General features: G+C 28.4%; 189 protein-coding genes, 4 tRNA genes, 2 rRNA genes and 1 other RNA gene (1 of these 196 running past the window's edge). 116 read left to right on the top strand and 80 right to left on the bottom strand.

Going from position 1 to position 230,686, the window contains the following annotated elements; translation table 11 throughout:
- Positions 1 to 553 precede the first annotated feature (553 nt).
- Positions 554 to 1,594 (top strand): Fe(3+) ABC transporter substrate-binding protein, encoded by a 1,041-nt coding sequence (locus tag NLO413_RS02760; protein ID WP_045808992.1) that lies wholly within the window; start codon positions 554 to 556, stop codon positions 1,592 to 1,594.
- A 442-nt stretch (positions 1,595 to 2,036) separates the two neighbouring features.
- On the opposite strand, the gene rpsP is transcribed toward NLO413_RS02760, so the two are convergent.
- The gene (gene rpsP, locus NLO413_RS02755; protein ID WP_045808991.1) at positions 2,037 to 2,318 is read right to left on the bottom strand and encodes a 30S ribosomal protein S16; all 282 of its coding nucleotides are present in this window, start codon (positions 2,316 to 2,318) and stop codon (positions 2,037 to 2,039) included.
- A 500-nt stretch (positions 2,319 to 2,818) separates the two neighbouring features.
- Here rpsP and NLO413_RS02750 point away from each other — a divergent pair, with 500 nt between their 5' ends.
- Positions 2,819 to 4,135 (top strand): MFS transporter, encoded by a 1,317-nt coding sequence (locus NLO413_RS02750; RefSeq protein ID WP_232295908.1) that lies wholly within the window; start codon positions 2,819 to 2,821, stop codon positions 4,133 to 4,135.
- A gap of 517 nt (positions 4,136 to 4,652) precedes the next feature.
- On the opposite strand, the gene NLO413_RS04805 is transcribed toward NLO413_RS02750, so the two are convergent.
- The 6 genes from NLO413_RS04805 to rpmI form a co-directional block, all read right to left on the bottom strand.
- The gene (locus tag NLO413_RS04805) at positions 4,653 to 4,823 is read right to left on the bottom strand and encodes a Trm112 family protein (RefSeq protein ID WP_084229855.1); all 171 of its coding nucleotides are present in this window, start codon (positions 4,821 to 4,823) and stop codon (positions 4,653 to 4,655) included.
- Between the two features lie 308 nt (positions 4,824 to 5,131).
- Positions 5,132 to 6,436 (bottom strand): bifunctional UDP-N-acetylglucosamine diphosphorylase/glucosamine-1-phosphate N-acetyltransferase GlmU, encoded by a 1,305-nt coding sequence (glmU, locus tag NLO413_RS02745; protein ID WP_045808989.1) that lies wholly within the window; start codon positions 6,434 to 6,436, stop codon positions 5,132 to 5,134.
- 372 nt (positions 6,437 to 6,808) lie between these two features.
- Complete coding sequence (locus NLO413_RS02740; RefSeq protein WP_045808988.1) at positions 6,809 to 7,516, bottom strand: SDR family NAD(P)-dependent oxidoreductase; 708 nt, start codon at positions 7,514 to 7,516, stop codon at positions 6,809 to 6,811.
- Positions 7,503 to 8,537 (bottom strand): phenylalanine--tRNA ligase subunit alpha, encoded by a 1,035-nt coding sequence (pheS, locus tag NLO413_RS02735; protein ID WP_045808987.1) that lies wholly within the window; start codon positions 8,535 to 8,537, stop codon positions 7,503 to 7,505. The genes NLO413_RS02740 and pheS overlap by 14 nt, the downstream gene beginning before the upstream one ends.
- An 8-nt stretch (positions 8,538 to 8,545) precedes the next feature.
- Positions 8,546 to 8,896 (bottom strand): 50S ribosomal protein L20, encoded by a 351-nt coding sequence (rplT, locus tag NLO413_RS02730; RefSeq protein ID WP_045808986.1) that lies wholly within the window; start codon positions 8,894 to 8,896, stop codon positions 8,546 to 8,548.
- A 17-nt stretch (positions 8,897 to 8,913) separates the two neighbouring features.
- On the bottom strand, positions 8,914 to 9,114 hold the full coding sequence (gene rpmI / locus NLO413_RS02725) for a 50S ribosomal protein L35 (RefSeq protein WP_045808985.1): 201 nt from the start codon (positions 9,112 to 9,114) through the stop codon (positions 8,914 to 8,916).
- 369 nt (positions 9,115 to 9,483) lie between these two features.
- On the opposite strand from rpmI, the gene NLO413_RS02720 reads away from it, so the two are divergent.
- Together NLO413_RS02720 and rho are read left to right on the top strand one after the other, a co-directional pair.
- Positions 9,484 to 10,083: a cell cycle transcriptional regulator TrcR gene (locus NLO413_RS02720; RefSeq protein WP_045808984.1), complete on the top strand. Its 600-nt coding sequence runs from the start codon at positions 9,484 to 9,486 to the stop codon at positions 10,081 to 10,083.
- 345 nt (positions 10,084 to 10,428) lie between these two features.
- Entirely contained in the window at positions 10,429 to 11,757 is a 1,329-nt protein-coding gene (gene rho / locus NLO413_RS02715) for a transcription termination factor Rho (protein WP_232295925.1), read from the top strand.
- A gap of 352 nt (positions 11,758 to 12,109) precedes the next feature.
- Here rho and NLO413_RS02710 read toward each other — a convergent pair whose 3' ends face one another.
- On the bottom strand, positions 12,110 to 12,373 hold the full coding sequence (locus NLO413_RS02710; RefSeq protein ID WP_052690407.1) for a DnaJ domain-containing protein: 264 nt from the start codon (positions 12,371 to 12,373) through the stop codon (positions 12,110 to 12,112).
- A gap of 177 nt (positions 12,374 to 12,550) precedes the next feature.
- On the opposite strand from NLO413_RS02710, the gene NLO413_RS02705 reads away from it, so the two are divergent.
- Entirely contained in the window at positions 12,551 to 13,108 is a 558-nt protein-coding gene (locus tag NLO413_RS02705) for a NifU family protein (RefSeq protein ID WP_045808982.1), read from the top strand.
- Between the two features lie 1,320 nt (positions 13,109 to 14,428).
- Here the strand turns inward: NLO413_RS02705 and NLO413_RS02700 are convergent.
- On the bottom strand, positions 14,429 to 16,282 hold the full coding sequence (locus NLO413_RS02700) for a hypothetical protein (RefSeq protein ID WP_045808981.1): 1,854 nt from the start codon (positions 16,280 to 16,282) through the stop codon (positions 14,429 to 14,431).
- Positions 16,283 to 16,421: 139 nt separating this feature from the next.
- Here NLO413_RS02700 and thiS point away from each other — a divergent pair, with 139 nt between their 5' ends.
- Both thiS and NLO413_RS02690 read left to right on the top strand, forming a co-directional pair.
- Complete coding sequence (gene thiS, locus NLO413_RS02695; protein WP_045808980.1) at positions 16,422 to 16,622, top strand: sulfur carrier protein ThiS; 201 nt, start codon at positions 16,422 to 16,424, stop codon at positions 16,620 to 16,622.
- Positions 16,623 to 17,214: 592 nt separating this feature from the next.
- Complete coding sequence (locus NLO413_RS02690) at positions 17,215 to 18,003, top strand: thiazole synthase (RefSeq protein WP_084229853.1); 789 nt, start codon at positions 17,215 to 17,217, stop codon at positions 18,001 to 18,003.
- A gap of 88 nt (positions 18,004 to 18,091) precedes the next feature.
- Here NLO413_RS02690 and NLO413_RS04930 read toward each other — a convergent pair whose 3' ends face one another.
- Complete coding sequence (locus tag NLO413_RS04930; protein ID WP_045808978.1) at positions 18,092 to 18,448, bottom strand: Erum7620/ECH_0207 family putative T1SS effector; 357 nt, start codon at positions 18,446 to 18,448, stop codon at positions 18,092 to 18,094.
- A 108-nt stretch (positions 18,449 to 18,556) separates the two neighbouring features.
- Here NLO413_RS04930 and gltX point away from each other — a divergent pair, with 108 nt between their 5' ends.
- From gltX to rsmD, 4 genes are all read left to right on the top strand, one after another.
- On the top strand, positions 18,557 to 19,879 hold the full coding sequence (gltX, locus tag NLO413_RS02680) for a glutamate--tRNA ligase (protein ID WP_045808977.1): 1,323 nt from the start codon (positions 18,557 to 18,559) through the stop codon (positions 19,877 to 19,879).
- 800 nt (positions 19,880 to 20,679) lie between these two features.
- Positions 20,680 to 20,752 (top strand) — tRNA-His (locus NLO413_RS02675).
- Between the two features lie 164 nt (positions 20,753 to 20,916).
- The gene (locus NLO413_RS02670; RefSeq protein WP_045808976.1) at positions 20,917 to 22,113 is read left to right on the top strand and encodes a SurA N-terminal domain-containing protein; all 1,197 of its coding nucleotides are present in this window, start codon (positions 20,917 to 20,919) and stop codon (positions 22,111 to 22,113) included.
- A 5-nt stretch (positions 22,114 to 22,118) separates the two neighbouring features.
- The gene (gene rsmD / locus NLO413_RS02665) at positions 22,119 to 22,667 is read left to right on the top strand and encodes a 16S rRNA (guanine(966)-N(2))-methyltransferase RsmD (protein WP_045808975.1); all 549 of its coding nucleotides are present in this window, start codon (positions 22,119 to 22,121) and stop codon (positions 22,665 to 22,667) included.
- A gap of 483 nt (positions 22,668 to 23,150) precedes the next feature.
- Here the strand turns inward: rsmD and NLO413_RS02660 are convergent, their stop codons facing one another.
- Positions 23,151 to 24,065 (bottom strand): AEC family transporter, encoded by a 915-nt coding sequence (locus NLO413_RS02660; protein WP_045808974.1) that lies wholly within the window; start codon positions 24,063 to 24,065, stop codon positions 23,151 to 23,153.
- A 127-nt stretch (positions 24,066 to 24,192) separates the two neighbouring features.
- A complete protein-coding gene (locus NLO413_RS02655) occupies positions 24,193 to 24,501 on the bottom strand; it encodes an ETC complex I subunit (protein WP_232295907.1) in 309 nt (102 codons plus the stop codon).
- A gap of 61 nt (positions 24,502 to 24,562) precedes the next feature.
- On the opposite strand from NLO413_RS02655, the gene xseB reads away from it, so the two are divergent.
- Complete coding sequence (xseB, locus tag NLO413_RS02650; protein ID WP_045808973.1) at positions 24,563 to 24,757, top strand: exodeoxyribonuclease VII small subunit; 195 nt, start codon at positions 24,563 to 24,565, stop codon at positions 24,755 to 24,757.
- A gap of 45 nt (positions 24,758 to 24,802) precedes the next feature.
- On the top strand, positions 24,803 to 26,041 hold the full coding sequence (gene mtaB, locus NLO413_RS02645; RefSeq protein ID WP_045808972.1) for a tRNA (N(6)-L-threonylcarbamoyladenosine(37)-C(2))-methylthiotransferase MtaB: 1,239 nt from the start codon (positions 24,803 to 24,805) through the stop codon (positions 26,039 to 26,041).
- 370 nt (positions 26,042 to 26,411) lie between these two features.
- Here mtaB and trxA read toward each other — a convergent pair whose 3' ends face one another.
- The 4 genes from trxA to NLO413_RS02625 form a co-directional block, all read right to left on the bottom strand.
- Complete coding sequence (gene trxA / locus NLO413_RS02640) at positions 26,412 to 26,735, bottom strand: thioredoxin (protein ID WP_045808971.1); 324 nt, start codon at positions 26,733 to 26,735, stop codon at positions 26,412 to 26,414.
- A gap of 55 nt (positions 26,736 to 26,790) precedes the next feature.
- A complete protein-coding gene (gene virB9 / locus NLO413_RS02635) occupies positions 26,791 to 27,573 on the bottom strand; it encodes a P-type conjugative transfer protein VirB9 (protein WP_045808970.1) in 783 nt (260 codons plus the stop codon).
- Positions 27,574 to 28,677: 1,104 nt separating this feature from the next.
- A complete protein-coding gene (gene pdhA / locus NLO413_RS02630; protein WP_232295906.1) occupies positions 28,678 to 29,682 on the bottom strand; it encodes a pyruvate dehydrogenase (acetyl-transferring) E1 component subunit alpha in 1,005 nt (334 codons plus the stop codon).
- 60 nt (positions 29,683 to 29,742) lie between these two features.
- Complete coding sequence (locus NLO413_RS02625) at positions 29,743 to 30,591, bottom strand: alpha/beta fold hydrolase (protein WP_045808968.1); 849 nt, start codon at positions 30,589 to 30,591, stop codon at positions 29,743 to 29,745.
- Between the two features lie 268 nt (positions 30,592 to 30,859).
- On the opposite strand from NLO413_RS02625, the gene NLO413_RS02620 reads away from it, so the two are divergent.
- Together NLO413_RS02620 and rrf are read left to right on the top strand one after the other, a co-directional pair.
- Positions 30,860 to 33,630: ribosomal RNA gene (locus NLO413_RS02620) — 23S ribosomal RNA — on the top strand.
- Positions 33,631 to 33,706: 76 nt separating this feature from the next.
- A 5S ribosomal RNA gene (gene rrf, locus NLO413_RS02615) occupies positions 33,707 to 33,821 on the top strand.
- A 343-nt stretch (positions 33,822 to 34,164) separates the two neighbouring features.
- On the opposite strand, the gene guaB is transcribed toward rrf, so the two are convergent.
- The 3 genes from guaB to rpmE form a co-directional block, all read right to left on the bottom strand.
- Positions 34,165 to 35,628 (bottom strand): IMP dehydrogenase, encoded by a 1,464-nt coding sequence (gene guaB / locus NLO413_RS02610; protein ID WP_045808967.1) that lies wholly within the window; start codon positions 35,626 to 35,628, stop codon positions 34,165 to 34,167.
- 662 nt (positions 35,629 to 36,290) lie between these two features.
- On the bottom strand, positions 36,291 to 37,082 hold the full coding sequence (locus NLO413_RS02605) for an NAD kinase (protein ID WP_045808966.1): 792 nt from the start codon (positions 37,080 to 37,082) through the stop codon (positions 36,291 to 36,293).
- A gap of 26 nt (positions 37,083 to 37,108) precedes the next feature.
- Entirely contained in the window at positions 37,109 to 37,348 is a 240-nt protein-coding gene (rpmE, locus tag NLO413_RS02600) for a 50S ribosomal protein L31 (protein ID WP_045808965.1), read from the bottom strand.
- 472 nt (positions 37,349 to 37,820) lie between these two features.
- Here rpmE and fabD point away from each other — a divergent pair, with 472 nt between their 5' ends.
- The 3 genes from fabD to NLO413_RS02585 all read left to right on the top strand — a co-directional run bounded on the left by fabD (position 37,821) and on the right by NLO413_RS02585 (position 41,126).
- Entirely contained in the window at positions 37,821 to 38,786 is a 966-nt protein-coding gene (fabD, locus tag NLO413_RS02595) for an ACP S-malonyltransferase (RefSeq protein WP_045808964.1), read from the top strand.
- A 13-nt stretch (positions 38,787 to 38,799) separates the two neighbouring features.
- Positions 38,800 to 39,417, top strand: a complete 618-nt coding sequence (tmk, locus tag NLO413_RS02590; protein ID WP_045808963.1) for a dTMP kinase — start codon at positions 38,800 to 38,802, stop codon at positions 39,415 to 39,417.
- A gap of 491 nt (positions 39,418 to 39,908) precedes the next feature.
- Positions 39,909 to 41,126 (top strand): MFS transporter, encoded by a 1,218-nt coding sequence (locus NLO413_RS02585; protein WP_084229806.1) that lies wholly within the window; start codon positions 39,909 to 39,911, stop codon positions 41,124 to 41,126.
- A gap of 486 nt (positions 41,127 to 41,612) precedes the next feature.
- Here NLO413_RS02585 and NLO413_RS02580 read toward each other — a convergent pair whose 3' ends face one another.
- Positions 41,613 to 42,254, bottom strand: a complete 642-nt coding sequence (locus NLO413_RS02580) for a Tim44/TimA family putative adaptor protein (RefSeq protein ID WP_045808962.1) — start codon at positions 42,252 to 42,254, stop codon at positions 41,613 to 41,615.
- A gap of 113 nt (positions 42,255 to 42,367) precedes the next feature.
- On the opposite strand from NLO413_RS02580, the gene secB reads away from it, so the two are divergent.
- Both secB and NLO413_RS02570 read left to right on the top strand, forming a co-directional pair.
- On the top strand, positions 42,368 to 42,874 hold the full coding sequence (gene secB, locus NLO413_RS02575; protein WP_045808961.1) for a protein-export chaperone SecB: 507 nt from the start codon (positions 42,368 to 42,370) through the stop codon (positions 42,872 to 42,874).
- Between the two features lie 531 nt (positions 42,875 to 43,405).
- Positions 43,406 to 44,074, top strand: a complete 669-nt coding sequence (locus tag NLO413_RS02570; protein ID WP_045809379.1) for a DsbA family protein — start codon at positions 43,406 to 43,408, stop codon at positions 44,072 to 44,074.
- A 120-nt stretch (positions 44,075 to 44,194) separates the two neighbouring features.
- Here NLO413_RS02570 and NLO413_RS02565 read toward each other — a convergent pair whose 3' ends face one another.
- Together NLO413_RS02565 and NLO413_RS02560 are read right to left on the bottom strand one after the other, a co-directional pair.
- Entirely contained in the window at positions 44,195 to 45,463 is a 1,269-nt protein-coding gene (locus NLO413_RS02565; RefSeq protein ID WP_045808960.1) for a M16 family metallopeptidase, read from the bottom strand.
- 515 nt (positions 45,464 to 45,978) lie between these two features.
- Positions 45,979 to 46,401 carry a hypothetical protein gene (locus tag NLO413_RS02560; RefSeq protein WP_045808959.1) on the bottom strand — a complete coding sequence of 141 codons (423 nt, stop codon included), beginning with the start codon at positions 46,399 to 46,401 and terminating at the stop codon, positions 45,979 to 45,981.
- Between the two features lie 1,878 nt (positions 46,402 to 48,279).
- On the opposite strand from NLO413_RS02560, the gene mfd reads away from it, so the two are divergent.
- Both mfd and NLO413_RS02550 read left to right on the top strand, forming a co-directional pair.
- Positions 48,280 to 51,705, top strand: a complete 3,426-nt coding sequence (mfd, locus tag NLO413_RS02555; RefSeq protein ID WP_045808958.1) for a transcription-repair coupling factor — start codon at positions 48,280 to 48,282, stop codon at positions 51,703 to 51,705.
- Positions 51,706 to 52,719: 1,014 nt separating this feature from the next.
- Positions 52,720 to 53,325: a riboflavin synthase gene (locus tag NLO413_RS02550; protein WP_045808957.1), complete on the top strand. Its 606-nt coding sequence runs from the start codon at positions 52,720 to 52,722 to the stop codon at positions 53,323 to 53,325.
- 656 nt (positions 53,326 to 53,981) lie between these two features.
- Here NLO413_RS02550 and NLO413_RS02545 read toward each other — a convergent pair.
- From NLO413_RS02545 to NLO413_RS04955, 3 genes are all read right to left on the bottom strand, one after another.
- On the bottom strand, positions 53,982 to 55,385 hold the full coding sequence (locus tag NLO413_RS02545; protein ID WP_045809378.1) for an NAD(P)H-dependent flavin oxidoreductase: 1,404 nt from the start codon (positions 55,383 to 55,385) through the stop codon (positions 53,982 to 53,984).
- Between the two features lie 572 nt (positions 55,386 to 55,957).
- Complete coding sequence (locus NLO413_RS02540) at positions 55,958 to 57,322, bottom strand: M23 family metallopeptidase (RefSeq protein ID WP_052690375.1); 1,365 nt, start codon at positions 57,320 to 57,322, stop codon at positions 55,958 to 55,960.
- A 485-nt stretch (positions 57,323 to 57,807) separates the two neighbouring features.
- The gene (locus tag NLO413_RS04955; RefSeq protein ID WP_269744821.1) at positions 57,808 to 57,933 is read right to left on the bottom strand and encodes a hypothetical protein; all 126 of its coding nucleotides are present in this window, start codon (positions 57,931 to 57,933) and stop codon (positions 57,808 to 57,810) included.
- Positions 57,934 to 59,425: 1,492 nt separating this feature from the next.
- Between NLO413_RS04955 and rnhA the strand changes: the two genes are divergently transcribed.
- From rnhA to NLO413_RS02510, 6 genes are all read left to right on the top strand, one after another.
- Complete coding sequence (gene rnhA / locus NLO413_RS02535; RefSeq protein ID WP_045808956.1) at positions 59,426 to 59,884, top strand: ribonuclease HI; 459 nt, start codon at positions 59,426 to 59,428, stop codon at positions 59,882 to 59,884.
- A gap of 177 nt (positions 59,885 to 60,061) precedes the next feature.
- Entirely contained in the window at positions 60,062 to 62,938 is a 2,877-nt protein-coding gene (locus NLO413_RS02530; protein WP_198138895.1) for an AsmA-like C-terminal domain-containing protein, read from the top strand.
- 320 nt (positions 62,939 to 63,258) lie between these two features.
- Positions 63,259 to 63,990, top strand: coding sequence for a UMP kinase (gene pyrH / locus NLO413_RS02525; RefSeq protein ID WP_045808954.1), 732 nt, complete (start codon positions 63,259 to 63,261; stop codon positions 63,988 to 63,990).
- A gap of 21 nt (positions 63,991 to 64,011) precedes the next feature.
- Positions 64,012 to 64,566: a ribosome recycling factor gene (gene frr, locus NLO413_RS02520; protein ID WP_045808953.1), complete on the top strand. Its 555-nt coding sequence runs from the start codon at positions 64,012 to 64,014 to the stop codon at positions 64,564 to 64,566.
- 9 nt (positions 64,567 to 64,575) lie between these two features.
- On the top strand, positions 64,576 to 65,271 hold the full coding sequence (gene uppS / locus NLO413_RS02515) for a polyprenyl diphosphate synthase (RefSeq protein WP_045808952.1): 696 nt from the start codon (positions 64,576 to 64,578) through the stop codon (positions 65,269 to 65,271).
- Positions 65,261 to 65,905 (top strand): phosphatidate cytidylyltransferase, encoded by a 645-nt coding sequence (locus tag NLO413_RS02510; protein ID WP_045808951.1) that lies wholly within the window; start codon positions 65,261 to 65,263, stop codon positions 65,903 to 65,905. The genes uppS and NLO413_RS02510 overlap by 11 nt, the downstream gene beginning before the upstream one ends.
- A 626-nt stretch (positions 65,906 to 66,531) precedes the next feature.
- Here the strand turns inward: NLO413_RS02510 and NLO413_RS02505 are convergent.
- Positions 66,532 to 67,050: a DNA-3-methyladenine glycosylase gene (locus NLO413_RS02505; protein ID WP_045808950.1), complete on the bottom strand. Its 519-nt coding sequence runs from the start codon at positions 67,048 to 67,050 to the stop codon at positions 66,532 to 66,534.
- 70 nt (positions 67,051 to 67,120) lie between these two features.
- Between NLO413_RS02505 and NLO413_RS04865 the strand changes: the two genes are divergently transcribed.
- From NLO413_RS04865 to NLO413_RS02495, 3 genes are all read left to right on the top strand, one after another.
- On the top strand, positions 67,121 to 67,261 hold the full coding sequence (locus NLO413_RS04865) for a hypothetical protein (RefSeq protein ID WP_156965560.1): 141 nt from the start codon (positions 67,121 to 67,123) through the stop codon (positions 67,259 to 67,261).
- A 538-nt stretch (positions 67,262 to 67,799) separates the two neighbouring features.
- Positions 67,800 to 68,363: a hypothetical protein gene (locus NLO413_RS02500; protein ID WP_045808949.1), complete on the top strand. Its 564-nt coding sequence runs from the start codon at positions 67,800 to 67,802 to the stop codon at positions 68,361 to 68,363.
- Positions 68,364 to 69,888: 1,525 nt separating this feature from the next.
- Complete coding sequence (locus NLO413_RS02495; RefSeq protein WP_045808948.1) at positions 69,889 to 70,395, top strand: hypothetical protein; 507 nt, start codon at positions 69,889 to 69,891, stop codon at positions 70,393 to 70,395.
- 1,487 nt (positions 70,396 to 71,882) lie between these two features.
- On the opposite strand, the gene purC is transcribed toward NLO413_RS02495, so the two are convergent.
- Entirely contained in the window at positions 71,883 to 72,611 is a 729-nt protein-coding gene (gene purC, locus NLO413_RS02490) for a phosphoribosylaminoimidazolesuccinocarboxamide synthase (RefSeq protein ID WP_045808947.1), read from the bottom strand.
- Positions 72,612 to 73,116: 505 nt separating this feature from the next.
- Here purC and hisS point away from each other — a divergent pair.
- Positions 73,117 to 74,364, top strand: coding sequence for a histidine--tRNA ligase (gene hisS, locus NLO413_RS02485; RefSeq protein WP_045808946.1), 1,248 nt, complete (start codon positions 73,117 to 73,119; stop codon positions 74,362 to 74,364).
- 572 nt (positions 74,365 to 74,936) lie between these two features.
- On the opposite strand, the gene NLO413_RS02480 is transcribed toward hisS, so the two are convergent.
- Positions 74,937 to 75,797, bottom strand: a complete 861-nt coding sequence (locus tag NLO413_RS02480; RefSeq protein WP_232295905.1) for a DsbA family protein — start codon at positions 75,795 to 75,797, stop codon at positions 74,937 to 74,939.
- 187 nt (positions 75,798 to 75,984) lie between these two features.
- Here NLO413_RS02480 and NLO413_RS02475 point away from each other — a divergent pair, with 187 nt between their 5' ends.
- Together NLO413_RS02475 and panB are read left to right on the top strand one after the other, a co-directional pair.
- Entirely contained in the window at positions 75,985 to 76,983 is a 999-nt protein-coding gene (locus tag NLO413_RS02475; protein ID WP_045808945.1) for a COX15/CtaA family protein, read from the top strand.
- Positions 76,984 to 77,133: 150 nt separating this feature from the next.
- A complete protein-coding gene (gene panB, locus NLO413_RS02470; protein WP_045809375.1) occupies positions 77,134 to 77,934 on the top strand; it encodes a 3-methyl-2-oxobutanoate hydroxymethyltransferase in 801 nt (266 codons plus the stop codon).
- Between the two features lie 323 nt (positions 77,935 to 78,257).
- Here the strand turns inward: panB and ccmA are convergent, their stop codons facing one another.
- The 3 genes from ccmA to dcd all read right to left on the bottom strand — a co-directional run bounded on the left by ccmA (position 78,258) and on the right by dcd (position 81,065).
- Entirely contained in the window at positions 78,258 to 78,866 is a 609-nt protein-coding gene (gene ccmA / locus NLO413_RS02465) for a heme ABC exporter ATP-binding protein CcmA (protein WP_045808944.1), read from the bottom strand.
- Between the two features lie 230 nt (positions 78,867 to 79,096).
- Entirely contained in the window at positions 79,097 to 80,398 is a 1,302-nt protein-coding gene (gene murA / locus NLO413_RS02460) for a UDP-N-acetylglucosamine 1-carboxyvinyltransferase (protein WP_045808943.1), read from the bottom strand.
- Between the two features lie 106 nt (positions 80,399 to 80,504).
- Positions 80,505 to 81,065, bottom strand: a complete 561-nt coding sequence (gene dcd / locus NLO413_RS02455) for a dCTP deaminase (RefSeq protein ID WP_045808942.1) — start codon at positions 81,063 to 81,065, stop codon at positions 80,505 to 80,507.
- A 1,014-nt stretch (positions 81,066 to 82,079) separates the two neighbouring features.
- Here dcd and NLO413_RS02450 point away from each other — a divergent pair.
- From NLO413_RS02450 to NLO413_RS02440, 3 genes are all read left to right on the top strand, one after another.
- The gene (locus NLO413_RS02450; protein WP_045808941.1) at positions 82,080 to 82,355 is read left to right on the top strand and encodes a cold shock domain-containing protein; all 276 of its coding nucleotides are present in this window, start codon (positions 82,080 to 82,082) and stop codon (positions 82,353 to 82,355) included.
- 133 nt (positions 82,356 to 82,488) lie between these two features.
- Positions 82,489 to 84,633, top strand: a complete 2,145-nt coding sequence (locus NLO413_RS02445) for a sensor histidine kinase NtrY-like (RefSeq protein WP_045809374.1) — start codon at positions 82,489 to 82,491, stop codon at positions 84,631 to 84,633.
- 1 nt (position 84,634) lies between these two features.
- Positions 84,635 to 85,795: a ribonuclease D gene (locus NLO413_RS02440; RefSeq protein WP_045808940.1), complete on the top strand. Its 1,161-nt coding sequence runs from the start codon at positions 84,635 to 84,637 to the stop codon at positions 85,793 to 85,795.
- Positions 85,796 to 86,169: 374 nt separating this feature from the next.
- On the opposite strand, the gene ligA is transcribed toward NLO413_RS02440, so the two are convergent.
- The 5 genes from ligA to radA form a co-directional block, all read right to left on the bottom strand.
- Positions 86,170 to 88,176 (bottom strand): NAD-dependent DNA ligase LigA, encoded by a 2,007-nt coding sequence (gene ligA / locus NLO413_RS02435; protein WP_045808939.1) that lies wholly within the window; start codon positions 88,174 to 88,176, stop codon positions 86,170 to 86,172.
- A gap of 5 nt (positions 88,177 to 88,181) precedes the next feature.
- Positions 88,182 to 88,514 carry a Grx4 family monothiol glutaredoxin gene (gene grxD / locus NLO413_RS02430; RefSeq protein WP_045808938.1) on the bottom strand — a complete coding sequence of 111 codons (333 nt, stop codon included), beginning with the start codon at positions 88,512 to 88,514 and terminating at the stop codon, positions 88,182 to 88,184.
- 15 nt (positions 88,515 to 88,529) lie between these two features.
- A complete protein-coding gene (locus NLO413_RS02425; protein ID WP_045808937.1) occupies positions 88,530 to 88,751 on the bottom strand; it encodes a BolA/IbaG family iron-sulfur metabolism protein in 222 nt (73 codons plus the stop codon).
- A 240-nt stretch (positions 88,752 to 88,991) separates the two neighbouring features.
- Positions 88,992 to 89,492 carry a DsbE family thiol:disulfide interchange protein gene (locus tag NLO413_RS02420; protein WP_045808936.1) on the bottom strand — a complete coding sequence of 167 codons (501 nt, stop codon included), beginning with the start codon at positions 89,490 to 89,492 and terminating at the stop codon, positions 88,992 to 88,994.
- Between the two features lie 6 nt (positions 89,493 to 89,498).
- On the bottom strand, positions 89,499 to 90,842 hold the full coding sequence (gene radA / locus NLO413_RS02415) for a DNA repair protein RadA (RefSeq protein WP_045808935.1): 1,344 nt from the start codon (positions 90,840 to 90,842) through the stop codon (positions 89,499 to 89,501).
- Between the two features lie 284 nt (positions 90,843 to 91,126).
- On the opposite strand from radA, the gene NLO413_RS02410 reads away from it, so the two are divergent.
- From NLO413_RS02410 to NLO413_RS02355, 12 genes are all read left to right on the top strand, one after another.
- On the top strand, positions 91,127 to 93,739 hold the full coding sequence (locus tag NLO413_RS02410; protein WP_045808934.1) for a TRAP transporter fused permease subunit: 2,613 nt from the start codon (positions 91,127 to 91,129) through the stop codon (positions 93,737 to 93,739).
- A gap of 14 nt (positions 93,740 to 93,753) precedes the next feature.
- Positions 93,754 to 94,326 carry a CvpA family protein gene (locus NLO413_RS02405; protein ID WP_045808933.1) on the top strand — a complete coding sequence of 191 codons (573 nt, stop codon included), beginning with the start codon at positions 93,754 to 93,756 and terminating at the stop codon, positions 94,324 to 94,326.
- Between the two features lie 224 nt (positions 94,327 to 94,550).
- Positions 94,551 to 94,883, top strand: a complete 333-nt coding sequence (rpsF, locus tag NLO413_RS02400; protein WP_045808932.1) for a 30S ribosomal protein S6 — start codon at positions 94,551 to 94,553, stop codon at positions 94,881 to 94,883.
- Positions 94,884 to 94,885: 2 nt separating this feature from the next.
- The gene (gene rpsR / locus NLO413_RS02395; protein ID WP_045808931.1) at positions 94,886 to 95,173 is read left to right on the top strand and encodes a 30S ribosomal protein S18; all 288 of its coding nucleotides are present in this window, start codon (positions 94,886 to 94,888) and stop codon (positions 95,171 to 95,173) included.
- A gap of 26 nt (positions 95,174 to 95,199) precedes the next feature.
- Complete coding sequence (rplI, locus tag NLO413_RS02390) at positions 95,200 to 95,766, top strand: 50S ribosomal protein L9 (RefSeq protein ID WP_045808930.1); 567 nt, start codon at positions 95,200 to 95,202, stop codon at positions 95,764 to 95,766.
- A gap of 128 nt (positions 95,767 to 95,894) precedes the next feature.
- A complete protein-coding gene (glyA, locus tag NLO413_RS02385; RefSeq protein WP_045808929.1) occupies positions 95,895 to 97,172 on the top strand; it encodes a serine hydroxymethyltransferase in 1,278 nt (425 codons plus the stop codon).
- A 556-nt stretch (positions 97,173 to 97,728) separates the two neighbouring features.
- Positions 97,729 to 98,055: a frataxin domain-containing protein gene (locus tag NLO413_RS02380; protein ID WP_045808928.1), complete on the top strand. Its 327-nt coding sequence runs from the start codon at positions 97,729 to 97,731 to the stop codon at positions 98,053 to 98,055.
- A gap of 4 nt (positions 98,056 to 98,059) precedes the next feature.
- Positions 98,060 to 99,793, top strand: coding sequence for an ABC transporter ATP-binding protein (locus tag NLO413_RS02375; RefSeq protein ID WP_045808927.1), 1,734 nt, complete (start codon positions 98,060 to 98,062; stop codon positions 99,791 to 99,793).
- A gap of 636 nt (positions 99,794 to 100,429) precedes the next feature.
- Complete coding sequence (gene sdhA, locus NLO413_RS02370) at positions 100,430 to 102,226, top strand: succinate dehydrogenase flavoprotein subunit (protein WP_045809373.1); 1,797 nt, start codon at positions 100,430 to 100,432, stop codon at positions 102,224 to 102,226.
- Between the two features lie 10 nt (positions 102,227 to 102,236).
- Positions 102,237 to 103,016, top strand: a complete 780-nt coding sequence (locus NLO413_RS02365; protein ID WP_045808926.1) for a succinate dehydrogenase iron-sulfur subunit — start codon at positions 102,237 to 102,239, stop codon at positions 103,014 to 103,016.
- A 22-nt stretch (positions 103,017 to 103,038) separates the two neighbouring features.
- Positions 103,039 to 103,881 carry an FAD-dependent thymidylate synthase gene (gene thyX, locus NLO413_RS02360; RefSeq protein ID WP_045808925.1) on the top strand — a complete coding sequence of 281 codons (843 nt, stop codon included), beginning with the start codon at positions 103,039 to 103,041 and terminating at the stop codon, positions 103,879 to 103,881.
- A gap of 56 nt (positions 103,882 to 103,937) precedes the next feature.
- A complete protein-coding gene (locus tag NLO413_RS02355; RefSeq protein ID WP_045808924.1) occupies positions 103,938 to 105,134 on the top strand; it encodes a multidrug effflux MFS transporter in 1,197 nt (398 codons plus the stop codon).
- Positions 105,135 to 106,484: 1,350 nt separating this feature from the next.
- On the opposite strand, the gene ruvB is transcribed toward NLO413_RS02355, so the two are convergent.
- The 3 genes from ruvB to ccmC are packed head-to-tail and all read right to left on the bottom strand — an operon-like array spanning position 106,485 to position 108,759.
- The gene (gene ruvB, locus NLO413_RS02350) at positions 106,485 to 107,462 is read right to left on the bottom strand and encodes a Holliday junction branch migration DNA helicase RuvB (protein ID WP_045808923.1); all 978 of its coding nucleotides are present in this window, start codon (positions 107,460 to 107,462) and stop codon (positions 106,485 to 106,487) included.
- Between the two features lie 5 nt (positions 107,463 to 107,467).
- The gene (ruvA, locus tag NLO413_RS02345; RefSeq protein WP_045808922.1) at positions 107,468 to 108,052 is read right to left on the bottom strand and encodes a Holliday junction branch migration protein RuvA; all 585 of its coding nucleotides are present in this window, start codon (positions 108,050 to 108,052) and stop codon (positions 107,468 to 107,470) included.
- Positions 108,049 to 108,759, bottom strand: a complete 711-nt coding sequence (gene ccmC, locus NLO413_RS02340; protein WP_045808921.1) for a heme ABC transporter permease CcmC — start codon at positions 108,757 to 108,759, stop codon at positions 108,049 to 108,051. Before ccmC ends, ruvA begins: the two co-directional genes overlap by 4 nt.
- Positions 108,760 to 108,893: 134 nt before the next feature.
- Between ccmC and gmk the strand changes: the two genes are divergently transcribed.
- The 5 genes from gmk (at position 108,894) to NLO413_RS02315 (ending at position 114,456) form a co-directional block, all read left to right on the top strand.
- Positions 108,894 to 109,538, top strand: coding sequence for a guanylate kinase (gene gmk / locus NLO413_RS02335; RefSeq protein ID WP_198138894.1), 645 nt, complete (start codon positions 108,894 to 108,896; stop codon positions 109,536 to 109,538).
- 437 nt (positions 109,539 to 109,975) lie between these two features.
- Positions 109,976 to 110,875: a bifunctional 5,10-methylenetetrahydrofolate dehydrogenase/5,10-methenyltetrahydrofolate cyclohydrolase gene (locus tag NLO413_RS02330; protein ID WP_045808920.1), complete on the top strand. Its 900-nt coding sequence runs from the start codon at positions 109,976 to 109,978 to the stop codon at positions 110,873 to 110,875.
- A 58-nt stretch (positions 110,876 to 110,933) separates the two neighbouring features.
- A tRNA-Val gene (locus NLO413_RS02325) sits at positions 110,934 to 111,009 on the top strand.
- Positions 111,010 to 111,309: 300 nt separating this feature from the next.
- A complete protein-coding gene (locus NLO413_RS04770; protein WP_052690374.1) occupies positions 111,310 to 112,767 on the top strand; it encodes a hypothetical protein in 1,458 nt (485 codons plus the stop codon).
- A gap of 636 nt (positions 112,768 to 113,403) precedes the next feature.
- On the top strand, positions 113,404 to 114,456 hold the full coding sequence (locus NLO413_RS02315) for a hypothetical protein (protein WP_045808919.1): 1,053 nt from the start codon (positions 113,404 to 113,406) through the stop codon (positions 114,454 to 114,456).
- 772 nt (positions 114,457 to 115,228) lie between these two features.
- Here NLO413_RS02315 and NLO413_RS02310 read toward each other — a convergent pair.
- The 7 genes from NLO413_RS02310 to aspS all read right to left on the bottom strand — a co-directional run bounded on the left by NLO413_RS02310 (position 115,229) and on the right by aspS (position 125,309).
- Positions 115,229 to 116,005, bottom strand: a complete 777-nt coding sequence (locus NLO413_RS02310) for an alpha/beta hydrolase (protein ID WP_045808918.1) — start codon at positions 116,003 to 116,005, stop codon at positions 115,229 to 115,231.
- Positions 116,006 to 116,008: 3 nt separating this feature from the next.
- The gene (locus NLO413_RS02305; RefSeq protein ID WP_045808917.1) at positions 116,009 to 116,527 is read right to left on the bottom strand and encodes a c-type cytochrome; all 519 of its coding nucleotides are present in this window, start codon (positions 116,525 to 116,527) and stop codon (positions 116,009 to 116,011) included.
- 173 nt (positions 116,528 to 116,700) lie between these two features.
- Complete coding sequence (locus tag NLO413_RS02300) at positions 116,701 to 117,861, bottom strand: proton-conducting transporter transmembrane domain-containing protein (protein ID WP_320408733.1); 1,161 nt, start codon at positions 117,859 to 117,861, stop codon at positions 116,701 to 116,703.
- A 1,015-nt stretch (positions 117,862 to 118,876) separates the two neighbouring features.
- Positions 118,877 to 121,495, bottom strand: coding sequence for a pyruvate, phosphate dikinase (ppdK, locus tag NLO413_RS02295; RefSeq protein WP_045809370.1), 2,619 nt, complete (start codon positions 121,493 to 121,495; stop codon positions 118,877 to 118,879).
- Positions 121,496 to 121,741: 246 nt separating this feature from the next.
- Positions 121,742 to 122,236: an RDD family protein gene (locus NLO413_RS02290; RefSeq protein ID WP_045808915.1), complete on the bottom strand. Its 495-nt coding sequence runs from the start codon at positions 122,234 to 122,236 to the stop codon at positions 121,742 to 121,744.
- A gap of 3 nt (positions 122,237 to 122,239) precedes the next feature.
- Positions 122,240 to 122,824 (bottom strand): HAD-IA family hydrolase, encoded by a 585-nt coding sequence (locus NLO413_RS02285; protein ID WP_045809369.1) that lies wholly within the window; start codon positions 122,822 to 122,824, stop codon positions 122,240 to 122,242.
- Between the two features lie 694 nt (positions 122,825 to 123,518).
- Positions 123,519 to 125,309 carry an aspartate--tRNA ligase gene (gene aspS / locus NLO413_RS02280; protein WP_045808914.1) on the bottom strand — a complete coding sequence of 597 codons (1,791 nt, stop codon included), beginning with the start codon at positions 125,307 to 125,309 and terminating at the stop codon, positions 123,519 to 123,521.
- 177 nt (positions 125,310 to 125,486) lie between these two features.
- Between aspS and NLO413_RS02275 the strand changes: the two genes are divergently transcribed.
- The 5 genes from NLO413_RS02275 to NLO413_RS02255 all read left to right on the top strand — a co-directional run bounded on the left by NLO413_RS02275 (position 125,487) and on the right by NLO413_RS02255 (position 131,253).
- Entirely contained in the window at positions 125,487 to 126,074 is a 588-nt protein-coding gene (locus NLO413_RS02275) for a BON domain-containing protein (RefSeq protein WP_045809368.1), read from the top strand.
- A gap of 9 nt (positions 126,075 to 126,083) precedes the next feature.
- Entirely contained in the window at positions 126,084 to 127,028 is a 945-nt protein-coding gene (gshB, locus tag NLO413_RS02270; RefSeq protein WP_045808913.1) for a glutathione synthase, read from the top strand.
- A 475-nt stretch (positions 127,029 to 127,503) separates the two neighbouring features.
- A complete protein-coding gene (locus tag NLO413_RS02265) occupies positions 127,504 to 128,478 on the top strand; it encodes a D-alanine--D-alanine ligase (RefSeq protein WP_232295901.1) in 975 nt (324 codons plus the stop codon).
- A gap of 13 nt (positions 128,479 to 128,491) precedes the next feature.
- Positions 128,492 to 129,271, top strand: a complete 780-nt coding sequence (locus tag NLO413_RS02260) for a cell division protein FtsQ/DivIB (protein ID WP_045808912.1) — start codon at positions 128,492 to 128,494, stop codon at positions 129,269 to 129,271.
- Positions 129,272 to 129,840: 569 nt separating this feature from the next.
- The gene (locus NLO413_RS02255; RefSeq protein ID WP_045808911.1) at positions 129,841 to 131,253 is read left to right on the top strand and encodes a sigma-54-dependent transcriptional regulator; all 1,413 of its coding nucleotides are present in this window, start codon (positions 129,841 to 129,843) and stop codon (positions 131,251 to 131,253) included.
- A gap of 486 nt (positions 131,254 to 131,739) precedes the next feature.
- On the opposite strand, the gene NLO413_RS02250 is transcribed toward NLO413_RS02255, so the two are convergent.
- A complete protein-coding gene (locus NLO413_RS02250; RefSeq protein WP_045808910.1) occupies positions 131,740 to 132,717 on the bottom strand; it encodes an NAD(P)H-dependent glycerol-3-phosphate dehydrogenase in 978 nt (325 codons plus the stop codon).
- A 316-nt stretch (positions 132,718 to 133,033) separates the two neighbouring features.
- On the opposite strand from NLO413_RS02250, the gene NLO413_RS02245 reads away from it, so the two are divergent.
- Positions 133,034 to 133,969 carry a tyrosine-type recombinase/integrase gene (locus NLO413_RS02245; RefSeq protein WP_045808909.1) on the top strand — a complete coding sequence of 312 codons (936 nt, stop codon included), beginning with the start codon at positions 133,034 to 133,036 and terminating at the stop codon, positions 133,967 to 133,969.
- A 631-nt stretch (positions 133,970 to 134,600) separates the two neighbouring features.
- On the opposite strand, the gene purM is transcribed toward NLO413_RS02245, so the two are convergent.
- Positions 134,601 to 135,638: a phosphoribosylformylglycinamidine cyclo-ligase gene (gene purM, locus NLO413_RS02240; protein WP_045808908.1), complete on the bottom strand. Its 1,038-nt coding sequence runs from the start codon at positions 135,636 to 135,638 to the stop codon at positions 134,601 to 134,603.
- 305 nt (positions 135,639 to 135,943) lie between these two features.
- Here purM and NLO413_RS02235 point away from each other — a divergent pair, with 305 nt between their 5' ends.
- Positions 135,944 to 136,588 (top strand): histidine phosphotransferase family protein, encoded by a 645-nt coding sequence (locus NLO413_RS02235; protein WP_045808907.1) that lies wholly within the window; start codon positions 135,944 to 135,946, stop codon positions 136,586 to 136,588.
- Between the two features lie 413 nt (positions 136,589 to 137,001).
- Here NLO413_RS02235 and NLO413_RS02230 read toward each other — a convergent pair whose 3' ends face one another.
- Positions 137,002 to 137,844: a hypothetical protein gene (locus NLO413_RS02230; RefSeq protein ID WP_045808906.1), complete on the bottom strand. Its 843-nt coding sequence runs from the start codon at positions 137,842 to 137,844 to the stop codon at positions 137,002 to 137,004.
- Positions 137,845 to 138,109: 265 nt separating this feature from the next.
- A complete protein-coding gene (gene rsfS, locus NLO413_RS02225) occupies positions 138,110 to 138,466 on the bottom strand; it encodes a ribosome silencing factor (protein WP_045808905.1) in 357 nt (118 codons plus the stop codon).
- A 679-nt stretch (positions 138,467 to 139,145) separates the two neighbouring features.
- On the opposite strand from rsfS, the gene folK reads away from it, so the two are divergent.
- On the top strand, positions 139,146 to 139,706 hold the full coding sequence (gene folK / locus NLO413_RS02220) for a 2-amino-4-hydroxy-6-hydroxymethyldihydropteridine diphosphokinase (protein ID WP_045808904.1): 561 nt from the start codon (positions 139,146 to 139,148) through the stop codon (positions 139,704 to 139,706).
- A 281-nt stretch (positions 139,707 to 139,987) separates the two neighbouring features.
- Here folK and NLO413_RS02215 read toward each other — a convergent pair whose 3' ends face one another.
- The 6 genes from NLO413_RS02215 to NLO413_RS02195 form a co-directional block, all read right to left on the bottom strand.
- Positions 139,988 to 140,452, bottom strand: a complete 465-nt coding sequence (locus NLO413_RS02215; RefSeq protein WP_045808903.1) for a hypothetical protein — start codon at positions 140,450 to 140,452, stop codon at positions 139,988 to 139,990.
- Positions 140,453 to 140,785: 333 nt separating this feature from the next.
- Complete coding sequence (locus NLO413_RS02210) at positions 140,786 to 142,060, bottom strand: M48 family metalloprotease (RefSeq protein ID WP_045808902.1); 1,275 nt, start codon at positions 142,058 to 142,060, stop codon at positions 140,786 to 140,788.
- 421 nt (positions 142,061 to 142,481) lie between these two features.
- A complete protein-coding gene (locus NLO413_RS02205) occupies positions 142,482 to 145,496 on the bottom strand; it encodes a phosphoribosylformylglycinamidine synthase subunit PurL (protein ID WP_045808901.1) in 3,015 nt (1,004 codons plus the stop codon).
- A 620-nt stretch (positions 145,497 to 146,116) separates the two neighbouring features.
- An RNA gene (gene rnpB, locus NLO413_RS04785) (RNase P RNA component class A) lies at positions 146,117 to 146,451 on the bottom strand.
- 1,798 nt (positions 146,452 to 148,249) lie between these two features.
- Positions 148,250 to 148,702 (bottom strand): PAS domain-containing protein, encoded by a 453-nt coding sequence (locus NLO413_RS02200; RefSeq protein WP_045808900.1) that lies wholly within the window; start codon positions 148,700 to 148,702, stop codon positions 148,250 to 148,252.
- A 136-nt stretch (positions 148,703 to 148,838) separates the two neighbouring features.
- Positions 148,839 to 149,477: a murein hydrolase activator EnvC family protein gene (locus NLO413_RS02195; protein WP_232295900.1), complete on the bottom strand. Its 639-nt coding sequence runs from the start codon at positions 149,475 to 149,477 to the stop codon at positions 148,839 to 148,841.
- 100 nt (positions 149,478 to 149,577) lie between these two features.
- Here NLO413_RS02195 and glpX point away from each other — a divergent pair, with 100 nt between their 5' ends.
- Positions 149,578 to 150,498: a class II fructose-bisphosphatase gene (gene glpX / locus NLO413_RS02190; RefSeq protein ID WP_045809365.1), complete on the top strand. Its 921-nt coding sequence runs from the start codon at positions 149,578 to 149,580 to the stop codon at positions 150,496 to 150,498.
- 303 nt (positions 150,499 to 150,801) lie between these two features.
- Here the strand turns inward: glpX and mnmG are convergent, their stop codons facing one another.
- Positions 150,802 to 152,706, bottom strand: a complete 1,905-nt coding sequence (gene mnmG / locus NLO413_RS02185) for a tRNA uridine-5-carboxymethylaminomethyl(34) synthesis enzyme MnmG (RefSeq protein ID WP_045808899.1) — start codon at positions 152,704 to 152,706, stop codon at positions 150,802 to 150,804.
- Between the two features lie 93 nt (positions 152,707 to 152,799).
- On the opposite strand from mnmG, the gene NLO413_RS02180 reads away from it, so the two are divergent.
- Positions 152,800 to 153,588: a phosphoribosylformylglycinamidine synthase subunit PurQ gene (locus NLO413_RS02180; RefSeq protein WP_045809364.1), complete on the top strand. Its 789-nt coding sequence runs from the start codon at positions 152,800 to 152,802 to the stop codon at positions 153,586 to 153,588.
- Positions 153,589 to 154,445: 857 nt separating this feature from the next.
- Here the strand turns inward: NLO413_RS02180 and NLO413_RS02175 are convergent.
- The 3 genes from NLO413_RS02175 to NLO413_RS02165 form a co-directional block, all read right to left on the bottom strand.
- Positions 154,446 to 154,955: a hypothetical protein gene (locus NLO413_RS02175; protein ID WP_045808898.1), complete on the bottom strand. Its 510-nt coding sequence runs from the start codon at positions 154,953 to 154,955 to the stop codon at positions 154,446 to 154,448.
- Between the two features lie 730 nt (positions 154,956 to 155,685).
- Positions 155,686 to 156,312 carry a phosphoribosylglycinamide formyltransferase gene (gene purN / locus NLO413_RS02170; RefSeq protein ID WP_410517982.1) on the bottom strand — a complete coding sequence of 209 codons (627 nt, stop codon included), beginning with the start codon at positions 156,310 to 156,312 and terminating at the stop codon, positions 155,686 to 155,688.
- A gap of 4 nt (positions 156,313 to 156,316) precedes the next feature.
- Positions 156,317 to 157,816, bottom strand: coding sequence for a leucyl aminopeptidase (locus NLO413_RS02165; protein ID WP_045808897.1), 1,500 nt, complete (start codon positions 157,814 to 157,816; stop codon positions 156,317 to 156,319).
- Positions 157,817 to 158,992: 1,176 nt separating this feature from the next.
- Between NLO413_RS02165 and NLO413_RS02160 the strand changes: the two genes are divergently transcribed.
- The 5 genes from NLO413_RS02160 (at position 158,993) to NLO413_RS02140 (ending at position 165,509) form a co-directional block, all read left to right on the top strand.
- Positions 158,993 to 159,655, top strand: coding sequence for a protocatechuate 3,4-dioxygenase (locus NLO413_RS02160; RefSeq protein WP_045809362.1), 663 nt, complete (start codon positions 158,993 to 158,995; stop codon positions 159,653 to 159,655).
- A gap of 1,541 nt (positions 159,656 to 161,196) precedes the next feature.
- Positions 161,197 to 161,775, top strand: a complete 579-nt coding sequence (locus tag NLO413_RS02155; protein ID WP_045808896.1) for a hypothetical protein — start codon at positions 161,197 to 161,199, stop codon at positions 161,773 to 161,775.
- An 897-nt stretch (positions 161,776 to 162,672) separates the two neighbouring features.
- On the top strand, positions 162,673 to 163,380 hold the full coding sequence (locus NLO413_RS02150; protein WP_045808895.1) for a hypothetical protein: 708 nt from the start codon (positions 162,673 to 162,675) through the stop codon (positions 163,378 to 163,380).
- Between the two features lie 805 nt (positions 163,381 to 164,185).
- Positions 164,186 to 164,722, top strand: a complete 537-nt coding sequence (locus NLO413_RS02145) for a hypothetical protein (protein ID WP_156965558.1) — start codon at positions 164,186 to 164,188, stop codon at positions 164,720 to 164,722.
- 352 nt (positions 164,723 to 165,074) lie between these two features.
- Positions 165,075 to 165,509, top strand: coding sequence for a hypothetical protein (locus tag NLO413_RS02140; protein WP_156965557.1), 435 nt, complete (start codon positions 165,075 to 165,077; stop codon positions 165,507 to 165,509).
- Positions 165,510 to 165,738: 229 nt separating this feature from the next.
- On the opposite strand, the gene clpB is transcribed toward NLO413_RS02140, so the two are convergent.
- A complete protein-coding gene (gene clpB, locus NLO413_RS02135) occupies positions 165,739 to 168,297 on the bottom strand; it encodes an ATP-dependent chaperone ClpB (protein ID WP_045808892.1) in 2,559 nt (852 codons plus the stop codon).
- Between the two features lie 191 nt (positions 168,298 to 168,488).
- Between clpB and NLO413_RS02130 the strand changes: the two genes are divergently transcribed.
- Positions 168,489 to 169,199, top strand: a complete 711-nt coding sequence (locus NLO413_RS02130) for an SDR family NAD(P)-dependent oxidoreductase (RefSeq protein ID WP_232295899.1) — start codon at positions 168,489 to 168,491, stop codon at positions 169,197 to 169,199.
- Between the two features lie 369 nt (positions 169,200 to 169,568).
- On the opposite strand, the gene groL is transcribed toward NLO413_RS02130, so the two are convergent.
- Both groL and NLO413_RS02120 read right to left on the bottom strand, forming a co-directional pair.
- A complete protein-coding gene (gene groL, locus NLO413_RS02125) occupies positions 169,569 to 171,221 on the bottom strand; it encodes a chaperonin GroEL (protein ID WP_045808891.1) in 1,653 nt (550 codons plus the stop codon).
- A gap of 90 nt (positions 171,222 to 171,311) precedes the next feature.
- Positions 171,312 to 171,596 (bottom strand): co-chaperone GroES, encoded by a 285-nt coding sequence (locus NLO413_RS02120; protein ID WP_045808890.1) that lies wholly within the window; start codon positions 171,594 to 171,596, stop codon positions 171,312 to 171,314.
- A gap of 190 nt (positions 171,597 to 171,786) precedes the next feature.
- On the opposite strand from NLO413_RS02120, the gene radC reads away from it, so the two are divergent.
- The 3 genes from radC (at position 171,787) to glmM (ending at position 174,617) form a co-directional block, all read left to right on the top strand.
- Entirely contained in the window at positions 171,787 to 172,479 is a 693-nt protein-coding gene (radC, locus tag NLO413_RS02115) for a RadC family protein (protein ID WP_045808889.1), read from the top strand.
- Positions 172,480 to 172,637: 158 nt separating this feature from the next.
- Positions 172,638 to 173,270, top strand: a complete 633-nt coding sequence (gene lipB / locus NLO413_RS02110; protein WP_045808888.1) for a lipoyl(octanoyl) transferase LipB — start codon at positions 172,638 to 172,640, stop codon at positions 173,268 to 173,270.
- A 12-nt stretch (positions 173,271 to 173,282) separates the two neighbouring features.
- Entirely contained in the window at positions 173,283 to 174,617 is a 1,335-nt protein-coding gene (gene glmM, locus NLO413_RS02105) for a phosphoglucosamine mutase (protein ID WP_045808887.1), read from the top strand.
- A gap of 255 nt (positions 174,618 to 174,872) precedes the next feature.
- On the opposite strand, the gene NLO413_RS02100 is transcribed toward glmM, so the two are convergent.
- A complete protein-coding gene (locus tag NLO413_RS02100) occupies positions 174,873 to 176,222 on the bottom strand; it encodes a dihydroorotase (protein ID WP_045808886.1) in 1,350 nt (449 codons plus the stop codon).
- A 30-nt stretch (positions 176,223 to 176,252) separates the two neighbouring features.
- A complete protein-coding gene (locus NLO413_RS02095; protein ID WP_045808885.1) occupies positions 176,253 to 176,888 on the bottom strand; it encodes a phosphopantothenoylcysteine decarboxylase domain-containing protein in 636 nt (211 codons plus the stop codon).
- Between the two features lie 444 nt (positions 176,889 to 177,332).
- Here NLO413_RS02095 and fumC point away from each other — a divergent pair, with 444 nt between their 5' ends.
- The gene (fumC, locus tag NLO413_RS02090; RefSeq protein WP_045808884.1) at positions 177,333 to 178,742 is read left to right on the top strand and encodes a class II fumarate hydratase; all 1,410 of its coding nucleotides are present in this window, start codon (positions 177,333 to 177,335) and stop codon (positions 178,740 to 178,742) included.
- Between the two features lie 453 nt (positions 178,743 to 179,195).
- On the top strand, positions 179,196 to 179,495 hold the full coding sequence (gene eplA, locus NLO413_RS02085; RefSeq protein WP_045808883.1) for an adhesin EplA: 300 nt from the start codon (positions 179,196 to 179,198) through the stop codon (positions 179,493 to 179,495).
- A gap of 634 nt (positions 179,496 to 180,129) precedes the next feature.
- On the opposite strand, the gene carB is transcribed toward eplA, so the two are convergent.
- Positions 180,130 to 183,393, bottom strand: a complete 3,264-nt coding sequence (carB, locus tag NLO413_RS02080; protein WP_045808882.1) for a carbamoyl-phosphate synthase large subunit — start codon at positions 183,391 to 183,393, stop codon at positions 180,130 to 180,132.
- A gap of 267 nt (positions 183,394 to 183,660) precedes the next feature.
- Here carB and NLO413_RS02075 point away from each other — a divergent pair, with 267 nt between their 5' ends.
- Positions 183,661 to 184,635, top strand: coding sequence for a hypothetical protein (locus NLO413_RS02075; RefSeq protein ID WP_045808881.1), 975 nt, complete (start codon positions 183,661 to 183,663; stop codon positions 184,633 to 184,635).
- Positions 184,636 to 185,134: 499 nt separating this feature from the next.
- Here the strand turns inward: NLO413_RS02075 and folP are convergent, their stop codons facing one another.
- Complete coding sequence (gene folP / locus NLO413_RS02070; protein WP_045808880.1) at positions 185,135 to 185,944, bottom strand: dihydropteroate synthase; 810 nt, start codon at positions 185,942 to 185,944, stop codon at positions 185,135 to 185,137.
- A gap of 1,167 nt (positions 185,945 to 187,111) precedes the next feature.
- On the opposite strand from folP, the gene NLO413_RS02065 reads away from it, so the two are divergent.
- Positions 187,112 to 188,914, top strand: a complete 1,803-nt coding sequence (locus tag NLO413_RS02065) for a type I secretion system permease/ATPase (protein WP_045808879.1) — start codon at positions 187,112 to 187,114, stop codon at positions 188,912 to 188,914.
- Positions 188,915 to 189,247: 333 nt separating this feature from the next.
- Entirely contained in the window at positions 189,248 to 190,222 is a 975-nt protein-coding gene (locus NLO413_RS02060) for a quinone oxidoreductase family protein (RefSeq protein WP_045808878.1), read from the top strand.
- A 581-nt stretch (positions 190,223 to 190,803) separates the two neighbouring features.
- On the opposite strand, the gene NLO413_RS02055 is transcribed toward NLO413_RS02060, so the two are convergent.
- Positions 190,804 to 193,371: a UvrD-helicase domain-containing protein gene (locus tag NLO413_RS02055; RefSeq protein ID WP_045808877.1), complete on the bottom strand. Its 2,568-nt coding sequence runs from the start codon at positions 193,369 to 193,371 to the stop codon at positions 190,804 to 190,806.
- A gap of 109 nt (positions 193,372 to 193,480) precedes the next feature.
- On the opposite strand from NLO413_RS02055, the gene NLO413_RS04925 reads away from it, so the two are divergent.
- The 3 genes from NLO413_RS04925 (at position 193,481) to zapE (ending at position 196,850) form a co-directional block, all read left to right on the top strand.
- Positions 193,481 to 194,485 (top strand): ankyrin repeat domain-containing protein, encoded by a 1,005-nt coding sequence (locus tag NLO413_RS04925; RefSeq protein WP_232295898.1) that lies wholly within the window; start codon positions 193,481 to 193,483, stop codon positions 194,483 to 194,485.
- Between the two features lie 871 nt (positions 194,486 to 195,356).
- The gene (locus NLO413_RS02045; protein ID WP_045808876.1) at positions 195,357 to 195,677 is read left to right on the top strand and encodes a hypothetical protein; all 321 of its coding nucleotides are present in this window, start codon (positions 195,357 to 195,359) and stop codon (positions 195,675 to 195,677) included.
- Between the two features lie 111 nt (positions 195,678 to 195,788).
- Entirely contained in the window at positions 195,789 to 196,850 is a 1,062-nt protein-coding gene (gene zapE, locus NLO413_RS02040) for a cell division protein ZapE (RefSeq protein ID WP_232295897.1), read from the top strand.
- Between the two features lie 558 nt (positions 196,851 to 197,408).
- Here the strand turns inward: zapE and hemH are convergent.
- From hemH to rlmB, 9 genes are all read right to left on the bottom strand, one after another.
- Positions 197,409 to 198,449, bottom strand: coding sequence for a ferrochelatase (gene hemH, locus NLO413_RS02035; protein ID WP_084229798.1), 1,041 nt, complete (start codon positions 198,447 to 198,449; stop codon positions 197,409 to 197,411).
- 8 nt (positions 198,450 to 198,457) lie between these two features.
- Positions 198,458 to 199,324 carry a hypothetical protein gene (locus tag NLO413_RS02030; RefSeq protein ID WP_045808874.1) on the bottom strand — a complete coding sequence of 289 codons (867 nt, stop codon included), beginning with the start codon at positions 199,322 to 199,324 and terminating at the stop codon, positions 198,458 to 198,460.
- Positions 199,325 to 199,593: 269 nt separating this feature from the next.
- A complete protein-coding gene (locus NLO413_RS02025; protein ID WP_045808873.1) occupies positions 199,594 to 199,995 on the bottom strand; it encodes a cell division protein ZapA in 402 nt (133 codons plus the stop codon).
- Positions 199,995 to 200,276 (bottom strand): DUF4164 domain-containing protein, encoded by a 282-nt coding sequence (locus NLO413_RS02020; protein ID WP_198138892.1) that lies wholly within the window; start codon positions 200,274 to 200,276, stop codon positions 199,995 to 199,997. The genes NLO413_RS02025 and NLO413_RS02020 overlap by 1 nt, the downstream gene beginning before the upstream one ends.
- A gap of 68 nt (positions 200,277 to 200,344) precedes the next feature.
- Complete coding sequence (locus NLO413_RS02015) at positions 200,345 to 200,614, bottom strand: HU family DNA-binding protein (RefSeq protein ID WP_045808871.1); 270 nt, start codon at positions 200,612 to 200,614, stop codon at positions 200,345 to 200,347.
- A 2-nt stretch (positions 200,615 to 200,616) separates the two neighbouring features.
- Positions 200,617 to 201,504 carry a signal peptide peptidase SppA gene (gene sppA, locus NLO413_RS02010; protein WP_045808870.1) on the bottom strand — a complete coding sequence of 296 codons (888 nt, stop codon included), beginning with the start codon at positions 201,502 to 201,504 and terminating at the stop codon, positions 200,617 to 200,619.
- Positions 201,505 to 201,513: 9 nt separating this feature from the next.
- A complete protein-coding gene (locus NLO413_RS02005; protein WP_045808869.1) occupies positions 201,514 to 203,205 on the bottom strand; it encodes a 30S ribosomal protein S1 in 1,692 nt (563 codons plus the stop codon).
- A gap of 68 nt (positions 203,206 to 203,273) precedes the next feature.
- Complete coding sequence (gene cmk, locus NLO413_RS02000; RefSeq protein ID WP_045808868.1) at positions 203,274 to 203,927, bottom strand: (d)CMP kinase; 654 nt, start codon at positions 203,925 to 203,927, stop codon at positions 203,274 to 203,276.
- A gap of 7 nt (positions 203,928 to 203,934) precedes the next feature.
- Complete coding sequence (gene rlmB, locus NLO413_RS01995; RefSeq protein ID WP_045808867.1) at positions 203,935 to 204,684, bottom strand: 23S rRNA (guanosine(2251)-2'-O)-methyltransferase RlmB; 750 nt, start codon at positions 204,682 to 204,684, stop codon at positions 203,935 to 203,937.
- Between the two features lie 151 nt (positions 204,685 to 204,835).
- On the opposite strand from rlmB, the gene NLO413_RS01990 reads away from it, so the two are divergent.
- The 31 genes from NLO413_RS01990 to NLO413_RS01840 all read left to right on the top strand — a co-directional run bounded on the left by NLO413_RS01990 (position 204,836) and on the right by NLO413_RS01840 (position 224,436).
- Positions 204,836 to 204,918, top strand: a tRNA-Tyr gene (locus NLO413_RS01990).
- Positions 204,919 to 204,926: 8 nt separating this feature from the next.
- Positions 204,927 to 204,997, top strand: a tRNA-Gly gene (locus NLO413_RS01985).
- A 36-nt stretch (positions 204,998 to 205,033) separates the two neighbouring features.
- Positions 205,034 to 206,218: an elongation factor Tu gene (tuf, locus tag NLO413_RS01980; RefSeq protein ID WP_045809358.1), complete on the top strand. Its 1,185-nt coding sequence runs from the start codon at positions 205,034 to 205,036 to the stop codon at positions 206,216 to 206,218.
- Between the two features lie 9 nt (positions 206,219 to 206,227).
- Positions 206,228 to 206,557 carry a 30S ribosomal protein S10 gene (rpsJ, locus tag NLO413_RS01975; protein ID WP_045809357.1) on the top strand — a complete coding sequence of 110 codons (330 nt, stop codon included), beginning with the start codon at positions 206,228 to 206,230 and terminating at the stop codon, positions 206,555 to 206,557.
- Positions 206,550 to 207,245 (top strand): 50S ribosomal protein L3, encoded by a 696-nt coding sequence (gene rplC, locus NLO413_RS01970; protein ID WP_045808866.1) that lies wholly within the window; start codon positions 206,550 to 206,552, stop codon positions 207,243 to 207,245. The genes rpsJ and rplC overlap by 8 nt, the downstream gene beginning before the upstream one ends.
- An 8-nt stretch (positions 207,246 to 207,253) precedes the next feature.
- Positions 207,254 to 207,874, top strand: coding sequence for a 50S ribosomal protein L4 (gene rplD / locus NLO413_RS01965; protein ID WP_045808865.1), 621 nt, complete (start codon positions 207,254 to 207,256; stop codon positions 207,872 to 207,874).
- Positions 207,871 to 208,161, top strand: a complete 291-nt coding sequence (locus NLO413_RS01960; protein ID WP_052690372.1) for a 50S ribosomal protein L23 — start codon at positions 207,871 to 207,873, stop codon at positions 208,159 to 208,161. The genes rplD and NLO413_RS01960 overlap by 4 nt, the downstream gene beginning before the upstream one ends.
- A gap of 4 nt (positions 208,162 to 208,165) precedes the next feature.
- Positions 208,166 to 208,996 carry a 50S ribosomal protein L2 gene (gene rplB, locus NLO413_RS01955; protein ID WP_045808863.1) on the top strand — a complete coding sequence of 277 codons (831 nt, stop codon included), beginning with the start codon at positions 208,166 to 208,168 and terminating at the stop codon, positions 208,994 to 208,996.
- Between the two features lie 5 nt (positions 208,997 to 209,001).
- The gene (gene rpsS, locus NLO413_RS01950) at positions 209,002 to 209,286 is read left to right on the top strand and encodes a 30S ribosomal protein S19 (protein WP_045808862.1); all 285 of its coding nucleotides are present in this window, start codon (positions 209,002 to 209,004) and stop codon (positions 209,284 to 209,286) included.
- A gap of 14 nt (positions 209,287 to 209,300) precedes the next feature.
- Positions 209,301 to 209,651: a 50S ribosomal protein L22 gene (rplV, locus tag NLO413_RS01945; RefSeq protein ID WP_052690371.1), complete on the top strand. Its 351-nt coding sequence runs from the start codon at positions 209,301 to 209,303 to the stop codon at positions 209,649 to 209,651.
- Positions 209,652 to 209,654: 3 nt separating this feature from the next.
- Positions 209,655 to 210,290: a 30S ribosomal protein S3 gene (gene rpsC / locus NLO413_RS01940; protein WP_045808861.1), complete on the top strand. Its 636-nt coding sequence runs from the start codon at positions 209,655 to 209,657 to the stop codon at positions 210,288 to 210,290.
- A gap of 17 nt (positions 210,291 to 210,307) precedes the next feature.
- A complete protein-coding gene (gene rplP / locus NLO413_RS01935; protein ID WP_045808860.1) occupies positions 210,308 to 210,718 on the top strand; it encodes a 50S ribosomal protein L16 in 411 nt (136 codons plus the stop codon).
- Positions 210,719 to 210,725: 7 nt separating this feature from the next.
- Positions 210,726 to 210,926 (top strand): 50S ribosomal protein L29, encoded by a 201-nt coding sequence (gene rpmC / locus NLO413_RS01930; RefSeq protein WP_084229796.1) that lies wholly within the window; start codon positions 210,726 to 210,728, stop codon positions 210,924 to 210,926.
- Entirely contained in the window at positions 210,926 to 211,153 is a 228-nt protein-coding gene (gene rpsQ / locus NLO413_RS01925; RefSeq protein ID WP_045808858.1) for a 30S ribosomal protein S17, read from the top strand. Before rpmC ends, rpsQ begins: the two co-directional genes overlap by 1 nt.
- Before the next feature lie 11 nt (positions 211,154 to 211,164).
- Positions 211,165 to 211,524, top strand: a complete 360-nt coding sequence (gene rplN, locus NLO413_RS01920; RefSeq protein WP_045809355.1) for a 50S ribosomal protein L14 — start codon at positions 211,165 to 211,167, stop codon at positions 211,522 to 211,524.
- The gene (gene rplX / locus NLO413_RS01915; protein WP_045808857.1) at positions 211,524 to 211,853 is read left to right on the top strand and encodes a 50S ribosomal protein L24; all 330 of its coding nucleotides are present in this window, start codon (positions 211,524 to 211,526) and stop codon (positions 211,851 to 211,853) included. The genes rplN and rplX overlap by 1 nt, the downstream gene beginning before the upstream one ends.
- An 8-nt stretch (positions 211,854 to 211,861) precedes the next feature.
- The gene (gene rplE, locus NLO413_RS01910) at positions 211,862 to 212,395 is read left to right on the top strand and encodes a 50S ribosomal protein L5 (RefSeq protein ID WP_045808856.1); all 534 of its coding nucleotides are present in this window, start codon (positions 211,862 to 211,864) and stop codon (positions 212,393 to 212,395) included.
- A gap of 9 nt (positions 212,396 to 212,404) precedes the next feature.
- A complete protein-coding gene (gene rpsN / locus NLO413_RS01905) occupies positions 212,405 to 212,710 on the top strand; it encodes a 30S ribosomal protein S14 (protein WP_045808855.1) in 306 nt (101 codons plus the stop codon).
- 19 nt (positions 212,711 to 212,729) lie between these two features.
- Positions 212,730 to 213,128, top strand: coding sequence for a 30S ribosomal protein S8 (rpsH, locus tag NLO413_RS01900; RefSeq protein ID WP_045808854.1), 399 nt, complete (start codon positions 212,730 to 212,732; stop codon positions 213,126 to 213,128).
- Between the two features lie 12 nt (positions 213,129 to 213,140).
- The gene (gene rplF, locus NLO413_RS01895; RefSeq protein ID WP_045808853.1) at positions 213,141 to 213,680 is read left to right on the top strand and encodes a 50S ribosomal protein L6; all 540 of its coding nucleotides are present in this window, start codon (positions 213,141 to 213,143) and stop codon (positions 213,678 to 213,680) included.
- A 17-nt stretch (positions 213,681 to 213,697) separates the two neighbouring features.
- Entirely contained in the window at positions 213,698 to 214,063 is a 366-nt protein-coding gene (gene rplR / locus NLO413_RS01890; RefSeq protein ID WP_045808852.1) for a 50S ribosomal protein L18, read from the top strand.
- A gap of 12 nt (positions 214,064 to 214,075) precedes the next feature.
- Entirely contained in the window at positions 214,076 to 214,600 is a 525-nt protein-coding gene (gene rpsE / locus NLO413_RS01885; RefSeq protein WP_045808851.1) for a 30S ribosomal protein S5, read from the top strand.
- A 22-nt stretch (positions 214,601 to 214,622) separates the two neighbouring features.
- Positions 214,623 to 215,063, top strand: a complete 441-nt coding sequence (rplO, locus tag NLO413_RS01880; protein ID WP_045808850.1) for a 50S ribosomal protein L15 — start codon at positions 214,623 to 214,625, stop codon at positions 215,061 to 215,063.
- A 14-nt stretch (positions 215,064 to 215,077) separates the two neighbouring features.
- A complete protein-coding gene (secY, locus tag NLO413_RS01875; protein WP_045808849.1) occupies positions 215,078 to 216,382 on the top strand; it encodes a preprotein translocase subunit SecY in 1,305 nt (434 codons plus the stop codon).
- The gene (locus NLO413_RS01870; RefSeq protein ID WP_052690370.1) at positions 216,364 to 217,023 is read left to right on the top strand and encodes an adenylate kinase family protein; all 660 of its coding nucleotides are present in this window, start codon (positions 216,364 to 216,366) and stop codon (positions 217,021 to 217,023) included. Before secY ends, NLO413_RS01870 begins: the two co-directional genes overlap by 19 nt.
- A 64-nt stretch (positions 217,024 to 217,087) precedes the next feature.
- Positions 217,088 to 217,459, top strand: coding sequence for a 30S ribosomal protein S13 (gene rpsM, locus NLO413_RS01865; protein WP_045808848.1), 372 nt, complete (start codon positions 217,088 to 217,090; stop codon positions 217,457 to 217,459).
- A gap of 22 nt (positions 217,460 to 217,481) precedes the next feature.
- The gene (rpsK, locus tag NLO413_RS01860; RefSeq protein ID WP_045808847.1) at positions 217,482 to 217,859 is read left to right on the top strand and encodes a 30S ribosomal protein S11; all 378 of its coding nucleotides are present in this window, start codon (positions 217,482 to 217,484) and stop codon (positions 217,857 to 217,859) included.
- 27 nt (positions 217,860 to 217,886) lie between these two features.
- Positions 217,887 to 219,005, top strand: coding sequence for a DNA-directed RNA polymerase subunit alpha (locus NLO413_RS01855; protein ID WP_084229847.1), 1,119 nt, complete (start codon positions 217,887 to 217,889; stop codon positions 219,003 to 219,005).
- A gap of 11 nt (positions 219,006 to 219,016) precedes the next feature.
- A complete protein-coding gene (rplQ, locus tag NLO413_RS01850; protein WP_045808846.1) occupies positions 219,017 to 219,412 on the top strand; it encodes a 50S ribosomal protein L17 in 396 nt (131 codons plus the stop codon).
- 28 nt (positions 219,413 to 219,440) lie between these two features.
- Positions 219,441 to 221,801, top strand: coding sequence for a phenylalanine--tRNA ligase subunit beta (gene pheT / locus NLO413_RS01845; protein ID WP_045808845.1), 2,361 nt, complete (start codon positions 219,441 to 219,443; stop codon positions 221,799 to 221,801).
- Positions 221,802 to 222,396: 595 nt separating this feature from the next.
- A complete protein-coding gene (locus tag NLO413_RS01840; RefSeq protein WP_045808844.1) occupies positions 222,397 to 224,436 on the top strand; it encodes a ComEC/Rec2 family competence protein in 2,040 nt (679 codons plus the stop codon).
- Positions 224,437 to 224,749: 313 nt separating this feature from the next.
- Here NLO413_RS01840 and NLO413_RS01835 read toward each other — a convergent pair whose 3' ends face one another.
- The 3 genes from NLO413_RS01835 to rpmH are packed head-to-tail and all read right to left on the bottom strand — an operon-like array spanning position 224,750 to position 226,599.
- A complete protein-coding gene (locus NLO413_RS01835) occupies positions 224,750 to 226,090 on the bottom strand; it encodes an alanine:cation symporter family protein (RefSeq protein WP_045808843.1) in 1,341 nt (446 codons plus the stop codon).
- 18 nt (positions 226,091 to 226,108) lie between these two features.
- Positions 226,109 to 226,474 carry a ribonuclease P protein component gene (gene rnpA, locus NLO413_RS01830; protein WP_045809352.1) on the bottom strand — a complete coding sequence of 122 codons (366 nt, stop codon included), beginning with the start codon at positions 226,472 to 226,474 and terminating at the stop codon, positions 226,109 to 226,111.
- Positions 226,465 to 226,599, bottom strand: a complete 135-nt coding sequence (gene rpmH / locus NLO413_RS04795; protein ID WP_084229794.1) for a 50S ribosomal protein L34 — start codon at positions 226,597 to 226,599, stop codon at positions 226,465 to 226,467. Before rpmH ends, rnpA begins: the two co-directional genes overlap by 10 nt.
- Before the next feature lie 644 nt (positions 226,600 to 227,243).
- On the opposite strand from rpmH, the gene NLO413_RS01825 reads away from it, so the two are divergent.
- From NLO413_RS01825 to pstB, 4 genes are all read left to right on the top strand, one after another.
- A complete protein-coding gene (locus NLO413_RS01825; RefSeq protein WP_045808842.1) occupies positions 227,244 to 228,122 on the top strand; it encodes a 4-hydroxybenzoate octaprenyltransferase in 879 nt (292 codons plus the stop codon).
- 26 nt (positions 228,123 to 228,148) lie between these two features.
- Complete coding sequence (locus NLO413_RS01820) at positions 228,149 to 228,643, top strand: flavin reductase family protein (RefSeq protein WP_045808841.1); 495 nt, start codon at positions 228,149 to 228,151, stop codon at positions 228,641 to 228,643.
- Positions 228,644 to 229,451: 808 nt separating this feature from the next.
- The gene (gene dapB / locus NLO413_RS01815; RefSeq protein WP_045808840.1) at positions 229,452 to 230,228 is read left to right on the top strand and encodes a 4-hydroxy-tetrahydrodipicolinate reductase; all 777 of its coding nucleotides are present in this window, start codon (positions 229,452 to 229,454) and stop codon (positions 230,226 to 230,228) included.
- Positions 230,229 to 230,284: 56 nt separating this feature from the next.
- Positions 230,285 to 230,686 carry the 5' portion of a phosphate ABC transporter ATP-binding protein PstB gene (gene pstB / locus NLO413_RS01810; protein WP_045808839.1) on the top strand. Its footprint extends 357 nt past the window's final position, so only the first 402 of its 759 coding nucleotides appear in the window; its start codon is at positions 230,285 to 230,287; its stop codon lies off the right edge, out of view.

Raw genomic sequence — 230,686 nt, 5'->3', positions numbered from 1 at the left:
AAAAATTTTGATGAAAATATTTGCATGTATCTTTTTAAGAGTAGTAGTTAAAATGAGCTGTAGTTAGTAAATTGATATGTCCTTAAACTTTTTTTTAACAGATCACAATCTTTAGCGTAGGAGGTGTTGGAGGAAATGTATAAATTAAAAGGATAAGCAGATTAAAATATAATAAATAGCATTTACACATTGTTGATAACAAAATTAGGGGATGAAATATTTCTTTTTAAATATAAAAAATGTACATGTATTAAAATATTATTTTAAATAAAAATGCTTTTAATATATATTTTTGTAATTTATAGTATAAATTTGTATCCTAGTATAGGATTGCTATCCTTTTATTGGTAAGGATGAATAAGTTCTTTCTTCTAAAAGAATAGTCTTTTGATGAATATGATACGTAATAAATGTAAGTTATGTAAAAAAAATAGTGATTTTTTCAATAATATATTTATTGAGGCATAGATTAGCTTTTATAGATGTTTTTTATATTTGCTATTTTATTTAGTATTTGTTGTTATATAGCAGTGTTATGAACAAGGGTTGTTTTATGGGTAGGTTTTTTAGCTTATTGTTATTTCTAATTGTGATAAGTGTAGTGGTGGCGTTTTTATATAAAAATTATCGTTTTGATACTGAAAACGTAGTAAATGTTTTTTCTTCTCGTAAAGAGGAATTGCTACGTAATCTCTTTCAGAAATTTACTGAAAAAACGGGAGTTAAAGTACGTTATATTAATGATGAGGCTGCTCAATTGATTTCTAGAATGGAGAGTGAAGGATCTCATAGTCGTGCAGATGTATTCCTTACGGCTGATGCTGTAAATTTAATTCTGGCAAAGAAGAATGGTCTCTTGCAAGAAGTTAATTCACAGATACTTAATAAAGCTGTACCACAGAAATATAGGGATGCTAAGGGATATTGGTTTGGGCTAACCAAACGTGCAAGAATTATAGTGTATAATAAAGAATTAGTTGATAGTAAGGAATTAAGTACATATGAAGACCTCTCAAATGTAAGATGGAAAGATAAAATTTTAGTTAGATCTTCTAACAATCCATATAATCAATCTTTAATTGCGTTTATGATAGCAAATAACGGGGAGCAAAATACTAGAGCATGGGTAAAAGGATTAGTAAATAATATGGCAAGAAAACCTAGTGGCGGCGATACTGATCAAATTTATGCGGTAGCTGCTGGTGAAGGAAGTATAGCAATAGTAAATAGTTATTACTTTGGTAGAATTCTTGCTTCACAACAAGAAAAAGATAAGCAATTTGCTAAAAAACTTTCTATATTTTTTCCTAATCAAAATACTACGGGTGTAATGGTAAATATTAGTGGTGGTGCTGTTACGAAGTATGCAAAAAATAAGGATAGCGCTATAAGATTATTAGAATTTTTGGTAAGTTCTGAAGCGCAAAAAATTTATGCAGAAGCTAATCAAGAATATCCTATTATAGAAGGTGTAGATTATTCAGATATTCTAAAATCTTGGGGTACATTTAAAGAAAGCGATCTTCCTTTGCAAGAACTTGAAAGTCATTTAAAACAATCAGTTAAAATTGCTGATGAAGAAGGTTGGAAATAATACCTATATTAGGGTAGAATTTAATTGTGCATATAAGAGGGATATTTGAAACTTTGAGTATATTATTAATTTAATTATAATAAGCAGTAATGTAATAAGTTATGTCTTATAAAGGGTAAATTATAACTTGTTTGACATGTGCTTTAGGGTGGCTTGTACATTTTATAGGATGTTTTTAATATGCTGTGCTGTAAATCAGTTTATTATAATCTTAATAAGTGTATATAGCTTAGAACAATAAGCATATAGAATATAGTAGGGCTCAAAGATTTTACATTACTTTTAAATTAGTAAATTTTGTTTTAAAAGGGATACGTAAAATAGGGACTGTCTTTTATGTTTACGGTTTTTATGTATTTATACGATAATTTCTTGTTACATACAACTTCTGCTTGTAAAAAAAAACTAAAGTAAAGATTACAAAACGTACATTTAGGCTAAGTTAGTTGACTTGCTGTTGTAATTCGTTACTAAGATTTATAATGCCTTTTTTTATAAACCAAGAAATTCTATCTGTAGGCTGTGCACCTACACTTAACCAATACTTTAATCTATCGACTTTTATTTTAATAAAACTAATATGATCATGTGGTACCATAGGATTATAAAAACCTAAAAGTTCAATAAACTTACCATCTCTTTGCACTCTAGAGTCAGATACAACTATCCTATAAAAAGGCTTTTTTTTAACCCCAAATCTTGCTAATCTTACTTTTACAGACATTTGTATAACTTAATTAATATACCATTGCAGGTTATCATTTATCAGAAATAGAGTCAAATTAAAAATTATATTTTACTACATAACTTATTGGTATTGTGAAATAAAGAATAATTTTTTTGAGGCTTTTGTAAAAGTATTTTTACATTTTATGTTTGTTTATAAATGTTTCTTATGTACGCAAAATTTATTCTTTATTATAGTATATACTTTTTGTGATTCGAGAATAATGATAACTTAATAAGTAACAACTTGTCTATTTTTCAAGTTATTTTGCCATTATTGAAAAAAAATAATTTTATACGAAAACGTAGCTCAGAATACTTTTGGTTGGGTTATACTATTAATAGTAATAGCGTAAGATAGTTAATATTTTGATTTATTAAATATATTGAATATAGGATTCTAAAACAGTTGTTTAGTTATTTAATAAGTGTTGCATATTTATACGAAAAGTTTATTTATACTAATATAATATGGGCAAGGATTAAGTTGATGTTTTTGTGCTATTTAGGGTAGTTTCGTATTTTTTAGGGGATGTTGTGAATTGTAATAATGTAACGAAAGTTGTGATTTCAACAATTATATGTAATTCATTAGTATGGTATGATTATGTGCTAGTTGGAAACTTAGCAAATATTATCAGTAATTTATTTTTTCCATTAAAGGATAAGTATTGGAGTTTTATTTTAACTTTTAGTGTATTTGCAATAGGGTTTGTTGCAAGGCCTTTTGGAGCAGCCATTTTTGGACATATTGGAGATAAATATGGTAGAAAAACTGCACTTACTATTTCTATTATATCCATGTCTATATCTATTGCTTATATGATGGTAATACCTGTTTACAGTAGTATAGGTATATATGCTCCGGTACTATTGATTATTTGTAGGTTAATACAAGGAGTTTCTTTAGGTGGTGAAGCAGGTAATGCTGCTTTTTTAATAGAGCATTCAAATAATGGTAAAAATAATGGATTGCTTGGTAGCTATGAAGTATTAAGTGCTGTTATAGGATCTCTAATGGCTACGCTGGTTATTATTATCACTCATTATTTTACTGATGATAATTTCTTGGTATGGGGATGGAGAATTCCATTTTTGATAGGATTGCTTATGGGAATTGTTAGTGTATATATTAGGTGTAGAAACTCAGAAAGTCCTGCATATTATATTTATAAGGAAAAAAACACTCTTGTAAGATTTCCGGTTGTGGCATTATTTAAGAATTATAAGAGACCATTGTTATTGGCTATTTGTATAGATTGTGTTGAAAATTGCTCTTTTCATATTTTTATGGTATTTTTTGTTAACTTTGTTAATGAGCTCTCTTCCACACATGTAGATCTTCAATTAAATTTTATGAATGTAATAGCAGGTATTGGAATAAGTGTATGTGGTGTTTTAACGGTTTTTTTTGGAGCAATATCTGATTTTATTGGAAAAAGAAAAATTATGATGATAGCATCAATAGGGTTATTTTGTGTTAGTATTCCTGTATTTTGGACATTAAATCAAGGTAGTTATATATATATAGTGATTGGATATATATTATTTACTGTACCTTTTGCTGCAACACTTGGCCCTTCAAGTGCAGCGATGTCTGAGTTGTTCCCTACAAATGTTAGGTATACGGGCTTTGGATTGGCAAGAAATATTTCTTCAGCAATTGCAGGAGGTATGGCACCGCTGGTATGTACATGGTTAATACGTATTACAGACATTAAGATTGCTCCAGCATTGTATGTAATGTTTTGGGCTGTTATCTCTTATGTTGCACTTAGTGTAATAAAAGAAAGAGATATTTATATTGATTGGTAAGAAGTACTTGTAGTTATATATATATTTTGTGTAGCGTTTTTTTTAATGGGTTAGAATTTTTAATGGCACTTAATAAAAAATTTTTATGATATAAGATGATAATGTGTGATAATGAACTTTAATTAATAAATTTCTAACGTAAATTAATAATAATAAATAAAATATTAAGTAATATTATCTTAAAGTTGAGTATCCATTAATAATTATGCATATTTTACAATTATTTTTCCACGGCCATTATTCAAATAGTATCTAAAGTAAGTTTTTTTACTAATTATAGAAAAGTATTTATGTGCTTATTTATTTGTAGCTAAATAGAAGTGTAAGCACTATATTGTTTATTACGTGAAAAAGCTATTAAGCCCTTTTATTATTTTTATAAGGATGTTACATATTTATTGTTGTATATTGTATTTGCATTCTTAGTCAAAAATATTATGGAAATCCTTAATTAATTTTTTGATGTCTTTGCTAAATAAATATACTTTACTAAATTTGAAATTATTATAATTTGTAGCTATTGCTGTAATTTACGTGCTTCATCAATAAGCATTATAGGAATACCGTCTTTTATGGGAAAAGCTAACTTGGCATCCTCACTGATTAGTTCATTAGTAATTTTATTGTAATGTAGTTTACCTTTTGTTACAGGACATACTAATATGCTTAACAATTTTTCATCGATTATCATGTTTTAGTCTTACTCTAGTTAGCTATTATATGTTTTTGATTGTAGTAAGTATAATAAAATATTTGTCATTATGGTAGTTAAAAAACGTTTTATGTTAATAAAATGCTTATACATTATAATTTAACTAATGCTTTTTTGTAGTTAAAAAGATTTAATTTTTGATATTTATGTAATAATTTATGAATGATGTAATATTACGTAGTATAATTATTACTGAGGCATATTGGTCATAAAAAGCATTATTTACTTTACAAGTGTACTTACTTTAAAATGCTATTGCGGGGACAAGAATATACAGAGAAGAGTTATTTTTTATTATAATTTTGTTTTATGGTTTGTCTTTTTCTTGCTATTCCTAAGCTTTTTTGGGGTATATCTTCTGTTATTGTGCTGCCTGCACCAACTACAGCATAATTGCCAATGTTAATAGGAGAGATTAGAGTGCTGTTTGCACCAATAAAACAATAGTTACCTATAACGGAATGATGTTTTGTATGACCGTCAAAATTACATATAACAGTTCCAGCCCCAAAGTTACTATTTTCACCTATAGTGCAATTTCCTATATAGCTTAAGTGTTTGATTTTACTCATTTTATTAACTGTACTTTCTTTTATTTCAACAAAATTTCCTATATTACAAAATTGTTCTATGGTGGTATTATTTCTAATACGTGCAAATGGACCAATAATGGCATTTTCTTTGATATAACATTGTTCAAGATATGAATAAGCTAAAATTTCTACATGTGATTCTATGTTAACTTGTGGTCCTAAAATTGTGTAAGGATGTATTATTACCTCATTTGAAATTTGTGTATCAAGTGAAAAAAAAACATGTTCAGGTGCAAGAAGAGTAACTCCTGATTGGAGAAAAAAATTCCTTTTTCTGTTTTGAAAATATTGTTCTGCCATTGCCAAGTCGTGCCTTGTGTTTATGCCTATGGCTTCATCTTCACTTGATAGGATACACCCTACTTTTAACTTATTTTGTGTTGCTGAGAAAACTATATCTGTGAGATAGAGTTCCTCCCCGCGATGTTGGATAATGTTAAGCAAATCAGATATTGTATCCCTATATCCAATCATAATACCAGAATTTGACAAGTTTAAATTTATGTTAGTATTAAAATTTTCTTTTTCGATAATCTGTAATACTGTGTTATTACTATCGGTAATGATTTTTCCATATTGAGTATTATTTGATTTGAATGCAAGTATAACAATGGAATTATCTGAATTTTGTAGTAGGTTAATCATTTTGTGGATAGTATCAGTTGTAATTAATGGAGTATCTCCATATAATATTAATACAATTTTTTGGCTAGAATTGTTAATTTTTGATAAAGCTAGTTTTGCTGCATTTCCTGTTCCTTGTTTTTTATCTTGAATGGTAATTTGTGAGTTAAAATTGCATTTTTGGAGAATTGAGGTAATATAATCTTCTGTATTATGATTTATTGTTATGACAAGATTATGTGGTTTTAATAGGTTGGCACAATGCAGAACATGTTCAATTATTGGAAAATTACCGAGCTTGTATAGTATTTTAGGAACATCAGATTGCATCCTACTACTATTACCAGCAGCTAATATTACGATATCTATCATTATTATTATTATTATGTAAGTTTATGTATTTAGCATCTACTAATTTTTGTATTTTTTCTAGGATATTTTTAAATATATTTTATGAGATATATTATACACACTTTAATTTTTGTTAAGGTTTCATATATTATCCCTTGCAAATATATAGTAAACTGTTTTATATGCATCTATATTGCCAGTATAATGGGTATTATTTTGTAGTAACATGCGGATACTCTTTTCTTAATTTTCTGATAGCTTTATTAAAAATGTATATTTTTATGTAGGTATGGACATTGTTAATTATGAAATTTTTTATGTAAAATGATTTCTAATAATTTAATTAATACTTACTAAATGTATTTATTTTGCATATTAGTTATGTAATCCATGTTATGAAAAATAAATTTTTCCAGTAATATTGTTGTTAATTTTTACTAGTTTATATACTTTTTTTAGGATATTTTTTAAAATATTATTTTGCATTATTTGAGTTAGAAAAATGCTCTCTAGTACGTTGTCATCAACTGCTGAAGGACATACGGCATTAACTTTGATTCTTGGTGCTAATTCAGTGGCAGTAAATTTAGTTAAGTCAGCTAGGGATTTTTTTGATAACATGTATGTAAAATATTTACTCTTGTTATGTGTGATATTGCTGTCAATTATATTAACAATGTTTCCAGTTGTATGACATTTTTTTGCAAAATATTGTGTAAGGAACATAGGAACTTTTACATGTATATGATAATTTTGATCAAAATCTAATTCAGTGCATTGCATTAATGTATGAGGGTAAAAAATAGAAGCATTGTTTATTAAGTTATTACAATATGGCATTATTTGAAAAGTATGATCAATTATGTGATGTAGTGTTGCAAAATTTAAAAGATCTGCCTGCAAAATTAAGCATGTCCTTTGATATAATTCCTCTATATTTTTTTTAAGGTTAAGGGCTTGACTTTTAGAAGTGTGGTAGTGAACGACTATGTCGTACCCTTTGCTAGCTAAAAACATTGCTATTGCTCTACCTATTCTGGTTGCTGATCCTGTTATTATTACTCCCTTTTTCTTAAAATAACGGGTATCATTTAACAACATCGGTAAAATTAAATCCGTAATGATTTATCCATTGTAATCTGTTTTCGTAAAATGTGCGAAGATCACTTATATTATATTTTAACATTGCTATTCTTTCTATCCCTATTCCAAATGCGAAGCCATTGTATTTATAAGGATCAATATTGACATTTTTTAGTATGTTGCGGTGTATCATACCACATCCTAAGATTTCTATCCATTTATTATCTTGTTGGATATCAACTTCAGCTGATGGTTCAGTAAATGGGAAAAAACTATTTCTAAATCTACTCTTAATATTTGAGTTGAAAAAACGAGAAAGAAAATAATTAATACAATATTTTAAATGCCCCATATTTACATTACGATCAACATATAATCCCTCAATTTGATGAAACATTGGATTATGAGTTGTATCCCAATCGTTACGATATACCTTACCAGGTGCAATGATTTTTATGGGGAAGGAAGTACTGCTGCATTCCATAACTCTAATTTGCACAGAAGATGTATGAGTACGTAGCACAATACGTTTATTATTTATCTTTTGTGCTAAGTAAAAAGTATCATTTTCATTCCTTGAAGGGTGGTGCTTGGGTGTATTTAAAGCATCAAATACGTGAAATTCATCTTCAAGTTCTGGACCGCTTGCTAGCTGAAATCCTAACGAAAAAAAGATATGCTTTACTTCATTTAGTACTTTAGATATGGGATGCAATTTACCATATAATTTTGGTCTTACTGGTAAACTAGTATCTACCTTTTCTTGCATTAGTTTATTATGAGCTTGTTGTTGAAAAAGCTTTTCTTTTTGTTTCTGAATTAGGAGTTTTAAATTACTGCAAATAGGATTAATTATGCTACTGATAAATTTACGATTTTCTATATCTGAAATACTCGAGACTTGCTTTAAATAACAACTTAAAACTCCAGATTTGCCAAAATAATATACCCTAGTTGCTTCCAATTCTTCTAGGGAAACACTAGAAGAAATACGAGCTGTTGCTTCAATATTTAAATTGTGCATTTTTTCAGGCAACATTACCAAGCCTAAAAATTTTTAACAGTATCTATAATTTGCTTGAAGCTATCTTTATTATTTACTGCAAGATCAGCAAGTATTTGTCTGTTAATGTTAATATTTGCTAGGGATAATCCTTTAATAAATTTAGAGTATGATATACCGTACTGCCTTGCTGCAGCATTAATACGAATTATCCATATCCTACGAAAATCACGCTTACGGTTACGTCTATCACGATAGGAATAAGCTAAAGCTTTTTCTACTTTTTGTAAGGCTATTCTATAGCAATTTTTAGAGCGACCTCTATAACCCTTTGCTAATTTAATGATTTTTTTATGCCGTGCTCTTGTTGTAACACCACGCTTGACTCTTGCCATATTGAATACACCCCTGTTTAACGATTATAAGGCATAAAAAGCTTAATAATACATGCATCTGATCTATTGAGTACTGACATACCGCGTTGAACTCTTAGGCTACGCCTACTTCTTTTTGTCATTCCATGCCTTTTTGTGGACTGAGTAGCTTTAATTTTACCACTAGCTGTAACCTTAAACCTTTTCTTAACAGAAGACTTAGTTTTTAATTTTGGCATAAAAAACTCAACTTTGCAATATAAAGCACCTAACAAGGTTATACATTAATGTTTTACGATGTCAAGTATAATTGAAATGTTGTTTACATTAATCATTAAATAAGTTAATTAATAGTCATATGTTATCATAAAAGTTATATGTTCATTAAGAAAAACATAAGTGATAAATATGCAACTCATTTGGGAGTGGGTGAATGTGTAGGCACCTTTATAATAAATTTAGCAAAAATCTTGACATTTATTTAATGTAATATACAAATTAGCTGTAAGTTGTTGTTAAGTTCCTTGTTATTTTCAATTAATAGATTATTAATAATATTAGTCTACTGATTGAAATTGAGTTTGTTTAAGTTTTATTTGGGGATTTTTATGTCATCATACGAGGAAACTCCTTTGATGCCTAGAGCAGTGGCTGTATGGCTAGTTGATAATACTACATTGACTTTTGAACAAATAGCAAAGTTTTGCAATTTGCATTTGCTTGAAGTTAAAGGTATAGCTGATGGAGAGGTGGCAAAGGGTGTTATAGGCTGTAACCCAGTTGCGATGGGTCAAATTACAAAGGAAGAAATAGAGGAATGTCAAAGTGATCCCAATAGAATTCCTAAGTTAATAGCATATAAGGGATTTAATAGTAAATCTACTAAAAAGAGAAAAGTACGTTATACTCCTATTGCTCGTCGTAGGGATAAACCAGATGCGATATGTTGGATTTTAAAATATTGCCCAGATATGCAAGATGCGCAAATAACGCAGTTGATAGGCACTACAAAAGCAACTATAGCTGCTATAAGGAATAAAGAACACTGGAACTCAAATAATATTAAGCCTAGGGATCCGGTGCTATTGGGATTATGTACACAAGAGGCTCTTGATGAAGCAATTATGAGAACTCAAATGATAGTTGAAAGAGAACGAAGAGTACAAAATATTAGAAAAGATGCATTGGAAAATCATCTTATAGATTAAGTAGTTGATTTTACACCCAAGTGATAAAGCGATTATTTATTATGTAATAAATGCATATTAGATAATTTATTTGGAATTAATTTATGTTATACGGGGAATTTGTATTTACATCATCATATAATCTTATAAATGGTTTGTTTTAAAGTGGTGTTTAGTGGATTTATGATTACTATATTGAGTATTTTAATAATCAAGTTGCCTGTATTAATTAATTAAGATGATGTATGCCAGATGTAGTTATAGAATGAGTTATTGTTATTAAAATAATATGGGAAGGGATTTATTGTGCTAAATAGTGATAAAAAAAAGAGAAAATCTGTAAGTAAAGCTACGAAGGATATTACTATAGAAGAAGGAGTTGTAAAGGAACAAAGTTCCGCTAATGAAAGTGAGGTACTATCAAAGGTTTTAAGTCTTAATGAACTAAAGAAGAAGAGCACTGAGGAGTTGTTAATAATAGCAGAAGAGTTAGGAGTTGTTAGTAATGGTAGGATGCTTAAGCAAGAGATAATATTTCATTTAATGAAGAAAGTAGTGAGTGAAGGTGGTATAGCGATAGGAGGAGGAGTTGTTGAAGTATTACCTGATGGATTTGGGTTTTTAAGATCTGCAGAAGCTAATTATGCTGCAAGTAGTGATGATGTGTATATATCTGTAGGGCAAATAAAGAAATTTAACTTAAGAACAGGTGATATAGTTAATGGAGAAATAAGAGCGCCAAGTGATAAGGAAAGGTATTTTACATTAGTAAAAGCATATAATATAAATTTTACAGAGATAGGGAAATTGCAAAGATATGTACACTTTGATGATTTAATACCGTTATATCCGGAGGAAAGAATACTGTTAGAATGTAGTGATACAATAGGTAAGGATAAAAAGGATATTAGTATGAGAGCTATAGATATAATAGCCCCTTTGGGGAAAGGACAAAGGGCACTAATAGTAGCTCCACCTAGAGCAGGTAAGACAATAATATTACAACAAATAGCGCATTCAATATCGGTTAATCATCCAGATATGGAATTAATAGTATTATTAATAGATGAAAGGCCGGAAGAAGTAACAGATATGTTAAGGTCAGTGAAGGGGGAAGTAGTAAGCTCTACATTTGATGAGCCTGCGTATAGACATGTGCAACTTGCAGAAATAGTTATAGAGAAAGCTAAGAGGATGGTAGAGCATAAAAAGGATGTAGTAATATTGTTAGATTCGATAACAAGGTTAGCAAGAGCATATAATGCAGTGATTCCATCGTCTGGTAAGGTATTAACAGGAGGAGTAGATTCTAACGCATTGCAAAGGCCAAAAAGATTTTTTGGAGCTGCAAGGAATATAGAGAAAGGTGGATCACTGACAATAATAGCAACAGCATTAGTAGAAACAGGATCAAAAATGGATGAGGTCATTTTTGAAGAATTTAAAGGTACAGGTAATTGTGAAATAATTCTTGATAGAAAGATAGCGGATAAGAGGATATATCCAGCAATAGATATATCAAAATCTGGAACAAGAAAAGAAGATATGTTGATAGATAATGTATGTTTAAAGAAGGTGTGGTTATTAAGGAGATTGTTATCGGCAATGGGATCTATAGAAGCTATGGAATTTTTGAGGGATAAATTGAGTATAGCAAAAGATAATAATGACTTTTTTGAGATGATGAATAGTTAATAGTGAATTGTAATGGCAAAAGATAATGTGTAAATAAATATGGAAGTATATATTAAAAGTTTTAAAGGCGTATGTAACAAGGAATTGCTAATTATAACAGTAGAGATCTGTTAAAAAATATATATAAATTAAACAAATAGAGGCTAACAAACATAAGCTAAAGAGTGGCATTAGCTTTAATGATTATTAAAATGGTTCATGTTATTTAAAAAGAGTTTAGTATTTAAAGTGTAAAGATACTTTAATTACATATAAAGTAAATTAAAGAGTATTATTTGAATAGTTTAGAAAATGGGTTTCAATAAAGTTATGAAGACATTTAGTATATATGTTCTCTAGTTCTAATAATTGTTTACTGTGTGTTGGTATGTGAATTAAGTAATGTATCACGTGCTTGATTAAGTTTTTGTGCAAAATATGCAGAGCCTCCTTTATCTGGATGAACAGATTTCATAAGTTTATGGTATGCTATGTTGATTTGCTCATTGCTTGTTTTACTATGCAATCCTAATATTTCTAATGCTTCATTTACTGACATATTATTGCTTGTGTTATGATTACGATTATGAATTTCATTGAGAAATCTATTCATCATCGGAGTTATGATATGACTCATATAAATAATGTTATTTTTTTTGGTTAGGAAAAATATGAATAGTGAAATTATAGGAAAAATGAACAATGCCCCTATTATACAGAAAATTACTATAAATATAAACAACATGACTTGATTTATCCTAGGTCTTAATATATTATAATCTTGAAATTTATTTTTTTGCAAATGGTTTTGTTCATGTTTATTCAGATAGAGAATACACCAAATCCTAATACTCTTAAGTTTTTACCTGGTGTTACAGTAAATAGTGGTGAATCTATTGAGTTTGATAATGAAAATGCTTATAAATCTCCCTTAGCAAGTTCTTTATTTGAAATATTTAACGTAAAAAAGGTCTTTTTTGGTAGTGATTTTATTTCAGTGACAAAATCTGATGATATAGCATGGGAACTTTTGAAACCAGAAATATTAGCAATAATGTTAGATTTTTTTTCTAAGAATTCTTTGGCTAATGATGGGGAAAATGTTGAAAAAGAACTAGAAGAATTTTTTGATGCTAATGATTTGGATAAGGTAACTCAGATTAAAGAATTAATTACAAATTATATAAAACCAGCAGTAGCACAGGATGGCGGGGATATAAAGTTTAGAGGGTATAAGGACGGTGTAGTTTTTGTAAAATTAAAGGGAGCATGTTCTGGATGTCCGAGTGCATCTGTTACTTTAAAAGAAGGAATATACAGTATGCTAAGCTATTATATCCCTGATATTCAAGCTGTTGAGGATGTTCAATAGTTAATTATAAATATGCCTGAAACTGAAAATTTTTTTCAAGTTCTATATTATAAGGAAAGGAATTGTTTTGCCGTGTATTGTGAAGTAAGCAATAGTTTCTCTTAATTATAATTGGTTAAGATTATAAAGTAGGATAAAGTACTTTGATGAGTGTATTACGCTATATAGTATAATTACTGTATTTAAATATGATATGTATGCTATATTCTCAAAATATGAAATGTATTGTACTTATACTGTAAATTAAAGGAAATGAATGTTGTATAATTTTGTATAAAGAAAGCTTGTTTATGGGCGAGTATTTTTATGAAAATCAAGTATTTACTAATTTTAAAAGTTAATTTAATTTGATGCATGTATGATGAATGTTTTTGTATGGCATTAGTGTGTTAGTAGATAATATTAAAGATATTTAAATATTTTTGAATGTAGTTTTATTATTTATGTGTGTGTAAAAGGGATTTATTGTTTTTGAATTTAATATTCTAAAGTCTTGTGTTACTTATCACTGAAATAGACTAGAGTATTTGATGTTTTTAGAATAATATTATGTTGTTACAAAGGACTTAATAATGCTTTATGAATATAGATGGTATTTTTGTTTCTGTATAAGATACAAGTATCTTATAAATCTAATACTTGTAGGTTTATATTAAGTCTATATTGAATTCAAGTATAAATTTAGAATATTAATGTGTTGTGAATTTATAATAGTTTTCACAAGAAATATGTTCACTAATTTGAAATTTGTATAAATTAGCGATTATGCGTGTAACGATGTTTGTCATGTATGTCCTAAGGTATAATTAAAGTAAAAAATAGCTTACTAAACTGTATTGCTATATATGCTATAGTTTGGGGTTGCATATGTTAACCCGAGAATGCTAAATATATTTAATAGATCTTAATTATATAACCATGAATAAGTGATTTTACTATTTTAGAGCATCATATAAATAGGAGTTAATATTAGTTAATAATAATTTGTTACTTGATATAGTAGGAGTTTAATAATTTTATTTGTTTAATATATTATATGTATGCTGAATTGTAATATATATAACATATTTTATGTATTATATGATTTTGTATTGATTATATTTATATTTTTTATTATTTGTTTAAGCTTTAATAAGTATTTAGATATTTATTAAAGAATTTACTTTGTCTTGTTACTGTGTAAAGATGTTTAATTCTTGATGGTTTATTTGTATATTATACGGTACATTGGTATGGGTTTAGATTTAGAAGGTGGTTTGGTTGGATATGGGTAATTTTATATTGTCTAATAATGAATAGTAGCTTAAGTATATGGTTGTGCTAATGATTTTTTGTGTAAGTTTTTATACTGTTAAAGTTATAAGAATGACTAGCTGTATTACTATAAGCAGAGTGTGATGTTGGTGTCTCTACATAAAATTTACTTTGTCTTTTTTGTGATATTGTTACTGTGTAAAGATGCTTTAATTTTTTGTTAATAGTTGATTTATTTGTATAATCTACTATTTTTCGATACATTGATGTAGTACTTGGGTTAAAATAGTGATTTAGTTTGGTATGGTTATCTTGTGTTGTATGATGATCGATAGTAGCACAAGTATGTGATAGTTGTGCTAATGATTTATTTTTCGATTTATTGTGTGAATCTTTATTACTATTAAAATCATAAGAATTACTAGCCGTATTATAAGTGCGGTGTGATGGTTTTTCTACGTAAAATTTGCTGTGTAAATGTGTAGTGTTGTTGAGTGATGAGAAAAATGCTTTTTTAACAAGGTCTTTTGTATGTGGTTTTAAGTTGTCTATTGAGTATGATTTTGATTTATAAGATTTGTTTAAGTTACAGTTATAGTTACAGTTATTATGATGAATGTTGTTGTGTGTATTGTTACTAAGTAAGCTTTTGAAAGGCTTTATTTGTGACGTGATTACTGTAGTTAATTCGGGCTTTTTTATTGAAATAATTGGTTTTTTGCTTTTTCTTATAAATGCTTTACATAATTTACTGTAACTTGCAATTTTGTTTTTTTTATTAAAATCATTTGTATTATGCTTATGTATAGTATCAATGGATTTATATCTTTCTATATCATTTATAAAGTTATCAAAAGAAATACAATGGTATAAGTTTTCTATTTTTTTTATATTTTTAATAAGTGTTTTGTTATATGAAAAAATACTATTATGTTGTTTTGTTATGTTATTGAAGTTGCTAAAAAATGTTATACAATCTCCATATTTGATGCTTTCTTCAAATATGTAGTCTATCTTTTTTAATTCAGTGATAGAAATGTTTATTTTTGTAATTGTAAATTTATAAAATTGTTTTAATAATACATAATACCATGGATGCTTGCATTTTAAGAATAACTTTCTTTGCCTTTTCTTATATTGTAAAGCTGTGATATGATTTACAATTGTGGTAGCAATTTGAATTTGATAGTCTAATTCTGATAGATTGTCATGTGTAGAATTATGAAAGTAATTTTTTGTATAAGATATAGTAGTGGATGATATGTTTTTGGCTTCATTATATAGTTGAAGTATGACAATAGATGTAGGGTCTTTAGGTAGGGTTATAGCATGGATTTTTTGTATATCTATTCCATAAAACATAAGGAGAGTGCATAAAGTGTTGTTTTTATTAATAGAAAAATATTGAAATAAATCATTAAGCATTTCTTGGGTATGTTGAATGAGTATTTGTAATGTTAGTTTATTGGTAAAGGTTTTAGTGTTTGCTTTTAACGTGTTATTTATCTTTTTATAGAGGTAATGTGTTTTACCTTGTGCTAATTTTTCATTTTTTATTTTTGAGATGGTTATATTAATCATACTGTGAATGTGCTCTGTATGAGTATTGGGATAGGCCATTTTCTGATATATTCTATATAGTAGTTCTTGATACCATATTCTTGAGTGTTCACTTGATTGACTAGGAGTGTGTATATTGTCGAAATTATAATGTAAAGCTTGAATATAGTAATGACTTGGCATTGACTGATAATCTATAGTATAACAGTTGTTTAATATCTTATATAGTAGTATTATAGAGTTGTTATTAGACAAGAATACTACTAATTCCCTAAATTGTTGTGTATGAAAGGTATACTGTATATTGCTGCTAGAATTATGCAATATCAGTTTATTTTGAAGAGTATATCTCTTATGCATAGCTTTACCTTCTATTGTATGCTATATTTAGCATATTTTATTAACAATGTCTAAATAATTATTGTTTTATATAAACAAGGTTTTAGTATATTTATAGAAATAGCAACTATACTATGTTGATGTTAGTGGAGGATAATTCTTGATTAGTATAAAAATTAATAATAAGAGTAAAAAATTACCATTAAATACGACTTTACTAGAAATATTAAGTAAGTATGATACAGGAGTTGCATTTGCAGTTGCTTTAAACAACAAATTAATAACTAGGACTTGCTATAAAAATGTGTATTTAAAGGATGGGGATGTTGTAGATATAGTATATCCTATGCAAGGGGGTTAATGTTGTGTATTATATGTATCTTCAACATATTATTGGTATATATAAAATATTTAGTAGTATTGACTACTTGGAAATATAAAGTAAGGTTATGTGTTAAAGTACATTAAAATTTGTATGCGTTGTTTTTAAAAGTAGCGAGTCATTTATAGGAGCCATTAATTTTTTGTAAATATTTTGAATATAATGGGTATGTTTATTTCTATATGCAGAAAACTTTAACATTATTATTTAATTGTTTTTGTAAGTGTTAATAAACTGTGAAGTCTCTTATATAGGTATATATATTAAGAATAATATAATATTGTATTTCAACGTAAAGAAAGTGTATTTGATACAATACTAAATGTTACATAAATAAATTTATGGAATATTAATTATAATATTAATACTTAAGGTAATTTAGGAATTAATGTGATAACAAGTAATTACTTATTATAAATAAAGGGGGAGGAGAAATTATGCATTAGGGTTTTGTTTAGATGTAAATGTGCTTGAGTATATTTTCAAAAATAATATGTTTTTATGTAAGGATTTATTTTAATATATATGGACTGAGAAAAGATAGATGACGCTGAGTAAAAAGGAAGGATTTATATGGGATTTATATGGTGTTAAACTCAAAAGTAGATTACTTTTGGGATCTGCTATGTATTCTTCTCCAAGTATATTGTCTAAGTCTATAAAAAGTTCTGAAACTGAAGTGGTAACAGTATCGTTATCTAGGCAAATGCCAGATAAAAATTGTGGTAGTAGTTTTTGGGATATAGTGAAAAATAGTGGATGCTATATCCTTCCTAATACTGCAGGATGTCATACGGTCAAAGATGCAGTGTTAATGGCACAAATGGCAAGAGAAATTTTTTCTACTGAATGGATTAAACTGGAATTAATAGGAGATGATTATATTTTACATCCAGATGTAATATTGTTATGTGAAGCAGCAAAAGAACTTATTAATCAAGGGTTTAAAGTGTTTCCTTATTGTACAGATGATTTAGTAGTGTGCCAAAAGTTGATAGATTGTGGTTGTTGTGTTTTGATGCCAGGTGTTGCGCCAATAGGCTCTGGATGTGGGGTTCTAAATATTTATAATCTTCAATTACTTCGTGGTAGATATAAGGATATAAGGATTATTGTAGATGCGGGTATAGGTAGACCATCAGATGCTGTGAAAATTATGGAAACAGGTGTTGATGGAGTACTAATAAACAGTGCTATATCAAGGGCATTATGTCCTGAAAGTATGGCATTGGCTTTTAAGTATGCTGTTGAGTCAGGGATTATAGCATATAATGCTGGTATTATACCAAAAAGAAATTTTGCTGTACAAAGCACACCATTGATAGATACTCCTTTTTGGTATACCAATAAAGAAAATTAGCATCAGTGATAAGTAAATTTGTTATGCTTAAGTTTTTTATGTTTTAAAATATGTTATCTTTTTTAGAAAGTATCTTCTATAGCTTTCATTAATATGAAGTGTTATTTAAAAATCTTAATTTAGCATGAACAACATTCTGTGCGAAAATAACATTTATCATTTTATAGCCATTTTTTTTAAGTTTTGCTTGATACCAATCGGAATAAGATAATCCGATATATAACGTAAAAATAAACTGAATTATTATGAATGATGTTATATTTATAACTTCAAGATAGCATGCAGCGTAATTTAACGTTGGAACGCAAACAGCTATTAAAGATAGGAGCCATAATTTTTTAGAGATAGTAAAGAAGAATGTAAACAAGAATGCTGTGAAAGAAAATCCATCCTTAACAAAAAGGACATGTTGTAAACTATTTTTGTAAACATAAAAAGAACGCATATCATTGTGGTGAAAAGTAAATAACCTAATTTTATAATTAAAATTAATACTAGTAAACTGAAAAAAATTTAATTATTCTAAAAAGTACCTTACAGTAACAATATATAAATGATTACACGATTTGCTCCAAGCCCTACAGGAAATTTACACATTGGTAATATAAGAACAGCATTGGTGTGTTGGTTGTATGCGAGACAACAAGGTGGAAAATTTTTACTGAGAATTGATGATACAGATATAAATAGGTCAGACGATAAGTATATCCAAAAAATTAAGGATGACTTAAGCTGGTTATTTATTGATTGGGATATGTCTTTTAGACAGTCTTCTAGATTTGCTCGCTATGATGAAATATTTCATTATTTATTGGATAAAGGGATAATTTATCCTTGTTATGAAACACCAGAAGAACTTGAATTGCAAAGGATGGTAAAATTAAAGGCAGGATTACCTCCTATTTATGATAGTAGTGTAGTAAAAATTACTGAAGAAGAAAGAGGTTCTAGAAAACCATATTTTAGACTTTTAATTGATAAAGCTACGATTATTAGCTGGCAAGATGAAGTGCGGGGAAAAGTAACATTTAATACTAAAAATATTAGTGATCCTATTGTTAAAAGAACAGACGGTAGATATACTTATATGTTACCTTCTGTTGTGGATGACATAGATTATCAAGTAACACATGTGATACGTGGTGAGGATCATATCAGTAATACTGCTATACAAATTTATATGATAAATAATCTCAATGCAAAAATTCCTAATTTTGGACATTTATCTCTTTTGCATTTTGGTGATAGAAAAGTGTCAAAACGTATTGGTGGATTTGCAATAGAGTATTTTAGAGATAATGGAATAGAGCCTATGACGATTAATAGTTATATTGCAAAAATAGGTACATCTTGCATGGTAGAAGCTCAGACAGACATGTTAAGCTTAATAAATAATTTTGATATTCGAAATTTTAGTCATTCTTCTAGTAAATTTGTAATAGAGGATTTAATTAATCTTAATGCTAAAGTTTTACATAAGATGCCTTTTTATCAAATAAAGGATCGGTTAAATGAGCTTGGTGTTAATTCTGCAGAATTTTGGTATTCTATATGTAATAATGTAGAGAAGCTTATAGATGTAAAAAATTGGGTTAATATATGTAGTAAAAATGTTATTCCAATTATTGATCCTGTAAATAAAGATTTTATAGATTTGGCAAGGAGCCTGTTGCCTAATGAAGAGTTAAATGAAGATACATGGGGCATATGGATACAAAAAATTAAGGAAAGTACTCACCTTAGAGCACGTGATTTATTTATGCCATTACGATTAGCACTAACAGGGTTGTCAAAGGGACCAGAACTTGCAAAATTGTTACCGTTAATAGGAAGGAAAGAGATAATGAGAAGACTTAATACGGATAATGTAAAATAAATTAATGCATAAGTGCTATAAGTTTATTTGTAAAGTTACAATGTAGTGTGAATTCATTAAATGTTACTTGGTGTTATTTATAAATTTTTATCTGTGTAAGTGATAGAGAATTTTTCTTAGATTAAATTTATGAGTGTTCTTAAAGTAAATTAGCATATATTTTACAAATAAATGTTTTAGTATAATCTAGTTAAAATAGCGGTGGTTGATAATTCTGTTACTAATATGTATTTAATTATTTGTATACGCCATAATGAGTAGTTTTGGTAATCATTTCTATAGAAAAAGAATTAACATGCTTATAAACTGAAAATTTTTTATTAGCTTTATACATTTTGTTATGGATTAATGAAAAGTTTGCTTATGATGTTTATAAAATTAAATTCTTATTATTGTATTACGAGCATTATATATTGTGCTAAATAATTTTTGTTGATGTTAACAAAAGGTATATTATTATGCGTTATTGTACGTGTATTAAAAAATTTCTTGTTAATTTATTGTTATATAAAATCGCAAGATTATTACATTTATGATTTTCTTTAATCTTTTAATATTAGCATTTTTTTATAAAATATAGAATTATGTTGCATTTTAAATCTATATTGATGGGGGGGGGGATTATATTTTAATTGATCGTTATATTTTTATATAATGGAAGATTGATAAAAGATTTTGTGTTTTTATGGGGATTTTAGAAAGGAAAAATGTAGTTATATTATGGATGTTAATGTTTTTATTGTAATTTGAGGATTATGCTTGATATCATGGTGAAAGTGTGATAATTCATTGAGCTAATGGCGGATGTAGCTCAGTTGGTAGAGCATCAGTTTGTGGCACTGAGGGTCGCCAGTTCAATCCTGGTCATTCGCCCTTTGTTTTTTATTGAATAAAAGTAGTAAATTTTCTAATCTCTTATATAAGAATTTCTGTTGTATTTGTAAGACAAGGAATAGGAATATTCGGTCTATAAAGATTTTTTTGACATTAACTTATTTTGTTCTAATATTAACAAATAAAATTATGTGTAATTATGTATGCTACGTTTTGTAAAATTGTGTATTGTTTTTGCTGTATTATTCTATTACGTTGATGGTTTTACTGGTGTTAAAGTAGTAGCTACTGTTGATGATGAGTTAATATCTAGCTTGGATGTAGAAAAGAGAGTTAAAATTGATAAGTTGTTATATAAAGTTGATGGAAAAGTAGCTTATGATATGTCTTTAAAATTTTTAATAGATGAGGCTTTATGGCGTAGAGAAGCAAAAAATTTAAAAATTTCTGTTAGTGATGAAGATATGAAAGAAGCTATTAATAGAATACTGAAACTTATAGGAGCAGATGGTGACACGAGTTTGTTTTCTTATGTTCAAGAGAATGACTTAGATTATAAAACAGTGTTGCGTCATTTGGAATCTAAGATACTTTGGGATAAAATTTTATTGTTGAAGGTTATTCCATATATTAATGTCTCTGATGACGAAATTGAAAGTTATATTGCTGAGAGTAAATCTGATAAATTTGAAACTATTGCTAGCTTAAATCAAGTATTTATTCCACTTAAATCAAAAGATATTGTTCAGGTAATATTAAAAGAGTTATGTAATAATGTAAGTGTTAGTGATATTAAAAATCGCTATAAAGCTTATGATATTAGTATAGATAAAGTTAGTATTAGTGTTAATTTACTTGATCACAAAATCAAAAAAAATCTAGTAAAGGCAAATGTAGGTCAAGTAATAGATCCTATAGAATTTGTACAAGGTTACTTAATAATTCAATTGCTAGATAAAGTACAAATTAGTAGAAAGTTTATGCATAGTGAAGTAACTTTAAAGCAAGTGCTATTTGATGATAAAGATAAAAATAAGTTAAATACGATAACAAAATTGCAGAATTCTCAAGCGGATTGTCTTACTTTTAATAAGGTAGTTTCAGAGTTAAAGTTAGGTAATGCGTTTGATGTTGTTGTTAAAGTGAAAGACTTGTCTACAAAATTACAAGCATTGTTACAAAATGCAAAAGTTGGTAACATAATTCATTTCTCATCCGACAGTAAGGAACATGTTATTATACTTTGTGAGGTAAAAGCAAAGGATTTCCGAAATAAGCAAGATCTTGATGAGAAAGAGATAAACAGTATTAGGCAGAATATATCTATGAAGAAGCTAGGTATAAAAAGTATGCAGTTAATGTCTCAATTGTATAAAAATTATCTAGTTGAAAGGTATTAATAGGTATGATGCGCATAACTGCAGGTAAGTATCGTGGTAGAAAAATATTTACTAGTAGTATGCTAGATGCAAAGCCTGTAACTTCTATAATTCGAGAATCTATATTTAATGTTATGCGTTCATATGTTTCAATGCAGGGGATGCGTATTCTTGATTTATTTTGTGGTAGTGGCATATTGTCTTTTGAAGCATTATCTCGTGGTGCAGAAAGTACATATATGGTGGATATAAGTTATAATAACTTACAATTAGTTCAGAAAACAGCTGCAGCTTTAGATATAATAGATCAAGTTATTACTGTATGTTGTGATGTGGAAAGATTGTCTACTGCTATAAAGCAGTATGACATTATTTTCATTGATCCTCCGTATAACAATGTTAAATTAGCAGATTTGTCTCTTAGTATTTTAGCACAATTTAACTGGTGCAAAAGTGGTAGCGTAGTTATTGTAAGAGTAAAAAAAGATTGTAAGGTTTTTTTTTCTGAACAATATGTATTATTGAATGAACGCGTGCATGGTACTTCAAAAGTAATGTTTTTATTGCATAACTGAAATACACTAGAATATATAACCTCAATTATATGGTGATATTGTTTATATATATCATATGATAATAAATAAGATTGTTATTATCAATAGTGTTGGTAATTTATGGAAAGTTTTAAATAGGGGGGGGGGAGTATTATAGTGAATAATGGAGTTGTTATTTGATTAAATCAGGTTTGTCTTTTTAATAAATAATACTGTTATTTATGTGGTAGTAGACTATAATTTAGTATTTTAATTTCTTTATGGGGCTATGCTATTGTGTATTATTTATATATTAGATTGTTTTGATAAAATAATCTTTAGTTATATTTACACACACAAACAGTAGCAATTAACTTATACTATTAGGTATGAATCGAGTCGAAGATCACAATGTATGTTTATGCATAAAGAGACATTAAGTACATCTATTATTTATAAGGAAATATGTCTTTTACATAATAATTGTTAATAATACTTTGATTTAAATGTGGTTACTATTTATTGCTAATAAAGTAGTAAGGATATCATTATAGGTACATAAAATAATCCTATAATTGTATTGGTGAGTAACATTATTGCTACTTTATCAGGTTGGTAATTGAGCATAGTTGCTAGCATTATTCCTGTACCTGATATTGGGATTACAGCTAATAGAATTAGAGCTTTATATGTTTCATGGTTATATAGTCGGAGAGTTGATTTATCAATAAAAATTAAGCCTAAAATAAAGATTGGCCATGCTACATATTTAATTATAATTGTTAAAAAAATGAGTTTCCAATCAATACGAAATACTTTTATATTTGCTACTGCTATTCCCAATAACATCATTCCAAGTACCATATATGTACTTCTTATATTAATTGCGGTATGAAATAGGAATTCTGGTATAGGTATTTTAAAGTAGCTAAAAATAAGTGCTAAAATTGCTGAGTAAGAGGCCGGTAGAGTTAATAACTTTTTTATACATTGTTGTACCGTATACAATCCTTGTGTTGCTATATAAAAGCCAAAGCTATTTTCAAAAAGTAACATACCTACATAACACAAGAGGTATAATGATACAGTGTAATTATCAAATAGTGCTAGTGCTACTGGCAGTCCAAAGAAACCCATGCTTGAACTTCCAGAGCTAAATGCTAAAATATTTCTTGTATTATCTCTGAAAATTAAGGCTGATACTTTATATACAATAAATGACACAATGCAACAGATACACCATGTTAGTAATGGTAATGAAATAACGGATGGATCTATAATTATATTTGATAGACCAAAAAATACAACGATTGGACCCATAATATAAAATAATAACTTTGCAATAGTTTGGCTGTGCGGTTGTAGCAATTTACCTGCAATAAATCCTGCAAGTGATATTATATATAATGGCACTACTTTCAGTAGTAGGATAAGAAACATGATCAACTGCTTTCTGCGATAAATGCTAGGATATTACTTTAACATAAGTTTTAATTATTTTACAACTATAGAAATAAACTGATTATAAAAAATTATTTATACTGTAAACAAAGTAGATATATTTTTTTTACAAACCTTTAATTCTTATGAAATTTTCCGTGTATGATTTATTTTTTTTCTGTAAAAAATTTTCCTGTAGTATTATATATTTAAAATTATTTTTTTCTGCATACGCAATGGCTTGTGCTTTTGTTGTAAATGATAATTGTATTTGCTGAAGTGTATCCTTGGATCCTACCCATTTCATAAGTGGTTCGATATATTTTGTATTTGAAGGATAAAACTCTAATCTCCACATTTGAGATTTTTGTGTGCCAGACTGTGTTACGCTTTTGGTTGGTTTATATATCTTGGCTAGTATTTCATTATTTAACACTTGTGATAACCTGAGAAAAAATATATTATAGCATTAATTAATATACGTGAAGTATTAATTAATGTCTATTTCTAATGATAGTAATATAACATTTGAAAGTGCAATGCATGAGTTAGAAATAATAATACAGGAACTTGAAAACAGTAGTATAAGTTTAGAAAGAAGTATGCAGCTTTATGAGAGAGGTAAGAGCTTATATGAATATTGTTCTGACATTATTAAGAAGATGGAGTTAAAAATTGAAACTATAAGCTAGCTTTGTCAGATTAAAAGTTATTTGATATAAATAAGATGTTATATAATGAGTGAAGTTTTTACTTTTGGATGTAGGTTAAATTTTTATGAAAGTGAGATCATAAAGAAGAATTTAAAAGTCGCAAATTTAAAAGATGTTACTGTTGTTCATAGCTGTGCTGTGACTAATGAGGCTGAGCGTCAGGTAAAACATAAAATACGTGAGCTTTATAAGAATAATTCTGACATTAAAATTATAGTTGCAGGTTGTGCTGCTCAGCTAAATCCAGAGGTATATGCAAATATGCCTGGAGTAATAAAAGTATTAGGTAATGTAGATAAGTTACAATATGAAAGTTATATCAACGATAATATTGTTAGTGTTAGTAATGTCGACAATGTTGGTTGGTCTAAGTTTCATGAATTAACGAAATTTGCTGATAAAGCAAGAGCTTTTATAGAAATACAAAATGGTTGTAATCATCAATGTACATTTTGTGTGATTACTAAAGCTAGAGGTAATAATCGTTCGATGCTTGTTCATGATATTGTAAATCAAGTAAAAGTTTTTGTTGAACACGGATATAATGAAATTGTCTTTACAGGTGTAGATATTACAGATTTTGGTTTGGATATTTTTGGTAAACCTTCACTTGGCATGATGGTTAAAAGAGTATTAAAATCAGTTCCAGAATTACAAAGATTAAGGTTATCGTCAATAGATATTGCAGAGATAGACGAAGACCTTTTTGATGTTATTGAAAGTGAACCAAGGTTTATGCCTCATTTGCATATGAGCTTACAATCAGGAAATGATATTATTCTAAAAAGAATGAAACGTAGACATAGCAGAAATCAAGCTTTAGAATTTTGTGATAAAGTAAGAAGTTTAAGAAAAGATGTAGTATTTGGTGCAGATATTATAGTAGGATTTCCTACAGAAACTGATAGTATGTTTTGTGATACTATTGATTTAATAGAAAGAGCAAATATATCTTATTTGCATGTATTTCCGTATTCAAAAAATGAAGGAACAGTTGCTGCTAGGATGCCTCAAGTTGCAATGCATGTAAAAAAAGAAAGGGCAAAGCACTTAAGGGATCTGGGCAAAAAGAGGTTAAATATTTTATATAACACTTTACTTAATACAACACAAAGTGTTGTAGTTGAAAAGGCAGGTCTTGGTAGGGCGGAAAATTTTGCATTAGTAAAATTTTATAACCGGGATGTTAGTTTGCGAAGTGTTATTGATGTACAAATTAGTGGTATAGAAGGAAATTATTTAATATCTAATTTAGCTATATAATTAGTTACTATTTTAAATAGTATATTTGTGTATGGTGTAATTTTTCTACAGTAGAAGGGGCTTAGTATAATAAAGCATTATAGTTGAAGATATATTATAAAAAAGTTATTTTTATGTTTACAACTAAAATTAAGTAGAAAATGTCAGATGGAAAATACAAACTTAACTATAATATAAATATTATTTTAAAATGGTAAACTATAACTTGTTTGATTTTAATATCAATATTAATTTGATAAGTTATTTATTATGTGAATATTAACTTTGAATAAGGATTAGGGTTACATATTCTTTTGCAAAAGGTGAGGTTGGAGCTCTAGTAATAATGCTTGGTGTTATATAGGTAGAAAATATGCACATGAGCTAATGATTATTTAATGAGATTATTCACTTCATGAATAATTTTAGATATATCTGCACCAATTATTTGTGCTAGTTTAATTCCATTTTGAAAAATTAATATAGTTGGTATAGCACTAATGCTGTACTTTATAGGAGTATCCTGGTTTTCTTCAATATTTAATTTGTATATTTTTAGCTTTCCTTGATAATTTTGTGCTAATTTTTCAAGTTGGGGTTCTAAAGCTTTACACGGACCACACCATGAAGCCCAAAAATCTACTAGAACAATACCGCTATTTTCATGTAACTTATTGCTAAAATTACTATCATTAATTTGCTCAATGAAAGGCATAATAACTCCTATAATAATCTTTTAATTATAAGATTATTTTACAATAACGCAATGATTAGTTAGGTTTATTTAAGTTATTATTAAACACGCAAACAGTATCTGAACCATGACGTAAAGTAAATGTGGGACTTACACGTTCAATTACTACGTAATCATGTACAATACGAAAATTAATTAATGACTCGTATCCTTCAGAGTCTACATGAAATATAGATGGCAAGCTAGCATTTATGGTTGGAAATTGCATATATGTAAATCTATTGTCATCAAATATTTTTAAAGGCACAATACCTTCGCTTCCTCGATTATGGGAAACTGAGTAATTAAAATTTATACCTTTTCTTGCAGTATCTATATCTGTTAAATCTGGTATTTGGGTTTGGTTGATAGGGAACATCATGCCTCCATTATCTAATCCCGAGTTATCATTAACATCGGTAGAAGGATATACAAACCTTACCTCGTATGCTAACCTTGCATCGTCAAGACCTGTAGCTTCTTCAGCATGCAATTCAAAATAATATACTCTTTTGTTTGTAATGATAGTTGCATTAGTATCAGCTCTGTCTGCAATAGGTTTTATGAATAGGCGGTTACCTTTGGGCATTAATTGCCATCCCGTTGAGTCTCCCATAGATATAGTGTCAATTTTTTCATCGGATTCAAATAATATGCTTGATTGATAACCGTAAAATCCTGTGTATTTGTGTATAGATTGTGGATTATAGTTTATAACTTTAATATGATTATCTTCTGCCATGGAACGTACTTCTTGCTTACTGAAGCATGCAGTACTGATTAATAAAATTGCAATAAAAACTATTGGTATTTTTTTCATATCTATAAAATCTACACCTATAAATTATATAAAATGTTTTCTTTTTAGTTTAGCACTAATGAACAAATTTGCAAAACCTATATTTATCATATAATTAATTTTAAGAAAAGTTATAACTTGATGTTTTTATAAATATATAAATTGGTATGACATTGTAATAAAAATACATTTTGAATGTTACATATATAGTCATAAAGTAAAATTTTCAAAACTTTGTAATGTTGTTGTATTTACTATAAAATTTTTGTTAGTAAAGGTGTAGTATATTTAATTCTTATGAATCTAATATTTAAGTATTTTACTGTTTGTTAATTTTGATGCTTTAGATAGCAGTGTTATTCTCAATAGGAAAATATTGTAAGGAAAAAGTATTGCGTATAGCATGAAAAGTTATTAAAAGTAATTTATTACATTATTTTTTTAATTCTGTTATAGTATTGTAGTAGTCAAGCCTTAGATGTAAAATATCATTGGTTAGCAACATGTAAGACCGAATTATAGTTTGATTGAGGATCATACATGATTGTAATTTTAAGTAATTTTTAGTTTTTTTATTTTTATTATAGCTTGAATGTCCAATAGGTTAGAATTACTTTTTTAGTCCTAAGATTAATTTCTTGACTGCATAATATTAATGCACTTAATTAGTAGGGAATATTATTGAGTTGTAGTAAGATGGAAGTGTTTTTTTTTGTTGTTAAGTTTTTTATATATTGATAGTTTTGTGCTGCCTATAATATCTTATATAGGCAAATTAAAATTATTTTTAATGAAATAAATGTATATTTAAGTACAAGAAAATATTTTTTATAGCATTTTTTTGAATAATTTAATTACTAATATTAGTTTTCTCTAGTAATTTAAGAACATAATCTTCCTTATAAACTGAACTTATGTCTAGTATTATCTGTAATGATTACTACTGTTTATGTGTATAAAGTATAACCAAAAGTTATTTTAATATATAAATACACAATAGCATAGTTGCATAAAAAAAATTAAAATATGCTTAATATTATATATAACACATTAAATTATAAGTTACTACCTACGTAAATTATAAGAAAAATTTATATTTTTATTAGTTATATGCATAATAAAGCACTAATTTTTATAAATATCAGTATATAAGTCATTATTGTTAGGGTAGTTGCTATTTTTTGAAAATTCAACAGTATCTTTAATAATATTATTTATTTCTTTTTCATATTTATTAAGAACACTTTCAGTGGTAATGTTTTGGGAGATTATATATTTCTTTAACCTACTAATAGGATCTTTTATTTCTTTTATTTCTTGTACTTCTTCTTTTGTTCTATATGTTGCTGGATCTGACATTGAATGTCCTCTATAACGGTAGGTTTTGACTTCAAGTAATATTGGCCCTTTATTTTCTCTACAGTGATTTGCAGCATTTTGCCCTGCTTGTATAACTGAAAATACGTCCATACCATCTACTTGATAGCCATGAATACCGCAACTCTCGCCTTTTTTGTATAAATCTGTTATATATGATGCTCTTGATACAGATGTACCCATTGCGTACTCGTTGTTTTCAATAACATATATTATAGGTAATTTCCATAAAGACGCCATATTAAAAGATTCATAAACTTGGCCTTGATTAACAGCTCCATCACCAAAGCATGCAAATACTACATTTGTGTTTTGCTTGTATTTATTAGCGAAGGCAATACCTGTCCCTATGGATACTTGTGCGCCTACAATTCCATGTCCACCAAAAAAATTTTTTTCAATATTAAACATGTGCATAGAACCGCCTTTACCTTTTGAACATCCTGTACTTTTACCCATAAGTTCTGCCATAACATATTTAGGATCTGTACCTATAGAGAGCATAAATCCATGTTCTCTATAGCTAGTGATTATTGAATCTCCTTCTATGGTGGAGTGTTGTAATCCAACAGCTACTGCCTCCTGTCCTATATATAAATGACAAAAACCTCGTATAAGGCCCATTCCGTAAAATTGGCCTGCTTTTTCTTCAAATCTACGTATTAGCAACATATTATAATAACAATTAATAATTTGTTTATGTGTTAAGTTTTCATAAAGTTTTGTTGACATTTTATTTACCTCACATTTCATGAGCTACTATGATAAAATTATATTTTATAAAATGGTATTTATAATTTATCAATCTTGTATTTACAAAAATGAGTTAATAATTAACCAATCTTGTATATCCTTTATTTGATAATTTTCCATTAAAGAAGGATTATGGCCTATATTGGGGTATTCAATATAGTTAGTTTCTGGTCTTAGTGTTATCATTTTTTTTAAAGTGTCTTTAGTTAAAATGTCTGATTGATTGCCTCGAAGAACTAATGTTTTACTTTTTATTTTTTTCCATATATCCCACATGTTCATAGCATGAGGCTTTACAGTATTGTTGAATGCTATGCTTATATTTGGATCAGCAGCAAGTATGTATTTATTTTGTTGTTTAATGATGCTGTATTTTACAATGTGATCCCAATGTTTTTCTTGTGTGATTTTAAAGTGATAAAGCATTTTTTGTAGATAATTTCTTGCACTGTTTATATCATAAAATTGGGGGTTTATGCTAATGTGTTTTGCAATTCTTTTTAAGGGAATTGCGTCAATGAATGGTCCTATATCATTTAAAATAAGACTATTAATCAATTTTGGGAAATATGCAGCTAAGTACATACCTATAATTCCACCCATTGATGTGCCAAGGAAGTTAATTTTGCTGATTTTAAGATGCTGTAGTAGATATATAATACTTTTACAGTATGTTGAGTAGTTATACAAAGGTATATTTTTTAGCCAACTACTTTTTCCTCTTCCTACAATATCAGGGCATATTACTTTACAATATTTTGATAATGCAATAGCTAGGTAGTCAAAATCTCTGCAATTTCGCATTATTCCATGTACACATATTAAAGGGATAGAATTGCCTACGTAGTCAAATATTAAATAATGCATTTTAAATGTTTCTTGAAGTTGTGAAATGTAAAGATAACTCATTGCAAATAATAATTATGTTCTGGACGAATATATCAACATTACGATTAACAAAAAATATATTTGTTATTGATAAAAAAGTATTGACATAAAGTGTGTATTTCGATAAAACTTGTAGTTCATAAAACATTGAAGCTATTTGTAGTTTTGATGTTTTAGTTGCTTGACAAGTAAGTAGAAAGATTAAATGGTAGAGATTATTAATATAATCTTGATTCAATTAGCTGAAAAGTATAAAATGTAGTTTTAATACTGCATGTATTTTGCAAATAAATAAACAATTAAGAGCACTTGATGGATGCCTTGGCGTTAAGAGGCGATGAAGGACGTGGTAGGCTGCGATAAGCTACGGGGAATTGTCAAACAAATTTTGATCCGTAGATTTCCGAATGGGGGAACCCAATCAATTTTATTGGTTATTGTATACTGAATTCATAGGTATGCAAGGCAAACCCGGTGAACTGAAATATCTAAGTAGCTGGAGGAAAGGACATCAAATGAGACTCCGTTAGTAGTGACGAGCGAATGCGGAATAGGCCAGTGGTCTATAACTAAAAACTAGAATATTTTGGAAACAATAACTATAAAGGGTGATAGTCCCGTATAGGTAAAAAAGTTATAGATCCTTGAGTAGAGCGGGGCACGTGAAACCCTGTTTGAATATAGGGGGACCATCCTCTAAGCCTAAGTACTCCTTAACGACCGATAGTGAACAAGTACCGTGAGGGAAAGGTGAAAAGAACCCCGGTGAGGGGAGTGAAATAGATCCTGAAATCAAGTGCTTACAAGCAGTTGGAGCTTTATATTTGGTATTTATACTAAATGTAGAGTAACAGCGTACCTTTTGCATAATGGGTCAGCGAGTTAATCTATTAAGCAAGCTTAAGCCGTTAGGTGTAGGCGTAGCGAAAGCGAGTCTGAATAGGGCGTTTAGTTTAATGGATTAGACCCGAAACCAAGTGATCTAGCCATGACCAGGTTGAAGATGTAGTAAAATACATTGGAGGACCGAACCTGTTACTGTTGCAGTAGTATTGGATGAGTTGTGGCTAGGGGTGAAAGGCCAATCAAACTTGGAAATAGCTGGTTCTCCGCGAAATCTATTTAGGTAGAGCGTTGTAATATATACTTTTGGGGGTAGAGCACTGAATGGACTAGGGAGACTCATCCTCTTACCAAATCCAATCAAACTCCGAATACCAATAAGTAGTTCTACAGCAGACACACTATGGGTGCTAAGTCCATGGTGGAGAGGGAAAGAGCCCAGATCGCCGTCTAAGGTCCCGAAATTGTGGCTAAGTGTGGAAGGATGTGAGAAAACCAATACAGCTAGTAGGTTGGCTTAGAAGCAGCCATCCTTTAAAGAAAGCGTAACAGCTCACTTGTCTAAATAAGTTTTCTTGCGCCGAAGATGTAACGGGGCTAAAGCCATATACCGAAGACGCGGGCACCGTAAGGTGCGGTAGCGGAGCGTTTCGTAAGCCTGTGAAGGTAGTTTGTAAAAATTGCTGGAGGTATCGAAAGTGAGAATGCTGACATGAGTAGCGTAAAAGAGTGTGAAAACCACTCTCGCCGAAAACCTAAGGTTTCCTGTGTTAAGTCAATCTGCGCAGGGTTAGTCGGACCCTAAGGCGAGGCCGTAAAGGAGTAGTCGATGGGAATCAGGTTAATATTCCTGAACCTTTTAAGTGTGACGGATTTTGTGTTAGTATAAATCTTATTGGATTGATTTATGCTTTAAAAAAATTCCAGGAAATAGCACTTAAGTTAATAAGGCCGTACCGTAAACCGACACTGGTAGGTGGGTAGAGTATACTAAGGCGATTGAGAAAACGATGTTGAAGGAACTCGGCAAATTACACCTGTAACTTAGGGAGAAGGGTGGCCTATGTGTGGGCAACCATATGTAGGTGGCACAGAATAGGGGGTAGCGACTGTTTACTAAAAACACAGGGCTCTGCAAACACGTAAGTGGAAGTATAGGGCCTGACGCCTGCCCGGTGCTGGAAGGTTAACATGAGGGGTGCAAGCTCTGAATCGAAGCCCCAGTAAACGGCGGCCGTAAAACTGACGGTCCTAAGGTAGCGAAATTCCTTGTCGGGTAAGTTCCGACCCGCACGAATGGCGTAACGATTTCCCCACTGTCTCCAACATCGACTCAGCGAAATTGAATTCCCCGTGCTGATGCGGGGTACCCGCGGGTAGACGAAGAGACCCCGTGCACCTTTACTATAGCTTTACATTGATATTAGGAATGTGATGTGCAGGATAGGTGGGAAGCTTTGAAGCTAGGGCGCTAGCCTTGGTGGAGCTAACCTTGAGATACCACCCTTTGCGTTCTTGATATCTAACTATGTTCCATTATCTGGGATTAGGACATTGTATGGTGGGTAGTTTGACTGGGGCGGTCGCCTCCTAAAGAGTAACGGAGGCGTGCGATGGTAGGCTAGAGCTGGTCAGAAATCAGCTTTTATAGTATAATGGCATAAGCCTGCCTGACTGTGAGGCCGACAGGCCGAGCAGAGACGAAAGTCGGTCATAGTGATCCGGTGATTCCGTATGGAAGGGTCATCGCTCAACGGATAAAAGGTACGCCGGGGATAACAGGCTTATGGTGTCTAAGAGTTCATATCGACGACACCGTTTGGCACCTCGATGTCGACTCATCACATCCTGGGGCTGAAGTAGGTCCCAAGGGTTCGGCTGTTCGCCGATTAAAGTGATACGTGAGTTGGGTTTAGAACGTCGTGAGACAGTTCGGTTTCTATCTTCCGCGGGCGTTTGGAAATTTGAGAGGAGCTAGCTCTAGTACGAGAGGACCGAGCTGGACATACCTCTGGTGTACCAGTTGTTATGCCAATAGCATTGCTGGGTAGCTAAGTATGGATAGGATAATTACTGAAAGCATCTAAGTAAGAAACCTTCCTTAAGATTAGATTTCCCCATTAGAGCCGTGAAAGACCATCACGTTGATAGGCTGGATGTGTAAGTATGGTAACATATGTAGCTAACCAGTACTAATAGCTCGATTGGTTTATTTATTATGCAAATTATGTGTAGTGTTAAGATTATATTGTATTATATCTTTCTGCTTACCTTTTGAGTATAGTTTAGTTGGGTTGGTGGTTATAGCAAAAGTGAAACACCCGGTTACATTTCGAACCCGGAAGTTAAGCCTTTTAGCGCCTATGGTACTTTATCTTAAGATATGGGAGAGTAGGACGCTGCCAGCCTTATTAAACTATATTTTATGCCTTTAATATTTTAGATAATAACTGTAATTTATATATCTATAATTTTTATAAATATATTTTTATATTTGTAGCAAAATGTAAGACTATTTATAGCGGTTGCTATTAATGGTTAAAATATAATTTTTTATTATATTCCAATTATAGTTTTTATGTTTAAATTAAAAAGCAGAGTTAGTATTATATTATAAGTGTAACTTTATAAAGTGCTATTTATGTTTCATTATTAGTGCGAATTAGAACTCTTACTTACTATTAATAATTTTTAATGCAATTTTGTTTTTTAGATTTATATGAGCCTACTTGTTAGTAAGTGTGTTTTTGATTATTCTTTGGATTGAAAATATGGCTCATAGTTTGATGTTTCGTGGGTAATTATAACGTCATGAACATGGCTTTCACGTAATCCTGAAGATGTAATAATATTAAATTTACAATTTTTTTGCATTGAAGTAATATCTGCATTTCCTGTATATCCCATAGCAGATTTTAGTCCACCAATTAGTTGATATATTACATCTGCAGCGCTGCCTTTGAATGGTACTCTTCCTTCTACTCCTTCAGGAATGAACTTATTGCTTTGATCTTGAAAATATCTATCACTTGAGCCTTCTTTCATTGCATTGATTGATCCCATACCTCTATAAGCTTTATAAGCACGTCCTTTATATATAACAATATTTCCAGGACTCTCATCAGTACCAGCAAAAATAGAACCTATCATTACAACATCTGCTCCTGCGGCTATAGATTTTGCTATATCTCCAGAATATTTAATTCCTCCATCTGCAATTATCCTAATATTTTTACCTTTGCATGCTGCAGCAATATTTTGTATAGCAGAGAATTGAGGTACCCCTACTCCCGTAACAATTCTGGTTGTACAGATAGATCCAGGGCCAATCCCAACTTTTATAGCGTCAACGCCTGCATCAATTAGTGCCTGTGCCCCTTCTGCTGTAGCGACATTGCCACCGATAATTTGAGAATTTGGGTATAATGCTTTAATTTCTTTTATGGTATGAATTACTTTTTCAGAATGACCGTGTGCTGTATCAACAACTATAACATCAGCTTCTGCTTTAATTAGTCTTTCTGCTCTTTCAATTCCTTCTTTGATGCCTGCACCAACTGCTGCAGCAACTCTTAACCTTGCTTTGCTATCTTTGCATGAATGTGGAAATTTGTTGAATTTTTCAATGTCTTTAACGGTAATTAATCCTATACAACAGTAGTTTTCATCTATAACAATCAATCTTTCTATTTTATTTTTATGCAATAACTTCATTGCATCAGATCTCTTTATACCTTCTTGTACTGTAACGAGATTATGCCGTGTCATAACATCTTGTACTTTGCAGCTTTTATCTTCAATAAATCTAACATCTCTGTTTGTTAATATGCCTACTAATTTATTTGTATTGCTTGTAACAACAGGAATACCAGAATAATTGTATTGTTTCATAAGAGTTAATGCTTCGGATAATGTAGCATCAGGGAATATTGTTATTGGATTGTATACTATCCAACTTTCATATTTTTTTACTTTTTTTACTTCAGAAACTTGATCTTCAATTGATAAATTTTTGTGTATGCATCCTATTCCTCCGTGTTGGGCTATAGCTATTGCAAGTTTTGATTCAGTTACTGTGTCCATAGCAGCTGACATTATGGGAATACTTAGTTGTATGTTGTTTGTTATATAAGTTTTTACATCTACATCTGTTGGTAGTACATTGGATTGTGCAGGAATAATTAAAATATCATCAAATGAATAAGAGACCCTCACTATTTTGTCTTTCCTATTTATAATATATATTAAGTATATGGACTTTTAATGTATATGCAACAGTATTACTATTTTCTTGTTATTACTGCACTTATATTTCTTTTATAGTATAAGAATTATAAGTTCCATTAATTGTATGTGTTTATAGGTGATTGAATTACAATAATGCTTAACTTTTATAAATAGAATAGGATTAATAAAGCTACTGAAAACTCTTTAATTTAATAGTAACAACTATTAACAAAACATATACCTTTTATAAGGTAGATGTTTAGATGGTTATGGGAGATTATGATGGTATTGAATTAATTTAATGTTAATAGTACTACATTAAGTTATGGTAAACAATCATGCATAACAATTAAAAATAGTAGTACAATTACAACTGTTATCAAAACATGTATGTTTTAACTAGCTATAAGTAAATTGTATCTATGTAACTCTTTGAAAATACAAAATTAAAGTGAGCTGTGTGTAATTGTCAGAAATATCCCATCCTACAAATGTTTTGTTAAGTACTTAGCTAGTAAATTTTTTAAGATATAGGGAATAAGTCATAAAGGGATAAAAAAATTAGTAGTCGCAAAAGGAAGGTATGTTCTTTACATATTAATTAAGGGGGGGGGGATGGGATGATATTTTATTAGGCTAATTACATATATTTAAAAAAGAAATTGTTCTGTAATAATTCTTTCTTCTAGTCTATTGTGAGGATCAAATAATAATGTAATTTCTAAGTTATGTGCTTGCTGTATTGTAATATTTTTTATATTGTGAAATTCAGTGTAATCTGCCGCTGCAGTTACAAGGCGTGTTTCGGGATTTAGTACTTCAATTTCTACCACCGCACTATTTGGTAATAGTGCTCCACGCCACCTTCTGGGCCTAAAAGAGTTGATGGCAGTTAAAGAGATAATATTGGAGCTTAATGGTAAAATAGATCCTCCAGCAGAAAAATTGTAAGCTGTACTACCTGCAGGGCTTGCTACTAATACACCATCTGATATTAATTGTTTCATAACTAATTTATTATTGATTTTTATTTTTAGATTTGCAGCTTGATGAGTATTGCGAAAAAGTGATATTTCGTTTATTGCTATTGCATTATGTTGGATACCACTTGTATCAACTGCGGTCATTTTTAAAAGTAATAGCTTTGTACTAATAGCATTGTTAATTAATGTAATTAAGTCATTATCTGAATATTTATTTAATAAAAATCCAATTGTGCCGTAGTTTATTCCATATACGGGAATTTTTCTACAACGTTGAATAACATAATTATGTAAACTGTGAAGCATCAAGCCATCGCCGCCCATAACTATCAATAGATCAATTAAAGAGTTTGGATTCTCTTTAATGTCTATTAAGTTATATTTTTTTTTAAAAAAGCTAACCTTTTTGTTTTCAATAGAGCTACTAGCAACATAACCGATATTTTGATATTTGGTCATTAAAAATACCAATTAGGTAATGTAACTTATAAGTCTCCAAATCTGTTAAAGAACTTAGCTGCTTTACTATTTTTTTTACCGGCAACTCTTAGTCCAGGGTTCCATGCAGGATGATTAAAATGATCAGTTTCAAGATGAATCTTAGTAACTTTATCTGCTTTTCCCATAGTAGACAGCATTGTTTGCTCACTTCCATCTGTAAAAACAACTAATATAGGATAAGTTTTTGGATGCCTTTCACTTTTTAAAACTTTTGCATTTTTCATGTTAAATCTAACCTATTTGCGTAATTTATAATTTATTAATTCAAATATTTTCTAATGAACTATACTATACTAGTATTATTTTTTTGTCAAATGTGACACTGAGTTTTTATGTATTTTGAATTGGAATTGTGAATCCAAGATTATAATGTAGTTGTATGAATGAATATATTAGGTAACACTATATTCTTAGCGTGTATTTTATTATTTACTAACTTTAATGTTGTTGTTAGTGAGTTGGCAGGTTAACTTTATTTAGCTGCTGATATGCTAAATGGTAGAGTAGTTATTAATTCTATAGTTCTATATAAGACTATAATCATAAGCTTACTGAGTAAAGGTAGTCATTTATTGAAAACAGCATATATTATTTTTATTCTTTGAAGTTATTATAACTATTTTTTGGTAAATTAGTTTTGACTGAGTTGCTTGTACGGATTATACTAATAACTAGTAAATAACAAGTCTATTATTTATGATATTTGTATTTCCCGGACAAGGATCTCAGTTTGTAGGTATGGGAAAAGAAATATATAATAATTTTATAGCTGCCCGTGATGTTTTTCATGAAGTTGATGAGATATTAGGCAGAAGTTTGTCCAATATAATATTTGAAGGCCCAGCTGAGGAGTTAACGTCTACTGAAAATGCACAATTAGCATTAATGACGGTGTCAATGGCAATTTTGCGTGCGCTTGAAAGTAATTTAGGAAAACGTTTGTATTTAAGTGATAAAGTAAAATATATGGCAGGTCATTCAGTTGGTGAATATACAGCTTTATGTGCATCTGGTGCTATTAGTTTGCCATTTACAGTACAGCTTTTAAAAGTAAGAAGCAAAGCAATGCATGAAGCAGTTGCTTGTGGTTATGGGGGAATGGTAGCTTTAATAGGTGGAAGTATTGATGAAGTGGAATCAGTGGTACGTGCTGCAAAAACTTATGGTATATGTGAAATTGCAAATGATAATTGCAATGGACAAGTAGTTGTGAGCGGAGTTAACAACGCTTTAGATAGCTTAGGTCAGTTAATTAAGGGGACAAATATTAAGAAGGTTATAAAATTGCAAGTAAGTGGTCCGTTCCATTCGTCATTGATGTACTCTGCTTATAAAGAAGTGAGTAATTTTATTGATTGTATTGATATTAACATGCCTACTATTAATGTGGTGTCTAACGTTTCTGCAAGTGAATATGTTAACTGCTCTATGATTAAAGATTTATTGGCAAGACAGATTGTCAGTAAGGTACGATGGAGAGAAAGTGTAATGTACATGATAAAACGCGGTTATTCTCATTTTATAGAAGTTGGTGCAGGTAATGTGTTATCAAACTTAATAAAAAGAATTGATAATACGGTGTATAGTGTTAGTATTAATACTACGAAATGTATAGACACCATATTGTCTGATTATTTTGATACTGCTGATACTTCAACATGATTTTTATATAAACATGTTTATTACTTTTGAAGGAATAGATGGTTGTGGAAAGACAACACAATCTTGTTTATTATTGCAGTATTTGTCAAATATATATGGAAAGGATAATGTTGTGCTTACCAGAGAACCTGGAGGTACTCCTTTCAATGAACTTGTACGTGAGTTATTGCTAAGCTTTACAGACGAGAGAATTGATGTAACAACGGAATTGCTTTTGTTTATAGCTATGCGTAAAGAGAATTTTGTTAAGGTAATAAAACCTAGTTTATTAAGTGGTAAAATAGTTATATGTGATAGGTTTATTGATTCAACAGTTGCATATCAATGTTATGGACATGGCATTCAAATAAGTTTGGTTAAGTACCTTAATAATTTAGTTGTGGATATTTTTCCTGATATTACGTTTATTATTGATATGGATATTAATAAATCCATATCAAGGGCTTATCGTAATGGATATGATTCTTTGAATGTTGAGTTTTATAAAAATGTAAGATATGGGTTTCAATGTATTGCTCAAGAAAATTTGAAGCGGTGTCGTGTTGTTAAATGTGAAGATACAGAGCAAGATGATGTGTACTCAATACATAATAAGATTGTAAAGTTATTTCACATAAATGAGCATAGATAAAGTATTGATATATTCACGTAAATAAATAATTATGATTGGTAGTTATGCAACGTAACAAAGTACTATAGTTAACATGTAAGTTCATATAAGCAATAAGTAATTATTATATTTATGACATGATGGTATTAATATAATGTTGATTTAAGGAGGTGATTTTGTACTTATTTGAGTGTTGTACAGTATATTATATTGATTAAAATTGTAAGGGTATTATAGCCGGTATAGCTATAGAAAGTAAAATGTTGTATTTAGTTAAAAAATGTGTACTTAAGTAAGTGAATATTTAACTATAGGTATAAAATAAGTTTTGAAAAATGATACATATTTTGAAGTATCATTATTAGCATTATGTAGATTATTTAGGTTGAAATTTTTTAATATAAGGAAATTACTAAGATTTCTATATATAAGGATATTGAATTTAGAATTAATATAGATAATATTAGTGGCAGAATGAGTTTATAATATATGAATTAAAAGAGTAGATAATTATGATGTTAGATAGGAATTTTGCTTCTTGGTTTTTAATTTCAATTTTCTATGCCTATCAGTATATTTTGAGGGTATTACCTAATGTTGTTTCTAGTATTGTAATGGATAAATTTAATGTGGGTATTTTAGCTTTTGGTCAATTTTCTGGGCTATATTATATAGGTTATACTATTGCACATATTCCTGTAGGTATATTACTGGATAAATATGGACCTAAAAGAATTATTCCTATTTTTGTAGCTTTTACATTTATTGGAATGATACCGTTATTATTTAATTCGTGGAAATTTGTACAAATAGGGAGAATTATGGTAGGAGTTGGTTCTGCTGTTGGAGCATTAGGAGTGTTTAAAATATCAAGTATGTATTTTTCTAATACATTTGCAAGGATGGTGGGATGCTCTGTAATAATAGGTTTATTAGGTGCCATGTATGGTGGATTACCAATATTTTCTTTGATAAATAATTATGGATGGATAAACGTACTTTTAGTAATAATTGCTGTTGGGATTATATTTTGTATTATGTTGTATTTTACAGTTATTTCTAGTGATGTTAGCGAATTAAAGAATAATGTTGTTAACCAATTTAAGTTAGTAATATGCAATAAAAATGTTCTATTGATTAGTTTGTTTGGTGGATTTATGGTTGGTCCTTTAGAAGGATTTGCTGACGGATGGGCAACAACATTTTTGTTAGCAGTGGGTATGGATTCTGAGCCTGCAAGGTTGTTACCATCAGCTATATTTTTTGGTATGTGTATAGGATCTTTTGTACTTCCTTACATGTTAGAAAAATCTTTTAATGCTTGGAATATGATTATTTTTTGTGCTGCAATAATGTGTGTATCTTTATTGACTATGTTTGCAGGATGTAAAGGTGTATTATATATTTTTGTATTATTTTTAGCGATAGGGTTTTGTTCTGCATATCAAGTTTTAGCAACGTGCCAAGCAATTGCGTGTGTAGATAAGAAATCTGTAGCTTTAACAGCTGCTATTTCTAATATGGTAGTAATGTGTTTTGGCTATATATTTCATACAATTATATCATTTATTGTGAATTTATACTGGGATGGAAAAATAGTAGAAAATGTTGCAGTTTATGATGTTAGTGTGTTGGTTAAAGCACTTATGGTTATACCTATTGGATTAATTATAGGGATGATAGGGTTCATTTGGATAAAACATTGTAATGAAAAAGATAAGTATGTATAAAAAACTTTTTAATAGAAGTAGTAGGAAAGTTATCTTTTTTATATAAGCACAAATGTAATTGTCTGACTAATACGTGCTATAGGAATGAAAATTGATAGAAATTACTTTTTATAAGGGTGGGGGGAGGTGTATTTGAAGTATGGATTGGTTGTATCTATTGGATTAACCATAAGATGTTATGGTTTATTTTAATAAAACATCGTAATGAAAAAAAACTTTTTGATGTAATAGTGGTGCTTTTTTGATAATCACTTGTAAACACAAATGTAATTGTAGCTATGGTTATGTGGCAAAAATAAATTTATCATTTTCTTAAGAATGTGCGTGGTGTTTTATTATTGGATCCAAACTAGAGAGAATATTGAGTGCTATGTTGAAATTATAGAAAAGTAACTACATTTTATCAAAACTCTTGCTTAGTGAATGATTATTGATTAAATCATGTGCTTGCGTAAATACAAATATTATCTTATGCGAATATACATATTACGAAGTAGTAAAGTTGACAGAAGTTAAGTACCATTTTGTAGATAAAGATGTAATATCCTTTTTAAATTGCCATATATCTTCAACTTTATTTATCTTTGATGTGCTACCACTAATTATATTGCCGTTTATATCCTTGATTAAATTGATTTGCTCAGTGATGAACTTAACTGCTATATAAGCAGTATTATGTATCAAATTGATATCAACTATCTTTTGTGAAATTACTGATATAATTACATCTTCATGTACATTACCAAGATTTTTGCGATTTTGAATTTCCTGCGTAAATATATTATATAAATTACTATCTAATAGTGTGGAAAGTACATCAGAATTTTCTTGATTATATGCTTTTATGATAAGTTCAAATGCTGCTGCAGCACCATCCATAAAATTCTGTAATGTGAATTCTTTGTTTTTTTTCTTTATAGTTTCTATTATAGGTTGTGCATCTTTAATATTTCCTTCCATTATTGATTCTAAAGCAATATCTTCACGGATTATTTCAATATTATACTGCTCTTTCTGAGGATTAAGGTGAGTTTTATGAAAGCTAGATGTTGAAATTTTTCCTGCAGAACTATATAAACGAAAAAAAATAAACGCTGCTAAAAATGCATATATTGCTAATTCGACCATATTCACCAACTTTTGTTAATAAGTATATACAAGCATAACTAACTATATTATAGTTTAGTGAGCGTTAATCAATAATTAATTTTATATATAGTTTTTTATATGGAGTCAATTTTATGTATCCTAAAATTAAGATAAAAGGTCAGTACGTAAAGGATTTGTCATTTGAAAATGTAAATTCTCCTCAAATTTTTTTGATGATTAGCAAAAAGCCGCCTACAATTAACATATCTGTTAATGTTAGTTCAGTTACTCTTCCAGTTAAAGAAGATGATGAAAATACTAAGCCCGAAGGCGATTTTTATGAAGTAATGTTACAAATAAATGTAGAAGCTAAAGTGGAAAAAACTGCTGCTTTTATGTGTGAACTGAAATATTGTGGTGTGTTTCTTCTTGAGAAATTAGAGGATAAACAATATGAGGAGAGTTTTATTAAAGAAATGCTTTTAGTTGTGGCTCCAAGTATAATATTTCCATTTGCTAGAGAAATTATAGCTAGAGTAACTGCTTCTGGTGGGTTCCCTCCTTTAATGCTTGATGTGATTGATTTTAAAGCAATGTATGAACATCAATTGGCAAATGATCAGCCACATTCTAATTCTAATAATGCGAACCTTAACTAAAATGCTGGTAAAAATCGGAAAGTAATCTTCTAATTAGCAACTTAGTTAATGGATTATTTTCTAAATATAAGTTAGTTTTAATGAAATGAATGGTAATGTTAATGAAATGAATAGTAATGTTCATGTTTTACCATAATTTGGGGGAAGGGTATTTCATTTGTTATTTAGGATATATGAAGAAACTATTTAAAGAAAGAGAATAAGAAGTAATTAATATATAGCATGTATATAAAATTATTATCAAACTTTTTTGTTATAAGTTTTGTATTTAATAATAGATTTTAGCAGTGAAGTAATATTTGTTTTTTGCAAAAGCAAAGTTTCCTATTTCATAGTTTATTACAGATTAAAGCATACTTGCAAAGTTGTAAGTTTTTTTTAAAAGCAGGTCTGTTAGTAGCGTAAGTATAATAAATATAGCTAAATAAGTTGATATTGAAAAATATTATTTGTTTGGTACAATGGGTTTTACTTTTCATAGTTGGTTATGGGTATATGCGTTACTTAAGAAATATTGTAATATTAGTTTTTATGTTAGCTTATTGTAAGTATTATGATGCAAACGGTGATAGTGTTTCTTCTGTGATGCATTATGCCGATGAGTTAGTAAAATTAAAAGATGATACTACAGCTGAAGAGTTATTGGGGTTGATGCCATATGATAGGTTCTTAGGAAATAAAAAGGCTCCTGTCATAATGATAGAATACGCATCCTTTTCGTGTATGCATTGTGCAAGCTTTACTTTAAACGTTTTACCAAAAATAGAAGATAAATATATAAAGACAGGTAAGTTGTTGTATATATATAGAAGCTTTCCATTGGATTATGTTTCATTAAAAGCAGCGATGCTAGGGCTATGCTATGACAATAATATAAGTTTTTTTACCTATAGTAAAGCTGTTTTTAGCTCTATTGAATCCTTAATAAGCAGTTATAAGGATCTTGGTCTTCTTTCTAATATTGCTAAAATTAGTAATATACCAGATGAGAGATTTAGTCGGTGTATTAATGATGAATCTATGATGGATTATATTATTCAAAGTAAGCTTCTAGCAAGTAGTAAGCTGCAAGTTACGGCAACACCTACTTTTTTCATTAATGGAAAAAAGTATGACAAAGCTCATGATTTTGAAAGTTTTTCTAGAACGATTGATGAAGTGATTATAATGAATCCTAATTATTCTGTAAAAGCTCAATAGAGATTTGTGTTATGTGTATACATCAACTGTGATTATATATCAATGTAAATATATTAATGCTGCTTAGTAGGTTTTTACTACTTCAATGTTACAGTATTATTTGTTAAAAATATGCTACTTTTATGGCTTAAGCATTAAAGATATATCATGATAACTTGGTAAATATTCTATTTCTCCTATTGCTGCTAGAGTAATTTTTTTGTGGTTTTGTAATAATAAGTTAATAGCTGATTGTACTTGACCAATATTGACTGAATTAATATGCTCTATAATTTCTGACTTTGATATATACCGGTTATAGTGAGAATAATAATAACCTAAAGAATCTGCATATGCAGCTGTGCTTTCTCTTGACATTAAAATCTCAGATATAAGCTTATTTTTTGATCTTTGTATTTCTTCTTCGGAAATATCAATAGCTGCTTTTTTAATTTCGGATGTAATGGCAGTAATTAGCTTTTGTAAATTATGTTTATCTGTTGCTGCATATATAGAAAAAAGTCCATTATCACTGTAACTTGAATTAAATGACGATATATTATAAACAAGGCCAAGTTTTTCTCTTATTTCTTGAAAAAGCCTTGAAGACATGCTTCCACCTATTATAGCATCTAAAACTTGCATGGTATAAAATTTATTATCTTTATATGAAACTCCTGGGAATCCAATAAGTAGATTTACTTGCTCTAAATCCTTTTTTTCTAGATATTGCCCTCCTGTATAAACTGATGGTGCTATATTAGAACGTTGTGATTTAGCGACTTGTAAGAAATCACTGGAAAGCTTGACTACTTCATCATGAGACACATCTCCTGCTACAGACATAAGCATGTTATCGCCATTATAATGTTTACTCATATAATTGCTAATATCTGCTTTAGAAAAACTTTGAACTGATTTTTCTGATCCTAAAATTGACTGCCCGAATATTTGATTACTAAAAGCAACTTCCATATATTTGTCAAAAATTATGCTACTTGGGGAATCGTATGTTTGATGTATTTCTTGTAATACTACTCCTTTTTCTCGTTCAATTTCTTCTTCTGGAAATTGTGAATTGATTATGATATCAGCTAAAATTTCAATTGCAATGTTGATATCTTTTTTTAGCACTTTAACGTGATATACAGTATGTTCTCTGTCTGTATGAGCGTTAAAGTTTCCTCCTATTTGATCAAAAGCTTTAGCAATATCAAGAGCACTTCTTGTATTTGTTCCTTTAAAGGCCATATGTTCTAGAAAATGTGATATTCCTATTTTATTTAAAGTTTCGTACCTACTGCCAACATTAACCCAAATGTTAATGGCAACAGAATGTACATCTTTAATTTGTTTTGTGATAACAGAAAAATTATTTTTTAGTTGTGTAACTTGTGGTGTGACTGCCATTCATTTTTTAAATTATAAATTTCAATGGTATTATACTAACGTAATGTAAGTACAAATGTAAAGTTGTTATAATATAATTATATAAAAAATTAATTTTTTTCAATCCTTACAATACTTTATGTATAAGTATCATGAGATTTGGTAGCTACTTTATAGTTAGGTTTATATTATTTAAGGTACATTATTATATATATGATAATACTGAATTAATGAGGTATTTTTAAGGAAAAACTATAAACTTATTGTTATATACTAGAAAGGGTAGTACTATTTTTATTATGATATTACTCGTATAAAGTTATATGTTAATGTAATTATAGTTATTTAACGTTATTGTAACTTGTGTGGTAAAGCGCGTAATTTAAGAAATGAAGAAAAACCTTTATTGTAAATTTAATTATGAAAATAAAGACTTTTGTAATAAATTAGAATATAATTTGGTGCAAGGCTTACCGTAGCATATTTTTATATCTTTTTTGTTTATTTAACATAAAAATACAAAGGAATAATCCTTGTTATTTTGTTGTGGATATACAATTTCTTATGAATTCTATATCTACTTTTTGTCTAACAACAGTAATACAATTGTTGAGCATAGTGGGAGGTTGTTTTTCTATTTTGTCATGATGTGTATTGGGGGCTGGAAGATTATGATCATTGTCTAATTTTTCATGTGTAAATGGATGATAACTTGTTTTTGCATGAGTTAACATATCTTCGTTATATTCTTGATATTGATTATCGTTATAAGAAGATGAGTATGATTGATATTCATCTTGCATGCTGGTAAGAAAACCTGCTATATAAGGCATAGTATTTGACTGAGACTCTACATTACTTAATTTGAAATCATAATGTTCAGGTTCTCTTATGTACATATCAGCATCAGGAGATTCACACTTGTTATAATCAAACCTAGCGGGTGAAGTAGACAGCATATTTTTATATATAATCAATAATAATAGTACTATTATAAAGATTTTTACGATATTATGTCAATAATTTTATGTAATATAGGTATATGGATTGTTAATGATGGTAAAATTAACTATTCGTAGACTTATAAAAGAAATTTTGAGTATAAAATGAATTATAAGTTGCTTATATAAAATATATGGTTGTAATTAGATTTATTTGAAGTATTTAATACGTGTTATAGATGTTTTAGGTAATTAGTTTGTTTTCTTATGTTTGGTAAACTGTTTTTTGCTGGTAGAAGGGAATTAGTTAATGCTACAAAAAAAGAAAGCAAAAAGTGCTTTATTAAAGAGATTATATACCTTTATGTGTATTTCTTTTGCTTGTTTATTATTAGTATATCTATTACCACCATTATTCAGATATAGTTATGTATGTCATTGTTATTGTATTTTGCAATATTGTACAAATATTTAAATTTATTATTTACGGTTTCTTTATCACTATTATAAAAATAGCTGTCCTGTGAATCTTTTTCTGAAAAAGAGGTGTTATTAGATGTTTTAGCAGTTATCATTTTAGGTTCAGTATTATGTACTTTTTTATAAGATTTATCGTAATATCTTACCTATGATTATTTTTTATTTTAGGGTTACTATTCATCATTTTTTTGATATTTGTTAAAACTCTAATTAATGTTGGCTATTATTCAAATGCAGGTATTAGTAGTAACAAGTAGATATATGATATTTTAGTGACGATGCTCATGATGCTTAATCGCGCTTGATTTTAACATACTGTATTATTAATATAATTTCTTCAATCATTACTAGTTCTTACTATTACCCATGAGGGGGGGGGGGATTATCATATTGATTGTAATTATAGTATTTGGGTGCATTTAGTACGAAATGCATTAAATAAAGTATTTTAAAAGTTAGTTTATCTATACATTATACATTGGAATAAGGCTATATACTTCTTAGTAGGAAAAAATTAACAATGCTATTCAGAGGTAGCATAGGTGTTTTGTTTATAGTTACTATTAATAAGCATGCTTTGTTAACTATGTGAATTTGTCTTGCTAGTATTATACAGTATAATGCTCCGTTCTTTTATTAATATATTATGTAAAACGTAAGCTTAGTGATGGACTTTATCTTTAGTTATTATCGTCTCTTTATGTAAGTCTTCATATTCTATACAATGGTAAGTACTAAAATATCTAATAGTACCTCTTCTTCTTCAAAAAGAATAGCATTGAAGTGGCAGATTTTTAGCTACTTTATTTAGTATAACTGTTTTTATTATTGTTAAAATGCATTAGTGGTCTGCTATAGGTGTGCTTTTTCCTATCTTAGCTACAAGAATTTATTGTCATTTTTTGATGCTTATAAATAGCTAATGAAAAGTAGTAACCTTATTACTACTAATATGCTAACAGTGACAGTTAATACTAGTATATATGATATTTAGTAACACTTAATTATAGTAGACCTTTATTATTTAAGTATATGATTTATTTTTTGATTAAGAGTTAAGTTTTACATGTATAATTTACCTGATCACAATAATGAAACTGTGTTAATAATTAATTACAAAATTATAGGGTGTAACATACAATGTAGATGGTTAAAAGCTCATTGCAAGGTGCATATTAATATAACCATAAAATACTATTTAATAATGTTTTTTTTTATATTTAGTTATAGGCATAATAGGTGATTGTATTCGTTATCAGATATGTTAAAATTGTTTATCTTGTTAGATGTAGTAAAGCATATTACGTTACATAACGTAAAATTATTATGTCTTTTTTACTATGGATTAATCACATAATATGTTTTATAAATAAATTATGGTATAATTATCATTTTTTACTTATAAAATAACATTGTATGAAATCTACAAGCAATGCTGCTCATGTGTCACAAGTATGTCATACAAGTATTGTTACTAATGTTTCGAAAGAACTGGAACATGCATTTATTGTAGAGTTGTATAAACAAGATATCTTTAAATCTGCTGTTTATATAATGGATGATGAAGCATTATTGCATAATTTATCTACAATATTACAGTTTTATATACCGCATTTAAATATTGTTAAATTCCCATCATGGGATTTCATTCCATATAAAAAAACTTCTCCTAGTAACTTTGTAATGGCGCAAAGAATACAAAGCTTGTATAGTATCATTGTCGATAAGAATCCATATATTGTTATTACAACACTAAAAGCAATATCCCAAAAAGTTTTACCTCGAGCAATTATCCTTAACTCAATATTACGAATAAGTACTAATGAAACTATTACAATGAGTAGTATAGTGCAATACCTAATTGAACATGGGTATAATCAATCAAACATAACACGAGAAATAGGATATTTTTCTGTGCGTAGTAATATTATTGATATTTTTCCTTTAACAAGTAACCTTCCTATTAGAATAGATTTTAATGACGAGGTTATAGAGTCAATTAGAACATTTGATCCAAATACACAAATTACAACACAAGAATTCTTAAAAATTATATTAATTTATCCAGCTTCTGAGATTATAAAAACTTCGTGTAACATTGATAACTTTAATGATACTTATGCGCAAAGATTTTGTGATAATAAAACAACATTGTGCAATGCAATTAATATAGAGCAAAAATATATAGGTGAAGAGCACTGGTTACCACTGTTTTATCAAGATAAGCTAGAAACACTTTTTGATTATACAATGGACGCCACTTTAATATTTAATGATGCACTATTTAGCAACATTGAAAAATATACTAACAACATTCAAGAAAATTACATGAATGCAGATAGTCAACTAAAACAACTGAATCCTAGAGAACTATATTTGGATTTGCAAGAATATAAATACTTAACTCAGCGACATAAAAAGGTAATATTTTGTCAGCTTGATATTGTCAATATAAATATTAAAAATACCTATTTAAATTTTAGAAATTTACCGATAAAAATAACATTTTCTCCAAATTTTCAGTTATTATCTAAAGAAAAGCGTATTAATGTTTTTCAGTCTGTAACAAAATACTTACATGATATGGAGAATCATTTATTTATAATAACATGTTACTCTGCAGGATCATTAGAATATATTACAAATCGGTTTAAAGAACTAAACATTAACCTTTTACGAGTAGAAAAATATCATGATATTGTACATCCTTATAATGTTACAATTCTTCCAATAAAAAATAGCTTTATTACGCAATCAATGATAGTTATCACGGAGCATGATTTAATCAACAAGCAACTATTATTTACTAGTAAATGTAAATCTTCAAATATTGTTAGTGAAGAAATTGAATTTAATATAGGAGATATAGTTGTACATAAGGAATATGGTGTTGGACAATTTGCTGATCTTGAAACTATTAAAGTTATTGATAATTATCATGATTTTTTAAAAATTACGTATTACAATAATGACAAACTGTTTATTCCTGTAGAAAACATTAATCTTATTGCTAAATATGGAACTAATCATAATGTTACATTAGACAGATTAGGTAGTACTGCATGGCAAGAACGTAAAGCAAAGCTAAAGAATCGTATAAAGGATATAGCTAAGGACTTATTACAGATAGAAGCTATGAGATTATTAACGCCAGGAAAATCCTTTTATACAAATCAACAATATTTAGATTTTTGTGCAGATTTTCCACACATTGAAACTGAAGATCAGATTCAAGCTATTAGGGATGTTGAAAATGATTTAGCAAAAGGAATACCTATGAATAGGCTTGTTTGTGGAGATGTTGGTTTTGGAAAAACAGAAATTGCGTTACGTGCAGCATTTTTAGTTGCTAATGAAAATTCTACAAATCAGGTAGCAATTATTGTACCCACTACTTTATTGTGTAGACAGCATTTTATGTCTTTTCAAGAGAGATTTAAAAGGTTTAAGTACATAAAAGTACGGCAATTCTCAAGGGTACTAGGTGGGCATGCGCGACAAAAAGTACAAGAGGAGTTGTTGCAGGGAAATATCAATATTATAATTGGTACTCATGCACTATTATCTAAAAATGTAAAGTTTTTTAACTTGAATCTACTAATTATAGATGAAGAACATCATTTTGGAGTTCAACAAAAAGAAGCCCTAAAGAAATTTAAGGTTGGCATACATGTTCTTTCTTTATCTGCAACTCCTATCCCAAGGACACTACATATGTCATTGTCTGGAGTAAAAAACCTAAGCATTATAAGAACTCCCCCTGTTAACAGAATTCCTGTGGATATTTTTATAATTTATGATAACTATGATCTTATCAAAGAAGCGATTGTCAACGAATATAAAAGAGGTGGTAGAGTATTTTATGTGTGTCCTTTCATTTCAGATATAGATGATATATATGAAAAATTAACGCAACTAGTTCCAAATATAAAGATAAACATAGCTCATGGCAATATTTCTCCAGGTAATCTTGATAAAATTATGAACAATTTTTTTGACGGTAAATTCACGATTTTACTGACCACATCTATTATAGAGTGTGGTATTGATATTCCTTATGCTAATACAATAATAATACATAATGCTAATATGTTTGGACTTGCGCAGTTATATCAGTTAAAAGGCAGAGTAGGGCGCAGTAATATAAAAGGATACGCATATTTTGTGATTTTAAACAGGGAACTTAAAAACACATCTAGCATAAAAAGGTTAGAAATTATAAAATCTCTTAATAGCATTGGTTCAGGATTTTCATTATCACTGCAAGATATGGATATTAGAGGATTTGGAAATCTAATAGGAGAAGAGCAATCAGGTAACATAAAAGAAGTTGGAATAGAATTGTATCAGAAAATGTTAAAAGAGGAAATAAGCGTTTATCAAAATAATATGATTGCACTACCTGATGACAATATTACTATTAATGTTAATGTAAATGTTGTAATTCCAGAGTCATATGTTAGTGATTTAAATTTACGTATAAGAATATACAAAAATATTGGCAGTTTAAAAACAAAAGAAGAAATAGATATGTACTCTATAGAACTATTTAATAGATTTGGAAAATTGCCATTGGGAGTGGTAAATTTATTAAATATTATATACATAAAACAGTTGTGTGCTAGTATTGGTGTGTGTAAAATTGAACAAATGAAGAACTTTATCATATTGTATATTTATAAAAGTAATATATTTTCGGAAAAATTACTAAGTTATTTAATGAGTAATCCTTCAATCTTTAAAATACAAAGTAATGGCATTCTTATAACAATTGCTGACAAGGTTTTTAATCCTGTAGAACATTTAATACCATATCTTATACGAATGAATACGTTTGAGTAATATAATTAGGCTGTGTACAATTTAAATATGTATGTAGCTAATTTGCTCAACAAATGATTATGTAGTTATAAAAAACTATAAGTTTAACTGATCTTCTCACAGGACTGTCGAATAATGTCATATTCTTTACTACCATACTAAAGCTTGGCGATCAACTTACTGATATATCGTAAAAAATTAGTGTTATGTAAAGCTTTTATAAGCAACGTTTATAGATATGTACTTTATGTACAACCAGTAAAACACTTACGTTATTATGTTTAATTAATCATGTATAACGAATATTTTATTATTTGTGTTCAAATTAATTATATGTCTTATGTATTGTTTATAGAGTCATGAATATTTTGACATGCGAAATTTTAGTCTCTAAAAAGATAAATAATTATAAATTTAAGTTATTAATAAAAAATATAGTTTTTAGTATCTAACATTTACAATGTAACTTAATACATATGTATTTATTAATAACATAATATTGCGTCTATATTATTGAATAAGTACTTTAGTGGCTAATAAATAATTTTTGCAAAATTTAACTGTATGGTAATAAATAAGTGTAGCCTTATATTTGAAAATCCTAACACTTGTAATACAATCAATGATGGAGTTATAAATTTTTAGTAATATTTGTAATGAATTGATAAGTACATTGAGGCATAAATCTATATTACTGAATAAGTACTTTAGTGGCTAATAAATAATTTTTGTAAAATTTAACTGTATGGTAATAAATAAGTGTAGCCTTATATTTGAAAATCCTAACACTTGTAATTCAATCAATGATGGGGTTATAAATTTTTAGTAATATTTATAATGAATTGATAAGTACATTGAGGCATAAATCTATATTGCTGAATAAGTATCTTAGTGCTAATAAATAATTTTGCAAAACTTAACTATGTGGTAATAAATAAGCATAGCCTTATATCTAAATGTAATAAATGATGAAATTTATTTATAAATTTTTAGTAATATTTATAATGAATTAATAAATACATTAAAACATAAATTATGTTTAAAGGAATTATTACCCATCTTGCAACAGTTACGCAGATTAATATATATCCAAATTCTGATATAGCAATATGTATTAGTCCGGAAAATAACGATTTTTTACAAGGCCTTATGCTTGGAGGATCAATTTCATGTTCAGGAATATGTCTAACCATAGCAGAACTTGGAAATGATTATTTTAGTGTTACTGCTTCACAAGAAACTTTAACTTGTACAAATATTGGTAATTGGTATGAAGGATATCGAATAAATCTAGAAGCAGCGTTGAAATTGAATGACCATATTGATGGGCATTTTGTACAGGGTCATATAGATGGTACTGGAAAAATTACATCTATTACATCAGCTGGTCAATCTAACATTATAGAAATAAGTACTACCTTATCATTATTGAAATATATTATAAAGAAAGGATCTGTGGCAGTAAACGGTGTATCTCTTACTGTTAATGATGTAAGTAATACAACTTTTAAAGTAAATATAATTCCTTATACGTGGCATAACACCATTTTTCAGTATGTAAAAACTAACGATATAGTTAACATAGAAACAGACATTATAGCAAAATACATAATACAATTACAGAAGAATTATAAAGCATAATTCTTGAATAGTATTATGTATATTTTTTATATTATTTACATGATATATGAATATCCTGCTATAGAGTTGCTTGTATAGAGTAAATTTGTCTGGGATTGGTACTTTCTTACAATATATAGTTATATTATTGTATATCATAAATATACTTATTAGTTTTGATAAATGATTGTAATATATTTATATATTTATAAATTTGTATAATTTACGTAAAATATTTACGTTATTAACATTGTTTTTAAAAATTTGTAAGCTATTAATATTAAATGCTATTTTAACACTTAGTATATTGATTTATTGATTAATATGCAGCTTGGCTTTTTTGGTAATAATTGAACTTAAATAAAAGCGTCATTTATTTTATAATGTACATAGTTAATACTATTTATTAGGTAATAATATCTTTAGTATTACAATCATGACTTTGCCATGAAGAGAATTACGGGAGAAATCCTGCTTTATAATTACCACTTATTGTTGCTACCTTATTGTATTTTACTTTTGTCAAAGCATTAACCTGCATTTGTTAAAGTATTCTATTTAATAATTTTTTGTTACTCATAACAAATTTAATGTATGGCAAGCCATAGTGGCGTACTATTGTAATAGTGTATGATATATTCTTCATTTTTAAGTTGTATATGAGGTGAAATAAGTGGCTAATAGCCTGTTAAAATTCTATTTACAAGCTCTTTAATAGTAGGAATATTTCCACCTTCATAAAACGAGTCACTACTAAATTTATAAGCATTATGTCCAGAAAACATTAATTCATGTTCATGATTGTTTCCGTTAATGATGTTTTGCAAGGTTTTTTGAATGCAAAAACTACGAGAATCTGGTTTATTGCCTGTGTTATAGGTTCCATAATCTTTCCAATTACTAAACTTACAGTGACTTAAACATCCCATACAGTTAATTTGATCTTCTCTGATTTCTCGTGATTTCTCTTTTGTAACAAATATTAATGTTTCATCGGGTGTTTTTAACATTTCTGTGTACCCCTGTATTACCCAATTATCAAGTAATGATTTATCACAAGGTTTTATATATATTTTTTTACCCCTATTACCGAAAACAATGTCTACACAAAATTCTTCATTAGGTTCATCTTTAAAAGAAATTTGGCGCTCATTGCGTTCTTGTAGCTCATTTATAAACTCATTTTTTACAGCAGATGAATAAAATCCTGTAGGACTAAATCTATTTAAAAAAACATCTCCTTTTTTAAGCGTTAATAGCTTTTTTTTCCATAGTAAAGAAATAGGGCTTTCTTGAGTAACCAGAGGTCTAGTACCAAACTGAAAAGCTATTGGCCCTATAAGATCGTTATCCAACCATAATTCCCAATCTTTAAGATGCCACACTCCTCCTGCCATAACTAAAATTGTACTAGAAAGTCCAACCTCATTCATAAATGACCGAATTTCTGCTACCCTATCAAATGGTTCTTGAGGTTCATTAGGGGATTCGCTATTACTTAATCCATTATGCCCTCCTGCTAGCCATGGATCTTCATATACTACACCACCTAACCACTCCTTAGAGATTTTTTTATATGCGCGTGTCCATAAAATCTTAAATGCACGCATGGAAGATACAATAGGGTAGTAATACACTTGATATTGTGATGCTATTTCTGCTAGTTTATATGGCATACCAGCTCCACAAGTGATACCATGGATTAATCCTTTTGCTCCTTCAAGTACTCCGTGTAAAACTCTATGAATTCCTCCCATTTCCCATAACACATTCATGTGTATTCTTCCGCGCCCATTTGATATGTTATGAGCCATACGAGCTTGACTAATTGCTCCTTTAATACTATACTCAATAAGCTCATCATGGCGTTCCCGTCTTGTTTTTCCACGATAAACTAAAGGAACATATTCTCCATTATCATCCATTAATTTAGCGTTTGCTCCAGAAAATGTACCTACAGCTCCAGCGGCAGCAAAAGCACCTGATGTTTTACCATTGCTTATACCAATGCCTTTCCCGCCTTCTATAATAGGCCATACATCTTTACCAGAAATACAAACTTTTTTAATCTTTTTATGCAAAAAAAACCCCATTCATTAACACAGCAAACAAAGTACCCTAAAGTTACTTTAGGTTTTTATAATTTAAATATACCATATATTTACACACAGTACCTACAAAACAAGTAACACTTATATTTGTAAGTTAAGTGAAAATTAAAAACCAATTTGCAAATATAATAAACATTATAGCATAATAGAAATTTTATAAAACTCTTTAATAAGATATAATGCATGTTAATGTAAAAATTTATGTTAAGTAATGGTATACTAATGCTATATAAAGTCATTACCATTTAATTTTTTATATTATCAACATGCTATCAAAGTGCAAGTAATATATTTGGTAAATATTAGTGAATAATACAATACATTGTTTACATAACTTAGCAACAATACAACTTATTCATAGGAAATTACATAAGTATCATGACACTATTATGTTATACAAATAAAGTTTAATAATGTTTAATCAAAGCAAATTTTGTAAAATATATCGTTGTGATCTTTAATTTTTATTATGTTTAATTAACTAAATGTTATAAGTAAATAAGATAGTAGTTTATGATATGTATAATTAGTATGGTTATATACTAATGTTTTTTTATCATAGCAAATTCTGTAACATATGGTGTACTTTTTAATGTACGTTTTATATTATTCATAGTTAGCTGGAATGAAGGTAGTTCATTTTTAGGTATTTTGACTATTTCTCTTGTTTCTTGTACTTTTTGTGGATCAATGTGCTTTCCTTTATATAACACTTCATAGTGTAAATGAGGACCTGTAGATGATCCGGTATTACCTACATAAGCTATGATTTGTCCTTGCTTTACTGTCAACCCTTTTCTTATTCCTATATGTACATTATTAATATGAGCATAAGCTGTAGAATAGAGTCTATTATGGCGTATTCTTATATATTTTCCATATCCGCCATTTATCCCTACAAATTCTATAACTCCATCGCCTGCAGCCCTTATAGGAGTGCCAATGGGTGCAGCATAGTCTACACCTTTATGAAATTTACTATATCCATATATAGGGTGTTTTCTAACTCCAAATTTAGATGAAATATAAAATGCTCCATTGTTATCTATAGGGTGTTGAAGCATGATTTTTTTTATACTATTTCCTTTACTATCAAAGTATCCTTCAGTTCCATTTTTGAATAAATGCCTATATAGACTAATGTCTTTATTATTAGTTTTCAAAGAGGCGTATAATATCTTCCCATCTGTAATGGGATGGCCATTTTCATCAAAAAATCTTTCAAATAAAACATCAAATTTACTACCTGGTACTATTTCTTTACGTAGGTCGATACCATTGCTATATAATTTGATAAGATTCATAATTATAGCATATGAAAGACCTTGCTCAATTGCAGAAGTAAATAAAGATGATCTTATAATATCAGAAACGCGCACAATTCTTTTTGCTTTAATATTATCAATAATTTGGGTACTAAAAAGCCCTTTACTGTTTCTATATATTTTTATACTATGCATTGAATATTGTGTATTTATTAGTACGTAATCTATAAGATTATAGCCGTTTTTTTTAATTGTTACTTGGTCATTGACTTTCAATTTATTTATATTGTAAACCTTTTGCACAGTGTGAATAATCTGATTAACTTCTTTATTAGAAATGCCAGCATTTTTTAAAACACTGACCATGTTATCTCCGCTATTGATGGATACTTTATATATGTTAGGTTTGACAATATGTGGTATATCGATATTCTTTACTATTTTTTCATAAGAAGGATAGTTAGGAACTTTAGAAACAACTTCAGCAGCATATGTTAGAAATACAATGCACATTATACAAAATGCTGTTATAAGGCATGTAGATAATTTTATTAGTAACCGCATTATCATTATAGAAGGCATGTAGATAATTTTATTAGTAACCACATTGTCATTATAAATAGACTTGTTTTTAATTAACATAACTCTTACATTATAGTATCTGATAAAACAAGAGTAAAAACACTAAATACATATGTAAATTATGTTATTATGACCATCACTTGTAAAGGCTTTTATTGTAACGATCTATCTATTTATATTACTATTGACTTAAAAAATTGCTAATTTTTAATATTGCATTAGATTTAATTTAAAACTAATTAATAAGGTAATACATTTTTTATATAATCTTATTTATATGAAATTACATAAAATAATAAATTAAAAGTATAATTGTAACTTATTAAAGCACAAAAACAAGCACGAGCATTAATTCAGTAAAGACTACTCATATAGCTCATTATTGTATGATACTACAAACATCTATTCATTGAGAATTTTTTTGTGACTGTAGCGTGATAAAACTACAATAACTTATTAAGGAAAAAATTAATATACTTTATAATAAGCATTACTATGTAATAGGTAAGTAGGGTTTGTGTAAAATAATTTGTTGTTTGAGTTAATTAGGTAACCTCACATAAAGATATAGGTGGTGTATATATATCAGGTAAGCACTGTGGCATTGTTAATGATAATTCTTCAAATTTATGGGAGTATTTTAGGAGAATATTTAAATTATAAGGTTCCATGAATATAACTATGGTATTACTTAGTTAAAGATGCACAAGGTTATTATATTGTTAGTAGTAATGCATTCATTATAACATTGTTGTTATGTTAATTAGTTGTATATCGATACTATCTTATATGCAATTTTTATGTTTTGATCTGTAATATATGTTTTGTTTTTATGGTAATTGTTAGGTATCATTAATATGTAGTTTATTGACAACATAATGATTGTTATTAAGCTTTTGTAATACATGCTTTAGTTGTACATATCAAGATTGATGTGTTCATGACGTTATATTGAGCTTATCAAGTTTTTGTAGGGGGTCTACATTTTTTGTGTGTTACTTATCAAAGGTTGTTTTACTTTTTGATGTATTGAATTTAGTTTTTTGTAGATGTGTGAGATCATTAACTGTTGTTTGACCTATTTTTTGATATTTACTTTAATAGAAGACAATAAAATGACTAATAAACCATATAAAAATATGGCTAGAATAATACAGCTAACATTAAATACATAAGATGTTAAGCCATAATAAATATGATAAATTCATGTCTTTAACAAAAGTTATACTATTATTTTACAGGAATATTTAAAACAAGAATAACATCATTATGAAATATGATAAAAATCCATTGTTCCTAATAAAAACTGTGAAATTTTTATATGTATATGCAGTGAGGTTAATCATAATTACATGTAGTAACGTTATGTATTTTAGAAGATAGATAATATAGTTATGGATGTTAATACTGAAGATTTATCAAATGATATAAACAGTAAATGTAATTATAATGACGCATAATAATTGTGCGTTTATGATCTTCTATAGGGAGGTAATATATTGTAAAGTTAATACTTTATATGCTATTATTATAATTCTTATATATTACATAATATTTCATATATAGGATTGTGTTTTTAACATGATTAATTGCTATTACTTATCTGTTCTTCTGTATTAGCATGGTTTTATTTTGTTAATATTATCTTTCTTTAATCATTATGTGTTAAGATGATATATCTTACATATTGGTACTCTATAATTTTTTTAGCTTAGCTAATTGATAATGTAAGAGTCATGAAAACTATTGGCTTTTAGTGCATGTTTAACTCTTATGCATTGCTTATTAAGATCTGATTTGCTTATAATTATAGAGTTATGTTGAATTATATAAAACTTTTGACTGTACTCTAAAAAGATGAAAAAGGTGTTTCGTTTATATGTTTTGTTTACAAGGATTGTCTTGATTGAAGCTGCTGAAATTTTAGTCTGTATTAAGTGCGTAGGTTAATAATTGCGTGATTGATTTTTTCTATTTATAATGAAGGAATTAATGAGTGACAATAACTAATTATATAAATGATTGTAAATTCCTTGCATTATGAAAAAGCAACATATCTTCAGTTAAATTTAGGGCAGTTTATCAAATTATATTGTCTATGCAATAGAAATATCATAAAGTTTTATGTTAGTATAATATATTTGGTACACTGAGGAATATATTATGGTGATAAATCAGCAGGAGGTTATTATATACACTGATGGGGCATGTTCTGGGAATCCTGGTCCTGGAGGATGGGGAGCTATATTATTTTTTAGCAATAATAAAACAGAAAAAAGAATTTGTGGCAGTGAATCTTATACTACAAATAATAAAATGGAATTAGTTGCAGTTATTCAAGCTTTAAAAATTTTAGAGTGTTATTCTAATGTACAATTATATACGGATAGTATTTATGTTAAAAATGGTATTACACTATGGATACACAAGTGGAAAATAAATGGATGGAAAACAGCAAATAAATTACCTGTTAAAAATTTAGATTTGTGGTTAGAATTAGACAAGCTTACTTTGCTACACGATGTTAATTGGTATTGGGTAAGAGCACATGTGGGCAATAAGTATAATGAGGAAGTAGATATGTTAGCACGTAGTAGTATAAATGCAATATGTGGTGGCTAGTGTGTTAATCTAATTTTGAGAGAATTAATTTAATGTTGGGCATGTTTATCTAATGTTGGCTAGTATTATAGAAGATATTTTTATTCCATATGCTGTATTATGGTTAGTGTGAAATTTTTTATTCAATTATTTATAATAGTTATATTTTGTGTAATGAGTGGATGGCTCTATTACTATATGCAGAGCAATGGTGTGATAGAGATTAAAGCAAACATTATAAATTTATATGTAAAATATCGGTTATCTAGTATTTTTCCTGGGTCAGAAGTTAGTATACAAAATACAAAGTTGTTATGGAAAAAAGCAGATGAGAATTTTATATTATCAGCAAGTAATATTATTGTTAATAACAGTGATTTGGGAGTAAAAATTAATATTCCAAAGTTATCTTTGCATTCTAGAATAGGGATTTTATTTTTGTGGGGAGATTTTGATTTTGCACATATTGATGTTCAAAAGGTGAATGTAAGTGTTTATGATATAAAAAAAACCTCTAATTTTACAATAACAAGTATTAATTCAATAAAATCGTTAAAAAAATACTTAATTAAATTAGTAAAGTTAAGTATTCCAATACATGTTCAAAATCTTACTATTATTGGTAATGCAGGAGAAAGTTTACTGTTAGATTATCTACATATAGGGATAAAAAAAGAGTACGATAGCAATATGTTTAGTTTTACATTAGGAAATAATAATAGTTCTTTTATACAGCTAACGCTATCAGAACATTATAAGGGTGTAATATCACTGAACATGGTTTATAATAACTTTAATACAAGGTTATTACATTTTTTAGGATTTGTTGATAAAAGGCTTTTATTATATGATAACATTGCTCATATTTCAGGAAGTTTGAATATAATATTTGATGAATACGATCATATAAAATATGCCAATGTTAGTTTGCAGGATATTAGCGGTAATATTCCATGTGCGTATCCTAGCGAATGTCATATTGATAATTTAAATGCTCAGCTAAATTATCAGGATGGTTTATTAACAGTAAAAAGTTTCTACTTGTCTATAGATAAAAGTAATGTGACAGTAAATGGTGAATTGAATGTAAGTAGCCAGGATTTTAATGTAGATATTAATGCTAATGTAATTAATACAAAAGCAGTATGTAATTATTGGCCTAATGCGTTGTATTCTAAAGTGAAAACTTGGTATTGTAACAGTATTTTAGATGGTAATTTTGGTGACGTTAGTGCTACATTACATGGTAATATTTCTAATATTAAAAATATTATATTAAATTATAATGTGCGCTCGCATATTAATAATGCTAGTATTATGATTAATGATCATAAATCTGTTAAGATTGTAAGCGGCACGCTGCTATTGAACAATGATAATTTTTCTGTTAGCTCTAATAATGCTAGTTTTCAAGGTATTAATATTACAGAAGGTAGCGTTGCAATGAGAATAAATGATATTAATGCTATTATGTATATAAAAGGTAAAGCTGTTAGTAATGTGCGTAAACTTTATAAAATAGCAGCTGATCATCAATTATTGCAGCTTAACGAAAACTTTATATTTGGTAGTGCTGATACTAAATTTAATTTTAAGATATTTAATTTAGCAAATAATAAGTCAGTTTACTATTCTAAAGATATAAATTCTCAAATTACATCTTTTGTTGCAAAGAAAGTTCTTGGTAGTTTTGATATAGATAATTCTACAGTTAATGTATTGATAAATAACAATCATGTAAGAGTGAAAGTTGATGGATGGATGAATGGTCATGACATGAGCTTAAATATCATTCAAGATGAAAAAAAAGCAGAAAAGTTTTACTATAAATTTTCTGGATATCTTTCTAGTGATAATATTAAAAATTTGAAAATATTTAATTATAAAGATTTTCAAGGTAAAGCTAAAGCTAATGTTCATTGGATAACTAATTATCTTAATACTGGTGACACCTTAATAGAGGGTAATTTAGATATTGTAGATTTTAATTTAGGAAAGAAGTACTTTACAATCAATAGTCAAAATAGCAGTGTAAAATTTTTGGCATTATTAAAAAATCGTAATGATATTAAATTAACTTATGCTGATGTAATAGGGAAAGATATTAACATAAAGCTTAAAGGTAAAATGGGTAAGGACGTTGATTTGCTTGTAAAAAATGCTAAGCTTTTTAATACAAGTGTTAATGCTTCCATAAAGTCTGATGATGGTAAGTTAATATTTGAGATATATGGCGAATTTGTAGATTTTAGCAAAGTAAACTTTAATGCTTTTTTTGATAAACAATCTAATACAAATAATATTCGTATAAATATGAAAGTAAGTAATTTATTACTGAAAAATAATATTGTACTTCATGATGTTACTTTGTCATTAAATTGTGATAATGTCAGTTGTATAGGTAGTAAGCTGAAAGGTTATTTTTCTGATAAAGCTGCGTTGAGCATAGAATATAGTGGTATTGGATTAGAGATCACATCAGAGAATGCTGGGTACTTTTTACGTGCATTTGATGTAATGAACACTATAGAAAAGGGTCACTTATCTTTTTATATACATATTCCAACTGATAATAAAGAAACTTACGGTATGTTTTCGTTAACAAATTTTCATGTTGTTAATGCATCTATTTTGGCTCAAATATTAACTTTATCATCTCTTAAGGGTATATTAAATACTTTAAATGGACAGGGAATATATTTCTATCGTTTAAATGTACCTTTTACATATAGAAATAATTTAATAAAAATCCAAGAATCATGGATGGAAGGTTCTGAGCTTGGTATTAGCTTAAGTGGTAATGTTGATGTGAGTACAAAGGTATTTGATATTAAAGGTCAAATTATTCCTGCATATGTTATTAATAAAATAATATGGCAGACTCCTGTAATTGGGAAGTTACTGACAGGTGGTCAAAGTAGAGGTATAATTGCTATTGATTACAAAGTTAAAGGAAATGATAAAGAACATGATGTATTAGTAAATCTTATGTCAATTTTAGCCCCAAATTTGCTAAAAAGGGTATTAAAAGTTTTTGATGATAGAATGTTACGGAATACTAAAGTTGCTAGCTAATCGTATTTATTTTATATATATTGTAGTTGCTTATAGTTTAAAAGCATTGTGCAAGAAAATGGTTTTAGAGTTAATTTAAATTGATAGTTTATAAGATGTTATCATAAGGGTGATAGTTAATAATTTTTTAAGACATGTAGAATTGATGAATATATGGTTTGGTAATTGCTGATAATTTTTATGCTAAAAATGTTTAATATGGTAAATTATTATCATTTGATAGTATATTGCACATTTCTGTATTTATTGTATAATGCAGAATTAATAGTAATATAGCGCTGAAGTATAATATTTATTATAAAATTGGTAAAGAATTAATTATGGATTCTGATATAGGTAGTGTAAAGTACTCTAGAGTATTACTTAAGGTGTCTGGTGAGGCACTGATGGGTAGTAAAAATTTTGGATGTGATTTAGAAGTTATTGAAAAATTATCTTGTGATATAAAGTTAGTTGGTAGTTTTGGGGTTCAAATTTGTCTTGTTGTTGGTGGAGGTAATATATTTCGTGGTGCTGAAGCATCATCTTCTTTGGGATTTGAAAGGGCTAGTAATGATTATATAGGTATGTTAGCTACTGTAATAAATGCTTTATCTTTACAGAATTCATTAGAAAAAATTAACGTACACTCTAGAGTATTGTCAGCAATACCGATGCATTCTATTTGCGAGACATATATAAGAAGGCGTGCTATACGTCATTTGGAAAAGGGAAGAGTTGTAATATGTGCTGCAGGAATAGGTAGTCCATTTTTTACGACGGATACAGCTGCTGCATTGCGTGGGATAGAAATGCGTTGTGATGCTATATTTAAAGGTACCCAAGTTGACGGTGTTTATTCTTCTGATCCTAAAAAAGATAGTAATGCTGTAAGATATAGCCGCATTTCATATCTTGATTTATTGGCTTCAGATTTAAAAATTATGGATGTTGCTGCTTTGTCTTTAGCTAGGGAAAATTCTGTACCTATTATAGTTTTTAATCTAAATAAAAAAAATGCTTTTGCAGATGTGATTAGAGGAAAAGGTGTGTATACAACTATATCTGATTAATATAAAATACTGGGTAAATATATGATAAGTGAAATGAAGCAAGATATAAGAACAAAGATGGAAAAGACAATGTCATTGTTTTTAAATGATATTTCTGGAATTAAGACAGGAAGGGCAAAGGCTTCTTTACTAGATGGAATAACAGTTGATTATTATGGTGGTCGAGTAAAATTAAATACGATTGCCAATATTACTGCATCTGATAAGTTGTTAACAATAACTGCATGGGATGTAGGTATTATAGGTGATATCAAGTCTGCAATAGAGAGTTCTAATTTAGGATTTGGTATATTATGTGAGTCTAATACGATAAGATTAACAATTCCTGATTTAACACAAGATATGAGGAAGAATTTAGTAAAGTTACTAAGTAAACTATCAGAAGAGGCTAAAGTGTCAATACGTAATATAAGGCGTGATTCGATGGATAAATTAAAAGCTATTCAAGATAATAAAGAAATGTCAAAGGATGATTTTTATATGTGTGGTGCAGAGATACAGAAAATGACAGATGAATTTATAAAAAAAATATCAGATGCTTTTACTGTAAAAGAAAATGAAATTTTAAGTGTGTAAGTTGCATATATGGATTATGTAGCTATTCATAATTTACCTAATCATGTTGCTGTAATAATGGATGGTAATGGTAGATGGGCTAAAGATCATGGACTGCCAAGAATTAAAGGATATGAAGAAGGTGGTCGTGCGGCAGAGAAGGTAATAGATATATGTCTTGATTATTCTATACAGTACTTAACGCTCTATGCTTTTTCTTTAGAAAATTGGCTGAGGGAGAAAGGTGATATTGATAGTTTAATGGAGTTAATAGATAGTTATCTATCATCTGCTGTTTATAGTTTAGTAAATAAAAATGTTAAAATTAATTTTATTGGTAATTTAGAGTTACTGCCTAATAATATAATTAGAAAGATAAATGAAATACAACTTGCAACCTTCAGTAATGATGGTTTATTTTTAAATATAGCAATTAGTTATGGGGCAAGGCAAGAAATAGTAGAAGCAGTAAACTCTATAATATGTAATAATGTTAAAGTTGTTGATGGTGAAATAGTGAAAAGTTTTTTGTGTAGTAAAAATTTGCCGGATGTTGACTTATTGATTCGTTCAGGTGGAGAAAAAAGGCTAAGTAACTTTTTATTATGGCAATTAGCGTATGCTGAGCTATATTTTTGCAGTATAATGTGGCCTGACTTTACAAGGAAACATTTTGTGGAAGCACTTAATGAATACTCAATGAGGAATAGAAGATATGGTAGGTAAAAATTTGCTAGTCAGGACGTTAACTTCTGTGCTAATTTTTTGTATATTGGTATTTAGTCTATATAGTGGAAAAATGGCAGTTTATACTCTTTTTTTTACTATAGCGGTTATCTCTGCTTTTGAGTGGGGTAATATGACTGCAGGAAGGAAAGTTTTTTATATACCTGCATTTTTTGTTATAATACTACCGTATGCTTCATTGTTGTATATATATAGTTTACCTCATGGTACTATGTTGCTATTATGGTTAATATTCAGTGTCTGGAGTACAGATATAGCGGCGTATTTTGTTGGTAAAAGTATTGGAGGATGGAAAATATTGCCTATAATAAGCCCTAACAAAACATGGTCTGGGTTATGTGGAGGTATTATATTTAGCATGATGACTAGTATGATGATGTCTATTATTTTTGGTATATTTTCTGTGTCGCACTCTTTAATTATAGGGATGGTTATTGCTATAATTGCTCAACTTGGTGATTTTACAGAATCTTTTGTTAAACGTTTATGTAAGGTAAAAAATAGTGGCTCAGTTATTCCTGGTCATGGAGGTATTCTTGACCGTATGGATGGATTTATTTTTACTGCTCCGTTAACTGCGTATTATATTAAAAGCATTGCTAAGTTTTTTTAGGCTTGAGAAAAAAAAAAGAAGTGTTAATATATCTTTTTTTACTTGGCTGTACATTAAGTGTGAATGTAAAGTTTTTTTGCAATATTCTATTTGTATGGTCATTATTTATCATAATTGTGATAAGCTGTTTGTACGGTTGTATTTAAAGTCTTATTATCCTATTTTATGACCAGTATGTAATAAAGTAGCAAGCATGACACATGTATGAAATAAAGCTTGTAAGTTTTATTTTTGTTCATAATCATGAAGGGCTTGCTGTATATATGGTTTTTATGTATTGACTTGCAATATTAATGTGTTTATAAAGAAAAAAAAGGGAAGGGGTGATTACTGTAAAGTATATGTGTAAGTTTTATATACTTATACTTTATAATTAGGTTATTATTTTTTAGTGTAATTTGTCTTAATATTCTTTAACTTTTGGACAGTACATGATTTGTAATCTATCTACATCTCCCCATTATCATCTATTGAAGGTTGCTATGTTCTGTGACAAGTGGGAAGCAATGATGTGTACAATAAAAAAATGTATGTGAATATTATCAAAATACAGTAGCATAGAAGATGAATCATATGCATTTTATTTTATGGTTTGTGGTTATGCATTAAGTTAAATATTATTTTTGCTATAAATTAATAGCTACGAATCTCCAGAATTTTTCTTTTGCTTTACTGATTCCAATTCTTGGCGTACATAAGTATTCATACTCGATATTTGAGTCGTAAATGCAAATATCTTTATTTGCTGTAATGTTAGTATTGTTAAAATCTTTTGTAATTTCTAGCGCTTTGCATACTCTTCCTGGGCCGCTAATAATTGTTTTATTGTCTTTTGTTTCAAGTATTATTGATCTTATAAGAATTGCTGCTGGAAATTGCTTGTGTTCCGTAACTACGTTAAAGCAATAATGCATACCGTAAATCAGGTAAACATATGCAAATCCTGCGGGACCAAACATCGCAGAGTTACGTTTAGTGTATCCATTAGCAGCATGAGAAGCTAAATCATTAAATCCAATGTAAGCCTCTGTTTCTATAATTATTCCATAATTACTATAACACCTGATTCTTTTTCCTAATAATTTACTTGCAACTATAAGAGAAGACTGTTCATAGAAAGATTGTGATAATATATTATCTGACATTATAATTATTTATAAAAAATACTTACCATCATGTTAATTTTTTTCATATAATTGCTGAGATGTCAAGCATGTGGCAAATGTTAAAAAATATCTAGTTAAGGATTATGGCATATTAAGGGTACTTATACGTGTAAGTTATTGTTTCTATGGAAGGGTTTATGTATCATTTGGAATGAATGATAATATAAATATAAAAAATGGTACTCTATAAATTAGAATGAAGAATATTGCAGTTTTTTTTATGAATAGTTTTTCCTATAGTGCAAATAAAAATTGCATTTAAAGATATATGCTATGGGTTTGTGCAGATATTCTGAAGAAAAAACAAGCATTATAATGGTTTTAGGATTATTTTTATAGTTGTTAGTAAATAGTTGATTCTCCTTATTTAAGATGTTTTGGTATGTATATGCAAGGTATTTATTTACGGTTTATAATTAAGTTTACAAGAAATTTGTTGTACAGATGTATGTAATAAAAGTGTATGTGTGGGGTAAGTTTGTATTGTGACAGTGGGATATGTGAATGCTGTTGATAATGGTAAATTTTAATATATATATAAGGATATTAAATTTAAAAGATTAATCCTAATAAGATAGTAATTTAAAAGTGTTTTTTAAAGATTATTAAGAATAGTATTAAATTATAGTTAGTTTTTAACAAAGACATTTAAATTAATAAATAATTTACTTGCATTTTTATTAAAATAATTTTAATATTTATTAAATATTTTAAAGAAGATGTTAATTATGAATAAAAATATAGAAACATATGTTAATACTAAGTCAACGAATGTTAATAACTTACAAGAAAATAATAAATGGATAATTATTAATCATGTTGTAGAGCTTGAGGAAAAAGATCTTAGTTTAACATCATTGTGTAATGATCCTGTTATGACAGTTGCTTGTGAAAATATGGAAGATATGATAGCTGATGCAATGAGCGAAGAAGTAGGACTAAATAATGATGCTATTATGTCAAGAAATCCTCAAGTAAACCAAGTAAATGTTAACGAAAGAAATCTTAATTTAGCAACAAATGAGACTGTAAGTAATACTATATTTAAAGATGTGAAGCAAATAATGAAGATACTTAAGAATAGTGATGTAAATGTACCAACATTTGTAGCATCATTGAATAATTGTATCAATACATATCTATTTTATGCTAAATTTCAAAGTAGTAAATGCAAAGAGGTAAAGCAATCATCTAATAGTAATAGTATTAATGTGCATTGTGATGATGTAGCAACACGTATGAAAGATATTAATGTAAATGCGGTGAAGCAATCTTCTAATATTGTTTTGTAGCATTTAATGTAAGTTATTTGTTTTATGGTTTGTAATGGTATTGCTTATACTTTTATTAGATTTATTTTATATAATAAAAGTTTACTTTCTACTTACTAGTTTTATTAGAATTTAGAAGATAATGTATAACTTAGGTAAAGTATATGCAATAAACATTATATTAGAAACTATTGTACATAGAAGTTGCTACTAGTGCTGAAGTATAAAATATGAATAGTAGTAGATGTAAAGAATGTTTGTAAATAACCGTTTTAATGTGAATTTATAGAAATTATATTAAGGAAGTAATTAATTTTTTAATGAGTAAATGTGATAAAGTCTAACAATAGCTACTAAAATAATAAGTTTATAAGTTGTTTTTATGCGTTAAATATGGTGTTTATTCAAAAAATGATAAATTAATATGCATTGCAATATGGTGCTGATGTTGTAATCTTGAAGATGTAAATATTTAAATTAAAGTGTTCAAAAACTTACATTTTTATTATGTATCAACGCAATGCTGTGTTTTATGTATGCTTTTGTTTATCAAGTGGTAGAGTTTATAAATAGCTTATGAGTAATTACTAGTAGTATTCTTAATAAGATGTGTACAAAAGATGAATTTCGAATAATATATTAGTAGTAACTAAAGACTAAATTGTTTTTCAATTTATATGAAAATAATTTTAAAATTGGAGTTGCATATAGTGTATATATTGTAATGTTAACGTGTTTGTTATGCGTGACGAGTTTTATAATTTTTAATAACTATGAGGGCTTTGATTAGTAAAGATGGAAATTTATTAAATAGCAATAGTTAATGTTGTTATGCTTATTTTGTATTAAATCCTTTGTTTCCTTTAATCACGTATTTCCTCCATCATTATGTACTAAATAACGTATTTGATATTAAGATAATTTGTAAACTGAAGTAACGTATCTGTTTGTATATTATTAACTAGTAGTATGTTAATAGAAAGTTTAATAATTATTATTATGTGCGTTAAGGTTGTTTTAAATTTAGAAAGAGGTCTGTTAAATATTCTAGTAAAAATCAATAGGCAGTACTGTAATTCTTTCTAGTAAAAGCTTCACATATTCTTATATATTTAAGAGAATTGTTTTAGAAGTATATGAAAATATAGTTGTAAAACATAAAAATTATTCTTGTAATGCTATTAATAATAGGTATCTTAATATTTTAAGATATTATTTCAAATGTAGATTTTGAAAAATTATATGTTAGTACAAAATGTTTAAGTAGTTAGTATGTTAACAGTACTTTTTATTGCGACTAAAAATACATATCTTTTGTTGAATTGTGTTGCTATAGATTGTTGGTTATAATTTGTATTATAAGGTATTTTCTTTTGAAAATAGGTCTGAAGTATGCACATTTATGTTATGTACTTACGCTACAATGTAATAAGTTAGTTGTTTAATTTGTGAGTGAGGTTAACATTAAAATTTGGTAAATTAGAGTTGCATTAATTGTATTTTGTTAGATATAATTAATATATTTTAATGTTTGTGGTAAATACATATGGTTATGACTTTAAATAAGAAAGATTTGTTAGTAGCTTTAGCTGTAATAATGGGGACTTTATTATTATTAACAATAACTAATATTGCAGCATGTATTGTTACTTGTACGAGGAGTACAAAACTTAACGGAAAAATAAAAGATTTTAGAAAGGAATTAGATAAATTATCATTAGGTGAGACTGTACCAGTAAAGCATCTTCATGGTAACTTTAATGGCGATGTGTGCGATAGTGAAAGCCATGTTAAGGTTCAAGAACAGGAAGAAGTATATGCTACTATAAATAAAGCAGGTAAAAGTAGTGATAAAGCGTGTTGTACTGAGGAGTATGGAACTGTAGATTTAGAAGATGTTATACACGATGAAGGTGCAGTGTCTCAAGAACATGCTTTGTTAGAAGATCAAGAAGATAATAATGAACATGCTATGGTAGTAGCTGATGGTTCTATACTTCCTTACCGTAGTGGCTTGTGTCTTAGTGGAAGAAATAGTTACTATATAAAATAAAGTAGTATATTTAGCTTGTTGATATTTTACTTAATAGTAAAGAGTTTATCAATCTTGAGTATAATAAAAGTTATTATTACTTAGCTAGTGCATTAGTTGCATAACGAAGATTCTTAAAGTATTGATATTGATTTATTTATTTGATCTTAATATCAGATATATTACTTGTTTTTTTTGCGTAGGTAGAGCAGTTATCGGGGGTGGGGATAGTATTTATGAAACTGACTAGTAGTTTTATGCTGTTGTATTTTTAGTAGATATAAGCTTTATATGTTATTATAAAATGAGGGTGTTATACGTTTTAGTATATATTTTAGGAGGGGTTTGTTTATGTATAGTTATTTTTTATTAATGTAATGTAGCTAAGTGTCGTATAGAGTTTTTTTTGTTAAACTATTTATATGTTAATTATATGAAGTGTTTTTTAGTAGTGATATTTTTGTATTAGTACTAATGCTATTATAAAATTTTTTTTTGTTTTATAATATGCAATTTGGCATTTGAGGTTTTATCTTATTTATTGGTGATGTACAGGTTGGTGTAAAAATATTGAATGTTAAATAACATTTTTGTATTATTATAATTAATGGAAGATATATTCTATTGTTCATAGAACAATAAGAAGGGAAAGGCATGTTATGCTGCAATATAATATAAAATATAAACTTATACAGTAATGATACAAAGATATATTATATAAGTAATATGCTTAATATTGAGAAAAATTGCAAAATGGTCTGTATCTATTATAAGAATTAGGAAGAAATTACTTATTTTTCGGAATTAAAATGTGTATTTGACAATATGTTATGCTGTATTTATTGTGGCAAAGCAAGTAAATATACTGAACCAATATATATGTACCTTCATGATAGGTTAGTGTTTGCTGTTAAGTTACAAGTAGTAAAAGTAAAATGCTAATATCTACAATAGCTTTAAGTGAGATCTATAAAATTACTCTGTTTCTATGTTAGGCAAAGGTTTATTATTGGGGCATAAGATACTTTTCATCAGAAACTGTATATTAAATTAGAGAGTAAACAGAAAATCTAATAGTTTTGTGAAAATATACATAATATAGTAAGCATTGATTACCAATGAATATCTCTTATATATTATCAATTATGTGTATGTATTATTTTGATATATGAAGAAAGTGAAATGTGTTTCATAGTTGTAAGTTATTTTATAAAAGTTAAGAATTTTTTTGGATCAAACAAAAACAAGATAATTACCATTACCATATTACGTAAGTTATTTTTGTATATTTAAATTGTTAATTTTTTGGTAGTATGGGTGCAACTTAAGTAGGATTCATAAGTATCACATAACGTATAAGTTATGTAGAAATTAAAATTATTGTTTTCTTTTCCTTATTAAAGTATTTATAGTTATAATTTTCTTATATAGTGCACTTATTTTATATATAGTTAGCTATATTATACCACTTTAGGTGTACTATAATAGTAAAAGCAGCATTGCATAGTTTAAATATTAATAGAAACACCTAGCCTTTTTGCAACTTCTGTGTAAGTTTCTATTATATTTCCTAAATTTAATCGATAACAGTCTTTATCCAATTTTTGATAAGTTGACATATCCCACAATCTGCATGTATCTGGGCTGATTTCATCTGCTAGTATTATATGTTTATTGTTATCACATAGTCTACCAAATTCTATCTTAAAATCTATTAGACTAATATTAACGTCTGAAAAGATTTTACGTAGGATATTATTTATTTGAAGAGACATGGATTTTATTCTTTTTAACTCATTTATAGTTACCCATTGAAAATGTATAATGTGATCATCATTTACAATAGGATCTGCTAAGTCGTCATTTTTGTAATAAAATTCTATTATAGGTGATTTAAGTAACTTTCCTTCTGCAAGATTAAATCTTTTGGTAAAACTTCCAGCGGCAATATTTCGTATCACTACTTCTAATGGAATGATTGCAACTTTTGTTACTAATTGCTCTCTGTTATTTAGCATTTTTATTAAATGTGTTTTGATATCGTTTTGTTCAAGATGTGACATTAGCAAAGCACTGATATGATTATTAATTATTCCTTTCCCGGGTATAATGTCTTTTTTTGTGTTATTAAAGGCAGTGATAACATCTTTAAAGTGTTGTATTACTGAAATTGAATTATGGCCTGAAAATATAATTTTTGCTTTACCTTCATGAAGTAATTTATGGTAACTTGGCATTTACAACATACATTCAAAATTACTTACTTATATTGTATATATAAATAAAGAATTTTGTAAACTTATTATTAAATATTATTAAAGTACATAATTAATATATAATATATAGTTCAAAAGTTTAATATAGTTATTAATTAATTTATATAATTTATTTTAGTGTGCAAGTTGATGGAATTTTTTATTGGTAAGACTTAGAAGTATAAAGTTATCAAGTAACAAGGAATTTATAAATTTTAAGCGTAATATTTTATTTATGTTAGAATTTATAGGTTGGTTAACGTTGTTTTTACGTTATTTCTAGCATATATGTTGATAGTATAGTTTTTAGGGATATCTGATTAAAAAAAGGAGATTTTTTGGGTACAATAAGTATATAAGAATTGGGCTAAAAATTTAGTATAATACTTATTGTCTATATGTATATATGCTAATGTTTAGTAGTATTATAATATTTATTTTATGGTAAATTCATAGTTAACTTAATATTAGGGAGAAGGTTTTAATTGTGAGTAGTAATACAAATCAAAGAAAATTTCAAACAGTAAGAGGCACAAAAGATCTTTTATTTGATGAAGTTTATAAGTTTCAATATATACGAGATATTGCTCAAGAAGTAGGCCATAGATATGGGTTTTTACCTGTTGAGACTCCTATTTTTGAGTTTAGTGATGTATTTTATAAAACTTTAGGAGATACTTCGGATATTATAACTAAGGAAATGTATACGTTTAATGATAGGAACGGTGAAAGTATTACCTTAAGACCAGAATTTACTGCTGCAATTGTAAGATTATTAATTAGTAGTAACCTTGAGTTGCCTACAAGAATATTTACAAGTGGTCCAGTTTTTCGTTACGAAAGACCACAAAAATGCCGTCAGAGGCAATTTCATCAGATTAATTATGAATTTTTTGGAGTTGATAGTTATATTGCTGATGTTGAAATTATTTGTTTAGCTTATAATGTGTTAGAAGGGTTGGATATTTCTAAAAAAGTAATTTTGGAAATAAATTCATTAGGTAGTAAAGAAGTTATAAATTTATATAAAAGTGCATTAGTGAAGTATTTGACGCAATATAAAGATTATTTGTCAGAAGATAGTAAGAAAAGATTAGCAATAAATCCATTAAGGGTGCTAGATTCAAAACATAAGCAGGATATAGATATATTGAAAGATGCACCTGTTATTTCAGATTTTTATGATAAGTATTCTAAGCAATTTTTTAATAATATTTTGGAAAAGCTATCGGAATTTAATATAAGATATAAAATAAATACAAAATTGGTAAGAGGATTAGATTATTATTGTCATACAGTTTTTGAATTTACAACTGAGCATTTAGGTTCTCAAAGTGCAGTTATTGCTGGAGGCAGGTATGATAATTTAGTGAGCAATATGGGTGGTAGTAATACTTCAGCAGTAGGATTTGCGGGCGGAATAGAAAGAATTGCATCATTGATGAACTATTATCATAAGGAGCATAGCGGTATTGTATTAGTGCCAATAGGAGAAGAGGCAAAGAACTATGCTATAGGTCTTGCTTATAAGTTACGCTGCCATGGATTAAAAGTTTTATGGAATTATGGTGTTAATTTAAAATATGGATTAAAGCAAGCTAATAAATTGAACGCAAAAATAGCTTTAATTTTTGGTGAAAGAGAAATAGATAACAATTACGTTATTGTAAAGGACATGAATACAGGTCAACAGAAGGAAGTAAAAGCAAGTGAAATATCTCAAAATCTTTACTGATCAGTATTTAATGTTCTTTTTCTACAATGATTTTACATGTAGAGTTTTCTAAGTCAAATAATATTAATTCTTATAGAAATGGTATAATTAGTGTTAACAACTTAGTGAATTATTTTGAATTATTGAAACTAATTTCTAAAATTTTTAGGTAATTTTAAATCTCGTGGAAAGATATAATAATACTTAAACCTAGTTATATGTTTTAATCCACAATGTTTTTAATTATGATATTTTTACTTGTATAAAGATAATTAGTATGATTAGGTTATGTAATACGTCAGGAATGCAAAAAATATTATATAAACTTAAGTAAGATAATATAAAGTACTGAAAATATAAATTTTAAAATGATAGAAATGCAAAGAAGTTATGTTATAGACTAAATGTAAGGGGGTCTTTATAAGAAAAGAGATAGAATAAGAGTACATCATTTTAAATATAAAATTGCGTCTAACAACCTGCATAATTATATGTGACATATATATTTACTACTACACAATCCTGTGAAACTTAAATTTATCGTTCAACTATTTAGATTTATCATTTACATATATGCAAAAATCCTTAGCTTACTATTTAGACGCGTTTTTTAATTCATAATTTATTTTAGTTTGGATAGTTTGTAAATCACTTGCGCCAATGATTAAAGAATTTCCTATTATTATGGATGGGGTACCTCCTATATCGAGTTTTGAGGCTAATGCTTTACTATTTTCTATCATTTTTTTTATAGATATTAGATTGTAATCTAATGATTGTTTGAAATCTTGTTCGCTAATACCTATTGATTCAACAATTCCTAAAATAACTTCATTTGTAAGAGCTTTATTGTGAGATAATCCCAACGCTTTGTAATAAAAATCAATATATTTACTTGGGTCAACAAAATGAATAGCTAAAGCAGCTTGCGCAGCATTTTGTGAAATTTCTCCGAGTATTGGAAGATCTCTTAAAATAATACGAGCTTTGTTATCTTGTATTAGTTGTTTTATATCATTGAGCATTGCTTTACAATATCCACAAGAGTAGTCGAAGAATATTGTAACGGTTACTTTACTATTTTGTAGTCCGAACGAAGGATAGGATGTATTTTCAATTTCTTGCTTATTGTCTTTTATTTTTTTATTCATTGAAGATTCAGTTAAGGACTTGTACCCACTGCTTAGTGCATTAATAATTTTTTGTGGGTTGTTAAAAATGTATTCTTCAACAATTAACTCTATAGCTTTTTTGTCAATTTTGAAATTTTTAGAATGAGATTTGTTAGAAATCCAACTGCTAATTAAAGGGAAACTTGCTACGAGAATCACTAGACTAAGTAATAATAGAATCCTTGCCATATGCACCCAATATAAAAAAACTGTAGCACGGTTACCATGAATTAGTCTTGAAGTCAATGTTCTATTTATAAGTACTTTGAATTTAATGAGCATAAAGTTATTTATAGCTTTAAATAGTTCATGGAAACAATAATTTTCAGTAATTGAAATTATTTATTTCGTGCTAATAATGCATATTTAGGTAATGGTTGATATAATTGATGTAGTAAATGTAAAATATTAGGGTTGGTGTGATTAATGATTGTTTATAGAATTGTTATGATTATAGGAGAAATCACAGATGCAACAAAATCACTGTAGTATATCAATATGGCTCTTATTATGCTGTGTAATGATATTAATCATGATATTTGTTGGAGGGGTAACACGTCTTACTCATTCTGGATTATCAATTACTGAGTGGAATCCCATTATTGGTATAATACCACCGCTTAATGATGATGATTGGATTAAGGAAAAAAATAAATACGAAACAACTCCTGAGTATAAATATCTAAATTATGATGTTACATTGAAAGAATTTAAGAAATTGTATTTGATAGAGTATATTCATAGATTACTTGGAAGGGTTACAGGTATAATATTTTTTGGTCCATTAAGTTATTTTGCATGTAAAAGAATGCTTAATAAACAACTTGTATACAGTCTTATAATTATTACATTTTTGGGCATATTACAGGGAGTAGTAGGATGGTATATGGTGAAAAGTGGCTTAGTTGACGTACCACATGTTAGTCATTATAGATTAACAGCACACTTGTTATTGGCGCTTATAATTTTTTATTTATTATGGAAAAATTTTCTTAATACCATAGTAAGGAAAGTGTATGTTATTAGTTGTGTAGATATGGGCTTTCTTAAGATTATTTTAATTCTAATAGTATTACAAATAGCGTATGGAGCTTTAGTCGCTGGGTTAAATGCTGGGCTAATATTTAATACTTTTCCTTTAATGGATGGACAGATAATACCTCGAGGTTTATTTTGGATGAGTCCATGGTGGTGTAATTTTTTTGATAATGTTGTTACTGTGCAATTTGTGCATCGTAGCGTAGGTATGACTATTATGATCCTTATCGCGGTTATTACGATGAAATTGAGATCTTTTAATATAGTGTACTTATTATGTATATGTACTATTATTCAGTTTATGTTGGGAGTTGGTGTTTTATTATATAATGTACCAATATTTTTAGCATCTATGCATCAAATAATGGCATTTATTTTTTATGCTGTTGTTGTTTATATTTTACATTGTGCTGAATTAACGAAAGAGTGATTTTTTTATATAATATTCCCTATATTTTTAAAAAGTGTCCTTTACACTATAAAAGTGCTGCTAAAATATATACTTATATTTTCAAACAAGTCTTTACATGTTAATAGAGCAATATTATACAGTATAGTATTTTGTATAGTTAAGGGGCTAATGATTGTGGGAAGAAGAGTTAATATTTTAGATATTCAAAATAAAAAAGGAAAAGATAAAATAGTGTGTTTATCTGTACATACATTTCTAATGGCAGGTTTAGTTGATAAATATTGTGATATTTTACTTGTGGGAGATTCTGTAGGGATGGTAGTTTATGGTATGGAGTCTACCTTAGGAGTAACTGTAGACATGATGATTAATCATGGCAAAGCTGTTGTTAAAGCTAGAAATAAGTCATTTGTAGTGGTTGATATGCCATTTGCAAGTTATTTTACTAAAGAAATAGCATATAAAAATGCTGCTAAGATATTAAGTGAAACTGGTTGTGATGCTATAAAAATGGAAGGTGGACGTGAAATTTTTAGTATAGTGTCTTTTTTGACACATAATGGTATTCCAGTTATGGGGCATATTGGTCTTATGCCACAACACTTTAAGAAGTTAGGTGGGTATAAATGTCAAGGAAATACTGATTTATCGTATGCGTCTATAGCAAAAGATGCAGAAGAAATTTACAATGCAGGAGCATTTGCCGTAGTATTAGAATGTATAAATGAGAATTTAGCTGTTAAGATTACAAACGATACTCCTATTCCCACTATTGGTATAGGTGCTTCTTCTTTTTGTGATGGACAGATTTTAGTTGTTGATGATATGTTGGGGTTGTCTAAATGTTGTCCAAAGTTTGTTAAAAAATTTGCTAATATTAGTGAAGTTGTTGAAAGAGCAGTTGATGATTACGCACAAGAAATTAAAGATAAGGTATTTCCTAATGATCATTACTGTTATAAGTTATAACTTAATATATATTAAAGTTAGAAAAATGTTTGTTTAATATTATTAATAGTAGATGGTAGTGTTGTTAAAACCAATTTAATGGGTCATTTATCTGTATGATGTTATTATTATAATTAATACTATTGCGTGAAGTGTTGCACTTTTATTTACAAGTTATAGTAAGTTATTTTGTATTACGTGCTTACTATATATTTATGCAGTAGAAAATTGTATCTATAATATATATGAGCTTTCATATTGTGTGGAGGTTTAAGTATGGGTTAAATCAAAATTAGGGGGGGGGAAATTTAAAGCTTATAAGTTATTTGTATAAAGATGGTTTTTTATTGAAAAGACTCAATATTTACTGTCTGATAAGATGGTAAGCTTATATTAGCTTTATGATCAGAAATAATAATAATCCCTTTCTGTTCTTGACGGTTTGAAATTAATTCAGTAACTAATTCTATAGAGTTAGGATCTAAATTTGCGAATGGTTCATCAATTATCCATATTGATGTATTGTATACTAAAAGTCTTGATAAAGCTACTTTTCTTTTCCATCCGGTAGATAGATTTTTATATTGTATTTCTAGAATTGACTGAAGGCTAAAAAAATACACTGCTGCTTCAATTAATTCTTGCGTTCCTTTAAGATTTGCCCAAAACATCAAATTTTCTAATACAGTAAGTGTTTCACTACAGGCGTTTTTATGGCCAATGTATGTTACTTGTGAAAGATACGAATCAAGGAGTTTTATAGGACAATTACAAAATTTTATACTACCAGACTTTATTGGAAAGAGACCTATCATGGCTCTTAAAAGGGTTGTTTTTCCACTACCATTTCCACCGATAATTAAAGTTACTGAACCTCTACTTGCAGAAAAACTTAAATTATTAAATAAGCGTTTTTCTCCTCTATAGCAGGATATATTGATACATTCTAACATTTTGTCCTAACTAAACCTGCTCATTATATCATGAGTATTACTGATCGACAAGTTGGATATTTCTTACATAATTAAGTTCTTTATATGTAAGAAGTTACAAATATTATATATTTTTTAAAAATAATAGCTGCTATTTATATGTATAATTATTGAAAGTAAGTGAAAACATATATAATGTGAAGCTAAATTGTGTATTATGAAATATAGATTTTGTATTAAAGGAACGTTTTTTATGTTATAAATGTTGATTGATCAACAAGTTTTATGTTTGCACCACATAAATTGAGTTTTTCTTCAATTGCTTCATAGCCTCTATATAAGTTATCAGCGTTGTTGATTATAGTAGTGCCCTCTGCTATTAAACTTGCAATTAGCAATGCAGCAGAAGCTCTTAAATCAGTTGCTTGTACAACAGTTCCTTTAAGAAGTTTTACGCCTGTTATTATAGCAGTTTTGTCTTTTACTGTGATATTAGCACCCATTTTTATTAATTCGTTAATATATAAAAAACGGTTCTCAAAAATATTTTCTTGGATATATGATATACCAGTTGCATAACATAATGCAGCTGTAAATTGTGCTTGCATGTCACTAGGAAATCCTGGATAAGGACATGTATCGATAGATATAGCATGAATTTTATTTTTTATATTGGATACAATAATACTGTTTTGTTTCTGTTGGATATTACCTCCTATTGCTTGAAGATAATTGGAAAAGCACTTTATGTTATGTTCAGTTATTCCTATAAGTTCAATATTACCTTGCGTTAGTATTGCAGATAGTGCATATGTCCCAGCTTCTAGTCTATCAGGTATTATTGAGTAATTACACCCAAATAGTTGTTTAACCCCTTGAATTTTTAATGTTTTAGTGCCAATTCCATAAATCTTTGCACCTGCCATTACTAAAAAATTAGCTAAGTCTGAAATTTCTGGTTCTATAGCAGCATTATTAATTATAGTTGTACCATTAGCTAAGGTAGCTGCCATTAATATATTTTCTGTTGCACCTACACTTACAGAATGAAAATTAATTTCGCATCCTTGTAATTTACCGTTTATTGAACATTCAATATAGTGATCACTTACTCTAATATGAGCACCCATATTTTGCAATGCCTCTAAGTGCATGTTTATTGGGCGCTCACCTATTGCACATCCTCCAGGTAAGGCTATTTTAGCTTTTTTAAATCGTGCTAGCATTGGTCCTATTATTAAACATGATGCTCGCATTTTAGATGTTAAATTATAAGGGACTGTTTTTTGGCGTAAATCTTTACAATTAATATTTATAGTATGGTTAGCTTTATTCTTTTTATTATATATAAAGTTAACTTTGGCTCCAAGGTGAGTTAACAATTCAGTCATTGTTATTGTGTCTGTAATATTTGGGATATTGTGTAATGTTATTTGCTGATTAGAAAGTGTACATGCTGCCATTATTGGTAGTGCAGAATTTTTTGCTCCATTTATTATTATTTGCCCGGATATAGGATGTTTGTTATTGTTTATATAAAGTACTTTTGTCATGTATTGAACTACTAATAGTGATAGAAATTGCGGATTTTTTTATTTATGAGTTTTCTTTTTAATTAACCTATTTTTATACACAGTATGACTTTATCATTGTATTTGTTTATGAACTTATTATTGGCAATGTGACATCAACTTGTTTCATATATTTTCCGTTCATTTCATCATAAGAGGCATTACATAGGCTTTCACCTTGTAAAAATATGAACTGGCATGCTCCTTCAAAGGCATATATTTTTGCCGGTAACGGAGTAGTATTGGAAAACTCTAGAGTTACATATCCTTCCCATCCTGGTTCTAAAGGCGTGACATTTATTACGATTCCACATCTAGCGTATGTAGATTTTCCAACACATAATACAATTACATCTTTAGGGATCTTAAAATACTCTACGGTTTTTGCTAAAACAAAACTATTTGGTGGTATTATACAAATATCGGTTGTTTTATCAATAAAACTTTCTGAAGAAAAGTTTTTAGGATCAACAATGACAGAGTGTGTATTAGTAAATATTTTAAATATATTATTAACTCTTGCATCATATCCATATGATGATAATCCATAAGATAGAACTCCTGTACTTTTTTTACAGTCTACAAAGGGTTCTATCATTTTATCAAATATTGCTCTTTCTTTGATCCAATGATCGGGCATTACTGACATACAAAATTTTTATATAATATAAATTACGTAGAAATGGTAGTGTATAATTAATAACTATAAAATGCAAGGAAAACTTCCCAATATAATGGGGAAACTTATAATGTTAAATAGGAATAATTAGTAAGTTATTGTTCTATATATTTTTTAACATATATTAATTGTATTGGCATAAAAATATATTTAACACTATTTTTGATTAAGATAAGGATTATGTATTTACTATGATAGAGGATTGTTTATTTTATATGTGTGTATTTATTTAATGTAAGCATTGCGTATAAATTATGCTTATGTGAAGTTAAAGTAATGTATATATGGCATAATTTGCATAATGTAAAAGTGAGGTGCTGACATATTTTTATAATTTAGCTTAATGCTAGCAAGTATGACTAACTTTATAATTAACAAATATTATGGTTGATAGAAAAATATAATTGTGTAATTGTAAGATAGTTTATGTTGTAGCTTAACAGTTTAAAAATGCTGTGGATTGCTAAGTATATGTAAATATATAACTACTAGATAGTAAAGATAATTATTATAAATGTTAAATCTAATTGTTAAAGATAAAAATTTTAAGCCATGTAGTGTAAACTTGTTGAACTATAATTTAATAAGTTTATTAATAACTACTGTAAAATATATACAGTAAAGTTATTTACTAGGCATGACTGTTTGTTATGAAAATATTATTACTAATAATTAATAGATTTCTAATGTAGATAGTAAAATTTTATCATATATAAATAAAAAAAATAATGCAATAGTTACATTCATTATCTAAATTATTAATAATTTTTGTGATTATATTAAAAAAAATTAAATTAGTTGATCTGTTATAGTGGATGATTAATAATTCATTATTAGGTATATTTAGAATATTTTTCTTGCAAGTTAATATATTAAAATATACCATTGAAGTAAATAATACATTGGTTATTATAATAGTAACGAGCTTATCTGTTTAGTAATATATGTATTACTATTTTAATTTATATTTTTAAGGGTTTTTTAATGTCTCAGGTAATAAATGAGAAAGTAACTTATACTGGTCATGTTAAATGGTTTAGTGTAGAGAAAGGTTATGGTTTTATTTGCAAGGATAAAAATGTTAGTAATAATAAGATTAGAGGAAATTTTGGGCAAAGTTGTAAAGATGTATTTGTACACATTACCTCACTTCAAAAAAGTAGAATTGAAAATTTAAAGGAAGGTCAGAAAGTAAAATATCAGCTTGATGAAAATAATGGAAAAGTTTCAGCAGTTAATCTTGAGATTCTAGCAGATTAAAATCACTTGTAATTTTTGTTAGTGTTTGAAGGTATATAAGCTCTTTAATATAATGGAAAAAAAATCGTAATACTAAAGGTTGTCTTTAGAGTTTTCTTATGTGTTTTTTAGCAGCCAATGTTTTGTAGCATGGATGAAAAGTTTTATTTATCGTTTTTTTTTGATTAATAATAAGCTAAAACGTTTTAAAATAGTTGCATTATTTTTGACAATATCTGTTTTTCTATTTTCTATTGTTACTTATTGTGTTGCATTTCATTATGATGACCCTATTAATCCTGACCCAAGTACAGTTATTAAATTAGTATTTGTTGACTTAACGTTATTTCTTCTATTGATTGCAACTGTATCTTATAGATTAATACATATATGGATACAAAAGAAGCGTGGAAGATTGGGTTCAAAACTTCAAGCAAAAGTTGTATTAATGTTTTCAGTTGTGGCAGTTATTCCTACGATTATTATTTCAGGTTTTTCTATTTTATTTTTTAATTATAGTATTCAAATGTGGTTTAATAAACGTGTTGATACTGCTATATCTGAGTCTATGGAAATAGCAGAGATATATTTACAAGAACATCGCAAAAATGTAAAAGTTGGTATTTTATCAGCTGCACATTATTTACGTAGTAAATTAATAGCGACGCACTATTATAATGAAGAGTTTTGTGATGAATTATTGCAGTCTATATCAGAGTTAATGGGATTATCTGAAGTAGTTGTTTTTCAACCGGATAAGATTATAGCTAGTAATAGATTAAGTTTTATTTTAGATCTTAGCATGATACCGTGGCATAGCTTAAAAGCAATGTATAATGATATTGTAATATTTTCTAGTAAAGATATGATGCGTGCTGTAGTTGTATTAGATGTAGAATCTTCAACATATTTGATGGTAGGACGTATTATAGATAAAAGACTTTTATCGCACTTGTTATTGACTAAGAACGCAGTTGAATCTTATAAAAATTTGCGATCGCAAGTATCTTTGTTACAGATACAAATTTCAATGATATTTCTTTTTGTTTCTTTATTGTTGTTATTTATGGCAATTTGGATGGGAATTAATTTTTCAGGGAATATAGTAAGACCGTTGTTACATTTATTTTATGCTACACGTAAAGTTCAAAAAGGAAATTTAACATTCAGAATTGAAGATAGAAAGGTTGGTGAAGAAATGTCTACACTTGTACGTGCATTTAATCAAATGACATCACAACTTAGTAGACAGCGTGCTCAACTTATTAATATACATCGAGATATCAATGAAAGAAAAGAATTTATAGAAGCTATATTATCTGGGATATCTTCAGGTGTGATTGCAGTAACTTATAACCTGATTATTACTTTGGTGAATAAAAAAGCACAAGAATTATTATCACCTTTTAAAATTATGAATACTTCTCTAGATGATGTTTTACCTGAAGTATCTCAGTTAATAAAAGATAATACATTAAAAAGTGAAATAACAATTTTAAGAAATCAAAAATCTTTTACCTTATCAGTGAAAATTGAAATATTAAGTAATATTTATAAGGGTTATATTATTACATTTGATGATATCTCAAAACTTGTTGAAGCTCAAAGAATGGCTGCATGGTCTGATGTTGCAAGAAGAATTGCTCATGAAATAAAAAATCCTATTACTCCTATTTATCTTGCAGCTGAAAGGTTAAGTAATAAATATAAAGAAGAAATAACTTCGGATAAAGATACTTTTAACAAGTATATAGGTACAATTATTAGACATACGATTAGTATTCGGAATATTGTTGATGAATTTGCTAAATTTGCTCGAATGTCAGAACCTGAGTTTGTTATGTGCGATATTTGTGAGTTACTTAATGAGGTTGTCTTTTCTGGACAATTTAGTAATCAGATACAGTACGAAATTGTAACACCAAAGTTTCCTATTTATGTTTTTATAGATGAGGCTCAAATTAATCATGTTTTTATTAATATATTTAAAAATGCTTGTGAATCAATAGATGCGAAGTTTAAAGTGGGTGGTAAAATTTTGATTAGGGTGCTTGAAGATGGTAATTATGTTGTTGTAGAAGTACAAGATAATGGTATTGGATTTCCAGAGGAATTGATGCATAAATTAACAGAGCCATATGTTACTACACGTAGTCAAGGTACAGGCTTAGGGCTTGCGATAGTCAAAAAAATTCTAGATGAACATAGTGCAACTATAGAATTTTTTAATGTAAAAGATGGGGGATTAGTTAAGATAATGTTTACTAGATATAAAAAGAGTGAAGTAATGGTACAGTAATATGTTAATTAGCTCAACAGATGAGTTAAAAAAGTTTTGTGACACAACATTAAGAGACCACCCTCAATATATAGCTGTTGATACAGAATTTATGAGAAGCTATAAAGAGTATTATCCAAAATTATGTTTAATACAAATTGCTTATAGTAATCAAAAATGCATAATTGATGCCTTAGAAGAAAATTTGGATTTATCACCATTAAATAATATCTTTTATAACAAAAATATTATAAAGGTATTTCATGATTGTCGACAAGATTTAGAAGCTTTATCAACGAGATTTTCTCAAAGTCCTAGTCCAATTTTTGATACTCAAATTGCTGCAATGTTATGTAATTATTATGATAATGCAGTAGGCTATTCAAGGCTGGTTGAGCAGTTCTTGGGAATAACATTAAATAAATTATTGTTGAAAAGATCTGACTGGAGTTTGCGTCCTTTATCACAAAGCAAAATAGACTATGCTTTTGATGATGTAGTATACTTGTATCAGCTTTATGGTAAAGTTTATAAAAGTCTTGTATCTCGGAAAAGATTGTTATGGTTTTTTGAGGAAATGCAATCAATAGAGATTCATAAAATAAATTATGATACTATTTTTGATGGAATAAAATTTTTTTCTGATATTGCAGAAAAAGATATATTGATAGCAAAATATGTAATTGAGTGGCGTGAAAAATTAGCGAGAAGTTTTAATGTGAATCGCAACATTATTATGGATAATCAATCTATTTTTTACTTAATTCGTGATATTGCATGTGGAAAAGATGCTAATGTTATAAAGAAGTATGTAAGAGAGAAATATTGGAAAAGGTTACCTTTGGATAAATTTGGTGTTGTAGAAGATAAGGATTACCAGCCAGGTGTTTGTAAATCTGTAGATTATGATAAATCTGTATTAAATGTGTTAATAGTTTTTCTATATAGCTTGTGCTATGAAAATGATATATCACATAGATTAGTAGCCTCTAAAAGTGATTTAATCAAATTTGTTACTCAAGGTACGGGCAATATAATGAATGGTTGGAGATATGAGTTCTTTGGAAAACATGTGGAAAGTTTTATAAGTGGTAAATCAGATATAATATCGTCAATAAAAACTCAAGGTCCTAGTTATCTTAGTATTTTAGCAAGATTAACAGATAGTTTTAGTATAAAGTAAACAATATTATTTTTAGTATATAAAAGGAGGCTAATTTTTTTATTAATTGTTAGAGTGAGATATGTTTGTTATTACTATTAAGATAGTTAGAATTTTGTTTACAGATTATTCAGTTACTAAAGGGATGTGGTAGCATATGTGAAGTATAAGCATTTATCAACACAAATTTGTATATGTGTTAAATATTAATGTAGAGAAAGTAAAGAATGGTGTATGTTGTATATACCTAAAAAATATATCATGTTTATGATCGAATCACTTTAATAATAAATTACGATAAAGTAATTGTGTAAATGGTTTTTAACTTTGTTTAATGATAAATGAATCTTGATAATTATATTGTATAAAGTGCAGTAAACTTTTATGCATAGAAGTTAGCTTATCATTGTAAGCCAAGAATTTTCATCAATAATTTGTATTTGTAACTCTTGAGCTTTTTTGTATTTTGATCCTGGATTACTACCTGCAACTAACAAATTTGTTTTTGCAGATAATGTTGATTTTACCTTAGCACCTAAACGTTCTGCTTGAAGTTTTGCTTCATTTCTTGACATACTTGAAAATGTGCCGGTAAATACTATTATCTTGCCAGTAATATTATTTTTTGTATATTGTTCTGTTTTTTGAGTATTAATAATATTTAATTTTTCTGTAAGCCTATTTAATATATTAATATTATATGGTTCAGAAAAGAAAATTCTTAAAGATTCTATGCTTTTTTTACCTACACCATTAATATTGTTAGTATTATCATTATCTTTTAGTAACAACATTGCAGAATACCAGTCTTTGTATGAAATATAATATTGGGCTAGTGATTTAGCAGTGTTTTTACCAATAAACCTTATTCCTAGTGCAAAAATAAAGTTTTCTAATTTTACATTTTTACTATGTTGTATTGCTTCTAATAGATTTGCGATAGATTGTTTACCCCATCCGTGAAAACTTTCTAATTTTATATTCTTTAATTTTTCTTCTAAAGAAAAAATATCATCAATATTAGTAATAAGTGACTTCTCATAGAAAAACTCTATTTGCTTTTTGCCGATACCAACTATATTTAGTGCATCTCTAGAAACAAAGTGTTTAATTCTTTCTAATACTTGATTTTTACAAATTAATTCTCCAGTACAACGTAAAGCTATTTCCTGTGTATCTTTATGTAGTTTACAACCGCAAGATGGACAATGTGAAGGAAAAATAAACTCCTGTAATTTTTGATTTCTTAAACTTTTGTCAACATCAACAACTTGTGGTATTACATCTCCAGCTCTTCTAATAATGACATAATCACCTATACGTATGTCTTTGCGTTTTATTTCATCTTGATTGTGTAAATTTGCTCTTGATATTATTACGCCTCCTATATTAATAGGATCTAACTCTGCAATAGGTGTGATAACTCCTGTACGACCTACTTGTATCGAAATATTTTTTAATTGTGTTTTTGCTTCTACTGATGGAAATTTATATGCTATTGCCCAGCGAGGACATCTACTGGTTGCTCCAAGACTTTTTTGTAAGCTTATGTCGTTAATTTTATATATGACACCATCAATATCATAGCAGATATTATTACGTGTGTTGTAGATTTTGTTATAAAAATTTAAGGCCTCTTCAATATTATTTGTTGTACATGTGTTTTTGTTAACGCAAAAACCCCAGTTAGATAATTGATTGAGAAGTTCTTCTTGTGTATTAGCATTGCTGTTTACTATTGAGTATACAAAATATTTAAGATTTCGTGATTTTGTGACTTCATAATTTAATTGACGAACTGATCCTGCTGCAGCATTGCGTGGATTTGCGAAATTATATGTTTTATTAAGTTGTGCAAAATCATGACGGTCCATGTATATTTCTCCACGCACTTCTAATAATGTTGGTGCATTTTTTATTATATAAGGAATGTTTTTTATTGTTTTAACATTTTGTGTAATATCTTCTCCAAAATACCCATTTCCACGTGTTGATGCTTGTATTAGGATACCATTTTTGTATAACATTGAAAATGATAGTCCATCAATTTTTAGTTCACATGTTATAGTTAGTGGGTTGTTGTCACTCATATGTAAAAAACGTTTAGTTCTTAAGATAAATTTTTCTATATCAGTTGCGGAGAAGGCATTTTCGAGTGAAAACATGGGCTCTGTATGCTCTATCTTATGAAATTTTGTATTTATTGATGCACCTATAATATTTTTATAGTTATCATACTTTTCTAGTTCTGGAAACTGCTCTAGTAATTCTTTTTTAGATTTACATAATTTATCATACTGTGCATCTGTAATTTTTGGCTTATCATGTTTATGGTATAAATCATCATGATATGCAAGTTGCTCATTTAATTTTTTGAGTTCTAGCTTTTTTTGATTTAACATTATGTTTATGTTAATGCAATTCCCTTTGATTTGATTAGCTCATGTAATTCACCACTTTGATACATTTCACGTACTATATCGCATCCTCCTATAAACTCACCTTTAATATATAGTTGAGGAATTGTGGGCCAATTAGTGAACTGTTTTATTGCTGTACGTAATTCTGGATCTTCTAATACATTTATGCTTTTAAATGCAAGGTTCATTTTTTGTAATATATTCACAACTAAACCAGAGAAACCACATTGTGGAACATCGCTAGTACCCTTCATGTAGAGTACTATATCGTTGCTTTTTATTTCATGTTGTATTTTACTTATTATATCATTATCCTTCATAGAGCGTTACCAATTTCATTTCCAACCAGTATGTATTTGTATAGCATGAACATCTATTCCATTTAGAACTTCGTAAATCATTCTATGCTGTGCTACTTTAGTTTTATTTTTAAAATCTTCTGATAAAACTACTATTGAGTAATGATCATTATCATTAGCCAAGCTACTTACAGTAACTTGAGCACTTGGGAATGCATTTTTAATAAGAGTTTCTAATTCTGAACGCGTTATGGCCATACTATCGCAAACTAAAACTAATAATAATATGAATATTTATAGCATGTTTTTATATTGAGGTAAATATTTTATATATAATCTACCTAATAATATAAAAATTGGTTATTTGAGATATTTTAATATGCACTTAATTTTACATTTTTTATTCAAAATAAAAGCATTACTAATACATTTGTTATATAATGAACGTATGAATGATTAACGATAATCTAGCTATAGATACTAGGTAAGTTTTTGTTATTACTTTAATAGTGCGAGTATTTGATTATTCCAAATTTCTAAGGTTATATTACCAGATATGTGTAAAATGATTTTTCCGTTTTTATCAAAAACAAAAGTTTCTGGTACGCCTGTGATTCCAAATGCGTGACCGGAGCTACCATTATAGTCAGCAGCTACTACTTTATATGGATTACCATTGTCTTGTAACCAGGCTATAGCATTTTGCTTAATATCAAGATAACTTATTCCGTAAATGTCAATTATATTTTTCTCTGCAATCTCTAGCCAAATTTTATGTTCTTCTTTACATGTTGTGCACCATGAGGCAAATACATGAATTATATATGGCTTACCCTTTAAGTTATTTGTAGTAAATTGCATATCCTCTTGTAGAAGATATGGTAACGTAATACTATATGACGGAGATGAATTATTGATACCTTTATTGTGTATTGCATACGCAAAAGCTATAATAAATGACAATAATGTAATTAATAATATAATACCTGTAATTCTCATAAATTTTTAATGAAAAATTTTTCTCAATTGATTAATGTGGTCTACCTCTATTATTGAAATATCAGGAGATATACATTTGCTATTACGTGGTATAATAGCTTGCTTAAATCCAAGTTTATAAGCTTCTTTTAGCCTTAAGTCAATATTACATATATTTCTTATTTCTCCTGATAAGGCAATTTCTCCACATACTATTGTTGAGTGCATTATAGGAATATTAGTAAAATTTGAAATAAGTGACGCTGCTATGGCTAAATCTGCAGCTGGTTCATATATTTTTAGCCCTCCGGCTATGTTAAGATATACCTCTTTATCTCCTAAAAATATATTACATTTAGCGTTGAGAACTGCTATGATCATAGAAAGACGATTAATATCACATCCAACCACTGCTCTACGAGGAGTTGCCATATAGGTGTGAGAAATAAGTGATTGAATTTCCATTAGTATAGGTCTAGATCCTTCAATACCAGCAAAAACAGTACTTCCAATGATGCTGTGATCTTGAGCTTTATGGCCTAAAAACAGAGATGATGGATTATTAACGGGTATTAATCCATGTTTTAACATTTCAAATACCCCAATTTCATTTGTAGGACCAAATCTATTTTTTATTGTACGTAAAATGCGATATTGGTAACTATTATCTCCTTCAAAATATAAAACAGTATCTACCATATGTTCTAAAGTCTTAGGTCCAGCTATTTGACCATCTTTAGTGATTTGTCCTAGTATAAATAATGTTATATTGTTTTGTTTAGTGAATGTAATTAATTCATGTGTACACATACGGACTTGAGCTATTGTGCCTGGAGCTGAAGGAATTCTCTCATCACATATAGTTTGTATTGAATCAATAATGAGAAATTTAAGCTCATTATCTTTTTGCATTGCGTTTATTATATGACTTAATTTTAATGATGATGTTGCAAGAATTTTTATTTTTGATTCAGAGATGCATAGGCGGGTTGCTCTTGTTTGAATTTGATTAATTGATTCCTCACCTGAAGCGTAAAGACAGCTGTGAAAGTTTTTTGCTAAAATTGATGCAATTTGTAAGATTAAAGTTGATTTTCCTACACCAGGTTCTCCTCCGATTAGTATATTACTTCCTAATGTGATTCCTCCTCCAAATACTCTATCTAATTCATCTATTTTTGTATTATATTTGCTAAGGGAACTTATTTTACTATCAAACAAAGAGAGCACTACAGTATCAGTTTCTTCTGTTTTTATTTTTTGTAATGATTTACTTATGATACTATCCCATGTGCCGCATGTATTACATTTGCCAGTCCATCTGTGTGTATTATTACCGCATACTGTACAAGTATATATTATTTTTGACACTTTAAATTGTGTATTTACTAAAATTAGATGCTGAATAATACAAAACAATTTTTAAAAAGTAAAATGTTATATTATTAAATTTATAATAATTGTTATCTAGCTAGAACTATATTCTTATAGTGTTATATTTAGATTTATATAGCTGGATGTAATGTTTGGTATAGATTATTATTTAATGTACAATTTGTTAAAAATAAGGAAAGCAGTAGGTGGTTATATTTTATTGACGTGCATAATATGTAATGCTATTAATGTTTCTTAAATATTTGATATTATGAATAAATATGGAAATAAGTGATAGAAATTTTGATAATTCAAGTTCTTGTGTATGTAGAGTTACTAATTATGTAATAGGAGCTGTAGCATTTTTATGGTCAATATTCCAATTATTTATAGCCTCGCCATTACCTTCTTTATTGGCTGCAAATTACGATCTTAGTTGGGTAATTTTAACAGATTTTAAATCTAAGGTTATACATTTATCTTTTGCATTTTTTCTACTTTTTTTACTTTTTCCTACCTTCCTTAAAAATTCTAAAAACAATTTACCTTTTTTAAGTTGGATTTTTGCATGTTTGTCAGTGATACCTGCAATATATCTTGTGGTAATGTATGATGAATTGTCACTAAGGGTAGCAATGCCTAACATTTTAGATATCATAATTGCTTTTTTTGGGATTTTATTTTTATTAGAAGGGTCAAGAAGGTCAGTAGGGATGCCTATAGTTATTGTTGCACTTCTGTTTCTTATGTATTCTATTTTTGGGCAGTATATGCCTGATATTATTGCTCATAAAGGAAACAATTTTGCTGCTATTGCCTCTCACGAGTGGTTATCTGCAGAAGGAGTTTTTGGTGTAGCTCTTGGAGTGTCATCTAATTTTGTTTTTTTATATGTGTTATTTGGGGCTTTCTTAGATAAAGCAGGGGCTGGTAATTTTTTTATTAGGCTATCCTTTATTTTGCTGCAAAGGTTTGTTGGCGGACCAGCAAAAGCAGCGGTGGTAGCTTCAGGGTTTATGGGCATGATGTCAGGTTCATCGATAGCTAATACAATTACTATAGGTTCATTTACTATTCCTTTAATGAAAAAAATGGGTCTTAGTGCTGAAAAGGCAGCAGCAATAGAGGTATCAGCAGGGGTAAATGGACAAATTATGCCTCCTGTTATGGGTGCAGCTGCATTTTTAATGTCGGAATTTTTATCAATCCCATATGCTGATATAGTAAAGTATGCTTTTGTTCCGGCTATAATGATATATATTACATTATTATACATAGTGCATCTTGAAGCTTGTAAGTTGAATATGCATCCTACTATTGATTTAACAAAAGCAAAATCTATATATTTTTCCATTTTAAAATTTCTGCTATCTGCATGTTGTGTATTAATATTGATAAGTTTTATATATATTGTTATTGAAGGTGTCCACTTAGGTAATTTCTATATTCCGGGGATAAAAGCTATATTTCTTGATAAAAGTATTTATTTTATATCGTTTATTTTAGTATTTTTATATATTGCAATTTTATTATACCAGTTTAAAAAAGGCGTAAAAGAAGAAGATAGTGATGTTTCAAAGTTATCTAGTTCGTGGGAAGTTTTTAAGCAAGGATTACATTATTTTATTCCTATTTTTATTTTAGTATGGTGCTTAATTATTGAGAAGTTATCATCTTCGTTATCATGTTTTTGGACAAATTTATTTTTAATTTTTATGTTGTTAACTTATGATACTATTTTAATAGTATTCCATAAAGATTTTTCACAAATTCCTTGTGTTCTATGGAATAGTATAAAAAAAGTATATGAGGCTATGGTTGCAGGTTCTAAGAGTATGTTGACCATAGCTATGGCTACAGGTACAGCAGGGCTTATTGTTGGGACAGTTGCTTTAACAGGGTTTGGTTTATCTATTAGTATTTTTATTGATACTTTAGCAAATGGTAGTGTGTTTATTACATTATTAATGACAGCTGCTATATGTATAATTCTAGGTATGGGTATGCCAACTACAGGGTGCTATATTATAGTATCTACTTTAATGGTTCCTATTTTAAATACTGTTGTTCATAAAAATGGATTATCTATACCACTTGTTGCGTTACATTTATTTGTTTTTTATTTTGGATTAATGGCTGATGTTACGCCACCTGTTGGAATAGCTTCTTATGCTGCTGCAGCTATAGCAAAAGGTAATGCGTTTAAAACAAGTGTACAGTCATTTCTGTATAATATTAGGACTATGATAGTACCGTTTTTATTTGTGTTTAATAGTGATATTATTTTATACGATATTGATAATGTATGGGGTGCAGCTTTAAGTATATTAGTTGCTTTGATAAGTATTATGAGTATTTCTGCTGGAATGCAAGGGTATTTTTTTATAAAAAATAAGTTATATGAGTCTATAATTCTGATTGTTGTTGGAATTATGTTAATAATACCTGGATATGTTGTAAAGTTGTTTTCATTTAAGTATGTAGATATACCATTATCTGAGATCAATAACATGATCTCTATCAAAAAAGATAGCTCTTTATTGATAGTTTTTGAGCGTAAAAATGATAGTGGTAAAATTATTCAAAAGAATGTTATAATTCCATTAGTACATGGATTTCAAGGAAAATTGATTGACATGATACAGAAAAAAATAGGAATTAATGTTATTGTAAAACATTCTTCATCTGGAATTATGAAATTAGATATTAAGGATATAGAAAGTTGGAGTTATGTTGATCAATCAGATATAGAAGTTGAAGATTCTATTATTAAGTTAGAATTGTCAGTGCAAAAAAATTTAAAGTTATATGTATATCTAGCTTCCTTTATTGTATTAATTATATTAGTTTTTATACAGTTACGTAATAAGACTATGGTTAGTAAAAAAATGTAATATGAGGCTATGTTGTGTTAGATATAGCAGTTATTTTGATTATATTACTATGTATGCTAGTGGGGTTTTTTAGAGGATTTATAAAAGAAATATTTGGTATAGGAGGTATTTTAGCTTCTATAATATTGACAGCTAATTATCATGATTATTTTTCTGATGTTTATAGTCAAAGAATTAATTCTGAAACTGTGGTGAGTGCATTATCTACTATAACTGTTTTTATTTCGGTTACGGTTTTTGTAATCATATTGAATAGTTTTTTAATGTATTTGTTATTACCAATAAGATATAATGTATTAGATAGGGTTGCAGGGCTATTAGTAGGTATTATTAAGGGGATAGTATTTTCTTGTTGTTTATTTTTTATAATAGAAACTTTTTACTATACTTTTTTATATTCTTCAAGTGAGAGTGATGATAGGGTTATTCTTCCCGAATGGTTTTCAGGATCTTACTATTATAATATTTTTTATGTTGTCAATGAGTATGTCAGTGAAGCTATTCCAGAATTTACTTATGATAAAATAAAAATTATTACGCATGAAGTGTTAAATAAACGATATAGTAATAAACATGATAAAAAGTAAGTATTATATGTGTTGAACTATTTAGCACTTATAATAATGGGTTTAATTCTTTTTATGAATATGTTTTACGAGGTAACTTAGGGCTGTTTTTATAATGTATGGACGTATTATTTGTAGGGACTCTATTGTGAGTAGATAAAACTAGAATGTTAGGTAAATAATTAACTTGATTATAATATTATATTATATATAATTGCGTAGTTAACTTTATTTAGGGAGAGCGTGTGCTTTTATACGAGTTTACTTTTATAGCACAGCAAGGCTTAACGCAGTATGAATTAGAAGGATTAATAAAAGGATTATCAACTTTATTAATAAAGGTTGGTGCTGAGCTGATTAAGTATGAATATTGGGGGTTGTTGGATTTTGCTTATAGTATTGACAAAGCTAATAAGGGTCATTATTGTATGATGTATATTAGTGTTAATGATTGTAATATTATTAATGAATTTAAGCGTAAAATTAGGTTAAACGAAGATGTAATTAGATTCTTGTGTTTAAGGGTTAATAAGATCCCTAAAGGTGATTCTTGGATGGTGAATTTAGGTAAAGATTGATTATGTTACAAAAGAGTAAGAAAAATAATGCTAATGGTTCTGGTGGTACAGCTTATTCTCCTTTAGCGTATTTAAAAAGGCCATATTTTAAAAAATCTAAATCTTGTCCTTTAGCTCAATGTTCAAATGATGAAATAGACTATAAAAATAAGGTTATGCTTACTAAGTTTATATCAGAATATGGTAGAATCTTACCGAGTAGAATTACTTCAGTTTCAGCTAGAAGGCAGAGACTTCTAGCTTTAGCTGTAAAAAGGGCTAGGTTTTTAGCTTTATTGCCTTATTGTTAATGTAATCTGTATTTTTATAGGATTGTATGTTATCGGTTATTTTAAAAGAGAGTGTTAGAAATTTAGGAAAAGCAGGTGATGTGGCAAAGGTAAAGCCTGGATATGCTAGGTATTTATTAGCCCAACAAAAAGCAGTGAGAGCAACTAAGGAAAATTTGGAGGCTTTAAAGCAAAGATATTTACTGATAGAAGAAGAAAATCGTAAAAAATTGGCAGAGGCTCAAAAAGTAAAATTGTTACTAGATGGAAAATACGTAGCTATTGCTAAACAAGCATCAGATGACGGTAAGCTTTTTGGTTCGGTAACTCTAAAAGATGTTTCAAATTTGCTTTGTTGTCAAGGATATAATTTTAGTCCAAAAAGTATATTTTTTAATGGAGTTATAAAACATTTAGGTGAATACATCATTAATATAGAGCTTCATGCAGATTTGGTGGTTCCTATTAAGCTATATGTTGTTAAGAATGAAGCAGCTATTGAAGAAATTAGAAAATTACATAAAGAGAAGTCCAAGGAAGATCAGGTGAATGTTAATGCTGATATTAATGGTGTAGATATGGATGCACAAACTAACGATAGCAAAATCATATAAGATAGGATTTAGTTTATTGTTAATTAGTGATATGTATTACTTATGTAGTATTAAAGTTAAGAATTAATAATTTTTTTGATGCATTAAAAAAGATTTAAGGCCATAGTTAATTTTATTTGAGGTAATGCATGAGTATCGCTAATGATGATCTTAAAAATTCTGATTGTGAAGTTTTTAATTGTATAATGCAAGAAGTTCGGCGTCAGAAAACATGTCTACAGCTAATAGCATCAGAAAATTTTGTTAGTAAAGCGGTTCTACAAGCTCAAGGATCAGTATTTACGAATAAATATGCTGAAGGGTATCCTGGTCATAGGTATTATTGTGGATGTGAATGTGCAGATTTAGTGGAAAATTTAGCAATTTTACGGCTGCGCGAAATATTTGGTTGTAAATTTGCAAATGTGCAACCTCATTCTGGTTCTCAAGCAAATCAAGAAGTGTTTATGGCGCTACTAAAGCCAGGGGATACAGTATTGGGAATGTCACTTAGCTGTGGAGGGCATTTGACTCATGGGTCTGTTGTAAGTGTATCTGGAAAATGGTTTAAATCTGTACAATATGATGTTGACCGTGATACAGGTTTAATAGACATGAATGAAGTCGAAAAGATTGCAACTTCTTGTAATCCATCTTTAATTATTGCTGGTGCATCTTCATATCCACGTTGTATAGATTTTAAAGCATTTCGTGAGATATCTGATAAAGTAGGTGCATATTTTTTAGCAGATATTTCACATTATGCGGGGTTAATTGCTGCAGGAGTATATCCTTCTCCTATTAATTATGCACATGTTATTACTTCAACTACACATAAAACTTTACGTGGACCTCGTGGAGGGGTTATTATGACTAATTATGAAGACATTTATAAAAAAATTCAGTCTTCAGTATTTCCTGGTATGCAAGGTGGTCCATTAGTACATATAATTGCAGCTAAAGCTGTAGCATTTGGTGAAGTATTAAAGCCAGAGTTTAAACTTTATGGAAAACAAGTAGTAGATAATGCCAGAGCATTAGCTGATATATTACAAAAACAGGGATTTGATATTGTAACAGGTGGTACGGATAGCCATTTAATGGTTGTGGATTTGAGATCAAAAAATATTACAGGTAAAGATTCAGTACTATCGTTAGAAAGATCTGGTATTGTTTGTAATAAAAATGTTGTACCGTTTGATACAACTAAACCTTTTATAACATCAGGATTGAGATTAGGTAGTGCTGCTGAAACCTCAAGGGGATTAGGAGTTGTAGATTTTCAAATAATAGGTCACTTGATAGGCGAAATATTGAATGGATTATCTGATAATGTGGGTAATATTTCTGTTATTGAATCGAAAGTAAGAAATGAAGTTACTAGGTTATGTTCTAAATTGAAGGATTTTTCTTTTTGTAATTTTTAGAACTTTATATGTTTGTAATTTAAGAGTAGATTTTTTGATAAGTTAAATTTATAGGTGGCCATTATGGTTATGTTTGGTAAAATGCTTAGAATTTAAGTTGTATTGTGAAAAACAGGTGTAAAAGTAATTTGTATAAGGGGGATGTATCTGTGTTTGGATTAGGATAAAAAAGTTAGTGTTTTATGTAAGTTGAAGGTTTCTGTGTTGATGTGCAGGTTTTCTATAGGAAATGTAGTTAAATTATGTATTTAAAATTAGCTCTAGTGTAAGGTTATTATTTTATCAAAATAACTAATATTATGGTGTTTAATTTTAGATAGTAGCAGACTTTACGGAAGGTTATATTTACATTGGTTAGTAAATATAAAATTACTTTTAACGTATTTCTAATATGTAGTTATGTTATTATTTAACATGATAAATTCTATAGATAACAACATGTTATATGTAATATGTGATGATTTAATAATTTGATTTTTAACATTTTTCATTAATTGCTGAAGAAGGGTTTGGTATGTAAACTATGATTCTTATTAATATATAAAATGGAATATATATGGTAAAAAGTTTATCTATATCTCAGTTTCAAAATTTAGCGTGTGAAAGTTTGAATTCTTTATTATTTTTAATAGAAAATGCCGATTATAATAATGTCTTAGAATGTGATAGTTATGAAGGTTTGATAAAGATTGCTAGTGAAAAAAATGAATATGTAATTAGCAAGCATGATTTTTCCATGCAGATATGGGTATCATCACCTCTAAGCGGATCGGTACGTTTTAGTTATGATAGTGACTTAAAAATTTGGTGCAATGAAGCTGGTTGTAATTTAGTTGAATTTATAAAAAAAGAAATGCATTTGTTGTTTAATATAGTTATATAAGTTGATGAGAATACTATTTTCATATATTAGGCCGCATATATTGTATTTTATATTTGCATATATTGCGGTTATTGTATCTTCTGGTACTATTTTAGCCTTTGGAAGGGGATTACATACTTTAATAGACATAGGCTTTTTTACAAATACTACAAGCATTAAAGGGCCTTTATTTATGATGCTAGCCATAGTTATAATAATGGCTTTTACTTCTTTTTTTCGTATGTGGTTAACGGGTTATGGAAGTGAGAAAGTTATACGTGATATTAGAATTGCATTATATAATAAAATTATATACTTATCTCCAAGTTTTTTCGAGAAAGTAAGTACTTCAAGTTTGATGACAAAGTTAATTACTGATACTTCAATATTGCAATCAATTTTAAATAGCAGCATGTCAGTAATTTTGAGAAATGCTACTATTTTACTTGGCAGTGTTGCAATGTTAATTCATACCAATTTTAAATTAACAATTTATACAGCACTTATTATACCTATAATATTAACTGTATTAACCTTTTTTGGTAAAAAAGTAAAAACCTTATCGAAATGTGTAAGTAGCAAAATAGATAAAATAGCAGATTTTAGTGATGAGACATGTCGTGGCATTAATGTGATTCAGTCTTTCGTAAAGGAGAAAATAGTAAGTCAACAATTTACTAGTTTATTAGATCAGTCATTAATTATAACTAAAAAATATACATATTTTCGTGCGCTATTAGTAACATTAATTATTACGTCTGTTATGGGTTCTATAGGTGTTGTGTTATGGTTTGGAATTCAAGAAGTTATTGCCCATAATATAACATCAGGATCATTATTCTCGTTCCTTTTTTATTCGTCATTAGCGGCTGGGTCAATAAATAGTATTGGGGATAATATGCAAGATTTGCAAAGAGCTACTAGAATATCTGAGGGAATATTTCAATTATTAAATACAGAGTCGGATATTGTTGAAGTACATGATTGTAAGACGATAGATAAAATTAAAACATCTATTTTAATTAATAATGTTACATTTTATTATCCTAGTAAGTTAAGTGTTCCTGCATTGAAAAATGTAAGTTGCTCTATTAATGTTGGAGAAAAAGTGGCTTTAGTTGGTCCATCTGGAAGTGGTAAAAGCACGTTAGTTAATATGTTGTTTAGGTTTTATGATGTTAATAGCGGAAGTATAACTATTGATGGAATTAATATAAAACAATTATCTTTACATAATTTAAGATCTTTCTTTAGCCTTATCCCTCAAAATCCTGTAATATTTTCTGGAACTATACTGGACAATATAACTTATGGTGCCAATAAGTATACGCATGAGGAATTAATTAGTGCTGCAGAAAATGCATGTATAATGGATTTTATAAATAGTTTGCCTGATAAATTTTCTACTTTTGTAGGGGAAAAGGGATTGTGTTTATCTGAAGGTCAAAGGCAAAGAATTGTAATTGCTAGAGCAATATTGAAAAATTCCGAGGTATTGATCTTAGATGAAGCAACATCATCATTAGATTCTCGTAATGAGAAAATTATACAGAATGCTTTAGATAAAATTATGCATGGTAAAACAATGATAATAATAGCTCATAGATTATCAACAGTAATGAAGGCTGATAAAATCATTGTTTTTAATAATGGTATTATAGAAGAAGTTGGTACACATGAATCACTTATGGAGAATCCCAGCGGATTATATATAAAACTTGTAAGGCTGCAATTATTAACTGGTAATAATAACTTTTAAGGAGTAATTTTATATTGTTTTACAGATAAAATATGTAACTTATATGTAAGTGATTTGTATTTAATAGTGTTGAAAGGTGTGTAGATTTGCATAATTTAATAAAGTTTAAGGGTAGAATGCTCAATACCAGTAATAATTGTACGAAGATACCTTTATGTTTGTTTGTATGATAAGGTTTATATCGGTGATCTAGTAAGAAAAGTTTATGAATTGGCATATTATAAAATAAAGTGAGTGTAGCAATGTTCATAATGTTGAATAGTAAAAGAATATGAGTTATTATAAAACTAAGAACTTTTAAAAGTTCTTGGTTATGATGTTAGGGAGGAAAAAGGTAACATGCTAGCTGCTATATAACATGTTATAGCAGTAGTAGTTATAAAGTTAATAAATTGAGAGTTTATAAAAATATAGCTAAAGTTAAAGAAATTTATGGTAAATATATATTTTAATAATGTATTTATTATAGCGAGTGCAGTTCTATATATGTATGTATATGAAGAAGAGTTGAGTTTTATATCGCATAAATTAATAATATTTTTTAACTTAGTCTTTACTGCAAGAAGTTTTGTTATTGACTCATGAAGTTATTATGGTAGCCTGAAATCATATATAGTGTTTTCTAGTTTGTTAATAATGTCTAGTTTTGCATATGAGATTATAGATCATGAATATGATGTTGTGGTAGTTGGTGCTGGTGGTGCAGGGTTGCGTGCTACACTTGGTATGACATCTGTAGGATTATCAGTTGCATGTATTTCTAAAATTTTTCCAACACGTAGTCATACAGTTGCTGCTCAGGGCGGTATTAGTGCGGCACTTGGTAATGTTACAGAAGATGATTGGCGTTGGCATATGTTTGATACAGTAAAGGGTTCAGATTGGTTAGGAGATCAAGATGCCATTGAATATATGTGTAAGAATGCAATGCAAGCAGTTATTGAATTAGAGCATTATGGGGTTCCTTTTTCTCGTACTAAGGATGGAAAAATATATCAACGTCCTTTTGGAGGTATGACTACAGAGTTTGGTAAAGGCAAACCTGCGCAGCGTACTTGTGCTGCGTCAGATAAAACAGGTCATGCTATACTTCATACGTTATACCAGCAATCTTTAAAATTTAATGCTAAGTTTTTTGTTGAATATTTTGCTATTGACTTGATTATGAGTGATGAAGGCCAATGTCAAGGTGTATTAGCTTGGTCGTTGTGTGATGGTACATTGCATAGATTTCGTGCACATGCGGTTGTTTTAGCAACAGGAGGGTATGGAAGGGTTTATTTTTCTGCAACTAGTGCTCATACTTGTACAGGTGATGGTGGGGGTATGGTTACAAGAGCAAAATTGCCCTTAGAAGATATGGAATTTGTTCAGTTTCATCCTACAGGTATATATGGTTCCGGATGTTTAATTACAGAAGGTTGTAGAGGGGAAGGTGGTTATCTAATTAATTCTGAAGGCGAAAGGTTTATGGAACGTTATGCTCCTAAGGCTAAGGATTTGGCTTCACGTGATGTCGTAAGTAGATCTATGACTATAGAGATACGTGAGGGAAGGGGAGTTGGTAAGAAAAAAGATCATATTTATTTATCAATAGCTCATCTTGATCCTAAGGTTATTCGTGAAAGATTACCTGGAATTAGTGAAACTGCAAAAACTTTTGCTGGGGTTGATGTTACAAGGGATCCAATACCTGTACTTCCTACGGTGCATTATAATATGGGAGGTATTCCTACAAATTATTATGGTGAGGTTGTAACGTTAGAAGAAGGTGTAGAAAAAATAGTACCAGGACTTTTTGCAATAGGAGAAGCTGCATGTGTTTCTGTCCATGGAGCAAATCGTTTAGGATCCAATTCATTATTAGATTTAGTAGTATTTGGAAGAGCTGCTGCTATTAGGGCAAAGGAGATTATTAAAACTGGTACACCTTGCTGTACTGTAAAGAAAAGTTGTGAGGAATGGATTATTGATAGATTTGATAAAATACGTTTTTCACAAGGAAGTTTGCGAGTGTCAGAAATACGTAACAATATGCAAAATGTTATGCAGTTACATGCAGCTGTATTCCGTACGGCAGAAGTATTGGATCAAGGTAAAGAAAAAATAAAAGAAGTTGCTGCATCTATGAAAGAAATTTCTATTACTGATAGAAGTATGATTTGGAATAGTGACTTAGTTGAAGCTTTAGAACTTACTAATATGATGCCACAAGCAGTAATTACTATGAATTGCGCGGCAAATCGTACGGAAAGTAGGGGTGCTCATGCTCGGGAAGATTTTCCTGAGCGTGATGATGAGAATTGGATGAAACATACTATGGCATGGTGTGATTATAATTGTAATAATATAAAGATTGACTATAAAAATATAGCAAATTCAACTCTTACGAATGAAGTGCAATATTTCCCTCCTCAGAAAAGAATATATTGAAGGATTAATTATGGTTCAGTTTTCTTTACCCAAGAATTCTAAAATTAACAAAAATGGTAAGGTTTACTATGCTGCTGTTAATGCGCGAAATGTAAAATGCTTTAAAATATACAGATGGTCTCCAGATGATGAAGATAATCCAAGAATAGATACATTTTTTATTGATATGGATCAGTGCGGGCAAATGGTACTTGATGCCTTGATAAAGATAAAAAATGAAGTTGATTCTACCTTATCATTTCGAAGATCGTGTCGTGAAGGAATATGTGGTTCTTGTGCAATGAATATTGATGGTACTAATACACTTGCATGTACAAAATATATTTCTGACATTAAATCAGATGTTAAAATTTATCCATTACCTCATATGAATGTTATAAAAGATTTAGTTCCTGATTTGAGTAATTTTTATAAACAATATGAATCTATTAGTCCATGGTTGAAAGCTAAAGAACCTGAGTCTGTGGATAGTGAGCGTTTTCAAACTATAGAAGATAGAAGTAAATTGGATGGAATTTATGATTGTATATTATGTGCTAGTTGTAGTACTTCTTGTCCTAGTTATTGGTGGAATTCAGATAAGTATTTAGGTCCAGCAGCATTGTTGCAAATGTATAGGTGGATTGTTGATAGCCGAGATGAAGCTTTAGATGAGCGTTTGGATATGTTAGATGATGCTTTTAAATTATATCGTTGTCATACAATAATGAATTGCACTCAAACCTGTCCTAAAGATCTTAATCCAGCACAAGCAATAGCAAAAATTAAGCAGCTTATGCTTAAAAGATAAGAATTATTATGGTGAGGGTAATATGAAAACACGGCGTGTTGTTGTTCCTGAATTAGAGAAAGTTTTACATAAAGATTATAAAGTATTAGATCATGGATTTGTTAGGGTTATTGATTATATGGGGGATGATAGTTCTGTTGTACAGGCGGCTCGTGTTTCTTATGGTAAAGGTACGAAACATGTAAATCAAGATGCTGGTTTAATTAATTACTTAATGAGACATTTTCATACTACTCCTTTTGAAATGTGTGAGATTAAATTTCATGTTAAATTACCTATTTTTGTTGCTAGACAATGGATACGTCACCGTACTGCTAGTATTAATGAATACTCTGCTAGGTATTCAATATTAGATAAAGAATTTTATATTCCAGATGATAGTCAAATATCAGAACAGTCTTGTGATAATGCTCAAGGTAGGGGAAAGGTTTTATCTAAAGAATTTTCACAAGAAGTGATAGATCTTTTAAAGCATGATGCAACTCTAACATACAATAGTTATAGTAGATTTTTGGAAAAAGGCTTAGCAAGAGAGATATCTCGTATCAACTTAACATTAAACTATTATACTCAATGGTATTGGAAGGTAAATTTGCATAATTTGTTAAGATTTGTTAGATTAAGGGCTGATGAGCATGCTCAATATGAGATAAGAGTTTATGCAGAAACAATACTAAATATTGTGAAATTTTGGGTACCTTTAACTTATAATGCGTTTGTAGAATATTGTTTAGAAGCAAAAACTTTATCAAAAAGTGCTTTAAATGTTATAAGACAATTAGTTAATGGGCAAGAAGTAAGCAGAGAAAGTAGTGGTATGAGTAAAAGAGAGTGGAATGATGTTATGATGATTCTAGGAAAGTAAAATTAAAGATTATCAATTAGCTTATTGTTTATATAATTGTTCTCTATGGAAAGGTGATGCAGATTTTAAAAAAATTAATTTTATTTTTAGTAGTAATAACGATTACTATTTGTGATATGTCGTGTGATATTTATACACCTAGTTTGCCGAAAATTAGTGACTTTTTTAATGTTGGACATGCCGTTGCTCAGTTAACGGTAAGTTTAAATTTAATTGGCGGCTCGCTTTCAGGGTTGTTGTACGGGCCACTTTCTGATTATTATGGACGTAGACCTATAATGTTAATAGGAATAGCAATTTTTGGATTAGCAAGTATAGGATGCTGTTTTGTTAATAATATTGTAATGTTGATTATTATGAGATTAATACAAGGATGTGGTGCAGGTGCCGCAGGAGTTATAGGATATGCGGTAATTAATGATATGTTTTCCGGTAATGAATGTGCAAAAAATATATCGTATGTTAATATGGCAATAGCTTTTTCTCCAGCTATAGGTCCAATATTAGGTAGTTCAGTAATTTCTCGCGGATATGACTGGAATGCACTTTTTATGATAATATCGTTGTTATCAGTAATACTTTTCATTTTTTTATATGTTTATATGAAAGAGACGATAGTAAAGAAATATACAGATAATCTTAACTTTTATTGTGTTATCAGAAAATATATTAACTTAATGATGAATATGAGATTTTTGGGGTTTGCATTAATTTATAGCTTAACAATTATGTGGGTATGGGCATCTATTGTTAATTTACCTTTTGTTTTTATTAAATCAATGAATTTACCAGTAGGGAATTATGGTTACCTTATTGCTATACATGTGATTTCATATGTTATTGGTACCGTTGTTAATCAAAGATTAGTAGAAAGAGCTGGTATGAATAAAATGTTAATTGTAGGATTGTTGTTAAACTTTGTACCAGATATTATCATAGTTATGTTGCACTATTCTAGTGTTATATTAACTCCGTTATTGATAGAACTTATCTGGGTTCCATCTGGGGTTGGAATTGCTTTTACTATTGGTAATAGTATGGCGTCTGCATTTAAAGAAACGCAAGATAGTGGTACTGGATCAGCATTTATTGTGTTTTTACAAACAATTTTTGGTGCTTTTGGAATTTATATAGTAGAATGCTTTTCAGATGGAACTATTGTTGCAATAGCGTTTTTGCCAATAATATGCTCTGTTATTGCTATAATAATATATACTGCTTTATATTTTACAAAAAAAAAGGAGATGTGTTGAGTAATTTTTGTTTATTTTAAGAATAATAAGTAACTATATATTTAACAATTTTAAGAATGCTTATATTTGAATATGTGTAGAATATTATGATTAGAATATTATTCTGTAGTTCTTATAAGTAAATGGCGATAAAAAATTTTGTTATTAAGAAAAGTGAGATAAAAATAGTTTTTGCTAGAGGGTAGTATGGGTGTTGTAGAATGATAGATGGTCAACAAATTGTAAAACTATTTTGTATTTTTGTAAATATTATGGGAATGGGTATATTATAAATTGTTATAAAAATGAGGGTAGTTTTTGCTATAATATAGTTGACAGAGCTAGCAATAAAGCATAGTGATGCAAATATGCTTTACTTTAGACCTTCCATATTGCACGTATTTGGTATGATTGTAAAACTTTTGCTTTTTGTATAGAAAAAAGCAATTAGACAGTATTGTATACTATTAGGTAAGAAAAATTACATTTAAATACTGAGAATAATTCTTATTAAGTAAACAAAAGCTGTGCGTATAGATTCAATATATTAAGTCTTATAAGAATTTATTAATTGATCATATTGGGTTATATATTAAAAAAATTTATATCTTATAAAAAGGATCACCTAATTTGTGAAATATGAATGGATTTATATGGTGCTTATTTTTATATTCTGATAAAATTGCTAATTAAATGCATAAACATGAAATAACTATAATTGTGAACCTTATATAGTTATAATTTGGATTTTTTATATGCTTAGATAGCTTAGTGTTGAAATGTAATTAAACAAAAAAGTTATGCTTAAGAAAATTTTAAAATAATTGAATTGTAAATTCATGACTATATTTTTAGTTTTAGGCTTATAGGTTAGGTACTGTGTGTTAGCAACTAGGATTACTTAGATGTTTATTTTTAATGTTGTTACCTAATGATATGTAAATAATATTTTTTTAATTACTTTTGCTATGTGTTATAACAGATTTATTATGAGATAATTATGATTGTTTAATAATATTATTTTAACATTTAGTAGTAACTAAAAATAGTTGATTATTAAACTACTGTATTTTTTATAGCATAAAGTATAGTAAATTTAAAAAATAATAGTATTTTATTCATGAAAAAGCTACTAAAATTTAATTTTTGAATCCTTGTTTCATGGTTGGAATATATATGATATTCTTGCCTTTGTTTTGATTAATTAGTTTATTTTACATATAATTGTATATCAGCTTGGGAAGGATTAATAAGATAAGCCTTTCACAGTGGCAAGTATTTCATGATAATACTATGTTTAGTAGTAAAATGAACCAAAATGTAATATGCATCACAATATTTGATTTTTCAATTCTAAAACGTTAAGATATATTATACAAGTGCATTATCTGTTAAGTACTGCATTGCTTTAGGTGTTATTACTCTTCCTCGTGGTGTGCGTTGGATAAAATTTATTTTTATGAGGTATGGTTCTATAGTTTCTTCAATATTATTAACATCTTCTGATAATGCTGCTGCAATTGTTTCTAATCCTACCGCTCCTTCAGAGTCAAAAATAAATTTTAAATAACGTATATCTAACTTGTCTAACCCCACATTGCTGATACCTAACTTAGACAAAATTTGAATTACAAATGAGCTATTGATTACGCTATAACCTTTAACCTCAAGAAAATCCCTAAGTCTTCTCAGCAACCTTAAAGCAATTCTCGGAGTACCACGGGATCGTAATGCGATTTCTTTTGCACCATCATTGTCAATATTGGTATTAATAACTTTTGCTGCGCGCTTTATTACGAGTATTAGCTCTTCTATTGAGTAAAATTCTAAGTGTAATGGTATACCAAAGCGATCTCTTAATGGGTTTGATAGTAATCCAAATCTTGTTGTGGCTCCTATAAGTGTAAAAACTGGCAAATCGATTTTTAATGTTCGTGCACCACATCCTTCGCCAATTACTATATCTAGGCAGTAATCTTCCATTGCTGGATACAATATTTCTTCAATGTTACGATTAAGTCTGTGTATTTCGTCAATAAATAATACATCTCTTGGTTGAAGATTTGTTAATATTGCTGCTAAATCTCCTGCTTTATTTAATAGCGGCCCAGCAGTGGATCGAAAATTTACTTTTAGTTCTTTTGCAGTAATGTGTGCTAATGTTGTTTTTCCTAGTCCGGGTGGACCGTATAGTAATATGTGATCCATTTGCTCTTTTCTAGCATAAGCTGCATCAATAAACACTTTAAGGTTACTAACTATTTCACTTTGTCCAATGAATTCTTCAAGCAGATTGGGCCTTAAAGATATATTACGTTTGTCTTCTTCAGACTCATGACTTTTTAACATTATATTTACTCAGATAATTCTTGCAATGCATGATAAATTATTGCTTGTATGCTATAATTAGGATATTTACTGTTAATTTTTTGTAATACACTAAGAGCTTTAGATTTATCATAACCTAGGCTTAGCAGTGCTGCTAGTGCATCATTTAATGAACTGTTATTTTCTTTGTTTATGATAGAGTCAAATTTTATTTTATTAACTTTAGCTGATAATTCAGCAATAATTCTTCCTATTAACTTGTCACTAATGCCTCCCATTTTGAGAGTAGCTTTATCATTATCAATAATTGCTGAAAATATTTGTTCAGGGGTTAGCTTGTCTAGTATATTAAGGGCAGTTTTATAGTTTATTCCATTAACTGTTATTAGCATTTTTATGCAATTTTGCTCTTGTATATTTAAAAATCCATATAATTGGGTAATATTATCTCTATTAATATGGGTTTCAATATATAGTTTAATATTATGTCCTATAATACATTGTTGTAGGGATCTTGAAGAGAGATATACTATATAACCTACATTATTTACGTTAAGTATAATATGATTATTGTATAGTTCTTCGACATTTCCTATTAGAGTTCCTATCATAGATCCTCGTTAGCAAATTGGGAGAGCCTTGTGTTAATTTTCTGTATATTTATTAAGGTATAAGTTCTAATAATTAATAGTATAATGAATAAAAATGATAATGCGATAAACATAAATATTAGAGGCATAAGCATCGAAATATCTATGGCAATTCCATTTTTACGCAATATACTTGCAGGTTGATGTAAAGTATTCCATATGTTGACAGAGAATTTAATTATTGGAATATTTATTGCGCTAAATATTGCAAATATAGCTGTAGAGCGACTTGACCTATACTCATTATCAAAAAAATTCCATAGTGCTAAGTATCCAATATATAGAAAAAATAATATAAGCATTGAAGTAAGCCTTGCATCCCATACCCACCATGCTCCCCAAGTACATTTGCCCCATATACTTCCAGTTACTAAGCAAATAAAAGTGAAACACATTCCTATAGGGGCAATTGCATGGGATAGTATTGATGCTGTTACACTTCCCCGCATTAATATAGGAAAGCTTAAAAATGCTATTGATAAATATGCTCCTAGTGATATCCAAGCTGATGGAACATGTATATACATAATTCGTACAATTTCTCCTTGCTTATAGTCTGGTGGTGAAGCGTAAAATGCCATGTATATACCAAAAATGAAAAATAGGACGAATAAGCAAATAGCTAAAGGAAGAAGAATGTTTAGACAACGAAGAACAAAGCGGCTCATTACTTAGCTTTTTATAACTTTAGTTAGGTATACTACCATAGGTAATTTTTTAAAACAATATTTAATAGTTGAAATTATACACATATTAATGGTATACAATGGAAATATATTAGCAGGGTAGAAGAGAAAAATTAGTGACTTTTGAATTAAAGACAGAAGGAGTTATGTTAGTAATGTCATCTCCATCTGGTGGGGGAAAGACTACAATTTCAAATTTGTTAGTAAGTGATAAAAGTAATAATATGGTGCGTTCTGTTTCTGTGACAACTCGTTTTCCAAGAAGCGGGGAAGTACATGGGAAAGATTATTTTTTTGTAAGTGAGAGTGAGTTTTTAAAGCTTTGTAATTCAGGCATGATGTTGGAATATGCAAAGGTTTTTGGTAATTATTATGGAATTCCGTCTGATTTTGTAAAGACTTGTGTTAATAATGGAATAAATGTATTATTTACAATAGATTGGCAAGGAGCGTTTAAGTTGATTGAATTGATGAGACAGTACGTAGTTAGTATTTTTATACTACCACCATCGATGGAAGAGTTACAAAGACGCCTATATAATCGTAGTGGTTATGATACTGAGATAGAGGATAGGCTAAATGAAGCTTCATTTGAAATTAGTCATTGTTATAGCTATGATTATGTTATTGTAAATTATGATGTTAAAGATAGTGTTAATCAAATTCGATGTATTTTAAATGCAGAAAAATTAAAAACCAAAAGACAAATCAAGTTAGAAGAATTTATTACTCAAAGTCTTAGTATAAATAAACAATATTGATATTTGTTATAGTGTACAATTATACGTAATGGTAATTACTGTAGGATAGAAGATTTTTGTGATAGTTTATTAGCAGTTTAATAGTATTTTTGTTTTGTTGCATAGTTATATGTTTTACTTAAAAAATATTATAAGAATTAATAATGTGATTTATACTTTTACAAATAATGTTATATGGATTATTATGCTAGGTTAATTATGTTTATCTATTGTAGATAAACGTTTACTGTAAATAAAATATATTATAAGGTATTGCGAAAAGCTAAGCTTTATATTTTAATTGTATTTTTTGTAAACTTTAGTGTTTCAATAAAGCTATTGCTTTTTTTTACCATAGTTATACATTACATAATGTAGGTTATTGATATTTTGATTAGCATTAACTTAATAGTATAAGGTACCATTTATAGTTATAATTATGTATATGTAGGATTTTAATGAACGATAATATTATAAACGGTAAATTAGAGTCTCGAAAGTTACTGGATCGTTTATCTGCTTGTATTAGTGATTTAAAATTAAATTATAATTTGATACCATCTTTAGTGGTAATACTTGTTGGAGATGATCCTGCTAGTAAGCTGTATGTTGGTAATAAGCAAAAGAAAGCTGAACAATTAGGAATTTTATCAAAAACTTTATTTTTACCTTCTACAACTTCACAGGATGAATTACTTAATACAATTAATATGCTTAATGCTGATTCAGGTGTGAATGGGATTTTGGTTCAGTTACCATTACCAAAGCATATTGATAAAAATGTAGTGATTAATGCGATTAATCCCTGTAAGGATGTTGATGGGTTTCATAATGAAAATGCTGGTAAATTAGTAACAGGACAGTTAGATTGTTTAATTCCTTGTACCCCGCAAGGGTGTATTTATTTAATTAAAACAAGATTACGTGATTTATCTGGAAATAATGCTGTTGTTATTGGAAGGTCAAATATTGTTGGAAAACCTATGGCATATTTATTATTGCGTGAAAATTGTACTACAACAATTGTTCATTCTGCTAGTGCTAATATAGCAGAACATTGTTGTAGAGCTGATATTCTTGTAGCTGCTGTTGGAAAAGCTTGTCTTGTTAAGTCATCATGGGTTAAAGCTGGTGCAGTTGTTATTGATGTTGGAATAAATCTAGTAAATCAAAATGGAAGTAATAAATTTGTTGGAGATGTTGATTTTGATGAAGTAAAGGATATTGCATCTGCTATTACTTCAGTGCCTGGAGGAGTAGGACCAATGACGGTTGCATTTTTAATGGTAAATACAGTAATATCAGCTTGTAGACAATATGGATACAATTTGTTTGTTGAGCAGTATTTAAGATTTTAAAGTAATAATAATTTCTTTGTTGCCAGAGGTAATTTTTATAGTTTATAATAATAGAAATGGGCGATTAGCTCAGCTGGTAGAGCATCTCGTTTACACCGAGGAGGTCAGCAGTTCGAATCTGTTATCGCCCACCATTGTTTTATGTTGATAGAATGGTGTTATGACAATAATGTTATATTAAATTATGTGGCTGTTGAAAGTTTAATAAATGTAGAAAGAAAATTATATAAATAGATGATATTTCATTTGTATACGATTAATTTATAACGAGCTATGAATATTCAACAATATAGTAGATATATATTTTGAATAAAAAGGTTATGGTTAATGCAAATAAAATTTTTGGTTAGTATATACTAACTTTATTAATTAATATTAATTTAATATTTAATTATTTTACTTATTAAAGAGTAATCAATAAATAGTTAATTATTATGTTAAAGAAGTTAAATTTAATTTTTAAAGGACAGAAAGAACGATTTGTAAAAAATATATTAAAAAGGCAAAGTTTTAATTTGTTGACTAAAAAGGAAGACTTGAACAATGCAGATGATAATATAGTGATGAATTTAAGGACAGTTTTTAAAGGACAGAAAGAACGATTTGTAAAAAATGTATTAAAAAGGCAAAGTTTTAATTTGTTGACTAAAAAAGAAGACTTGAACAATGCAGATGATAATATAGTGATGAATTTGAGGACAGTTTTTAAAGGACAGAAAGAACAATTTGTAAACAGTATATTAGAAGAGCCAAGAGCTGACTTGTTTGTTGATTCACAAAAAAATTTGCATATTATTAATAGTGATAGTAGTGAACTTTATGATGCTTGTGCACGTATTAATGAAAGAATGCAAATATGGAAATATGCTGCTAGACAATTTGGTGCATGTGCTAAAAACACAAAATATTGTGTTCCAAAAGAACAGCAAATTAGTATTAGTCTATCAAGTGATAGGGTGGCTTTTGATCATAGAAGGAATATGGGAGTACGTTATTATCATGAGTCTGTGTATCAACAAGAAGTTGGAACAGAGAATCGTAAATTTAGTAGAAATGGTCCAGATGTATTTGTAAATAGATTTACTATGAGAGATCAGTATGATGCTATAAAAGTAATAAGAAAGAATAAAGGTTATAGGTTATTTGATAAAGATGGTAATGTATATGATACGACTGGTAGGAAAACCAAGAATATAAAAGATGCGGTAGCTTATGTTATTACTCTTGATGGAAAATTAATTATTTCTGATAAGCAAACACACATTCCCTTATGTGATGATAACGGAGTATTCCATGTAGATTTTCACTCTACATTATTAAGACATAAGCCGGGAATATGTGCTGGTATGATGAAAGTAAAAAATGGTAAAATTACTATGATTAATATAAGTAGTGGACATTATACTCCGACACAGGAAAATTTATTTAATGCAGTAAAAATTTTGGATAAAGCGATTGCTTCTAATGCGGATATATGTTCATATTATGATATAATTATAGGTAATGAAAAAGATATAAAATCTATAGTGATACAGAGAATGTTTATTAAGGAAAATAAAAAAGAATTTTTGCATAGAATGGAAAGTAAAGGTGATGATGGATTAGCAATTCCAGAAAGATATTTTAATTATATGCGTCAATGTAAGGTGAGTGAACTAAGTTTTGTTAATAATGATAGTCTTATTATGGATAAGATAATTATTCCTAAGAAAGCACATGGGTATTGTGATGTTGAAAGTGATTACGATGAGAGTTTAACAGTGGATACAAGCGAAAGCAATTTTGCAATAGTTTCTCTGAATAGTAATACTAAAAGTAATAATAGTGTTCCAAGCTGTGTTCAGAACACTGAAACGGTAAGAAATTATGCTAGTAATGTTTGTAGACTATGATCTGTCTAACTACTTAATTTAATTGAGTAAATAATCTAAAAAAATGTCTAAAATGTTATTTTTGAGCATTTTTTTAAAGAAATTTATAATGCTGTGTATTATTTATTAATCTATTTATTATTCACTATCAGTTTATTTAATTTTTAATTAAGAGCTTTTTAAAGCTATTAACTCTTTGTCATTAAAGTATGTGTGTAATGATTACTAATTGTAATTTGACATAGAGCTAAAATTAATCTATTTCTAAGATTATTGTAAGTGGTGTATTCGCTTTATATTAGAGAAATATAGAAAACGGATGGCTATATTTAATATTCGATTGAATTCTTAATAGTAAGTACATTATTAATCAGTATATTTAACTTTTTAAATTTTATAATAACTAATTTAAATAGAGAAAATCTATATTAAATTATTAATTAAATATTAATTTAATATTTAGCTTTTAAATTTATTGTATAATTTAATAAGCATGGCAATACTGAGTTCTTGATAGTAGATTATTATAGATTTACCGTATATTTATAGTGTTAAAGTATTCTTAATAATTTAATATATTTATTACGTTATTAATTAATATTAATTTAATTTTATGTATTTAAAATTAATTATTATTAACATTTATTAAGAGTAAATATGAATATAAATATATTAACAAAAGCACAAAATTTATATAGTATTGTGGATCCACAACGCATAAGAAGATATGTCAACACTAATAGTTCAGGCATTATTATAGCAAGACAACAGCGATATCCAGAACGTAATAAGCTACGACTAACGGAAAATCTTTATACTGAGCGTGCTATAATACCTAAAGAACAGCAAAGTTCTATATGTCAAGGACGTGAACCAAAATTTATGAATAATGAGTTAGGACTAGATGTAGAAGTATATTTTTCAGAATTTTCTTATGACGGTAAGTCTCGTGGAACTGGAGTCATAAAACAGTGTGATGATGGAAAATATAGACTGCATAATGCAAAAGGTGCATTATATAATACAGATGTAAAAAATATTAGGTCAATCGGAAGTCGTATTGCAATAAAAAATGAATTACCTTACGTTGTTACTCCTGACGGTAGGTTATTGATACTTGATGACTCAACAGGACGTCATTTTTTTGATAAGTATGTTGTTTTAAGCCGTGGTCATGGTGTACTAGTACAAGAAAAGCCAGTAATGTGTGCTGGTATGATAAAAGTTAAGGATGGTAGAATTACTAAAATGAGTGCAATAAATGGGACTTATAGAATGTCGCAACAGCATTTATATAATGCGGTGAAGCTTCTTGACAATGTGATTAGCAAAAGTGCGAAAATAGTATCGTCACATAAAGTAGTTGATGATGAGATGGTCACTTACAAAGAAAGTAAAGAATCATTTTTGAAAAAAATGGAGAAAAAGTTAGAAGAACGTGATAATACTCCTAGTCAAGAAAATGATGCAGGTAACGTGAAAAGTAAAAAATTATTCTCAGAAAGGGTACTTGATACTATACGTGGTATGGTTCATCATAAAAGTATCAATATTAGTGGTCAGGATGAAAGATCCAATAAAAAGTTGCTTGATACTATACGTGGTACAATCCATCATAAAATTGCCAATGTTAGTGAGGATGGTAAATATACTCAAAAAGTTACAGAAAGTAGAATTGCATTCAGTGATTGCCAAGTGACTAAATTGTAAAGAGGTATTTGATATGCAGTAATATTGAATTAGTAATAATAATATTATTATATGTAGCTATTAATAGCATAATTTAGTAATTGTCAAATACTAAATTGTAAAGAAGGCTTTATGCAGTAATGTGAATTAGTAATAATATCTCATTTATGCAGCTATTAATAGCGTAATTCAGTAATTGCCAAATGACTAAATTGTAAGAGGAATTTGAAAATAATGTTATTTTATGTATCTGTTAATAGTATGGTATTTTATTTTTTAGTAAAAGCTTTAAAGTTTGATGATTAATTTATAGCCAAAAAGGTTTTTAATTTTTTTATGACAATATAAAATAGAGTTTGAGTTTTTTTTATGTTATAGAAATTTTAATTTATAAAGAGTGTTTATTGCTTAAATATGCTTTACTATCATTAAGTAAATGTCTAGTTTGATACTTGAAACTACTTTTGTAGGTTCTGATTTTGTTTGTGATATATAATTAATATATATTACTGTCAAAGATGTTAATTTTGTATATTGTAACTTTTTTGCTTTTTTGAGTTGAAAGCACACAATATAAGGCATTTACATTTTTTGAGCTAACAGCGATTGTGTAAGAGTTCTCTTTATATAAGAACATTTATTATTGTTGTTTTCTTGGGTAACTTTTTAAGTAAATGCAGTTAATACTTAAAAAATAACTTTTATAATTTTTAGTTTTTTGCTGCAAATATAAATACTATGAAGTGAAAGTTATGTAACCCTGTATATTGGTGTTTAAGTAAAGCACAGGATATTAACATTGAGCTAACAGTGATTGTATTGCACTGAAAGTTACATTTAAAGAGTGTTCATCTCTCAAATAATGATTACCTGATTTAATTAAATGCAAGTTAACATTTGTAGATGTTATCTTTTCTGCTACATGTATAGATGTACTATATGGAACTACTAGATCGCTCATACTATGTATTAAAATAACAGGACAATTAATATTGATATTATCATTATTTAGTAGTAAATGTTTCCTGCCGTCTTTAATAAGATTATCTGTTATATCGTATGAACGGTCTTCATATTTATTAAAGGTAAAAATTATTTGATTATTAGTATGTAAGCAATCTTTTTGTTCTTGTGTAAGTTTATTAAAAATTAAATTTTCTGTAAAATCTGGTGCTGGTGCTAATCCGAGTAAACTTATAACTTTATGAGGATAAGATTGTGCTATTAATAACATAAGCCATCCTCCCATACTTGACCCGATTATAATTTGGGGTCCATTAGTTAATGATTCTATAACACTAATGCAGTTTTTATACCAATCGCCAATAGTATAATCAGTAAAATTTCCACTTGAATGTCCATGCCCTAAGTAGTCAAAAACAGTTAAATTTAAGTTATGTTTATTACAGTAATTATATAAGGCTGTTGCTTTTTCTCCGTACATATTTGACCCAAACCCTCCCAGAAGTAATATTGAAGGTAGATTACTATTTTTTTTTAGCTGACGGTATGCTATTTTATGATTGTTATTGTGATCTAATACTAAGAAGCTTGGAGAGTAGTCTGTCATTCTTTATTCCTCTAATGATTTTAAATATGCTAGTAAGTCAGCGATATCCTTAGGATTTGATATACCTGCAAAGGACATTCTTGTTCCTTTTATATAAGCCTGAGGCTTTGTTAGAAACATGAATAAATCTTCTTCTGACCAAATTCCACCTTTATTAAGTAGCGCTTTAGAATAGTTAAAATTGCTCAAGTGAGCCTTATTATTACCTATTATATGCCATAAGTTTGGACCTACCATATTTTTACCTCCTTTTTCAAATGTATGACATGCTATACATTTTTTTGATATGTTTTTACCTTTTTCTGCACTGGCATTTATCATCAAAGACTTTATATCTATTGTTTTTTCTGGTAATTTTTGTGTAGCTTCATCTTTAGGTAATATTGTAATCTCATATCCTTTTACATTATCTTTATGATTATGAGGGTTATATATTAGGTCAACTATGTTACTAATAACCAATATAAGAAATGATGCAAATAAAACTGCTGTTGCAATTTTATTTAAGTGAAAGCCATCCATAACTTATATAAACCAGGATTACAAAACATGACTTTAACAAAGATAATTTACTTATTGTATATAGTCAATATGTAACATGGATTTAAGTCAATTTTTAATTTACAAGTAAATGCTATAATAATATCTAATGAGCTAATTAGGGGAGGTTGGATACTTAATAACTGTATAAAAAACTATTGAAAGGTAATAAAATTCATCATATGGTGTATAATGCTTGGTTTAAAAAATAGTATTAAAGTACATATTGATGTGATAAGCATAGGGATTAACATACATTTTGGTGCTTCTTTTATATTATGTATTGAAGATGGCATGAAAAATACTTTGTATATTATTGGCATAAAGTACATTGTGTTTAATAAAGTGCTTAGTATTAAAATTGACATAACGAAAAAATTTCTTTGATGTAACAATGCAGAAATAATATCAAACTTACCCCAAAACCCAGAAGTTGGTGGAACTCCTATCATTGTAAGTGCACCTATGCTAAATGCTATCATAGTAATGGGCATATATTTTCCTATACCATGAATTTCACTTATATTTTTTTTTCCAGTAGACGTATATATTGCACCAGCTGCGAAGAATAATGTGATTTTTCCTAGAGCATGAGATATTAACTGGAAAATAGCAGCTTTTATAGAGGCATTTGTATAAAGCGATGCAGCTACTATAATGTATGATAGTTGCGATATAGTTGAGTATGCAAGCAGCTTTTTTAAATTGTCTTGCTGCATTGCAATTAATGAACCTATTATTACAGTTGTTGCTGATGTATACATTAATATGTTGTATTCTGGTGCAACTATTATATGTGTTTTTTGTACTCCCATTATATAAACTATAATTTTTAATATAGTAAATACACCAGATTTAACTACTGCTACAGCATGCAATAATGCACTTACGGGTGTTGGAGCGACCATTGCTTTTGGCAGCCAAAAATGTGTAGGCATAATTGCTGATTTTCCTATGCCATAAGAAAATAATGTTATTATAAGAATAAGGAAAGGAGCTGATATATCACCTTTAAATATACCACCATTATGAAAATCTAAAGTTCCAGTTATATTAAAAGTTATTACTATAGCGGGAAAAAATAATGCAATAGAGGTGCATAATAATATTTTTATATAATATTTACCGGATAATTGTGAATTACTGTTAATATAGTAAGTAATTAATGGATAAGTGCAAATTGTAAGTAATTCATAAAATATAAATAGTGTTATTAAATTGCCAGAAAAAGCAATGCATATAGTGCACCCTATACTAGCAGCAAATGATGCATAGAAAATACTTTGCTTTTTATTATGTGAATCGTTATGATACATGTAACTAAATGTATAAATATTAGTTATTAGCCATAAGAATGAGGCTAAAATGCTAAACATCATCCCGATAATTTCTATATTAAAGCTTATAAGTATTTGTGGATAAAGAAAATAGTAATTTAATAGGAAAGCACTTTTATCCTTTACGAAAGTGCTGTAAATGTTTATAATTATGATTATTAGTGCCAAAGATGACACTAAAGTAATAAGTTGTTTTGCATATAATAAATTTCTGAGCATTAAGATAAGCACTGCACATAAAAATGGTAACAAAACTGCAATAATCATTAAAATGTTTGCTTTGCAGAGTAAGGTGCATATTTTCATCAAGAAACGTTTACTATTCTTTATCATATAAATAGCAAAAAAATCATATTAAGAAAAGTGTTTTTTAAAGTATATATAATGAGTACTATAGCGTAGCTTTTTAAAACGTGAATGTAAGGCTATTATAATATTGTAATAGCTGATTTATAAAGTTGTTCATATTTAAGACATATATCTCATATGAAAGAAGATTTTTGTTAATATAAATAACTAATGTATTTATGATAAATTTTTAATTTGAAATATAAAAGATGTACTTTTGATAATATTTTTATATTCATATTGATATATACTTAGGATTTGTACTTAATTGTAAATGGTTATTATATAATAATATTGTTGAAATTTTTTATATTAAAACCATTTTGGATTATATACATGTGACTTTTATATGATGAATTAATAGTGATAATTAATTATGATTTGTTCAATTGATGTAATATATGTATATCTTGAAGTTATAAATGTTGTGTTAAGTGCGGTTATTAAACAACCATTGTAAGAATTAATTTATGCAGCAAATATATAATTTAATTTTTTAACTTGAAGTTGTGGTTGTTATAGCATTAATTAACTATTAAGAAAATAAAAATTATTTTATTTATTATAGTAATAAAAGATGGCTTTTATTTTACAAATTATATTCTGTACAGTCAAACCATAAGATGTTTTGCTATTATAGAAGCCCTTATTTTTGTGCTATTACATATTGTGCAGCTAGCAACTTTGTAGCTGGAATCTTATAAGGGGAACATGATACATAATTTAATGCTAGTTTATGACATAGCTCTATAGTTTCAGCAGTGCCTCCGTGTTCTCCACATATTCCTATTTTAATATTGGAAGAAGATTTTCTTCCTAGGGTAGAGGCTATTTTAATTAATTGTCCAACACCTTCAATATCTAAAAACTCAAAAGGGTCATGCTGAAATATTTTTGCAGTTTTATATGATCCTATGAAGTTATTTGCATCATCTCGTGAGATACCTAGAGTTGCTTGTGTAAGATCATTTGTACCAAAACTAAAAAAGTGAACATGTTTAGCGAGTTTATCTGCAATCAATGCTGCTCTTGGTAATTCTATCATTGTACCTATGCTATAAGGTATATTGTTAAATTGAATAGATACATTTTTTATTAACTCGCTAATAATAATAATCTCTTTTTCACTAATAATAAATGGTATCATTATTTCAGGAATTATGTTATTAATTCCTTTTTCTTCTTTTAGCTCTTTTATTGCAGTAAAAATTGCCTTTGCTTGCATTTGGTATATTTCAGGATATGATATTGCAAGCCTACATCCCCTATGCCCTAACATTGGATTTTTTTCTAAAAGACATGATACCTTGTTTTTAAGATCGCTAAAAGATTTTCCTGTTTTTTTTGAGATCTCCATTAATGCAGCATCATTATTTGGTAAAAATTCATGTAAAGGAGGATCTAGTAATCTAATTGTGATTTGTTTCCCAGCCATACATGAAAATATGGTTTTAAAGTCTTCTTTTTGCATAACTTCAAGTTTTGCTAAGGACTTTTTACGTTCTTGTACATCACTTGCAATGATCATTTCTTGCATGATAGTAATTCTATTATGTGCAAAAAACATATGTTCAGTTCTGCATAGACCTATACCATCTGCTTGAAACGTAATTGCTTTATTTACATCTTCAGGAGTATCTGCATTTGCCATAACTTTTATTACTTTTATTTCATTGAGCCAACCCATAAAATCATAAAAACTTTGTGAAAGTTGCGGAGTGACTGTTTTGATACTACCTAATATAATTTCTCCAGTACTACCATTAATTGTAATGTTATCTCCTTTATTGACTTTAATATTGTTATTTGTATAAAAAAATTCCTCATTCTTATCAATAAATAATCCACTTGCACTGCAAATACATGGTTTTCCCATTCCACGAGCTACTACAGCTGCATGAGATGTCATACCACCTCTTAGAGTAATAATTCCTACAGCACTGTTCATTCCATTAATGTCTTCAGGATTAGTTTCTTGACGTATTAAAATTACTTTTTTACCATCTTTTGTTAAACGTTCAGCATCACTAGATGTAAAAGCAACACACCCGGAGGCTGCACCTGGAGATGCTGGTAATCCTTTTTCAATAATTATATTATTATAATTACTTTCAAGTACAGGGTGAAGTAGTTGATTAAAAGAGTTATAATCAACTTGTAAAATGGCATTTTCCTTTGATATCAGGTTTTCTTTAACCATACTTACAGCTATTTCTAACATGGCTTGAGCACTACGTTTTCCTGATCTAGTTTGTAAAATCCATAGCGTACCATTTTGTACAGTAAATTCAATATCTTGCATATCATGATAGTGTACCTCAAGCTTATTGCATACTTCTGTCAGTTCATCATAAATGTGTGGCATTAAAGTTTGCATTTTACTGATTGGCATAGGGTCAATAGTACCGGATACTATATCCTCACCTTGTGCATTTACAAGAAATTCTCCAAATATTTTCTTTTCTCCTGTGGATGGGTTTCTAGTGAAAACTACTCCTGTTGCTGAATTTTGATTTATATTACCAAAAACCATTGATTGTACATTTACAGCTGTACCAAGGTCATGAGGTATATTATGTATTTCTCTGTATGTAATGGCTCTATTGTTCATCCATGATTTAAATACGGCGATAATAGAGCTATATAGTTGATCATGTACATTTTGAGGAAATTTCTTATTAGTTTGTTGAAGTATAATTTCTTGAAATTCTTCTGTAATTTCTTTTAATGTTGATGAATCCGTAATTGGATTGTTAAGAGCAATATTCATTGCTCTTTTTTTATTATTTAGTATTTCCTCGAATAAATAATTATCTAATTTCATAACTGTATTGGCATACATTTGAATGAATCTTCTATAGCTATCGTATGCAAAACGTTGCCCGCTTTTTTTCGCTAGCCCTTCTGTTATTTCATCGTTGAGCCCAACATTTAAAATGGTATCTAACATTCCTGGCATTGATTTCGCACTTCCTGAGCGTATTGACACTAGTAATGGATTTACTGGATCATTAAACTTAAGGCCTACTTCTTCTTCAAGAAACTCTATTGCTTTTGCTAGTTGATCAAAGATTTCTTCAGGAAGTTTGTTATGCTTGTAGTAATAATTACAAGTGGATGTTGAGATTGTAAAACCGGGAGGTACTCTTACGCCGATATTACACATATCTGCAAGATTTGCACCTTTACTACCTAGTAAATGTTTTAAATTTAGATTACCATCGCATGTGTTTTTGCTAAAGCGGTATATTAATTTCTCTATCATGTGTATTGTACCAGAAAAAGACTGACCATATATTTCACCATGTGTAAAATCTGACAAATTACTAATAGCTATATAAATATTCTTTAATTTTTTTATTCATAACGCGTGCTACAACATTAAGGCCATTCATCATAAATTTTCTTTTTTATTATATGTATAATTGACCGATTTGGATACTATTAAATAGTATAAGCTTACCTACTATAATATATATACTATTATTACAAAAATAAAAAAATATAAAAATTATTTTTTGTTAGTAAATTTTCCTGTGACAACTATAGTGTCAAAAAGGATATCATGAAAAGTTTGCCGTTTTTGTGAAAATATAGCAATTGAGTACCAATAGACATACATAACCAGTATTACTATTTGAGCAAAAAGTGCTGTGATTACAATGAATGATGACTTGTGGGCAATATTTACTATTTGGGTTAGTATCATAATAATGATTGGGCATAAAAATTCAGAAAGTGTTCGATCAAATGCTGTTTGTGTATCAATTTTATTATTATTGCATTTAGCGGTATGAATATTTAAAAGTTTTTGACCAAGAGTTGCTTGTGTTGACGATGATAAAAAATATGTGTAATAGCTACAATTTACAGTAATACTATATAGTAAAAAAATGCATGGTAGATCTAAAGATATTAGCGAAAATGGGAATATGAAAATTAGTAATATTGTAGAATCAATAACATTTGCAAAAATTCTTTGTGGGATAGTTGCTAATATATTCATTTTTTAATTCAGCAAATTTATTATAAGGTTACTAAATTCTTTAAAATGAGTAAAGGATAAAACTCCACTAATATTAATGTTGCTGTTATACATTATAGGAAAACAATTTGCATTTTTTGCACTTTCTACATCTGATATGCTGTCTCCGATAAAAAATACTTTTTCATTTGGTGGAAGGTTTATCATTTCTAATGCTGCTAATATTGGTTTCGGTGAAGGTTTATTCTCTGGTGTATCACCAGCTCCTATTATACTTTTAAAATATTTTGCAATACCAATATCATAAACATCACGACGTAAATAATGACCGTTTTTATTACTAACAATGGCCATGCTTATATTATTTTGATGTAACAATTCTAGTAGTTCTAATATGTTGTCATTAAGTTGTATTTTATATTGTGTTTGTGATTTATTAAGTATTTGTTCATGTGATATACTTAATTTTTTTAACTTGCTATTGAGCAAAGCATTATTTTTTTTTGATAAGGTTTGACTAACAATTTGATAATTTATGTTACTAGTGTTAACTATGGTATTATACCAGTCAAATATTACGGCTGATGGTACATTTGTAGGGTATATCATAATATTTAGTGTATATATAAAAGATATATTTGACAATATTTAAGTTAACATGATATTAATATTATTATAAAGCTTGCAAATTAATCTTAATTGAAATTAAAGTAATAATATAATTACCATAATGATATATACAACGTAAGTTAGCTAAGTTATGTAATTGAAGATACATTATAGTATTACGATTTATTAAATAGGTATTTTCAATGCCAATAAATTGTAAATTGATAAGCCATTATTGTGATATAGTTATTAGTTATAAAGCTATTTTAGTACGTATAAATTTAAAAATCTCTTATTAAGTGCTTATGTTAAGGGGAGGGGGAAGGAGGTATTATATTAGTTTACTATGTTATAGGATAGCTATTTGATTGTATTAGTGTGTTAATTATATATTAATGGGGTTTATTATTTATAAGTAAATTTTATAAATGTGTTACTTAGATTTATTTTTTAATATGTGATTTTTGATTAGAATTTTGGATTATACATTTAATTAATGAGTTTTTATGTATTGTTAAGCATATTGTAAAGCTTCTTTAGTGCAGTATAGGTTTCAGTACATTATAAAAATTGCTTATTCCTTCATAGGGTTGTATCTTTTGCTGTATCCATTACTAATAAAAGTAACTTTAAGGGTTTTACAGTATAGATAATAACGCACTACGTGCTATAATTCGTGTTTATTTATATTAAATTATGTATTATCTTTGGTTTCTGATTCTTTTAATGATAGTGATAATTCTTTTAATTGATTATCATAAATTTTTGATGGCGCTCCCATTAATAAGTCTTCTCCTGTTTGGTTAAGCGGGAAACATACAACTTCTCTAATATTTAATACATCAGCCAATAGCATTAATATGCGATCTATTCCTGGTGCTATACCTCCGTGGGGTGGTACTCCATATTTAAATGCTCGTACTATTGAACCAAATTTTTGATTAACGTCTTCTCTATTGTATCCAGCAATGGAAAAAGCTTTATATATTATGTCAAGTTTGTGGCTACGTATAGCTCCGCTTGAAATTTCCACACCATTACAAACAATGTCATATTGATAAGCTAAGATATCTAAAGGATTTGCATTATTTAAAGCTTCTATACCGCCTTGAGGCATTGAAAATGGATTATGAAAAAAGTCTATTTTATTTTCTGTATTATTGTACTGAAAATAAGGAAAATCTACTATCCAACAAAATTTAAATGTATCTTTTTCTATTAAATTTAATTCCGTACCTAACAATTTTCTAATTTCTCCTGCAAGTATAGAAGCTTTGTTTGGCATATCTGATATAAAGAATATACTGTCTCCTGGATTAAGGTTAGCAGTAATTTGTATTTTCTTTATTTGTTCTTCATTTAAAAATTTTGCTATAGGACCTTTTGCAGTAAAGTTACTATCAAATGTAATATAGCCAAGGCCTTTAGCACCGATCTTTTTTGCATACTCTATTTTACTGTCAAAAAAGCTTCTAGAATTATTTGCAGTATTTGGGGCAGGTATTGCTCTTATTACCATACCTGAAAGGATATTTGTTCTAAATGTATTGAAATTTGCATCTTGAAAGATTTCTGTCATATCAGTAATAATGATCGGGTTTCTTAAGTCTGGTTTGTCAGACCCATATTTTAACATTGCATCATGATATGATATTTTAGGGAAATTGCGTGATACTTTTTTATTAGAGAATTTTGTAAAGATAGTATATAATATTGGCTCAATAGTATTGAATATGTCATTCTGAGTAACAAAAGACATCTCTATGTCTAATTGATAAAATTCCCCAGGGGATCTATCAGCACGTGCATCTTCGTCCCGAAAACAAGGGGCTATTTGAAAATACTTATCGAATCCACTTGTCATAAGTAATTGCTTAAATATTTGAGGAGCTTGAGGTAAAGCGTAAAATTTACCCTTGTGTATACGGCTTGGAACTAGATAATCTCTTGCCCCTTCAGGAGATGATGCTGTTAGTATCGGAGTTTGTATTTCGATAAATCCTTGATCCCACATGATCTTTCTGAATTCAGCAATTACTTGAGATCTTAAAAGTATATTCTTTCGTATTTTTTCCCGTCTTAAATCTAGAAATCTGTATTTTAATCTTGTTTCCTCAGGGTACTCAGCAGTGCTGGAAATATTTATTGGTAATATATTGGACTCTGTTTCAATATTTAAATGATGTACGTATATTTCTATGTACCCAGTTTCTAAAGTTGTATTAATAGTTTCTTTACTTCTAGCAATTACTGTTCCTTGTACTGTAATAACGCTTTCTAATCTAATATTAGTGATAGTATTAAAAATTTCATTGTGTGTAGACGCGTTGAACACTAATTGGGTAATGCCATAATGATCTCTTAAATCTACAAAAACGATACCACCGTGATCACGTTTTCTGTAAATCCATCCAGATAAAGTAACTTCCTTGTTTATATCGCATTCTCTTAGTTGGTTACATAAGTGCGTCCTATATGTTTGCATAATTTTTTATAATTTTATGTATTTATCATTTTATTATAATAGTGCTATTGTTTAAAGTGTTTTTATAGATTGAAGATATTTTTTATATTTGTACGTTACCTTAATTAATATATCAAATATGTTTACACAGTTAAAAAATTTATTTATATAGCAATAAGGAAATCTATGTTTGATGCGATGCGTATTATTAATTTACTACTGGTAGTTTGCTTAATGATTAGCCAGACTAGTTGTACGGCTATTTTAGCAGGATTAGCTGTTACTACCGGTGCAATTGTTACGCTTCAAGATCGTTCAGTTGGAGATACAATAGATGATACAGCAATTTTAATTAAGATTAATAAAGAGCTATTTAAAATAGGCATCTTTTCGTCAGTAACAGTTAAGGTAAATGAGGGGAGAGTTTTACTGCTTGGGAATGTCAAATCACTAGAAAAAAGAATTAGTGCTGAAAAAATAGCTTGGCAGCAGAAAGATGTTAGAGAAGTAGTGAATGAAATTAATGTTGAAAAAAGTGGATTAAATTTAAAGGAACTTGCTATAGATAGTGTCATTAGTACACAGGTGAAGGCACGTATAGTTGGACGCAAAGGTGTTAAATCAATAAATTATAGTGTAAGTACAATTAATGGTATTGTTTACCTAATGGGCATTGCCCAAGATAAAAAAGAGCTAGATACTGTTGTATCAGCAGTACGAAAGATTAGGGGTGTTAAACAAGTAATTAGTTACGTTAGGTTTAAAGATAGTAAATTACGACATTAGTAAGCAGTTATGTTGTTAAGAATTGCCTTTCAAATGGATAGGGATGTTATTGCTGAAAAAGACGTATCTGTTCATTTTATTAAAGAAGCTCAAAGAAGAGGATATTTAGTGTTCTTTTATGAGCCACATCAACTTGCTTTTAAATTAAATAAACCAATTGCGCAAGCATCAATTGTATATGTACAAAATAATATGCTATGTTTTGGCGAGGAAGAAGAGCTTGATCTTGAATCGTTAGATATATTATTTATTAGACAAAATCCGCCCTTTAACATGCGGTATATTACTTCAACATATATTTTGGAAAAACTAAAAAACGTTGTTTTAATTAATGATCCAAAAAGTCTTAGGGATTGCCCGGAAAAATTATTGCCTTTATCATTCCCACAATTTATTCCTCCCACTTTGATTACAGAGAATATCCAATTGATTAGGTACTTTTATCAGGAATATGAGGACGTGATTTTGAAACCACTTTATAGTTATGGGGGTAATGATGTAATACGATTTTGTAAAATAATGAATATAGAAGTTATAGCTAGCTTAATGATTTCAAAATATAATTGTCCAATAGTTGTTCAGAAGTTTTTACCTGATATATATAGTGATAAAAGGATAGTACTTTTAGATGGAAAACCAATAGGTGCAATAAAACGTAAAATATTATCTCAATATGAAATAAGAACAAATTTAACTTTAGGATCAATTCCAGAAGCTACTACATTATCAGATCGTGATAATGAAATTTGTTCGTTAGTAGGTAAAGAATTATTATCTCGAGGGTTAGTTTTTGCGGGTATTGATATTCTGAATGGTTACTTATTGGAAATTAATGTTACTTCTCCTTGTGGTATTCTACAGATAAATCAAGTATATAATGTTACCCTTGAAAAGGATTGTTGGGATTGCTTTGAAAGTAAGCTAAAAGATAGAAAATTTTCTCTAAACAACTAGTGTTTGTTAATGTTAATTAACTTGTGATTTTTTTATAAAGCAAAAGCAAGCATATCAGTTAAGTATTATTAGGATTGCTTTAAATTAATAAAATAGTAAAAGGTATTTTTCTGTGAAACTAGTGTGACAAATTATAGGACTGTACTTTATGAGATTTATGTAATTATATCGTGCAATAATTCTTAGCGCCTGTATTTTTTCTGTTGTACGTGTTGCTTTATAATTTGAACAGTGCATTAATTATGGGTGAAGGTTTTGATTTTAGCAAAATGTCTTTATGATCTGCTGTTTATTTTGGATGGAAAATTGTATATTATTTTTAATTGATAAATTAAGAAGCTGTTGTAGCTATATGCTTATGATAATGTTATGTTGGGGTAAAAACTTTGTTTTTACACTATTATGTCATGTTGTGTGCTACGCTAATTAGTTTAACTGTGATGTAGTAAATACCTATGAGAATTATGGTAATATTGTGAATTGTTTAAATAAAGAATTATCTATAGTGGTTTTAAATGGCGGCATGTCTTTAGAACGAGAGGTTTCTTTAATGAGTGGAAAGTTAATAACAGAATCACTTAAACGTCTTTGTTATAATGTTGTCAGTATCGATGTAGATAGTAATGTTGATAATAATTTGCGTAATGCTTCTCCAAATGTTGTTTATAATGCTTTGCATGGTAAATATGGCGAAGATGGCTCTATTGCTGGTTTATTGGATGTTATGCAAATTCCTTATACCCATTCAGGGGTTTTAGCTTCGTCCATTGCAATGAATAAAGTTGTGACCAAGTATGTATTAGATAAATTGAAAATAGATTATCCAGTATATAAGGTTATAACGTTAGATATGTTGCTTTCTAATAGTAATATTCTGCCTTATCCTTATGTAATTAAGCCTATTAGTGAGGGTTCAAGCATTGGTGTATATGTTATTTTTAATAATGATGATTATCATAGTGCTGTCAGTAATATTGGTGATTTAGGTAAGGAGATAATTGTAGAAGAGTATATAGATGGGCAAGAGATACAAACAGCAATATTTTTAGATAGGGCAGTAGGAACGATGGAATTTTTATTTGATGGTGTTATATATGAATATAATGCAAAGTATACTAAAAACATGTGTGATCATATATTTCCCGCTAACGTTCCTATCGATGTATACAATAAAACTCTTGAGCAATCTTTAAGACTATATAGGTGTTTAGGATGTAAAACAATGGCACGAATAGATTTTCGATATGATCCTAAAAAAAAATTACTTAAATTACTAGAAATAAATACTCATCCCGGTATGACAGAGTACTCTGCGTTTCCTGATATAATTACACGTAAATGTGGTATAAGTTATGATGAGTTGGTGGATTTAGTAGTAAAAGATGTTTTATATCCTAATAATAATTATGGTCGGTATATAGATCAATTAATGAAGGTAAATAGTTATTGAATGGTAATTAACAATGAGTTTGGTGAGTAATTTGCAAAAGAAGTATTTGATAAGAAGTAGAGTATATTTTATAAAAAAATGTATTTTTGTTGCTATTATTTTCATGTTTAGTTTTACTATTTTGTACTTTTCTAAAAACTATGTTTTATATCATGTAAATAGAATATATTATACGTTTATTACTAGTATATCTCACTTTTTAGTAGATAATGGGTTTGCAATTGATAAGGTAATTATTAGTGGTAACAAATCTGTAAGTAAAAGCGAAATTTTGCAGTTTGTAGATAGAAGAGGCACTATTATATTTCTGTCTATTAATGATTTGCGGGATAAAATAAAATCCAGTAGCAAATGGATTAAAGACGTGATTATTAAAAGAGTTTTACCTGGTACCATATATATTGAAATTCAGGAGTATTTTGCTTTTGCAAATTGGGTACATAATGGGGTTAACTCAATTATTGATAATACAGGACATGTTATAGTAGCTAAAAGTGGTAGAGTAAATAACTTAATTTCTATTTATGGTGATAATGCTTTGAAAAATTTATATTTTGTTCGAGAGATTTTAAATGATAATAGTATATTAAGTACTATGATTTCATCTTTTGTATGGGTAGGTGATAGAAGATGGAATATAGTTTTTTCTAGTGGACTAGAGGTGCGACTTCCAGAAAATAATCCGCATATTGCGTGGAATTATTTAACATATTTAAATAGAACATCTAATGAGTTTGTAACCTGGAAAATGGTGGATATGCGTATTGATGGCAAAATTTATATAAAACAATAAAAGTATATATGTTGCTAGTAATTTTAAATTAGGAAAGTTAATAATGTAACATGTAATTTAATAAATTGTATTCTAAATATTTGTAATTTTATAAGATAGTTTTGATATTATATGATGATAGTAAGTAAGATTTGAAAAGTGATAAATTTATATCTATAGATATTAGTAGTTTGATAAGGCAGTAGTACAGTAAGTTAATACTTTTTATAATTTTTGTTAGTACACAAAAAAAAAACTTGTATGTTATAAATTAATTCAATTTCTTTAAATATAGCATCTAACAATTAAATTTTTAAAAAGCATTATATTGTTTACATAAATTCATAGAAAAATAAATATTAGCTATATAATTCTGCATTGTTTATTGTATATACAATATTAAAATTTTAATATTTGTATTTATAGCATTACATTATACAGTAATTTTATTGCATATACTATCATCATTATATTTACTTGTTGAATGTAAGTGTATGAGGTTATATTATTAGGTGTATTGTTATTGTAATGATATAATTGAGTGATTTAAATATTTCATATAATGTGAGTTTTATATCATAGGAGCTATTATGTTGAAGGCAAAAAGATTCTGCATATCGGAGGTTTTAATAGTTGATGACGAAGCTGATATTAGGAATCTGATTAGGGACATATTAAGTGATGAAAACTATGCTACTAAATCATCAGTTGATGGGTTATCTGCTATAAAGCTTGCGTATGAAAAAGAACCGGATGTTGTATTATTAGATATATGGTTAAAAGGGTCTGATGTAGATGGATTAAGTGTATTGGAAAAACTTAAAGAGAGGTATCCTTATTTGCCTGTTATCATGATTAGTGGTCATGGGAATGTTGCAACTGCGGTAAAGTCTTTGCACAAGGGGGCTTATGATTATATAGAAAAACCTTTTACAGAAAATAGATTGAAATTAGCAGTTAAAAGGGCAATAGAATCTGGAAGACTGAGAAGGGAAAATGATGAGTTAAAAGCTTCATTTGAAGACTATGAATTTATAGGTAATTCTCCTGTTATTAGGAATTTAAGGAACATTATTGAAAAAGCGTCAATAACATCTAGTCGCGTTCTTATTACAGGTGCATCTGGGACAGGAAAAGAAGTAGTAGCTAGGTTGATACATAAAAAATCAAAAGGTTGTGATACTCCATTTGTTACTATGTGTACTTCTATGATGCCTGCGAATAATTATTTAGCTAATATCTTTGGTATTGAAGAATATAGTAATTCTTTACCTAATAAGTTGTTGCCAAATATTGGTATAGTAGAACAAGCTAATCGTGGTACATTGTTTATAGATGAAGTAACAGAGGTACGATATGATGTTCAACTAAGATTATTAAGACTTTTACAAGAGGGAAAAATATATAGGGAGAATGGTAAAATTCCGATAGGTATTGATGCAAGAGTAATAGCTGCTTCTTCTAGAGTTATTAAAGATGAGGTTAAATTAGGGAGATTTTGTGAGGATTTATATTATAGGTTAAATGTACTTCCTATTGTAGTACCATCGCTATGTGAGTATTGTTCAGATATTCCTGAAATATGTAGATATTTTATGAAAAGTATATGTAAAAAAATGGGACTTGCTGATCATGTAATTAGTAATGATGCTATTATAGCAATGCAATCTTATAGTTGGCCAGGAAATTTACGTCAATTACGTAATGTACTGGAATGGGTTTTGATCATGAAGTCTTCAGAAGGAATTATTACTGTTGAAGACTTGCCAGCAGAAATAATATCAGGTTCAGCTGTAAATGATACTTTAAGTGCAAGGATGGTGTCTGTGCCTTTAAGGCAAGCAAGAGAGGAATTTGAAAGGCAATATCTAAAAACTCAATTATCTCGATTTGGTGGTAGTGTGTCGAAAACTGCAGAATTTGTAGGAATGGAAAGATCAGCTTTACATCGTAAATTAAAAGTATTGGGATTATATAATATAGATACAGCAAAAACTAACTGATATTGTTTTGCTTATAAATGGTATTGTATGTTGTTATTAATCAAGATGATGGGTATTTTAAGTTTTATATTATAAAGTTGTATAAAATTAGTAAAGATCTTAAATATCAATAGAAGGTTCATTACAAGTTTATAATATACGGGAAAGGTAGCATGTAGTATGTAAGATATTAATTGAGTATCAGGTTAGATTTATATTAATGAAAGGATTTATTATAAGGTTATATAGAATAACATGAAATGTGTACAGTGAATATTAATACGGTATTATAGTTTTATAGTGAAGTTAAAAAGAGAAGATTTTAATATCAATAAAAGATTTATTATAAAGTAATATAGAAGAAATACATGAGATGTGTAGTAGTAAATATTAATACGGTATTATGATAGTTTAATATGGGGCTATAAGCAAAGATACGTTACGATGGTATGTGAAGCTACACAATTATAAAATTATTTTTCAAATATAGTATGTGTTATAGCTTATCTAGTTGTATAGCATATATTTAATAGCGTTATCTAAATTTAAATTTTCATATAATAGCTGGTATATGATTGTACAAATAGGTAGTTTAATATTAAATGTTTGTGATAAAAGAGGGATAGATTTTGCAGTAGTTATGCCTTCTGCTAGTAATATATTTTTGTGAAATATAACACTATTTTCTTTTCCAATTGTAACCCCGAAAGACATATTACGAGAATGGGTTGTAGTACATGTTAATACTAGGTCTCCCAAGCATGAAAAACCTATTAAAGTTGAGAGATTAAAGTTATTGTGTTTTGCTATATATAAATTTTTAATTTCTTCCATTCCTTTTGTAATCACAGTAGCTAATGCATTGTATCCAAGCTGCTTGCCAATTATGATACCGCATGCGATAGCAATGATGTTTTTTATTGCAGCTCCAACTTGTACGCCTATCAGATCTTTTGTGTACGTGATTGATAGAACAGAATTATGAAAATTTGATATTAAGTATTGTGCTAGGCTGTCATTTGTACCTGCTAGTACAAGAGAGCATGGTAATTTTTGTGCTATTTCTTGTGCTAGACTTGGACCTGATAAGATAAATATGGGATTATTAGGAAATATTTCACTGACTATTTCACTTGGAAGAAGTAGAGATGTATTTTCAATACCTTTACTACATATTAATATAGGAGTAGAGGAGGTGATATGTGTTTTTTGTATATTAATACACAAATTTCGTAGTTCTTGTGTAGGTACTGCAATAATGATTGATGATGGACTGTCAGATAAAGCTGTAGAGATTTCATGGACAATACTTATATTTGGTGAAAGTTTATAATTTGGTAAATATATGGAGTTTTCTTGTATAGAACGTATAGACTGTATGACTTGTTGATTACGACTCCATAAGTTAATTTTTATATTATTATCAGATAGTGCAAGTGCTATAGCTGTACCAAATGCTCCTGCTCCTAATATGGTAACCTTCACTTTTTACCTTTTTTGAAGAAACTGAAAAATTATATATTATTTAGGTATTATGATCTATAATTAAAAGAATGCCTACAATAGGATTATAGTATTTTTCTAGTATGGTATGTAAAATTATTTTAAAGTATAAATAATTGTTTAGTGTTAGAAATAAGTAGATTTTTAATTAGGCTATCTATATAAATCTTTGTTTTTGGTCTAAGATAAGTTTTGGAAACATTTATTTATTATTTATCAATGTAATGATATTTCTATATTTAAAGAATATTTGTAATAATATGATATAGTTACTTGTATTTTTAATAGTAATGATTTAATGGAATTAGATAAAGAATTGTTAACCATAGTTGATAGTTGGGTAAATTGGTTAAAATGTGAAAAAGGTTATTCTATAAATACTATCAGTGCTTATAAGTCAGATGTTATTGGATTTATTGTTTTTTTATATAAAACTTCTTTACAAATTGTAACTGTAAAAGTTATTAGCAGTATTAGTGTGAAAAATCTAAGACAGTGGTTGTCATTTAGGTATAAAGATAATATAGAATCTGTATCAAATGCGCGTGCAATATCTGCATTAAAAAATTTCTTTCGATATTTATGTAGGGTATATGATATAGATAATCAAGCAGTTTTTTATATTTTAAAGCCCATAGTTAGAAAAAGCTTGCCAAAAGTATTATATGAATCTCACATTGATGCAATTTGTAGTAGCAATGAAGGACTATATCAGTACTGGTATGAGAAACGTGATTTGGCAATTATTATGTTACTATATGGTTGTGGTTTAAGAATTAGTGAGGCAATTAATATAAAATTTTGTGACTTTAGGGGATGTGAATTACGTGTAGTTGGTAAAGGAAAGAAAGAAAGAGTTGTTGTAGTATTGCCATTAGTCAAGAAATATATTAATGAGTATATAGAAAGTTGTCCTTATTTTTGTGATAAAAATAAAACTCAATATGTATTTGTGGGACTAAGAGGGAGTAAATTACAAAGGACTTACTTTGCAAAAAGGATGCAAGTTATGCGTCGAAAAATTGGATTACCAGAAATTACTACCGCTCATACATTTCGTCATAGCTTTGCAACACACTTGTTTTTAAGAGGTGCTGATATCAGAGTTGTACAGGAATTGTTAGGACATTCAAGTCTTTCTACAACGCAAATTTATACTAATTTAGATCATAATAATATTATAGATAATTATAGGGATTTTCATCCTCAGACAATAAAAAAATTAAATCAATAAACAATGTTATAATGCTATGCATTTTGCTAATGTTAAGCATGAACACATGCTGATATTACTTTAAGTGTTAAAGAATGAGGTAAATGTAACTAGTGTCGGTTACATGTAAATCTTTATTTGTATATGCTTTTACTGTGTGAAAGTGTTAATCACATTATTAGTATTAAATTTTTTATTTTAAGGTTTATAACTTTATGTTTATGATAAATGTGAGATATATGCAAAAATTTAGGCCAATTATGTGTATGTATGTAAAATAGTATCTTAATTTATGTGGAATAGATTCTACTATAGTAGAAATAGCATATGCATGATGTATCATGATCTATGACATTTAAAGATTATTGCATTTGTTATGGCTTGTAATTTTTAGCAGTTTTAAAGTTAAAGAGATTTTTAGTAGTAAATGTTAACTAACATAATTATATGTATTTATGTTATGATATAAGTTTGTACTTAATGCCAAGTGCTTATCTAAGAGGCAATTTGCAAAGAATTCTCTTTTACACTGGTATTGCTTGTAAAAGTTATTATAGCGCATGTTTATTTATATATAACTTTTGTTGTGTGTTGTACAAAGATTAAGCAATTAACATAATACAAGTAATAATTTTTTGAGGATTACTTTATGTTATGCTCTATCAAATATAACTTTTTCTGATGATGTATGAGGTATAATATTACCAATCGTATATATAGGGGTACCTTGATTTAAAAATATGTTTTTTAACGTTACAGCATTTTCTGGAGAGGTAATTATTACCATTCCAATGCCATAGTTAAATGTACTAAGCATTTCCTTTTGAGATATATTGCCTATTTTTTCTATCCACTTAAATATTTGAGGTTTTTCCCAAGAATCTAAGAAAATATTTGCTGCTAGATTTTCTGGTAATATACGAGGTATGTTTTCGATAAATCCTCCACCAGTAATATGTGCGATTCCTTTTATTAAGTGAATTACCGGTAATATAGATTTAGTATATATGTAGGTAGGTGTAAGTAACACATCAGCCCATGATTTATTACCCCAGGGACATTTATCGTTATAATTTATGTTAAGATCTTGTAGGATTTTGCGTATAAGTGAAAAGCCATTTGAATGTACACCACTTGAAGGTAATCCAAGAATGACATCTTCAATGTTAATGCTATTTTTTATAGGTAAAATTTTTTCTTTTTCAGCTATGCCTACAGCAAAGCCTGCAAGGTCATATTTTGTAGTAGAATACATGCCAGGCATCTCAGCTGTTTCACCTCCTATCAAAGCTACATTTGATTCTTTACAACCTTGAGCGATACTGTTAATTATTTGTAATGCAATATCATTATTTAATTTGCCAGTAGCAAAATAATCTAAAAAGAATAATGGCTCTGCTCCATGTGAGAGTATGTCATTTATACACATAGCAACTAAATCTATTCCTATATTGTGGTGATTATTTACTTCTTGTGCTATACATAACTTTGTTCCCACACCATCAGTTGATGATACAATTACAGGAGCGTTATATTTCTTTATGATAGGTGATAAGTCAAAAATTCCTCCAAAGCTACCAATACTGCTTATAACTTCTGTTCTAGAAGTTAATTTGGCAATTGTTTTAATATTTTTAACTAACATATTTGCATTTTTGATGTTTACTCCAGAATCTTGGTATGTATTCATAAACTAGTTATAATATTTAAAATATGAGAATAGCATTAAATGCTTAATTTTAATAATATAAAGTTTGCTATTTATATGTTATGTGTATGTATATATATTTTCTAATATCTGTATACTAATAGAGCTTGCTTGTAGAAGTGCTGAATAGAAATATTAGTGTTTAGGGTTATTATCTATATTTTTAACTATTTTGACTATGTTATATACAAAAATAATTTTTATAAATTGCTATCTATTTTATAGTTTACCTATATTAAATCATTAAAAGGTACAATACGTATGCATACTGTTATATAGGGGTTATTATGCAAGAAAATATTAGTGAAAAAAGTATTTTATCATGTACGGAGCTATTATCTGCAAAATTGTTACATGATTTAGCCGGTCCTATAGGAGCAATAGTAAATTATATAGAATTTTTAAGTGAAGGTGATAAGTCTAATAAAGATTTTGTTTGTTTACTAAGTGAAGCTTCTCATGAGATTATGGCTAGGTTTAGAATATCTAGGCAGTCTTATAGTTTATCAGAAGATAATAAAAGTTTTAGTAGTGCAAAAGCAAACATTGAAGAATATTTAAATACAAAAAAAGTGCGGTTAAGTTGGAATATAAAATCGCAGATGTTGAATGTACAGTTAATAACAAAGATCAATAAATTAATATCTAATATTATCATGTTATCAATGTTGATTATGATAAATGGTGAAGAGATTGTAGTTTTATTACAAGAGGAGGGCGATAGAGTTATATTAAAGATAACCTTAAAAGCGCAGAGTATTGAGATTCATAAAAATATACAGGATATTCTTGATAAAAAGGCAGATTATATACTAGATACAAGAAATGTACAAGCATGGATTATATCTTTATTATTAATTGAGTATAGTGTTAATTTGAGTTATAACTTTATACAAAAAGGTATTTTAGAGTTTTGTATACTTTTTATATGAACTTTTTACTTATACTAAATGTATGTTTATCTATGCTTTTAGTATTTTACAAGTTTGTATATTTTATGAAATGTTACTTTATTTTATTCACAGTACTACTAATATTTTATAAATCAAAATTTTATGTTGAATAGGATTACAATGTGTAGGTGTTTTTCATATAATTTTGCAGTATTATTAATATGTATATTACACGGAATTACCAATGTTTTTGAACATTGTATGCGGAGAATCATTATTTATTTCTTATATTTTTAAAGATTTTACAATGTAATATAGATTAAAATTATATTTTATTGCATAATGTTTATTATTTTATACTGTGTTAAAGCACTGCTAATATTTTTTATAACGTATATACTTTTTAATTATTTGCTCAACAACTTGTTCTATAATGTTACTGAATAATAGTTTTATTTTGTATTATTGATAAAAGAATTGTTAATGTTTTCTATAAGAGTAACATAATTTGTTTCGTTATTTATTTGCAAATATTTAATTAATGACTCTATTATTGGAGTATATGCTGCTAATCTTATATTTATATTTTTATGTATTCTTGCAACAGCAGATGGTGCATCTTTATCACTACATCCAAGTAACACAAACACAAATTTATAATTTCCCATGTACCCAATAATATCGCTATATCTAATATTGGTATGAAGTGTATCTAGTAGGACTTTACTTAATTGCATTGTACGCGTATTGTTGTGGTTAATGTTTAATGATACTATTCCAATAATAGATTCAATGTTGTTTTTCTTTACAAATTCTGAAATAACCTGTATTTCTTTTGTTGTTGAGATTACATCTAAAACATCAAAATCCTGATCCATAGTATATTTGTCGTTTACTAACAATTTTTTTCTAAAGAAGTTTAATTGTTGAGTAATACTAGTATCACGTATTAGTAGTTCGTAATTGATAATATTTCTGTTTGATAAAGTACGAAAGATCTTAGGATGTACATTAATTATTTGTTTATTTTTATGAATAAAGGAAAAATTTCTTATTTTTGATATTATATCAGCTAAGTCTACACCATCTTGGATATATTCTAAATAACTGTCAATTGTTTCTACTACTTCGTAGCTTAGTATAGAACGCAGAGGATATTCTAGTATGTCATCTTTATGATATCCTAGCAGATTAGTAGCAGATCTATTAATGTTCGAAATAGAAAGAGTATGAAGATTATTATCTTGTTTGATTGAAATGACAGCATCACTTAATCTACGTGCAATTATACTCATTATTTGGTCCTAGTTGTTTTATTGTAGTATAACGACGTACATGCAAATATACTTTTATGCTTATTAACTACATGTACTAGTTATTATAAGTTAACTAATTTTATTAATCAGTTCTTTATATTTTTAATATAGAAAAATATTAATTCAAAACTGTTAACCCATTATTAACATGTGTATATTAAAAGCTATATTTGTGTATTTATTGAATAATTTTGGTTACTTTATTAATCAAAGAAAGTTGGTTGCTGTGATAGTGTTAGTATTTTTATAGTTCTGTACTTGATATAACATTGTTCCATAGTTCATCTAAGTTGTAGTATTCCCTTACGTCTGGCCTGAAAATATGTGTTATTATGTTTTGTAAGCTGATTACTATCCAATTGCCATCTTGTAATCCTTCTATTGATAATTTTTTATATGGTTTGATTTTTTTTCTGATGTTATTTGCTAAAGATTTTACATGAGAGGTAGATTCACCTGATGCAATAATCATGTATTTTGCTAGTATACTTTTGTTACTTATATCTAATATACTAATATTATTGGCTTTATGTGTATCAAGAATCGAGATTATAAAGTTTTTTAATTCTTCTGTTGACATCACTATTTTATCTAGAACCATAGATATACTTAAAAAGTTTGCGTTATTCTATTATATACTATTATGTTACGTAAAGTAAAATTAATGATTTATACTGTAATGTAAATTTTTTTAAAAGGGAAATATGGCATAACCATAGTATTGTGAAGTATAATATAAAAAACATGTATGTAATAAAGAGTATTTATTATAGAGTGTATGCGTATACGTACTCATAGTTTTAGGTATTTGTGAAGTAGTTAAATTTTGTTACATTAATATTGCATTACTACAATACAAAATAAACAGTATGTAATATTGGAAAAATAACATTATGTTGATTATCATCATTATATGCAGTATTTGATTTGTATATTTTTAAAATAGATGTTTATTAGTTAATTTGTATTAGATGATTAAAAGTTGCTTTTAAAGCAATGTATTACTATGTATATAAATATGCAAAGGATATTGTAATAATAATTCTAATTTTTATTATATTATAATTAGTTGTACATATAGGTATATTAATAATAAGCTACTATTTAGGGTTTTTATTATGTGATAAAAGCTTATATGTTGTGTTTATTATTGCTCTTTAAAGTAGCTTTGATGGTAGGTTAATATTGATAAAGGGATAAATGTAATAGTATTATATGTACGAATTATCTGTAATAACAATGTTTAGGATTTCTTTTGTGTATAAATTTGTAATGTGTGAATGAAATCTTACGGAATTGTAGTATTATCATTGGGAAGTAATCTTGGTTATAGGTTGAGTAATATTCAATTGGCTATAAGGATGCTTCCTATTGTTAATAAGGTTTGCTCATGTGTATATGAAAGTGAGGCATTATTACCACACGGTGCTCCTATAAGTTGGAATATTCCCTTTTTAAATATGGCAGTTGCTGGGTATACAGATTTATCACCTTTTGCACTTTTGTGTCATATAAAAAAAATAGAAAATTTTTTAGGAAGACGTAATAAAGAATTTTGGTCTCCTAGAACAATCGATATAGACATAATATTATGGAATAATGTTATCATTAATGATGAAACTCTGCAGATACCTCATCAACATATGCGCTATAGAGATTTTGTTCTTATTCCAATATGTGATATCTGTCCTCAATTTACACATAATGTTTTCAATATAAGCATAAATACAATGTTATTAGATATCACACAAGTAAACTTAGTACAAAGGCTTAACTCTACGAATTTTATCTTGCATCCATTTTCTCCACAGGTTCATATAACTCATCCGCTTAACAGGTAATACATTGTTTGATTAAAAAATAATTATACAATATAGGGTTATATAAAAAAAGCACTATATAGCATTTTATGAAAATTATCATTTTTTTTAGTGGGTTTAGTGGATAGGTACTATAAGTGCAATTGCAAAATATAGATTATAGAAGTCACTTTGGTGTTTATACTTTACATAATATATAACGTAAAAATACTGTAACACAAAACATGACTGCTATAATCTATGAAATAAGTAATATCTAGGATACCTGTGAAAATGGTATTGTAAGAAGATGATAGTTATTGCTATTTTTTATCACAAAAATATGTACATACTTCATTAAAAGTAACTTTACCACCGCAGTCAGTATAACATAGATTATAATCATTTCTGCATAGTCTATTACAATTGTTAATATTGCAAATACTTTTTTTATCCTCTTTTGAAATTGTTTTTGTTATAGTTATTGTGCTATTAGAATTATTGTTATTATTTTTGTTATTATCAGCACTTTTGTTGCTATTGTTAGTATCTTTAACGATGTTAATAACAGATGATGGAATATTATATAATTTTTCTTTAAACTCACATTCATTTACTTGTTTTTGACATTGACGATAACAGTTGTTTTTTATAAATCCGCATTCTATAATGCATTTCTTTCCTTGCTCAGTGGCAGGGGGTGTGTAATCTACTTGTGTTTCATATATAGGGTAGCATGATACTAAAGAAAACATAATGCAATATAATATTTTAGCTAACGACTTCATAATGCTTTCTCCTTTTTTTTTTGCTTATTAACGATCACATATAATTTTAGGGTAAAGTTTTTAAAAAAATATAAACCTGTAATTGTATAAAAATATATTTTTAATAGCGTTTCCTTTTTTTTGACATATTGATGATCTTTCTTTATGTGTTTGCACAGTATATGACATAGTAATTACTTTGAGACAATAAAGTATGGCCTGATAATACTAACATTCTTTATGTGATTTAGATAAAAAACTTATTTGTAAATACAATAAAAATCATAAATAATATTATTTATATCCTGCATAACTTTATTGTTGTTTGTAATACTTTTTGGTTGTCTTATAATATTATAGATTACGTTTAATATGTTTTTTCATATCATCGATATGACTTATATAAACACTATCTTTGGGCAAGTAGTTTTTTGATAAATTTGCATATTTATAGAAATTTTTTGTATCATTTTCAATAAAAAACTTATTTGTAAAGGCAAAGTATGACATGCCGACATTATTAAGCTTTCCATAAGCTATAGCTAATTGTTTCCATATGAAAGGATTATCTTTTTCTTTGTATAGTACTTGCTCTAGATGATGTACTGCTTCTTTTGCATTACTTAATAACAATGCTTGTACAAGTTCTAACTTTATCAATAAATCATCTGGCAAAAATTGTAATGCAATTTTATAATTTTCAATAGCTTTTTTTATATTACCAACTTTATAAAAAATTTGAGCCTTTAATTCATAAAAATATGGGTCATATGGATTTTGTTTAATAAGGGAATTTAGTTGTTCTAGTGATTCTTTAATATTAGATTTTCTATAATTAATAATAGAACGTGTATATAAGGAAAGATATTTTTCGTCTTTGAAAGTATTAAGTGGTGCAAAAAATGCATGAACTTTATCTATAATTCTCTTGAAATTTTGTGTATCTTCGCTGTGCCAGTTATTAGATGTATTTTTTCGGCGATAATTTTGTATATTTTCTAATCTTTGTTTACTGAGTGGATGTGTTAACAAATATTGATCCATTATACCATGTTGTGATCCTAAATTATGAAAGTATCTAAATAGACTAACTAAACCATCATAATCGTATCCTGCAATATCTAGATATTTTAATGCACATTGATCAGCAATTTCTTCTTGCTCACGGTTATTAGCAAGAAACATCCTGTAGTTTATGGTACTAGTGCTTGACATTATGGCTTGTCCAATATTTGGATTGATTGTAATTGCAGCAATCATTCCTAAAGCATAACCTAGGCTTGTATTTATGACGGTCTTACGTACGTCTTTCTTTTTGTACAGTATATGCTGTTGTGATATATGTCCAATTTCATGAGCTATTACCCCAATTACAGTGTTGGGGCTTTGTGAAAATTGTAGTAATCCTGAGTGAATAAAAATGTTTTTGTTGTTTATAATATAAGCGTTGATAGTATTATCATGTACAATAAAAACTTTGATATTATCAATATTGATATTTGCTGCATCAAATAATGGGTATGCTATTTTCTTTATTACATGCTCTACTTCGCTATCTCTTACAATATATACTCCATAAGCTTTGAAACTGTATGTAAATAAAGCTAGTAATAATAAAATTTTTTTCATATTAACCTGTCATTACACTAATGTTATTATAAACAAAAAAGTATATAACAAAAAATATTTAAATGCCCAAATATGTATTACTAAAAAATTATTTACTTTTTATATACTTTAAAAAATTAAATAGTATTATGTTACATAGAAGTTATTTTGTATATGTACAATATTTAATTTATGTTTGAGTATTGTACATAATGTTAAGGTATTTTATAATTTTAATTACAGTTTTATAAATATGAAATTATGTGTGAATTGTAACATAATATGTTTATTCTTTAATTAATGTAGATTATTGAGTAAATATTTATAGGTACTGTATTTAATGTTGAGTTTAAATTGATATATATCAAATGATTAAATCACTATTTTTATATAATTTGCGGGATGTGTAGCGTAATGCATTTATAAGTATTCACTTCTTAGTTTATGTATTTGCTTTATATAGTTGTTGATTACTAAATTTTTTGTAGCTTACTTCTAAATCATCTATGGCTATGCTTGTCAATCCAGTAATACAAAGTGATTTAGTTGATGTTACTGTTCCTATAACGGCATGAGGTACATCTTGAAATATTTTTTCAAATTGTTTCTTATTATTACGGTTGATTGTTACTAAGATTCTACTTTGTGATTCTGAAAACATTATGATTCTTTCTTTTAGCTTGTTATTGAAATTTATATTTTGTGTTGGTACTAAGGATAAATCTATTTTTGCTCCAAGTTGTCCGCCAATAAGGGACTTTATTAACCCTACAATTAATCCGCCTAGGTTTAGTGCAATGGAGGAAGCGATAATATTATTATTAATTGCTTGATAGAACTTTTTATATAATGTAGAGGCAGCCTTAGTATTAACTTGTGGAATATTGACTTCTCCTACATTACTGTAGGCTTGATATTCTGACATTCCAAGTTCATTATAAGTTACTCCTAAAACATATATTAAGTCATTTGGAGCTTTAACATCAAGCGTTACTGCATGTTCAATATTGTCTATTATTCCAAGTGTAGAAATTAATAGTGAAGGAGGGGAAGATATATGTATAGGATTTCCTTGGCTGTCATATCCTTTAAAGTCATTGAACATGCTATCTTTTCCTGAAATGAAAGGAATATTAAATGCTACAGCATAGTCGTAACAACCTCTAGCAGCTTCTTTTAATTGCCATAATCTTTCTGGATTTGTAGAATCGCACCAACAAAAATTATCAATTAATGCTAAATGATCAAAGTTTCCTCCTACTGCAACATAATTGCGTATTGCACTATCAATGGCACAAGCTGCCATGTTGTAGGAATCTACATCTCCATATCTGGACCCAAATCCATGGGATTTTACTATTCCTTTTTTTGATGATAATATTGGACGTATTACTATAGCATCACCACATACTCTTCCTTTACCTTGAATAGGTTTTATTACAGATGATCCTTGAACTTCATGATCATATTGTACTGAAATAAATTCTTTACTGTTTATATTTACTCTTTGAATTATGTTGTGTAAATCCTCTTCTATTGAAGAATTAATATTAGATTGTGTAATTGGCAGAGGGCATTTACGTGGTTGAGTTGTTAAGTGTGTTACTGGATTGCCATTATGTAAGAAATCTATATCAAGATCCATTATAACACGCCCATCATACAATACTATAGCTTTGTTGGTGTTAGTGAATTCTCCAATAATGCTAATTTCTACGTTATGCTTTTGCATTATTTTTTCAAGTTTGTGGTATTTATCTGGAGGTACGGCTAAAGTCATTCTTTCTTGTGATTCAGATATCCATATTTCCCAAGGTAACATGTACGGATGTTTAAGTAGTACTTTATTGAGGTTTACTATAAATCCTTTAATTCCCATTTCTCCTATTGATGATGATAGTCCACCCGCACCATTATCAGTAATTGCATTATATAAGTTAAGGTCACGAGCTTCTTTGATTATAGCATCAGATAATTTTTTTTGTGTGATAGGATCACCAATTTGTACTACTGTTGAACTAATGTTTTCAGTTAGTATGTTTGATGAAAAAGTTGCACCATGAATGCCGTCTTTTCCTGTTCTCCCTCCGATAATTACAATATAATCTCCATTCATAGGAGATTTTAAGTGAGAAGGGGATTCTTGAATTGTACGTGGAATAATACCAGTAGTACCAACAAATACTAATGGTTTACCATAGAACCTATTGTCAAAGTATACAGATCCTAAAGCGGTAGGAATACCAGAGCAATTACCCCCAATATTTACCCCTCTTACTACTTCGTCCATAATTATAGTTGGGTGAAGTATGGGTGTTGAACACTGACTATCTCTGTATAATTGCTCTTTTATGGATTCTGCGAAGCAAAAATAATAGGAATTAAGTATAGGTTTAGCTCCTTTCCCGAAACCTATTATATCTCTATTTACTCCTAATATACCAGTAATTGCACCACCAAATGGATCAAGTGCTGATGGGCTATTATGAGTTTCAACTTTATCTACTATAATAAAATTATCATCAAAAACAATTGCTCCTGCATTATCAGAAAATACGGAAACACATATAGGTGAGTTGATTTTAGCGGTTGCGCGTTTGATGTAATGCTTATATAACCCATCTGAAATTTCATCTATAGGTGAAGAAAAGATGTTGTGCTTACAATGCTCAGACCAAGTTTGTGCTAATGCTTCTATTTCTATGTCATTGGGATGTCTGTTAATTTTTTGAAAGTATTTTTGAATACTTTTCATTGCACGTAATGATAAATTTAAAGAACCTTGACCGTTGATGCCATACTTACTAATTTTCATAAGGTTATCATCACTAACGTTAAGATCTATAGAATGAACATATTGAAGTTTTTTGTGGGTAGTAAAGAGGTCTGTATATTTAATATATGGAATGGGGTAATGACTGTTTTGTGTACTTGGTAGTGTAGTATTTAAATTTGTTATAACTTTAGTGCCTAAGAATTTTACTTGAACATTGTGATTATGTATGTAGGTTAATTTACAATATTCTGTTAATGGGTTGTACGTGTTGGAAATATAGTGCATATCTGGTATTGCAGTACTTCCAAAAAATATTTTTGAAGTGTGAACTTGTACCTTAAAGTTATTGTTGAATGCTTCATTTATAATGTTGGCAGCTGTATTACCAACATTGTCGGTAACTCCTGGTAAAAAAGCTTTTTCTATTGACCAGCTTACATTGAAGATGTCAAACATGTTGTATGGTGTTTGAGAATTTATATTTATGTAATTTAATATGTTGTTATTGTATACAAATGCAAAAAACTCTTGTGTTACTTTGTTACTTAACAGCTTTCCTATAAAATTAATTTCGTTATTAGTAAATTGATAGTCAGCGTCTATGACATAAGCACAAGCACTTTTATTTATGTTATTACATATTTGATTTAATTTATTTGCAATAACAATATATATAATCATATTTCTTAGACAATACTTATGTCATATAATATTAACTAAAATATTCTATAGAGAAAACAAGTTTTACATAATATAATACATTTTCATGATATTATATGAGTTATTTAATAATCTTGTACTTTCAATATATAGTCAGTAGCTTTTTTTGACAAATTTTTTACTAATTAATATATATTTTAACAATATACATTAGTTATTGTAGTACTAATATGTATTAGTATAAAAGTTATGATAAACATATGTATAGAACCAATAACAAAATAGATTGTGTAAAGATACAAGCTTTGGAAATGGGATATAAATATAATAAGAATTATGTTTTTTATGCTTATGGTGAAATTTTGTTGTGTAACTTTATATTTATTATAAATATTTTTTAATAAGATGTCCTTTATTTAATCTTTCGTATATTAATTAAGGGGGGATAAATTGGGATTTGTCTTTTATTCTATTTGATGAATTGTTGTATATTAAGCTACGTATAGTTTAATTGATATATTATAACTGACCTCAAAAACAGCTTGATGTATTTTTATTCATAATGCTATAGCATGTACCTGCAAATTTTGAATGAAAAGTTTTGTAAAGCATATAGGCATATGCTTATTTATAATAATATAAGTATCAGGTAAAGGTAAGCTGGATTTTGTTTATGTAGTTATTCATCTGGGATAAATATTGCTATTTACCTCATGCGACTTACCCGGATAATAGTGAGGGAAAACACAATATCTCTGCTTAGTCTTGCTCCTGGTGGTGGTTACCTAGCTACTATATGTTACCATAAGTACGGTGTGCTTTTACCACACCTTTTCACCCTTACCTTGTTATTAAAGGCGGTTATTTTCTGTGGCCCTAACCTAAAGTTACCTTCGACAGGGATTACCTGTCACCATTTTCCCTTGGAGTCCAGACTTTCCTCTGCATTTTGTGCAGCAACTACTTCTTTACCTGATACACGAGATTATATTTTATAAATATAAGGAATACAAACTATTTATTATATAATTATGTAAAATATAATCTATTTATAAAACAATAGTGCTGTAAGCTTATTATTGGTATCTTTAATGTAGGGTAAGGTTTTAATGTTTGAGTGTATCAAATAATTGCTATTTAACTAATATATTAATGGTCGTATAGTATTTTTAATTGTTAAAATGTTAGGTTTTAATTTGTTTTAAGATAGGATTATTATTTTTTTATAAGTAATGATTTTTTTTATTTTTAAGTATTAAATTTAATTGTTAGAATGCTTATTATGTAATTGATAAATTGTATGTATTTATAAAGCTAATAGATTTAATTATGTATTAAAAATTGTAACATTGATTGTTATTATGATTTTGTTTAAATTAGTGTAATTAATTGCGTATTTTAATTAATGTGAGCTGAGATCTATAAGTTAATTTGCTATTGATTAGTATGTATAATGAATATATATGTTATATTTATGCAAAAAATTCAATTATTTTTTTGTATAGGTTTTATCACTTGTTGTATTGTTAACTATAACTGTGCGAGAAGTTTTTATGTATATATATATTAGAACACTAGCTTGATTTTTATAGAAGCTAGGGGTAATTTAAGTTTTGTGGTGAATTTTCGTAAATCTTGCAGTCAATGATTAGATGTTGTAGATAACTTTTTCATAAAAATTGAGTTATCTCTAACAAATAAGCGTAGAGCTTGCATATTGCTTCATGCATAAACTCTTTTCACTATATGTTAGATTGCTTATTATTGTCAACAGCATGGCATGTATGAAATTATTTATCTATAGAGTACCTTTAATAAAGGAAAGCTTATTGGTATAGGAACAGAAGAAGAAGGAAGTTTTTTCATTTTCTAAAGTAAGTGACATTTTTGGTGATCTATGTATACATTTTTCACTATGTTTAATATTCTTCTTGAGACGTTTATGCTTGTTTCTTGAATGTTGTGATACTACTTAATTATATCGTAAGTTTTTTAATACTGACCTGATATTATGGTAAAATTTTCTAGGATGATCTGTGTTGTAATTATAAAATGCTGACTAAACTTTTTTAATTTTTGTATTATTACACTTAATGAAGCACAACTTTTTAAGTTTTTGCTTTTACTTATTTGCATTAAGACATATATGTTTAAAATTTCTATTTTTTGTTATGAGACTGCAAAAAAGCTATATTAGCTTTTCTATATGTTTATATGAGGGAATTTTTTAAATTTGTCTTAATAATGCGCATTTGTGAATAATATTTACAGCTTTTAGTACGCATTTTGTTTTTAATTTACATGTTGAAATTGTATTTTGTTTGAAGTTGAATGTTTTTATATATAATGTGGTTTTGAATTAAGAGGTATATGAAAAAGATTTGATACTTTTTTAAAACTATTTGAATATACTCTTTTTGCATAATTTATTGTTATAATGCTTTGTGCGTATTTAACAGCTTGTGATTATTTATAACTGTTTTGCAATTATAATAGTATAACAAGACTAATATTATATTGAACTGCATGAGTGATACTTATTTATAGTTTTCTATATCTGGGTTTGTTTTATAAATAAATATGATTTTGTGTTAGGAGGAGTAAAAGGAAAATCTAACATTTTTTAATAAAGTTATTTTTTACTATGTGGCTCTATTATTATGTGATTTTTATTATTTTTATAGTGTTTTTCAAGCATTTGCTGTTTACTATAAATTATAGTGAAATAACTTTACATTTATTTAAGGTGGATCACTGATGAACAGTTAATTTAACTAATATATTTTTCCTCCTACAACTCCAATAATGGACTTAACAGTATCCTGTTCTCCTAGTGGTAATAAACATTGCCTAATTTTTAAGTAATTACCGGTTGTAAGTTGGGTTTCTGATTCTTTCATTAAGGGCTTCTGGTTTTCTGTTACTGATTCTAAGTAATCCTCTAAATCTTCTATAACTTGGGGAAAAAACATTGTAATGTTTTCAGAGCTAGAATAATATCTGACGTCGGACTTGTAAAGACTCATTGCTTTTTCTCCAATGTATGAGCAGTGATATTTATGCTGCATACTTTCTTGAACGTCAATTATAAAACAGCTTGGCCAAATTTCTATAATTTCTTCAGGATCTATTTCAGACTTTTGTGGAAAATTTCTAGCATTACGTAATGAATCCCAATACTCATATAATATTCTTATAGCACGTCTTTCTGATACGTAATCTGACATTTATTACCTGTAAATTAATAACATTATAAAGGAATTTACATGTAATATATTGATTTTTTCTTACCATGATGACACTGTATGTAAGTTGTATAATATAATATATAATACTATTGAGAGTTGAATTAATATACATTAATTATTTGCAATTTATGTATATTAATGGGTTAACAGCATTTCCATTTTTACGCATTGAAAAACATAGGGTGGGATTATTGGAAGCTTTACTGTTATTTTTTGTAATAGAGGCTATTACTTGTCCTTGTTGGACTTTTTCACCAACTTTTACGTAGATATTATGCAAGTAAGAATATAAAGTAATAGTATATTTGTCATGTTCTATTATTATTAAATTTCCATACCATCGTAATCCTTTTCCTATGTGTAATACTTTACCGTTTGCTGAGGCTTTAATGTTTGTAATATTGTCAGTTTGTATACTAATTCCTTCATTACACAAATTGTTATTGTTATGCTGATTTGTGAATGAAGACGTAATAGTTCCTTGAAGAGGCATGATAAATTTACATTTTGTTTGTGTATTTTTTTGACTGGTGGATAGATTATTAACTATGATCTTATTGTTAAGTTTTTGTGAGTAAACGTTTTTTACTTTAGCATTATAGTCTTTAATTAGATGATATTCATTTTTGTCGTCTATTTCTCTACGACCGTGAAATTCCTCTCCTCTTAGGGATACAGGTGCAGGTTTTTGTGTGCATCCAGACAATAGCATCACACTCAGTATTAATACTTGATAAATTCTTATGACTATCAATTTTTATCCACTCAATTTAATATAATATAATTTGACATTATATCATATAAAATTTTATGCTACCTGTTAATTATATTTTAAATTAAGATCTAAAATAATGATACAAGATTTATGTTTTAAATTTTTAAAAGTAACAGAAACTGCAGCAATAAAAGCTCATGGTTTTATTGGTATGGGGGATGAGGTGGGTGCTGATAAAGCAGCTGTAGACTCTATGCGTGCAGAATTAAATCTTATGGATGTAGATGGTACTATTGTTATAGGTGAAGGAGAACGTGATAATGCTCCTATGTTACATTTTGGTGAGAAAGTTGGTAGGGGAGGATATGCGTTAGATATTGCAGTTGATCCCCTTGAAGGTACGGCAATCTGTGCGAGTTATAAAGATGGAGCAATGTCTGTTATTGCTGTGACAGAATCTGGTGGATTTTTAAGAGCTCCAGATGTTTACATGGAAAAAATTGCTATTGGCCCTAATTTGCCGGATAAGGTAGTATCTTTAGATAATAATATAGCAGTTAACCTTCATAATTTGTCAGGTGCAAAGAGATGTTCTATTAGTGATTTAGTGGTAGTTGTTTTAAACAGAGAAAGACATGTATCTTTAATTGATTCTATAAGAAAGTGTGGTGCGCGTATAAAATTAATAGATGATGGAGATATATCTGCTGTCTTATCTTTAGCTATAGGAAAATATGATTTGTATGTTGGAATTGGAGGAGCTCCTGAAGGAGTACTGGCAGCATCAGCATTATCTTCTATTGGTGGGCAGATGGAGGGCAGACTAATATTTAATACAGATTCATTAATGGAAGTAGCACAATGTTTTAATATTGAAGATGTTAAAAAAGTATATGCAATAAAAGATATGGTAAGAAGCAAATCTGTCTTTATAGCTACAGGTGTAACAGATAGCAGTTTAGTTAAAGGAGTGGAGTTTTGTAATGATTACATAAAAACTCATTCTATAATTATTAAATCAAGTAATGTTATGCATGTCAGTAATACTGTATATAGATAGATCCAAGAGCTTTTGCACAATTTCTAATATTTTTAATGTAATGTTTTTTCTATACAAAATAACGTGTTAACTATGTGATAAATGTTACTTATAACTTTTGCTTGTAATTATAGTGTTATTATTATACGTAGTGTGTAACTTTAATATAAGTGATTTATAATAGCAAATATTTGTATTATACTGAATGTATTATATGTTAATAACATATAAAAAGAAAGAAATGTTAAATCTGATTACGTGGTATTTTAATATAAATTATATCTTATTTGTAAAAGTCATTATAAAAGGATAGTGTTATTATAGTTATTGATCACTTGATGATGCTTGCTGTTTAATATGGTGACGCAAATAAATTAGAATATTGGTAATAGCAGCTGGTGTTATTCCAGGGATTCTTCTTGCTGATCCAATAGAAAATGGCTTTATATTTTGTAGCTTTTCTTGCGCTTCTTTTGATAAACCATGTATTTGAGAATAGTCTGTAATTTGTGATATAATAGTATTTTCCTCATCTATAAAAAGCTTTATATCTGCTTCTTGACGTTTAAAATAAGGTGCATACTTTCCTTCAATTTCTATCTGTTTGAGTGCAGTTGTGCTAAAGGCTTGTAAATTTGGCCATATTTGTAGTAGTACATGAGTGCTTACATGGGGATAGCTTAGTAGTTCGAAGGCATTTTTTTTGCATCCATCTTGAGATATATTGATACCATAACTTAATAATTGATTAGGAGTTATTGTTAAATTATTTAATACTTTATATAAACTTTTTATTTCTTGTGTTTTTTTTTGGAATGCTGAATATCTTTCAGAGGATATAACAGATGTTTTATTACCTATTTCTGTTAAACGTGTATCTGCATTATCAGATCGTAATAATAGTCTATATTCTGCTCTAGAAGTAAATAGCCTGTATGGTTCGGATGTTCCTAAGGTAACTAGATCATCTATCATAACACCTATATACGCATCATTTCTTTTTAGAATAAATGGAGTGTAATGTGTGTTTAACGATGATGCGGCATTGATTCCTGCAATTATTCCTTGGCCTGCTGCCTCTTCATATCCAGTTGTACCATTAATTTGTCCTGCAAGATATAAACCGCCAATTTTTTTTGTTTCTAATGTGTGATACAGTTCACGTGGATCTATAAAGTTATATTCAATGCTATAGCCGTAGCGTATTACATTAACGTTTTCTAACCCTATAATTGTTTTTAACATTGCATATTGTATATCGATAGGTGAAGAAGTTGTAATACCGTTGGGATATACAACATTGGTGTTTAGCCCCTCTGGTTCTAAGAATACTTGATGGCTTGTACGATGTGGGAATCTTTTGATTTTATCCTCTATAGATGGACAATATCGAGGAGATTTAATACCTTTTAATGCTAGATTGGATGCTGCTCTATGTTGATTATCTTGGATGATGTTATGGGTGTTTATATTAGTATGTGTTAGATAACAAGAAATCTGAGGGGTATTGATGGTACTTGAAAGAAAAGAAAAAGGTATTGGCGGATTATCTCCTTTTTGCTCAGATAATATTGCCCAATTAATGCTATTACCATCTATTCTAGGGGGTGTTCCTGTTCTTAGCTTACCTAATGTAAAATTGTACTTATATAATGTTTCTGCTAGTTTTATTGATGGTGCTTCTCCTACTCTTCCTGCAGGTTGACTATTATGACCAACGTGTATTGTGCCATTTAAAAATGTACCTGTTGTTAGTATAAGTTTTTTTGTATATATATGTTTATTATTTAGGATAATAACGCCTTTGATTATAATTTTATTGTTGGTATTTTTTTCTATTATAAATTCTTCAACTGAAGATTCTAGTACTGTTAGATTGTTATAATTTAATATGATTTCTTGCATTGCAAGTTTGTACATTTGTCGATCAGCTTGAGCACGTGGACCCCATACAGCTGGACCTTTACTATGATTTAATATGCTAGAGTGGATGCTAGATTTATCAATAACTTTTCCCATCAATCCGTCTAATGCATCAATTTCACGTACTACTACACCTTTTGCAATTCCTCCAATTGCAGGATTACATGACATTTCTCCTATTGTAGAAATTTTGTGGGTAATCAATAAAGTACTTGCTCCCATTCGTGCAGAGGCTGCTGCTGCTTCGCATCCTGCATGTCCCCCGCCAACTACTATTACATCATATTGATTATTATAATTATACATATAACAATACATAAATAACATTGATGGTAAAAAAGAATATAAATTTTGTCAAATAATGTTACAATACATCATGTAATATTTGCTTCGAAAAAAGTGAAAATAGCTGTTTTATCTGGATATGGATTAAATTGTGAAGAAGAAACTTTTGCTGCGTTTTTAGAGGCAGGTAGATATTTTGGCGTTAACGTTAAGGGAGAGATTATTCATATTAATGAAGTAATACGTAATGCTGGACTGTTAAAGCAGTATAATATAATGGCGATACCTGGAGGTTTTTCTTATGGAGATGACACTGGTGCAGGTAATGCTTTTGCGTTAAATATGATTAATAATCTTCAGGAAGAAATACAGGAGTTTTTAGCTGGAGATAAACTTGTTATAGGTATATGTAATGGATGTCAAATATTAATGAAATTAATTAATAAATTTACTAATGTAACTCTTACATGTAATGATATGCATCAGTATCAGTGTAGGTGGGTAAACGTAAAGGTATGTAATAAGTCTATATGGTTTAATGAAATAGATGAGTTATATATTCCTATAGCTCATGGTGAAGGTAAATTTTATACTACTGATAATGTGTTACATGATTTAATTTACAATCAGAACATAGCTTTAAGATATATAAAAGAAGATAAAGGCTATGCAAATAATATCTTTCCTTATAATCCTAATGGATCGGTCTATGATATTGCTGCTGTATCAGATGATAGTGGTAGGACATTGCTTATAATGCCGCATCCAGAGAGAGCAATATTTTTTACCCAACAATATAACTGGACATATGTTAAAGAAATGGAGTTGCGCTCAGGTAGGGCTATCCCTATATATGGCGATGGATTTAAAATTTTTTGTAATGCCATAAAGTATTTTATGTAGATTTTTCTTTAACTACGTTTCTGATAATTATTAAGGTTGTTTTAATGTTACTTTAATACATAAGTTATTTGAATTAATTTGTTAAGGTACATTATATATAGTGTATTTTAGTTAAATTGCCTGATGGTTGAAAAAAATTTAATGTAACATTGTATACATAAGTTGTATTTCTGTTGTAAATTTAAGCAGTATAAATATTAATTAATTTTGTTGTTTTGCTTATGTTAGAAAAGAATGAAGCCAGTTGTAAATGATTAATATTATGTTAATGTGTAAATTATTTATGTACTTTATACATAAATTAGTTAAAAATGTGATATTGTCTTTTATGTTACATTTGGGTTCTGTATATAATATAAGTTAGGAAGTACAGTTAATTGATTAACTTACTATTAGATTTTAATAATTAATACTTATATTTTTATAATATATAGCTAATGCTAGAAGATTAAGTTTGTGTAACATATTCTTTGTAATAAATTTACATTTTTATAGAAAAAAGTTGTACAGTACGTATACTTATAAAAATAATATGCATTTAGCATAGTTATAATATTAAACATAATCTTATGTTTAATTTTAAGCAACTCTATGTTAAAAAAAAAATACATGAGTGCTTATGCGGAATAAATGCTATATAAGAGTTATTTTGCTTTTTGATTATATATTGTTTAATGCTTTATGTTGAAGACATAAATTTATGTATAATGCGTACTTTTTAAGTGTTGCTAATGTTTTTTTTACAGCCTATATTTAGTAAATAGTTTTTACGTTTTCTTACAAAAGTTCTCTATTTTCTATTCTACAGTGTAGCATGAAACCTTTTTTAATTATTATAAACACGTATTATTATGAAGCTAAGCATAGTTGTTATTGGTTTTTGTACGTAAGTTTTGTGTAAAATTGTGTATAATATTGATTGTTTCTGTGACAAAGAAAGTAGGTAGCCCATAGTTTATACTATTTGAAAATGTATAACAGCATAGATCCTTATCATATAGAAGCTCGGATACTGATATTTTATATAACTGTGCATCTTTGACAATAGAGTATAGTTGATGTGTTATTGCAATTAATAGTATTATTGTTGACATTATAGCAGCAGTAATAAGTGTTAATATAAGTGGACTGAGAAAATAATTTTTAGCAAATATGGGATAATTACGGCATGCTATAAAAGATATTGCCCAGATTAGGAAGAAATTTGTTAAAAATATATGTGAATTTACAGATGTCAGTAAAAATAAAGAGCTTTTTTTTCTTTTAGAATTACAGCTGGCAATGTAAAAAATTGTTGGTACTACTAGTAATAGTGATGTTATGTGAAAATATGTACCCTTAATATTATCTATGGTATCTTGTTTCATATTGTGAACTTTTGAATTATGATTAATATTTTAATAAAAAAATGAAAATTTTAATAGTTTTTTTTTATTTACATAAGCAATTTATTTATATTAGTTTACTATAACATATAGAGATAATATGCTATGAAAATACGTAACTATTTTTAATAGTATTATAATGTTATATATTTTTATAGTCTTTTTAGGTCTATAATTACCTGCATTAGTTTAATATCATTATAAATGGAATTGTTTTTGCAGTTGTGAACACGTAAATTGTTTTTCAATTTATATTAAAAAGTTTAATATATCTCTACTTTTTTAAGCAGATATATATAAATTATATTGTTTAATTATGCGATATTTTTGATAATATACAGATAAGATAATAGCCTTTAGAGGCCATATCCTACTCTAAATAATAATGGTTAAGTAATTTGATGTTATAAATTACTAGTCAATGGTATGGCTTAATAAGAACTTGTATTATTTGTTTATTCCTAATAAATGTAATATGTAAGTATAGATTGTATGTAATTAAATGTGTGCAAGATCAAAATTGTTACTTGGCATGTTATTCTTTTGTTAAGAAATATGAATAGTTTGTAATGTTTTTAGTATGACGTTAATTTTTTTATTATTGTAGTTTTTTAATGTTTATAAAGGGTTGTAATTAATATTTACAAAGATAACGTATATATAATTTAAGTATTTATCTGCTGCACTATAAAAATATATAAGTGTAAATTAATTAATGATACATAAAAAATAATTTTTCTGTTGATTGTACTACATTATTATTTATTTGAATTTTATTTAGTGCTATTAAACGTATTGCTTGTGGGTAACATATATGTTCCATATTTAAAATTTTTGCAGATAAGCTTTCTACATTATCTGTTGTAGATACAGGGACAGCAGCTTGTATTATAATTGGACCTGAGTCTACTTCTGGATACACATAATGTACTGTACATCCTGCAATTTTTACACCAGCATCAAAAGCCTGTTTTTGAGCATTTAACCCTTTAAAAGATGGTAAAAGAGAAGGATGTATGTTAATAACTTTAAGATGCCAATTTTTGAGAAAATTGTTATCTATGATACTCATAAATCCTGCAAGACATATTAAGTCTACTTTGTGTTTAATTAGAATTTCTTCTATTTTATTAGTATCTAGAGGGCGTTTTTTTACAACAAAAGTTTCTATGTTTGCTTTTTGAGCAGATATCAATCCTAAAGCATCTGGATTATTTGAGATTACACATGCTGTTGTTGCAGGAAAATCACTATTATGACATGCATTGATAATTGACTGCATATTAGAGCCTCTACCAGAAATTAAAATGCCAAGTCTTATTTTTTTTTGCACGCCTATATACCTATATATTATTTTCGTAGTACTTTGATATAAATCTGTTTAATAACCTAACTCCAAATCCTGTTGCCCCTTTAGAAGAAATTTCTGATCCTTCATAATCCCAAGCCATGCCTGCAATATCTAAGTGAGCCCAAGGAACTTGATTAACAAACCTTTGTAGAAATTGAGAAGCAGTAATGCTGTCTGCCCCATAACCTTTAGTTGAAATGTTTTGCATGTCTGCTATTGATGAGTTGATCATTTTGTCATAATCTTCGTTTAGCGGAAAACGCCATAGCTTTTCGCCAGTTTCATTCCCAACATCAATTAATTGCGTGGCAATTAAATCATTATTAGAAAAAATACCTGCGTACTGATTATTCCCTAGAGCAACAGTTATTGCACCAGTAAGTGTTGCTAGATCTATCATTAATTTTGGTGAAAATGTTTTTTGGGTATACCATAAAACATCAGCAAGTACTAACCTTCCTTCTGCATCAGTGTTAAGTACTTCTATTGTTTGTCCTGACATTGATACTACAATATCACTCGGTCTTTGAGCATTGCCATCTATTGAATTTTCTACTAATCCTATAACTCCAATGATATTAGCTTTTGCTTTACGTGCTGCTAAAGCTCTTACTGCGCCTACAACGGAGGCAGAACCGGCCATATCGTACTTCATATCCCACATTCCTTTTGATGGTTTTAAAGATATGCCACCTGTATCGAAGGTTACACCTTTACCTATAAATGCAATGGGCTTATCGTTTGTTGATTTACCATTCCATTCCATAACTACAAGTTTTGAGCTTTTACTACTACCTTGACCAACTCCAAGCAAGGCCATCATGCCATATTTTTTCATGTATTCTTCATCAAGTATTGTGACTTTAACACCCACTTTGTTTAATTCTTCACTTATTTTCATGGCATAAGTTTCTGGATATAATGTGTTGGGAGGTTCTGATACGAAAGATCTTGCCAAAAATATTGATTCTCCTTCAATTTTTAGTTCATTATATAAATTCTGGGCTTCGTTAATGTCATTATTTAACAACAGCGTTATATTTTGTACTTTAGGCATGTGTTCATCTTTCTTTTGAACAAAGTATTTATTGAACCTGAAGCTACGCAATAGCGCACCGTATGCAATATTGGCAGCATATGTATTGCTAGTTGTTAATATTGCAGCATCTTTTATTTTCATTTGCTCAAGTGCAGAATATATTATCCCTCCAAGTTTTAAAGATTTTTCTTCATTTAAACTTTCAGATTTTCCAAGTCCTATTATCATGATAATTCTATTATCTTGCTCTAAGGTTATAGGAAAAGTCTCTGCAAATTTGCCATTGAAAGATTGAAAACTTTTTATTATGTCGATAATCCTTTTTTGATTATGTCCTAATAACCCACAATCTTCTAGGTTATTACTGCCTTCAAACATCCCTATTATTAATACTGTTGTTTTAGCTAGTGAGGATATCCCTGACACTAAATTCAAGAATGATATATTAATCATAAGAACCTATAATAGATTATGGAACAAGGGGTTTATTTTATCTTAATAATAGCTTAATATCAATGATTTTTAAATTTTGTATAATTTTAATGAATATACGTAGTGTTAAAGGATTTATAGTTAAATATGTAAAATGAGGCGGGTAGAATTTTATATTAAACTTATAAAAAAATTATAAGAACATCCTTAATATGTAAGTTTTTGTAATTTAGGATTGTATTATCTAAAATTAATTAACAAATATTGAATATCCATAGGTTATTATTAATATAAAAACATTGCTCTTATGAAAAAGATTATTAGCTTTGTCTATTATGATACTGAACAATATTATATATTTTTATTATGTAGAAGCGGTGAAGTAATAATTAGACTACATATATATTTGTTATGATAGTGAGTTACAAGAACTAAGTAAGTGTGTAAATTTGATATATTAAAATATGATTAATGAGTAATTGTTTGTATGAAATTTGTATTAATAAATATAAATTTTTAATTCATTATATTTATATTATCAGTATTATATTTTAATCTATATTTTGAAATAGTAATAAAAAAAAACTTGTACGCAGTGAACAAGGTTTATAGCTTCATTATGTGTTTATAGGGGATTTATAAAAACTCAAGTATATATGATCAGAATTGTAATCTAATGTTTAGATGTGTTGTTTAGTAATTAAGTTTATTGAAGCTATAGTAATTGTAATAATATTAATGTTTTTTTTTGTGAATATAAAGAACTCTGTAGTTTTTTATTACTTACGTTGGTTAAGTATAGGTAAGTATTTCTATATTTGTTTAAAATAGCGTTGTTAAAAGTAGATGCTATTTGTTTAATCATTGTTTTAATTTTTATATTGTGAATTATAAAGTGAAACAGACGAAATTTTTTATTAAATAGTTAGAATACAAAAATTTTAATTTAAATGTAATAGATACAGTCATAGTATATTATGTGATATAAATTGAATTTTTTACTATGTTGGAATTGTTTATGAAAGAATATATTTAAAGTTAATAGTGTTATGATATATATGTAGTTTGATGTTGCTATTATGACTGATTTAATATTAGTAGTATGACCTTAGGGATTGTGTTATATTGTACTGAGGAGGTGGGGTTTTACAGTGCTAGCTTTAGTAAGTTTTATTTCAAAAGTGAAGGTATATGGGTATGAGATATATGTTTAGGATATTAGTTATTGTTTTTGTTATTTTTGCTTTTGAAGTTAATGCTATTGATCCTGTAATTATGAATTGTGTTGAAACTCCTGAGATTTATAACATACAAGATAAGCCTAAAGATTTCTATATGTCTAATAATTTGAGACGTAAGGTGGGTAGTGCTGTAACTGCTAAGGGTGAGCTTATTTATATTGTTGGAAGAGTTACTGATGTGAATTGTATTCCTGTAGAGAATGTGAATGTATTTATGTGGCAAGCGAATACTTATGGAATATATCAGAATGATTTTAATGGTACTGAAATTCATACAGATAATAAATATGATGAAAATTTTAGTGGTTCAGGAAAAGCAACTACTGATAATTTAGGTAATTATAGCTTTATTACTGTGATGCCAGGTAAATATTCAAATAGGGTACCCCATGTAAATTTTATGCTACAACATCCAGAATTTTTAGAATTTTATACAGAAATGTTTTTTTCAGAATATAATAATCTTGTAGATCCAGTACTTAATCGTATGGTGAGTCCTCATCTTAGGAAACTATTAATAGCTCAGTATACTGTGAATGATCTGGGAATAAAAATTTATAGGTTCAATATTACTCTTGGAGAACAGAGTACATATAAAACTAATAAATATGGTAAGTAAGTTTGTAAAACTTTAACTTATTTTTGCGTATTATTTGTTTAAGAAAATTTACCTTCCTTTTTAATTATACGTGTAAAATGGATATGATTTATGTATATAGCTGCCTGTTAAGCAATATTTCTACATTTTTTTGTAAAATATGTTTATAAACAGTATTATGAGTAACCAAAATGGTTTTTTAAATTAATAAAAAAAAGCATAAATTATAAATAATTATAATACATAAAAGCTATTATTTTTCTTTAGTTGTTTTATGTGTTTATAAATGTTAATTTTGCAAAATTGGCATTTTAGTAATAATTTAGCAGGATTCTCAAGATATTTAAATATTATTTTGTAGTGTATACTGCCTAGTATAACTATTAAGGCTTATGGCTTATATATACTGTGTTATTTAAGAGTAAATTATAAGATGTTTGTAGTTATGGTAAACTAGTATAAGTTTTTACACTGTGATTATACGATTTTGTATGATGTAACTCCCATTAATTGACATATATTGATATATATAGGTTATTATATATATAGTACATTTTCCTTATGAGAGATTATTAGCTTTGTTGTTATAAAATTTAACGATATTATGTTTTGTATTACAAGGTAATAGCTTCGACATATTAAAAGTAAAAAACTCAATTTAATATTAAAGATTATAGGAGTTGTAGTTGAAAAGTGTAGCTATTTAACTTTATTAATAAAAATTCTATGGTCTAGCTTTGTATTTTTTTTAAGTTATTTGTGCTTATTTGAAAGTATTAAGAAAGCAATGTAGGATGAGGTATATGGAATTAATTGTGTGTGTTACTGTATTATTTTATATATCAGTACTTAAGTTTTTATAATAACAGGGGGTAATTTGTAGTTTATTAATATAATGTAGCATTGCAGATTACAATAACAGTTAAAATAATTTTAAGGACTGTGAACGGTAATCTCGTATGATAAGAGATAATTTTGGGTTAATTGTGTTAATGTTTATAGAGATATGCAATATTATGTGTTTGTACGCATTATATATAGGTTGGAATGTGATATTACTACTTTAGTTGTGTTAAACATTTTGAAGATGATTACAATATTCATGTGGTGTTGATATATTGTTTAACACTGAATAGTATTATAGGCGGCTCGTATCCTACTTTTAGTACTTGATTATGGTGTATAAATTTTTAGGGGTATTAAAAAAATTAAGAAGTGGCTATCTAATACGTATGTTGTTTTTGTAGAATTTTTTATATTTATATATTCTACAATTAATCGAAAATATAGAAGGTGTTAGATATTTAATATGAGCTTTTTACATATAAGTTTGCACAGTAAGTTACAGTAATATTAACTTAAAGGTTTATGGGTTTTAAGTTTTTACATATTTTGAATTTTGTGAAAAATCTTTAGTGTTGTACTGTAGGTGCGGATTTTGCTGTAAGTAGGTATGTTGGTTAAATCTATTTATTTGATTTTGATTTATTGAAAGAAGCTGTTTACTTTTTTTGATATAGTATATAAAATACCTCAAGTGTTGTGTGTAATGGTTAAAAATTATGGGAAAAATAGATATAGATTTTGCTATAAGCGAATATCTTAGGGTTACATCTGCTTGTTTAATATTTCCGCTTTTTTTTTCCTTTAAGTATAAAATATCACCTAGAAAAAAGCAGGCAATATTTTACGAATTAGCGGTTTTAACGCATGTGTTTTTAGTAAATATTGTATTTTTTAATATACTATACTGTATAAACAATACTTTCATTACAAGTAGCAGTATTATTATTATGCCTCTTGTCTTGACTATGTTAGCTGCGGTAATTAGTGCTAACAATGTCCATAAGGATATCTATTATCTTTCTGAGCATTGTGATTCTTATTTTTACTTTCCTACAGACAAAAAATTTTTTATAGAGTTGAGCTTTGGAATACCTACGTTGATGACTATAGCTATGTTACATGTTGTGGATAGTGCATTAAGCATTTATTATAGGTTTAAAAGTGGTTTGAGAGGTGATTTGAAAAGTGATTTTAGAGGTGATGTGAGAGGTGATTTGAGAGGTGATTTGGAAGGTGATTTGAGAGGTGATTTGTATTTTACTAGTGTACAGAAGTATGGTAACGTTAGGTCCTAAATATAAACAATTATAGCTTTAAAATTTTATACTCAGTATTTAATTAATATGCTATGTGATATAACATTGAAGTATAAGGTTATGTATTTATTTTAGCATGTTATTTACAGGGTCTCTTATAAAAAAGATTCTGTAATTAATTTATGTTAAGGTGTTGTGAGTGCTGTAAAAATGTAAAAAGTACTAGATATTTTGAAGATAAACTTATAAATATTAGTTTGCAAAGTGCTTAGTAGTAAGCTTAGCTTCTACAAACCTTAAGTCTATTGCATATTCTGAATTTGAATTTTAACAGCATTAATGTTGGGGGTATGTGTTTTAAGTGTTGTGTTAATGGTTAAAAGTTTATGAGGAGTACAAATATAGGCATTGCTATAGATGATTTATATACATTGTTGTGGATATAAAAAATGGGGGGGGGGGATAATATTTGACGAATTATCGATGTGAAAAATGTAGTACAGATGCTTAAGTGTATAAGAGATGCTTAATTATAGATAATATAGTTATTATTGGCTGCTTATTTTATTAATATGAGTTGCAATGATTGATGCAATGATATTTAAAGTTTTTATCTTATATCTGTGTGTATCCAGTGCTTATTTTATTAAATAAAGAGTTTTGCTAAAATTGACTGAATACGTAAATTACTAGTAGTTACTTTATGTTAATAGCATATTAACGTAGATTTTGAGTTTGGGAAATATCATATAAGCCAAAAGTTGGTGGTATACAGTAATAATGTGGAGACGTAAACATAATTCCTGAATACAGGAATCTGAGTACTAAAACAATAAATCGATATTTAAATTGTATATGTAGATGTGTAAAAGTATTTGATTTTTTTGTAAAAGGAGTGTACCTTAAACACGTGGTGTGTATTGTGTTGTGCTTGATATGTACAAAAAAAAGATAGATACAAAAAGACTGGCAGAGTATTATATTGGCTTTACATCTAATAATTTGTTGATACCAGCTATCTTTATGTGGATTTCTAATAAAATGGTTGCTCGTTCTAAGAAAGCGCATGTGATATTTAGAGAGATGGTTATTATATCACATGTTTTTTTAATAAATGTAGCATTTTTCTATTTTATATTTCATATTTTCTTTTCATCAACAAATATCAAAAGTATTGCCGATTTATTTCGCACTTTGCTTGCATCAATAGACATAAAAAGTACTCTTGTTAAAGCTCATGTGTTAACAAATGTGAGAAGTGCTTTTACTATGTCAATGATAAGTGCTACTAGTATTGCTTTTGCTTTGACTATTTTAGCAGTGATAGTTAGCTATCGTGGTATTAAAGCAGAGGCTAAGAAGTATTTTAACACTTGTGGTTACGATATATATATGTGCTCGCGACAGCGTGTAATGCGAGAATTGAGCTTTGGAATACCTACATTGATTGTTATAGCTGTATTTCATGCTATAGGTGGTATATTGGGTCTGTTCTTTAAAAATGGTCAACACATGAAAAAAGATTCTAAATGTGATATATCAGAGGATTATATTTTTACATGTGATATGCAGGAAGCACCTTCTACGTTAATGACAGACTCAGAAGAATGTTGTGATATAAAAGGCGATAAAAGTATTTGTTAGGATTGGGTGATAGTCATTAATAGCCTTATAGACTTGAATAACTTTAGAACTAATACTTAACTCTTATTTACTAGCAACACTAAAGAGAAAGATTTTCTTTTAATAAATTTAAAAGCTTGTTATAAGTGAGTTATTACTTTATAACTAATATTTGTAGGTACTTCTATATAACATAGTATTATGTTTGCTTGTATTTTGACTTATTGTATGTAAAGTAATGCATATCAATTTTATTCATTTCAATAACTAATATGATAATTATAAAAATAATTATCACGAGATTTGCCTTATTATCTTATTTTATAATATTCTTTTTTGTTATGTTTGTTGATTATATAAGTTGTATGAACAGTATATTGTTTTAAAGTGCATACGGGGTTATATACTGATAGTGGAATTAGGTATTTTTCTATTTAAAAATATTTAAATATTAATTATTGACATTAAATAATTAATATATTAAATGTAATTATTATGATAAAAAAGGATCAATTGAAATTAATTACCAAAATTAATTTAGGAAATCATATTTACTTAATTAATATATTAATTTATTTGATTATTTTAATGTATTAATTAAGTATTTTATTAATTTTTGTAAATATTACATTATAATAGTAGTGCCTATGTTTTGAGCATTATGTACGTAGTGCATATACAGTATAATATTAGCTATAGAGGGTGTTATTGTATTTAAGGTTTTATGTTCATTTGCTGATTATTAGCAAAGTTAATATGTATGATATTGCACTATAAGTTTAATGTGTTCGAAACTTTTTTAATAGTAATAAAAAAGGTAGCAAGTATGAAATTATTATCTAAAAACAACATTAAAGAAGCATATTTTTTATTTATGTCCGCACTTTTAATTATACCATTTAGTTTTTTTGTTACTGCTAGGTTTATGCGACGACTTCATAAAAGTAAATGCGAAATAATATGTTTGGAAATGTCATTTTTATCACAGATTTTGCTGAATAACATATTATTTTTTGGGTTGTTATCTTATTATGTTTTTACACTATATCCAAAATTGGTGTTGTTTGATAATAAGATGTTATCAATTAGTGCTTGTGCGTTAGTAATGTCGTGTTTATTGACTTTTTCCTCAATAATATTTTATAATTGTAGTGCTAAAAGAAGAATTGGTGAATGTTTAGATAATATTGATGATAGTATATTTGCAAAGTTAATGCAGAGATTAAATTTTGCTATGCCTAATTTAATTTTGAATATTGTGTTGAATATTATAGGTAAAGTATCATTTAATTCGAGTCCAATTATGGTTGAAAAGCAAAAAGTGAATATGTTGGCTAATAATACTTGTGTAGATCATTCTTAATTATTGATTGTATGTGTGTGTGTGGGAGAAGAATAGGATGCTAGCTAGTTTTTTTATGAAGGTATAATACAATTATTAAGTAATTATATAATTTATTTTGAATAATAACTTTACAGTTTTTTATATACTTTTTAGGGTTGCATATTTGCTTATGCTTGGTATATGTTACGAGTATTTATTTGTTATACTAAAGTAATTATAGATATTCTATATATTTTGTGGGAGTTAAGGATATTTAAATGTTAATTCTGATTGACATATATATTAAAAAATTTATTAATATTAGCTAGTAATATTCGTACATATTTACACAATGAAAAATATTCAAAGCTATTTCTTTATATTTACATGTATGTTATTAGTATTACCATTTATTTTATTATGTATTTCTACAGTATTGTATTGTTATGGTAAAAATAAATATCATGCAATATGCTGGGAGGTGGCGTGTTTTTTGAATATTTTACTAAGTAATATTGTGTTTTTTGGATTATTGTTGTATGTTATGTTTATAAGATTTCCAGATTTGGTGTTTGTCAATCAGCTTATATCAGTAGCTACAATTTCTTGTGTATTATCAAGTGTGTTAGTTTTGTTGGCAGTATTATGTAATTATAAGGATATAAAGGAAGATATAAGCGAATATTTACATTATGGTAGTGAAAGTGATTATGTAGGTTCATGCTTGTCTCGTATTATGCAGGAAGTTAACTTTGCTATTCCTACATTACTTTTTAGTATTATATTGGTTATGATAGATAGAGTACAGTTATATGCAAGGAAATAATTGTAATGTTATGCTCTTGTATCACTAGTAGGAGCATATGGCCTAGCGCGTAAGCTATTGATTATTTTTAATGTAGTAGGTATACATTACCAGTGTATAAAAAAATGTGTTAGTTTATGTAAGCTTACATAGGTGAGATAGAGATGGCAAAAGTGCTGATTTGTATTGCTATGATTATGGATTATTTAGTAATCTTGTGTTTGTACTTAATAAACTTAAGTACTGGATTTTATGCTTTCTTTATGACTAAATTATTATCTAATACACATATTTTAATAATATCTCCTTCGTTAATTGAATTGGCAATTATTAATTTTGCTAACTGATTTTGAATATACTGTTGTATGAGTCTTTTTAAAGGCCTTGCTCCATATGTAATGTTGTATCCATTATCAATAATCCAATTTTTTGCTTCAGATGTTAAAGTGATAGTGATTTTACGCTCACTGATTATTTTTTGAAGATAAGAGAGTTGTATATCAATGATATTTGCGATGTTTTCTTTAGATAGCTTATGAAATACTATAATTTCATCTAGTCTGTTTAAAAATTCTGGTCGAAAACTTAATCGTAATACCTCTAAAACTTCTTGATTAACTGTATTATTTATATTGTGGGTAAGAATGTCTTGTCCTAAATTTGATGTTAATATTAATATGGTATTACGAAAATCTACTAATTTACCCTTACTATCGGTTAATCTTCCTTCATCTAATACTTGTAGTAAAATATTAAAAATATCTGCATGAGCTTTTTCTATTTCATCAAATAAAATGACCTGGTAAGGTCTTCTTCTTACTGCTTCAGTTAATGCCCCTCCTTGTTCATATCCTACGTATCCTGGAGGAGCTCCTATCAGTTTTGATATTGAATGCTTTTCCATGAATTCAGACATATCAAATCTTAATAATGCAGACTTATCATTAAATAAAAATTTAGCTAAAGCTTTTGTTAGTTCTGTTTTGCCAACACCTGTTGGTCCAAGGAATAAAAATGATCCTAGAGGTCTTTGTGAATCTTGTATTCCTGCACGTGATCTTCGCACTGCATTACTAATAGATGTAATTGCGTGATCTTGGCCAATAATTGTTTTCCTAATTTCTTGCTCCATATTTAGTAATTTTTCTTTTTCACTGCTCATCATGTTTTCTATAGGAATGCCTGTCCATTTTGAAACAATGGTTGCTATATCATTTTCAGTGATTTCTTTTTTTAACAAATTACCAGTTACTTGTTCATGTTGCTTTAGTTCTTTTTCAAGTGTAGGTATAATGCCATACATTAATTCTCCTGCTTTTGCTAAGTCTCCAGATCTTTGAGCTTTTTCTAAGCTACTACGTGCATTATCCAGCTTTTCTGTACATTCTTGCATTTTTGCTATTTTTACTTTTTCAGCTTGCCATTTACTGTGTAAATCTGCAACTTTAGAATTGAGTTCTTCCAGTTCATGATTTAGTGCTATTAATCGCTGTTTTGATGATTCATTCTGTTCTTTTTTTAGGACTTCTGATTCGATTTTTAACTGAATAATTTTTCTTTCAACTTCATCTATAATTTCAGGTTTGCTGTCTATTTCTATTCTTGCGCGACTTGCTGCTTCATCTATAAGATCTATTGCTTTATCTGGAAGGAATCTGTCAGTAATATAACGGTGTGATAAGGTTGTAGCTGCAATAATAGAACTATCAGCTATTCTTATACCGTGGTGTAATTCATATTTTTCCTTTAATCCACGTAAAATTGATATAGTATCGTTAATGCTTGGTTCTGATACAAAAACAGATTGAAATCTTCTTGCCAATGCAGCATCTTTTTCTATATATTCGCGATATTCGTCAAGAGTTGTTGCTCCGATACAGTGTATTTCTCCTCTTGCCAATGCTGGCTTTAATAAGTTAGATGCATCCATTGATCCATTGATTGCCCCTGCACCTACAAGTGTGTGTAGCTCATCTATAAAGAGTATTATGCTACCATTAGATGATATTATTTCGTTGATTACAGCTTTTAATCTTTCTTCAAATTCACCTCTGTACTTAGTACCAGCAATTAATGCTCCTAGGTCTAATGACATTATTTTTGCATGTCTTAGCCCTATAGGTACGTCCCCTAACACTATACGTTGAGCTAATCCTTCTACAATTGCTGTTTTACCAACACCAGGATCTCCAATTAGTACAGGATTATTTTTTGTTCTACGTGATAATACTTGCATAGTGCGTCTAATTTCTTCATCTCTACCAATAACTGGATCAAGCTTTCCACTAAGGGCGTATTCATTAACGTCTTTTGCATATTTTTTTAGAGCATTAAACTGTTGATCATAGCTAGCGCTATCTGCTTTTGCTCCTTTACGAATATTTATAATAATGCTATTAAGTTTTTGAGGTGTTATGCCATGTTGTAAAAGAATGTTAGCGGTATTACTATTTATAATTGTTAATGCTTGTAACAGTCGTTCTACAGTAACATATGTATCTTGGTTTCTTTTAGCTAAATTTATTGCCTCTTCTAAGACTTGTGCCATTTCTTTTGATAAGGTTATATGTCCACTTCCAGAACCGCTAACGATAGGGAGTTTTTGAAGTAGGAGTGTATTTGCATTATTTATATCATTAATATTACTACCACATGCAGTGATCAATACTTCTACTAGTTCATCCTTTTCATCTAACATAACCTTTAGTAAATGTGCTGGTAGTAATGATTGATGTCCAGAAGATATAGCAGATGTTTGTGATTGTATAATTAGGTTTTTAGCTTTTTCAGTAAATTTATTAAGATCCATAATAGATATTCATCTGAATTAAGTTATTTAAATAATAATATAACATTTATTATGGAATGTTAAGGTATATAAGTAGTAATTATTTATGTTTTTTTGAGAATATGCATTTTAAGATTGCTAATAGTAGAGAATAAGCTGTTTTACTTGCCAATTGTGCTTTAAACACTTATTATTAAACGTTATAGAGAAAATTGACGGTATTATATGATGATAATGGTGGTGGCGGAGTGTTGCAAGGTAGGATAGCAGTTATTACTGGAGCTTCTGGAAATATAGGGTCAATTGTGACTCAGAGATTTGCTAAGGAAGGTGCTAATTTGATTCTTGTGGGAAAGGATGTAGATAAATTAAAGGCACTTTATAATATTATACAGGAAGTAGGAGTAGAGGTAATGATAGCTCCTATTGATCTTCAAAGTTTTGATAGTATTAAAGATCTTGCACTTTCTATAAAGACAAAATTTAAGTTTATAGATATTTTAGTTGCTAGTGCTTCAGTATCATGTAGTTTAAGTCCAGTGCAGGAGTATGATCCTGTCGTATTGAAAGAAGTAATGGATGTAAATTTTTTTGCAAATTGGTATTTGATAAAGTATTTTGATGCATTACTTAAAAGTTCATTATCTGGTAGAGCAATTTTTTTAACTTCAGAGATAACTCATTCACTATCAAGTTATCCGTATTGTGGGCTTTATGCTTCAAGTAAGGCTGCTTTGGAAGCAATGATTAGGGTGTATGCTGCAGAAACAAAGCATAGTAAGATGTGTGTAAATATGATATGTTCACGTCAAAGTGATAGTGAAACATATGCTTATATGGAAAATTTAACAGATAAATTTGTAGATCTTGCATCAGAAAGTTGCAGTGTTACGGGACAGCTGTATAAACTTGAAAAAGAGTGATATATATTGTAATTTAATTTTAATATTAATGTGACATATTACTTTTTTAATGCATTAAGCAAAAAAAACTTCTTTGGAAAACCTGTGAAAAAATTAAACGACCTAACATTATAATAACTTGCTGATATTTTTTTTATAAAAAAAAAAGTTATAGATTGATGCTTTTTAAATAAGCACTTAATTAAATGTATCATCATAACCTTGTTATTTATAAAAACTTATACAATTTAAAATATTTGTAAAAAAGCTTTTAAGATAAAATTTGTAAGCTTTTTAGTCCTAAAGAAGAGGCTATACTGCTATATTTGTTATCCTTGTAAAGGAGAGGATTTTTTGACAGGGGAAAACCCCCTGTCTATCGTGCAAAAATTAGAATCCGCCCATTCCGCCACCCATACCAGCACCTCCAGCAGCAGGATGATGATCATCTTTAGATGGTACATCTACTATAACAGCATTTAAAGTCATGAATACGGCAGCAAGAGATACTGCAAGATCAAAAGCAATACGCACTACTTTTAAAGGATCTATAACACCAGAGGTGAAAGCATTTGCATAACTCATTGTATCAACATTAAAGATTAACTCTTTGTCGTTTTGTTTTAGTAAATGCTTGATTACACATGGAGCTTCTTCAGATCCAGCATTTTTTATAATGCGCTTAATAGGTGCAAGTAAAGCTCGCTTTATTATGTTAATACCTATTTGCTCATCATCATTTTTGCCTTTTAAATTATCTAATGAAGATAATGTATACAATAAAGCAGATCCTCCTCCAGGTACTACACCTTCCTCGACAGCAGCCCTAGTAGCATGTAAAGCATCTTCTACTCTATCCTTACGTTCTTTTACTTCTACTTCACTTGAACCGCCGACTTTTAGTACAGCAACCCCTCCTGAAAGCTTTGCTAAACGTTCTCTTAATTTTTCTTTATCGTAGTCTGAAGTAGAGGTATCAATTTGCATTTTTATTTGATTAATTCTACTTTGGACGTTTGCAGAATTACTGTCAACACTACCAATAAGTGTTGTTGTATCTTTAGTAATGCGTATATTTTTTGCGGTACCTAAATCGTCTAACGTTAAGTCTTCCATTTTTACTGCTAACTCATCATTGATAACGTATTTTGCACCAGTTAATATCGCAATATCACCAAGCATATCCTTTCTTCTGTCACCAAATCCAGGAGCCTTTACAGCAGCAACATGCAATCCACCGCGTAGTTTATTTAATACTAAAGTACTTAAAGCTTCACCTTCTACATCTTCAGCAATAATTAACAGAGGCTTACCTGATCTTGCTATACTTTCAAGGATAGGTAATAGCGGTTGTATAATATTTAATTTTTTTTCTGTTAATAAAATATATGGACTTTCAAACTCGATTAACATTTTTTCTGCATTGGTAACAAAATAAGGAGATAAGTAACCTCTATCGAACTGCATACCGTCAGTTTTTTCAACTTCTAATTCCTTAAATCCTTTACTTTCTTCAACTGTAATAACACCATCTTTACCAACTTCATTAACACATTGTGCAATTTTGCTACCTATATTTTTATCGCCATTTGCAGAAATTGTGGCAACTTGTGCTATTTCGTCTTCTGACGAAACATCACGCTTCATAGACAGCAAAGATTCTAATACTAAGTCTTTTGCTTTTAGGATACCATTTTTTATACTAATAATATCTGCTCCAGCAGCTTTAGCTTTTGATACTTCTTCAATTACTTTAGCTGTTAAAATAGAACATGTTGTGGTTCCATCACCAACTTTATCGTTACACTGTGAAGCACTTTGAGCTATTATACTAGCAATTGCTTGTGCTAATGGCTCCTCTGGCTTAATACTTTTAATTACTTTATAACCATCTTTTGTTACTTCTGGTGCACCATAAGGTTTACTGATAGCTATGGTTAACCCTTTTGGTCCAGCAGTACATCCTACAGCATCTTCTAAAATATGAATTATTTCTCTGATGGACTTATCTAGTGCTTCACCTGTTACAACTACATTTGCCATTTTTTAATCTCCTTATTAAATTATTAAAGTGCTAAAAAAACAAGAGGCAAGCTCTTAATTTTATGATTATTCTAGTCATATAATATCAAACTATGCTTCCTTAGCAATGATATCACTTTCTTTCATTACTACATATTTTTTACCATTAAGCTCAATTTCATTTCCTGCCCACTGACGATAATAAACACAATCACCTACTTTAGTAGTTAAAGGAATAATTTTTCCATCATTGTTATAAGTGCCTGATCCTACAGATATAACTTTACCCTTAGTGGGTTTTTTCTTTGCTGAATCAGGAAGTTGTATAGGAGAGTCATTGCTACTATCTTCTAAAACTTCAATCAATACATTATCATGCAACATTACTAAATTCATATAGTACTACCTCCATAAACAATAAAACTGTTGTAGTTCACTACCACATACCTGAATATATAGATATCGATGGCTTTAATTTCAAGTATTGGTAACCATTTTTTTATATATTTATGAAAAAATATTTTATTTAGTTTTTTAACTTATAATATTAAGTATTATAAGTAAATGTCTAAATTATAAAGAATCAATGAGTGTTGATTATGAGTATAAAAAACATCAAATAGGTCATAGAAAAAGATTGAGAGAAAAGTTATTGTGCGGTAGCGGTAAAGGGTTGCTAGATTATGAAGTTTTAGAATTAATTTTGTGCTCTGCTCATGCTAGAAAAGATATGAAACCAGTTGCAAAAAGACTAATTGATCATTTTGGTGATTTTTCAAGAGTCTTTTATGCTGATGCAAATGAGCTAAAAGAGATTGTAGGTGTTGGAGAAGTATCTATAGCCACTATTTTTTGTGTAACAGAAGCATTAAAAAGAATACAAAGAGGGAATATTAAAGGTTGTATAGTTATTAATGAGTGGAATAAGTTAATAGAATATTTGAAAGTAAGCATAGGAAATTCTACTATAGAAAATTTTCATATATTGTATCTTAATAAGAAGTATCGTTTAATTGCTGACGAAGTGCAAACTTTTGGTACAGTAGATGAAACCCCGATTTATATAAGAGAAATAATAAAAAGATCTTTATATCTTGGTGCGACATCGATTATTATAGCACATAATCATCCTAGCGGTGATCCATCTCCTTCACAATCTGACATTAGTGTTACTAATCGGTTATTAAAAGTGTGCTTAAATATGAATATTAACTTAGTTGATCATGTGATTGTTACATCTAATAAGTATTATAGCTTTAAAAGCCATGGGTTATTATAATGTCTGTATTGTTTATAGTATAGTTATAGTTTTTTAGTTTTTATGTGGGTTATATTTTATATATCTGTTATAGTAAACATTTACTATTACGTTAGTGTGGAATTTTATACCATAATAAATTTGTTGTGCTATTTTAACAAAATAAGATTTGTCAGAACATGGTTTATAGGGAATTAGATTGGGTATATTCAAGCCATGTGCAATATGAAGAAGCCTTGAATTTTATGATAAATAGGGTGAAAGATATTGCAAAAGGCAATAAACCCGAATTAATATGGTTACTTGAGCATCCTGCAATGTATACTGCAGGAACCAGTGCTAAGAAAGATGAGCTACTTATAGAAGACTTATTTCCAGTTGTTTATACTACTAGAGGAGGTAAATATTCATATCATGGTCCTGGCCAAAGGGTAATTTATGTCATGCTTGACTTAAAAAGAAGGAATCAATGTGATATTAAATTATATGTTGCAAATTTAGGAAGATGGATTGTTAATACATTATCTTATTTCTCCATAGAAAGTTATTTTAATAATGAACGTATAGGTGTATGGGTACGTGGTAGTAATTGCAAAGAAGATAAAATTGCAGCATTTGGTATAAGAGTTCACAAGTGGGTTACTTATCATGGTATATCAGTGAACATTTATACAGATTTATCACATTATTATGGAATAATTCCGTGTGGTATAACAAACTATGGTGTTACTTCTATACAAAATTTAGGCATAAAGTTATCTTATGCGGAATTTGATAAAGTTTTAAAAGAAGAGTTTTATAAAGTTTTCTAACGAATAATATATATGTTAAAAAGTATTTTTGGAACAGATGGAATAAGAGGTAAGATAAATTCTTATCCTATGAATGCAGAAACAATATTAAAATTAGGTATGGCAATAGGAGTAGAATTTCGGAGTGTTACTAATAGGGTTATTATTGGTAAAGATACTAGGGCATCAGGATATATGCTTGAAGCAGCATTAGTGTCTGGATTTACTTCTATAGGAATGGATGTTAGTTTAGTAGGAATAGTTCCTACAGCTGCTGTTTCTATGTTAGTAAGATACTTAGGTGCAGATATAGGATTGGTTTTATCTGGATCTCATAATTTATATTTTGATAATGGTATAAAAATTTTTGATAATAATGGATTTAAATTATCTGTAAATGGTGAGCGGTTAATAGAATCAAAAATTATGACAAATTTAAATTATGCATTAGCTTCACCGAGGAATATAGGTAAAGTTTATGTTATAGATAATGCTGACGAGCATTATATAAATTTTGTGGTAAATACTTTTCCTAAAAGATTGAATGTCTCTAACATAAAGGTTGTTTTGGATTGTGCTAATGGTGCAGCATGTCATGTTAGTAAAAGGATATTTTCCATGTTGGGAGTAAATTTAATAGTTATAGCAGATAAGCCTAGTGGATTTAATATTAATGAAAATTGTGGTTCATCTTATCCAGAAAATATTGCACGAATAGTTAGAAAAGAAAATGCTAATATAGGTATTTCTTTTGATGGAGATGCAGATCGAGTTATTATATGTGATGAAAAGGGAAATGTGATAGATGGTGATCAAATTATTGCTGGTATTGCTAAATATAAGAGTGCTCAAATACAAAATTTAGGTGTTGTAGCAACTATAATGTCTAGCCTATCTTTAGATGAATATATGAAAAATTTGGGCATAAGATTATATAGATGTGCAATAGGTGATCGTAATGTTATGGAAATGATGAAAAAATATTCCTGTAAAATTGGGGGTGAAAAATCAGGACATATTGTATTAAGTGATTACGCGACAACTGGAGACGGGTTAATTACTGCTCTACAGATTTTGTGTATTATTGCTGAAACAGGAAAGACAACAGGTGAAATATTTCAAGATTTCATTCCTATGCTGCAAGTTAACAAAAATATTTTGTGTAAGCATGATTTTGATATTAATAACAAGCAAGTAAAACTTATAGTACAAGATGCAGAGAATGCTATAAAAAACAATGGTAGAATATTATTACGTAAATCTGGGACAGAAAAATTGATAAGATTAATGGTTGAAGGTGATAATATAGTCTTAGTAAAAAAAATTGCTAATATATTATATAGTCAATTAAAAGAAATTATAAATTAACGTGGAATGCTTGTATTAATGAAAGTTATTTTTTGATATTTGATAATATAAATTGAAATATTTGTATTAATTAGCTGAATAGTTAGTTTCTTTTTTTAGTAAATTTTTTATAAACGTTGCTTAGGTTTTATTTTTTTAATTTTGATGTTTACTTTTTATGAGAATTATTATAAATCGAGTATTTAGTGATAATTTATTCTGTTAATTATATATCCTATGGAGTAGTAGTATTTGTTTATTTTATATATGGGTGGTTTATTTAGACTTTAAGCGTGCTTGATAAGTAGTCTTTCCAGCAACTATAGTTCGTAAAGCTATACCTTTAACTTTTCTATTGTGAAAAGGAGAATTTTTTGATTTGCTAGAGAATTTGTCAACATTAACAACCCACTCATAATCTGGATCAATGATTACAAGATCTGCAATTGCATTTTTTTGAATTCTGCCTTTTGGAATTTTTATAATTTCTGCAGGCTTATTTGTTAATTTTGATAATACATCAATTAATCCTATTTGTTTATTATGATATAATTCTAGTGATAACGGTAGCATTGTTTCTAACCCAATTATGCCAAAGGCTGCAGTATCTATTGGCAGATACTTGTCATTTTTACAATGAGGTGCATGATCTGTAGCTATGCAATCTATTGTACCATCTTGTAACCCTTTTATCATGCTTAAGCGATCATTTTCAGTGCGTAAAGGGGGATTCATTTTTGCTAGTGACCCTTGTTGCAGAATTTCATTTTCATTTAAAATAAAGTGATGAGGTGCTACTTCACATGTAATGTTTAATCCTTTTGCTTTGGCTGCTTTTATATAATTTAAAGAATCTTCTGTTGAAATATGAAGTACGTGATAATGTACATCATGAATATTTTTCATTAATATTATATCACGATTAACGATAATAGATTCTGCTATATCTGGAATACCCTTTAATCCTAATTCATAAGAGATTTGTCCTTCATTAATGCACCCACCATTTGATAAATGAAGATCTTCTGCATGTTGTGCAATGACAACATTTAGCATGCTAGCATAATTTAATGCTTGCTTCATTAATAAAGAATTCATAACAGGCAATCCGTCGTCAGTAAATCCTAAAGCTCCTGCTTCTTTTAATAATGCCATATCACATAACGACTTACCGGATTTTGTAATAGATGCATAAAATTCAATATTAACGTATGAAGTTTCAATAGCTCTCATTTTAATGTATTTTGCTGTAACTACGCTATTAATAGGTGGGCAAGTATTTGGTTGACATACAACTGTTGTTATTCCACCTGCAGCAGCTGATTTACTACCAGTATGTATGGTTTCTTTATGCTCATCTCCTGGGTCACGAAAGTGTACATGAATGTCAATAATACCGGGCATTAGTATTTTTCCATCACATTGTATTACTTCATCAATGCTACTAGGAATTCCATTTGCAAACAGATTAGGACCAAAATCAACAACTTTTTGTCCTTGAGTTAACAATGTACCTTTTATATCTAGCTTAGAACCTGGATCTATAATTCTTGCGTTAACATAGGCGACCTTGTAACCATCACGCTGGCCACTACCTAATAATTCCCAAGATTGTTCAATTGACATGTAGTTTTCTTTACCTTATTAGCGATTAACCTATATGTTAATATTTAAGTAGTCAATAATTTTTTTTGTTATAAGTTTTGCAGTATCTTTTTTTGTCATTAAGTGAAAAGAATCTATATTGTCTTTTGTAATAATTGATATTTGGTTATAATCACTTCCCATAATTTTTTCATTATTGACGTAGAGATTATTGCTAATGATCCAATCGCATTTTTTATTAATGAGTTTTTCTTTAGAAGATTGTACTAAATTTTCTGACTCAATAGAGAAACCAATTATTAACTTTGGTCTTTTTTTGTTAATACTAATGCACTTTATGATATCAGGGCTATAATTTACATCGATTGCATTGATTAAGCATTTTTTTATTTTATGTTTCGAGTAATAAGGGATCCAATCAGTTACAGCTGCTGTAAAAATTGCTATATTTACAGGTAATGAATCTATACAGGCTAGTAGCATTTGACTGCAAGTTTCTACGTGTATTATATTATATTTATTTTTAATAGGTAGGTTAACAGGACCTGATACGAGTGTTACATTCCATCCAATTTCACTCATATGTTCTGCGAGTGCGTAACCCTGTTTGCCAGATGAATTATTAGAAATATATCTTATTGGATCAATATATTCCTTAGTTGGGCCAGCGGTTATTAATACATTCATATACTGTGTATATTTAAAATAACTTTGAGCATAGATATTAACTTAAGAAATTAATTGTAACAAATAGTTTTTATAAATAAGTAATTATCAAGTTAATTTAATAATTTTTGGCTCTGTGTTTATATTTTAGGTTATTAGTAAGAGTTATAATCAAGCACAAAAAAAATGTAAAAGTATACTACACCATTTACTACAACGATGTATACGAGGTTATTATAGAAGTATTGCCCTTTTAAAGGGAAGTAGAAGATTTCTAGGTAAACATAGACTTGTTATCAGTTTGTAAAAATAGTTTTAAATTATGTTATGAACCTTAAGAAGTATGGTGTTGCTTATTATAAAATGAATATAAATTGTATTCATTTAAATTTTTTAAAAGTGCTATTTTTAGCATGGACAATTACTATAGATTGGCGTAAAATTATAGGCTAACTTGAGTACTTAATGGAAAAAATAATGCATAAATTTAGAGAAGAAACAGATAGTATGGGTAGTGTTAATGTTCCTAGTTATCGTTATTGGGGAGCACAAACACAACGCTCTATTGATAATTTTAGGATTGGTACAGAAAGAATGCCACAGTCTTTAATTAGGGCTTTGGGTGTTGTAAAATTAGCTGCAGCGCGTGTTAATATGAATAATAATATTATTAATAAAAGTATTGGAGATGCAATTTGTGCTGCTGCTCAGGAAGTTATTGATGGTAAATTTGATGATGAATTTCCTTTAGTGGTTTGGCAGACTGGTTCTGGTACCCAAACAAATATGAATGCGAATGAAGTTATAGCAAATCGAGCTATTGAAATATTAGGTGGTATGAAAGGTGATAAGTCATTTGTACATCCTAATGATCATGTAAATTGTTCTCAATCATCTAATGATACATTCCCTACCGCTATGTACATAGCGATAGTATGTGAAGTAAAAAGATGCTTATTGCCAAGTCTTAATGTTTTGTATGATATTTTATATTTTAAGTCTGAACAATTTAAAAATGTTATTAAAGTTGGGCGTACACATCTTCAGGATGCAACTCCTTTAACTTTGGGACAAGAGTTTTCAGGTTATGCATTTCAGATAAAAAAAAGTATGGAGCGTATAAATTCTTCGATAATAGATGTTTATGAATTAGCTCAAGGTGGAACGGCAGTAGGTACAGGTCTTAATACCATAATAGGATTTGGAGAAAGTTTTGCTAGAGAAGTAGAAAAAATTACTGGAATTGAATTTGTTTCAGCAGAAAATAAATTTGAAGCTTTGGCTGCTCATGATGCACTTGTTGAGCTTAGCGGTTCTTTAAATACAACTGCTGCTAGTTTAATGAAAATTGCTAATGATATTAGGTTGTTGAGTTCAGGTCCAAGGTGCGGGATAGGAGAAATTACACTTCCAGCGAATGAGCCAGGTTCTTCAATCATGCCAGGTAAAGTGAATCCTACTCAATGTGAAGCAATGACAATGGTTTGTGCACAAGTAATGGGTAATCATACAACGGTTACCATCGGAGGATTTAGTGGGCATTTGGAATTAAATGTTTTTAAGCCTGTAATGGCTTATAATACTTTACAGTCTATTAGATTATTGTCAGATGCGAGTGTTAGTTTTGCAAGAAATTGTATTGAGGGTATACATCCTAATGTAGAACGTATAAGTTACTTATTAAATCAATCTTTAATGTTAGTGACAGCGCTAAATAAACATATAGGATATGATAATGCAGCAAAAATATCAAAGTATGCTTTTGAAAATCATGTAACATTAAAGGAGGCTGCTATAAAGCTTAATTTTATAAGTAGCGTAGATTTTGATAAAATTGTAAGACCGGAAAATATGATATCTCCTCAGTTAGATTAGTTGTGATATATCTTTGAATTATATGTTGTTTAAGTTTTACTACTTATAGTAAGCATCTATTTTATAAGGGGATGGTGTAATTTATTGTATTGCTGATGTATGTTAATATTAATGCAAAGGTATTTTAGTGTATGATAGTGATCATGGATAGTAGTATATTTTGAAAATTAGCGGTATCTTTTTTTTATTTAAGTTCTTGTTGTTAAGTATGATGAATTATTAGTAATAATTATTGTAAAGTTGTTACGAATATAGCTGTTGATAATGTGAGTTTGGGTTACTTATACAACTAACTTTTTATATTACATAGTGATTGTGAATAATGCTTTGTTAATAAAAGAATGATATTATAAATAAGTGATATTAGTGATATACAATATGTATTGTTCTTGATTGACATTCGTGTATTAATAAAATATGATCCAATCATAGTTTTTTAAGGTTGATATTGCTATGACAGATGATTATAAAGATATTGTAAAACAATATATGGACACTGTGAAAGAAATAGTTGGTGATAGTAAAACTTTTGATGAAATATTTTCTTCAATAATGAAAATACAAGAAAAAGCTCTTACCTCAGGTAATAAGGAAGAAAATCAACAAAGTGATAATGTACAACAAATAGCATATAATGATAATGCTATTAGTAATGATGCATATCAAAAGTTATTAGATGAAATAAAAGTTATAAAAAAGCGATTGATAAGACTTGAACGCAAGGTGCTTCAGCCTAAAGTGGAAGAAAATTAGAAAATTATTTTATATAAAAAAAAATGTAAGTCATTTTTATTTCTTTAGTATATTGATATTTATTATTTGTGTTTTTATTTAAATTCTAACTAAGTTCTTTATATTTCTTTATTTTTATAACACTTATTGTTTTATATTATATAATAAGTTATTACTGTTAAGGTATAGCATTGTTAAATACCTTTATGTAATATTTATTTATGTTTGATATTGGCCTATAAAATTTAATTTGTATTAATTGATATGTAATAGATGTAATTATCATTTACGTAATGGCTAATGTTATATATTGATATATTGAGTATAAAATGATGTTATATAAATCTTGAGTGTATTCTTTCTGTACTCAAAGTATTTTAATTCACATCAAGTTATTTTAGAGTATAGTATTTATTTTATTAAGAGCTCTAATATTTATTTTTTGGGTTAAAGTCATAGATGTAATTATCATTTATGGAATAGCTAATGTTCTATATCGGAATAATTTTATATAAATCTTAAAGCATATTAATATTTATACTCAAAGCATTTTAATCCATATTATGATTAATACTTTTCAGTTATTTGAATATTATAAGTATTTGTGTTTATTAAGAGCAATTTTATATTTAGTTGGGAAGAATACTATTATACGCTAATTACCTTCAAAGGTTATACCAATATTGTTAGTATTAAAGTACTCTTGTATAGGCTTAACTTGTAATCCTTGCATTTTAAAATGTTTAATTGCAAGTGCTAAAGCCTTTGCTCCTGGTATTGTTGTACTATATGGAATTTTTTTTAGTAAAGCAGTAGTTCTAATACTGCTACTTTCTGAGGTTGATTTAAGACCTTCAGAGGTGTTAATTACTAAACTTATTTGTCCATCTTGTAACATATCAATTATATGGGGCCTTCCCTCTCTTACTTTGTTAACGTGCTTGTTTTTAATTTTTAAACTATCAAAATACTTTGATGTTCCTGTTGTAGCAAAAATTTCAAATCCTATATCTAATAATATTTGTGCAATTTTTGCAGCTTCTGGTTTGTCACTATCTTTAACTGAAATGAAGGCCTTTCCTTGAGTAGGTATTTCGTATCCTGCTGATATTTGAGATTTAGCAAATGCTATTTCAAAAGATTTGTCTATACCCATAACTTCTCCTGTAGATTTCATTTCAGGTCCTAGTAAAACATCTGAATTTGGAAATCTTGAAAAAGAAAAAACAGCTTCTTTTATTGCAACATAATTAATATTTAGATTATTTTGATTAATATATAATTTTTTACCTAGCATTATTTCTGTGGCTATTTTTGCTATAGGAATTCCTGTTGCCTTTGCAATAAATGGTATGGTTCTACTAGCTCTTGGATTAACTTCAAGTATGTAAATGTCTTGATTTTTAATGGCATATTGAATATTAATTAATCCTTTTACTTGTAATGCAAAAGCTACTTTTTTAGTGTATTCTATTATTTTGTTGATAACTTCTGTATGTAAGGTATGTGGTGGGATTGAGCATGCAGAATCTCCAGAATGAATACCTGCTTCTTCTATATGTTCCATTATACCGGCTATATAGACATTGTTACCATCACAAATAGCGTCTACATCTATTTCTACAGCATTCGTGAGAAAACTATCTATTAGGAGAGAGCCATGCTGAAAGACATTTTTATGCTTTTCTAAGTATAACAGTAATCCACTCATATCATATATTATGGACATAAACTGTCCTCCTAACACATATGATGGGCGCAATAATAGAGGAAATGATATTTTTTCTGCATTAAATATGGTTTCTTTTATAGAATTACAAGCAGTGCTGAGTGGTTGCTTTAAATTAAGTTGTATTAATAACTGCTGAAATTTCATTCTATCCTCTGCCAGATCGATAGAATCAAAGCTTGTTCCAATTATATTAATGGATTTTTCTTTTAGGATCTTAGCTAACTTTAAAGGTGTTTGTCCGCCAAATTGTACTATTACATATACAGAAGCACCTTTTTCTTGTTCTTTGTATATTATATCTAATACACTTTCTCTTGTAAGGGGAGAAAAATATAATCTATCAGATATATCGTAATCAGTGGATACAGTTTCAGGATTACAATTTATTATAATTGCTTCATATCCCATTTCTTTTATAGCATATGCCGCATGTACACATGTATAGTCAAACTCAATTCCTTGACCTATACGGTTAGGGCCACTGCCTAATATAATAATTTTATTTTTTTTTGTTACATTTGCTTCACATTCTGGATCATTAAGTATACTTTCTTCATAACAACTATACATATATGCAGTATTTGATTCAAATTCTCCTGCACAAGTGTCGATGCGTTTGTATACAGGCTTAACTGATAAACTTTTTCTTAAATGTTCTATATAGTCAATAGTATTGTTACTTAATTCTGCCAATCTACTATCAGAGAATCCCATTTTTTTAAGATGTATAAGATCTTGTTTATTGTGTGGTATGCCATTGTTTTTTATAATTTTTTCATACTTAATAATGTTTTGAATTTGTATTAAGAACCATGGATCGTATCCAGTTATTTTATTAATTTCTTCTATACTTATATTATGTCTGAGTGCATCAGCAATTATTAATATTCTATCAGGTGATAATTTAACAAGATATTCATAAATTTGATCAGTACTTACATTTTTATCAAAAAACTCATTTAATCCGTTTAATCCAATTTCTAAAGAACATAAGGCTTTTTGTAATGATTCTGTAAAAGAGCGTCCTATTGCCATTACTTCTCCTACGGATTTCATGGATGTTGATAACTCTTTATCAGAGTCTTGAAATTTATCAAAATTAAACCTTGGTATTTTGACTACTATATAGTCCATTGTTGGTTCAAATGAAGCTGGAATTTTAGAGGTACAGTCATTCATTATTTCATTCAATGTATATCCTATCGCTAATTTAGCAGCTACTTTTGCAATGGGGAATCCTGTTGCTTTTGATGCAAGTGCTGAAGATCTAGAGACTCGAGGATTCATTTCAATAACAAGAATTTCTCCTTCTTTTTTGGGATTAATAGCAAATTGTACATTTGAACCTCCAGTTTCTATACCTATTTCTCTAAGAACTGCAAAAGACATACTGCGCATTTTTTGATATTCTATATCACGTAAGGTAATCGCAGGAGCTACTGTAATACTATCTCCGGTATGAACTCCCATTGGGTCGATATTTTCTATAGAGCATACTACAATGCAATTATCCTTGCTATCCCTCATTACTTCCATTTCAAATTCTTTCCATCCAATTATGGATTCGTCTACTTGTACCTCTGATATTGGAGACATACTTAGGCCATGTTTCACAATTTTATAAAATTCATCTTTATTATAAGCTATGCCACCACCTATCCCTCCTAATGTAAAAGATGGTCTAATTACAGCAGGTAGTCCTATATATTCAACAGCAGCATCAATCATGTCTATATTTTGAATTATTATTCTTTTTGGATATTTAATATCTATATTATCCATAGATTGACAAAATAAATTGCGATCTTCAGCTTTTTTGATAGCATTTCTGTTAGCACCTATTAGCTGTATATTATATTTGGCTAATATTTTCTGATCTGATAGTTCAATAACTGCATTCAAAGATGTTTGTCCTCCAACAGTAGCTAAAATAGCATTAGGTTTTTCTTTGATAATGATTTTTTCTATAATACTAGGTACTATGGGTTCAATGTAAGTTGCATCTGCTAATCCAGGATCAGTCATTATTGTTGCAGGGTTGGAATTGATAAGTATTACTCTATATCCTTCCTTTTTTAAAACTTTACATGCTTGAGTGCCTGAATAATCAAATTCACATGCTTGACCAATAATTATTGGACCAGCACCTATAACTAGTATACTTTCTATATCTGTGCGTTTTGGCATTGTATCTGAAATAATAACTTCTAATATAGATTATATTACTATGTAATTTTGCAAAAAAACACAGTAATAATTTATTAAACTGTAATAGTGTAAAATATTATAGTGTATTATAAAGCATTAATACTACTTTTAAGTATAGTTCTATAGTTTTCTAAAATTATTATTTTTTACAAGAATATTTTTAGTATGTGAATTATTTATAACTTTACCTTTATTAAAAAATTAAGTATTACTTTGAAAGTAACAAACTTGTGAGAAGTTAATATTATGATATTACATTTAGATACAGATCTAGTTATAAAGGATGTAAATAAGATCGTAGGTTACTGTATTAATTCTAAGATAAGCAAATCGGTAAAAAAGAAACTTGCATTTGTTGTATTACGAGATGAATACAATTATAATGCGATAGAAATGCTAAAAAATGCATTAATACAGGCTGTGTTTGCACGATTAGTTAGTAAAAATCTTTCACATAATGAACACTATAACAAAGCTATTAATACTTTGATAAACAAAGTTATAAGTGTTCATAATACATATTGTTGTGATGATGTTGCATATCAAAGAAGTATGAAGAAGTATAATATAGCAATAAAAAAAGCAAATGAAAAGATTAAAAAATTATTAGATTATTTTATGAATCATAGAGGGATAATATGTAAGTATGGGATGAGTGAGGATGAGCTGAAAAACGTTTGCGAAGATATAGGGCTTAATATAGCTGATTTGGAGCTTATATTAAATAATGGTCCACATGATGTACTTAAAATGATGTTTGGAATTGCACTTAAGAAAAGTATTATATTGCATAATTTTTTTGACAATTGTATTGATGCACAGAATGTAAATAGCTACATAAAAATTATAGATTATGTGATTTTTCATGAGAAGAAGGAGATATGTAAGTTATCAGATAAGATTGTGTGGGATAGGTTGTTGTATACTTGTGTTGCTATGCTGCAAAGTATAATGTTGGTATGTGGAGCTATATGTATAGTTTGTAATAATAATAAAAGTACACAATGGACTGCTGCTTTATTTACAGGACTTACATTTGCATTTATGGGATTGCAATGTTATGTATTTTCGTTGGTTCTCAAAGATAATCATGCATACCAGGATAAATTGCATAATTTTATTGCTGGTTTGCAGGATATTTTGTCTGATGTTGATATATCTTATTATGATACTAATAGTATCGAGGAGCATAGACATAGTAATTCTGGTTTAAAGTTTTAGATTGTATTCTGATGTGTGTAACTGCTGGTTTTTTAAATATATTATAAAAAATAGCTTATTATTTATTTTGGGAATTAATTTATGTAAGTAAATACTAAAAAAATTCATCTTTAGTGTTTCTGTTAGGTGGTAATGCTGATTGTTAAGGGAAATAGCTTTAAAATAGTACCAGGATTATATTACATTAATATGTATTAGGAGGAAGAGAAGTATTATTTATATATTTGTGTATGAAAATTATTTTTCTAGATAAGAAATATATAATTTTTGATTTATTGATGCACATTAAGATACTTATGATATTAGAAGTATAAGATAGATATTTGTAAATTAATGCTAAGGTTGCTATATGTATGAATAAACTCTATAATAGGCTAAATAGATAGCTTTCTAACAAATGTTGTAAATAACATATATTACTAGTTGTATGCTTTTTAGCATTACTGTATAAGGTCTTTTTTTTAATTACGATAAATTTTGTGAAGCAATTTTCTTTAAATTATGTTTGTAGTAGTTGATTCCAAATTTTAAAGGTTTGTGTATGTAAATATAGGTTATGTACTCTTATGAAATCTATGTTCTTTTGCATTAAAAATGTTGATATTATTGTAGTAGCGTAATCGCGAAAATCATTATTTATTGATAGTGCTGATAACATAGACTTGCGTGAATGTCCAACACATATAGGTAAGTCAAGTATTTTAAGATGTGTGATATTTTGTATAATGTGCAATGACTGTTGGGCAGTTTTACCAAATCCTATTCCTGGGTCAATTATAATACGATTTGCTTCAATATTTGCAGATATTAGTTTTTCTATACGTTGTTTTAGCCATTGTATTATTTCTTCTATGGGGTCATGGTGTGCTGGAATGACTTTATTTTTATCTGCAGGTATTCCTAAATTATGCATAATTATAATATTAGCGTTACTGTCTTTTATAACAGGTATCATTTCAGGATCTGATAATCCGCTAACATCATTGATATAATCGGCTCCTAATTGAGTTACTTTATATGCTGTTACTGCATTTCTAGTATCTATGCTAACTTTAACTTTCTTATTATGTGCGATTGTAATTATTTCTGATATTACATCCTTTATACGATTCCACTCTTCTAATGGGGATAAAAGTGTTGCATTTGGACGTGTAGATTCTGCTCCTATATCAATGATATGTGCCCCATTATCTATTAGACTTATTGTCTGTGCTATAGCAGCTTCAATGCTAAAAAATTTTCCTCCATCTGAAAATGAATCCGGAGTAATATTTAGTATGCCGAGTATTTTTGTATTAATTTTAGACATTGAAATTACCTCTAAACTAGAGTAGCAAACCATAGAATATTTAATACTAATTTTTAGTAATTGTACGATTTTTTTTTATAAAAGCTATTATCAAATGAGGTATATGTAACTAGACAATAGAGAAATGAATAATAGTCACTTAATAATTAACATCCATATAATTTTTATAAGTTTTAAATGTTTTTTGTATTGTATTTCTTAAATTTTACTGAATTTTTTGCTATTAGTTTGCTGGTGATTAAATTAGGAATATAAAAATCATTACAATGTTTTGTTATGGTAATTTATATTATAAAAAGGGAATTACATGATCGATCTATCCTGATAAAAGCAGTAGTTTTGGTATAAATTGTTTTACATGTATTAATTTAAAGTATTTATGTACATAAGTAACATATTTTAAAATTGTGAGGTTTATATTATCATGCACATGTGAATTTAAAGTTAATCTAATTGTATTCCTATTGTAAGTTACTTGGCATGAGAACTCTCACAATGCTATGTTGGTGGAATGAATAGCCAATTTTTAGCCAAAATAGCTATTGATAATAGTTATTACATTAAGTCTTTAGAATATACAGGAGCAACAACAATTTATAGTTCTTATGGGATATTATTTATGTACATAGTTTATTGATAAGTTTGTGAGAAAGTTGCTAATAGAGTTATAAGGTTTGATAATAACTATTTTAATATAGAAAATTATAAGTGAATTATAAAATATGGACTTATTAAAAATTTTTGCATTAAATTAATCCAAAAATCAATATAACCTTTTATTTATGCAAGATTTACCTAATAAAAACTGTTGCCAGAAGAATTTATCTAAAAAATAAAACTGCTGCAATAAATGATATGAATTGTAGTGCTATTCTAATAATCATGATTTTATTTTTGTGCTTTATATAAAAGTTATTATTGATAGACATTAATACAATTCCTGACATTAGAGAGATTATAGTCAAAGATATTAAAATTAAAATTACTGTTAACGATATTATGCTGTTATACATTTTTATTACATAAATATATTGATATTTTACTATATTGTGTACTTTATGCTAAGTAAATTTTTATATAAGATTTTATTTATTAGCTTATTGGTTATGAGATAAGATTATGTTGGAGAGTTGAATAAATATTATTATTAACTTTAGAGGTATATTTGTGGATGGTGTAAGCTTTAATTTGACTGCAATAAAGGAATTGAAAAAAAGTGTGTTATATTGCACATTAGATAAATGTAAAAGTGTATTTTGGTTTATTTTTTGGTTTAGTTCTGCTATTAATTTACTAATGTTGTTTTTGCCTCTTTATACTTCTCAAGTTTTAGATAGAGTACTTTCAAGTGGTAGTATATCTACGTTAACAATGTTAAGCTTAATTACAATAGGAGCATTTGCATGCTCATCAATTTTAGAAATATGCCGCTCTTTAGCTATGTCAAGAGTTGCAGATTGGATAGATAAAGAAGTGGTGCCAGATTTAATTGTAAAGTCAATTAGCTTAACATCAATTAAGTCTTCTACTTCAAGCGGTGAAGTAATACGTGATTTAGGAAATGTAAAAGGATTTATTACAGGATTTGGGATATTTTCGTTATTTGATATGCCTTGGGCAATATTATATTTAATTGCAATATTTATGATACATTATATTACTGGTTATATAGCAATATTAGGGATTGTATTGTTAACATTAATGGCAGTATGGAATGAATTAGCTACAAAGAAGATACTTCAAGAATCTCACGAAGAGAATGTGCGAAATATTAATGCTATTGATATAGCAAGTCGTAATGCTGAGGTGGTAGAAGCCATGGGGATGGTTAAACATATAGTTGCTGATTGGTCGCAGAAAAATTCTCAAAATAGAAAAATGCAAATAAAAGCGCAGAACCGTTCTAATATTATTATGGGTATTACAAAGTTTACTAGATCGATTTTGCAGATTTCAGTAATAGGCATAGGTGCATTATTAGCTGTAAACGGACATAAAACGGCTGGAGGAATTATTGCAGCATCAATTTTAATGGGGAGAGCTTTAGCTCCATTTGAAGCTGCTATTAATACATGGAAAATGCTGCTTGCAGCGAGGATATCTTATAGGAGATTACAGGCTTTATTGTTAGCATCCCCTAAAAGGGAACAATCTATGGTTTTACCTTCCCCAAGAGGTGTAGTTACTTTTGAGCGTGTATTTTTTACACCATATGGTGGGAATAAACCTACTATTAAAGGTTTATCTTTTACTGTAGACCCTGGAGATATTGTGGGAGTTATAGGTGCAAGTGCATCTGGAAAATCAACAATGGCAAAATTACTTGTAGGAGTGTGGAAACCGATATCTGGGGTTGTTAGATTAGATGGTGCTGATGTTTATACATGGAATAGAGAAAACTTTGGTAATTATATTGGGTATTTACCTCAAGATGTGGAATTATTTAATGCTACAGTAAAAGTGAATATTGCTAGGATGGTTGCTGATCCTGAACCTGAAAAAGTTATTAAAGCTGCTAAAATTGCTGGAATTCATGAAATGATATTAGGATTACAAAATGGATATGATACAATTATTGGTAGTGGGAGTATTGTTTTATCTGGCGGCCAAAAGCAAATGCTAGGTCTAGCTAGAGCTTTTTATGGAGATGTCAGACTTTTAGTTCTTGATGAGCCAAATGCTAATTTGGATGGTGCTTCTGAAGGAAGATTAGTTAATGCACTGCGATATGCACAGGATAACAAAATCACTACTTTTATTATGACGCATAAAGTTCAATTATTAAATGCTGTTACCAAAATTATTGTGATGAATGATGGTATAATGGGTGCTATGGGCCCTAGAGATGAAATTATGAGTCAATTTACACAATCTAAAACATCAGATAATAAAAAAGATACTGATAAACAAAAGAGTAATATAGAAAATACAGTTGTTAGGCAGGATAATAAAATAGTAAATAATGAATAGTGAATAAATGTAATAAATAGGTTACTTTGCATATTGATTATGCTTTTTGTTAATAAGAAGATTTCATAATAATGGGAGTTTATACAAAAATTATAATAACTCTTAAAATATAGTTAGATTTTCTTTTGATGTGAAGATTATTTATGTTAGTGGTTATAATAAATTTTTTACTAGATATGGGTTATATTGTAGAGATGGTATATATAGTAATGTATAAAGATTATTACATATTTTTGTATAACGATAATAATATGGCTAATTTTTATTAGGAGTTATTATTTAATGTAAATATGGTTTATTATAATTTTACTTTTAGTTGAGTTGAGCAAAAAGATGGTAAAAGCTATTATTATTAATAAGGTAGGTGGTCCTGATGTTTTAAAATATACTAATGTTAATGTAAAAGATCCTGCTGAATATGAAGTATTAGTTAGACATACAGCTATAGGGCTAAATCGTTATGATGTTGAGTATCGTAGTGGTATACGGAAAAATAAAAATTTGCCTACTATTTTAGGAGTTGAGGCAGTAGGTGTTGTAGAAAAATTAGGTAGCGCTACTGAAGCATTAAGTGTAGGTGATCGTGTTGGCTATTGTACAGTTCATGGTGGAGCCTATTCTGAAATAAGAGTTATTAATCAAAAATACCTATTTAAAATTCATGATAGTATTACGGATGAAGTAGCTGCAGCAGTTTTATTAAAAGGTATGACTGCCCATTATCTTATTCATCGGGTTTATGATGTACGTCCAAAAACTTTTGCCTTGGTTTATGGTATGACTGGAGGTATTAGTCAAATATTATGTCAATGGGCAGTATATAAAGGATGTCAAGTTATAGGTGCAGTAAGTTCTGATTACCATATAGATATGGCACGAAAATATGGATGTTCGCATGTAATAAACTATAATAATGATGATTTTGTAAATAGAGTTATGGATATTACAAAAGGAGCTGGTGTTAATGTAGCTTATGATCCTATAGGGTTAATAACACATAAAAAGGCTTTTGAGTCTTTGTGTGTTTTTGGCTTATATGTTTCTTATGGACAAATATCCGGTCCTATTTCGAATATTAGTATAGCTATGTTAAGTTCAAGGTCATTATTTGTTAGCTCTCCTATAATACATCATTATAAACGGTCAAGACTTGAATTAGGATTAAGTGCTATAGAAATTTTTGAAATGATAAAAAGAGGCTATATTAATGTTAGTGTGAATAAAATGTATAAGTTTAATGAAATGGGAAAAGCTCATAAAGACTTGGAAGATAGAAAATTGACAGGATCAAATGTTATAATTTTTTAAAATAGGAGATATTAATAAATTAATATTGTTAAATTTAAATAATTACTGCATTTGTACCCACATTAAGTAATTAGACGCGAAAATATGGCGTCCTATAAAAAGTAAATTAATGTTAACGGTAATACTAAATTTAATATGAGTTGCTATAAGATGCTATGTATTAGAAAAATGTATTAGGTTACTAACATTTACAGAGTCTTTTATAATAAGATTATTTTAAATTTTATCTTTGTAATCATAAAATAATGCACTTTATTAATTTGTTATTTGGTGGCGTAACTTTATAAAGCATTTTATATGATTGCAGTTGAAATTATGGCGTTTCTTATTATTAAGGGGGAGGGGTTAATCTATAAATTTAAAGCTTTAGTATTTTATATAATAAAATGCTTAAAGTGTTTTTACAAACAAATTACTCACTAGTAAGTTATTAATAAAATCTTATAAGTAAAGGCTTATATTGGTTGAGTAGGAAATTGTAATTTTTTTAATAGGAATATTTCAGTTGTTTTGTCTGTAAGGCCATTTAGTTGTATTTATTTAAATGATACATATATATGTAAGAACATAAACTTTTTTGTTTAGTTGTGTTCTATACATAGAACATTAACTTTGCTTGTGAACATTGGAGGTAGTTCTATGGATTTCTTTGTATATATGTCACTAATATTTGAGATAATGTTATACCACGACTTATCATGTGGATGATTTTCTCCTGTAATGTATAATTCATCTTCTGCTCTTGTAAGTGCTACATAAAGTAATCTTATATACTCGTTATATTCTTCCAAATTTCTTTTATTTTTTAGTATTGTAAGCTTATTATTAACATTGTTGCGACACCAAAAAGGTGTATTTTGTTCATCAAAAATTATTTGAGAATCACTTCTTGGTATACTTGTTGTATCTGTTAAAAATACTATAGGGAATTGCATTCCTTTTGCATTATGTACGGTCATGATACTGATAGAGTTATTTATGTTACTAAGATCCCTTTTTACTTCTGGATTTGTATGTTTAATCCAATGTATAAATGACTCAAGGGAACTTAAATTATTAGTTTCAAATTTTATTAATAAATTTATAAATTCGTCTATTACTTCTGTAACTGATGTACCCATACATTTAATAAATTGTTGTTTATGCTTTGATAAAATGTAATGGTATAGATCTAAAGGACTATAATGTTTTGAAATGTTTATTAGTTGCTTTAAATAATTTGATATTTCAGTAAAGTTCAGTTGTAAAGCGTCCCATAAATGTTTGTGGTTTTTAGGATAGCTAAGGTTAAATAATTGCTCTTCTGTAAATTTAAATATTGGCGATTTAAGTAGATTTGCCAGAGACATATCGTTCTTTTGTAGCAATAAGAATTCTCCAAGATTTACTAAATCTTTAATTACTATATGGTCCATAATATTAAACTTATCTCTGCCGGAAACTGGAATATTAAATTTTCTTAATTCTTCAGTTAGGTAATCAATAAAGGTATTTCTATGACGTACTAGTACTAAAATATCTCCTGCTGTTATAGGGCGATGTTTTGATATTAAAGTTCTTTTCATTGTTATCCATGAATGAATTTTGTGTGCAATAGTTGATGCAAGTTGTTGAGTATGATTGTTAGATTGAATATGTAACTGATTCCATGCATCTTTTTTAGCTTGTATGTCTATTATAGGTAAAGGCCATACTTCAACATATCCATAATCGTTTTTTCTATAGGCTATATGTTCTATTTTACGCTTTTCAAAAGATATTTGTTCTTGAAAATTGTTAAAAATTTTATCTACAAGTGTCAATATAGGCTGTGCTGACCGAAAAGATGTGTTTAATTTTATTATTGTAGGATTGGTACTTTTATTTGCAAAGTATTGACACATGGGATAGAAGTAATCAGGTCTTGCATTTTGAAAACTGTATATAGACTGTTTGATATCTCCAACGACAAATAGAGAGCGTTTTTCATTTGTTGTTCCAGTCCCAGAAAAAAACTCATTACATAGTTGTGTAATAATTTCCCATTGTTCTAAACTATTATCTTGTGCCTCATCAATGAGGATATGATTTATTTTTTGATCTAACTGGAATAATATCCAGTCTTTGTAATAAATATTTGTCATTAAGTTAAGCGTTAAATGAATTATATCATTATGATCTAGATATCTATTACGCTGTTTATCTTTTGTATATATGTTAGTAAATTGTTCTGCAATTTTTATTAGGTGATATGTACGATGTATTATTTGATAATTATCGAATTGCTCTATGAATTTAGCTATATTTTCTTGCTCATTTATAATAATGTTTTCTGCTTCTGGAAATTGTTCTAAAGTATTTTTAGTTATTATTGATGATAAAGGTTTTCTTTCAAAATTTGATAGGTTAATAAATATTTTAGCATAATCCTTGATTTTAGTTAGTTTATCGCTTTGTGATAAATTATACCATTCAGAAAGTTGGTAGCTGATTTTTTTGTCTCTTGTGCTTCCATTTTGTAAAATGTTAATTAATGTATATGCAGTAGAGTTAAAATTTGTATTTAGTATAGTGTTCTTGTATTTTTTATATATGTAGTTTTTATTAAATTTTTTGCTGATGATTTTATATAGCAAGTTGTATATTATGCTTTCTGTTAATTCTGTAGATATTGCTTCAAAGTGATGCTTTATGTTTTGTTCTAGAAATAATTTTTTAAAAATTTTTGGATAAGATTCTGAAATGTCTTTTATTGTGTAGTTCTGTGAAATACCAGTTTCAGTAGGGAATGCAGATATAAGATTATAGCAAAAACTGTGTATTGTCTGTATTGTAAGTAAGCTGTGTATATTAAAGAATAACTTTTGGGCATCTTTATAGCGTTGTTTATCAAGATCATCATGGCATATTTCTTTAAGTGCTAGGCTTAATTCTTGTTGTGACATGGACATCCATTTGATGGCTGTTTTGTATACTCTTTCTTTTATTTCGTAAGCAGCAGCATTTGTGAAAGTTAGACAAAGTATTTTTGTTTTGCCTGCAATAAGTAACCTTAGAATTCTGTGCGTTAGTATTCTGGTTTTACCAGTACCGGCTGATGCACTAATCCATGTAAATTCACTACTAGGGTTAGTCGCAGTTTTAACAATGTTTAATGTAAAATGCTGCATGTCTTTAATTTTAAAGTTAATAATAAATTATATTTTAATGGTAAAACTAGTACTACTGGTATATAAGTATTTTTATAGTATTCAATATAAACATTAAGAAGGTATAGATATGAAAAAGTTTTTCGTTACAGCAGCATTATTAACAATGGTAGGGCTCATGGATAGTATTGCTTCTGAGTCACATGAAGATAAAAAAGTAAATGATTATGATATGCTGAGCATTAGTAAATCACTTGTTGATAAAGACAATGATATTAAAAATGATGATATTGGTGTAAATCATAATGTTGATGCATTAAAACATGAAGAAGATGTGCATTCTGAGTCTGGTGATTTTAGTGATGATGAACAAAAACTTAATGATGGTCATGATTTACTTAATGATGAAAAAAATATAGAAGATGACCAAAAATTACATGGGAATGATAGTAATAAATTAATGGATGATGTAAAAAAAAACAAAGAGCAAAAAAAAGATAAGAAAGAAAAAGATGATAAAAAAAGTAAGCATGATCAAACTTTGGAAAATATAGATGAAAATGATGTTATCAATAAGGAAGATGCTGATTTACAAGATGAGAAGTTAAGTAACGAGAAAGAGATGATAGAAAATAATGATGCTAATAATTTACAAGATAAATCATTAATACTTAGTAGTAATAACAAAATTGCAAGTGAATGGAAGAATTTAAATAGTGGACAATTATTATCAGATAAGTGGCTATTTTATAGAAATGCTATAGAATCCATTGAAGTAGATAGTTATGATCAAAATAATAGTCATTTACCTAGAGTAGCGTCTTTACATGATTATTATCAACAGGCGTTTTATTGTGTAAATGATAATGATGTTTCTGGGTTGAGGGCTGTAATTTATAAACTTGAGAATTTGGGGGTTAATGTAACTACCATATTAGAGGATTTACGTACACAAGATAGGGGTGATAATTTATTGTTATATGCTATCAGGAAGGGTAATATAGACGTAGTAAGATTTCTTTTGTCTTTAGGTTCTGGCATTGGTGTTAATAATTATCAATCTGAAACACCTTTAGGTATTGCTGTACAAAGTGACAGAACAGATATTATCGATGCTGTTATTGAAATGCAATAGAGATTTGCTTGAGTATAATATTTTTTTTAATCAATAGTTTATTATTGAATTGTGTTATTATCTTATCATAATATTTAATATCTTGATAATTTGAAGTGAGGTTGTTTTGTTTATTATTTTATGTACTATTAAGTAGGGCAAAATTTTTGTGGGATTTTTTAACAATTTAACATCATGATGAGGTTTTTTTAGCGAATTAAATCATAAGTAGAAGTTATATTTGTATTACTATTTGTCGAGAGAAAGGTTATTTAGTAGTTAATTATAAAATAGAGAGATAGCATATTAATTGTGTATTACATACATATATTTATTGCTATAGCTTTAATATCTAGCAATTTATTTAGTTTAGTAGTGATGGGTTAATTATTAATAGATTTGATTTTCTGTAAGCTATTGTTGTCTACTATATCAGTATGAAGTTGTATGTTTTTTATAATAATAAAAGATAATAACTGTTGTAATAATTATGATTTATTGTAGTAGTTATTATATATGGCATGTTATTATTTTTTAAATTTTTTGTTTTATTTTAGCGTTAACGGTTTAGTGAGTTTTTGTATTATCGAGCACAAAAAATAAGTTACAAAAAAAAGCGTAAAGAATTTGGTAATATTTTACTTATATAAGTATCTAAAGTACCTGTTTTAAAGTTATAAGATAATTTTTTGATCAGGTTCATGATAAATATATCATATAATTATATCATAATAAGTATCGAATATTAGAATAAAAGATATTTTATTATGATTAATCATATTTTTTAATTAGAAAAGTCATATAAAAAAAATAAAAATATTTGATACATACCTTGATTTTTTGTCTTTCATAAGTGTTGAATAAGCTAATATTTTCACCAAAGAGGTTAAAAATGGATACTGATGTATTAAATTCTTATGAATATTACGATATGTATGATATACATTGTTCTAATAATTTAGAAAGTAATGAATTATTAGAAGAACAAAAAAGGTATAGTTCGTTATGGGGAGCAGTTATATTACAGGCTATGATTGATTTAAATTCTAATTATAAAAGAACAGAGAATAAGTTAGAAAAGATAAAAGCTTTTAATTGGATTAATGATTTACATGATGATTTTATTACAGTATGTTATTTTGCAGGATATAGCCCTGTTTATGTGAGAAAGAAAGCACGTAAAGTTATGCTTAAGGTTTTAAATAGTAAATAATCAAGTACTTGTGGTTACTTAATGGTTGTGTGATGATATATATAATAAAAATTATGGTATGTAATTAACCTTAGTGTACTATTTATAGGTAGGTAGATATATTGGGTTATTGTGAGTCGATCTCGTATCTTTTCTAAGTATTATGACATGATTGATACATGTAAAATGACTTATGATCAAGAACAAATTAATTTGCTAAAAAGATTGGCATTGTATGATAATATACTGCCAAAATACTTACGTTTTTTGTCTCTGAAAAAAAAGAAAGGGTTATATGTATATGGAAAAGTAGGACGAGGCAAGTCATTATTGGTGAGCTTATATTATAATAATTGTAGTATAAAACGTAAGAAGAGAGTGCATTTTAATAATTTTATGAGCAGTATTCATGGTTTGTTACATGAACTGCGGTATAAATCTGTAAAAGATCCTGTGGCAAAGATTGCTAAATTTATTATAAAGGATATAGATTTACTGTATTTGGATGAAATACAAGTGTATGATATATGTGATGCTATGATATTACGTAAGCTATTTTCAGTATTGTTTTCTCACAATATTGTAATAATGGCAACTTCAAATTATTCCCCTACAGAGCTATATGAGGATGGTGTTCAATACGAATCTTTTATGCCTACAGTTTCGTCTATAATAACTCAACATATGGAAATAATACATTTATGTGGTCAACAAGATTATCGCTTGTTAAAAGATGATAATCAAGAAGTGTATTATATTGGGAAAAATTCTAGTAATAAGTTACAAGAAGTTTTTGTGGAGTTTACTAATGGTAAAGTATGTAGGTCTTTGGTTTTAGATGTGAATAATAGAAAAATTAATATTTATAAAGTGTGCAATAATGTTGTATGGTTTGATTTTCAAGATTTATGTGGAAATAGTACGCCTTTATGGGTAGATGATTATCATATTATTGCTAAAAATTTTTCAGTAATTTTCATTGCAAATGTACCGGTTTTTAATTTGTATAATCAAAATGAAATGCGCAGGTTTACTGTATTAGTAGATGAATTATATGAGAATAAGAATAAAATATTTTGTTCATTAGCTACAGATTTGGAGAATTTGTATTATTTGAATGTAATTCCTGTAGATTTTCAGCGTACAATTTCAAGGTTAGCTGAGATGAGATCACAAGCTTATTGTAGGTTATGAGATAAATTTTTTATGTTTTATTATTCATGATCTTTATATGATTTCTCTCTACGAGTTTTATTCTATGATAATGATACAGGCAGTACATTGCTTATAATTTGGTATAAAGATAAGTTAGTTGTCTCTTTTCTACCAATATTTTTAGAATATGCTGAATTTGAGAATCTTTGTAGCATATATATACTATGCTTTGAATACTTATATATACGATTGTTAATATGTTCTATACTGAATATCATAATATATAATTTTTAACTTTAAAATTTGCAAATTATATATGGTGTATGTTGTTGAATGTGTCTTTTGTTAACAAAATCATATGACTCATTTTTTTAAAGGTTATGTTTTTGTAGAATTGTTTTTTACAGTAATTTTATACTAATTACTTTTTCAGTTGTAAAAATTTTTAAATATGAGGAATTATTAAGTGTCGATAGGTGTTTCTTAAAGTTTAGTTTGTTTATAATTATATTAACGTTAACAATACTTACCTTATACTAAATTTAAAGATAGTTTTTTGATGGATATATGCACATTTTGTTATTTAAGTGTGTATATTTATAGCTTAATAATCTTTTCTTGCATATTGTGCCAGCACATCTTGTAATTATTAGAACACTGAAGTTGTGAATGCTGTGTTTGATTATTAGTGCATAAGTCTTTTAAACATTGAATAAAAAGCTTGTTAATTTTTAATGTTGGAACACGAAAATATAATGTTTGTGGTAATAATGATCGATACTCTATATCAAGTTCGAAAAGAGTTTCAGAATTTTCCGATACAAAAGAAATAGGAACGATTATTATAGGAACATTATCTTGTTGTGCTCTTAAAATTTCTGATTTAGTGCAGGGTTCTAACCATTTTAGATATCCAATTTTACTTTGATAACATACAATCCAATCAAGAGATTTTATATTTAAAGTCTTTACAATCATAGATGCACTGTACTGTATTTGTTTATGGTAAGGATCACCTTTTTTGACTATACTTATTGGTAAACTATGTGCAGAGAATAATATTCTAGGAGAATTATGGATTGTTATTGCTCTTGTGTATTCTTTATGTATTAACTGACAGTAAGCTTTAATGTAATAGCTATTGTTATAGTAGCAGCATATTATTTTAGTTGGAAATTGGTGTTTTGATTTACTTATATGGTAATGCCAATCTTTGATTGATGATAGAGTTGTAGTGCTTGAGTATTGAGGATACAGGGGTAGGAGAATAATTTTGTGTGGTAAAAAATTAATAACTGATGAAACTATTGTTTTAGCACATGGTTTAGTATGACGCATGCATACAAATACTTTATATATGTTATTATTTTGATTAAAGTTTAAATATTTTTCGAGTGTTACTGCTTGTAAATTTGTTTCTTCAAGTAATGGAGATTTTTCATTAGTAAGCTTTTTATATATTTTTATTGCAGATTTTTCTCTATAATATGCTATTAGCTTTGCTATAAGAAATCTAAAAGGGTTTATTATACAAATGATATTTTTATCGTAAAATAAACTGAATAAGAATGACTTAACATCAGATAGCTTTTCAGGCCCGCCTAAGTTAAATAATACAACAGCTACTTTTTTTTTCATAAATAACTTTAATTTTTTACTATTTTTTGTATTAGACTGCTAGTGGATATAGATTTTTCAATTGTTGTATCTTTAGTAATAACTTGTGTTTTATTAAAGTCTTTATTTTTTCGTATTAGTTCTGAAATACCTAAAGTCAAAACTGATATTATATCTTTTAGAAATGCTAAGAAAAAGCTTTGTGACAAAACAAGATTAGCTTTTGATTCATGAAATGCAGATTCTTGTGGAGATTTACAGTTATTTATTATATCAAATATAAAACTAAAAGGAAGTTCGATAATATTTAAGATAGCAAGACTTAATTCCATAGGAATTAAAAGAATTTTTATTGGTAACGTTAACAATAAAAACAAATAAAACTTTAAATATGAATGTGATGTATTAGATATATTAGGGTCAATAGCTGAATATTGCTCTGTATTTGATTGTATATTATTACAACAACTCTTTTGTGGGTTTATTTGTGAAAATTTTATAAAAATGCTATCACTATAAATAGGATGCAATATAGCACTACAGCAGTCCGAAACTATATTTAACCTTCGTAAAGTGAAACACACGGCTATCATTATAGCAATACATATTCCTAAGCATGCAGAATAAAATAATGGTGTTGCTTGGGCGCTGCATAAATTGCAAAGCAAAAATACGATTGGCATTACAATTAACACTTCGCTAAAAGGAATAATATGTCTTTTTACTTGTGCAAAAGCATGGCTGTATTCATTATCATATTTTTTATGATCTTGCGTATTATGATTGAAAAATTTTAAGAATAAAGAATACTGTATTGTAGATAAAGCAGCTACATTAAAAATGAAAAAACCTTTAAAACTACACAAAATTGAATTTTTAAATTGAAGAGCTGACATATATTACTCAATCCTTATATTATGGCATACGTGCTATTATATTTACTTAAATTATAGTAATTTTTTTATTGTAGTGTGTCAATGTTCATTTGCTCACTGAATTGATTATTTGTATTAGATAACGTAAATTTGTTATTTGTTTACTAATTAATATATAATTTTTGTTAAGTGGTTTTGTTTAAAAGAGGTGGTAAAGAAAAAATAAAATTGCTGTATGTATTTAAAATAAAAGATATCTTTTATTTTTTGTGATAAGTAGTTTGTACAAATTAGGAATTATCGTTTGTTGTTAGCGGGGTAATACTCTTAATGTACAAAATTAATTTTTCTATTCTTAATAAGCTATATGATACATATTCTTCTATAGCGTGCTGCTTTTGTAATGACTGTTCATATTGTGTTTTATATTTTAATAGTTCTTCTTGAGTATTTTTTAGTTCATGAGATAGTTCTTCTATTTGATCTTCTAAAGTTAATCCGGCTAATAAAAAGATTAAAGCGTCAGGTGTTTTGTTTTTTACAGAATTTGATATAGCATTTACTAAAGAATTGAATTTATTAGCTAACTCAATTAGATGGGGCTTTTCCTTTGCATTACAGGCAACTTTGTATAAATTATTATGAATTGTTATTTCAACAATTTGTTGTATATTGTGATCTTGTTCAGTCATTATGGCTCCTTTTTGATAATAGACTGAATGGTTTCTATTGATAAGTTTAATTTACTTATTACTTCACTGCATGTTGCTTTCCAATTATCACATTCTTGTTGTTTTGCTAAAAGTTGTTGTTCTAGCTTATTTTTTTCAATAGCTAAGAGTTTTATTGCTTCTTCATATTGTATAGTTTTTATAGGCCTGTGGTTGTTGATATTTTGTATCAAGTAATCTTCAAGTTTATTGAAAGCTTTCTCTAACTTTTCTAGGTATTGTAGATTATCAAAATTTTTCATTACACTCATTAAACCCCTTTAATATTGCTATAAAGAGAAGCTAGATATACTTATAAATAGCCAATCAGTTATTGTTGATTTATTAATTGTATAAGTTTATTACTAGGTCTAAAATAAATTTTTTGATACTTATCCTTCATAAGCCTTGAATTACTTGATTTTATTATATAACTTTTAGTGGAAAATGAACCAAAACCTCTTAGCTCAACTCTTTTATTATTTTTTATGCTATCAACTATTAACGAAAAGAATATATCGAATATATGCAGCACAATATCTTCTCCCAAAGAAGGATTTTTTTTAGAGATACGTTGAATTAAGTGTGATTTTAGTGACATAATTAATAGATCGCTAGGTGTTGGAATTGTGGTAGTAACGTATACATATACTGTGTAATTGACGAAAATAATGTCCTACTACTTACTATATTTTTATAACTAAAGTTTTTTATTCTGCTTGTTTTAATATTTCGTTGCGTATTGAGCCAAATAATAGCATCTTTTTCTCCTCCAATTTGATCAACAAGTCCTATTTTAAATGCTTGTGAACCAGTATATAAACGCCCATCAGCTATTTTTAAAACATATTCTTTTGTTAAATGTCTGCGATGTACTATTAAGTCAACGAAAAAATTGTATGATTCGTTTACAATATTTTGCATGTACTTTTCCCCATTAGGTGTTAAATCCTCAAAAGGAGACATAGCTGCTTTTAATTCAGAAGTTTTTATAGATTTTAAAGAAATACCGAGTTTTTTTGCTATTGGTTCAAAACCGATATATTGTGCTATGACACCGATAGATCCTGTTAATGTATTGCTGTGAGCTATTATATGGTCTGCTGCAATAGCTACCATATATCCTCCTGAAGCTGCAAGATTGTTAAGAACAGTAACAACTGGTTTTTTTTCTGCAATATCTCTTATTTGCTGATATAAAATTTCACTATCAACTACTGATCCACCAGGACTGTCAATTATTAGTATAAGGGCTTTAGCGTTGTCATTTTTTGCTAACTGTTTTAATAAATTATCTCTACTTTTATTGTGGCTAATTTGCTCGTTAATGTTAATTTGTGCAATATATTGCATTCCAACTATCTTTGTAAGACCTGAAAAATCAACATAGTTTACTAATAATAGCGATAAACAGATAATTACAACTGATAGCGTACGCCATAATTTTATACGTGAATTTAAAATTTCTATTTTTATTAATTGATCGGACACGTAACTTACCTAATTGTTTGCTTTTAATGATAATATCATATTATAAGTTTCAATCAGCAAAACTTCAGCTTCAACTTTATCTCCGGGAAAGAACTTTTTACCTTCTGGTAAATATTCTTGCTCAATTAATACATTAAAACTACTTGAACTATTGTTAAATACATCTACTAATAATCCCATATCCTCCAAAACCTTAGATACAGTAACGGGAAGTTTGTCTCCTAAATTAGTTTTTCTCAACAACTCAACAAATGGATCATATTCAATTTGCTTTATGCCAAGATCGATTTTGTTTTTATTAACATTTACCATTAAAATTTTTGCTTCTACTATGTCACCAATACTATATTTTTTAAGGGCAGCTTCTGGTGAACCTGACCAGCTTAATTCTGTGGAACGAATTAATCCTTCAATACCTGAATTAAGAGTATCATCGACAAAGGAAACGAATATCCCAAGGTTACTAATGTTTTTTATCTTTGTTTGAACAGTTGATCCTAAGGGGTGTTTGAGTATAAAAGATTCCCATGGATTTTTTTTACATCTTTTAATACTAAGGCTCATCCTATTTTTATTGGTATCAATGCTAAGAATTTTTACTTCAGCTTCTCCTCCTCTCATAAATAGCTGATTAATTGGAAGAAGGTTTTTTGTCCAGCTAATTTCTGATATGTGAACTAGTCCCTCTATTCCTGTTTCCAATTCAACAAATACACCATAATCTTCAATGCTTGTAATAGTACCCTTGTGTATACTATCAATAGGATAACGCTGCTCTATGTTTGCCCAAGGACTTTTTTCAAGTTGTTTTACTCCAAGTGAAATTTTTTTATTTTCTCTATCAATTTTTATAATTTGTGCTTTTACGGTTTGACCACATGAAAATACTGCTGAAGGATGGCTCACTCTACTCCATGATATGTCAGTAATATGTAGTAACCCATCAACTACACCAACTGAGGGTGATTCATGTATTTCAATAAACACACCGTATTTAGTAATGCTTTTTACTTTTCCCTCTATAATATCTCCTTCATTAAGTTGACTTAAGAATAGCTCTTTTGCATCTGCAAGTGATTCCTCTAGTATAGCTTTTCGTGATACAACAATGTTCCCTTGCTTTTTATCCATTTTTAAAATACGAAACTTTTGTTGTTTTCCTAAAAGAGGGGTAATATCTTTTACTTGACGTAGGCCAACATGGCTAGCTGGCAAGAAAGCTATAACACCACCTACATCAACAGTATAACCGCATTTTATTGAGCTAAATATTACACCTTCAATATCGGATTTCTGTTGCGCAGCTATTTCAAGCTTTTGCCATAATTCGTCTCTAATTGCTTTTTCACGGCTTAAAATTATGTTTCCATTTCTTCCTTCAATTTTATCTAAATATAGTTTAATTTTTGAGCCTACCTTGATATCTTTATAATCTTCACTCAGTTCAAACTCTTTTAATGATACTATGCCTTCGGACTTTAATCCTGCATCTATAGTGACATAATCTTTATCTAAGCAGATGACAGTTCCTTCGATGATTTCCCCTTCTTTTGAGTTATCATTTAATAATTCAGACAACACATCTGTAAAATTTTGTGTGCTTTTACTGTCTAGTTGGAAATCATAATTTACAAATTTATTAGAATGTATTTTCTTAATGCTTGCTGAGTTGTTTTGTGAGGTTGTTTTTACTTGGTCCATAATAGCCTACACTTAATTATTTTATAATAAATGAAAAACATTAAAATGATATTATTGTTTATATAACTTTACAAGAAAGTTTTTATTTTTTTTATTGTTTCTAAAAATACTAGTTCTTTACTCATGTGTGAAGTATTTAAGTATAATGCATTTTCTACACATTTTAAAGGTGCAATACTCCTGTGATAATCTCGTATATCTCGCTGTAGTAAATGGTGTAATACGCTTTTATACATTTCTTTTGTGCTTGATTGTAGTTCTTTAAATCTTCTTTTTGCTCTTATTGAAGCATATGCAGTAATGAAAATCTTAACATTTGCATCAGGGCAAATTACTGAAGATGTATCTCTTCCATCTAAGACTGCACCATTTGATGATGAGTAAGCAAATTCGCGCTGTATAGGCAATAATGCAGATCGGATAATTTTATTTGTTGCTAATATTGAGGCGATTTTACCAATATGTTCATTATTATAATGTGATGAATTATTATTGTCCTCTAATAATGTAAATATCTTTTGTTTTGTATTAAGATCTATAGATAAATTTGGTGTTATATGTAAATTGTTATTAATAAATTTTGTAGCTATAATTCTATATAATTTTCCTGTATCAAGGTATTTAAAATTAAAAAATTTAGCTATTTCTCTTGCTAAGCTTCCTTTACCTGAAGAAGAAGGACCATCAATGGTAATAATAAAGTTGTTACGATTTTTAAACATTGTTGCTTTATAAATTTTGATGATAAGTGTAATATAGAGCTATTGCTGCTGCATTTGAAACATTCAGGCTATTGATTTTTTGTGATATTGGAATTTTTAATAAAAAATCACAACTTTCTTTTACAAGTTTTCTAATACCTTTTTCTTCTGACCCTAAAACAATTGCTTTTTTATTATAAAAATTTACTTGATGTAGCAATTGTTTAGCTTGAAGATCTAATCCGTAACACCAATATCCTGATTTTTTTAAAATTTGTATCGTTTGTACTAGATTTGTGACTTGAATAATTGGTATTAAATCCATGGCTCCACTTGATGTTTTTGCAATAATACAATTTTCCGATGGGGAGTTATGATATGAAATAATAACTGCATCCACATTAAAACAAGCTGATGACCTAATAATAGATCCTACATTATAAACATCTGTTACTTGATCTAATATTAGTATTGTTGAATTTTTATTGTTAGTGCGTGAGATTATGTTGTGTATGTCAGTGCGATCTTTTATTATAGAATCTACTTTTAAAGCTATCCCTTGGTGGTTAGCATTACTGCCTAGTATAGTATTAAGCGTATTATTATCTGTAATTTTTAATTTGATATTTCTTTTGCTAGCATATTGAGTAATTTCAGAATTCTTTTGTAAAAAATTTTCTGTGATGATAAGCTCATAGCAAGTTCTATCAAGATTTTGTATTGCTGTGATGCAAGTATGTTTTCCATATATCCACATTGTTTTAATACGATGATTCATTTTATTTGATATAAATTATAATTTTTGTTAATTTAAGTATTGACATATTGTAGTGTTTAATTTAGTTAAATCAATTCTAAATGAATTTTTTTAGTGTTGTTTTGTTGATTTTGTGGTATTACAAGTATTGTATTGAGTATGCCATGGGAAGGGAGGAGTGGCCGAGTGGTCAAAGGCAGCAGACTGTAAATCTGCCCACTTATGTGTACGTAGGTTCAAATCCTACCTCCTCCACGTTATATGCGGGTATAGCTTAGTGGTAGAGTCATAGCCTTCCAAGCTAAAGGTGTGGGTTCGATTCCCACTATCCGCTCTTTTTTTTGATTATTTTGTTAAGGAATGTATAAAGATGACAGATATTAGGAAGCCACACATTAATGTAGGTACAATAGGGCATGTTGATCATGGTAAGACAACATTGACAGCTGCGCTAACTACAGTGTTAGCAAAGAAATTAAGTGGAGCGAATAAAGTAGTAAAGTACGATGAAATAGATAAGGCACCTGAAGAGAAAGCAAGAGGTATAACGATTTCTACGGCACACGTAGAATATGAAACAGAGAGTAGACACTATGCGCATGTTGACTGTCCTGGGCACGCTGATTACATAAAAAATATGATAACAGGTGCTGCGCAAATGGATATAGCAATATTAGTAGTTTCTGCTACTGATGGAGCGATGCCGCAGACAAGAGAGCATATATTATTAGCAAAGCAGGTAGGTGTTAAAGATATAGTTGTATGGGTAAATAAGTGTGATGTTGTTACAGATAATGATATGCTGGAATTGGTAGAGATGGAGATGAGAGAGCTATTAACAAATTACGGATATCAAGGAAGCAGTATAGACATAATAAGAGGATCAGCAATAAAGGCGTTAGAGGATGAAGGTGCTGATGGAGAGTGGAGCGATAAGATAATGGAGTTAATGGCAGCATTAGAGAAGATAGAATTACCACTAAGAGAAAAAGATAAGCCATTTTTGATGTCAATAGAGGATGTATTTTCTATACCTGGTAGAGGTACTGTAGTAACAGGAAGAATAGAGCGTGGAGTTATAAGGGTAGGAGATAAAGTAGAGATAGTAGGATTAAGGGAGCTTCAAAGTACTGTATGTACAGGTGTTGAAATGTTTCACAAGGCATTAGGTGCTGGGGAAGCAGGAGATAATGCAGGGATTTTGCTAAGGGGCATAAAGAAAGAGGATGTTGAGAGAGGTCAGGTATTAAGTGCACCTGGGCAAATACGTTCGTACAATGGATTTAAGGCGGAAGTTTATATATTAAAGAAAGAAGAAGGTGGAAGGCATACACCATTTTTTTCAAACTATCAGCCGCAGTTTTATGTAAGAACTACTGATGTTACTGGTAGTATAAAATTGGCAGAAGGAATAGAGATGGTTATGCCTGGTGATAATTTAAGTATAGAAGTAAGCTTAGATAAAGCAGTTGCGATAGAAAAAGGATTAAGATTTGCAATACGTGAAGGTGGAAGAACTGTTGGATCTGGTATTATTACTGAAATTTTGGAGTAAGTGAATTTTATGGTAACGCAAAAGATATATATTGAATTAAGAGCATTTGACCATTGTTTATTAGATAGGTCTGCACGTAGTATAATTTTAACTGCAAAAAGAAGCGGAGCTCGTGTTAATGGGCCAATTTTCTTTCCTAGAAAAATTATGAAATTTATAGTTAATCGCTCTACTCATGTTGATAAAAAATCAAGAGAACAATTTGAGATCAGGAGTCATAAGCGCTTAATTAGCCTTCCTAAGGCTAATTCTACAATTCTTCAAGCTTTAATGAGTTTACAGTTGCCTGCTGGTGTTGATGTTAAAGTGAAGGTTATAGGGGGAAGTAGTAATGATTAGGAGAAGGATTGGTTTATTGATGAAGAAAGTAGGTGTTACTGCAATTTTCAATTCTGAAGGTAGGAGAATTGCTGTAACATTATTGTATCTTGAGGATTCTTACATTGTGGGGTTAAAAAATAGCAAGATTCATGGCTATAATGCAGTTGTATTGGGTGTACGTTCTTCTGTTCATCTTAAAAAACCTCAAATAAAATATCTAGAAAAAAATAATATAAATGTTCATTGTAAGTTATTTGAATCTAGAGTTGATAGCATAGATAATATAAAACAAGGGTTTAAAGTATTGATTAATCATTTTATTGAAGGTCAATGTGTTGACGTTACAGGTTATTCTGTAGGTAAAGGATTTGCTGGGGTGATGAAGAGATATAACTTTAAAGGACTTAGAGCTTCTCATGGTGTATCTATAGCCCATCGTTCTGCAGGTTCTACAGGGCAATGTCAGGATCCTGGTAGAGTATTTAAGGGTAAGAAGATGGCAGGTCATTTAGGTAATAGTAAGGTAACGGTTCAGAATATTAAAGTTCTGCAAGTGGATTATGAAAAATCTTTGTTAATTGTGAAAGGTAATAATATTCCAGGAGTAGTGAATTCTTATGTTTTTGTAAGAGATGCTGTTAAGTATCCTGTGTTAAATAATGCTTCTTCTTTTGTAGATATGGCATTGGATTTGAATAATACATGAGATAGTATATGGAAGTTAATATAGTAAGTTTGCATAATGAAAATAAAGGAATTTTTGAGTTAAATCCTTTAATATTTAATGTAGAGCATAGGTATGATATATTGCAAATGGTAGTAAATTGGCAATTATCTAAAAGGCGTTTTGGAAATCATAAGACAAAAGGTATAAGTGATATTATTGGTACTACAGCTAAGCCTTATAAGCAAAAGCATACTGGTAAAGCAAGACAAGGTAGTTTACGTAGTCCTCAATTTAGAGGTGGTGCTGTAATATTTGGTCCAGTTGTTAGAGATCATTCATATTCTTTAAATAAAAAGGTACGTTGTTTAGGATTAAAATCAGCTTTGTCTTTAAAAAAGTCTTGTAATAAGTTGTTGATTTTGGATAATGTTGATGTTAATTTAAAAAAGACAGCGGAATTATTAAAGCTTTTTAATAATTTTAGTGATTATAGATCTTTTTTGATTGTTGCAGAAGATTATAATCAAGGGATTAGATGTGCATGTAATAATGTGCATAATGTTAATTTATTAAAGCAAGCAGGTATTAATGTTTTAGACTTATTGCGCCATGATTGTGTTATGCTTACTGTAGGTGCTGTTAGATATTTAGAAGGTAGATTGCTGTGATTAATTATTTTTCTATTATAAAATCGCCTATTATTACAGAAAAAATAGCATCATTAGGTGAAAAGTTTAGTAAATATGCATTGTATGTTGCTGTGCGTTCTAGTAAATTTCAAATTAAAAAAGCTATAAAACTTGTTTTTGAAGTTGATGCAGTAAAGCTTAGTTCATTGAGGTTAAAAGGCAAAAAGAAACGTTGCAAGGGTATTTATGGTAAAAGAGGGGATAGAAAAAAAATTTATTTTTCTTTGTTAAAGGGTCAAAATTTTAAAAATATGGAGATAAAGTAATAAAATGGGTATTAAAGCTTTAAATGCAGTTACTCCATCTTTACGTGGTACTGTTTTATTAGATAAGAAATTTTTGTGGAAAGGTAAGCCTGAAAAGTCTTTAGTAGTCCGCAAATCTTCCTGTGGAGGAAGGAATGCTAGAGGAGTTATTACCGTTCGTCATAAGGGTGGAAGACATAAGCTTCTTTATAGAATGGTTGATTTTAAAAGAAATAAGATTGGTGTTTCTGCAGTTGTTGAAAGGTTAGAATATGATCCTAATCGTACAGCTTTTTTAGCTTTTTTGATATATAGCGATGGGGAAAAATCTTATATTATTGCTCCTAATGGATTGAAAGTTGGTGATACTGTAGTATCAGGGGATGATTCTGATATTTTATTAGGTAATTGTTTATCATTGAAATGTATACCTGTTGGTGCGCTTGTTCATAATATTGAATTATATCCAGGTAATGGAGGAATTATTGCTAGGGCTGCTGGTAATTATGCTCAAATTATGGGTAAAGATGGTCCATATGTATTGTTAAGATTAAGTTCTGGTGAACTGAGAAAGGTTTTGTCAACATGTAGAGCTACTATAGGGGTAGTTTCTAATGGTGATAATCAGAATGTAAAGTTAGGTAAAGCGGGGAGAAGTAGGTGGTTAGGAATTAGGCCTACTGTTCGTGGAGTTGCAATGAATCCTATAGATCACCCTCATGGTGGGGGAGAAGGCAAAACTTCTGGTGGTAGAAATCCTGTTACTCCGTGGGGTGTTCCTACAAAGGGTAAGAAAACAAGAAAGAAAAATAAGTTAAGCAATAAGTATATTAAGCGTTCATCTGCTAAAAGGTAAAATTTATGTCTAGATCTATTACAAAGCCTCCTTTTTGTGCTGCGCATGTTTTGCGGTTAGTTGATAAAGCTATTGCAAGTAATAAAACTAATGCTATTATAAATATTCATTCTAGGGCTTCTGTTATTTTAAATAAGTTCATAGGATTTACTTTTGGAGTATATAATGGTAAAACTTATGTACCTGTAAAGGTTACTGATAATATGGTTGGACATAAATTTGGTGAATTTTCCCCTACAAGGCGTTATTTAGGTCATGCAAGTGATAAAAAAGTATCTAGGAAAAAATAATTAGGGGGAGCTTTATGAATAATAATATGTTAGTAGTTAATGCTAAAGGTATAGGGTTAAGGTCTACACCTAGTAAATTAAATTTGGTTGCTAATTTAATTAGAGGGAAGGATGTAGGGGTAGCGTTAATGTATTTAACATTTTGCAAAAAAAAAGCTGCAGGACTGATTGCAAAAGTTTTAAAATCAGCAGTTGCTAATGCTCAGGTTAACCATAATATTAATATAGATAATCTTTATATAAAAGAAGTGTTGGTAGGAAAAGCTTTTTCTTTACGTAGAATTCATGCAAGGGCACGTGGTAAGGCGTGTAGGATAAATAAATGTTATGGTAGTGTTATTATAAAATTGTTAGAAAGGATATAGTTTATGGGGCAAAAGTCTAATCCTATTAGTTTAAGGTTAAAAATAGTTAATACATGGGATTCATTGTGGTATGCTAATAAAGATTATGCTTTAAAATTGCATGAGGATTTTTTATTGCGTAATTTTATTAAAAAAACTTTTTATCATGCTGCTATTAGTAAGATTGTTATTGCTAGAAAAGTTGATGTAATTATCATTAATATACATTCTGCAAAGCCTGGTGTCATAATAGGGAAAAAAGGTGCTGATATTGATAAAGTAAAGCAAAGAATCACACAAATGATTAATAATAATGTTGAACTGCATTTAGTTGAGCTAAAAAAGCCAGAAATGAAAGCAGTGTTGATTGCTGAAAGTATTACACAGCAACTAGAAAAGAGGGTTTCTTTTAGAAGGGCAATGAAAAGAGGGGTACAGAATTGCTTAAAATTAGGAGCTAAAGGAATTAAGGTTAGCTGTGCAGGAAGATTGGGTGGTGCTGAAATTGCTAGAACTGAGTGGTATAAAGAAGGTAGTGTTCCATTACATACTTTTAGAGCAAATATAGATTATGGATTTGCAGAAGCAAAGACTATTTATGGTATTGTAGGTGTAAAAGTGTGGGTTTATGTTGGTGACACAAAATCTAGTGTTGAGTGATGTTATGAGAGAATATTATGTTTGTACCAAAAAAAACAAAATATAAGAAAAGTTTTAAAGGACGTATTAGTGGAGACGTTAAGGCGGGTTATAGTTTAGCTTTTGGTTCTTATGGATTAAAGGCTTTAGAACCTGTAAGATTAACATCCAAGCAAATTGAGTCAGCTAGGCGTAGTATTGCTAGGGCTTTGAGGCGTGTAGGAAAAATTTGGATAAGGGTTTTTTGTCATATTCCTGTTAGTAAAAAGCCCATGGATGTACGTATGGGGAAAGGTAAGGGTAGTGTTGAGGTATGGGTGTGTAAGGTTAAGCCTGGTAGAATTTTATTTGAAGTTGGTGGTGTTTCATTAGATTTAGCTAAGGAGGCTTTACAAAAAGCTCAATCTAAATTACCAATAAAATGTAAATTTATTGATAGTAAGTTCTAAGGTTTATATGATGAATAATATGTATGAAGTGAGTAATAAATCTCTTGAGGAACTGCATGATATGTTGTTGTCTTTACGAAAAGAATTAGTAAAAGATATTTTTAATCGCAAGCTAGATAAGTCTATTAATAATTCTCATTGTAAGTTTGTTAGAAAAAAAATAGCACGAATACTTACTGAGTTAAATTGGAGGAAAAAAAAGAAATAATGTCTAAAAAAATTTTAACGGGTATTGTTATCGATAAGAAGTGTAATAAAACTATAAAAGTATCAGTTTTTAATATGATAAATCATAAAATATATAAAAAGGTTATGAAGAAATATAAGACTTATATTGTACATGATGAAGAAAATAGATATAAATGTGGTGATGTGGTAACAATTCAAGAGCATATACCTATCTCTTCTATGAAAAGGTGGATAGTAGTAAATTAAGTGGTTATTTTATGATACAAAAGAATACATTATTAGATGTTGCAGATAATTCAGGTGCTCGTAAGGTGTTATGCATAGGGTTATTAGGTGGTAAAAAGTCGTCATCAGTTGGCGATATAATTGTAGTTTCAGTTAAAGCTATTAATCCTAGGGGTAAAGTTGCGAAAGGTAAAATTTATAGAGCTGTAATTATAAGGACTAAGGGGTCTATACGTAAGCTTGATGGAACTGTAATAAGATTTTCAAGTAATGCTGTAGTATTAATTAATGATCAAGGTGATCCATTGGGCACTAGGGTTTTTGGTCCAGTTAAAAAATTACCTTTTGGTTTATTTTCAAAGGTTATGTCTTTGGCTGTGGAGGTATTGTAATGAGTAGAATTATTAGTGGAGATGATGTTATTATTTTAACAGGAAAGGATAAAGGAAAAATAGGTAAAGTAATAAAAGTGATTAAGAAGAAGTGTATTGCAGGGCAAAAGCGCTGCTTTCTTATAGTATCTGGTGTTAATATATGTAAAAAAAGTACTAAAGCTACTCAGAATAAGAAAGGGGGAATCGTTAATATTGAAAAAATGATCGATATTTCGAATGTTGCATTTTTTGATTCTGAAACTGGTATTCAAACAAAAATTGGGTATAAGTTTATTGATAATAAAAAAGTGCGTATTGCTAAGTGCTCAGGAAAAGTTATAAGTTAGGAATTTATATGTTAAAAGATTTATATAGAAACCACATAGTAAGTTCTCTCAAAAGTAAGCTTAATTATGATAATGTTATGCAGGTACCAAAAATTGTTAAAGTATGTTTAAATATGGGTTTAGGGGTAAAAGCTACTGATAATAAGTTCATTAATTCTTGTGTACGTGATTTATCGTTGATTGCAGCACAAAAGCCTGTAATAACTTATGCAAGAAAGTCTATAGCTGGGTTTAAAATTCGTCAAGGTTTTGCAATGGGATGTAAAGTTACCTTACGTAATAAAAGAATGTATGAATTTTTAGAAAGATTAATATATATAGTATTGCCTCGGGAGCAGGACTTTAAGGGTTTATCAGTTGCACAATTTGATGGATGTGGTAATATATCCTTTGGTATTAAGGAACATATTTCTTTTTTAGAAATTGATTATGATAAAATAGAAAAAGTTCTTGGGTTAGATGTTAGTGTTGTTACAAGTGCAGTAAATGACTTTGATGCTAAGTTGTTGCTAATGGAATTTGGTTTTCCATTTATTAATTAAGGAAAAGGTATGTCTAAGAAATCTATAATACAAAGAAATAATAAGCGTATGGATATTTGTAATAGGTTGCAGGCTAAGAGAAAGCAGTTAAAAGCTGTAATTAAAGATCAATCTCTTTCTATGAATGAAAGATTCTTAGCACAAATTAAGCTTTCAAAATTACCAAGAGATTCTTCTTATATCAGAATAAGAAATAGGTGTTTAATTACTGGTAGACCTAGAGGTTATTATAGAAAATTTAAGGTTTCACGTATTGTATTACGTCAGTTGGGTGCAATAGGGCAAATACCTGGGCTAACAAAATCAAGCTGGTAAAAAGAGGAGGTGTAAAAATATGTCATTATCTGATCCTATTGCTAATTTTTTGACAATTGTTCGTAATGGTCAAATGGGTATGAATAAGGTAGTTGTAGTACCTTATTCTTGCGTTATTTTAGCAATACTGAAAATGTTATTAGCAGAGGGATATATAGAAGAATTTACTGAGGAATATAAAACTCCTAAAATAAAGTTTTTTAAAATTAAATTAAAGTATTTTAATTCTATTCCTGTAATTAAAAAAATTGTTAGAATATCAAAGCCAGGTAAAAGAGTATACTTTTCAGCTAAAAAAATGCCTAAATTTTACAATGGGTTGGGTATATATATAGTTTCTACTTCTAAAGGTATTATGCTAGATTATCATACGCGTAAGCTTGGTATAGGTGGTGAAATTTTATGTGGTGTTTTTTAGAGAGTTATTAACATGTCTAGAATTGGTAGTATGCCTATAATAATTCCGCAAAATATTTCTGTAGAATTATTAGAAAATAATGTTACTGTAAGTAGTAGTAAAGGAAGTTCAAGTTTTATTTTAAATTATGGAATTGAGTGTAAGATACAAGATGGTAAGTTGTTTTTAATTAATAATAAAAAACTTGCTAAATCAAAAGCTATGTGGGGTACTTATAGGAGTTGTATAAATAATTTAATTCAGGGCTATAGTCAGGGATTTTGTGCTGAATTGGAAGTAAAAGGTGTTGGTTATAAAGTTGAGAATTACAATGATAAATCTTTATTAGTGTCTGTAGGATATAGTCATGGTATTATATATTCAGTACCTGATGATATTGATGTTAAGTGTGTAAAATCAACACAAATACTTATTAATGGAATTAGCAAGGAGAGGGTAAGTATGCTAGCATCTGAAATATGTTCATTAAGGAAGTATAATGTCTATAAAGGTAAAGGTATTTTTATTAAAGGAAAAGTTATGCGTAGAAAAGAAATTAATAAGAAAAAATAAACACTAAAGGTATAATTATGTTATCTGATGTTAGGAGAATGCAAAAGCGTAAGCAGCGTGTAAGGACAAAATTAAAAAGGAATTTATCAAAGTTGCGCTTATCTGTTTTTAAGTCAAATAGGCATTTTTATGTTCAGTTAATAAATGATAAAGAAAGCAGGACGTTAGCTTCTGCTTCAACGCTAGAATCAAGCGTTTTATCTATAGCTAAAAGAAAAGTAAATGCAGATTCTGTAAAAATTGTTGCAGAATTAATAGCTGAACGCTTAAAAAGTTTAGGTTCTTGTTATCAGGAATTTGTTTTTGATAAAGGACCTTATAAATATATAGGTATAGTGTCTGTGTTTGCGGATGAGTTAAGAAATTTAGGTTTTAAATTTTAGGTATTATATATTATGGATATTGCTAAGAAATCTCGTAATGCGCATAGTTCTCATGATTTTTCTGAATTATTAGTATCGGTTAGGAGAGTTGCAAAGGTTGTAAAAGGTGGTCGTAGGTTTTCTTTTTCAGTGTTAGTAGTTGTTGGTGATGAAAATGGCAGGGTTGGTTGCGGGATGGGCAAGCATGCTGAAGTTGCTGAAGCAAAAACAAAAGCAGTTAATGCTGCAAGAAAAAATATGATAAGGGTCCATTTGCGGGAATCAAGAACTTTGCATCATGACGTAAAAGCTAAATTTTGTGCTAGTAAAGTTGTGTTAAGGTCTGCAAAGGTAGGAACAGGGATTATAGCTGGAGGGTCTGTTAGGTTAATTTTTGAAGTTTTAGGTGTGCAAGATGTTGTAGCTAAATCTATAGGTTCTTCAAATCCTCATAATGTAGTTTATGCAGTTTTTACTGCATTTAAAAATATGCTATCTCCAAAGCAAGTAGCAAGTAAAAGAAATAGGAAAGTAGTTGAAGTTATTGAAAATAGATAAAATAAAAAGTTGGTAGTTGATTATGAAATTAAATAACATGTTTGCAGGTTTACCTCGAAAGAAGAAAGCAAAGGTTTTAGGTAGAGGTATAGGTTGTGGAAAAGGTAAGACTTCAGGTAGAGGACATAAGGGTCAAAAAGCAAGGTCTGGGGTTTCGATTAATGGATTTGAAGGTGGTCAACAATCTATATTTACAAGGTTACCTAAAAGAGGATTTAGGTCATTGTCTAAATTAAAGTATAAAATCATAAATTTATTTACTGTGCAAGAATTGATAGATAAGGAAAAGATTAGTGATACTTCAAATATTACGAAGGAAGTATTATATAATTTAGGAGTTATATCTTCAGTAAAGGATAAGATAAAGGTGCTTGGTAAAGGCGAATTAAAAAATCAAGTAATAATGAGTTACGATTATATATCAAAATCAGCTGCAAAGTATGTTTTGCTTCTTAATATATAGGTAAAGATAATTTTATGCTGGATGCAAATTCATGGAATAAGGATGGACTACTGAGTAAACTATGGTTTACTTTAATGGCTTTAATTGTGTATAGGTTAGGGACTTACATTCCAATTCCTGGTATTAATCCTGGTGTTATTGAAGGTATTGTACATGAGCATTCTGTAGGAGTTTTAGGTATATTTAATTTATTTTCTGGTGGTGCTCTAGGAAGGATGACAATTTTTGCATTGAATGTTATGCCATATATAATATCCTCAATTATTATGCAGTTGTTTTCTGTTACGATTCCTAAATTAAATGAAATGCGCCAGGATGGCGAGTTAGGAAGAACAAAAATAAGTTCTTATACAAGATATTTAATGATTGTTTTTTGTTTAATTCAAGGATTAGTAATTTTGCTTGGGTTAGAAAAAATGAATACAGATACGATAACTGTTGTAATTAATCCTGGTATTATGTTTCGCGTAGTAGGTGTTAGTAGCTTATTAGGTGGAACTATGTTTTTGTTATGGATAGGCGAGAAGATCAATTCAAAAGGGATCGGTAATGGAATATCATTAATAATTTTTGTTGGCATAGTATCGGAATTGCCAGGTTCTTTTTCTTCAATGTTTGTATTAGGTAAGAATGGTAATATTCCAATTTTCATGATTTTACTAATGTTAGTAACGTTTTTTCTTTTATTTGTTTTGGTTATATTTATTGAAAGATCTTATAGGAAAGTTCTTGTACAATATCCAAAAAGGCAGATAAAAAATCGCTTACATAAGGGTAATTCTACTTATATTCCTTTAAAAATTAACATATCTGGTGTTATACCTCCAATTTTTGCTAATGCATTGTTGTTATCTCCAATTACTATTGCTAATTTTCATAAAGGCTCTGCATGGTCTGATTTTATTTTGATGCATTTTTCATCCGGAAAGTTGTTATACGTGATTTGTTATGCTGTATTAATAATTTTTTTTGCGTTTTTTTATACATCGTTTGTCTTTGATTCAAAAGAGACTTCAGATATGCTTAAAAAAAATGGTGGATTTATTCCAGGGAAAAGGCCGGGTAAAAATACTTGTGACTATTTTGAGTATTTAGTTAAGAGACTTACGGTTATGGGTTCTATATATTTGTCAGTGATTTGTATTTTACCTGAAGTATTTAGGTATTATCATGCAATATCTTTTACTTTAGGTGGAACAAGCTTTTTAATAATAGTAAATGTAATTATTGATACATTTTCACAGGTGCAAACGCATATTTATTCTGGTAGGTATAGTGCATTAATTAAAAAATCTGATTTATGGAAAAAAATCAAATGAATGTACTTATGTTTGGTCCTCCTGGTTCTGGTAAAGGAACACAATCTCGTATTTTAAGTAATTATTTGAAGAATACTTCTATAGTATCTATGGGTGATTTATTACGAATTGAAGTTGATGGTAATACAAAGATTGGAAAAGAAATTCAAAGTACTATAAAAAATGGTAAGTTAGTAGATGATAATTTAGTTTGTGAAGTTTTACTAAGTCATTTAAGTAAAGTAAAGGGTGATTTTTTGTTGGATGGTTTTCCAAGAAATTTACAACAAGCTTATTTTTTAACAGACTTTTTAAAAATGTTTTCTTATGATATTGACGTAGTAATTCAATTGGAATTATGTGTTGATGTAGCAGAAAAGAGGTTATTAGGACGTGTTCTATGTAAAAAATGTGGTCAAGTTTTGAATTTAAATTTTTTAACAAGAGAAAACGGTAAGAAATCTTGTAATAATTGTGGTAGTGTTGAGCTAATTCGTAGAGCTGATGATGATGTTGAAATCATTAGAAGTAGGATAGAGAAGTATAATTCTGAAATTTACGGGCTTATGGAATATTACAAAGGTAAAGTTATAAGAATTGATGCAAATAGGTTAATACATGAAGTTTCTCAAGATATAAAAGATAAAATACATTATTTATAACTAGTTGACGGTAATGTTTATGTTTGTTATACTACAAAGCATTTATTGTAAAATGGAGATTTAAGTGGCGCGTATAGCTGGGATTAATATTCCAATAAATAAACGTATAATAATTGCATTAACATATATATATGGTATAGGTTATTCGTTGGCGGATAAAATTTGTAGTAGCTGCGGTATTGATAAAAATGCTAAAGTTATGGATTTATGTGATGATGATATAATTAAAGTTAGAAATTTTATTAGGGCAAATTATGTTGTGGAAGGTGACTTACGAAAAGAAGTAAGTATGAATATAAAATTCCTAATAGATATAGGATGTTATAGGGGTCTTAGACATAGAAAGGGGTTGCCTGTACGTGGTCAAAGGACGCATACTAATGCAAAAACTCGTAAGGGTAGGTCTCGTCTACCAGTTGCAGCTAATAAGAAGTAGGTTGAAGTAAATAAGGTATATTATGGTTTCTGTTAAGAAAAAGAAAAGGAGTGTTGTAGTTGGGAAAGTACATATTTATGCAACATACAATAATCTTATTGTAACAATTACTGATCAGCAAGGTCATGCTTTAGTAACTGTTTCTGCAGGAGCTTGTAACTTTAAAGGGTCTAAAAAATCAACTCCTTATGCAGCTCAAGAGACGGTGATGCATGCTGTTCGTACGGTTGTTGAGCAAAATGGTATGAAAACAGTTTCAATTCAAGTATCTGGTCCTGGTGCTGGTAGGGAAGCAGCAATTAGGGCTGTACAGGCATGCAATTTGAGTGTTACATCAATTAAGGATACTACAAAATTACCGCATAATGGATGTAAGCTTCCGAAAAGACGTAGGGTATAGTTAATTTTTAATGAGGGGTCTATAGTGATTTCAGGTGATTATGATTCTACTAAGGAGTTAGGGTCTGGTAAAGTTAATAATTTATATTCTCATACTGGTGGTTGTGTATCTATTTCAGATCATTGGGATAAGCTAACTAAGCCTTCGTCAATTAAAGTAGTAAGTGATGATAAATGTGTTAATAAAGCTGAGTTAGTAATTGAGCCTTTAGAAGATGGTTTTGCATTAACTTTAGGTAATGCATTAAGGCGTGTTATGATGTCTTCTTTACGTGGGTTTGCAGTGTATGGAGTTGAGATAAATAATGTACCTCATGAATTTACTTCTATATCTGGTGTCAGAGAAGATGTAACTGATATAATTTTAAATATTAGTATGTTAAGAGTAAAGTTACTTGCTTCAGATCATAAGGTTTTGCATTTAAATGTTAAAGGTCCATGTGAAGTAAGAGCCAGCATGATATCTGGTGCAGCAGACTGCGAAATACTCAATAAGGATTTGTTAATTTGTACTTTAGATCAAGATATTGATTTTTGTATGAAAATTTACGTTAATAGTGGAAAAGGGTATGTTCATGCTATGAAACGTAAATCAATAAATAAAACGGATATTAGTGGGGTTGGTGTCAATTTTATAGCAACGCATGCTTTGTATAGTCCTGTTAAAAAGGCTTCTTTTAAAGTTGAAAATAGCCGTATTGGGCAGTTTACGGATTATGATAGGTTGATTATGTATGTGGAAACTGATGGATCAATTCTGCCAGATGAAGCAGTTGCACTATCTGCTAAAATATTACAAGATCAGTTTCAATCTTTCATTAATTTTGATGATATTGAAGATTCAAAGAAGAAGGTTGATGTTGAAGATAATAAGCTTCCTTATGATCGTAATTTGTTGCGTAAGGTTGACGAACTTGAGCTTTCGGTAAGGTCTTATAATTGTCTAAAAAATGATAATATTACTTACATAGGTGATTTAGTGCAAAAGACTGAATCTGATATGCTTAGAACTCCGAATTTTGGTAAAAAGTCTTTAAATGAAATTAACGAAGTTTTAGCAATAATGAATTTGCATTTAGGTATGAAAATTCCTAATTGGCCTCCAGAGTCGATAGAAAGTCTTAGTAAACAATATAGTGAAGATTAGGTTAAAAAGTTATGAAGCATCGTGTAAAGCATAGGAAATTTTGTAGAACAAGCTCTCATAGGGCATCTATGTTGAGAAATTTATCAATATCTTTGTTAAAATGTGAAAGGATTGTTACTACTCTTCCAAAAGCTAAAGATTTGCGTCCTTATGTAGAAAAGTTAATTTCTATAGCTAAAAATTATAAATATAAGGATAATGTTTATGGACGTAGGCTTTTGGTATCTAAACTTCATAACTTAGAGATAGTGAATAAGCTCATGGATATTTTAGCTGGGCGTTATAAAAGTCGTAATGGTGGCTATGTTAGAATTATTAAGTATGGATTCCGTAAGGGTGATTGTGCACCTATTGCTGTGATAGAACTTATAGATATGGATGAAAAGTCTATAGTAACTACAAATTAGATTAATACTGAATTTATTATATATATACATGAAGTTTGCATTATCATGGCTTTTAAAGTATCTTGATCTTTTTGATATAGGCTTGTCTGTAGATGCAATAGTAGATAAGTTGAATAGCATAGGTCTAGAGGCAGGTGTTATTAGCAACGTAAGCTTGCAATGCTTTACTGTAGTTGAGGTACTAGAGGTTAATCAGCATCCTAATGCACTTAAGTTAAAAATATGTAAGGTAAGTGATAAAAAAAAAATTATACAAGTAGTTTGTGGTGCTTCTAATGTAAAAGCAGGGATGAGAACAGTTCTAGCGCCTATAGGTAGTATTATTCCTAAAGATCAATATGTTGTTAATCGTATTACACTACGAGGAATAGATAGCTATGGCATGTTATGCTCAAAAAAAGAGCTGAACTTATTTAGTGAGGAAGAGAATAGTACAGAAATAATAGATTTACCTGATGATTACAAGATTGGGGATAAATTCTTTTTATGTGAGCCTGTTATAGAAGTAAGCGTTACTCCAAATCGTGGAGATTGTTTAGGAATATATGGAATATCTAGAGAATTATCAGCGGTTCAACTAGGAAGATTAAAACCCCTTAATAGTACTAAAATAGAGTTTTTAAATAAATCTTATATTACAGTAAATATGCAAGTTAAAGGTATATTTATGGGGAGATGTATTAGCGGTATTAAAAATTGTGAAAGTCCGAAATGGTTAAAAGATTATTTAATATCTTCTGGTATTAATCCCATTTCATGTGCTGTTGATATAACAAATTATGTGATGTTGACTTTTAATAGACCTTTACATGTATATAATGCGGATAAAATATACGGTAATAGCATTGTTATAAGAAAAGCAGAAAAAAGTATTAGTAATTTTTATGCTCTTAATGGTAAGTATTACGATTTAAGTGAAGATAATATAATAGTTACTGATGGTAATAATAATGTCCATGGAATTGCAGGGATTATAGGTTCTGAATTGAGTAAATGTACTATGGCGACAGAAAATATCTTTTTAGAATCAGCATGGTTTAATGCAGTTGAGATTGCGCTTTCTTCAAAAAAGATAAAATTATCAACAGATGCAAGTTATAGATTTGAAAGATTTACAGATCCTAATCTAGTAAAATTTGGCTTGGATTATGCAACACAGATGATAGTAGAACATTGTGGTGGTATAGTGTCAGATGTTGTAATAGATCAAAATTATCAACATGAAGATGTAAGTTTTACTTTTAATCCGCAATCTGTTAAACAGGTAGGAAATATTGATATTGAAGAAAGTAAAATTTTTGAAATACTGATAAAGCTTGGTTTTAGTATAGATCATAGTAATAATAATTGGATAGTTACTTCTCCTTCTTGGAGGTCAGACATTAATTATTCTTCTGATCTTATAGAAGAAGTATTAAGAATATATGGGTATGATAAGATAAAAGAACAACCTATTAAAATTTCTAATGTAAATTTTTGCAGTAATGATCATGATAAGTTACGTGTAGCCATGGCCGTAGAAGGGCTATCAGAGGTGTTAACGTTATCATTCATTAGCAAGTCTATTGCAAAAAGGTTTGGTTATGAAGAATTAGATATGTTAATTGATAATCCAATTAATAGTAACTTTAATTTGATGAGGCCTTTTATTTTGTCGAATTTATTGCAGGTAGCAGCAGATAACCAATCTTATGGATGTGATAGCTTATCTATATTTGAAATAGGTAAAATTTATACCGCAGATGGTGAGTATTATATAATAGGGGGATTAAGATACGGAAATAACTTACCACGTAATTTATATGGCGCAGTTAGATATTTTGATTTTTTTGATATAAAGTCTGATGTTTTATGTATTTTTTCACAGATAGGTATTCAACTTGGTGATCTAGTGTTTGAAAGTTGTAATAAACTATATCTTCATCCTGTTAAATCTGCTAGCGTATATTTTCAAGGCATATTTTGTGGGTATTTTGGTGAAGTTCATCCTGAATTTGTTGATTTATTTAAAATAAAATATCCTGTGATTTGCTTTGAAATTTTTTTAGATAAAATACCAAAAGTAAAGAAATCGGTCAGTAAATTTAAAGATAGTAGATATCAAGCTGTGAAACGAGATTTTGCTTTTTTGATAAAAAAGGGATTAAAAGTGCAAGAGCTAATAGATGTCGTAAAAGACAGCAATAAGCAGTTAATTAGTGATGTGACAGTGTTTGATATTTATGAAGGAAAAAAAATACCAGAGGATATGATCTCAATAGCTTTATCAGTTACATTAATACCGCTATACTGTACGTTAACAGAACAAGAAATTAAAGATGTATCGAATAATATTATAAATGATGTAAAAAGTAAGTTAAATGGAATTCTAAGATTATATTATGAATAAATTATAGCGTATTGTGCTTAATATAAAAAAAGTGATATAAGGAAGTCTTATTACGTTGAATAAATGTAAATATTAGTATTATCATTTATTAGTTTTGTATAATAAAAAAGATTTTTTGTGATAAGTATACTTCTTAAATATAGAGTAGAGTAAGCTGTAAGTTTATGTATCAAGCGTGGTATTAAGCATGGCTTTTGTGAAAAAAAGAAATTGTATGAATGTTGCCTTATTACTTGTAATGTCCTTATCAACTAATTGTAAAATATACAAAGCACAAAAAAAAGGAGGCTTTGTAACAGATCTATACATCAATTGATTATGTGTGTTAATTAGGATGTATAATTAAATGATAAATATCTACTGTAATAACTGATTTGAAGAGAGATTTATTATATTGGGGGCAAAATAAAAATGCTATTTTTGCTTGGGAGTCTTTATATTATGTTGTAATAAAGTATGGTTACTTATAGCTAACATTGTATAGCATGATTTATACTAGTATATTTACATTGTGATTTATGTACAGTGTGTTTTGTAGTTGATTATTTAATAATATATTAATATATTAATATATTATTAAATATTAAAATTACAAATGATACCGCAATACAACATAAAGTCCATATTCGATCGTACAGTAAAAAGCATTACTGTTGCAAAAGACAATTGTGTAGTTTTTATACCTTTATTTCAATGTATAGGAATATTATTGTATTTTTGTTTAAATAATGAGCCAAATAAGTACTTCATTTCTATTTTAGTAGCCATAGAAGCACTGCTGATTATTTTTATATTATTAAAACATTACTTATTTATATTAGGGTTTATGGTGTTGTTTGGATTTACTGGAGCATATTTTCGCGTTGTTTATGTTGCTAATAGTATTTTTAAGCAAAAGGTATATGTAAAAAATGTTATTGGTAAAATTCGAGAAATTGATTATCAGCCATTATATATACGTTTACTACTTTGTAGCATAGAGAACATTCATTATAAAGTTGGTTGTATTAGGCTAGTGGTACGTACTAAGATGGATGAAGTTATAGGAATTGGAGATAAGGTTTATTTTTCTGGGGTGCTTTATCCGCCTTTTATGTCAACATCAAAATATGGGTATGATTTTTCTAAGGTAGCTTATTTTAATAATATCAGTGCAATAGGTTTTACAACTTCAAAGGTAAAAATTTATTTACAACAAAAAAAGTTAAATTTTTTTGATTATATTGAAAAACTAAGAATGAATATCTATTATCGGTTGTCAAAAAAGTTGAAAAAAGATCATTGTGAGATAATGGCTGCTTTATTAATTGGTAAGAAATTAGGAATTAGAAATGAAATAATGGTTGATATTAGAAATGCAGGATTGGCACACTTGTTTGCTATATCTGGATTACATTTATCTTTTATTGCTGGGTTATTATTTAGGATTGTAAGGAATGTATTAGCATTTTCAGAAGTTATTACGTTGAAGCTTAATATAAAAAAAATAGCATCAGTTGCTGGGATCATATCAAGTTTTTTATATTTGATAATTGCTGGAGCACCTGTTTCTGCTCAAAGAGCTTTTATGATGGTAAGCTTGATTTTTTTTGGAATTATTATAGATAGAAGGCATAACAGTTTGTGTTCTATTGCATTTGCTGCATTTTTTATACTGTTGTTGAGACCAGAGTCTGTATTATTTCCAAGTTTTCAAATGTCATTTATTGCTGTTATTTCGTTGATAGTCAGTTGTGATATTTTTGATAGAATTGTTGTGTCTAACAATATTATTAATTATTTTTTATCGATACTTTTAAGTTCTATCATTGTAAATATAGCAAGTGCTCCATATGTGATTTATCATTTCCATTATTTTTCTATAGGAGGATTACTAGCTAATGTTGTGGCGATACCAATAACAACCTTTATTATTATACCGTTTGGAATTTTATATTTATTTATGAGCGGATTATCTTTTAAGTTTTGTATTCCTTACATTATAGAGAAATCAATAGATATAGTATTATTTATAGCAAATTATATATCTCACATTAAAGGGCTTGTGGTAAATTTTTACAGTTTTCCATCAAGTTCAATTCTTGTTGTAACTTGTGGTATTATGTTTTTATGTTTATGGAAAAATAAGATTAGGTTTTATGGAATATTGTTCATTATATTAGGTACTGTTATTGGTATATGTTACAATACTCCTGATATTCTTTTTATGAATAATAACATTGTTGTTAAAGAAGGTGATGGGCAATTATATTCTATTTTTAGGAATCATAATGTAAGGAGCTTTGTAAGTTTGGCATGGTCAAAGCAAAATGGTCAAGTTCAAGTGTATAAGAAAAATTATATAGGAAAAAATAAAAGGTTATTTTGTAAGCATAATCAAGGTTGCATTTATAGAAAGTTTAAAAAGCTAATTTTAATTGCTTATGATGTAAGTTATGTTTTAAATTACTGTAACAATGTAGATTATATAATACAAATTGCTGATTTTGTGTATCCTCATCAGTGCAGTACTAAATATATTAGCTATAAGGAGTTACAGAAATATGGAGCGCATTATATGTGGATTAATAAATTTCATATAGAAGTTAAAAATTCATATACTAATAGACCATGGCATAGTACTATACTTTCGTAAAGAGTTATTACCGTTTATAGGAAAGAGATATATTAAGTAAATTTATAACATAATGTACAGTGCAAAAGAAAGTAGTATTACAATACAATGTTTTATCAGTATTTATAGTAGTCAAAACAATTAATAAATATTAACGAGAGTATATGTTGAGTTAGAATAACATAGTTATAATGTGTTCAATAATACTGATAAGGTAAATGTACGGAAAATATTTATATATTATAGAAGTTTTTATATGGTATGTAATCACATTTTTAAAGTAAATATAGGGTTATAGGCACTTAATAAATTTATTGACTATTACCGTATTGTGTTAAGCTTTATCGGAAAATCGGCGTAGGTAATTTATACTTGTGAATATATCTTTGTACTTGTAAATTAGTATTAATATGCCGATAGTGTTCATGATAATTATTAATGATATTGCTAAGTCTGCAATATCCCATAAAAATTGTATTTTGCATATTGATCCAATTGGAATAATTGCTATGAAGAAAATTGTCCATAATTTTATAGACTGATTGTTTTTAAAAGTGTATAAAATTGTATTCTTTGCACAGAAAAACCATGTAAACATAGTTGTAGCAGAAAAGCAAAACATAATAGCAGTTAATATATAGTTTATATAATGTGAATGTAGGGCTGTTTTAAATGCTTCTATACACATATTGGTACTTTCAAGATCAGTATTGTGCCATACGTTTGTTACTAGTAATAGCATTGTTGTTATAAAAGTTACTATTACTACAACAAATGGAGAAATTAATGCTAATAAGCTTTGTTCTACATTAAAAATTTTATCTTGATTATTGTTATCAACAGATGAGTGAACTGTTCCTTCAAGACCTAGTCCTATATCAGTTGCGAAAATACTACGAAATGTTCCTACTTGAATAATGTGAAATGTTTCTGCAATAAAAGCTGATATAGTTCCAAATTTAAGGCTATTAAAACTAAGAAAATTTTCAAAAATTAATTTAATAGAAGGAATGATATTATAGCTAAATTTATATAATACTATAGCGGATAGTAATAAATAAGATAGTGTCATTATTGGTACAACACTTGAAATAATGTTTGTGATATTTTTTAATTGTAGTGTTAAAAGTGTTAAAAATACCCCTGCCATTAAGAAACCAATACTTATAGGAGGTTTTTTAATAAGATGCATAGGTATTGATAAGGAATTAACTTGTACTAAATTGCCCACAGTAATTGAGCATATTATCATAATAATGGCAAAAACTATAGGAGTTTTTTGTGATTTAAAAGCATGCTGTAGATATACAGATGGACCTCCGAAATTTTTGCCTTTCTGTTGCACTTTTGTTGATATGCTTAGATAGCAAGTTACATATTTTATGATTGATGTAATAACAATTACTATTATCATCCATAGAATAAATCCTGGTCCACCTGATTTTATTGCAATTGCTGTTCCAGATATGTTACCTACACCTAAGTTACCTCCTATTACCGTACACAAAGCTGCAATGGAAGTAAATTTTGTGCTATTATTAGTTTTAAATATTAATGAAATAGCTAATGGTAACTTAAATATTTGTATCCATTTTAATTTTATAGATAAGTACAATCCTAATAATATTAGTAATGTTGTTGATGGTATAAATAATATTAAGCTTAGTGACTGCAAAACTAACTCCCGCTTTTATTATTGATTATATAAATTTAATTTCTTTAAGCAAAAAATTAACCCTGTATGTAGTTTTTTAAAATCAACCTGTGACACGTAGCTACCTCCTATTAAGATATAGTAAAAATTTTTATTCCCATGCTTTACCAAAATATCTTGTGCTAAAGCACGAAACCTTCTTTTTATCTTGTTACGAACAACAGCATTTCCTACTTTTTTACTAACTGTGAAGCCAACTCGTATAATATTACTATTGCATGATAAACTGTAAAACTCTTGTGCAGCTTGTAAAAATAAACCAAACTTACCTGCAGAAATGCCTTGACTACGTGCAAATAAAAATTCTTTTCTTTTTTTTAATGTTACTAAACCTTTTAAGCGCATAAAATGCGCCTTCCTTGCATACGACGACGACTTAAAATTTTCCTTCCCCATTTTGTTGACATTCTAGAACGAAAACCATGCCTACGTTTACGAACAATCCTACTTGGCTGAAAGGTTCTTTTCATTGTAACTTACCTACAAAACTGTGTATTTACTAGAGTAAATTATCATTTTATAAAATAATTTGTCAAGTATCATATAAACAGAAATTGCTATATAATTTTAGAAGTTAATAGCAATGTGATGCCGATTTATGTTGATATATTTTAGTGAAGTATTTAACAATGTCGTAACTTTATTAAAGAAATAATGCTCTAAAATGTTTTATTGATTTGCAATTATTATGTATTTTAACAACTGAAATAATATAGCAACAGTTTTGTGCAATAATTTATTTGATGTATATTTATTACATAGATAACATATTTATGTTAGCTTATGAGGTTATGCAAGATTATGGATTTTAATACATTCATTAATTAAAAGTATGTATTGTTATAAGGTGATATAGTATTTTAATTAAATTAGGTAATTATAATATTTTTATATTCAATAATGTTTATTATTAAATAATTTTATTATAGCTGTATATAATATTACCTAATTTAGGCGTGTAGCATTTACTTTAAAATTTTTTATATACTTTTTGTACATGCTATTATATAGCACTACTTAATTATTAATAATATTCATATCTTGTATAATGAGGTGTTATATTCATGGAAAGAAAAACTGTAAGTTAGCTTATATTAGTGTGAAAAGGGTTAAGATGATAAATAAGTTAAAAACAATAGATTATCGTACATATTATTCACTTTTAAGATTAGATAGTGCAAAAATTGTTTTGCTTGCACTGTTTCCTGCATGTTCTAGTGTTGTGTTGGTATCTAATGGGCTTATTAGTGGTATTTATTATTGTATTTTAAATGCAATAGGTGCATTTATTATGAGGCCGGCAGGCTGTATAATTAATGATATTTTTGATAAAAATATAGATTCACGTGTTGAAAGAACAAAAAATAGACCATTAGCAAATAATACGCTTACTGTTGTACAAGCAATCAAGGTTCTGCTTATATTATTAATGATTGCATGTATGATTTTATCATTAACAAATATACTGACTTTTTATATTAGCATTTTTTTTGCTATAATTATTGTGTTGTATCCTTTAGGGAAAAGATATTTTTGGTATCCCCAGGTAATACTTGGGATTGTATTTAATAGTGGAGTATTGATAGGTTGTACTATGGTAGTCAATAGATTTAGCTTTAAATCTATATTACTATATATAGGATGTATATTTTGGACAATAGGGTATGATACAATTTATTCACATCAAGATAAAAGAGATGATGCCGAAATTGGCTTAAGATCTACAGCATTAAAGTTTGGAGAAAATACTAGGTTTTTTATAGGAAAGCTTTATACAATGACTGTGACTATGTGGATATGTATGGGTATTATATCGTCATTGAATTATATATTTTATTTAGCAATATCTGTCATTATGGGTATTTTTTATTACCAGTATAAAAAATCAGATTTTGATGATCCGGAAAAATGTATGCGTATGTTTAAAGTTAATATATATGTTGGAGCATTATTATTTTTTGGTATTTGTTTTGGTAAGTTAAAATTATTATAATATGTGATTTATGATTTGTAAGGTCAATGCAGTTTGATAGTATTTCTAGAGCTAACTTTAAGTTGTGTGTCGGTGAGTTTGTTACAGGTGTAACTGTAGTAACTACAGTTGATAGTAATGGTTATATACATGGAATTACAGTAAATTCTTTTAATTCTGTATCTTTAAATCCACCGATGATATTATTTTCGATTGAAAAAACTGCTTCAAGATTTAAAATATTTAGTGAATGCCAAGAGTTTATTGTAAATGTATTAAGTGAAAAACAAAAAACGTTATCGCAAGTATTTGCAAAAAAAGATTTACAAAATTGGGATTATTATAAACATATTATAGTTAATAATATTCCTGTAATTAGTGGTATTATATCGTACATATATTGCTCAACTCAGTATGTTTATGAAGGGGGAGATCATAAAATTATAGTTGGTAGAGTTATTAATTGTGAAAAATTAACGAATGATAAACCTTTATTATATTATCAGGGTAAATATAGGTTAATAGGAGACCAACATATTTAGATTGTGATTATTTTTTAATACTATATACGGTTTATTTTTAATAATACAATCATAACGTATTGAGCATATTATGACTTATGGCTTGTATTACTTGTCTACGTTGTTTTTATATGGTGTATAACTAAATATTTGATAGGTTAACATAGTTTGTTTAATGTGTATTAAATAAAATTGGCATCTAGTTTTGATAGTTATTGAAAAACACAGCTGATATCAATTGTAATAGTGGGGTAAATAATATCATATTTTATGTATAGTATTCATTATATTTTATAAAGAACTTTACAACATTGCAGTGTGTTCAGTAAGTTGTATAATATTTGTGTTGTATTATTTGTAATTGTAGCTGTAACTTACTTATTTAATTGTATCTGAACTTTACTAGTTTAGGTAGTGTGAAATCTATTTATTGAATAGTAAAGTGTAAATTATGTATTGTATATAATATATTATTGATAATATAGCGCTTTAACAATATTAATTTATTAGTAAACAATATTGTTTTGTGGATACATACTTTTAGAAAGTAATTTATGATTTAACAGTACTGTTCAGTATATTTGAGTGGGAATTAAAGAATAATATTATTGTGTTTATGGAAAAAAATATTTTTATGTAAAGAGTTATATTGTTTTTTATAATATTTTGTGTGTATTCTGAGAGATAATAGTGTAAGTGTTTGTTGATTGATATAGTGAAAGTGATAAGTGTAATATGTATTTATTTCCATTAAATATATGGGAGATATCATAAATTATTTGCTAAGTTAAGCTTTACTGCAGGCTTTAAAATAAAATAGGAGGTCATAATGGCTATTAGGGTAGGAGTTGTTGGGTGCTTAGGTAAAATGGGTAAAGCTATTGTTTATGAATTAGCAAAAAATGATAATGTTGAAATTAGTGGAGGAGTTGTACGGACAGAAAATCCATATGTTGGTGCTGATATGGGAGAAGTTATAGGATGTGGTTATGGTATTACTATTACAGATTCTATAGAAGATATCTTTGATGTTTCTGATGTTGTGATTGAGTTTACTAATCGAGATACTATGATTAGATGTATAGAAGTAGCAGTGAGGAAAAAAAAACCTATGGTTAGTGGTACTACTGGCGTAGATAATGTGAATTTTATTGATTATGTAAGCAATATACCATTTTTATGGTCGAGTAATATGAGTGTAGGGGCAAATTTATTGATAAAGTTAATAGAACAAGCAGCATGTGCTCTTAAAGATTATGATGTAGAAATATGGGAGCTTCATCATAAAGATAAAAAAGATTCTCCATCAGGGACTGCTATTGCTATGGGGAAAGCTGCTGCTAAGGGATTAAAAATTGACTTTAAGATGAAGCAATATATACATGGTGACAAAGAAGGTAGGATAGATAATAGTATAGGGTTTGCAGTATCTAGAGGCGGAAGTGCTACAGGCGATCATAGCATGATGTTTATTGGAGATGGTGAGATTATAGAGTTAAAACATAGATCAATGAGCAGAAATATTTTTAGTCAAGGAGCAGTAAAAGCAGCCTTGTGGGTAGTAAATCAGCCAGTGGGTATATATTCAATGTTAGATGTATTGTGAGTTTGAATATCGTAAAGTGATATAATACTGTGAATTAAAATTGGGCAAGTTATAAAATGTGTAAAATTCATGCTTCAGCAAAAAATTTGAATTTATGGTACGATAATAAACAAATTTTGTTTGACGTAAACTTAGACGTATATAAAAAAGAAGTTACAGCTTTAATAGGACCTTCTGGATGTGGTAAATCAACTTTTCTAAGATGTTTTAATCGTATGAATGATTTTATTCAAGGATGTAAAATTGGTGGATCTATAAGTGTAGATGGTATGGATGTATATTCCTGTGATACTAATGTTGTCCTACTTAGAGCTAAGGTCGGTATGGTATTTCAAAAACCAAACCCTTTTCCAAAGTCTATATATGATAATATTGCATATGGACCAAAGCTTCATAGATTAGTAAAAAATAAAAAAAAATTAGATGAGGTTGTGGAAAAAAGCTTAAGGAGTGTAGGA

Source organism: Candidatus Neoehrlichia procyonis str. RAC413, assembly GCF_000964795.1.
Taxonomy (GTDB): domain Bacteria; phylum Pseudomonadota; class Alphaproteobacteria; order Rickettsiales; family Anaplasmataceae; genus Neoehrlichia; species Neoehrlichia procyonis.
The sequence above is the reverse complement of the archived record's forward strand: the minus strand, read 5'-3'. Positions and strand labels throughout refer to the sequence as shown.

What these genes read in the sequence shown, in the direction of transcription:
- gshB (WP_045808913.1), top strand. Translation starts at nt 126,084, where the DNA reads ATGTTGTTAAGAATTGCCTTTCAAATGGATAGGGATGTTATTGCTGAA.
- eplA (WP_045808883.1), top strand. Translation starts at nt 179,196, where the DNA reads ATGACAGATGATTATAAAGATATTGTAAAACAATATATGGACACTGTG.
- radC (WP_045808889.1), top strand. Translation starts at nt 171,787, where the DNA reads ATGAGTGTTGATTATGAGTATAAAAAACATCAAATAGGTCATAGAAAA.
- NLO413_RS01840 (WP_045808844.1), top strand. Translation starts at nt 222,397, where the DNA reads ATGATACCGCAATACAACATAAAGTCCATATTCGATCGTACAGTAAAA.
- NLO413_RS02495 (WP_045808948.1), top strand. Translation starts at nt 69,889, where the DNA reads ATGGTTATGACTTTAAATAAGAAAGATTTGTTAGTAGCTTTAGCTGTA.
- rsmD (WP_045808975.1), top strand. Translation starts at nt 22,119, where the DNA reads ATGATGCGCATAACTGCAGGTAAGTATCGTGGTAGAAAAATATTTACT.
- purC (WP_045808947.1), bottom strand. Translation starts at nt 72,611, where the DNA reads ATGCCAAGTTACCATAAATTACTTCATGAAGGTAAAGCAAAAATTATA.
- NLO413_RS02605 (WP_045808966.1), bottom strand. Translation starts at nt 37,082, where the DNA reads ATGACCAAATATCAAAATATCGGTTATGTTGCTAGTAGCTCTATTGAA.
- cmk (WP_045808868.1), bottom strand. Translation starts at nt 203,927, where the DNA reads ATGTTTAAAAATCGTAACAACTTTATTATTACCATTGATGGTCCTTCT.
- rpmC (WP_084229796.1), top strand. Translation starts at nt 210,726, where the DNA reads ATGATGAATAATATGTATGAAGTGAGTAATAAATCTCTTGAGGAACTG.
- rplR (WP_045808852.1), top strand. Translation starts at nt 213,698, where the DNA reads ATGTTATCTGATGTTAGGAGAATGCAAAAGCGTAAGCAGCGTGTAAGG.
- rplI (WP_045808930.1), top strand. Translation starts at nt 95,200, where the DNA reads ATGTTATCGGTTATTTTAAAAGAGAGTGTTAGAAATTTAGGAAAAGCA.
- NLO413_RS02005 (WP_045808869.1), bottom strand. Translation starts at nt 203,205, where the DNA reads ATGGACCAAGTAAAAACAACCTCACAAAACAACTCAGCAAGCATTAAG.
- NLO413_RS01870 (WP_052690370.1), top strand. Translation starts at nt 216,364, where the DNA reads ATGGAAAAAAATCAAATGAATGTACTTATGTTTGGTCCTCCTGGTTCT.
- NLO413_RS02285 (WP_045809369.1), bottom strand. Translation starts at nt 122,824, where the DNA reads ATGATATACCCTACAAATGTACCATCAGCCGTAATATTTGACTGGTAT.
- mtaB (WP_045808972.1), top strand. Translation starts at nt 24,803, where the DNA reads ATGAGTGAAGTTTTTACTTTTGGATGTAGGTTAAATTTTTATGAAAGT.
- trxA (WP_045808971.1), bottom strand. Translation starts at nt 26,735, where the DNA reads ATGCCTTTCATTGAGCAAATTAATGATAGTAATTTTAGCAATAAGTTA.
- folP (WP_045808880.1), bottom strand. Translation starts at nt 185,944, where the DNA reads ATGTCTAAAATTAATACAAAAATACTCGGCATACTAAATATTACTCCG.
- secB (WP_045808961.1), top strand. Translation starts at nt 42,368, where the DNA reads ATGTATCCTAAAATTAAGATAAAAGGTCAGTACGTAAAGGATTTGTCA.
- rsfS (WP_045808905.1), bottom strand. Translation starts at nt 138,466, where the DNA reads ATGGTTCTAGATAAAATAGTGATGTCAACAGAAGAATTAAAAAACTTT.
- virB9 (WP_045808970.1), bottom strand. Translation starts at nt 27,573, where the DNA reads ATGAAAAAAATACCAATAGTTTTTATTGCAATTTTATTAATCAGTACT.
- NLO413_RS02235 (WP_045808907.1), top strand. Translation starts at nt 135,944, where the DNA reads ATGCAAGAAAATATTAGTGAAAAAAGTATTTTATCATGTACGGAGCTA.
- hemH (WP_084229798.1), bottom strand. Translation starts at nt 198,449, where the DNA reads ATGAAAAAAAAAGTAGCTGTTGTATTATTTAACTTAGGCGGGCCTGAA.
- panB (WP_045809375.1), top strand. Translation starts at nt 77,134, where the DNA reads ATGATTGTGGGAAGAAGAGTTAATATTTTAGATATTCAAAATAAAAAA.
- ccmA (WP_045808944.1), bottom strand. Translation starts at nt 78,866, where the DNA reads ATGTTAGAATGTATCAATATATCCTGCTATAGAGGAGAAAAACGCTTA.
- rlmB (WP_045808867.1), bottom strand. Translation starts at nt 204,684, where the DNA reads ATGAATCATCGTATTAAAACAATGTGGATATATGGAAAACATACTTGC.
- NLO413_RS02150 (WP_045808895.1), top strand. Translation starts at nt 162,673, where the DNA reads ATGTACAAAAAAAAGATAGATACAAAAAGACTGGCAGAGTATTATATT.
- NLO413_RS02625 (WP_045808968.1), bottom strand. Translation starts at nt 30,591, where the DNA reads ATGAGTTATCTTTACATTTCACAACTTCAAGAAACATTTAAAATGCAT.
- rnhA (WP_045808956.1), top strand. Translation starts at nt 59,426, where the DNA reads ATGGTGATAAATCAGCAGGAGGTTATTATATACACTGATGGGGCATGT.
- rpsN (WP_045808855.1), top strand. Translation starts at nt 212,405, where the DNA reads ATGTCTAAGAAATCTATAATACAAAGAAATAATAAGCGTATGGATATT.
- glmM (WP_045808887.1), top strand. Translation starts at nt 173,283, where the DNA reads ATGTTAAAAAGTATTTTTGGAACAGATGGAATAAGAGGTAAGATAAAT.
- NLO413_RS02530 (WP_198138895.1), top strand. Translation starts at nt 60,062, where the DNA reads ATGCAGAGCAATGGTGTGATAGAGATTAAAGCAAACATTATAAATTTA.
- NLO413_RS02290 (WP_045808915.1), bottom strand. Translation starts at nt 122,236, where the DNA reads ATGAATATATTAGCAACTATCCCACAAAGAATTTTTGCAAATGTTATT.
- rplO (WP_045808850.1), top strand. Translation starts at nt 214,623, where the DNA reads ATGAAATTAAATAACATGTTTGCAGGTTTACCTCGAAAGAAGAAAGCA.
- aspS (WP_045808914.1), bottom strand. Translation starts at nt 125,309, where the DNA reads ATGCAAACATATAGGACGCACTTATGTAACCAACTAAGAGAATGCGAT.
- NLO413_RS02200 (WP_045808900.1), bottom strand. Translation starts at nt 148,702, where the DNA reads ATGTCAGATTACGTATCAGAAAGACGTGCTATAAGAATATTATATGAG.
- dcd (WP_045808942.1), bottom strand. Translation starts at nt 81,065, where the DNA reads ATGTCAGTAATGCCCGATCATTGGATCAAAGAAAGAGCAATATTTGAT.
- NLO413_RS02500 (WP_045808949.1), top strand. Translation starts at nt 67,800, where the DNA reads ATGAATAAAAATATAGAAACATATGTTAATACTAAGTCAACGAATGTT.
- NLO413_RS04930 (WP_045808978.1), bottom strand. Translation starts at nt 18,448, where the DNA reads ATGCGTTCTTTTTATGTTTACAAAAATAGTTTACAACATGTCCTTTTT.
- NLO413_RS02505 (WP_045808950.1), bottom strand. Translation starts at nt 67,050, where the DNA reads ATGTCAGATAATATATTATCACAATCTTTCTATGAACAGTCTTCTCTT.
- NLO413_RS02215 (WP_045808903.1), bottom strand. Translation starts at nt 140,452, where the DNA reads ATGAAGTCGTTAGCTAAAATATTATATTGCATTATGTTTTCTTTAGTA.
- NLO413_RS02330 (WP_045808920.1), top strand. Translation starts at nt 109,976, where the DNA reads ATGAACGATAATATTATAAACGGTAAATTAGAGTCTCGAAAGTTACTG.
- NLO413_RS02720 (WP_045808984.1), top strand. Translation starts at nt 9,484, where the DNA reads ATGTCATCATACGAGGAAACTCCTTTGATGCCTAGAGCAGTGGCTGTA.
- NLO413_RS02100 (WP_045808886.1), bottom strand. Translation starts at nt 176,222, where the DNA reads ATGTCAATTGAACAATCTTGGGAATTATTAGGTAGTGGCCAGCGTGAT.
- rplP (WP_045808860.1), top strand. Translation starts at nt 210,308, where the DNA reads ATGTTTGTACCAAAAAAAACAAAATATAAGAAAAGTTTTAAAGGACGT.
- pheS (WP_045808987.1), bottom strand. Translation starts at nt 8,537, where the DNA reads ATGTTGCCTGAAAAAATGCACAATTTAAATATTGAAGCAACAGCTCGT.
- NLO413_RS01825 (WP_045808842.1), top strand. Translation starts at nt 227,244, where the DNA reads ATGATAAATAAGTTAAAAACAATAGATTATCGTACATATTATTCACTT.
- lipB (WP_045808888.1), top strand. Translation starts at nt 172,638, where the DNA reads ATGGTTTATAGGGAATTAGATTGGGTATATTCAAGCCATGTGCAATAT.
- NLO413_RS02480 (WP_232295905.1), bottom strand. Translation starts at nt 75,797, where the DNA reads ATGCTCATTAAATTCAAAGTACTTATAAATAGAACATTGACTTCAAGA.
- NLO413_RS01820 (WP_045808841.1), top strand. Translation starts at nt 228,149, where the DNA reads ATGCAGTTTGATAGTATTTCTAGAGCTAACTTTAAGTTGTGTGTCGGT.
- rnpA (WP_045809352.1), bottom strand. Translation starts at nt 226,474, where the DNA reads ATGCGCTTAAAAGGTTTAGTAACATTAAAAAAAAGAAAAGAATTTTTA.
- NLO413_RS02305 (WP_045808917.1), bottom strand. Translation starts at nt 116,527, where the DNA reads ATGGATGGCTTTCACTTAAATAAAATTGCAACAGCAGTTTTATTTGCA.
- NLO413_RS02020 (WP_198138892.1), bottom strand. Translation starts at nt 200,276, where the DNA reads ATGAAAAATTTTGATAATCTACAATACCTAGAAAAGTTAGAGAAAGCT.
- NLO413_RS02175 (WP_045808898.1), bottom strand. Translation starts at nt 154,955, where the DNA reads ATGAAACAAGATACCATAGATAATATTAAGGGTACATATTTTCACATA.
- rplT (WP_045808986.1), bottom strand. Translation starts at nt 8,896, where the DNA reads ATGGCAAGAGTCAAGCGTGGTGTTACAACAAGAGCACGGCATAAAAAA.
- ccmC (WP_045808921.1), bottom strand. Translation starts at nt 108,759, where the DNA reads ATGAGCCGCTTTGTTCTTCGTTGTCTAAACATTCTTCTTCCTTTAGCT.
- NLO413_RS02550 (WP_045808957.1), top strand. Translation starts at nt 52,720, where the DNA reads ATGTTTAAAGGAATTATTACCCATCTTGCAACAGTTACGCAGATTAAT.
- xseB (WP_045808973.1), top strand. Translation starts at nt 24,563, where the DNA reads ATGTCTATTTCTAATGATAGTAATATAACATTTGAAAGTGCAATGCAT.
- pyrH (WP_045808954.1), top strand. Translation starts at nt 63,259, where the DNA reads ATGGATTCTGATATAGGTAGTGTAAAGTACTCTAGAGTATTACTTAAG.
- carB (WP_045808882.1), bottom strand. Translation starts at nt 183,393, where the DNA reads ATGCCAAAACGCACAGATATAGAAAGTATACTAGTTATAGGTGCTGGT.
- NLO413_RS02585 (WP_084229806.1), top strand. Translation starts at nt 39,909, where the DNA reads ATGATGTTAGATAGGAATTTTGCTTCTTGGTTTTTAATTTCAATTTTC.
- glmU (WP_045808989.1), bottom strand. Translation starts at nt 6,436, where the DNA reads ATGATAGATATCGTAATATTAGCTGCTGGTAATAGTAGTAGGATGCAA.
- rpsR (WP_045808931.1), top strand. Translation starts at nt 94,886, where the DNA reads ATGTTACAAAAGAGTAAGAAAAATAATGCTAATGGTTCTGGTGGTACA.
- gltX (WP_045808977.1), top strand. Translation starts at nt 18,557, where the DNA reads ATGATTACACGATTTGCTCCAAGCCCTACAGGAAATTTACACATTGGT.
- NLO413_RS02315 (WP_045808919.1), top strand. Translation starts at nt 113,404, where the DNA reads ATGAATATAAATATATTAACAAAAGCACAAAATTTATATAGTATTGTG.
- NLO413_RS02760 (WP_045808992.1), top strand. Translation starts at nt 554, where the DNA reads ATGGGTAGGTTTTTTAGCTTATTGTTATTTCTAATTGTGATAAGTGTA.
- murA (WP_045808943.1), bottom strand. Translation starts at nt 80,398, where the DNA reads ATGACAAAAGTACTTTATATAAACAATAACAAACATCCTATATCCGGG.
- secY (WP_045808849.1), top strand. Translation starts at nt 215,078, where the DNA reads ATGCTGGATGCAAATTCATGGAATAAGGATGGACTACTGAGTAAACTA.
- rpmE (WP_045808965.1), bottom strand. Translation starts at nt 37,348, where the DNA reads ATGAAAAATGCAAAAGTTTTAAAAAGTGAAAGGCATCCAAAAACTTAT.
- dapB (WP_045808840.1), top strand. Translation starts at nt 229,452, where the DNA reads ATGGCTATTAGGGTAGGAGTTGTTGGGTGCTTAGGTAAAATGGGTAAA.
- NLO413_RS02425 (WP_045808937.1), bottom strand. Translation starts at nt 88,751, where the DNA reads ATGGCCATAACGCGTTCAGAATTAGAAACTCTTATTAAAAATGCATTC.
- frr (WP_045808953.1), top strand. Translation starts at nt 64,012, where the DNA reads ATGATAAGTGAAATGAAGCAAGATATAAGAACAAAGATGGAAAAGACA.
- NLO413_RS02025 (WP_045808873.1), bottom strand. Translation starts at nt 199,995, where the DNA reads ATGACTGAACAAGATCACAATATACAACAAATTGTTGAAATAACAATT.
- groL (WP_045808891.1), bottom strand. Translation starts at nt 171,221, where the DNA reads ATGGCAAATGTAGTTGTAACAGGTGAAGCACTAGATAAGTCCATCAGA.
- NLO413_RS02275 (WP_045809368.1), top strand. Translation starts at nt 125,487, where the DNA reads ATGCGTATTATTAATTTACTACTGGTAGTTTGCTTAATGATTAGCCAG.
- NLO413_RS04770 (WP_052690374.1), top strand. Translation starts at nt 111,310, where the DNA reads ATGTTAAAGAAGTTAAATTTAATTTTTAAAGGACAGAAAGAACGATTT.
- NLO413_RS02140 (WP_156965557.1), top strand. Translation starts at nt 165,075, where the DNA reads ATGTTATTAGTATTACCATTTATTTTATTATGTATTTCTACAGTATTG.
- ligA (WP_045808939.1), bottom strand. Translation starts at nt 88,176, where the DNA reads ATGTTAAATCAAAAAAAGCTAGAACTCAAAAAATTAAATGAGCAACTT.
- NLO413_RS02475 (WP_045808945.1), top strand. Translation starts at nt 75,985, where the DNA reads ATGCAACAAAATCACTGTAGTATATCAATATGGCTCTTATTATGCTGT.
- NLO413_RS02740 (WP_045808988.1), bottom strand. Translation starts at nt 7,516, where the DNA reads ATGTTGTTAAATGATACCCGTTATTTTAAGAAAAAGGGAGTAATAATA.
- rpsS (WP_045808862.1), top strand. Translation starts at nt 209,002, where the DNA reads ATGTCTAGATCTATTACAAAGCCTCCTTTTTGTGCTGCGCATGTTTTG.
- ruvA (WP_045808922.1), bottom strand. Translation starts at nt 108,052, where the DNA reads ATGATAGGAACTCTAATAGGAAATGTCGAAGAACTATACAATAATCAT.
- NLO413_RS02045 (WP_045808876.1), top strand. Translation starts at nt 195,357, where the DNA reads ATGGATACTGATGTATTAAATTCTTATGAATATTACGATATGTATGAT.
- ppdK (WP_045809370.1), bottom strand. Translation starts at nt 121,495, where the DNA reads ATGATAGAGAAATTAATATACCGCTTTAGCAAAAACACATGCGATGGT.
- thyX (WP_045808925.1), top strand. Translation starts at nt 103,039, where the DNA reads ATGAAAACACGGCGTGTTGTTGTTCCTGAATTAGAGAAAGTTTTACAT.
- NLO413_RS02710 (WP_052690407.1), bottom strand. Translation starts at nt 12,373, where the DNA reads ATGAGTCATATCATAACTCCGATGATGAATAGATTTCTCAATGAAATT.
- fabD (WP_045808964.1), top strand. Translation starts at nt 37,821, where the DNA reads ATGATATTTGTATTTCCCGGACAAGGATCTCAGTTTGTAGGTATGGGA.
- NLO413_RS02255 (WP_045808911.1), top strand. Translation starts at nt 129,841, where the DNA reads ATGTTGAAGGCAAAAAGATTCTGCATATCGGAGGTTTTAATAGTTGAT.
- NLO413_RS02310 (WP_045808918.1), bottom strand. Translation starts at nt 116,005, where the DNA reads ATGACAGACTACTCTCCAAGCTTCTTAGTATTAGATCACAATAACAAT.
- rpmH (WP_084229794.1), bottom strand. Translation starts at nt 226,599, where the DNA reads ATGAAAAGAACCTTTCAGCCAAGTAGGATTGTTCGTAAACGTAGGCAT.
- NLO413_RS02155 (WP_045808896.1), top strand. Translation starts at nt 161,197, where the DNA reads ATGGGAAAAATAGATATAGATTTTGCTATAAGCGAATATCTTAGGGTT.
- NLO413_RS02540 (WP_052690375.1), bottom strand. Translation starts at nt 57,322, where the DNA reads ATGTTAATTAAAAACAAGTCTATTTATAATGACAATGTGGTTACTAAT.
- NLO413_RS02245 (WP_045808909.1), top strand. Translation starts at nt 133,034, where the DNA reads ATGGAATTAGATAAAGAATTGTTAACCATAGTTGATAGTTGGGTAAAT.
- grxD (WP_045808938.1), bottom strand. Translation starts at nt 88,514, where the DNA reads ATGAAGGATAATGATATAATAAGTAAAATACAACATGAAATAAAAAGC.
- NLO413_RS02210 (WP_045808902.1), bottom strand. Translation starts at nt 142,060, where the DNA reads ATGAAAAAAATTTTATTATTACTAGCTTTATTTACATACAGTTTCAAA.
- NLO413_RS02060 (WP_045808878.1), top strand. Translation starts at nt 189,248, where the DNA reads ATGGTAAAAGCTATTATTATTAATAAGGTAGGTGGTCCTGATGTTTTA.
- mnmG (WP_045808899.1), bottom strand. Translation starts at nt 152,706, where the DNA reads ATGTATAATTATAATAATCAATATGATGTAATAGTAGTTGGCGGGGGA.
- NLO413_RS02580 (WP_045808962.1), bottom strand. Translation starts at nt 42,254, where the DNA reads ATGGTCGAATTAGCAATATATGCATTTTTAGCAGCGTTTATTTTTTTT.
- NLO413_RS02230 (WP_045808906.1), bottom strand. Translation starts at nt 137,844, where the DNA reads ATGAGTATAATTGCACGTAGATTAAGTGATGCTGTCATTTCAATCAAA.
- NLO413_RS02410 (WP_045808934.1), top strand. Translation starts at nt 91,127, where the DNA reads ATGGAAATAAGTGATAGAAATTTTGATAATTCAAGTTCTTGTGTATGT.
- NLO413_RS02145 (WP_156965558.1), top strand. Translation starts at nt 164,186, where the DNA reads ATGAAATTATTATCTAAAAACAACATTAAAGAAGCATATTTTTTATTT.
- sdhA (WP_045809373.1), top strand. Translation starts at nt 100,430, where the DNA reads ATGTCTAGTTTTGCATATGAGATTATAGATCATGAATATGATGTTGTG.
- NLO413_RS02565 (WP_045808960.1), bottom strand. Translation starts at nt 45,463, where the DNA reads ATGGCAGTCACACCACAAGTTACACAACTAAAAAATAATTTTTCTGTT.
- clpB (WP_045808892.1), bottom strand. Translation starts at nt 168,297, where the DNA reads ATGGATCTTAATAAATTTACTGAAAAAGCTAAAAACCTAATTATACAA.
- NLO413_RS02420 (WP_045808936.1), bottom strand. Translation starts at nt 89,492, where the DNA reads ATGAGAATTACAGGTATTATATTATTAATTACATTATTGTCATTTATT.
- rplQ (WP_045808846.1), top strand. Translation starts at nt 219,017, where the DNA reads ATGAAGCATCGTGTAAAGCATAGGAAATTTTGTAGAACAAGCTCTCAT.
- pdhA (WP_232295906.1), bottom strand. Translation starts at nt 29,682, where the DNA reads ATGAAATGTGAGGTAAATAAAATGTCAACAAAACTTTATGAAAACTTA.
- NLO413_RS02120 (WP_045808890.1), bottom strand. Translation starts at nt 171,596, where the DNA reads ATGAATTTAGTAATGTTGCATGATAATGTATTGATTGAAGTTTTAGAA.
- rplC (WP_045808866.1), top strand. Translation starts at nt 206,550, where the DNA reads ATGATTAGGAGAAGGATTGGTTTATTGATGAAGAAAGTAGGTGTTACT.
- NLO413_RS02570 (WP_045809379.1), top strand. Translation starts at nt 43,406, where the DNA reads ATGTTAGCTTATTGTAAGTATTATGATGCAAACGGTGATAGTGTTTCT.
- NLO413_RS02440 (WP_045808940.1), top strand. Translation starts at nt 84,635, where the DNA reads ATGTTAATTAGCTCAACAGATGAGTTAAAAAAGTTTTGTGACACAACA.
- rplX (WP_045808857.1), top strand. Translation starts at nt 211,524, where the DNA reads ATGAGTAGAATTATTAGTGGAGATGATGTTATTATTTTAACAGGAAAG.
- mfd (WP_045808958.1), top strand. Translation starts at nt 48,280, where the DNA reads ATGAAATCTACAAGCAATGCTGCTCATGTGTCACAAGTATGTCATACA.
- NLO413_RS02660 (WP_045808974.1), bottom strand. Translation starts at nt 24,065, where the DNA reads ATGTTTCTTATCCTACTACTGAAAGTAGTGCCATTATATATAATATCA.
- rpsQ (WP_045808858.1), top strand. Translation starts at nt 210,926, where the DNA reads ATGTCTAAAAAAATTTTAACGGGTATTGTTATCGATAAGAAGTGTAAT.
- NLO413_RS02380 (WP_045808928.1), top strand. Translation starts at nt 97,729, where the DNA reads ATGGTAAAAAGTTTATCTATATCTCAGTTTCAAAATTTAGCGTGTGAA.
- glyA (WP_045808929.1), top strand. Translation starts at nt 95,895, where the DNA reads ATGAGTATCGCTAATGATGATCTTAAAAATTCTGATTGTGAAGTTTTT.
- purM (WP_045808908.1), bottom strand. Translation starts at nt 135,638, where the DNA reads ATGAATACATACCAAGATTCTGGAGTAAACATCAAAAATGCAAATATG.
- rpsH (WP_045808854.1), top strand. Translation starts at nt 212,730, where the DNA reads ATGTCATTATCTGATCCTATTGCTAATTTTTTGACAATTGTTCGTAAT.
- NLO413_RS02450 (WP_045808941.1), top strand. Translation starts at nt 82,080, where the DNA reads ATGTCTCAGGTAATAAATGAGAAAGTAACTTATACTGGTCATGTTAAA.
- NLO413_RS02375 (WP_045808927.1), top strand. Translation starts at nt 98,060, where the DNA reads ATGAGAATACTATTTTCATATATTAGGCCGCATATATTGTATTTTATA.
- rpsC (WP_045808861.1), top strand. Translation starts at nt 209,655, where the DNA reads ATGGGGCAAAAGTCTAATCCTATTAGTTTAAGGTTAAAAATAGTTAAT.
- rpsP (WP_045808991.1), bottom strand. Translation starts at nt 2,318, where the DNA reads ATGTCTGTAAAAGTAAGATTAGCAAGATTTGGGGTTAAAAAAAAGCCT.
- rpsJ (WP_045809357.1), top strand. Translation starts at nt 206,228, where the DNA reads ATGGTAACGCAAAAGATATATATTGAATTAAGAGCATTTGACCATTGT.
- NLO413_RS02205 (WP_045808901.1), bottom strand. Translation starts at nt 145,496, where the DNA reads ATGATTATATATATTGTTATTGCAAATAAATTAAATCAAATATGTAAT.
- NLO413_RS02355 (WP_045808924.1), top strand. Translation starts at nt 103,938, where the DNA reads ATGCAGATTTTAAAAAAATTAATTTTATTTTTAGTAGTAATAACGATT.
- NLO413_RS02260 (WP_045808912.1), top strand. Translation starts at nt 128,492, where the DNA reads ATGAGTTTGGTGAGTAATTTGCAAAAGAAGTATTTGATAAGAAGTAGA.
- rplF (WP_045808853.1), top strand. Translation starts at nt 213,141, where the DNA reads ATGTCTAGAATTGGTAGTATGCCTATAATAATTCCGCAAAATATTTCT.
- NLO413_RS02015 (WP_045808871.1), bottom strand. Translation starts at nt 200,614, where the DNA reads ATGTCACTAAAATCACACTTAATTCAACGTATCTCTAAAAAAAATCCT.
- rpmI (WP_045808985.1), bottom strand. Translation starts at nt 9,114, where the DNA reads ATGCCAAAATTAAAAACTAAGTCTTCTGTTAAGAAAAGGTTTAAGGTT.
- NLO413_RS02300 (WP_320408733.1), bottom strand. Translation starts at nt 117,861, where the DNA reads ATGTATCATAACGATTCACATAATAAAAAGCAAAGTATTTTCTATGCA.
- pheT (WP_045808845.1), top strand. Translation starts at nt 219,441, where the DNA reads ATGAAGTTTGCATTATCATGGCTTTTAAAGTATCTTGATCTTTTTGAT.
- tuf (WP_045809358.1), top strand. Translation starts at nt 205,034, where the DNA reads ATGACAGATATTAGGAAGCCACACATTAATGTAGGTACAATAGGGCAT.
- NLO413_RS02075 (WP_045808881.1), top strand. Translation starts at nt 183,661, where the DNA reads ATGATATTACATTTAGATACAGATCTAGTTATAAAGGATGTAAATAAG.
- ruvB (WP_045808923.1), bottom strand. Translation starts at nt 107,462, where the DNA reads ATGTTAAAAAGTCATGAGTCTGAAGAAGACAAACGTAATATATCTTTA.
- rpsK (WP_045808847.1), top strand. Translation starts at nt 217,482, where the DNA reads ATGGTTTCTGTTAAGAAAAAGAAAAGGAGTGTTGTAGTTGGGAAAGTA.
- NLO413_RS02510 (WP_045808951.1), top strand. Translation starts at nt 65,261, where the DNA reads ATGGTAGGTAAAAATTTGCTAGTCAGGACGTTAACTTCTGTGCTAATT.
- NLO413_RS02055 (WP_045808877.1), bottom strand. Translation starts at nt 193,371, where the DNA reads ATGCAGCATTTTACATTAAACATTGTTAAAACTGCGACTAACCCTAGT.
- rplE (WP_045808856.1), top strand. Translation starts at nt 211,862, where the DNA reads ATGTTAAAAGATTTATATAGAAACCACATAGTAAGTTCTCTCAAAAGT.
- rplV (WP_052690371.1), top strand. Translation starts at nt 209,301, where the DNA reads ATGAATAATAATATGTTAGTAGTTAATGCTAAAGGTATAGGGTTAAGG.
- fumC (WP_045808884.1), top strand. Translation starts at nt 177,333, where the DNA reads ATGGAAAAAATAATGCATAAATTTAGAGAAGAAACAGATAGTATGGGT.
- NLO413_RS04955 (WP_269744821.1), bottom strand. Translation starts at nt 57,933, where the DNA reads ATGGAACCTTATAATTTAAATATTCTCCTAAAATACTCCCATAAATTT.
- rplD (WP_045808865.1), top strand. Translation starts at nt 207,254, where the DNA reads ATGGAAGTTAATATAGTAAGTTTGCATAATGAAAATAAAGGAATTTTT.
- NLO413_RS02560 (WP_045808959.1), bottom strand. Translation starts at nt 46,401, where the DNA reads ATGCTGTCTACTTCACCCGCTAGGTTTGATTATAACAAGTGTGAATCT.
- rplB (WP_045808863.1), top strand. Translation starts at nt 208,166, where the DNA reads ATGGGTATTAAAGCTTTAAATGCAGTTACTCCATCTTTACGTGGTACT.
- tmk (WP_045808963.1), top strand. Translation starts at nt 38,800, where the DNA reads ATGTTTATTACTTTTGAAGGAATAGATGGTTGTGGAAAGACAACACAA.
- NLO413_RS02160 (WP_045809362.1), top strand. Translation starts at nt 158,993, where the DNA reads ATGAGATATATGTTTAGGATATTAGTTATTGTTTTTGTTATTTTTGCT.
- NLO413_RS02445 (WP_045809374.1), top strand. Translation starts at nt 82,489, where the DNA reads ATGAAAAGTTTTATTTATCGTTTTTTTTTGATTAATAATAAGCTAAAA.
- uppS (WP_045808952.1), top strand. Translation starts at nt 64,576, where the DNA reads ATGGATTATGTAGCTATTCATAATTTACCTAATCATGTTGCTGTAATA.
- NLO413_RS02670 (WP_045808976.1), top strand. Translation starts at nt 20,917, where the DNA reads ATGCTACGTTTTGTAAAATTGTGTATTGTTTTTGCTGTATTATTCTAT.
- NLO413_RS02365 (WP_045808926.1), top strand. Translation starts at nt 102,237, where the DNA reads ATGGTTCAGTTTTCTTTACCCAAGAATTCTAAAATTAACAAAAATGGT.
- NLO413_RS04925 (WP_232295898.1), top strand. Translation starts at nt 193,481, where the DNA reads ATGAAAAAGTTTTTCGTTACAGCAGCATTATTAACAATGGTAGGGCTC.
- rpsE (WP_045808851.1), top strand. Translation starts at nt 214,076, where the DNA reads ATGGATATTGCTAAGAAATCTCGTAATGCGCATAGTTCTCATGATTTT.
- NLO413_RS02165 (WP_045808897.1), bottom strand. Translation starts at nt 157,816, where the DNA reads ATGATTAATATATCATTCTTGAATTTAGTGTCAGGGATATCCTCACTA.
- folK (WP_045808904.1), top strand. Translation starts at nt 139,146, where the DNA reads ATGAAATCTTACGGAATTGTAGTATTATCATTGGGAAGTAATCTTGGT.
- NLO413_RS02030 (WP_045808874.1), bottom strand. Translation starts at nt 199,324, where the DNA reads ATGTCAGCTCTTCAATTTAAAAATTCAATTTTGTGTAGTTTTAAAGGT.
- rplN (WP_045809355.1), top strand. Translation starts at nt 211,165, where the DNA reads ATGATACAAAAGAATACATTATTAGATGTTGCAGATAATTCAGGTGCT.
- NLO413_RS02700 (WP_045808981.1), bottom strand. Translation starts at nt 16,282, where the DNA reads ATGCATAAGAGATATACTCTTCAAAATAAACTGATATTGCATAATTCT.
- NLO413_RS02705 (WP_045808982.1), top strand. Translation starts at nt 12,551, where the DNA reads ATGTTTATTCAGATAGAGAATACACCAAATCCTAATACTCTTAAGTTT.
- NLO413_RS02095 (WP_045808885.1), bottom strand. Translation starts at nt 176,888, where the DNA reads ATGAATGTATTAATAACCGCTGGCCCAACTAAGGAATATATTGATCCA.